The organism is Achromobacter sp. JUb104 (genome assembly GCF_024806975.1).
Classification (GTDB): Bacteria; Pseudomonadota; Gammaproteobacteria; order Burkholderiales; family Burkholderiaceae_B; genus Achromobacter; species Achromobacter spanius.
Map to the genome: position 1 here is coordinate 2,098,568 of NZ_JANUEY010000001.1, position 230,686 is coordinate 2,329,253.

A 230,686-nucleotide genomic window follows, 5' to 3' on the forward strand; every position below is an offset into this window, starting at 1 on the left:
AGCCATTCCCAGTTGGCGCAGGCGGCGGCCAAGGCCAGCAAGGCGACAAACCACCAGGGGTTGGCGCTGATCATCGCGGCGGCCAGAATGGCCAACAGAATGACGGCGGTAACGATACGCTGGCCCAACATATGACGGTCTCCTCGTGTGCTGCTCTGGAAAGACGCGCTTGTCGCCGTCTGCTTACTGCGCGCCGCTTTCGTTGACTTGCGCGCTGGTGCGGCCGAAGCGGCGTTCGCGGGTGCGATACCAGTCAAAAGCCGCTTGCAGCTCGGCGGCGCCAAAATCCGGCCAATAGCGGTCCGTGAAGTAGAACTCCGCGTAAGCCATCTGCCAGATCAGGAAATTGGAAATGCGCTGCTCACCGCCGGTGCGGATGAACAGATCGGGCTCGGGCGCCCACGACATCGACAGATGCCGAGCCAGGCGCTCTTCATTGACTTGCTCGGGGTGGGACGCAAGCTCGGGTTCGGCTGCCAGCATCGCGCGGGTGGCCTGAAGAATGTCCCAGCGTCCGCCGTAGTTGGCGGCAACCGTCAGATGCAGGCGGTCGTTGTGCGCGGTACGTGCCTGCGCGGCCATGATCAGCTCTTGCAGGCGGGGTTCGAACGCGCTCAGGTCGCCAATGACATGCAAGCGCACGCCCTGCTCGTCCAGCTTGCCGATCTCGCGCTCCAGCGCCTGCACGAACAGGCGCATCAACAGCGAGACCTCTTCGGCGGGCCGGCGCCAGTTTTCGGAACTGAAGGCGAACAACGTCAGGTAGCGCACCCCGGCGCGCCCACAGGCCTCGACCACGCGGCGCACGGCCTGCACGCCCTTAGCATGGCCGGCAGTGCGAGGCAGCAGCCGCCGCGTAGCCCATCGCCCGTTGCCATCCATGATGATGGCGACGTGTTCGGGTATGTCGCGAGTATCGGGAACCGCCTGGGTCGAACTGGTTGCCATGGGTGTGGGGCTGCGCGGAAGGCCGGCGAAAATCAGAAATACGGGAGAAAAACCTGCGCCGTCGTTCCATTGCTGCATAGCGGTGCTGCGAAGCAATGGTAAGGACGGCGCATAGGCAAGAAAATCCTGACGCCGGGGAAAACGGGCTATCCGTCTACCCCGAAACAATCACGGATTATACGGTCATGATTTCTGCTTCTTTCTGGACGACCATCTTGTCGATGTCCGTCACGGCACGATCGGTCAGCTTTTGGACATCGTCCTGGGCGCGACGCTCGTCGTCCTCGGAGATCTCCTTGTCCTTGACCAGCTTCTTCAACGCTTCGTTCGCTTCACGGCGCAGGTTGCGCACGGCGATCTTGGCATCTTCGCCTTCGCTGCGCACGACCTTGGTCAGGTCACGGCGGCGCTCTTCGGTCAGGGCGGGCATCGGCACGCGGATGGTGTCGCCCATCGAGATCGGGTTCAGACCCAGATCCGATTCACGGATAGCCTTTTCAATCGGGCCGGCCATTTGCTTTTCGTAGGGCTGCACGCTGATGGTGCGGGCGTCCACGAGGTTGACGTTGGCGACCTGACCGACCGGCACGGGCGAACCGTAGTAGTCGACCTGTACGTGGTCCAGGATGCCGGTGTGGGCGCGGCCCGTCCGGATCTTGCCCAGGTTGATCTTGAGCGTATCAAGCGACTTGGCCATCCTGGCTTCGGCGGATTTGCGGATTTCTGCTGCGCTCATGGAATTTCCTTTTCTTTAAACGTGTACCAACGTGCCTTCGTCTTCGCCGCTGACCACTCGCTTGAGCGCGCCGGACTTATTGATCGAAAACACTTTGATCGGCAGTTTCTGGTCACGGCACAACGCGAAGGCCGTGGCGTCCATGACTTCCAGACGGCGCACGATCGCTTCATCGAAGCTGATGCGCGAATAGCGCGTCGCGGTGGGATCCTTGTTGGGATCCGCACTGTAGATGCCGTCCACTTTGGTGGCTTTCAACACGATCTCCGCGCCGATTTCGGCGCCACGCAAGGCGGCGGCGGTGTCGGTCGTGAAGAAGGGGTTGCCCGTGCCCGCCGCGAAGATGACGACCTTGCCCTCTTCGAGGTAGCGCAAAGCCTTCGGGCGGATGTAGGGTTCGACGACCTGATCGATGTTCAGGGCGGATTGTACGCGGGTGTCGATACCCTTGTGCTTGAGTGCGTCTTGCAACGCAAGCGCGTTCATGATGGTGGCCATCATGCCCATGTAGTCGGCGGTGGCGCGGTCCATGCCCTGCGCACCCGGGGCGACGCCACGGAAAATGTTACCTCCGCCAATGACGATGGCCAGTTCGACGCCGGTGGCGGCGACTTCGGCGATCTCATCGGTCATGCGGACGATGGTGGAACGGTTGATGCCAAAAGCATCCTCGCCCATCAGCGCCTCGCCGGAAAGTTTGAGAAGAACCCGTTTGTATGCTCTGCTGCTCATAGGTGATATCCCGAAGAACAATCCGACGAAAGTGTAAGACAAGAATGAGGGAACCCCCTCAATGCCGCGGATTCGCCCTCTGCCCAGGAGGTTTTCCCCCATGGACCGGCCCCGCGGCGTAAAAAGGCCGGACTAGAATTTAATCTAGTGCCGGCCTTTAAGCACTACCCCTGACGGTTAGGCTGCGCCGGCGGCGGCAGCGGCAACCTCAGCGGCAAAGTCGCTGGTCTTCTTCTCGATACCTTCGCCGACAACAAACAGCACGAACTTGCTGATCGAAGCGCCATTGGCCTTCAGATGCTGTTCGACCGTGTGCTTGTCGTTCTTGACGAAAGGTTGCGACAGCAGGGTCACTTCCTTCAAGAACTTGGCGACCGAACCTTCAACCATCTTGGCGACGATGTCAGCCGGCTTGCCGGATTCGGCGGCCTTCTGCTCGGCAACCGAACGCTCGGCGGCGATGTCGGCCGGGTTCACGCCGTCGGCGTTCAGGGCCTTGGGCTTGGTGGCGGCGATGTGCATCGCCAGGTCCTTGCCCACTTCCTCGGCGCCGGAGTATTCCACCAGCACGCCGATCTTGCCGCCGTGCACGTAGCTGGCCAGCGCGTTCGGCGTCTCGATGCGCTCGAAACGGCGGATCGAGATGTTTTCGCCGATCTTGCCGATCAGGGCGGTACGGGTCGTTTCAACGGTGCCTTCACCGAACGGCAGGGCCGACAGAGCGGCGACGTCGGCCGGGTTCTGCGTGGCGACCAGTTCAGCCAGCTTGTTCACGAAGCCGACGAAGTCGTCGTTCTTGGCGACGAAGTCGGTTTCGCAGTTGATTTCAACGACGGCGCCTTGCTTGGCATCGGCGGAGATGAACAGACCGATCAGGCCTTCGGCGGTGACGCGGGCAGCGGCCTTGCTGGCCTTGTTGCCCAGCTTGACGCGCAGGATTTCCTCGGCGCGAACCAGGTCGCCTTCGGCTTCCGTCAAGGCCTTCTTGCACTCCATCATGGGCGCGTCGGTCTTCTCGCGCAGTTCCTTGACCAGGGCAGCGGTAATTTCAGCCATGTTTGCTCCAAATTTTGCTAAGACACGCCCCGGCTCGCCGGGGCAGTGATTTGATTCGATGGGACGCCCGCCAGTGGCGGGCCAGGAAGATGGGAGCCCACCTTCGCAGTGCCGGCGAGGCGGGAGCGGTTCTGTTTCAAAAGCCGCTCCCGGACACTAACCGCCGGACATGACAGCAGGCTTAGGCCTGGTTGTCCTGCACTTCGACGAACTCTTCCTGACCTTCACCCAGCTCTTCGACCAGACCGTTCATGTTCTGTTCGCGGCCTTCCAGCACGGCGTCGGCGATGCCCTTGGCGTACAGCGCGATGGCCTTGGCGGAGTCATCGTTACCCGGGATGACGTAGTCGATGCCGTCGGGCGAGTGGTTGGTGTCAACCACGGCGACCACGGGGATACCCAGCGTCTTGGCTTCGGCGATGGCAATCTTGTGGTAGCCGACGTCGATGACGAACATGGCGTCAGGCAGACCGTTCATGTCCTTGATGCCGCCGATCGACTTGTTCAGCTTGTCCAGTTCGCGTTGGAACAGCAGGCCTTCCTTCTTGATCATGCGCTCGGCGCCGCCTTCGGCAACGACGACTTCCATGTCCTTCAGGCGCTTGACCGAGGTCTTGACCGTCTTGAAGTTGGTCAGCATGCCGCCGAGCCAGCGGGCGTCGACGAAGGGCATGCCGCAACGAGCGGCTTCGGAGGCGACCAGCTCGCGAGCAGCGCGCTTGGTGCCGACAAACAGGATGTTGCCGCCGCGAGCAGCCAACTGCTTCACGAACTTGGTGGCTTCCTGGTACTTATCAACCGTCTTTTCCAGGTTGATGATGTGAATCTTGTTGCGGTGACCGAAGATGTACGGAGCCATCTTGGGGTTCCAGTAACGGGTTTGGTGACCAAAGTGGACACCCGCTTCCAGCATTTCGCGCATCAAAGACATGTAATTCTCCAAGGGTTGATTTCTTGCGCCGCACCTGCATCAGCCTCTGGCTGACACCCTGGGTGGTGAGACGCGCGATTTCCCGCAACACGCGGGATGGACAAAATTTTAACCGGGCCGACCGATCACTGCCGCAATAAAACTACTGCTTCCGCGATAAACCCAGACGACCGACACAACAGGAACCCTGCACCGCACACTTGCTCATGCTTGTTCTAGACAAGCAGGCGCTGAGCCAGACACTCCAGGAGATTCCTGGAAGTTTCCGGGGTTCAGCGCACCCGGACTTGTTTTGTTGGCAGCGAAATCCAGCTCTTCACATTCAGGCTTGACGCCCTCTTGCGCATCAGGCCACCAGGGCATTTCTTCAAAAAACCCGAAGGTTTTCAAGAACTTAATCTGGCGCCCATACCGAACCTGCATCGCCGCTCAAAAACATGACCGGGCTTACAAGCACGCCGTGCCCCGGGTTTGCTGATTTCAAATACTCACATAAATCCTGCGTGGCCCCTTCCGCACCTTGCGCTCTTTCAGTACCTGGCAACCTGCCCGATTTCGCTCCACAACCTTCGCTTGCGGTGAAACTTCAGGGCATGCTGCCGATCTCATGAAAGATCGTTCGGGGCAAAGAGACTGGCAAAACTCATGCGGCGCATTTTCGACCACCGCTGCCAGGATCGGCTCTTGCCGTAACCCGATTGCTCCCCAAAATTTTAGGGAAGCCTATAATTCTACTATTCTTTCAAGCAGACATTCAAGCGAGAGATCGTCAAGTTACTCCATGGGCACAATTACCAATCCGGCCGACCTGGCCAAGATGCGCGCCGCCTGCCAGGACGCCGCCAAAGTTCTCGATTTCATCACTCCCTACGTGAAGCCGGGCGTCACCACCGGAGAGCTGGACCGCCTCTGCCTGGAATACCTGACTGACGAATTGAAGGTCAAGTCCGCCACGGTGGGCTACGCCCCGCCCGGCTACCCGCCCTTCACCGGCGCCATCTGTACGTCGGTGAACCACCAGGTCTGCCACGGCATTCCGGGCGACAAGGTGCTGAAAAACGGGGACTCACTCAATATCGACGTCACCATCATCAAGGATGGCTGGTTCGGCGACACCAGCCGCATGTACGCCGTGGGCGAACAGTCCATCTTGTCGCGCCGCCTGACCGAGATCACCTTCGAATGCATGTGGAAGGGAATCCAGCAGGTGAAGAACGGCGCCACCCTGGGCGACGTGGGCAACGCCATCCAGAAGCATGCGGAATCCAACGGCTTTTCGGTGGTGCGCGAATTCTGCGGCCACGGCATCGGCCAGCGTTTTCATGAAGATCCGCAGGTGCTGCATTATGGCAAGCCCGGGACGGGCGTGAAATTGGTGACGGGTATGTTGTTCACCATCGAACCCATGATCAACGCCGGCCGCCGCGAAATTCGCCAGCTTGCCGATGGCTGGACGGTCGTCACCCGCGACCACAGCCTGTCGGCGCAGTGGGAACATGCCGTCTGCGTCACCGATACCGGCTATGAAGTGCTGACCCTGTCGCCCGGCATGCCGCAACCGCCGGCTTTCATCAAAGAGCCCATCGTCATTCCCGCCGTGTAAGGCTCCGCCGCCCGCCCCATGACCGCCGAATTCCTCAGCTCCCTGCGTGAACGCATTCAGCAAGCCCGACGCGCCGCGGTAACCCAGTTCCGCGAACACGAGCGTCCGGACACGTTGCTGTCCGAATTGCGGCGCATCGTGGACGCCGCGCTGCGCGACTTGGTCAAGCATTGCCCGCTGCCCTTGGGCGCCACGCTGGCGGCGGTGGGCGGTTATGGCCGGGGCGAGCTGTATCCGCATTCCGACGTCGATCTGCTGATTCTGCTGCCGCACGCCCCCACGTCCGAAGAGGAATCGGCCATTGAACGGCTGGTGGCCTCGTTGTGGGACCTGGGCCTGGAGCCGGGCCACAGCGTACGCACTATTGAAGACTGCGAACGCGAGGCCGATGCCGACATCACCGTGGAAACGGCGCTGCTGGAATCGCGCTGGCTAGCGGGCAGCCGCATCCTGATGCGCAAGTTCGACGCCGCCACGAAGTCGCGGCTGGATCCGCGCGCCTTCTTCCGCGCCAAGCGGGTCGAGATGCAGCAGCGCCATGCGCGCTATCACGACACGCCCTACGCGCTGGAACCGAATTGCAAGGAATCGCCCGGCGGCTTGCGCGACCTGCAAGTCATTCTATGGATGGCGCGTGCCGCGGGCTTCGGCAATAGCTGGCGCTCGGTGGCGCAAGCGGGCTTGCTGACGTCTTCCGAAGCGCGCGACCTGCGCAAGGCGGAACAGGCCTTCAAGCGCTTGCGCATTGAACTGCACCTGCTGTCGAAGCGCCGAGAAGACCGCGTGCTGTTCGATCTGCAACCGGCGCTGGCCGAGGTCTACGGCATCCACGCCACCGCCACGCGGCGCGGCAGCGAACTGCTGATGCAGCGCTATTACTGGGCCGCGCGCCTGGTGACGCAGCTGAACGGCATCCTGGTGCAGAACATCGAAGAGCGGCTGTTCCCGCGCCCCGATAGCGATGCGCGCGACATCGACGACGACTTCCGCAACCTGCGCGACCGCCTGGACATCATTCGCGACGACGGCTTCGAACGTAACCCCACCCTGCTGCTGCGCGCCTTCCTGGTGATGCAGCAACACCCCGAACTCACCGGCATGTCGGCGCGCACGCTGCGCGCCATCTGGCATTCGCGCCATCGCATCGATGCGCAGTTCCGCCGCAACCCGGTCAACCGCAAGCTGTTCTTGCAGATCCTGCAGCAGCCGCGCGGCATCGTGCACGAGCTGCGCCGCATGACCATGCTGAACATCCTGCCGCGCTACCTGCCGGTGTTCCGCCGCATCGTGGGCCAGATGCAGCACGACCTGTTCCACGCCTACACGGTGGACCAGCACACGCTGGCCGTGGTGCGCAACCTGCGCCGCTTCACCATGCCCGAGCACGCCCAGGAATACCCGCTGGCCAGCCAATTGATTGCAGGGCTGGACCGACACTGGCTGCTGTACGTGGCGGCGCTGTTTCACGACATCGCCAAGGGCCGTGGCGGCGACCACTCCGAACTGGGCGCCCGCGAAGTGCGCAAGTTCGCGCAAGACCACGGCATGGATCCCGAAGACGCCAAGCTGGTGGAATTCCTGGTGCGCCAGCATTTGCTGATGTCGGCCGTGGCGCAAAAGCGCGACTTGTCCGACCCGGCGGTGGTGCAGGAATTTGCCGCCACCGTCAAAGACGAACGCCATCTGACGGCGCTCTATCTGCTGACGGTGGCCGACATCCGCGGCACCAGCCCCAAGGTCTGGAACGCCTGGAAGGGCAAGCTGCTGGAAGACCTGTACAAGCTGACCCTGGCCGCGCTGGGCGGCGCCCATGCGGACGCCCACACGGTGCTGACCGAGCGCAAGGAAGAAGCGGCCCGCCTGACGCGCCGGGCCGGCCTGCGCGACGACGCCCGCGAAGCCTTCTGGAACCAGTTGGACGTGGCCTACTTCCTGCGCCACGACGCCTCGGACATCGCCTGGCACACGCGCCACCTGTATCACCAGGTGGCGCCTACGCAGGCGGTGGTCAGGGCGCGCCCCACCGAGCAAGGCGAAGGCCTGCAGATCATGGTCTACACGCGCGACGCGCCGGACCTGTTCGTGGCGATCTGCGGGTACTTCGACGCCAAGAACCTGTCCATTCAGGACGCTCGCATCCACACCACGCGCCACGGCTGGGCGCTGGACAGCTTTATCGTGCTGCTGCCCGAAGGCGCCAGCGATCTGCGCGCCCAGGCCACGCTGGTGGAACACGAACTGGCCGAGCGCCTGAAAGACCCGCACGCGGCCGCCCAGGCGCAGCCCAGCCGTGGCGGTTACTACGGCCGCAACCGGCAGTCGCGCGTGTCGCGCGTGTTCCCGGTCATGCCGCAAGCCGAGCTGCAGCCGGACGAGCGCAGCACGTCGTGGCGCCTGTCCGTTACCGCCACTGACCGCCCCGGCCTGCTGCACGCACTGGCGCGCGTATTCGCCCAGCACGAGATCAACCTGCTGATGGCCAAGATCATGACGCTGGGCGACCGCGTGGAAGACGTGTTCATCGTGGATGGCTCGGCGCTGGCGCGCCCCCGCATCCAGATGCAGTTTGAACGCGACATCCTTGACGCGCTGGCCGGCGACGAGGCGCAACAACGGGTGGCCTGATCGCGTGGCTTGATTGGGTGGCTTGATTGGGTGGCTTGATTGGGTGGCTTGATTGGGGGCCCCTGATCGGGCCGCCTGATCAGGTCACCACCCCTCGCCCGAAGCGCATACAATCCGGGTTTTCGGCCAGGCGATACCCGCTCCCATGCAGCTCAACGACTATCTGCGCGTCTTCGGTGGCAGCTTCTTTTTTGCGCTGGCCACGCTGCTGCCCTTTTTGAACCCCCCCGCCATTGCGCCCATCTTCCTGTCGCTGACCGAGGGCGCCTCGTCGGCCACGCGCGTGGTGCTGGCCAAACGGGTGGCGGTCAACGTCTGCCTGATGCTGATCGTGGCCATGGTGGCCGGCAACGTGCTGCTCAGCTTCTTCGGCATTTCCTTGTCGATCGTGCGCGTGGGCGGCGGCATGCTGGTGATTGCCAGCGCCTGGCGGCTGGTGAATTCGCCCGACGCCGACACCGAGCGCGTGGCGCGCATGGCCGAATCATTCACCCCCGAAATGGCGAAGGCGCGCGCGTTCTACCCGCTGACGTTTCCCATCAGTTGCGGCCCCGGCTCCATTGCCGCGGCCATCACCGTGGGCGTGTCCTTGCGCGACCAGAACCACGTGCTGAGCCTGGTGCGGCTGGGCGGTTCCATCCCGGGCATCATCGCGGTGTCCCTGACCCTTTATGTTTGCCTGCGCTTCGCCGCGCAGATGCTGCACCGCCTGGGCGACAACGGCACGGCCGTGTTCATGCGCTTGTCGGCGTTCATCATGCTGTGCCTGGGCGTGCAGATATTCTGGGAAGGCGCGCGCGACCTGATGCTGGGTTTGTTGACGCAGGTGATGCAACCAATTCCGGTTCCCAAGGCCTAAGCGTTGGCCGGGCCGCGCGCCCGCATCGATCAATCTCAAAACAAGTTAAAAATGACTACCCGCTCTGAACGCCTGCTTCGCCTGATTGCCCTGCTTTGCTTCGGCGCCGTTGGCGTTGCCCTGATTTCCCAACACGTCTTCGACATGCCGCCCTGCGCGTGGTGCGTGCTGCAACGCTTGATCTATCTCGTGATTGGCGTGGTGGCGCTGGTTGGTGGCTTTGGCGGCGGCCGGGTGCTGACTCGCATCGCCGGCGCGCTGGCGGCACTGCTGTCGCTGTCCGGCGTGGTGGCGGCCTGGTACCAATACAGCGTGGCGGCCAACATGCTGTCGTGCGACCAGACGTTTGCCGACCGCTTCATGACCGGCATCGGCCTGGAAGGCAACGTGCCGTGGCTGTTCGGCATTTTCGCCACCTGCATGGACGCCAAGGTGCCGGTGCTGGGCATCGAATATGCCTTGTGGAGCCTGGCGCTCTTCGTGGTCTTGTTCTTCATGGCGCTGCCCGTCGTCTTCGGCCGCGCCCGAGCCTGAATCCAAACGCGGACGCGCGCCTGGCGGCCCGCGCCTGACAACACCGCGCCGATTGCCTCCCAAGGCGGCGCGGAGGTCTACTCCAGCTGTGACTACCCTGAAATACCTGACCGGCTATCCGGAACCCCTGCTCGTCCAGGCCCAAACGCTACTTGAGCGCGGCAAGCTGGGCGCCGCCCTGCTGTCGCGTTACCCGGACGGCCCACATGATGTCCGCACGGACCGCGCGCTGTACCAGTACGTGACGGACCTGAAGAACACCTATCTGCGCAACGGCGACCTGATCAATAAAGTTGCCTACGACAGCAAGATCCATGTGATTCAGCATGCCCTGGGCCAGCACACCTACATCTCGCGCGTGCAGGGCGGCAAGCTGCGCGCCAAGCACGAGATCCGGGTGGCGACGCTGTTCAAGACCGTGCCGGCCGAATTCCTGAAGATGATCACCGTGCACGAGTTGGCGCATCTGAAAGAGAAGGACCACAACAAGGCCTTCTACAACCTGTGCCTGCGCATGGAACCGCACTATCACCAATACGAATTCGATCTGCGGCTATATCTGACGCACCTGGAGGCCACGCGCGAATCGTTGTGGGCTCCCAAGGGCTGACTGGCCGCCGCCCCTGCGTGAATCTTCGGTATGATGGCCCCGCGCGCGATGCCTCGCACGCCATCGAACTTACGCCGAATCCGGCCACGTCCCCACTACCATGACGCTTTCGTCCAACATGACCGAGGGCGCCGCCCTGCTGGCGCAACTGCGCGCCGTGGTCGGCCCCGCCCATGTACTGACCAGCGATTCGGCCACGCGCCGCTTTTGCAGGGGCCATCGCACCGGCGAAGGCAAAGTCCTTGCCGTGGTGCGGCCGGGCACGTTGTTGGAACAGTGGCGCGTGTTGCAGGCCGTGGTGCAATCCGGCCGCATCGTCATCATGCAGGCGGCCAACACGGGGCTGACCGGGGGCTCTACGCCAGACGGCGATCACTACGACCGCGACATCGTCCTGATCAACACGCTGCGCATTCCGGGCATTCAGCTTATCCGCGATGGCAAGCAGGTGGTTTGCCTGCCCGGCGCCACGCTGGATCGCCTGGAACAGGCGCTGGCGCCGCTGGGGCGTGAGCCGCATTCGGTGATCGGGTCGTCTTGCATCGGCGCGTCCGTGTTGGGCGGGGTGTGCAATAACTCGGGCGGCGCCTTGATGCGGCGCGGCCCTGCCTACACCGAACTGGCCCTGTACGCGCGCGTGGACGACGACGGCTCGTTAAGCCTGGTGAACCACTTGGGCATTGAACTGGGCGCAACGCCCGAAGACATCCTGACCCGCTTGCAGGCCGGGCAATATGGCCCGGACGACATCCGCGATGACGCGGGCGCCGCGTCGGATCCGCGCTATGCGCAGCACGTGCGCCAAATCGACGAACCCACGCCGGCCCGCTTCAATGCGGACCCGTCGCGCCTGTTCGAGGCCTCGGGTTCCGCTGGCCGCGTCTGCCTGTTCGCCGTGCGCCTGGATACGTTTGAACGCGAACCCAGCACCGTCTTTTATATCGGCAGCAACCAACCCGACGATCTGACGGCCGTGCGCCGGCAATTGTTGGCCGAGCTGCCGCGCCTGCCCATCGCGGGTGAATACATCCATCGCGACGCCTTCGATATCGGCGCGCGCTACGGCAAGGACGTGTTCTTGCTGATCGAAAAACTGGGCACGGCGCGCGTGCCGCAAGCGTTTGCGATCAAGAGCCGAGTCGATGGCATTTTCGAGCGCCTGGGGCTGCACGGCCTGACCGACCGCTTGATCCAGGCCGCCATGGCGTTGTGGCCTCAGCACTTGCCTCACCGCATGCGCGACTATCGTGATCGCTACGAACACCATTTGCTGCTGCGCGTGTCGAACGACACCGCCGACGCCACGCGCGCGTTCCTGCAACGGCATTTTGACGAGCGCAGCGATGCGGCGTTCTTTGAATGCAGCGCCGACGAAGGTCGCAAAGCCTTTCTGCATCGCTTCGCCATCGCGGGCGCGGCGATTCGCTATCGCGACACCCATCGCTCATCGGTCGAGGACATTGTGCCGCTGGACATCGCGCTGCGCCGCAACGACCGCGACTGGGTTGAAACGCTGCCCGCCGACATGGAACGCGACATCGTCCACAAGCTCTATTACGGCCATTTCTTCTGCCACGTCTTCCACCAGGACTACATCGTGCGCAAAGGCGTGGACCCGATCGCGATGGAACATCGCATGTGGGCATTGCTGGACGCGCGCCAGGCGGAATATCCGGCCGAGCACAATGTGGGCCACTTGTATGTCGCCAAGCCGGCGCTGGCCGCGTTTTACCAGGACCTGGATCCCACCAACACGTTCAATCCCGGCATCGGGCATACATCGAAGCTGCTGAACTGGGGCGCGTGCTGCGGGCAACAAGGCATGCCGGCCGCATATGGTGTCCAGGCCGACAGCCTTCAGACTGACGGCAACGAGGGCGCCGACGCCAGGTAGCGGGGGCAAGCAAACCCAGGCGTGCATAAAAAAATGCCGTTCACGCAAGTGAACGGCATTTTTACTGAGGCCCTACCCGACTGGATCAGGCGTCGTTGGCGGCGTAGCCCATGTTGAATTGCAGGCCGCTTGCGCCTTCGTCCTGACCGGGCTCGGCGCGCGACTGGCCCAGGCGCGCCAGGTATTCGGCGGTGATGTCGCCCGTGATGTATTCGCCATCAAAGCACGAGGCTTCGAAGCGCGACATCTTGGGGTTCAGGTCACGCACCGATTGCTGCATGTCGGACAGATCTTGATAGATCAGCGAGTCAGCGCCGATCGCGCGGGCGATTTCCTCGTCGCTACGGCCGGTGGCGATCAGTTCCGATTGCGTGGGCATGTCGATGCCGTACACGTTCGGGAAGCGGACCGGAGGCGCGGCGGACGCGAAGTACACCTTGTTGGCGCCGGCAGCGCGCGCCATGTCGACGATTTCGCGGCTGGTGGTGCCGCGCACGATGGAGTCGTCGACCAGCAGCACGTTCTTGCCCTTGAACTCCATGCCGATGGCATTGAGCTTCTGGCGCACGGACTTACGGCGCACGGCTTGGCCCGGCATGATGAAGGTGCGGCCCACGTAGCGGTTCTTGATGAGCCCTTCGCGGTAATCCAGGTTCAGGCGGGCAGCCAACTGCATGGCGGCGGGACGCGAGGAATCCGGAATCGGCATGACGACGTCGATGTCGCCCAGGCGCATGTTGCGCGCAACCTTGTCGGCCAGGTATTCACCCATGCGCAGGCGGGCGTCGTAAACCGACACGCCGTCGATCAGCGAATCCGGACGCGCGAAGTACACGTATTCGAAAATGCAGGGCACGAGTTGCGGGTTGTCGGCGCACTGGCGGCTGACGAAGCGGCCGTCCAGGTCGACGAACACGGCTTCGCCGGGCTCGACGTCGCGCACGAAGACAAAGCCGCTGCCTTCCAGCGCCACGGATTCCGAGGCCACCATCCATTCCACGCCTTCGTCGGTTTCCATGCGGCCGATACACAACGGGCGAATGCCGTTGGGGTCGCGGAACGCCAGCAGGCCGTAACCGGAAATCTGCGCCACCACGGCATAGGCGCCACGCACACGCTTATGCACGGCCGACACCGCGCGGAAGATGGCGTCGTCGTCTAGCGACACACCATTGGCCGACGATTGCAGTTCGTGCGCCAGCACGTTCAGCAGCACTTCGGAATCGGAATTCGTGTTGATGTGGCGGCGGTCGACGCGGTACAGCGATTCACGCAGTTCACGCCAGTTGGTCAGGTTGCCGTTGTGGGCGAACATGATGCCGAACGGGGCGTTGACGTAGAACGGCTGGGCCTCTTCCTCGCTGGCGCTGGAGCCCGCGGTGGGATAGCGGACCTGGCCGACGCCGGACGTACCGGGCAACGAACGCATGTTGCGCGTACGGAAGACGTCGCGCACCAGGCCGTGAGCCTTGTACATATTGAATTGGTTGCCTTGCGACGTCGCGATGCCCGCGGCGTCCTGCCCGCGATGCTGCAACAGCAGCAAGCTGTCATAGAGCAGCTGGTTGACCGGCCCGCGCCCGATGACCCCTACGATTCCACACATGGTGAGATTTCCTGGTTGATTTGAAGCTAATCAATACGGCAGCCAAGTCGCCAAAGACGGCGGCAGCCACGTTTTGATATGTTTGATGGCCTCGATGGCCGAATGCGAAAACATGGCGTCCTTCCACCACGGCTCTTGGGGCAGCGGCGTATAGCCGGCAGCAGCCACCAACGCCAGCACAATCACCAGACCACGGGCCAGCCCGAACATACCGCCCAGGCCGTGATCGGCGGGGCTGAGTCCGGTACTGCGGATCAAGGCGGCTAGCGTCATGTTGACCAAACCCACACCGAGCAGCACTAGGATGAACACCACGGCGTATGAGACTCCCATGCGCAGCAGCGTCGTTTCAATATAGGGCTCAAGCCACGTATACACCGTGGGGCCCCACCATATCGCGGCTACGAAAGCCAGCAGATAGGCGACCAGCGACAGCACCTCTTTGAGCAGGCCGCGCACCAGGCCCAGCACACCCGAGACCGCCAGGATGGCCAGCACGACGAAGTCGAAGCCGGTCACTATTGGGCGGCAATAAAACCATTGTCATAGCCCAAGGTGCGCAACCGCGCCTGGGCCGCCTGCGCCGCCTCGCGCGAGGGGAACGGCCCCACACGCAGACGGTACTGCTGTTTGCCTCCGATGGAGGCTTGTTCCACAAAGGCGTTGGTGACGCCGGCCTGATGCAGTTTGCCGCGACGCGATTGAGCGTCTTCCGACGTGGTGTAGGCCGCAATCTGCAATACGAAATTGCCCTTGGCGGCAGGCTTGGGCGCCGGCGCGGCGGCGGCCGGAGCGGCACGCCCTTCCAGCAGCGCCAAGGCTCGCGCACCGTCGTCGGAGCGCGTATCGGGCTTGGGGGCCGGCTTGGCTTCGGGCTTGGCTTCGGGCTTGGGCTTGGGTTCAGGCTTGGGCGCCACGAGCGGCGGCGTCACCTGCACGGTGGTTGTGTGCGGGGCTGCCGATTCGGGCGGCGCGGAAGCCGTGGGCGGGGTCGACGGCGTGGACGTCACGGGCGGCGGCGTGGGCACCGTGGAATCCGCCGGGGTGGTGCCATTGCCCGCAACCGCCGGAGCCGTCGCGGTGCCGCCCGCCTGGGGCGCGGCTTGCGGGTCGCTTACCTGGGGTTGGAACGGGGTGTTGCGTTCTGGCACGCGGATGGGAATGTTGTCGGCAACCGGTTCGGGCTGCGAATCAAGCACCATGGGCAGAATGATGACTGCCGCCAGCACCAAGGCGACGGCGCCTGCCAACCTGCGCCGCGCGCGGCCGCGCAGCTCCGCAGCCTGAACCTCGCTAGGCACTGCCGCCCGTTTAGAGGGCGGCGCCTGGTCGGCAGGATCCTTGCGATTGAAAAAACCCATGGAAGAGAATTCCTTGCGGCAATGTGGCGGCGGGCCGCCATGACCCGTTTTTGCCTATGCCTTGCGACCCAGTGCCTGCAAAACCGAGGCCACGGTGAGAAACGACCCAAACACGACGATTCTATCATTCTCGACCGCCTGTTCGCGCGCCGCGGCATAGGCCTGGGCGGGATTTTCGAAGGCGGTGATGCTGGGGCTTTCAGCCCCGGCGGGCGATGGCGGCAAGGCGGCGGCGACCTTGTCGGCCAGCGCCTGGCCCGACATGCCACGCGGCCCGGGCAGGCCCGCGCAATACCAGTGGTCGATGCGGGTGCCCAGCTTGGCCACGACACCAGCCAGATCCTTGTCGCTCAGCATGCCGAACACCGCGTGGGTGTACGGATGGAACCCCATGTTGTCCAGGTTCTGCGCCAGCACGGCCGCGGCATGCGGGTTGTGGGCCACGTCCAGGATCACCGTGGGCTGGCCCGGCAGGATCTGGAAGCGACCCGGCAGCGAGGCTTGCAGCAGCCCCAGGCGCACGGCCTGTTGCTGCACCGGCAAACGATCGCGCACCGATTCCAGCGCGGCCAACGCGGCCGACGCATTCAACAACTGGTTGGCGCCGCGCAGGGCCGGATAGGCCAGCGCGCTGCGGCGCTGTTCGCGCCCGCCGTACGCCCACTGCTGGCGGTCGCCGGAATAGTTGTAGTCGCGGCTGAACAGCCAGAGATCCGCGCCGATTTTTTCCACGTGATCCAGCAGCGATTGCGGCGGAACCGGGTCGCTGCAGATGGCGGGGCGGCCGGCGCGGTAGATATGGGCTTTTTCGAAGCCGATTTTCTCGCGGGTATCGCCCAGCCAGTCGGTGTGGTCGAGGTCAACGCTGGTGACGATGGCGCAATCGGCGTCGACGATATTGACCGCGTCCAGGCGGCCGCCCAAACCGACTTCCAGCACGACCGCATCCAGGCGCGATTGCGAAAACAGGCGCAAGATGGCCAGCGTGGTGAATTCAAAGTACGTCAGCGAAACTTCGCCGCGCGCCGCTTCGACGGCCTGGAATTGGGCGATCAGGTCGGCGTCCGAGGCGATCTGGCCGTTGACGCGGGCACGTTCGTTGAAGTCAATCAGGTGCGGCGACGTATACAGCCCCACCTTGTATCCGGCCGCCAGCAAAATGGCTTCCAACATGGCACAGGTGGAGCCCTTGCCGTTGGTGCCGCCCACGACGAACTTCACGCCCGACAGTTCAAGCCCCATGCGCGCGGCCACTTCGCGCACGCGGTCCAGGCCCATGTCGATCGCCGTGGCGTGGATGGATTCCAGGTATTGCAACCAATCAGACAGGGTGGCGGAGGCGTCAGGCGGACAAACGGAAGACATGGCGGGCCGTGAAAGAAGATCAGCGCCGGATTTTAGCAGTCCGCGCACGGTGTTTTCCCTAATCCCCTAGAGCGCGACACGGTATCCCGCCCGAAAAAGCGCTTGCTGATGTTTTTCGCATACGTGAAAATGAATTTACGTATGAAAATTTAGATGGATGAACATGACGCAAGCAAATTCCCCCAGCTGGCTGGTCCGCGAAGCCGAGGTGCCCGGCTATCACCCCGCCAATCACACCGGCACCTTGAACCGCCGCCTGATCGGGCCCGATACCGTGGGCTCGCGCGGCGTGGAAGTGCTGCTGGGCGTCATCGAGAAAGGCCAAGGCGCGCTGCCGCATGCGCATCCGGGCATCGAGCAGGTCTGCTACCTGCTGTCGGGTACCGCCCGCGCCCAGGTGGCCGACGAGTCGGCCGACATGGTCGCAGGCGACTGCTGTTATTTCCCGCCCGACGTGCCCCACGTTTTTACCGTGACCAGCGACGAGCCGGCCAGGCTGCTGGTGATCTACACCCCTCCGTATGAAGAATCCCCCGATCGCGTGATCCGGGACTTTCCGGCGCCACCGCCTGCCGCCTGACACCAGGCGGCAACAGGCAGCGGACGCAGAGCCGCGCCTGAATTCCCTATAAAACTGGAGACAACCCCATGCACCCTTTCCGTTTGCTAAGCGCCGCCGTGGTCAGCGGCGCGGCCTTGATGGCCGCCCCCGTCGCGCACGCGGCGTCCGACTATCCCAACAAGCCCATCACTCTGATCGTGCCCTTCCCGGCCGGCTCGGGCACCGACGCGGTCGGCCGGATATTCGGGTCTGAACTGTCGGCCATCCTGGGCCAGCAGATCGTTGTTGAAAACAAGCCGGGCGCCAACGCCACCATCGCGGCCAGCTATGTGGCCCGTGCCAAGCCGGACGGCTACACGCTGTTTGTCACCACCAACACCTCGCACTCGGCCGCGCCCTGGCTGATGAAGAACGTGTCCTATGACCCGGTCAAGGATTTCACCCCGATCGCGCGCGGCGGCAACCTGCCCTTCATCCTGGTGGTGAACCCCAAGCGCCCGTGGAAGAACGTCAGCGAACTGGTGGCCGACGCCAAGAAAAACCCGGGCCGCATCACCTATGCCAGCGGCAACAGCACCGGCATCGTCGCCGGGGCCACGCTGGCCAACCGCGCCGGCATCGACATCCTGCACGTACCTTACAAAGGCACCCCGCAAGGCTTGACCGATGTGGTGGGCGGCCAGGTGGACTTCATGTTTACCGACCTGGCTTCCGGCCTGCCCTTCGTGCAGTCGGGCCAACTGCGTGCCCTGGCCGTGTCCACCGCCGAACGCAGCGCCATCGTGCCCGACCTGCCCTCGATGGCCGAGGCCGGCGTGAAGGACTTTGACCTGAATTCCTGGAACGGCTATTTCGGCCCGGCCGGCCTGCCGCCGGAAGTGGTGGCGAAGCTGAACGCCGCCATCAACCAGGTCGTGGCCAAGCCCGAGGTCAAGAAGCGCCTGGCGGGCTTGGGTTTTGACGCCTTTTCCAGCACCCCCGAAGCGTTCGCGCAGTTCGTCAGCGACCAGCGCACGCTGTGGGGCAAGCTGATCAAAGATGCAGGAATCGAACAGCAATGACCACGCCCTCCACCCCTGAGGCCACGCCGGCCGGCCCGCTGACCGGCGTGCGCATCCTGGACCTGAGTTCGGTCGTGATGGGCCCCTACGCCACGCAGACCCTGGCGGATCTGGGCGCCGACGTGATCAAGGTGGAATCGCCCGCGGGCGACAACATGCGGGCCGTGGGGCCGATGCGCAATCCCGGCATGGGCCACCTGTATCTGCACCTGAACCGCAACAAGCGGTCCATCGTGCTGGACCTGAAGACGCCCGAGGGGCTGGAGGCTTGCCTGAAGCTGGCCGAAAGCTGCGACGCCCTGCTCTACAACATCCGGCCCCAGGCAATGGCCCGGCTGGGCCTGTCCTACGAAACCGTGGCGGCGCGCAACCCGCGCATCGTCTATTTGGGCGCCTACGGGTTTGGCGAGGCCGGGCCGTACGCCGGCCGGCCCGCCTATGACGACCTGATCCAGGGGCAGACCGGCATCGCCGCGCTGTCGGCCCAGCAAAGCGGCGACGTGCCCCGCTACGCGCCGCTGACGCTGGCCGACCGGGCGGTGGGCCTGCACGTGGCCATTGCCCTGGTGTCGGCGGTGCTGCACGCCAAGACGTCGGGGCGCGGCCAGCAGGTGGAAATCCCCATGTTTGAAGGCATGGCCCACCTGGTGCTGGGCGATCACCTGGGTGGCGCGACGTTCGAGCCACCCATGGGCCCGACCGGCTATGCCCGCCTGCTGGCGCCGCATCGCCGACCGTACGCGACGGCTGATGGCTACCTTTGCCTGCTGATCTACAACGACAAGCACTGGCGCAACTTCTTTACCCTGATCGATAAGCCCGAATTGGCCGAAGATCCGCGCTTTTGCACGCACGGCGCGCGCGCCGCGCATATTGGTGAGGTCTACGCCTACGTGGCCGACGTGATCCGCACGCGCCCCACGCAGGAGTGGCTGGATGCCCTGGCCCGCGCGGACATCCCCGCGTCGCAGCTCTACACGGTGGACGACCTGCTGGTGGACGAGCACCTGACCGCCACCGACTTCATCCGCCACGTGGATCACCCCAGCGAAGGCCCCCTGCGCACCCCCGCGCCGCTGGGCCAGTACCAAGGCACGCCCACGTCCCTGCGACGGCCCGCCCCCAGGCTGGGCGAGCACAGCCGCGAGGTGCTGGCCCAAGCCGGCTACGACGACGCCCGGATCGACGCGCTGGTCGCCCGCGGCATTACCCAGGATGGAAACCACTGATGGACTTTGCCTTCACCCCTGAGCAGTTGGCGCTGCGAGACGCCGTTTCGCGCATCTGCGACCGCTACCCCGACGAATACTGGCTGGAACGCGACCGCGAAGGCGGCTTTCCCGAGCCGCTGCACGCCGATCTGGCGCGCGACGGCTGGTTGGGCATTGCGATGCCGCCGGAATACGGCGGCGCGGGCCTGGGCATGACCGAAGCCGCGCTGATGATGCAGACGATCGCCGCGTCCGGCGCGGGCTTTACCGGCGCATCCGCCGTGCACATGAACATCTTCGGCCTGAACCCCGTGGTGGTGTTCGGCACCGATGAGCAGCGCGGCCGTTGGCTGGAACCGCTGATCGCCGGCCGCGAAAAGGCCTGCTTCGCCGTGACCGAGCCCGATGCCGGCCTGGACACCACCAAGCTGTCGACGCGCGCGGTGCGCCAGGGTGACGAATACGTGGTGCACGGCCGCAAGATCTGGATATCGACGGCGCAGGTCGCCACCAAGATGCTGCTGCTGGCGCGCACCACCCCGCTGTCCGAGGTGGCCAAGCCTACCCAGGGCCTGTCCCTGTTCTATACCGATCTGGACCGCGAGAAGATCGAAGTGCGCGAAATCGAGAAAATGGGCCGCAAGGCCGTGGACTCGAACATGCTGTTCATTGATGGTTTGCGCATTCCGGCGGCCGACCGCATCGGCGAAGAAGGACGCGGGTTTGAATACATCCTGCACGGGCTGAACCCCGAACGCATCCTGATCGCGGCGGAAGCCGTGGGCATCGGCCGCGCCGCACTGGACCGGGCGGTGAAATATGCCGGGGAACGCACCGTGTTCGGCCGCCCCATCGGCCAGAATCAGGGCATCCAGCACCCGCTTGCGCAAGCCTGGATGCAGTTGGAAGCCGCCGACCTCATGGTGTTCAAGGCCGCCAGCCTGTACGACGCCGGCCTGCCCTGCGGCCCCTATGCCAATACGGCCAAGTACCTGGCGGCCGAAGCCGGCTACAACGCCTGCCAAACCGCCGTGATGACGCTGGGCGGCATGGGCTACGCCAAGGAATACCACGTTGAACGGTTGCTGCGCGAAAGCTTCATTCCGCGTATCGCTCCCGTCAGCCCGCAGTTGATCATGTGCTTCATCGCGGAGAAGGTGCTGGGCCTGCCGAAGTCGTACTGACGGGGCCTAGTGACAGGCCCTACTGCCGGGGGCCTACCGACGGGGGCCTACCGACGGGGGCCTACCGACAGGGCCTGTTGACGGCGCGCCGGGCGCAACGCCCGGCCCCGAACCCATTTTCAGGCCTGCTGTTCCAGGGCGGTGCACGCCGCCCGCAAGATGCGCGCATAGGCCTCTTGCTGCGGTTCGATCCGGTAGATCGGGCCGCCCACCGAAATCGCATAGTGCTCGCCCGACAGGGTGACGGGCCAGGCGATGGCGCCCACGTCGGCGATCGATTCCCCACTGTTCATGAACCAACCGCGCTGGCGCGACCGTTGCAGGTCATCTTCCAGCGCTTGCGGCGTGACCAGCGTGCGCTCGTTGTAGCGCGTCATCGGCATGCCGGACAGCAGGCTCTGGCGCGCGGGGGCATCCATCAGCGACACCAGCGCCTTACCCAGCGAATTGGCGTGTACGTCCTTGAACTCGCCGGCAACGGGCGCGTATCGGATGGTATGTGGGGAATCCAGCACATCCAGATAGACCACGCGCCCATCCTGGGTGAGCTTGGCGAACACGACCGTTTCGCGGGTAGCGTCACGCAATTCCGACAGGCTGGGGTAGACGCGGTCCAAAACGGGGTCGGCGCGGGCAATGCGCTGCGCCATCGCAAGCAAGCGACCCGTGGGGTAATAGCCCTGGCGCCGGCCGGTTTCATACAGGTAGCCCAGGCCCGTCAGCGTGCGGATCAGCGCCAGGCAGCTGGACACCGGCACATCCAGCAACCGCGCGAGCTCCGACAAGGGCAGCGCGCGCTTCTCGCGGGCAAAGGTTTCGATGATTTCGATAACTCGCAGCGCCGTCTTGACACTCATTGCCCGATCCAAACTGATTAGCACGTGAAATATCCGTCTATGCAGGGGGCTAAAGTTCCCTGCAAAGGTGCCGTAATCGTAGCTGAGAATTCCCTGAAAACAGCGCGTTCCTCCGAGACGCCCACATCGCCGCTGGAGTGATCATGGCCGTAACCCCCCTAGCCCCCGCTACGTTCGCACCCGCTGCGCCCGTGCAGGCGCCCATCGCAGCCGAGCCGGCTGTGAGCGTGACGCCCGCCGCCGCCGCCACGAACAGCGGCGCCTCCGACAGCGCCACGTCGGATCAATCAGATTCGAAGAAGCTGCCGCTGGACAAGGCGCTGGACGAAATCAACGACCAGATGAAGGCGTGGTCGACGCAATTGCAGTTCGAAATCGATCCGAATGTGCATCAGGTGGTCGTGTCGGTCGTGGATGCGGAGTCGGGCGATGTCATCCGCACGATCCCCAGCGAAACGGTACTCAAAATCGCCAAAATGATCGTGAACATGCAAGGCAACGGCATTAAAACCACTGCATGACCTGACCCTTAAAACAGTGTTCTTCAACTGTTTTGGCGCCTATGCGTGAGGGAAACCCCGAATTAGGCCCGCCTTATGCCCTTACCCGGCCAATCGCCGGCACCCTATTTTTGTCAGAATCGCTTCGCTAGGAAGGAAATCACATGGCTTCTATCACCAACCTTGGGTCCGTGTCCGGCTTGCCGCTGGAAAAGATCCTGTCGGACCTGCAAGACGCCGAGACGAAAAAGCTTTCGGTCTACACGACCCGTGCGGAAAGCTATCAAACCCGTATCGACGCCTACTCGCAGCTTCAAAGCGCGTTGGAAGCCCTGCAGTCTTCGGCCGCCGTGCTGGGCAAGACTGAAACGATGGCTGCCATCAAGGGCAGCGTCACCGGCGGTTCCGCCCTGACGGCCACGGTGGCCGCTGAAGGCGCGGTTGCCGGCCAGTACACCATCGAAGTGAAGAACCTGGCGCGGGCGCAAAGCCTGCAATCGTCGGCGGTGGCCGACCGTACCGCCAAGAACGGCGCCACGGGCACCTTCGAAATTGAATTGGCCGACGGCACCAAGCGCACGGTTGACCTGAAGGACGACACGTCCTTGAACGGCATCGTCAAGGCCATCAACGCCGACGACAAGACCGGCCTGCGCGCCACCGTCATCAACGATGGCAACGGCAACAACTACCTGATGCTGACCTCGCGCGAAACGGGCGAAAAAGCAGCGGTGAAGTCCATTACCGTCAACGGCGACCAGTCGCTGAAAGACATCCTGACGTTCAGCACGGATGCCAATGGCGTGACCTCGGGCATGACCGCCACCGCCGGGCAGGACGCCGAAGTCATCATCAACGGCATCACGGTCAAGAGCGGTTCGAACAACATTTCGACCGCCATCGACGGCATTACGCTGAACCTGGCCGAAAAGACCGAAGCCGACAAGCCCATCACCCTGAAACTGGAAGCCGACACCTCGGTGGCCAGCAAGGCGGTGCAGGACTTCGTCACCAAGTACAAGACGCTGCAAACCACGATCAAGAACCTGACCGCGTTCGACGCGTCGGCAGCCACCAACCAGCCCCTGACGGGCGACGGCACCACGCGCTCGATCCAGTCGGCCCTGTCCGGCGCCTTGCAAAGCGTGCTGGGCGACGGCACGCTGCGTTCGCTGGCCGATCTGGGCATCACCACCGATGCCACCGCCCGTGAGCTGAAGCTGGACACGACCAAGCTCACCAAGGCCCTGACCGAGAACCCCGCCGACGTCACCAAGCTGTTGACGGGCGAAAACGGCCTGGCGAAGAACATCGACGCCGCGCTCAAGGATGTGCTGGGTTCGACCGGCTCCTTGAAGACGCGCCAAGACGGCTTGGCCAAGTCGATCACCGCGTTGACCGCGCAGCAGGCGCGCGCCAAGGCATCGAGCGATGCTGAAATTGAGCGGATGCGCACGCAGTTCGTTGCGCTGGACACCTTCTACATGCAGATGCAAAGTACGGGTAGCTATCTGACCCAGCAGTTTGAGGCCATGAACAAGTCGAAGTAACCAACTTAATAGAAGATGCATTAAATGACGTATGCCGCCCGACGGCCCTCAGGGTCTTATTCTGTTCGTTCCTACGCCGATATCGGCCTGGAAACGCAAGTCCTGGGCGCAAGCCCGGAGCGGCTGATCACTCTGCTTTATCTGGGAGCGCGGGCGGCCATCGGGCAGGCGCGCATCCATTTGAACGAAGGCCGCATCGCTGAACGCGGCGCGGCCATCTCGAAAGCGATCAAAATTGTCGATGAAGGCCTGAAAACGGGGCTGAACATGGAGGCCGGCGGCGACATCGCCGCCAACCTCGCCCTGCTTTACGACTACATCATCCGTACGCTGCTGACAGCGAACCTGAAGGCGGATGTCGAGCAGCTTGATATTGCCGACCGGCTGCTGGCCGATCTGGCCGAAGCTTGGCAGACTTCCATCGACCGGCCGGCTGGCGGCATGGAGCCGTAATGGCCCGAACCATGCCCCTAGCCAGCCTGAGAACGCCCGAGATTTCCATGACGTCCCTGACCCAGTCCCTTCCCGCCATCCTGGAGCACTACCAGGAGATCGCTCTCATCACGGGGGAAATGCTGACCGCCGCCAAGGCAGGCGACTGGGACTTGGCCATGGTCCATGGCCAGCAATACTGCGAGCGTGTCGAGCTCCTGCGCCAAACGGAACAGAAGGAGCCGCTGGACGAAGCCGGCCGCGCCATGAAGTACGACCTGCTCGTGCGGATTCTGGAAAACGATGCGCTGACGCGCGACCTGGCTATCCCGCAACTGGCCCGCCTGGGTGAGCTGCTGGGACGCATGAAGCGCCAGCAGACGCTGCTGTCGGCCTACGGATATCAGGCGCCTGAAGAATGAGCGTCGGTCCCGCCGCACTCGGTAATGTCCTGGTGCAGCGGTTGGACGCCGTGCTTGGCACGACGATGTCCGCCGCGAATGCCAACCAGGTGTCGGGCGCACGGCCAGACGCCGTCAGCCAGCCCGGAGGCCCGGAAAAGCCCGGGTCGTCGGACGGTTCCACCCGCGATCCCCGGCAAGGCATACAAACTGGCGGCGCCCGAGGCGACCGCCAGAATGCCGTTGTCGACGCCAAGACGGCCGCCGCGCTGGCGCTGGCCGCGCGCGGGCTGGTCACCAGCAGCGACACCACCGCCTCCGCCCCGACCACGCTGGGCACCACCGCCCGGACAATTCTTGCCTTGCTGGCCCAGTTCCCCGAAGCCGCGCCTGCCGTCCAGGGGCGCGCGCCGCTCTGGAACGCCAATGGCGGCGCGGCCGGACAAGCCCCCGCGCAAGCCGCCCCGCAGCCCGCGCCCGGTGCGGGCCAACCCCCGCCGTCCGGCCAAGCCGCCGCCGCTGGGCAGCCCCCGGCCCCCGCGCCCACGTTGCCCGCCGCACCGACTGCCGCCGCTGCAACCGCAACCGCCGCGACCAGCGCGGATGCCGCCGCTGGCGCCAAGTTGACGCGGCCCGCCGGCCAAGCTGATACGCATGCGGCACGCGGCGCCGATGCCGCCGCGCATGCCTCGCTGGCGGCAGGCGGCCCGACCGCCCGCTTGCTGGGCCAGGCGCTGCGCCAAGCCCTGCAAACCAGTGGCTTGTTCTATGAATCGCATTTGACCGACATGGTGTTTGGCCGCACCAACCCGGCCGCGCTCCAGGAAGAGCCGCAGGCCAGAATGAGCCGCGACACCGCCCAGCAAAACGCCACGGCGGCGCGCAGCCGTTCGGACGCATCAAGTACCGCGCGCACCGGTGGCGGCGCCGAGGCAACGTCGGGCAGCAGCTCGCCCGCGCCCGGCACGCCCGTGACCGGCATCCACCAGGACCTGACCGTGCTGGTGCGCCAGCAGTTGGACGTGCTGGCCAACCAGTCCCTGGCCTGGCAAGGCGAAGCCTGGCCCGGCACGCCGATGGAATGGGAAGTTGAACGCGACCCCTACGGTGGCGACCCCGACTCGGCCACGCCCACCTGGGCCACCCGGCTCAAGCTCGACCTGCCCCGCCTGGGGCTGGTGGATGCGCGGCTGAACCTGGCGGGCGACCAGATCGTATTGCAATTGGTCGCGCCGCTGGCCGCCGCCGAAATCAATGATGCGTCCGACCAACTGCGCTCGCGCCTTCTGGCCGCGGGCTTGACCTTGAGCAATCTGGCGGTCAGCGTGACGGAGCAGCGCCCTGTCATGCCGACCGATTTCTGATGAGCAATACCCCAAATCCCGAGGGCATCGGCCAGAACGATGGCCAACCCGCCGGCCCCAACGCCAACCGCAACGCCGCCGTCGCCATTTCCTATGACGATAAGGACGGCGCACCGCGCGTGGTGGCCAAGGGCTACGGCCAACTGGCCGACACCATCGTGCGCGCCGCCGAAGAGAACGGCCTGTATGTGCACGAATCGCGTGAATTGGTCGGCCTGCTCATGCAGGTGGACCTGGATGCACATATTCCTCCCCAACTGTACGTAGCAGTGGCAGAATTGCTGGCCTGGCTGTATCGCCTGGAATCGCGCGAGCTTCCCCAAGCGGCGCCGCCCGCCTGACCTCACTCTCTAAGGACCACCATCGTGTTGGATGCCAGCGACCCGGAATTCCTGCTGACCCGGCCGGAAGACATGCGTTCCGCCCTGTTCGAGCTGACGCACCCCGACAGCCACATCCTGGTGCGCGACGCCGCCGACCGTGAAATGGCGGTGCTGGTGCTGGGCGCCGACAAGCAAACCCGCCAGTTCTTCTGGCGGCCGCGCGACTACGCCGGCGCCGACTTCGAGCAGTCCGACAACATGGGCCTGTTAAGCGGCACGACTTTCCATTTCCACGCCACCGCCTATGGCGGCGTGCAGATCCGCTTTCGCGTGCAGCGCCCCGAAGTCATTCACTTCGACGACGGCAGCGCAGCGCTGATGTCGCCCTTTCCGGATCGCCTGGCCCGCATCCAGCGGCGCAAGATGTTTCGCGCCTCGCTGGTCACCGGCGCCAGCCAATGCCAGGCAAGTTGGCAGCCCGACGCCAAGACCAAGCCCTTTCAATTCACGGTGCGCGATATTTCGGTTGACGGCGTGGGGCTGCGGGCCGCGCTTGCCGTGCCCGCCTTGCCGGAACGCGGCACGGTGATGGAAGACGTGCAGTTGGATTTTGGTGAACTGGGCAAGCTCAGTGCCAACCTGGAAGTGCGCAACATCTACCCCATTTCCGGCCAGCCGATGATTCAGCCCGACAGCCCGGACGACGCCGCGCCCCGGCACGTGTCGCTAACAGGCGAACCGCCGATGAGCCACGTGGGCGCCGTGTTCTTGAATCTGGATGCGCGCCAGGAAAACTGGTTGCAGAAAGTGGTGTGGCGCCTGGAGAAAGGCGCGCAGCGCAACTAAGGCAAAACCACCCGCAACGCAAAGCGAAGCCCCAATGCAAAAAGGCCTTTCCAATGGAAAGGCCTTTTTCAGATCGACGCCCTTACACGGCCATCGACGATATTTCCTTGTAGGCGGCAACCAGCTTGTTGCGCACCTGCACCGCCGTCTGAAAGCCTAGGCTGGCTTTCTGCATGTCGATGATCACATCGTTCAGCGAAATATCGGGCGCGCCCATTTCAAAGGCCTTCGCCTGCGCCGACGACGCGTTCTGAGCCGCGGTCACGCGGCGGATCGAGCGCTGCAACTCGGCGGCGAAGCCGTCGGGCTGGCCCACCGATTCCCCCGCGGCGAGATTGCCGGTTTCCGCCTTGCTCACGACGGTGCGCATCTGCTGGAGCATGCCTTCGATGCCGTTCAAGCCTGATACAGCCATTACCTGATTCCTTGCTGGTTGGGCTTATCGCCAATGTTGCCGCAGAGCGTAACGCTGATCGCGCGCGCCCATAGCCGTTAAAAACCGCCAAAAAACCCGACATTTCCTCGAATGCCGTCAACCGGGGCCACATCGGCTGTCCTTCCATCGACATAGAGGATAAGTAACGCCAAAAACCCGCTGTTTTCATCGATTGGGATTGTCGACCCAACGGCAATAATCCAGGCTCTCCCCAGACCAGAAGCACGTTGCATGTGTAATCTGCCCTACCAAGACATGAAGACTTTTTCCTTGCGCCGCGTAGCCAGCGGGAGCCATCGATGAATCAGCAGGCCACTCTGAGCTCGTCGCTGCTGGCGAAGTTCCCTGTGCTGGAAAAGGTCCGCGCACTGCCCAAGCCTATCTTGCTTGGCGCAGCCGCCGCCGTCATCGCGCTGATCGTCGCCACGGTGATGTGGAGCAGCGAACCCCAGTACAAGGTGCTGTTCTCGAACCTGGATGACCGCGACGGCGGCGCCATCGTGACGGCCCTGGGTTCCATGAACGTGCCCCACCGCTACAACGAAAACGGCACCGCGCTGCTGGTGCCGGCCGACCGCGTCTACGACGCGCGTTTGCAGTTGGCCTCGCAAGGCCTGCCGCGTGGCGGCTCCGTCGGCTTCGAGCTGATGGACAACGCCCGCTTCGGCGCCAGCCAATTCTCTGAACAGATCAACTACCAGCGCGGCCTTGAAGGCGAGCTGGCCCGTTCGATCGAAGCCATGAACACGGTGCAGCACGCCCGCGTCCACCTGGCCATGCCGCGCCAGTCGTTGTTCGTGCGCGAACGCCAGGCGCCCACGGCTTCGGTGCTGCTGAATGTGTATCCCGGCCGCAGCCTGAGCGACGCGCAAGTGTCCGCGATTTCCTGGCTGGTGGCCTCCAGCGTGCCTGAGCTCACCGCCGAAAGCGTGTCCATCGTTGACCAGAACGGCCGGCTGCTGTCGGCCCCGCTGGGCGAAGGCCGCGGCATGGACGCCGACCAGATGCGCTTTGTGCGCGAAGTGGAACAGCGCACCGTTGAACGCATCCTGACGATCTTGAATCCGTTGGTCGGCCCGGGCAACGTCCACGCCCAAGCCAGCGCCGATGTCGACTTCGCCCGCCGCGAAGAAACCTCCGAGGTCTACCGCCCGAACCAGGAACCTGGCCAGGCCGCCGTGCGCAGCCAGCAAACCAGCGATTCCACGCAGCGCGGCGTTAACCCCGCGCAAGGCGTGCCCGGCGCGCTGTCCAACCAGGCCCCGCCCAACGCACAGGCCCCGCTGGCGAACCCGCCCGCGCAGCCGCCGCAACCGCCGGCCAATGCTCAGCAACAACAGCAACAGCAGCAGCAACAACAGCAACAGCAGCAGACCGGCACCCAGGCGGCCACCGCCAACCTGAACGAACGCCGCGACGCCACCACCAACTATGAAGTGGACCGCACCATCAGCCACATCAAGCAACCGGTGGGCAACGTCAAGCGCCTGTCGGTCGCCGTGGTGGTGAATTACGTGCGCGACAAGGACGGCGAGCCGCAAGCCCTGCCGCCCGAAGAATTGAACAAGCTGACCAACCTGGTTCGCGAAGCCATGGGCTATTCCGAAACGCGTGGCGACTCGCTGAACCTGGTCAACAGCCAGTTCAATGATGGCCCGCCGCCGCTGCCGATGTGGCGCGACCCGGAAATGATCGCCCTGTTCAAGACCATTCTTGCGTGGCTGGTGGGTCTGGTGCTTGCCCTGTGGCTGTACCGCAAGGTGCGTCGCTCGGTCACCGAATACCTGTACCCGCCGGTGGATCCGGAAATGGCTGAAGCCGAGCGCCAGGAAGCGGCTCGCGAAGCCCAGGACGTGGCCCGCGCCAAGGAAGTCAACCGTTACGAAGACAACCTGGAACGCGCCCGCACAATGGCCAACAAGGATCCGCGCGCCGTCGCGATGGTTCTGCGCACCTGGATGAGCAAAGATGACAAATGATTCCACTCCGATGGACGGCATGACGCGCAGCGCCGTCCTGATGATGTCGCTGGGCGAAGACGCCGCGGCTGAAGTCTTCAAATACCTGAGCGCCCGTGAAGTGCAGCAGGTGGGCGGCGCGATGGCCAGCTTGAAGCAGGTCACGCGCAACGACGTGGCCGTGGTGCTGGAAGAGTTCCGCCAGGAAGCCGACCAGTTCATGGCCGTCACGCTGGGTTCGGACGACTACATCCGCAGCGTGCTGACCAAGGCGCTGGGCAGCGACCGCGCGGCCGGCCTGATCGAAGACATCCTGGAAGCCGGCGACGGCGGCAGCGGCATCGACGCGCTGAACTGGCTGGACCCCAACACCGTGGCCGAGCTGATCGGCGACGAACACCCCCAGATCATCGCGACGATCCTGGTGCACCTGGAGCGCGATCGCGCCGCCGGTGTGCTGGCGCTGTTGACCGACCGCCTGCGCAACGACGTCATGCTGCGCATCGCCACGTTTGGCGGCGTGCAGCCGGCTGCCCTGTCCGAACTGACCGAAGTGCTGAATTCCGTGCTGGCCGGCCAAGGCGCCAAGCGCAGCAAGATGGGCGGCGTGCGCACCGCGGCCGAGATCCTGAACATGATGAATTCCTCGGACGAGGAAACCGTTGTGGCCAGCCTGCGCGAGCGCGACAACGACCTGGCGCAGAAGATCATCGACGAGATGTTCGTGTTCGACAACCTGCTCGACGTCGAAGACCGCGCCATCCAGCTCATCCTCAAGGAAATCGACAACGACACGCTCATGGTCGCGCTCAAGGGCGCCCAGGAAGAGCTGCGCGCCAAGTTCCTGCGCAACATGTCCAGCCGCGCCGCCGAAATGCTGCGCGAGGACCTGGAAGCCCAGGGCCCGATCCGCATGTCGAAGGTCGAAGCCGAACAGAAGAAGATTCTGCAGATCGCCCGCCGCCTGGCCGAAAGCGGTCAGATCGTGCTGGGCAATTCCGGGGACGACGCGTATGTCTGAAGCGGACAACGGCGCGACGACGCTCATCTCGCGCAGTGCCGCCTGGCGGCGCTGGCAGATGCTGTCGTTCAACGAGCCGGAGACCGTCGACGTGGAGCCCGAACCGGAACCCGATCCGGGCCCCGACCCCGCCGTGGTGATGGCGCAGTTGCGCGCCCAGGCCATGGCCGAAGGACGCGAGGACGGTTACGCGCAAGGCCATGCGGCCGGCGTGGAAGCCGGCCAGCAGGCAGGCCACGAAGCAGGCTACGCCGCGGGCCGTGAAGCCGGCTATGCCGAAGGCCTGGCCCAGGCGCGCGAGCAAGGCGCCGAAGAGGCGCAGCGCCTGCACGCACTGGTGCAGGCTTGCGCCGCGTCGGTGGGTGCGCTGGAAGAAAAAATGGGCCAGAGCCTGCTGACGCTGGCACTGGACATTGCGCAGCAGGTCGTGCGCACCACCCTGTCCGAACAACCCGAGGCCGTGGCCGCCGCCGTGCGCGACGTGTTGCACATCAACCCGTCGACCAATGGTCAGATGCGCTTGTGGGCAAACCCCGACGACATCGAACTGATCCGCCTGCACCTGGCCGACGAGCTGAAGGAAGGCCATTGGCGCGTGCTGGCCGATGAATCCATCGCGCGTGGCGGTTGCCGCGCGGAAACGCCTTTTGGCGATATCGACGCCACGCTGCAAACGCGCTGGCGTCGTGTCGCGGCCTCGCTGGGTCGCAACGTGTCCTGGGAGGATCCGGCGTGAGCGGCAATCCGGCTCCGGCGCAACCCGGCCTGACGGCCGCGCCCGCCTCCTCCCCGGCCACCGTGCCGGTGCTGGACCGTTGGAAGACGCAGCTCGAAATCGGTTCGATCCGCGCCGCCTCCACCGACCCCTGGCTGGTCAGCGGCAAGATCACGCGCGCCACCGGCCTGGTGCTGCACGCCACCGGCCTGCGCCTGCCCGTGGGCGCCGCCGCCCGCATCGAAATCGCGCGCGGGCACGACCACTGGGCCGACGCCGAAGTGGTGGGCTTTGACGGCCACACGCTGTACCTGATGCCGCAGGCGGATATTTCCGGCTTGCCGCCCGGCGCGCGCGTCGTGCCCGGCGAACCGCCCGTGCAACGCGCGATCCCGCTGCCGCGCAAGGCCGAATTGAATGGCAACGCCAAGCCGCAACTGGGCCGCCACCTGCCCGTGGGCAACGCGCTGCTGGGCCGGGTGCTGGACGGCGCCGGCCGCCCGCTCGATGGCCTGGGCCCGCTGACGGGCGCCGAACTTGCACCCTTGTCCGCTCAGCCCATCAACCCCTTGTCACGCGCCCCGATCGACACCGTGCTGGACACGGGCGTGCGCGCCATCAACGGCCTCTTGACCGTGGGCCGAGGCCAGCGCATGGGCCTGTTCGCGGGCTCCGGCGTGGGTAAATCCGTGCTGCTGGGCATGATGGCCCGCTACACCAAGGCAGATGTGATTGTCGTGGGCCTGATCGGTGAACGCGGCCGCGAAGTCAAGGAATTCATCGAACACAACCTGGGCCCCGAAGGCCTGGCCCGCTCGGTTGTCGTGGCGGCGCCCGCCGACGTGTCCGCGTTGCTGCGCCTGCAGGGCGCGGCCTACGCCACCCGCCTGGCCGAGCATTTCCGTGATCAGGGCCAAGACGTGCTGCTGATCATGGATTCGCTGACCCGCTACGCCATGGCGCAACGTGAAATCGCGCTGGCCATCGGCGAGCCGCCGGCCACCAAGGGCTACCCGCCCTCGGTGTTCGCCAAGCTGCCGATGCTGGTCGAACGCGCCGGCATGGGCGCGCCCGGCCCGTCCGGCAAGGCCGGTTCCATCACCGCGTTCTATACGGTGCTGGCCGAAGGCGACGATCAGCAAGACCCGATCGCCGACTCGGCGCGCGCCATCCTGGACGGCCACGTGGTGCTGTCGCGCCATCTGGCCGAAGCCGGGCACTACCCCGCCATTGATATCGAAGCGTCGATTTCGCGCGCAATGACCTCGCTGATCACGCCGCAGCAGTTCTCCGTCGTGCGCCGCTTCAAGCAGAACCTGTCGCGCTACCAGCGCAACCGCGACCTGATCGCCGTGGGCGCCTATGCGGCCGGCAACGATCCGCAGTTGGACGAAGCCATCGCGCGCTATCCGCGCCTGGAAGCCTTCTTGCAGCAAGACGTCGGCGAAAACATCGGCTACGACGATGCCGTCAACCAGTTGCGCGCCAGTTTCGAGTTAAGGGACACCTATGCCTAGCCAATTGCCCTTGGACATGTTGATCAACCTGGCCAAGGAAAGCACGGATGAAGCCGCGCGCCTGCTGGGTCGGCTCAGCGCCGAACGCACCAACGCCGAGCGCCAGCTTGGCATGTTGAGCGATTACCGCCAGGACTACCTGGAACGGCTCCAGCAAGCCATGACGACCGGCATGTCCGCCAGCGATTGCCACAACTACCAGCGCTTCATCGGCACCCTGGACGACGCCATCAGCCAGCAGCAGACCGTACTGCGCCAGGCGGATGACAACCTTGCCAAGGGCCGCCTGTACTGGCAGCAGGAAAAGCGCAAGCTCAGTTCCTACGACGCCCTGGCGCAGCGCGAAATGCGCGCGCAGGCCGTCGTGGAATCGCGCCGCGAACAGCGCGCCAACGATGAATATTCCGCCCGTCTGGTCCAGCGCCAGGCCGGGATGCATTAAGCAGCACCTATAAAGCTGCACCTAACAGGAAGCCCAAGATGACCGCTCCCCTGCCCTTGCCGACTATCGCGCCCGTTGCGAAAACGTCCCTCGCCGACGCGCTGGGCGCCAACAAGCCCGCACCCGCGAACAAGAAAGGCCCGAGCTTCTCCGACGTGCTGGCTCAGCAACGTCCGAAGCCGTCCGCCGATTCGCGTCCGGCCAACGATGGCGCCAAGGCGCCCGGCAAGATGCCCGGCAAGACCGCCGACGCCGGCGCCGACCCCAACGCCAAGGCGGAAGATGCCGCCGCCGGCGCCATCAATGACGCCGTCAATACCGCGACGTCCGCCGAAGCCGGCGCGCTGGCCGTGGCCGCCGCGCAGCCGCCCGTGCCCGCCCTGCCGCAGCAAACGCTTGAGCTCGCCGCGCAGGCCGCCGAACAAGTGCAGCTTGCGCGCGGCAGCGCCGAAGCCGCCGCCGCCGCACTCGGCAGCAGCGCGGCCGTGCTGACCGCCGCGCTGAACGCCGCCGATGTCGCCGCGCCCGCCACCGCCCGCACGCCGGTCGCCGTGACCGCCGTGCAAGCCGAAGCCGCCGCCGCGATTGCCGCGCGCGATGCCCAGGTCGCGCAGCCGGTCCTGACCGCCGCCGTCAAGCCGGGCAGCGCCACGGCCACGGCCGTCGCCGCCGCCCCGACCACGCAGCCGGCCGTCAAGGCCGAAGCACCGCGCGCCGCTGTCGACCTGCCGTTGCCGCGCGTTGCGCGCGAAACCAAGGCCGACGCCGAGCCCGCCACCACCACGACCTTGCCCGCGCGCACCGAAGAAGAAGTGTTGGCCGCCCTGACGGGCACCACCCAGCAATTCCAGGCGCCGCAACATGGCGCCACGGCGCAGGACCATCTGGCGCAGGCACTTGCCGCCGCCACGCAACGCCAGGCCGCGCCCGTCGTGAACCAATCGGCCTTCGCCCCGCCGGCCGTGCCGCTTGTGATGCAGGTCGCCACCCCGGTCGGCGGCACGCATTGGGGCACCGAGCTGGGCCAGCAAGTGGTGATGATGAGCACCAACGCGCGCCAGGGCATGCAGACCGCCGAGTTGCGGCTGGATCCGCCCGACCTGGGCCCCCTGCGCGTCAGCCTGAACATCGCCGACGGCGTGGCCAGCGCGTCGTTCGTCTCGGCGCATGCCTCGGTGCGCCAGGCCATCGAAACCGCGATGCCGCAATTGCAGCAAGCCTTGGCGCAAGCCGGCATTTCGCTGGGCCAGACCAGCGTGGGCGAACAGTCCGCGCAGCAGGAATTCGCGCAACAACAAGGCAACGGCGGCTCGCAGCGTCAGTCGGGCAATGGATCGGCGCTTGCCGATGCATCGGCCGACAACGCCACCCCCACCGTGACGGTGTCGCGCAACGCCAACGCATTGGTCGACACCTTTGCGTGACAAATACGCGGCCCGCGCTTGGCAACGAACGCGGGCAGTGCAGCAATAGCTTGAGATACGCGGCTTTCGCCCTGTTTTTCGCCTCCAAGCCGAGGCGTAGTTTGGGGCAGAATGCTTTCATCCACTAAGAATCCGTTTTCACCAGCGGCTCAATACGCATCGAAACCGAGATGGCGACTACCAAACCCATAACCGCGCCGTCGGGCGCAAAGAAATCCGGCGGCGGCATTCTTCGTCTGCTGCTGGGCCTGTTGGTCTTGCTCCTTGTTGCCGCCGGCAGTGCGGGCGCAACCTGGTTCATCACCCAACGCCTGCAGCAACCGCAAGCCGGCGCGCCTGTGCAATTGGGCGTGGGCCAGGTGCCCGGCGGCCAGCCCGGCCAACCGGGTCAGCCCGGTCAGCCCGGCCAGGGCCCCCAAGCCACGCCGACCACGTTTGTGGCGCCGCCCGCCGGCCCCATCGCGGTGCCCGCCCCGATCTTCGTCCCGATCGAAGCGTTCACCGTCACGCTGCAAAACGCGGAAACCGAACGCATCATGCACGTGGGCCTGACCCTGCGCGTCAGCGACGAGCAGACCCGCACCCGACTTGAAAAGTACATGCCTGAAGTGCGCAGCCGCATCCTGATGGTGCTGTCGTCGCAATCGCCCACCGGCGTGCAGACGCAGCAAGGCAAGACCGAAATGGCCAACGCAATCAAGACCGTGGTCAACCAGCCGTTCTCGCCCCTGCCTGACGGCCAGTATGTCACCGACGTGCTGTTCACGGCGTTCGTGGTGCAATAAGCATGGCCTACGAGGCATTCCTTTCGCAGGACGAAGTCGATGCGCTGCTAGCCGGCGTCACCGGCGAGAGCGATAGCAAATCAGCGGCCGCGAACCCCAACGATGGCGCGCGCGCCTACGACCTGAGCTCGCCCGAGCGGGTCGTGCGCCGCCGCATGCAGACGCTGGAGCTCATCAACGAGCGTTTTGCGCGTCACATGCGCAACGTGCTGTTGAACTTCATGCGCCGCAGCGCCGACATCACCGTCGGCTCGATCAAGATCCAGAAGTACGCGGACTTTGAACGCAACCTGCCCGTGCCCAGCAATCTGAACATGATTCAGATGAAGCCCCTGCGCGGCACGGCGCTGTTCACCTATGACCCGAACCTGGTGTTCCTGGTCATCGACAGCCTGTTCGGCGGCGATGGCCGCTACCACACGCGCGTCGAAGGCCGGGACTTCACCACGACCGAACAACGCATCATCCGGCGTCTGCTGAACCTGACGCTGGAAAGCTACGGCAAGTCCTGGGACCCCGTCTATCCCATCGAATTCGAGTACGTGCGCTCGGAGATGCACACCAAGTTCGCCAGCATCACCGGCAACAATGAAGTGGTGGTCGTCACCTCGTTCCACATCGAATTCGGCGCGACCGGCGGCGACCTGAACATCTGCCTGCCCTATTCCATGATCGAGCCGGTGCGCGATCTGCTGACGCGGCCGCTGCAAGAAACCACGATGGAAGAGGTTGACCAGCGCTGGTCGCAGCAGTTGTCGCGCCAGGTTCGCAGCGCCGACATCGACGTGGTCGCGGAATTCGCGCGCATCCCGTCGTCGATCCGCGAACTGATGAATTTGAAGGTGGGCGACGTCCTTCCCGTGGACGTGCCCCAAACCATCACAGCCCACGTGGATGGCGTACCGCTGATGGAATGCGGCTACGGCGTTTTCAACGGCCAGTACGCGCTTCGCGTACAGAACATGTTTACCTACGATACCGATTCAAACGAGGCCCCCGACCATGACTGACAAGAACGAGCCTGGCACCGGCTCGTCCCCGGCCGACGACTGGGCCGACGCGCTCGCCGAACAATCCCGCGCCAACCCGCCCACCCAAGCCGACGGCCTCAAGCCGCAGGACGACTGGGCGGCCGCGATGGCTGAACAAACCGCCTCCACGCCGCCCGCGGCCGCGACGCCAGCTCCGTCCGCGCCGGCGGCCGCTGCCGCGGCACCGGCCGCCCCGGCCGCCGCTGCCCCCACCGCGCAATCGGCGTCGCAGTCGGTGTTCAAGCCGCTGGCTGGCGCCACGACCGGCTCCGGCAACGACATCGACCTGATCATGGACGTGCCCGTCCAACTGACGGTTGAACTGGGACGCACCCGCCTGACCATCAAAAACCTGCTCCAACTGGGCCAGGGTTCCGTGGTTGAGCTGGACGGCCTGGCCGGCGAGCCGATGGACATCTTCGTCAATGGCTACCTCATCGCCCAAGGCGAAGTCGTGGTTGTCGAAGACAAGTACGGCATCCGCCTGACCGACATCATCACCCCGTCCGAGCGGATCAACCGCTTGAACAACCGCCGCTAGCAGCCCGGCGCCATGACAGAATCCGCCTTGCTGCGCGTCGTCATCGGCCTGGTGCTGGTGGTGGCCGCCATCCTGGCTTCGGCCTGGCTGGCGCGGCGGGCCGGCCTGACCCAGCGCGGCGGCGGCAACCTGCTCAAGCAGGTTGCCAGCTTGCCCGTCGGCGCGCGCCAAAGCATCGTCGTCGTAGAAATCGACAATACCTGGCTGGTGGTGGGCGTCGGCCCGAACCAGCTCACTACCCTGCACACCCTGCCCGCCGGCCAGATGCCGGAGGGTTCGCCCTTGCCCGCCGCGGCCTTCGCGGCCAAGCTGGGCCAGGCGCTCAAGCGCCGCTAGCGCGACACGCGCATCTTTGCGACACCCATGAGCTTTCTCTCTCGCACGACACTCCTGCCCGCCCGTCCGCGCGCCCTGCCCATGCTGGCGGCCGCCGCGGTGCTGGGCCTGGCCTTCTTTCCGGCCGGAGTCGTCGCCCAGGCCACCCTGCCCGCCCTGACCGCCACCCCGGGCCCCAACGGCTCGGAGACGTATTCGCTCAGCATGCAGACGATGCTGCTGATGACGTCGCTGTCGTTCCTGCCGGCCGCGCTGCTGATGATGACGGGTTTCACGCGCATCATCATCGTGCTGGGCTTGTTGCGCAGCGCCATGGGCACCGCGATGTCGCCGCCCAACCACGTGCTGATCGGGCTGTCGCTGTTCCTGACCTTCTATACGATGTCGCCGGTGTTCGACAAGATCTACGCCGACGCCTACAAGCCCTTGTCCGAAGGGTCCATCCAGTTCGAGACCGCGGTGGAACGCGCGGCCGGCCCGCTGCGCACGTTCATGCTGCACCAGACGCGCGAGAACGATCTGTCGCTGTTCGCCAACCTGGCCAAGCAGCCCGCGCTGGAAGACCCGTCGCAAGTGCCCTTGCGCATCCTGGTGCCTGCCTTCATCACCAGCGAATTGAAAACGGCGTTCCAGATCGGCTTCACCATCTTCATTCCATTCCTCATCATCGACCTGGTCGTGGCCAGCGTGCTGATGGCGCTGGGCATGATGATGGTGCCGCCCGTCACCGTGGCGCTGCCGTTCAAGCTGATGCTGTTCGTGCTGGCCGACGGCTGGAACCTGCTGATGGGCTCCCTGGCCCAGAGCTTCTACCAATAACGCCGGAGCAATCGCCATGACCGCTGAAACCGTCATGACCATGGCCTACCAGGCGATGAAGATCGTCCTGGCAATGGCCGGCCCGCTGCTGCTGGTGGTGCTGGTGGTGGGCCTGGTCATCAGCATCTTCCAGGCCGCCACGCAGATCAACGAAATGACGCTGTCGTTCATTCCGAAGCTGCTGGCCATGTGCGGCGTGCTGGTGCTGCTGGGCCCCTGGCTCATCGGCGTCATGGTCGACTACATCCGGCAACTGATCGGCCAGATCCCCATGCTGGTGTCCTGAGCGGCCCGCGCCGCCCGGCCCCGGACGTTTCCCCATGATCGCCTTCACGCTCGAACAGCTAAACGGCTGGATCGGCCAGTTTCTCTGGCCTTTCGTGCGTATCCTGGCGCTGATCGGCACCGCCCCGCTGTTCTCGGAATCCGCCGTGCCCGTGAAGGTCAAGGTGGGCCTGTCGTTCATGCTGGCCGTGGCGGTCAGCCCCGCGCTGGACCCCATGCCGCCCGTGTCGCCGGGCTCTTACGCGGGCCTGTGGATGGTGATGCAGCAGGTGCTGATCGGCATCGCCATGGGCTTCACGATGCGCATTGTTTTCGCCGCCGTGCAGACGGCCGGCGAATTCGTCGGCCTGCAAATGGGCTTGTCGTTCGCCTCGTTCTTCGACCCCAGCGCCGGCGCCAATACCGCCGTGCTGTCGCGCCTGTTCAACATGGTGGCGATGCTGACGTTCCTGGCGCTGGACGGCCACCTGCTGGTGCTGGCCGCGCTGGTGCGATCCTTCGACACCTTGCCCGTGGCCACGATCCAACTGCATCAGAACGGCTGGGGCGTGGTGGTGGAATGGGGCAAGACCGTGTTCGTCTCGGGCCTGCTGCTGGCGCTGCCGCTGATCTGCGCGCTGCTGACCATCAACCTGGCCATGGGCATCCTGAACCGCGCCGCGCAGCAACTGTCCGTGTTCTCGGTAGGCTTTCCCGTCACGCTGATCATCGGCGTGATCGTGCTGACCGTGGTGCTGCCCCACTCAGGGCCGTTCCTGGAAAACTTGTTTGAGTCTGGCCTGGAAGCGATGAGCCGGGTGGTGGATGCGCTGGCGGGGCGGTAGCGGGAAAGTGCCGGGTCCAATGGACAATGGCCAATGGAAAAAGCCCCTCCCCGAAATATCGAATGGGAGGGGCCCGTTTGACCAGCCTGGGGTTTCGCGTCTACCGGACGCTTACGAAATTACTCAGGGCTGACCGGTCAGCCGGAAGACGCGGATCGTCTCACGCAGCGCGCCCGACTGGGTGCCCAACTGCATCACCGCGCCGCCCAGCTCCTGCACCAGCGCCGTATTCTGCACGGTCATCACGTCCATCTGCGACACCGCCGTATCCACTTGCTCGATTCCGCTGGACTGCTCTTGGGACGCTTGTGAAATTTCACCGATGATGTCGGTGACCCGATGCACGGCCGCCACGATTTCTTCCATCGTTGCGCCCGCTTGCTCGGCCTGCGCCGAGCCTTCCGACACGCGGTCCACGGAATCCTCGATCAAGCCCTTGATCTCTTTGGCTGCCTGCGCGCTTTTCTGCGCCAGGCTGCGCACTTCGCCCGCCACCACGGCGAAGCCCTTGCCGGTTTCGCCGGCGCGGGCCGCTTCCACCGCGGCGTTAAGGGCCAGGATGTTGGTCTGGAACGCGATGCCTTCGATGATGCTGACAATGTCCGCGATCTTGCGTGAGCTGGCCGAGATGCCGTGCATGGTGTCGACCACCTGGCCCACGGCCACACCACCGCGCCGCGCCACGTCCATGCTGCTGGCGGCCAACTGGTTGGCCTGGCGTGCGTTGTCGGCGTTCTGGCGCACGGTGGACGTCAGTTGCTCCATGCTGGCGGCGGTTTGTTGCAAGGACGATGCCTGCCCTTCCGTGCGGCCGGCCAGTTCCTGATTGCCGCGCGCGATGTGCACGGCCGCATGGGTCGTGCCCTCGATACCGCGATAGACGTCCTGCGCGATGCCGATGAGGCTCTTGCGCATGACTTCCAGCGAGAACTTCAGGCTGCCCACTTCGTCATCCGAATCCGCGATGATTTGCGTGGTGAGGTTGCCGGCGGCAACCTGGCGCGCCATGTTGGCGGCGTCCGACATCGGGTCCAGCAGGGAACGCGACAAGCTCCAACCCATGCCGAAGATGGCTATCACGCCCAGCGCGATGGCGCCGCATCCCAGGCTGGCGCCCCAGGTGCCGAGGCTGTCCCAATTGGCGTGCAGGCCATAGGCGCCCGCGCCCGCGACGATACCGGCGGACACCAGGGCGTGGCGGAACATCCGGCTGCGCACGCTGCGCTTGAACGGAAACGCCACCACGTCCAGGCCACGTCGCCACCCGGCTCGCACCGGTCGACCGCGCTTGATGCGGATGCCGCGCGCAGAGCCTTCGCGCATGCGTGCATAGAGCTCTTCGGCCATCTCGATCTGTTCTTCGGATGGCCGCACCCGCACCGAGGAATACGCGACGACTTCGTCGTTTTCGACGATGGGCGTGGCGTTGGCCAGCACCCAGTAATAGCCACCGTCCTTGCGGCGGTTCTTGACCAGGCCCAGCCACGATTCGCCGGCTTCCAAGGTTTCCCACAGATCTTCGTAGGCCTCGGGCGGCATGTCGGGATGGCGCACGATGTTGTGCGGCTTGCCGATGAGTTCTTCGCGGGTAAAGCCGCTGACGTCAACGAACGCCGGGTTCGCGTAAACGATGCGGCCCTTGGTGTCGGTTCGCGAGATCAGGTATTGATCTTCGCGCAGCTTGGTTTCCACATCAGTGATGGGTAGGTTCACGCGCACAGCTAGTCTCCAGTGACATCAATAGAGCAGCGAATGAATAGCAGCGAGCAAACCAGGGCGTAGCGCCCCGCATCGACCTGACCCCGCCCGGTTTGTCTGGCCGGCGCGCCCTCACGCGCAACCCAACCATCAAACACTGTTCACCGCCCTCTTCCAGGCGTTATTGTTATTAACGGTATTTTTAATGAAAACTTAACGTGCGTATTAGTCGGTGCTTGACGCGATTCGCACGATGTCGTGGTCGGTGGCCGGTGGTGGCCCGTGTGGCCGGTGTGGCCGGTGTGGCCGGTGTGGCCGGTGTGGCCGGTGTGGCCGGTGGTGGTCGGTGGCGGTCGGTGGCGGCCGGTGGTGGTCGGTGGCGGCCGTAGGATGGGTGAAGCGCGCACCGTCCGCCCCGCGAAAACAAGCGCCGATCGCGCGCAACCCATCAGACGAACGTTGCGTTGTGGCGGATCCGGATAAGAATTGGGGCGCCGTCCGATGGGTTACGCGCGTTCGGCAGCCTTGTTCTAGTCGACGCCCGGACGCGCTCCACCCATCCTACGAGCCGTCATCACATCCGATACGGCACGGGCATGGAATATGTGCCGGCGTCACATCCAATACGGCACAGGCATGGAATACGTGCCGTCATCACATCCAATACCGCACGGGCAAGGAATACGCGCCGTCATCACATCCAATACCGCACGGGCATGGAATATGTGCCGGCGTCACATCAACGACAACGGCATTGCACCGTCGCGTTCCGCCGGGGTTTCCCCCGGCGGTCTACTCACGTATCAACCTTGCGTCAGCGTCGGGGACGCGTAGCCGCTCAGTTGGTGGGCAGGCACTTCGATCACTTCGCCGGCGTTGATCTTGAACACCGCCACGGCTTCGGCCAGGCGATGTGCTTGATCCTGCAACGAACCGGCCGCGGCGGCGGCTTCTTCCACCAAGGCGGCGTTCTGCTGCGTCACTTCGTCCATCTGCGACACGGCACGGTTGACCTGGTCGATACCGCTGGACTGCTCTTCGGACGCCGCCGAAATCTCGCCCATGATATCCGTCACGCGCTTCACCGATGCCACGATTTCCTGCATCGTCGCGCCCGCGCGTTCCACCTGCTGCGAACCCGCGCCCACCTTCGTGACCGAGTCTTCGATCAGGCCCTTGATTTCCTTGGCGGCTTGCGCGCTACGCTGCGCCAGCGAGCGCACTTCGCCCGCCACCACCGCAAAGCCCTTGCCCTGCTCACCCGCGCGCGCCGCTTCCACAGCGGCGTTCAGCGCCAAGATGTTGGTCTGGAACGCAATGCCGTCAATAACCGAAACAATCTCGGAGATCTTGCGCGAGCTGGCCGAAATGCCCTGCATCGTGCTGACCACTTCCGACACCGCCGAACCACCGCGCTCGGCCACGTCCGACGCGCTGGCCGCCAACTGGTTGGCCTGACGCGCGTTGTCGGCGTTCTGCTTCACGGTAGAGGCCAGCTCTTCCATGGACGCCGCGGTTTCCTCAAGGGAAGCCGCCTGCTCTTCGGTACGGCTGGACAGGTCCGTGTTGCCGGCCGCGATTTCACGCGAACCCACGGTGATCTCGTCCACGCCACGGCGCACCGTCGTCACCGTACGCGACAGGCTTTCCTGCATGCGCTTCACGGCAGCCATCAACTGGCCGATTTCGTTGTGCGACTTCACTTCCACGCGGCTCGTCAGGTCGCCGGCGGCGATCTTGTCGAAGTGCTGGCCGGCTTCCACCAGCGGGCGCACGACCAGGCGGCCGAACAAGATGCGGCAGAAAATCATCAGCAGCAATGCCACGCCCACCGCAACGGCCACGGCCACCATGGCGCGGTTGAAGTTCGCTTCAGCCTGATCGATAGTCGCTTGCTGCTGGTCGCCGATGTACTTGCTGAAGTCGCTGATCGCCTCGATGAAGGCGGCGCTACGCGGCGTGCCGTATTCGTTGTTCACCATGTAGAACGTCGAATAGTCTTCGCTGCGCAGGGCTTCCACCATCGTGTCCACACCGTCGTCGATGTAGGAGCGATAGCGGCGCACCAGGTTCATGGACAGTTGGCGGCCGGTGTCGTCCTGAAGCATGTTCTTCTGAAAGTCCGAGAAGCGGCTGCGCACGCCCGTCAGCAGATCGGTGGCGGCCTTCAAGGCGGCCGCCGCGTCGCGGGCCGAATTCTCGCCGCTGCCCCAACCGGATTCCTGCAAGTGGCGCGCGGCCACCATCAGGCTCACGCGGGCGCGCAGCATGTCGCTATTGATCATTTCGACTTGCTTGGCGCGCTCGGTCAGCGCGTTCACTTCGCGGATGGACTCGTAATTGTGCTGCAAGAAAAATGCGGCCAGGCCGCCCACCGCCGCGATCAGAATCGCGAAGAACGCCATCACCCACAGCAGCATCGTACCGACGCGGGCGTCACGCAGCCGCAGCTTGCGTTTTACCTTGGGCGCGCGCGCGGCCTTTTTCCTGCCTTTGCCGGCCTTTGCGCCGGATTCGAGACTCGCTTCCATATTTTTCCCCATCCCTCAGGAACTGCTCTGACCAAATGAAAAACCACCTTGCGGACACGCCCTGTTACACGGCGGGTACATTCAAGGCGACGTACATTGCGGCGCGCGCCGCAATGTTCTCTGCTGGACTACCAAGGCCTACTGCTTACCCTGCGGAGCCAACCCGGCCGGCTCTCCCGGACCGGGTATGTAGATAGTTTGCACCTCGGGTTCCGCCACGGGTGGCGGCCAATCCTGACGCGCGTCAGGCATGGGCGCGGGACCCAGCAATTTCTGGCGTTCCCAAGGTTCCAGCAGAATATTGGTGCTATCAACCAGCCGCATCAGGCGGCCGTCCGGGCCGAACTGCAGCAGCGCTTCCTTGCGGCTGTAGAGCCCGTCGGTGATAAACGTGATCTTGTGCGACCAGAGGGCCAACTGCGTGCCGTCGGACTGTCGGTAAATCTTGTCGGGCGGCGCGGTCAGCGCCCGCGAGGCTTCTTCCAGCGTCGTCTGGCCAGGGGTCAGCGTGCTCAGTTTGCCCGGGTCGAAGTTATGGCCCGTGGCCGCGCAGCCGCCAAGCAGCAACGCGATGGCGGCAGCCGCCAGAAGATGTCTATAGCCTCGCATACCCTACCTGTGCGCCAGCAGTGCCGGCATCAAAAAGATTCCCAATCGTCGTCGGACGGTGCTTGTCGGCGGCTTGCCGCCGGCGCCGGTTTGGCCTCGCCCGCAGGCGCTGCCGGACGCGGAGCCGGACGGCGCAACGGACGCGCGGCGGTCGCGCCCTCGGCGGCGGCAGCCGGCTTGGCACGCGCGGCGTGGGTCAGACGCACAGCGGGCGCCGAGCGCGCAGGCGCTTCGGCGGGTGCATCAACCGGGGCCTTGGCCGGAGCCGGCGCGGCAACTCGAGGCGCGCGCGGCGGCGGGGCTTGCTGCGCCAACTGGCGTGCCGGCACTTCAATCACTTCGCCCGCGTTGATCTTGAACACCGCCACGGCTTGCACCAGGCGTTCCGCCTGCTCTTGCAGCGAACCGGCCGCGGCCGCCGCTTCTTCCACCAGCGCCGCGTTCTGCTGCGTCACTTCGTCCATCTGCGACACGGCGCGGTTGACTTGATCGATACCGCTGGACTGCTCATCGGACGCCGCCGAGATCTCGCCCATGATGTCCGTCACGCGCTTCACCGACGCCACGATTTCCTGCATCGTTGCGCCCGCGCGTTCCACTTGCTGCGAACCGGCGCCGACCTTGCTGACCGAGTCTTCGATCAGGCCCTTGATTTCCTTGGCGGCTTGCGCGCTGCGCTGCGCCAGCGAGCGCACTTCGCCCGCCACCACCGCAAAGCCCTTGCCCTGCTCACCCGCGCGCGCCGCTTCCACGGCGGCGTTCAACGCCAGGATGTTGGTCTGGAAGGCGATGCCGTCGATGACGGAAACGATTTCCGAAATCTTGCGCGAGCTGGCCGAAATGTCGTGCATGGTGTTGACCACTTCCGACACCGCCGAACCACCGCGCTCGGCCACGTCCGACGCACTGGCCGCCAACTGGTTGGCCTGGCGTGCGTTGTCGGCGTTCTGCTTCACCGTGGACGCCAGCTCTTCCATCGACGCGGCGGTTTCCTCAAGGGAAGCCGCCTGTTGTTCCGTGCGGCTGGACAGGTCCGTGTTGCCGGCGGAGATTTCGCGCGAACCCACGTTGATCTCGTCCACGCCACGGCGCACCGCCGCCACCGTGCGCGTCAGGCTTTCCTGCATGCGCTTCACGGCAGCCATCAAGTGGCCGATTTCGTTATTGGCCGTGGCTTCCACGCGCACGGTCAGATCACCGCCCGCGATCTTGTCGAAGCTGTCGCTGACGGCGCGCAAGGGGCGCAGCACGACGCGGTTCATGAACAGGAAGGCGCCCAGGGACACGGCCAGGATCAACGCGGCCAAGCCCAGGTACACGTAGGTCATCATCGTCGACTCGGCGCGCGACGCTTGCACCTGATGCTCGCTATACGCGCTGATGTTGTCGGCGAAGGCCGTCAGTTCCTTGAAGAACGCACCGCTGGCGGCGCCCGCCTTGGTGTTCTTCAAGCTCAGGTAGGTGGCGGCATCGCCCTTGTCCAGCGCGCCCATCATCGACTGCAGCGCATCGGAGAAGCCGTTGAACGACGAAATCAGTTGGGCTTCGGAGGCCTTGCCCATCTCCGTCAACTTCGGAACGGCCTTGAAGGCGTCCATCTTCTTCTTGGCGTCGCCGATCAGTTGCTGCACCGTGCGCGAGTTGTCGGCCGCGCCAGTGGCGTCACCGGCCGCGCGCTGCGCGGCGGCGATGTCGGCCCGCACCGTGGCGCGCAGCATCTGCGTGTAAGCATCCTTGATCAGGTTGCTTTGCTGCACGCTCAGCGAGTCGAGCGCGTTGATCGTCACGGCGCTGGCACGCATGCTGTTCCAGCCCAAACCAATTGCAACCAGTGCGGCCAGGGCAACTGCCAACTGAGCGAGCATCAAGCCCGTACGCACCTTCAGATTGCTGAACATGTTCCGATAGTTCCGGTAGTCGTCCCGGCGGCGCGCGATGGCCGCCGGTCCGTAAAGGGGAATGACCTGTTTGTAATCGACTGCCTATTCAATGCACTGACGCGGGATTCGTCAGAAGGACTCCCAATCATCGTCCGCGGGCGCGGACCTGCGGTTGGATGCTGAAGCGGCCGGCTTGGGCTCGGTCCGGGTAGCCGCGTTGTCCGCGCGCGTGGCCGGACGGCGCAGCGGGCGCACCACCGTGGCCGCCGTGGCGGCCGGCTTGGGACGCGCCACCTGCGTCTTGCGCGGCGCGGGCTTCGGTGCTGCGGGCGCTTCGTCAGCGTCCTGCGTCGATGCCTCGGCCTGCGATGCGGCCGTGGCGGACGTTGCTGCCGCGCCTGCCGGCTGCGCCGAATGCGGCAAATGCTGGGCCGGCGACGGCGCGCGCGGCGCGGCTTGCGGCGGCGACACGCGTGGCGCGGCTTGCTGGCTGGCCAAATGCTGCGCCGGCACTTCAATCACTTCGCCCGCGTTGATCTTGAACACTGCCACGGCCTGCGCCAGACGCTGGGCCTGTTCTTGCAAGGAGCCCGCCGCGGCGGCCGCTTCTTCCACCAGCGCCGCGTTCTGCTGCGTCACTTCGTCCATCTGCGACACCGCGCGGTTGACCTGGTCAATACCGCTGGACTGCTCTTCGGACGCCGCCGAAATCTCGCCCATGATGTCCGTCACGCGCTTCACCGATGCCACGATTTCCTGCATCGTGGCGCCCGCGCGTTCCACCTGTTGCGAACCCGCGCCAACCTTCGTGACCGAGTCTTCGATCAAGCCCTTGATTTCCTTGGCGGCTTGCGCGCTGCGTTGCGCCAGCGAGCGCACTTCGCCCGCCACCACCGCAAAGCCCTTGCCCTGCTCGCCTGCACGCGCGGCTTCCACCGCCGCGTTCAGCGCCAGGATGTTGGTCTGGAAAGCGATGCCGTCGATGACGGAAACAATCTCGGAGATCTTGCGCGAGCTGGCCGAAATGCCCTGCATCGTGCTGACCACTTCCGACACCGCCGAACCACCGCGCTCGGCCACGTCCGACGCGCTGGCCGCCAACTGGTTGGCCTGGCGTGCGTTGTCGGCATTCTGCTTCACGGTAGAGGCCAGCTCTTCCATCGACGCCGCGGTTTCCTCAAGGGAAGCCGCCTGTTGTTCCGTGCGGCTGGACAAGTCGGTGTTGCCCGCGGAAATCTCGCGCGCGCCTACATTGATCTCGTCCACGCCACGACGCACGGTTGCGACCGTGCGGGTCAGGCTTTCCTGCATGCGCTTGATGGCCGCGAACAACTGGCCGATCTCATTGGTGCTGCGCACGTCGATACGGCCGGTGAAGTCACCACCCGAGATCTTGTCGAAGTGGTCGCCCGCCTGGTGCAGCGGACGCAGCACGGTACGGTTGATGAAAATCCAGCAACCCAGCGCCAGCAACAACGTAATCGCCAGCATGGCAATCGTCACGGTGCGCGAAATGCGATGATCGGTCTCGGCCTGCACCACCAGCTCGTTGGTGCGCGTATCCACGAATTGCAACACGCCATACACCGATTCACGGAATGCGGTGTTGGCGGCGCTGCCAGCGTCGTTCAGGTCCAGATACTCTTGAATGGCCAGGTTGGACAAAGCCGCTGCCTGGCGCCTGTAGACGTCGTCAAACTGCCTGAACGCGGCTTCCAGTTTTTCGATCACGGCTTCGGAACCCGCCATGCGCGGCGCCTTGCGGAACGCCTCAAGCTGCTGCTTGCCTTCCTGCATCAGGGTGTCGGCACGCTTGGCCTGGGAGGTGGCCTGCTCGGTCTTGCCCTGCTGCATATCCATCAGCGAGTTCGCCAACAACAGCCGGCCGCGCAGAAACGCGATATACGCTCGATTCAACTGGGTCGCCTGATTGGAATAGGCGTCATTGACCTGTTCCAGCTTTCCGTTGCTGGAGTTCAGGCCCAACCACGCCACACCGTTCGAAATGAACATGGCGCCCGTGAAGAGCAAGAGCACCAGAACGATACAGGTGCGGACTTTCAAATTGACAAGCATGAAATACCCGAGCGTTAAGCAGTGAAACGACACAACCTACCCTGAACGCAACCACGGACGCCCCGGTCCTTGACCGGCAGCGTCCGAGTATGGCGAACCACCGCGCCGAGACGCGGCCTGGGAACCCGCCGCTTATTGGCGGCTGAACAGGCTGGATCCCTGAATCGTCATGAACGCGGCGGAAGCCGCTTGCAGCGCGACCTGGCGCAGTGCAAGCTGGCTGGCGCCGGCGTAATAGTCCAAATCTTCCAAATCCGACAGCGTCTTGGCATAGTTCAAGCCCTTCGTCGTGCCGGTCGCGTCCAGCGCTTCCAGCTCGTTCATGCGGGCGCCGACCGAGGCGGAGACCGTCAGGACGTTGTCGTAGTTGCTTGCCAGCTTCTTGTTCGCGGTCGCCAGTTCATTGTTCAGCTTGGCCAGGGCGACTTCGTCGCCGGCAATCGGCGAATCCAGCACCTTGATCAGGCTGTCCAACGTGTTGAACATGTCCATGTCCGCCGCCTGCACGGTCTCGACGTTGATCACGTCGCCGTTGGCGGGCGTGCCCTTGATCACCACCGACACACCACCGAAATCGATGGCCGAATCCGCCGTGTAGGGGGTCGGCGCGGCGGGCGGCGCCGGCGCGATCACGGGCGGCACCGGCGGGTTGGCGTTCGGGTCCGTCGTCGTAACGCGGTAGCCCATGTTGCCCGTGGCCGGATCCGCTTCAAACTGGACCTGGAAATTCTTGCCGATGTTGGCGCTGCCCGGCGTCACCGACACGGTGCCGTACTGGGCAGTACCGGTATTGGCGTCGGCGGCGGTGCTCACATACGCCTGCGAACCGGGGTTGGCGCGGTTGAAAATGTCGTTGCCCAGATCGCTCGTGGACAACTGGCGCGACTGGTCCACCTGCATCGTGCGTTCGCCGGTGGCGCCGCTGTACACGATCTTGCCGTTGGCATCCTGCGAATAAGGAACCACGCCGCCCTGGTAACCCGAGAACAGATACTGGCCGTTGCCGTCCGTGCTGTTCGCCAGGCCCAGCAGCGCATCGCGGGCGCTTTTCAGCGCGGTCGACAGGGCTTGGCGATCGCTGTCGGCGAACGTGCCGTTACCGGCCTGGATGACGCGGGTGCGCACGTCCTGCAGCGCGACCGTGATCGAATCCAGCACATTGCTTTCCTGGCCCAGGCTGGTCATGGCCGCGTCGCGGTTCATGCCATAGGTGCTGTTCATGCTTTTCGTCTGCGCCACGCCGATGGACAGCGAGGCAGACAACGGATCATCCGCGGGCGTCAGGAACTTGCGGCCGCTGCCCACCTGCTCAACCAAGCGGTTCATGTCCGACTCTTGATTCAGAATGCCGCTCAGGCCATTCGAATACATCATCGTGGTGCTCAGACGCATGGTGCAGCTCCGAATTTCTTTTTGATCATCACAATAGGCTCGTCTTAACCACGCAGGCCCAACAGCGTGTCGAACACGGTGCTGGCCACATCAATAATGCGCGCGCTGGCCTGGTACTGCTCTTGGTACAGCGAAAGGCTGACGTATTCTTCGTTCAGGTTGACACCCGACACCGACTGCTGCGCGGCGGTGTTCTGCTTGATCAGGTTGGCCTGCGCGGTGGCGGCCGACTTCACCTGCGCGGTCTGCACGCCCACCGTGTTCACCACCTGCGCGAACATATCGGTGGTGCTCATCGTGCCGTGACCCAGCACCTTGGCGCTTTGCAGTTGCGCCAGTTTCAGCGCGTTCTTGCCGTTGGCGTCGCCGCCCTCGGCGTCGGCCGCGGCCACTTTTTCCGGATCGGTAATCAGCACGTTGATGTCGCGCGCGGCATTGCGCGTGGGCGACAGCGACCACTTGTCGCCGGCCTGGGGCGGCGCATCGATCGTCAGCGTCACGCCCATTTCGGCGTCCAGGTTCAGCGTGGCGTTGGGCGGCGTGCCGGTGGCGGGTCCGTTATAGACACGCGCGCCTTCCGGCATGCGCAGCACCTGGTAGTTGGTGCCGTCAAACGAAATCTCGTAGTCCTTGGCGTTGATATTGCCCAGGGTGGTGAACTCGCCCGTGATCTGCGCGTTGCTCTTGTTGCCGGTATTGGGCACGGCCTCGGGCGAACTGACGCTGAAGAAATCGGTGCCCGGGTTGCCATTCTGGTCCAGGCCTTGGGTGTGCTGTTCGTTGAACGACAAGGCCAGGCCAACGGCCAACTGGCCCAGTTGGTTCTGCATCAGGTCCAGCGACGACGAACGGAACTGCAACAGGCCACCCAGCGTGCCGCCGGTGATTTCGCTGTCTTCCATTTCCACCGCCACCGTCTTGCCGGCACCGGCCGGCAAGGTATAGGCGATGACCGTGCGGCTGGCGTCCTTGGTCGACGGCACGGCCTGCAAGGGGTACAGCGTGGTGCCCGACAGCAGCGACTGGCCACCCTTGGTCAACGAGATATTGATCTTGTCGCCCTGCGGGTAGGTCGTGATGCCGATAAGCTGGTTCAGTTCCAGCACGGCCTGGTCGCGTTGGTCGAGCAGGTCGTTGGGGGGGCTGCCACCGGCTTTGCCGGAAGCAAGCGAAATCTGCGTGTTCAGGTCGTCGATACGGGTCAGGTAGCTGTTGACCTGTTCAACCGTGGTGGTGATCTGCGTGTTCAGGCCTTCGCGCTGATTCTGCATTTCGGTATAGGCCGAACGGATCTGCGTCGTCAGGCTATTGGCTTTGCCCAACAGGTCGGCGCGCGCCGCCGGGTCGGCCGGCTTGCTGGCGACCGTGTTCATGCTGGTGAAGAAGTCGGTCAGACCCGGGGCGATACCCACGGTGCGGTCGGCAAACAGGTTGTTGATCTGCGATACCTGCGCAAACTGCGTCTGCAACTGCGCGCCGCTGCCGGTCGAGCCCACCAACTGCTTGTACAGGAAGCTGTCGTAGCTGCGTTCAACGGTGTCAACCTGCACGCCACGGCCGATGTAGCCGTTGCTGGTGGCTTGGGCGCCGGCGGTCGACGTCAGCACGCGCTGACGGTTGTAGCCCACCGTGGTGGCATTGTTGATGTTGTGGGTGGTGGTTGCCAAGCCTGCCTGCGCGGCATTCAGCCCGCCCAGCGCTGTTTTGTACAAGTTCATGCTAACAATGCCCCGTGTGTAACCGCAGGTGATATCTCTGGATACTCCAATAACGGCAGGAGATCGTCCAAATTTAGAGTCCTTCCAACATCTGACGAGAAATTTCCACGTCGGATGCTGCCCCGCGCAACTGGCCCATGATGCCGATCAGTTTTTGCGCATAGCGCGGGTCGGTCGCATAGCCCGCGTCCTGGATCTTGCGGGCCGCGTCGATTTCGTTGCGGGCCTGCGTCACGGCTTCGTAGCGTGGGCTATTGCCGATCAGGCGGGCGTAGTCCGAGAACGATTCCTCGTAAGACGCATAGGCCCGGAAAGGTTGCGTCACTTTTTTCGCGACGCCGTCTTCGTATTCCGTGGTCAGCACATTGACGACCTGGCCCTTCCAACTGCCGCCCGCCTTGATGCCGAACAGGTTGTAGCTGGTGCTGCCGTCCGGATGCTTGATTTCGCGCTTGCCCCAACCCGATTCCAGGGCGGCCTGCCCCATGATCAGGCGAGCCGGCACGCCACTTTCCTGGGACGCCAGGTTGGCCGCGCGCGACATCTTCGACACGAAGTCGACCACGTGATCGGGCGCACCCTCGGCTGCCGCCAAGGCGCGGTCGCTGGCGCGGTTGTTGCGCATCACGTTCAGCAGCGCCGACACCTCGCGCGAGCCGCCCGTGCGGAAATCCAGGTCGCCGCCCTGCGCGATGGCGCGCACGGCGTCGTCGGACATATCGGCCGGCTTGCCCTGCTGCATCTGCGCCAGGATGGACTGGGTGAGCCCGATCCCGGGCGACGCCAGGTGCAGCGCCAATTGCTCGTCGGCCATGGACTGCAGCATCTGCGTCTGTTGCGAATCGAACAGCCCTTCCTTGGGCGTGGCCTCGCGCATGCGCTTGACCATCATCTGCAAGAACAGCGCTTCGAATTGCTTGGCCACCTGCTTTTGCTGGTCGGTGCCGGCGGGGTCTTTCTTGACGTCGCGCTTCAGGTCCGACAAGCGGCCCATGTCGAACACCGAATCCTGGCGGGCGGCGCCGCGCGCCGCGTCTTGGGTGATTGCCATGGCCGTCAGATGATTTCCAGTTCGGCGCGCAAGGCGCCCGCGGTTTTCATGGCCTGCAGAATGGCCAGCAGGTCTTGCGGCGTGGCGCCCAGGGCGTTCAGGCCCTTGACCACGTCAGCCAGATTGGCGCTGGTGCTCACGCGCTGCAACGAACCATTGTCCTGCCGCACTTCGATTTGCGTATTGGGCACCACCACCGTCTGCCCTTCGGTGAACGGCGTGTCCGGTTGCGACACCTGGTTCTGGCGGTTGATGATGACCGACAGGTTGCCGTGCGCCACGGCGGCCTCTTCGATCATGACCGTGCGGTTCATGACGACCGAGCCGGTACGGGCGTTGATGATGACCTTGGCGACCGTAGGCGCGCGCGTCACCTGCAAGTCTTCCACCTGCGACAGGAAGCGCGCCTGCGAGGACTGCTCCATGGGCGTGCGCACCTGCACCACGCGGCCGTCCAGCGCGGTGGCCGTGCCTTGGCCGAACTTGCGGTTCAAGGCCACCGCCACGTTCTGCGCCGTGCCGAAATCCGTGTTGTTCAGTTCGAGGTGGATATAGCCGTCGCGCGAGAACGTGGTGGGCACGCCGCGTTCGACGATGGCGCCCGCGCTGATGCGGCCGCCGTTCAATTGGTTGATCTGCACGCTGGAACCGCCGGCCGACGCACCCGCGCCGCCCACCAGGATGTTGCCCTGGGCAATGGCGTAGACCTGGCTGTCGGCGCCCTTCAAGGGCGTCATCAGCAAGGTGCCGCCGCGCAAGCTCTTGGCGTTACCCATGGACGACACCACCACGTCCAGCGTCTGGCCGGGCCGGGCAAACGCCGGCAAGGTGGTGGTGACCATGACGGCCGCCACGTTCTTCAATTGCATGTTGCTGCCGGCGGGCACCGTAATGCCCAGTTGCGACAGCATGTTGGTCAGGCTTTGCTGGGTGAATGGCGTCTGGCGCACCTGGTCGCCGCTGCCGTCCAGGCCCACGACCAGGCCATAGCCGATCAGCTGGTTGCCCCGCACGCCCTGGATCGTGGCCAGATCCTTGAGCCGATCGGCTTGCGCCGCGCCGGCGCCGGCAAGCAGCCCCACCGCCACGCACACGCGAGCGAACAAGGACAGCACGGCGGATATCGGAGTGGGTTTTGTCATGGTCAGAACGGCGAAGCAAGCAGGAAGAAGCGTTGCAGCCAGCCCATGGTCTGAACTTCATCCATGACGCCCTTGCTGCGGTATTCGATGCGGGCGTCGGCCACTTGCGTGGACGACACGGTGTTCGTGCCGGTGATGGAACGCGGGTCCACCACGCCGGCAAAGCGTACGTACTCGCTACCCCGGTTGATGGCGATCTGCTTCTCGCCAGCCACCTGCAAGTTGCCGTTGGACATCACGCCCACCACCGTGGTGGTGATGGTGCCGGTGAAGGCGTTGTTGGCGGTGCTGTCGCCCTTGCCCTGCGAGACGTTACCGCCGTTGGCTTCGGTATTCAGGTTGGCGTTGGCCCAGCTGTTCATGAACGACGGCGCCGCCGCAATGCCCAGCGTGGTCGAGCCGGTGCGGTTGGTGTTGGTGGCGACGTTCTTGGACGCATTGGTGCGCTCGTTCAGCACAATGGTGACGATGTCGCCCACGTTGCGCGGCCGACGGTCTTCGAACAACGGATAGTTGCCGTAGGTGGTGGGCTGATAGATCGAGCCCGTGGGCTGCGCCATCGGCATGGGCGGCGGCGGCGGCGCGGCGGTCGTCGGCCCGGTCACGATGGGCTCGGGCGGAATCATGGCGCAACCGGCCGCCAGCATAGCCAGCGCCGCACTGAAAACCAGACGCAGGACAGACATGGGCATCACAGTTGGGACAGGCGGGCCAGCATCTCGTCAGAGGTCTTGACGGCCTTGCTGTTCATTTCATAAGCGCGCTGGGTCGTGATCATGTTGACCAGTTCTTCAGCGACGTTCACGTTCGAGGTTTCAACGTAGTTCTGCATGATCGAACCCGCGCCGTCCACACCCGGCTGCAGCAGGTTGGCGGGGCCGGAGGCATCCGTTTCCAGATACAGGTTTTCGCCGATGCTTTGCAGGCCGGTCGGGTTGATGAAGGTGGCGATCTGCAACTGGCCGATCTGCACGTTCACGCCGGCGGCGCCAGGTTGCGTCACCGACACGATGCCGTCCTTGCCGATGGAGATGGACAAGGCGTTGTCCGGCACGTTCATCGGCGGCTGGATCACATAGCCGGACACCGTGGTCAACTGGCCGTTCTGGTCGCGTTGCAGCGCGCCGTCACGGGTGTAGCCCTGGGTGCCGTCGGGCAGTTCCACTTGCAGGAAACCACGGCCGTTGATGGCGATATCCATTTCGCCGCCGGTGTTGTTCAGGTTGCCATCCGTGTGGATGCGCTCGGTGGCGGCCACGCGCGCGCCCGTGCCCAATTGCAGGCCGGACGGCAGTTGCGTGGCGTCGCCCACCTGGGCGCCGGGCTGGCGCAGCGTCTGGTACATCAGGTCCTGGAACACGGCGCGGCCGCGCTTGAACCCGTTGGTGGAGACGTTGGCCAAGTTATTGGAGATCACGTCCATGGACATCTGTTGACCTTCCAGGCCCGTCTTGGCAATCCACAGCGAACGCATCATGATGAAGTACTCCTAGTGGCGCGGCCCGGCCGCGCGCGAAATTGGTTTGAATCAGCGGCCGAATCAGCTGACGGACAGGATGCCGTTGGCGCGTTCGGCGTTGCGGTCCGACTGCTGGATCACCTGCATCTGCTGCTCGAAGCGACGGGCGTTTTCAATCATGCCCACCATCGCCTTCATCGGATTGGTGTTGCTGCCTTCCAGCACGCCGGACAACAGGCGCAGGCCCGGGTCGGCGGGCACGGGCGGCGCAGGCTGGCCATTGACCGGCGCCATGCGGAACACGCCGTCGTCGCCGTGCACCAGCTGCGCGTTGTTCGGGTTGGCCAGCTTCAGGCGGCCCAGGTTCAGGATGTTGTTCGGACCGTCGCCCGCGCCGATGGCGGTGATGGTGCCGTCCGACGTGATGCTCAGCGCGGCCTGGTCGGGCACGTCGATGGGGCCGCCCTGGTCCGACAGCACAGGCTGACCCAAGGACGTCTGCAACAGGCCGTTGATGCCCACTTGCAGGCTGCCGTTGCGCGTGTAGGCCTCGCCTTGCGGGGTCTGCACGGCGATCCAGCCGTTTTCGCTGGCCAGCGCCACGTCCAGGTCGCGGCCCGTGGTCTGCATCGTGCCCATCTGGAAGCTGTTGCCGGGGGTGGACGCCACCGTCGAAACCCGCGTCGGCAGACTCACCCCGTCCGCCATCGGAACCGAGCGGTACAACGCGATCTGCTCGCGAAAGCCCGTCGTGTTCACGTTGGCCATGTTGTTGGAGAGCGCGGCCTGATGCTCAGTGATACGCGCTGCGCCATTCATGGCGGTGTAGATGATTCTGTCCATTGCCTATTCCGTCGGTGTCGTCGCGAGCCAGCTTTACTTCAGGTTCATCAGGACTTGCATGATTTCGTCCTGGGTCTTGATGGTCTGCGAGTTGGCCTGGTACGTGCGCTGGGCAATGATCATGTTGACCAGTTCCTTGCTCATGTCGACGTTGGACGCTTCCGTGGCCTGGCCGACCACGCGAGACATGCCGTTGGTTCCGGGCTGGCCCAGGATCGGCTGACCGGAGGCAGACGTTTCGGTCCAGGCGTTGTTGCCCACGGGCTGCAAGCCTTGCAGGTTGGAGAAGTCAGCCAGCACGATGTTGCCGACGATTTGCGTTTCGCCGTTCGTGTAGCTGGCCACCAGGCTGCCGTCGGCGCCGAAGTTGATGCCGCTGAATTCGCCGGACGTGTAACCGTCGGGCTTGGCCACCAGCTTGTAGTCGCTGCCGTACTGCGTGGTGCCGGTGTAGTTCATGGCGATGCTGAGCGGGTCAGCCGGCGTCACGTCGCCGCCCGGGGTGGCGTAGGTCAGCGTCACAACCGGGGCGCTGGTCATCGCGCCGGCCTTGTTGAACGTGAACTGCTGGGGGTTGCCCCACACGCCGCCTGCCGCCGTGGTCGGCGCCATGGCCTGGCCGTCCATCGTGTAGTACACGTCGTAGACGCTGTTGCCGGCGGCATCGGCCGGACGCTTGACGAAGTACTGCATCACCTGGTGCGAGTTGCCCAGGGAGTCAAACACCGTCATGGGCGACGCGTTGGTGTAGCTGCTGGAAATGGTCGGATCGAAGGGACGACCGATTTCCGTGACGGCGGCGGTGTAGTTGACGTAGCCCGGAACCTGGGTGATGTCGCCCGAGGTGATGGCGCCCGTGCCGTCAACGACGATTTCGTTCGGCGCGGTGCCGTACGTGGCCGCAGGCGGCGCACCGGCTGCCCAGACCAGATCGCCCGTTGCGTTGCGCGTGAACGCGTAGTCCGTGCCGCCCAGGTTGACCGTGCCGTTGACGGCCGGCGTGGTCACCGTATCCGTCAGGTAGATCACTTTGGCGTTGGCGTTCAGGTTGGCCACGGTGGTGCCGGTGGCGGTGGCCTGCGGCGCCACGTTGGCGGTCGGCACTTGCAGTTCGACCGGGTTGGCGCCGATCGCGCCCGCCGGGTAACCCGTCAGGCGGTAGCCTTGGGCGTTGACGATGTAGCTGTTCTTGTCGACCAGGAATTCGCCGTTGCGCGAATACATGACCGCGCCGCTTTGGTCGGTCAGGCGGAACATGCCCTTGGCGCCGTCAATGGCAATGTCGTATTCGCCGCCGCCGCCCTGCACGGTACCCACCGTGAAGCGTTGGTTGATGGCGGCCACTTTGACGCCCAGGCCCACACGCGAGCTGGCGTAGACGTCGGCGAACGACGCGGTGGCCGATTTGAAGCCGACGGTGCCGGAGTTGGCAATGTTGTTGCCGATAACGTCCAGGTTTTGCGATGCGGCGTTCAAGCCGCTTAGTCCTTGTCCGAAGCCCATGTTTTCTCTCGCTGATCTTTATCTAGGAAAGCCGCCGCTTGTGCGTCGGCACCGATTCATGTCCGCCCGATTCAGGCGCCGCCGATTACCTTGCGCACATCCAGCATGCTGGCCTGGCCGTCCAGGCCCATATCCAGACGCAAACCGTCGGTGGAGTACGCCACGCTCTTGACCTGGCCGTAGCTCAGCACTTCCGAATTGATCTTCTTGCCGTCGCCATCGGTGGCCAGGACGGACACGGTGTACGCGCCCGGCTCCAGCACCACGCCGCTGTCGTTCTTGCCGTCCCAGTCCAGCGTGTACACGCCGGTCTTTTGCTCGCCCATTTCAATGGTGCGCACGATGGCGCCGTTGGCGTCGGCGATGCGCACTTGCACCTTCTGCGCGTCGGCTTGCAAGTCCAGGCCGTAAGGGGTGACCACGCGCTCGGCGGCGTTATCGCCGTCGACGCCGACCTTGATCTTGTTGCCGGGAACGAGCACGCCCTTGCCGATCATCGCCACGGCGTTCATCGACTGCGACACGTCGATCTGGCCGCTGATGGCCAGCATGGTGTTCTTGAGGTTGTTGACGCCTTCCACCGTCGCGATTTGCGCCATCTGCGAGGTGAGCTCGGCGTTTTCCATCGGATTCAGCGGATCCTGGTTCTGCAACTGCGTCGTGAGCAGCTTCAGGAACTGGTCCTGCAGGCCCTGCGCCGTGATGGAGCTGGTGGAACCCGTTTGGGCCAGGGCCATGCCGGTAGCGCTGGTGTTTTGATTGACGGTGGTCATGGATTCACTCTGTCAGGGATTAGGACTGACCGATGGTCAGGGTCTTCTGCATCAACGACTTGGCGGTGTTCAACACCTCGACGTTGGCCTGATACGACCGCGACGCCGCGATCATGTTGACCGTTTCGGCCACCGGATCGACGTTGGGCATGCTGATGTAACCCTGGGCGTCCGCCAGCGGATGCTTGGGGTCGTAAACCTGTTTCAAGGGCGACGGGTCCTGGATGACGCCGGCCACGCGCACGCCGCCGATCTCCTGCCCCATGGCCTGACCCGGAGCCGGGTTGACCTGGAACACGACCTGGCGGGCGCGGTACGGCTGGCCGTCCGGGCCGACGACGCTGTCGGCGTTGGCCATATTGCTGGCCGACACGTTCATGCGTTGCGACTGCGCGCTGAGCGCGGAACCGGCGATATCGAAAATGCTCAACAAGGACATTGCCTGTTGCTCCCTTTATGGATCAATCCTGAATAGCGGTTTGCAGCGTCCGGATGCGGCCGGAGATCATCTGCATCGTGCTCTGGTAGTGCAAGGTGTTGTCGGCGAACTGCACGCGCTCGATATCCATGTCCACCGTGTTGCCGTCCATGCTGGGCTGGTACGGCAGGCGGTACAGCAGGTCGGTCGGACCTTGCGAGACGGCCTTGGCGGGAATGTGGCGCGCCGAGGTCAACGTCAGCGAGGTGTCTTCCAGGCGCTTGGAGCCTTCCATGGCGTTCTGCATCGCGGCCTTGAAGTCAAAGTCGCGCGCCTTGTAGTTCGGCGTGTCGGCGTTGGCGATGTTGGACGACAGCACTTCCTGGCGCTGCGCGCGCAGTCCCAGAGCCTGCTGGTAGAACCGGAAATCTTCATTAAGCCTGTCGAGCATCGTGGCGCCTTCTTGCGTTGCAATACGGATAGAGCACGGGACGCCGAACACACCGGTATCCCATTGGATGACGGAATCATAGGGGCCGACGGCGTAACACAATCAGCCAAATAACCTGCCATTTCTCATCCAATTCACGTATTGCCAAGCGCGGCGGACTCCTACAATTCAGTCATCATGAAAATCTCCGCACGACTCCTCCTCGCGCGCGCAAGCGGCCTGATCGTTCTGGCGCTGGCCGGTTCCGGCGCCGCGCTGGCCCAAGCCGCGGCCAGCCAGCCGCCCGGGGCGATCGCTTCTGTTGCGCAAGACTATCTGCTGGATCAGTTGGCCGGCCTGCCCGGCCAGCCCGCCATTACCGTGGACGCGCCGCGCGTGGAACACCTGACGCCCTGCGACGCCATGGCCCCGTTCATGCCGTCGGGCATGCGGCTGCGTTCGCGGATGACGGTGGGCGTGCGGTGCAACGCGCCCAAGCCCTGGACGACCTATGTGCAGGCCACGGTCAGCGTGCCCGGGTACTATTACGTCGCTTCGCGCTTGATCGCGGCGGGCCAGGCGCTGACGCCGGACGACCTTTCGCCCCGGGATGGCGACCTGGTGTCGCTGCCGCCGGGTGCCATCACCGACCCCCAGATGGTTGAGGGCATGACGGCCGCCTACCGGATCAACGCCGGCCAGCCGGTGCGAAGTTCTTCTTTACGCAATGCCCAAACGGTGCTGCGCGGCTCCAACGTGCGGATCAATGCGCGCGGCAAGGGGTTTGTGGTCAGCAGCGAGGGCGAGGCGCTGGACAATGCGGCGCCAGGCGCCCGAGTGCAGGTCCGCACCGCGAACGGCCAGGTGGTCAGCGGTGTGGTGCGCAACGCGGGTTTGGTGGAAATACAACTGTAGGGTCTGTTACAAATCGCGTTGCGGCGGCGGGCAAGCTGCCCTAAAGTTCCCCCCTGCCCTGTCGTTACACAGACATATGTAGGCGGATCCGTCGCAAACCGACCCAGGACGCCCTGCGGAGAAAACCTTGAAAATCAATTCGACCTCCAACCGGCCTCTTTCGGCCGACGCCGTGAGCCAGCGCCCGGATTCCGCCGTTTCGCAGGCGTACGGCGCCAGCAACGCCTCGGGCTCCAGCAGCTCGCAAGTGGCGTTGAGCTCGGCATCGCGCAAGATGCTGGCCTTGCAAGACGGCTCGAACGACATCAACGTCGAGCGCGTGGCCGCCATCCGCGCCGCGATCGCCTCCGGCCAATTGAAGATCGACACCGGCCGTATCGCCGACAGCCTGATCGCCAGCGCGCGCGATCTGCTGAAGTAATCCTTGTTCAACGCCTGATCATCCACAAAGTATGACCATGAACCCCGTCGACGCCCTCCAGTCCTGCATGCGTCAGGAAGACGCCCTGATCACCGAGTTCTCGGCGATTCTGGAAGAAGAGACCGAGGTGCTGGTCGGGCCGGGCAACGTGGGCGCGCTGCAGACCATTACGGAACGCAAGGGCCGCGTGGCACAGCAATTGGTGGATCTGAGCGACACGCGCGACGGCCTGTTGGCCGAAATCGGCCTGCCCGCCGGTCACACCGGCACGGAGCAGGCCGCCGTGCTGCACCCGCAGTTGTCGGGTGTCTGGCAAGCGCTGTTGAGCAAGTCGGCATCAGCCAATGAAATCAATATGCGCAATGGCGCGCTGATCGACGTCCACCTGCGCTACACCCAGCAATCGCTGGACGCGCTGCGCGACATCAACGGCGCCAAGGGCAACGTCACATACGACGCCTACGGCCGCGGCGCCCGAGGCGCCCCCAGCCGCAAACCCATCGTCGCCGGATAAGTCCCGCGCTACACGTAGGATGGGTGAAGCGCGGCACGCCCGCCAGAGAAACACCAGCGCGTAACGCGCGAAACCCATCAGCCACGGGCAGATATAACCGGGACCACCGCACGATGGGTTACGCGCGATGCAGCCCCTGCGATCTTGCCAAGGTTCCCGCGCGCTTCACCCATCCTACGAGCACCACTGCGAATTCTGGATCAACCCGCCGCCATCTCCAACATCGCGAACATCTTCAATATCGCCACCGGCAGCAACTTCCCTGACAGCTTTCGTTCCGACCCCATAATCCCCGACAACGGCCCGCGCGCCACCCCGGCAGACGCCGAATGCGCCATCTGCCAGCACGCGGCGCCCAACTGGCCCGCCATCAGCGACTGCCTGGCCAAGGTATGCGCGCCATCAACGGCCGGCAGTGCCTGCCAGGCACTTGCCATATAGCGGAAGCCCGCCTTGGCCTCATCCTGCAACACCAGCCACCGCGCCACTGTCGCCGCGTCGGCTTGTGACGCAGGCAGGTTCGTCACGCCGAACAACTGGCCCGCTACCTCACCGCTTGCCGTGTCGATCAACCGCGCGCACACCAAACGGAACGCCGCGTGCTCGCCACGGCCCGGCAAGGCGATCTCCGTACCGGACGCCCACAGCGCCAACGGCACCTGCTTACCACCCTGCTCGCTGACCAACCCCGGCATGTCACCCGGCTGACCCACGGGCAAATACCCCACGCTCTTGCCAACCGCATTCAAATTGGTCGGGCATTCGTCCTGCACCACGCGCATGCCGCCTGGGCAGCGTGCCACCCATGACGCGCCCTGCCCGCTTAGCGACTGCCACAACGCCGACGTACCCGCCTCCAGCAGATGCACCAGCGGCAGGCGCGGTAACTGCTCGCCCAGCCAGCGCACGCGCGCCTCCAACGCCGGGCCGGCATCCGCCAGACCGGGCGCCGCGGGCGCAAACGACGTCAGCATGCCGTGGGCCAGCGCCAACTGCTGCGCCGGCGCCGCCAGGGCCACGCCGCGATCGCTCATCAGCAGGGACCCCATCAACACGCCACCCGGCAAGCCCTCGCCTTTCATGCTGGTCTTGCCGTGCATGGCCAGCAGATGCCGGTTGCAGACCGACGAGAATTCCCGCCGCACCATCGCCAGCGGCTCGTCGGCCAAACCCGCCAGGCTTGCGCCCGCGCCGTCGCCGACATACTCACGCCAGGATGCGCGCGCTTGCACGCAAGCCGGGTCGTTGTCCAACAACCCGATCGTGTCGTCCAGGTTCTGCGCCGCCGCAACCGATGCCGAGCCGCCTTGCGGACGCAGGATCGCGGATGCCAGCAGTTGCCGGCGGCGCGCGGGGTCCACCGCGTCCGCTTCGCGGGCCGACGGCACCAGCGACGCCAGATCCGCTTCGCTGGGCGTGTACAAGGCGCGCGCGCGTTCGACCATCTGAAAAGCGCGGTCGATCAGCACGTCGGCGCGCGCCAGTTCCATGTGTTCCGGGACCTTCTGCCCCACCGACATGTAGTGAATCGGCAGGCGATGGCGAATCGCCGTGTCCAGCGCCGCGCCCAGGCGCGTGGCTTCGTCCAACTTGGTGATGATGCAACCGGCCACATCCTCGCCCACCCCATTGCGGTAGGCGTGCGCCACTTCGTCCAAGGTATCGCCCTGGCTGGCGGCGTTCAGCACCAGCAGGCGGCGCACCGGCTTGCCCGCGTTGCACAGCAAGGTGGCCTGCTCCGCCACGAGGCGGTCGCGCTGGCTGATGCCGGTGGTGTCGATCAGCACGATCTTGCGGTTGCCGAGTTCGGCAAGAATGCGGCGCAGCTCGCCGGCGTCGCGCACTGAATGCGCGGGCACGCCCATCAGGCGGCCGTAGATTTGCAACTGTTCAAGCGCGCCTATCCGGAACAGGTCGGTCGTCAGCATCGCGACCTGGTCGCGGCCTTCGCGTGCCACGCAACGGGCGGCCAGCTTGGCCAGCGTGGTGGTCTTGCCCACGCCGGTGGGGCCGACCAGGGCGTAGACGCCACCGGCCAGGAATTCGTCTTCCGAGCGGACCACGGGCAGGTGCGTGACCAGCTCGTTGCGCGCCCAAGCCTGGGCGGCGTCCGTCGACAGTCCTTGCGGCAGTCGGTCGACCAGCGTGCGAACCAGCTTCGTGCTGAAGCCGGCATCAAGCAAACTACGGAACAGCGCGGCGGCGGCGGGCTCGCGGCCCGAGCCGGGGCGACCGCCCCACAGCAGGCCGTCCATGCGAGTTTCCAACGCACCGCGCAAGGCGCTGATGGCGTCCTGCAAACCGGCGTTGGAGTTCGCCGGCAGCGACGGCGGCGCCATGGGCGGCGCCTGACGCAGCGGCGCGTCCGGCATGCGAGCCATGGACGGTGCGGATGCGGCAGCCGAAGCAGCCGGTGTATAGGCGGGCGCCGAAGCAAGCGCGGACGCCGGCGGCACATAGGCGGGGGCCGACGCAGGCGCGGACGCAGGCGGTGTATAGGCGGGTGCCGACGCAGGCGCGGACGCAGGCGGCGCATAGGCGGGTGCCGACGCAGGCACGGACGCAGTCGGTGCGTAGGCAGGCGCCGACGCAGGCACGGATGCAGCCGGTGCATAGGCGGGCGCCGACGCAGGCGCGGACACAGCCGGCGCATACGCAGGTGCCGAAGCCGGCGCAGACGCGGCTGGCGCATACGCAGGTGCCGAAGCCGGCGTCGCCGGCCGGGCGGGAGGCAAGGCTGGCAGTTCCACACGGGTCGCCGCGCCGGTCAGCGGCGCAGCGGGCTGCGCGGCGACGGACGGGGCGGCCACTTGCGCGGGAGCTGAATGCAGCATGGGAGCCTGCTGCGCGGACGTCGGGTGTAGCGACGCGGGGGCAGGCGTTGTGGAATGGGGTGTTGCGGATTGGGGCTCAACGGCGCCGTTCGACACCGGCATCGCATCCATCTCCGGCACTGCCGACGAAGCAAAGGCGGACTGGTATGCCGCGATGGAGCGCGACGGCGTTGAGTAGTTGGCCTGCGGCATCGGCGCCTGCGCGGGCGACGGCGTCAAGTAACCGCTCTGCGGCATCGGCGCCTGCACAGCCGCCCCACCGAACGGCGAACTGGTCGGCGCAGGTTGTCGCGCATCAACCGCAGGCGCGGCATACCCCGCCGTTTCCCGCTGCGGCGTTTCCGACGCCGCGTCCTCAAACGCGCCATCCACCGTGGCCAGCACTTCCACACCGCCATCGACGCTGCGGTTCGACACGATCAAGGCATCCGGCCCCAGCACCTGGCGCACCTGGCGCATCACTTCACGGCTGTTGACCCCAAAAAAGCGGCTTATCTTCATTACCCGTTGCTCCCGCCGATCATCGCGGTCACGCGGACCATGCGTTCATCGGGTATTTCCGTATTCGACAACACGCCCAACTGCGGCAGATGGTGCCGCAAGAAGCGCGACAGCGGCGCGCGCAACACCGGCGACACCAGCAGCACCGGCGCATTGCCTTGCGATTCCTGGCGTTCGACCGCAGCCTGCGTCTCGCGCAGCAAGGTGTCGGCCAGGCCCGGCTCCAGGCCACCGCTGGTGGTCATGGCCTGCGACAGCACGCGCTCCAGCTTCACGTCCAGCCCGATCACCCGCAGCTCGCCCTCGCCCGGGAACCACTGCTGCGTGATCGCGCGGCCCAGCGAACGGCGGACCAGCATGATCAGCTCGTTGATATCGGGCTGCCCGCCCGTGCCCGCCGCCTGCGCCGCCAGGCGCGGGCCGTGCTCGGACAGCGTATCGATAATGGTGCGCATGTCGCGGATCGGCACTTCTTCCGACAGCAGGCCTTGCAGCACCTTCTGCAAGGCAGTCAGCGACAGCGTCTTGGGGACCAGGTCTTCCACCAACTTGGGCGCGTCGCGGCCGATGCGGTCCAGCAACTGCTGCACTTCCTGGCGACCCAACAGATTCGACCCGTGGCGATGCATCAAATGGTTCAAGTGCGTAGCCACCACCGTGCCGGCGTCCACCACCGTATAGCCCGCCACCTGCGCCTGGTCGCGCAAGCCCCCGTCGATCCACAGCGCGGGCAAACCGAATGCCGGGTCGGTGGTGGGCGTGCCCTTGATCTGTACCGTGACACCGCCCGGGTCGATGGCCAGCCATTGGCCTGGCATCGCCACGCCCTGGCCCACCTCGACCCCCGACAACAGGATGCGGTAGTCGTTCGGCTTCAGTTCCAGGTTGTCGCGGATGTGCACCACCGGCGGCAGAAAGCCCACGTCCTGCGCGAACTTCTTGCGCAGGCTGCGGATGCGATGCAGCAGTTCGCCGTTCTGGGCGTGGTCCACCAGCGGGATCAGCCGGTAGCCCACTTCCAGCCCCAACTGATCCACCATGGACACGTCGTCCCAACTGGCCTCGGCGGCCGCGGCCTGCGCCTGCGTGATCGCTTGCGGCGGCACCTCTTCTGCGGCTTGCGCGGCGGCCACTCGGCGCTTGTGCAGCGTCCAGCCGCCCCAGCCCAGCGCGGCGGCCAGCGTCAGGAAAGCCACGTGCGGCATGTTGGGAATCAGGCCCATGATGCCGATGATGCCCGCCGTCAGGAACAGCACGGCCGGGTTCGAGAACAACTGGCTCATGATCTGCTGGCCAATGTCCTGATCGGTCGACACGCGCGACACCACCACGCCGGCGGCGGTCGAGATCACCAGCGCCGGGATTTGCGCGACCAGGCCGTCGCCGATGGTCAGCAGCGTGTAGACGCGGCCCGACTCGGCCATCGACATGTCGTGCTGGGCCACGCCCACGATCAGGCCGCCGATCACGTTGATCACCATGATCAGCAGGCCGGCGATGGCGTCGCCGCGCACGAACTTGCTGGCGCCGTCCATCGAGCCGAAGAAGTCCGATTCCTGCGAGACCTCGGCGCGGCGCTTGCGCGCTTCGTCTTCACCGATCAGGCCGGCGTTCAGGTCGGCGTCGATCGCCATCTGCTTGCCGGGCATCGCGTCCAGGGTGAAACGCGCGCCCACTTCGGCGATACGCCCCGCACCCTTGGTGATCACGATGAAGTTGATGATGGTCAGGATCACGAACACGATGATCCCGACCGCGAAGTTGCCGCCCACCAGGAAGTGGCCGAACGCCTCGATCACCTTGCCGGCCGCGTCGGGGCCGGTGTGGCCGTGCAGCAGCACAACCCGCGTGGACGCCACGTTCAGCGACAGGCGCAACAAGGTCGCGAACAGCAGCACGGCCGGAAAGGCGGCGAAGTCCAGCGGCTTGCGCGTGAACATGGCCACCAGCAGGATCATCACGGACAGCGCAATGTTGAAGGTGAACAGCAAGTCCAACAGGAACGTGGGCAGGGGCAATACCATCATGCCCAGCACCATCACGATCAGGATCGGCCCTGCCAGAAGCCGCGCATGGCCGGCCCCGCTACTCTTCAACATGGTGAGCAAAGCGCTCATTCCTTAGACTCCTTGTGCTGCGGTTGATGCCTGCGGGTCCAGCGCTGCGGGCACGGCCAGTTTGGTCGGGGTCGATGGCTCGTCCCCCCATCCTGAACGCCACGAACGCAGCTGGAAGACCCACGCCAGCACTTCCGCCACCGCGGTATATAGCTCGGCCGGGATTTCTTGCCCCAGCTCTACGTGTTGATGCAATGCGCGCGCCAGGGGCGGCGCTTCCAATGTGGGAATGCGGTTCTCGGCGGCCAGTTCGCGGATCTTCGCCGCGATCAGGCCCGTGCCCTTGGCGATCACGCGCGGGGCGCCGCTCTTGTCTTCGTCATACTTCAGCGCCACGGCATAGTGCGTCGGGTTGGTCACCACCACGTCCGCCTTCGGCACTTCCGACATCATGCGGCGACGCGCGGCCTGGCGCTGCTGCTGGCGAATACGCGCCTTCACGTGTGGATCGCCTTCGCTTTCCTTGTGTTCCTGGCGCACGTCTTCCTTGGACATGCGCAACTTCTTCAAATGGCTCCAGATCTGCCAGGGCACATCCAACAGCACAATCACCAGCAGGGACGCCACGATGAAGACGCAGCACAGCGCTACCAGCGACAGCGCCTTGATCAAGGCGGCCGATGGGGCCACGTGCATCAAACCCATCATCTCGTCGTGATAGCGCCAGATGACCCAGACGGCCACGCCGCCCACCAGCAGCGCCTTGGCCAGCGCCTTGATCAGTTCCACCACCGTCTGCGACGAGAACATCCGCTTCAGGCCGGCGAAAAGGCTCAGCTTCGAAAAATTGGCTTGCAAGGGCTTGCCCGAGATCACGATGCCGCCCAGCAACACGCTGGACAGCACGGCCACCACCATCAGCACGCCGAAAATGGGCAGCAGCGTCATCAGGGCGTGGCCGAAGCCGATTACCGCCTGTTCAACCATGACGCCGGGATCCGTCACAATGCGCTGATCGAACGCCAGGCCGTTGTGCAGCACGCCGCTCAAGCCCTGATACAGCGAACCGCCGCCGGCCCAGATCATGCCCACGCCGGCAGCCAGCATCATGAACGTTCCCAGTTCCCGGGAACGCGCAATCTGCCCCTCCTCGCGCGCCTTTTCCAGGCGCCTGGGAGAGGCTGCTTCGGATTTCTCGAGGTCGCTTTCTTCAGCCATGCTCTGCGGTTCTGTTGCGGCTCGCGGATTTTCGGATTACGAGCCGCCCGCCGAGATTCTAGGATTGCCCGGGGTTGGGCGATAAGCCAAGAAGCGGGAAGAAAGCGGTGCTATTCGGCGCTGCGCAGTACGGCCACCGGCGCCGCGCCGTCCAGCGCCGCCTGGAAGCTGACATAGTCCAGCCCGATGCGGACCGCGCCCCAGTGTTCCGACCCCAAATACAGCGGGATCGAAATATCGTTGATGATCTCGCCGGTATCGCGCGAATAGGTCTGAAAGAGCATCGCGCCGGTATTGGCGGCCAGCCGGGCGCCCACGGGGTCGTCGAAGATGCGCTTGTGCCGCGAGCGCGCGATGTCCACCTTGGGGTCGCCCGTGGGCGGGTGTGAAAAGCGGCCGTTGTGCGCGGGCGCGTAGCCCCGGGCGTCGACCACCAGCGTGTAGATGCCGCCCGGCACGGCATCCAGCACCTCGTCCAGCAGTTGCGTCAAGGCCTCGTCAATCGCCCGGTCATAGCGCGTGTGAAAGCGCGGCGGTTCACTGCCCGCGATGCGCTGGTAATGGCGGTCGAACACATCCACGCCACGGCGGCGGGCGTCGTCCAGCAGGCGCTCGGCGGCGGCTTGAAAGCTTTCCACCGTGTCGCACAGCCGGTCGAACGCGGTCTTGCCGGTGCGCACGTCGGCCAGCACTTCCTGCACGCTTTCCGTCTGCCGGCGAATACGGTCGATTTCGTTCGACATGCTGCCCACGCGATCCAGCACGTCGGCGCTCAGCGCGGCAATGCGCCCCACTTCCTGGCTCATGCCGTGGTTGGTGGCGTCGACTTCGCCAATCGCCTGCACCACCTCGTTGACCTGCCGGTTCATGCTGTCGAAATCGCGCACGAAGCGTTCGAAATCCGTGCAAGTGCGGTCCAGCACCGCGCCGGAGGCGTCCACGTCTTCCCGCAGCGTGCCGGTCTGGCGTTGGGTGGTGTCCACCAAGTCCAGCATTTCAACGGTATGGCGCCCGATATCGCTGGTGGCGGCATTGACCCGTTCGGCCAGGCGGCCCACTTCACTGGCCACTACCGCGAAGCCGCGCCCCGCGTCCCCTGCCCTGGCGGCTTCCACGCCCGCGTTCAAGGCAAGCAGCTGCGTTTGCAGCGCAATGTCCTTGATCAGCTTGCTGATCTCGGCCACCGAGCGCGCGCGCAAGGTCAACTGGCCCACCACGTCAGTGAACGCGGCCATCTCGCGTGTCATCCGATCCACACGCGCCTTCACGTCGGACAGCTCGGACAAGGCCTGCTCGGCCGCAAGCAGGTTATGGCCGGACACATCGGCAATCTGGCGCGCATGGGTAGAGGTGGACGTGGACAAGGCGGCAATCTGCGCGCCGCTGTCGGCCAAGGCGCCCGCCGCGCGCGCCTGCTCTTGCGCCAAGGCCGAGCAACGCCCCGCCTGGTATTGCGTGCGCGCCGCGTTCAAAGCGATTTCGATGCTGGATTGCCGCACAGTGACGATGCGCCCGCGCATTCGCGCCAGGAAGCGATGCAGGGAAAAAACCGCGGGGCTAAGGGAAAAGGTACGTTCGGACAGCGTGCCGTCGCCTCGGTTCAAGCGACGTAGCAATGCCCACATACCGCCCAGGCGGAATTCGGATCTGGCCATGATGGACCTCCTTGTGCTGGCCCGGATCGCCTTCTGTGGGCGTCCGTTGCCTGGCGCGCGGCGCGCGCCTTGTCTCGTACTGCAAGGCCCCCCTGCTTATTCTTCTATGCACGCGCCGCCGGCGGCCAGGCCGGCCGGCGCGATGGGTCGATCAGAACCCCAGGCTGGCCAGCAGGTCGTCTACCTGATCCTGGCTGGTGACGACGTCCGTCTTGCCTTGCGGACTGATCTGCGGCCCGTTCAACAGGCTGTTGGCTTCGTCGCGGCGTTCCTGCGGCACGTTGTCCAGCAGCACCTGCAGCAACTCGCGTTCAATCGCGCCCACCACGTCCATCATGCGCATGATGACCTGGCCCGTAAGGTCCTGGAAATCCTGCGCCATGATGATTTCCATCAGCTTGGACTGGGTCTGCTGCGTCTGCTTGGGCACGTCCGCCAGGAAGGCGCGGGTGTCTTTCACCAGTTCGCGCGCTTCGGGCATTTCCAGCGGCTGGTCGTACCACTGCTGCCAGCGGCTATCCAGCGCCTGGGCCGAGCGCGACATGCCGTCCTGGATGGGGCCGGCCTGCTCGGTCGCGTTCAGCACGCGGTTGGCGGCCTGCTCGGTCATCTGGGCCACGTAGCGCAGGCGATCGCGCGCATCGGGGATGGCATTGGCCGCGTCCTTGATGGCCTGATCCAGGCCCAGTTCGCGCATGCTGTCACGCAGCATGCGCGTCAGCGAGGCAATTCGGTGGATCAGATCCGGATTCTCGGCGGCGGCTTCAACTTGTTCCGTGGGGCTCATTGCACACCTCAGCCGGCTATTTTCTCGAAGATCTTGGTGAGCTTTTCTTCCAGCGTTGCCGCCGTGAAAGGCTTGACCACGTAACCGTTGGCGCCGGCCTGAGCCGCCGCCACGATGTTTTCCTTCTTGGCTTCGGCCGTCACCATCAGCACCGGCAGCGAGGCCAGCGATGCGTCGGCGCGAATCTGCTTGAGCATTTCCAGGCCGTCCAGGTTGGGCATGTTCCAGTCGGACACGACGAATTGGAAACCGCCGTTGCGCAGCTTCTCCAGCCCGATCGCGCCGTCCTCGGCCTCGTCCACGTTCTCGAAACCCAGCTCTTTGAGCAGGTTGCGGATGATTCGTCGCATGGTGGGGAAGTCATCCACCACCAGAATCTTGATGCCCTTGTCTACCATCTTTCACTCCAGAAGAAATTTGCTTGAGACCGATCGTGGGTGCAGTCGCGTCAAACGCGGTGCCCACGGTCGCCCAGGCGAGTCAGAATGCGTTCGCTAATCGCCGACAGCGCAACCACTTCATCCGCGGCGCCAATGGCGATGGCTTCGCGGGGCATGCCGAACACCACACAACTGGCTTCGTCTTGCGCAATGGTGTGCGCGCCCGCGCGGTGCATGGCCAGCATGCCGGCCGCGCCGTCCTTGCCCATGCCGGTCAGGATGACGCCGATGGCGTTCTTGCCGGCGGCCACGGCGGCCGAATTGAACAACACATCCACCGACGGGCGGTGGCGGTTGACGGGTTCGCTGGCTTCAAGCTCGATCACGTAGTTGGCGCCGCTGCGGCCCAGGCGCATGTGCATGTCGCCGCCCGGCGCCAGGTAAACGTGGCCCGGCAGCACGCGGTCACCATGGACCGCTTCGCGCACCGTCACCGCGCACAGCGCATCCAGCCGCTGCGCGAACGAACGCGTAAAGCCGGCAGGCATGTGCTGCGTGATCAGGATGGCCGGGCTGTCCGGCGGCAAGGGTTGCAGCACTTCGCGGATGGCTTCGGTACCGCCCGTGGACGCGCCCACGATCACCAGCTTTTCCGAGCTGGACAGCGGGCGGCGCAACATGGGTGCGGGCGCGGCCTGCGCCGCGTGCGGCGTGGGCGCGCGCAGCTTGGCGCGCGAGGCCGCGCGGATCTTGTCCGCGATGATCTCGGTGTATTCCAGCAGGCCGTCGCGAATGCCCAGCTTGGGCTTGGTCACGAAGTCGATCGCGCCCAGTTCCAGCGCGCGCAGCGTAATTTCACCGCCGCGTTCAGTCAGCGACGACACCATCACCACCGGCATCGGCCGCAGGCGCATCAGCTTTTCAAGAAAATCCAGCCCGTCCATGCGGGGCATTTCCACGTCCAGCGTCAGCACGTCCGGGTTGTGGCGCTTGATGAGGTCACGCGCCACCAAGGGATCGGGCGCGGTCGCGACCACTTCCATGTCGGGCTGGCTGTTGATGATTTCGGTCATCAGCCCGCGCACCAACGCGGAGTCGTCTACACACAAAACGCTTATTTTTTTCATTGTTTGCTGCCTTGGCCCATTCAGGCCTTACTCGCACATTCGTAGACGGTCTGCCCGCGCAGACGAAAATCCCGGCTGATGTAGGTGAAGTTCTCGGAGTGCCCGGCAAACAGCAGGCCGCCCGGCTTGAGCAGCGGCGCAAAGCGCTCCAGAATCTTCGCCTGCGTCGGCTTGTCAAAATAAATCATCACGTTGCGGCAGAAGATCACGTCGAACTTTTCGTTGATCGGCCATGACGGCGCCAACAGGTTCAAGGTTTCGTACCGCACCATGTCGGCGATCTCGGGGCGCACCCGCACCTGGCCGGCATTGGCGCCGCGTCCTTTCAGGAAGAAGCGGCGCAGGCGCTCGTCTTCCATCTTGGCCACACGCTCGGCGGGGTACACGGCGGCGCGCGCGCGATTCAGCACATTGGTATCGATGTCGGTGGCCAGCACCGTGGACGATGCCGCGCGCGGCCCCAGGGCTTCGACCAGCGTCATCGCAATCGAGTACGGCTCTTCGCCTGTGGACGCGGCACAGCACCATACCGACACCGGGCCACCGCGCTTTTGCGCGAACTCGGCCAGGATGGGAAAGTGGTGCGATTCGCGGAAGAAGGCGGTCAGGTTGGTCGTCAACGCGTTGACGAATTCTTCCCACTCGTGCGCGTCGGGTTCGTGCTCCAACTGGTCCAGATAGCTGCCGAAGTCCTGGCGGCCCAGGGCGCGCAAACGCCTGGCCAGGCGGCTGTAGACCATTTCACGCTTGTGCGTGCCCAGCGAGATGCCCGCGCGCGCGTGGATCATCTTGCGGACGCGGGAAAAGTCCGCGTCGCGAAAATCGAATTGGCGGTCCACCGAAATGGACGGCGCCTGGGTTGCCGCAGTTGCCACGCGATTCCTCAGTGCCCAAGCGCAAGCGCATCAGGCGCTTGCAAGCGTGAGTCTTCATCGGACGAACGCACCGAAGACAGGCGTTGCGCCGGCACTTCAATGACTTCGCCCGCATTGATCTTGAACACCGCCACGGCTTGCGCCAGGCGTTCCGCCTGCTCTTGCAGCGAGCCGGCCGCGGCCGCTGCTTCTTCCACCAGCGCCGCGTTCTGCTGCGTCACTTCATCCATCTGCGACACGGCGCGGTTGACTTGATCGATACCGCTGGACTGCTCTTCGGACGCCGCCGAGATCTCGCCCATGATGTCGGTTACGCGCTTCACCGACGCCACGATCTCCTGCATCGTCGCGCCCGCGCGTTCCACCTGTTGTGAACCGGCGCCGACCTTCGTGACCGAGTCTTCGATCAGGCCCTTGATTTCCTTGGCCGCCTGCGCGCTGCGCTGCGCCAGCGAGCGCACTTCGCCCGCCACCACCGCAAAACCCTTGCCCTGCTCGCCTGCACGCGCCGCTTCCACGGCGGCGTTCAGCGCCAGGATGTTGGTCTGGAAGGCGATGCCGTCAATGACGGAAACAATCTCGGAGATCTTGCGCGAGCTGGCCGAAATGTCGTGCATGGTGGTCACCACTTCCGACACCGCCGAACCGCCCTTTTCAGCCACGTCCGACGCGCTGGCCGCCAACTGGTTGGCCTGGCGCGCGTTGTCGGCGTTCTGCTTCACCGTGGACGCCAGCTCTTCCATCGACGCCGCGGTTTCCTCAAGGGAAGCCGCCTGCTGTTCCGTGCGGCTGGACAGGTCCGTGTTGCCGGCCGCGATTTCATGCGAGCCCACGTTGATCTCGTCCACGCCACGGCGCACCGTTGCCACCGTGCGCGTCAGGCTTTCCTGCATGCGCTTCAGGGCGGCGAACAACTGGCCGATTTCATTGGTGTTGCGTACGTCCACCCGGGCGGTCAGGTCACCGCCCGCGATGCGGTCGAAGTGCTGGCCGGCTTCCTTCAAGGGCAGCAGCACCCGGCGGCGCAGGAAGACATAGGTGGCGAAGACCAGCAGCGCGGCGATCACGCCACCCGCGCCCACGGCCACCAACACGAATTGGTAACGCACCTGCGCCACGTCGTGCGCGTCCATCATCTTGCTGGCGCGCCAGAAATCAAAGGCTTCGATGGCGCGAGAAAAGCGCCCTTCCAGCGCGTCCTGCACCGTCTGAACCTGCTTCTGGTAGGCCGGCATGTCGGCCTTTTCCAGGGCGGCCACCAGCGGGTTCAAGCCTTGCTGCACCAGCATGGCGTAGGCCGCTTCAATTTCCTTCAGCGACTCGACCGCGTCCGGGGGCTGGGGCAGCGTCTTGTAGTACTCGAATTCCGCCTGGCCCTTGTTCATGGACCCCTTGGCGCGTTCCAGCAGCCCGGTGGCTTCCGCCGACAGGCCCTGCGTCAGCAAGGTGGCTTGGCCCACGCTGCTGACGATGTCCGCGTAGTTGGCGGTCGCCGCGCGGCCCAGGCCGTTCATCGTGTCCTTGTAGCTGGACACGACCCGGCTCACCGCGTCGTCAAGTTCCTGCGATTGCTTGATCTCGGCCAGGGTTCCATTGCTGATGCGCAGGGACAACACGCCTAGCGCCGCCCCAATCACCAACATGAATGAGAAGAACGCCAGCACCCACAACAGGCTGCTGCGTATCGTCATGTTCGCGAAAAACTTGCGCATCTCAAGAACCACCCTTTGACTGCAATCGTTAAAGGAAAGCGCCACATCGGATTGAATATGGCGCCTCTACCCCGCGTTCCGGTCAAACTCCGATCAGGAGGCGACCTTCTCCACCAGCGCCATTTCGTCGCTGGTCATCATCTTTTCGATATCGACCAGGATGAGCATGCGCTCGTCCACCGTGCCCAGACCGGTCAGGTATTCGGTGGACAAGGTGGCGCCGAACTCCGGCGCCGGACGAATCTGGCCGGCGTTCAACATCAGCACGTCGGACACGCCGTCAACCACGATGCCGACCACGCGGCGATCCAGGTTGAGGATGATGACGACGGTCTGCTCGTTGTAGTCAACGCGGCCCAGGTTGAACTTGATACGCAGGTCGACGATGGGAACGATGATGCCGCGCAGGTTCGTCACGCCCTTGATGAAGGTCGGAACGTTGGCGATGCGAGTCACCGTGTCGGCGTCGTAGCCCCGGATTTCCTGCACTTTCAGGATGTCGATGCCGTACTCTTCGTCGCCCAGCGTGAAGACCAGGAATTCGCTGCCGACATCTTCGTTGCGCGCGGATTGCGCTTGCGGTTTGGCTGCCATGATTTTTAATGCTCCATCAATTCAAAATGGCTTCGGGCTGCGACCAACGTTCACGGTTGGCGCGCGCAAGCGCAAATACGTCAACAATCAGGGCCACGCTGCCATCACCCAGGATGGTGGCTGCCGAGATGCCGGGAACCTTGCGGTAGTTGGACTCAAGATTCTTCACCACCACCTGGTGCTGGCCGATCAGGTGATCCACCAGCAGCGCAAAACGGCGGTCTTCGGCCTGCATGATGACGGCGATGGCCTGCGTGGGATCGGTCTGCGCCTGGCTGACCGAGAACACGCGGTGCATTTCCACCAGCGGCAGGTATTCGCCGCGCACATGCATCACGCGCTCGTTGCCCGCCACCGAGTAGATCTGGTCGTTGGTGGGTTGCAGCGATTCCGTCACATGGTTCAGCGGCAGGATGAAGGTTTCTTCCCCCACGCGCACCGACATGCCGTCCAGAATGGCCAGCGTCAGCGGCAGCACGATGCGCGTCGTGGTGCCGTTGCCCGGCTCGCACGACAACTGCACGTGGCCACCCATGTCCTGGATGTTCCGGCGCACCACGTCCATGCCCACGCCACGGCCCGAGATGTCCGTGACCTTTTCGGCGGTGGAGAAACCCGGCGCGAAAATCAGTTGCCAGATTTCGTCGTCAGGCGAATTCTCGTTGACGGCCATGCCCTGGGCCATGGCCTTCTTCAGGATCTTTTCCCGGCTCAGGCCGCCGCCGTCATCGCTGACTTCAATCACGATGTTGCCGCCGTTGTGTTGCGCGGACAGCACCAGTTGGCCGACCGGATCCTTGCCCGCGGCGATACGCTTTTCGGGCGTTTCGATACCGTGGTCCAGGCTGTTGCGCACCAAGTGCGTGAGCGGGTCGATGATGCGTTCGATCAGGCTCTTGTCCAGCTCGGTCGCGCGGCCGTAGGTTTGCAGTTCGATCTGCTTGCCCATCTTGCCGGCAATATCGCGCACCAGGCGCGGAAAGCGGCTGAACACGTAGTCCATCGGCATCATGCGGATCGACATCACCGCTTCCTGCAGGTCACGGGCGTTGCGTTCCAACTGCTCCATGCCATTCAGCAGGCGGTCGTGCAGGACGGGGTCCAGCGTGGAGGCCGTTTGCGCCAGCATGGCCTGCGTGATGACCAGTTCGCCCACCAGGTTGATCACCTGGTCGACTTTTTCCACGCCCACACGAATGGAGGTGGATTCCTTGTCAGCATGCGCGGGCGCCGCCGGACGCGATGCGCGGGCAGCGGCTTGCGTGATGGCCTCGGCCGCGGCGGCGGTATCCGCCACCGTCGGCACGGGCTCGGCCGGAGCAACTACCGGCGCAACCGCGGGAGCCGCCACAGGCGCGGCGGCGACGGCCACCGGCTCGGCGGCCGCCACGGCCACCTGGCTTGCCGGCGCCGCTTCGCGGGTGATGCTGAGCTGATCGCCGTCCACAATGAAGCAACACACCGCTTCAATGTCGTCCGGCGTGCAGGTGCTGTCCATCCACACGGTCAGGGCGCCGTCGGCACGTTCGCTTGCGCGCACGTTGCCCAGGTTGCCCATTTCTTCAAGCAGGGACGCCGCGTCCTTGTCGGACACCTTGGTGATCCTGACCTTGAGCGGCAAGTCGCCGGCGGCAGCCGCCGGCGCTACGGGTTCGGGCGCGGGGGCCGGAGGAGCCACGACGGGCGCGGGAGCCGGAGCGGCCGCCACGGGAGCAGGCGCCGGCGCGGCCACGGCCGCGGCGGGATCCTTATGCTCCAGCGCCAACTGCCTCAAGACGGCGCAGATACGCTCAAACACGGCTTCATCGGGCTCTTCGGAGGCCCGATAGGCATCCAGTTGGCTTTTGAGCACGTCTTTCGTTTCCAAGAAAATATCAATCATGTCCGTACGCAGCGCCATTTCGCCACGGCGGATTGCGTCCAGAAGGTTTTCAAGCAGGTGGGTGGTACCCGCCAACTGCGTAAAACAGCCGAATGTCGCCGCGCCGCCCTTGATGGAGTGGGCCGCGCGGAAGATGGCATTGAGCTGTTCGATGTCGGGAGAACCCACGTCGAGTTCAAGCAGCAGCTGCTCCATCTGCGCGAGCAGCTCGTCCGCCTCATCGAAAAAGGTCTCGTAAAACTGACTGAGGTCCAAACCAGAACTCATGACCCGTACGCCTTCATAAATGAACCTGCTTTACGCGCCGGCCTGCTCATCGAGCAGCTCGGTCGCCAATTCCACCAGCACATCGGGGTCGACCGGCTTGGACAGCCAGCCACAAACGCCCAGATCCCGAGCGGCCATTTTGCTATCCACATCGTCTTCGGTGGTCAGCACCAGCACCGGCACATCCAGGTACTGGTCCAGTTCACGCAGGCCCTGGATCAGCTCCAGCCCGCCCTTGACGGGCATGTTCCAGTCGCTGACCACCAGGTCCACCGGGTGGCTCTTGGCCACATCCAGCGCTTCCTGACCGTTGCCGGCCGTCAGCACTTTCCATCCCGCGCCCGTCAGCGTCGCCTGGACGATCATTCGCATCGTCGCCGAATCGTCCGCCACCAGAATCGTTGCCGCCATTGCTATCGAACCCCCTGAACCGGCGGCGCATTCGCCGCTTCGCCTTGATTGGTTGCCGTCGCGGCCTGGACGGCGGCTTGCGCCGCCTCCACGGCCGTCCCCACCTCGCGGGCATCCTTGGCGCTGATGTCCGCCGCGGCGGCGTTCTCGCTTTCGATGCGCTTCTGGGTGTTCATATTGAGCACCACGAGGCTGATACGTCTATTAACGGCTGCATACGGATCATCTTTAACCAGACTCATGCTGGAAGACAGACCCTGGATGCGCATGACCTTGCTTTCGTTCATGCCGCCGGCCACCAATTCCTGGCGCGAGGCATTGGCGCGGTCCGCCGACAATTCCCAGTTGCTATAGGCACGTTCGCCCCGCGCATACTGCGAGGCGTCGGTGTGGCCCGAGATGCTGACCTTGTTGGGCAGCTCATTCAGCACCGGCCCCAGCTCGCGCAGAATGTCACGCATGTACGGCTGCACTTCGGCGCGGCCGGTAGCAAACATGGGGCGGTTCTGGTTATCGATGATCTGAATGCGCAGGCCTTCCGTCGTCAGGTCGATCAGCAGTTGCGGCCTGAAGCTTTTCAGGACGGGGCTGGTCTCGATGACGTTCTCAAGGCGCTTTTTCAGGTTTTCCAGGCGGTGCTGCTCGCGCCGTTCGGCGTCGCCCATGGGCTGGGATTCAACCCGGTTGCCCTGGCCTTTGCGAACATCGCCCTCGCTGCGCAAGGGGTCGCGCCCGCCGCCCGGCACCGCGCTGGTCTCGGCCGAGCTGCTGGGCCCGCCCGTGATCGCCACGCGCAAGGGCATGCGGAAGTATTCCGCGATGCCCTTGAGTTCTTCGCGTGGCACGATGCTGATCAGCCACAGCACCAGAAAGAACGCCATCATCGCGGTGATGAAGTCGGCGTAGGCGATTTTCCAGCTTCCGCCGTGGTGTCCGCCGCCCTTGACCTTCTTGCGGCGGATCACCACACGGTGGTTGTTTACCGTGCTCATGGCCCGCTCCGTCAGGCCTTGCCGGTCGACTTGGTTTGCCGGACATGCTCTTCCAGCTCACCAAAAGTCGGACGCACTGACGAGAACAGCACCTTGCGGCCAAATTCCACCGCCAGTTGGGGCGGGTAGCCGTTCATGCTGGCCAGCAAGGTGGTCTTGATGCATTCCAGCACTTTCATGGCTTCATCGTTGCGGCGCTCAACCCGCGAGGCCAGCGGCCCCACGAAGCCATACGCCAGCAAAATCCCCAGGAACGTACCGACCATGGCCTTGGAGATCAGGTCGCCCAGAATGGCGGGCGGCTGGTCCACGGCGGCCAGCGCCTTGATCACGCCCAGCACCGCGGCCACGATACCGAAGGCCGGCAGGCCGTCGGCCATCTGCTGCAGCGCATGCGCGGGCACTTCCCGTTCATGGCGATAGGTCTCGATTTCCTCGTCCATGAGCGTTTCGATTTCAAACGAGCTCATGTTGCCGCTGATCATGATGCGCAGGTAGTCCGTAATGAACTCCATGAGCTTCGCGTCTTTGGCGATGCGGGGATATTCGCTGAAGATCGGGCTGGACGCCGGGTCTTCAATATGCGATTCGATGGCCATCAGGCCTTCACGCCGCGCCTTGTTCAGCAACACATACAAGAGAGCCATCAGCTCCATGTACACGTCTTTGCTGTAGCGCGAACTTTTCAGCGCGTCGGGCAGCGCCTTCTTCACCAGCATCAGCGACTTTTTGCTGTTGCCGGCCAGAAAAGCCCCAAAGGCCGCACCAAAGATCAGCGTCAGCTCGAAGGGCTGGTAAAGCGCGCCCAAGTGGCCGCCCAGCGCTATGAAGCTGCCGACGACCGACACGATCACCACGAGAAAACCGATAACAATCAACACATCAGGCCCCTGCCAACGAAGTCTAAAACTAGCGTCAATGATCCCCTGTTCCCCCCGACCCAAAAAGGCGGGTTACGGGGAGTTTTCCAGGGCTTTTGATGTATTTGGACGCAAACTGCGCCGGTCCGGTCAGGGACGGGCGTCGCCGAAGAGAGGCGCGGGACGAGTGCCGGCGCGCGCTTTGGCCGCTGCGCGCGTCTTGCCGGCGCGAGGAGGCGGACGGCAGATGGCGCACACAAAATCCGATTGCGGATCGTGGGCGTGGGCAATGAAATGGCCGCCGCATTGGCGGCAGGCGGACAGTTGCAACATGCCGCTATCAAAGAAACGCACGAGCATCCAGGCGCGGGTGAAGCTCAGCACCGGCTCGGTGCTTTCGGCCGTATCCAGGCCGGCGTTTTCCAGGTACAGGCGATAGGCGTCGATGGTGGCGCGTATGCCCTTGCTGCTGGTGCGCGCGTTCAGGAACGAATACACGTTATAGAACAGCGACGAGTGGATGTTCGGCAGCCAGGTCATGAACCAGTCAACCGAGAAAGGCAGCATGCCTTTGGGTGGCGAGCAACCGCGAATTTCACGATACAAGCGTGCGAGGCGGTCGTGGCTGAGGCTGGTTTCCGCCTCAAGGACCTGTAACCGGGCTCCCAAAGTAATCATGGAGCTGGCAAGCAGGATGTCGTCCGCTTCCTGAGATACGCTTTTGGAGGCCATTACACGGGTCCGAGTGGGTGGTGAAGCGGCGGTCAGGCCAGTTCTTCTACAGGTTGCTTGGCCAACAGAATCGTAGCGTGGGCTTGTTGCAGCGCACCACCCAGCACATCATGGGTCAGCGCGGACAGCAGGCTGTAATCATCAAAGCGGAAGCGGCACAGCAGCGAGCTGGAGCTGGCCAGCTTCACCAATTGCGCCGGCGACAAGCGCATCAGGATGTCGGCAACTTCGTTGCTGAATCCCAAACGGAACATTGATGCTGCGTAGTCATCACGCAACATACGTTGCGCAAGTAACAGATATGACAGATTCACTTCGCGAATGTCTGCCAGCAATGAATTTTCGACTTGTTGCACGCCCTACTCCCTATCCCAAATCCCACCCACGGGGGCTCTATGACCAAAAGCACCGGCGCCTTAAGAGCGCCTGAATGCTGCTGCATCCTGTTTTAATGCGAAATGTATCATTTGTTCGCAATTTAAGTAAAATTTACCACAGGTGATGTCATTTTCTATGACTTATATGACAAATCTTTGTTGATATTGCGCAACCTGTGAGTTTAGATACACATTGACATAGAAACTCGTGACGAATTTACGTCAATTTGGCAAATAAGCATTCAAAACATTGCGTACTTCCGCGAATGAAATGTTGTGTAGTGCCGACAATGACACCTTGCCGATCACTCAATCCTGGTCGCTTTAGCGCAGCCGCGCGTTTGTCGACAATGTCGCAAATTGACAACGTCCGACGATGCGTCACGATGGACACAGCCTGACATTCCCGCAATGCCCCACGCAGATGACAGCTTGGTCGAATATGCCCCGCTAGTGCGGAAGCTGGCCCTGCAATTGCTCGCCCGGCTACCCGCCAGTGTTGAGCTCGACGACCTGATACAGGCCGGCATGATCGGCCTGCTTGACGCCGTAAGGCGCTATCAGGAAACCGCAGACGCCCAATTCGAGACCTACGCCACGACCCGTATCCGTGGCGCGATGCTGGACGAGCTACGCGGCCAGGACTGGCTGCCGCGCAGCGTCCGCACCAAGGCGCGCAAGATCGAACAAGCCATCCAGCAGCTTGAACAACGCCTGATGCGCGCGCCCTCGGAAGCCGAGATCGCCGCGCAACTTGAAATGCCGATCGGCGAATACCAATCCCTGCTGCACGACGCGCAAGGCGTGCAGATCGTGCATTACGAAGACTTCACCACCGAACCCGACTCCGCCTCCGGCCAATCCGACTGGACCGCCACGCTGAACCACGGCTCGGCCGGTGGGAATCCGCTGGATGCGTTACTGGCTGGTGATTTCCGCCAGGCGCTGGTGCAGGCGATTGATGCCTTGCCTGACCGGGAGAAGTTGTTGCTGTCGCTGTGTTACGAGCAGGGGCTGAACTTGAAAGAAATCGGCGCCATCATGAATGTGACCGAGGCACGGGTGTGCCAGTTGAGGTCGCAGGCGACCGCGCGGATCCGGGCGAAGTTGAAAGAGATGGCCTGGCAGGAACTGCCGCTGGAAGGGCAGATCGCGCAGATTATTTGATGGGGCGATTTCGCGACAGGAAATTCCCCCGCAAATCCATCGCTGTTCCGCCCATATACCCGAACGCCACGCTGATAGCCTTTCGCACAGCATCCCAATCCGCAAGCAGTCGCGTTCAAACCACGCGCCGCCCCTTCCCTGGAATTCCGCAATGACCGCAGCCGATCATTTGACTCAGGCCATCTCCGACGCCTACGACGAAACCCCCTATATCTCGAACGCGTTCGCGTACACGTCGCCGGGCAACCTGCGTGCAGTGGCAAGCCTTTATGGCTTGGCCGCGCCCGCGCTTGATACCGCACGGGTACTGGAGCTAGGCTGTGCAGCGGGTGGGAACCTGCTTCCCTTCGCGCTGGCCCACCCCAACGCTCGCGTCGTCGGCATAGACTTGGCGCCGCAACAAATCGAAGCCGGCCAGCAGGTTGCCGAAAAAACCGGCGCCCACAATCTGGACCTGCGCGCCATGAGCGTGACCGACGTCACCGCTGAATTGGGCGTGTTCGACTACATCATCTGCCACGGCGTGTTCAGCTGGGTGCCGCCCGAAGTCCGCGACGCCATCCTGCGCATCTGCCGCGAGAACCTGGCGCCCGAAGGTGTTGCCTACGTCAGTTACAACACCTACCCCGGATGGAAAGCCGCGGACGTGGTCCGCGATGCCATGATCCTGAACAGCTTTGGCGCGCAAACCGCACAAGAGAAGCTGGCCAGCGCCAAAGAGATGCTGGACCTGTTGGAAAACGGCTTGTGGCACAACAATCCGCTGCAGTCGGCCCTGCAAGGCGCGGCGCACAAGCTGCGCGGACAGTCCGACCACTACCTGCTGCACGAATACCTGGAAGCAATCAACACGCCTTGCTACTTCCTGGAATTCGCCGCTGCCGCCCAGCAGGCCGGGCTGGCGTATATGACGGACGCCGAACCGCATCTGACCTTCGCTTCCACTTATGGCAGCAAGGTCGCGCTGGGACTGAACGGCTTGTCGGCCAAGGGCAACCGCGAAATGCGCGAACAGTATCTGGACTTCGCCGTGGGCCGCTCTTTCCGCAAAAGCCTGCTGGTGCATGGCGAGCGCGCTGAAAAAATGCTTGAGCAGCCCGAGGGTACGGCGTTCAAGGCCATGCACTTCGCCACGCGGCTTGACGCCGCAGCCCCCTCGCCTGGCGCCTCGGCGGAACATCGCCACTACCTGACCCCCAACGGCGCGACCCTCAGCAGCAAAGACCCGGCCATGCTCGGCATGATCGACGCGATGAACAAGGCATGGCCGCGCTCGCTGCCGTTTGACGCCCTGTTGGACATAGCGCAACCCCACCATTCCGGGTTGCAAGGCGACGACCTGGCCAACGCGGTCTATATGAACCTGATCACGCTGGTGCAATCCAGCGCAGTGCATTTCCGCACGGAACCATCGCCGTACCTGGTGCCCGACACCAAGCCCGCCTTGATCCCGGGTGCCCGCGAACTACTAGATGAAGTAACAAGCACGGCATGCCAAGTGGGTATGTACAACCTGTGGCACCAACCAGTGACGCCGCCTGCTGACGCGTTGGGCCGATTCGTCGCCCTGCATATGGACGGCTCGCGCAGCGTGGCGGAGCTTCGCACCCTGACGCGCGATACCCTGACATCCGGACGCACCCCGCACCCCAACGGCCAGTCTTATAAGGGTGCGCGGAATCTGGAACCCGTGGCGCAGGAATTCCTGAATGCCTTGCTGGCCGAATTGCGTCGCACAGGCCTGCTGGTGAATTGACACTTACAACTTCCGCGGCCAGCGCCTCACGGGCAACCGCCGGGCAAGCGCCGCGGAACCGCCAAATAAAGCCAACATATTTACGATTGCCGAAAAAAAAGCCTAAAGATTGATTTGGGACTGCCGTAATCCTGACAACGGAGAAATTCGAAGACGCAAGAAAGCGAATTCTCCCGTTAACACGATGGGCGGCCCCGCTGCCCGGTTTGAAGAAGCCTTTCTCTCTTGGGAGCCTAAACATGGCTGCAGTCATTAACACCAACTACTTGTCGCTCGTTGCTCAGAACAACCTGAACAAGTCGCAATCGTCCCTGGGTACCGCCATCGAACGCCTGTCGTCGGGCCTGCGCATCAACAGCGCCAAGGACGACGCCGCCGGTATGGCCATTGCCAACCGCTTCACCGCGAACGTCAAGGGCCTGACCCAAGCCGCTCGTAACGCCAACGACGGTATCTCGCTGGCTCAGACGACGGAAGGCGCCGCCTCCGAAGTCAACACCCACCTGCAACGTGTTCGCGAACTGTCGGTGCAAGCCGCCAACGGCAGCTACTCGCAAGAACAGCTGAACTCGATGCAAGACGAAATCAACCAACGTCTGTCGGACATCGACCGTATCTCGGAACAAACCGACTTCAACGGCGTGAAGGTTCTGTCGGATTCGGCCAAGCCCCTGACGCTGCAAGTTGGCGCCAACGACGGCGAAACGATCACCCTGAACCTGTCGGAAATCAGCGTCAAGACGCTGGGTCTGGACGGCTTCAACGTCAACGGCTCGGGCGTGACCCAAAACCGTTCGGCCACCGTGTCCGACCTGCAAGCTGCCAGCGGCGTTGCCGCCGGTAACGACTGGACCGTCACCACCACGCACGCTGCTGCCACGGCTGACCAAACCTTCGCCAAGCTGGAAAACGGCAACACCGTCAGCGTTGGCGCTGGCGCCACCGGCGTGACCTACACGTACGACGCCGCCAACAAGAACTTCACGTTCACCGACAAGTCGGCTTCGAACGCTGCCGCTGTGACGGCTCTGGCGACCTCGCTGCGCCCGGCTACCGGCACCACGAACGGCACCTACACGCACGCCAACGGTTCGTCGTCGACGTCGTTCCAAGTTGACGCTACGGGCAAGGTTACGGTCGGCGGCCAAGACGCCTACCTGGATGCCGCCGGCAACCTGACCACCAACAGCAACAGCGCCACCGCTGCTACGCTGGAAACCGTGATGACCGCCGCCTCGAACGGCACCGGCGCCGCCGGCAACTCGTCGGTGTCGATCGGTGGCAAGACGTACTCCAACACGGGTACGGCTGCTCAACTGTCCTTCACCAACACCATCGCTTCCGACGCACTGCTGGCATCGGTGAATTCCAACGCCACCGCCGGCGCTGTGATCATCAAGCTGGGTCAAGGCATCACCAGCGCCAACGTCACCTTCACCAGCGGCGAGTCGACCGACACGTACGTTGACGACAAGGGCACGTTCACCACGACCAAGACGTACGACACGACCTACACCGTTGACCCCAACACGGGCAAGGCTACGGTCAAGAGCGGCACGGGCACGGGCGACTACGAAGCCAAGGTTGGTGCTGAAGCCAAGGTCAACAGCTCGGGCAAGCTGACCACGGAAGACACCAGCAAGGGCACGAAGACCACCGACCCGCTGAAGACGCTGGACGCTGCCTTCACCAAGCTGGACAAGCTGACCGGCGAACTGGGTGCTGTGCAGAACCGTCTGGAATCGACGATCTCGAACCTGAACAACGTGGTCAACAACCTGTCCAACGCTCGTTCGCGTATTCAAGACGCCGACTACGCCACGGAAGTGTCGAACATGTCCAAGGCTCAGATCCTGCAACAAGCTGGTACCTCGGTTCTGGCGCAAGCCAACCAAGTGCCGCAAACGGTTCTGTCGCTGCTGCGTTAATTCTCGGCAAAGACACGAACCCGCGGGGGAAACTTCGGTTTCCCCGGCTGGCGGCCAGTACCGGTCCTTCGCGCCGGGCCTGGCCATCTCAAGAAACCCGCTTTCAGCGGGTTTTTTTTCGTCTGTCGCGCCAAGCGGCCTCTTTCGCGAAAGTGGCGCGGAATTCCGACGCTGATTCACGGAATGAAGGACAGGGGCAGTTCGTAGAATCGTCGAGACTCCACCTACAGGCCATGCGCCTTCCCGTTACAAGCACTCATGTCGAATCCGGCCTATTTTCACCGCCAGGCGATCGCCGAACCGGGACTTCTTGCCCCCAGCCACTCTCCTGTGCACTTGCGGGCGACCGCCTATCTATATGGAGTGACCGCGCCAGCGCTGGAACGAGCGCGGGTGCTCAGCCTGGGCTGCGGCACCGGTGAAGGCCTGTTCCCCTTTGCCCTGGCCTACCCAGAGGCCCAGCTCATCGGCATTGACGCCTCGCAAGCCGCTATTGGGCAAGGCCAACAGATGGCGGCCTCGCTGGGTTTGACCAATGTCACGCTGCTGGCGCAGAGCTACGACAGCCTGGAGCCGGAACAGGGCCGGTTCGACTACATCATCGCGACGGGCCTCTACAGTTACCTGCCGCCCGAACACGCCCAAGCCTTGCTTGAGCGCTGCGGCGGGCTGCTGACGCCCAATGGCGTGCTGTATGTGGATTACCACGTGTACCCAGGGGCCAAGGCGCAAGAAGTCGTTCGAGACGCCATCCTCTTGCACGGGCATGCCGCGCAGTCGCAAGAGCAACTTCGAAGCAGCGCAACGGCTGCACTGACGCTGTTCACGGAAGGCGTCTCCGGCGCCAATCCGATGGCGAATCAATTGGCCGTCGTTGCCGCCCAGGTCCAGCGCGCCTTGGACGGGCAGGCCCAAGCCAGCGTTGACCCGTTCGCCTGCAACCCCTGCTACTTCATCGAATTTGCCGGACGCGCCGCGCAGGCGGGCCTGGGCTATGTGGGTGATGCCCAGGCGCTGGCGGAGATTCCGCTGCACATGGGGCAGAACGTTTCGTTGACGAATAGCCTGCTTACGATGGGGCAACCTTCGACCGTCAAACAGCAATACCTGGACTTCGCGACGGGACGCGGCTTCCGTCAAAGCCTGTTCACCACGCAGGCAAGCGCCGAACAAGCCAAGCCTCGTCCCGACCTGGCCCGCATGAAAGACCTGCGCTGGGCCAGTGGCGCGCAACGTCTTGCCGCCAACGGCCAGGAGCAGGGAGCCACGTATGTGAACCACCTGGCCCGCGGCCTGGTGACCACCGAGCCGCACATGGTCAGGCTGTTGGATACGCTATGGCACGCCTGGCCCGGCTCCTTGCCCTACACGACGCTGGTCGCCGTGTTCATGCATGCGGAAGGAATGGACGACTCGGCAGCCCGCAAGCTGCTGGACAAATCACTGCTGACGTTGATGGAGCACGACCTCGTCCACTACTGCCTGGATGCCGGACCGTACGATCGCGACGACGACGCGCCCACCCGTCCGCTGCCTTGCGTTGCGGTCTCGGCGCCCGAGCCGGATTCGGTTCCGACGCCAACCTGCTTCAACCTGTGGCACGAGCCTGTAAAGCTGGTGTTGTCGGAAAACCAGCGCGAAATGGCCCGCCGCCTTGGCGAGGGACTGCCGTTGCTGCAGGTGAATACCGCCCCCGCTTCGACCGAAGAGGGAATCACCCAGGATACGTCGAGCCTGCTTGAATTCCTGGGCTTGCTCAAACGCTATGGGCTGTGTCAGGGTTCGGCGGCGTCATGGGCGTCCATGCTTGGTGAAGCCCTGTCCGCAAGCGGCGGCCAGGCGCAGTTCTTCGGACTGTATAGCGGCGCCTTGGCACGCCAATGCCTGAACCAACGAATACTGGCCGCCAATGCCATGCGGGGTGGGCTACCCTCCTCCGCCGAATCCATGGCGATGCGCATTCAGGACCTGCTGAACGAGCGCCAATTCGACAAGGCCGAGGCCTTGGCCCGGCAACTGGCCAGGACGGTGCCGGGCGCGTCCGCCGCGTGGGAGCCGCTGGCTGTCACGCTGTGCAATACCGGACGCTTCCAGGAGGCCCTCGCAGCCGCGTTGCAGATGCTGGACCTGGCGCCCGCCAGGGCCCAGTGCTACATCATCCTGGCGTCTTGCCTTACCGCTTTGATGCGGACGTCTGAAGCGATTGGCACCGCGCGCCGCGCGGTGGAGCTTGCCCCAAAGGATGCGAATGCCCACGGCGTGCTGGGCGACGCGCTATGCGCCGAGCTGCGCTACAAAGAGGCGCAGGCAAGCTGCCTGACCGCCTTGGCCTTGGACCCCCTGCAGGAAAAGGCCAGGACCAACCTCAGCAAAATCCTCATGGACCGGGGCGACGCCGAAGGCGCGGTCGCCGCCGCAAGGGCCGCGGTATCCATTGCCCCCAAGGCGCTTATTCCCCACAACAACCTGCTGTTTGCCCTGAACTACTCGCCGAGCGCCAGCGCCGAAGATGTCTTCGAGGCATACCGTCAATACAATCGCACGCACTGCGAAGCGCTGCGCGCGACGTGGCAGGCGCACACGAATAAGCGCGATACGCGCCGCCGCATCCGCGTGGCCTACGTCTCGCCGGATTTTCGCCAGCATTCGGGCAATTACTTTATCGAGCCCCTGCTGGCCAACCATGATCGCGAGGCCTTCGAACTCTGCGCCTATGCCGAATTCGTGGCGAAAGACGCGGTCACCGCGCGCTTTGAACGCTACTTCGATCAGTGGACCCCAACCGCCGGCATGAGCGACAGCGCGCTGGCGGAGCGCATTCGCGCCGACGGCATCGACATACTTATCGATGTTGCCGGCCACACCGGCGGCAACCGTCTGGGCGTGTTCGCCCGCAAGCCGGCTCCAGTTTCGCTGACCTGGCTTGGCTTCGGCTATACAACCGGCCTGAATGCCATCGACTACATCATGAGCGATGAAGTCATGGCGCCCACCGGCTCCGAAGCCTTGTTCTCGGAAAAGCCCTGGCGCTTGGCCGACACCAATTTCGTCTATCGCGCGGGTACAACGATGGGCGACTGCGGCGAGCTTCCCGCGCTGAAGAACGGCTACATCACGCTGGGCAGCCTGACGCGCGCGATCCGCATGAACGACAAGGTGGTACGCGTGTGGTCGGATATTCTTCGCCGCCTGCCCAATGCCCGCCTGGTGGTCAACAGCAACAGCTATCGCGACGGCCCCATGCGTGAAGAGCTGGCTGGCCGCTTCATGGCGCAAGGCATCGAGCGTGAACGGCTGCTGATCGGCTGGGAATCGCCCCCCTGGAATGTCCTGCGCAACATGGACATCGGCCTGGACTGCTTCCCGCACAACTCGGGCGTCACGCTGGTGGAAACGCTCTATATGGGTGTGCCCTACGTCACGCTGGCCAGCCGCCCCAGCGTTGGCCGCATCGGCAGTTCCGTCCTGAACGGCATCGGCCGCCCGGAATGGATCGCCCAGACCGAAGAGGAATACATCCAGAAGGTCGTAGCCCTGGCCAGCGACTTGCCGACGCTGGCCCGCACCCGTGCCAACCTGCGCGCTGAAATGCACGCAAGCCCCTTGATGGACGAACCCGCGTTCGCCCGCAAGTTCGAAACCGCCCTGCGCGGCATGTTCAACACCTGGTGCGAATCCCAAGCATGAAAGCCATCATTCTTGCCGGGGGCCTGGGCACCCGGATCTCTGAAGAAACCCACACGCGCCCCAAGCCGATGATCGAGATCGGCGGGCGGCCCATTCTGTGGCACATCATGAAGACCTATTCCGCCCACGGCGTGAACGACTTCGTGATCTGCTGCGGCTACAAGGGCTACATGATCAAGGAGTACTTCGCCAACTACTTCCTGCACATGTCGGATGTGACCTTCGACATGGCCGACAACCGCATGGAAGTGCATCAGCGCAAGGCCGAACCCTGGCGCGTGACGTTGGTGGACACCGGTGAAAGCACCATGACGGGCGGCCGCCTGAAGCGTGTGGCCGACTACGTGAAGGAAGACGAGGCGTTCTGCTTCACCTATGGCGACGGTGTGGCCGACATCGACATCAGCGCGCTGATTGCATTCCATCGCAAGCACGGCAAGGCCGCCACGGTTACCGCCGTGCAGCCGCCCGGACGCTATGGTGCGTTGCGCCGCGACGGCGACCGCGTGACCGGCTTTACCGAAAAGCCGCGCGGCGATGGCGGGCTGATCAACGGCGGCTTCTTTGTGTTGTCGCCTAGCGTGCTGTCCTTGATCGATGACGACGACACGACCTGGGAAGCCGGCCCGCTGGAATCGCTGAGCCGGGACGGCCAGTTGCATGCCTTCGAACACCTGGGCTTTTGGCAGCCGATGGACACGCTGCGTGAAAAGAACCTGCTGGAATCGCTGTGGAGCACGGGCAAGGCGCCATGGAAAGTCTGGTGAACCCCAGCGCCGCGTTCTGGCGCGGCAAGCGCGTCGTGCTGACCGGGCATACCGGCTTCAAGGGAAGCTGGTTGGCCCTGTGGCTGCATCGCCTTGGCGCGCAGGTTACGGGCATCGCCCTGCCCCCCGCCAGCGAACCCAGCCTGTATCAAGCCGCCCGCGTTGGCGACCTGATCAAGAGCTGCTATTGCGATATCCGCGACGCCGCCGCGCTGCGTGAACACGTCGTGGCCGCCCAGCCCGAGATCGTGCTGCACCTGGCCGCGCAGGCCTTGGTGCGGCCCAGCTACGCGCAGCCGGTGGACACGTTCGCCACCAACATCATGGGTACGGCGCATCTGCTCGATGCGCTGCGCGCCACGCCGTCCGCGCGCGTGGCGGTCATGGTCACGACCGACAAGGTCTACCTCAACAACGAATGGCCGTACCCCTACCGCGAAAGCGACACGCTGGGCGGGCACGATCCCTATAGCGCCAGCAAGGCGGCCAGCGAACTGGTCATCGCGTCGTACCGCGATGCGTTCCTGCAAGCGCAAGGCGTCGCGATTGCCACAGCGCGCGCCGGTAACGTCATTGGCGGCGGGGACTGGTCAGTGGACCGATTGCTGCCGGACGCTGTGCGCGCCTGGCAACGCGACGGCGAGCTACATGTGCGGCGGCCGGATTCCGTGCGGCCATGGCAGCATGTGCTGGAACCCTTGGCGGGATACCTGACGCTTGCCCAAGCCTTGTGGGCCGACTCGGCCTTGGCGGATGCCTACAATTTTGGCCCCGACGCTGCCGAGGCTGCGGCGGTTCGTACCGTGGTGGACCTGGCGCAAGACGCCTATGGCCGCGGGCGCACGCGCTATGCCGAGCACATCGACGGCCCGCACGAAGCCGGCCTGCTGACGCTGGACACCGCCAAGGCGCGCGCCGCCTTGCAAGTCACGCCGCGTTGGCCGCTGGCACAGGCGGTGACGCGCAGCATGCAATGGTATCGCCGCTTTGACGCGGGCGAAGATGCCCGCGCGCTGTGCGACGCCGATATCGATTTGTATGAGGCGCGGCCATGAGCCTGGACATTATCGACACGCCGCTGGCCGGCCTGAAGATCGTGCAACGCCATCCCCGTGGCGACGCGCGCGGTTTTCTGGCCCGCCTGTTTGATGGCGCCGACCTGCGCGCCTGCGGCTGGGCCGGGGCCATGGAACAGGTCAACCACACCCACACCGCCCAGGCCGGCACCGTTCGCGGCATGCACTACCAGTTGCCGCCCCATGCCGAGATCAAGCTTGTCAGTTGCATCCGTGGCGCAGTCTGGGATGTTGCCGTGGATGTACGCCAGGGGTCTCCCACCTTTCTTCAATGGCATGCCGAGCGCCTGTCCGCCGACAACGGCCGAGCGCTGTTGATACCGGAAGGCTTCGCTCACGGTTTTCAAACCCTGACCGACGACGTCGACATGCTCTATTGCCATTCCGCGCCGTATGCGCCCCAGTCCGAAGCCGGCCTGCATTTCCAGGACGCCCGGCTGGGCATCGCCTGGCCCCTTCCCCTTACCCAAGTGTCCGAGCGTGATCAGCAACACCCCCGCCTGGACACTGCATTTCCGGGAGTCGCACTGTGAAGTGCCGTCATTGCCAGGCTGAATTGCGCCTGCCCTTTCTGGACCTGGGCCACGCGCCCCCGTCCAACGCCTACCTGAGCGCCACCGCCCTGCGCGGTCCCGAGACTTGGTTTCCGCTGCGCATCCTGGTGTGCGAAACGTGCTGGCTGGTCCAGACCGAAGACCACGCCGGCCGCGAAGCGCTGTTCACCGACGACTACGCCTACTTCAGCTCGTTCTCGTCTTCCTGGCTGGCGCACTCGCGCCGCTACGTGGACGAGATGCTCGGCCGGTTTGGCCTGAACGCCGGCAGCATGGTTACCGAGATCGCCGCCAATGATGGCTACCTGCTGCAATACGTGCAGGCGGCCGGCATCCCCTGCTATGGGGTCGAACCCACCGCCAGCACCGCGCAAGCTGCCCGCGAGCGCGGCATCGACATCGTGCAACGATTCTTTGGCGTGGAACTTGGCGACGAATTGGCCGAACAGGGCCGAGCGGCGGACTTGATCGCCGCCAACAATGTGCTGGCGCACGTGCCGGACGTCAATGATTTCGTCTCTGGCTTTGCGGCGCTGCTCAAGCCCCAGGGAGTTGCCACGTTCGAATTCCCGCACTTGCTGCGCATGGTGCAGGAAAGCCAGTTCGATACCGCTTACCACGAGCATTACTCGTACCTGTCGCTGACCTCCGTGTCGCGGATCTTTGCCGCCAACGGGCTGGCGGTGTTCGACGTAGAGCCTCTTTCCACCCACGGCGGCAGCCTGCGCGTCTTTGCGCAACGCCTGGATACCGGCAAGCATGACGTGACCGCCGAGGTGGCGCGCACGCTGGCCGAAGAGCAGCAGGCCGGCATGACCAGCCCCGCGTTCTATTCGCGCTTCCAGGAACAGGCCGAGCGGGTCAAGAACGACCTGCTGGCCTTCCTGGTGGAACTGCGCCGCAGCGGCAAGCGCATCGCCGCTTATGGCGCGGCCGCCAAAGGCAACACGCTGCTGAATTTCGCCGGCGTGCGCCCTGACCTGCTTGCCTACGTCGTGGACCTGAACCCCGCCAAACAGGACAAGTACCTGCCCGGCAGCCACATCCCCATCGTCGCGGAAGCCACGCTTCGGGAAGACAAGCCCGAGTACATCCTGATCCTGCCCTGGAACTTGAAGACCGAGGTGTCCGCGCAACTGGACTACGCGCGCCGTGAATGGCACGCCAAGCTGGTTACGGCCATCCCGTCCCTGTCCATCGAGAGCGCGGCGCAGTAATGAACAAGCAGCCGGTCACGGTGTTGGGCGCCACGGGCTTCATCGGCCGGCACCTGGTCGCGCGCCTGCGCGCCGACGGTACGCCTTGCCAGGCGCCGCCTCGCCATGACCCTGGCTTGCTGACGCGCCCCTTGGGTCACGTCATCTACGCCATCGGCCTGACCTCGGATTTCCGCAGCCGGCCTTTGGACACCGTGGAGGCGCACGTATGCCTGCTGCGCAGCCTGCTTGCGGCCGGCAACTTCGACAGCTTGACCTACCTATCCAGCACGCGGGTCTACGCGGGCTCTGCCGATACGCGCGAAAGCGCAACGCTTGCCGTCAACCCGAATGACCCGAGCGACCTCTACAACCTGTCCAAGCTGATGGGTGAATCGCTGTGCCTGCATGGTGGCCGCAGCGGCGCCAAAGTGGCGCGCCTGTCCAATATCGTGGGCCTGCGCGATACGCCCGACAGCTTTATCGACCAATTGCTGGAAGAAGGCGCGCGCGGCGACGGCATTACGCTGCGCACCTCGCTTTCTTCGCGCAAGGACTATCTCTACATTGACGACGCGGTGTCGCAAATATTGGCTATTGCGCAATCAGAAGACGCCAGCGGCATCTTCAACGTGGCGCATGGCGCAAGCGTCGACAACCGCGAAGTTGCCCACTGGCTGCAACAGACGCTGGGCTACCGCTGCAACGTGGCGCCCGGTTCGCCTGAATGGGCCTTTGCCGATGTGGACGTAAGCCGCATCCAGGCGCTTTGCGGCGTTGCGCCGCGCGCCTTCTCCGACTATTTCCCGAATTTTCTGGCGCAGTACCGCCTGCACAAAGGAATCTGAATGTCCTACCTTGAAACCACGCCCGACGCGCACCCCGAATACCGCCAGGAAAAGCAGGCCCGCATTGCCGGCTTCGCCACCGACCAGGAATTCCGCGAGCTATCCATTGCGTGGCGCCAAATGGCGCTGGAACGCAAGTACATGAACAACTTCTCGTGGGCCGGGCGTCCGCTGATTCAACTGCCCATGGACGCCATGGCCATGCAAGAGCTGATCTGGGCCGTAAAGCCGGACCTGATCATCGAAACCGGCATTGCGCACGGCGGCTCGTTGATGCTGTCGGCGTCGATGCTGCAATTGCTGGGCGCGGGCGAAGTGGTGGGCGTGGACATCGAGATCCGCGAGCACAACCGCAAGGCGATTGAAGCGCACCCGCTGGCGCAGCGTATCCACCTGATCGAAGGGTCCAGCATTGATCCCGCGACCATCGCGCAAGTGCGCGCGCATGCCGAGGGCAAGAAGAACATCATGGTCTGCCTGGATTCCAACCACACGCATGACCACGTGCTGGCGGAACTGAATGCCTACGCCGACCTGGTCAGCGTCGGCAGCTATTGCGTGGTCTTCGACACCTTCGTGGAAGACATGCCGGCCGACTACGAATGGCCGGGCCGTCACTGGGGCAAGGGCAACAACCCCAAGACCGCCGTGTGGGAATGGATCAAGCAGCACCCCGAGTTCGAGATCGACCGCTCGGTGGAAGACCGCCTGCTGGTCACGTCCGCGCCGGACGGCTTCCTGCGCCGCAAGGCCTGACGAGCCAGGCGGCATTGTGATTCTGATCGATCCCACCGCGCGCGTGTCGCCGCTTGCCGACATCGAGGATTCCACGCGCGGCACGCGCATCGTGGTCGGCCCCAGGGCCGTGGTGGATTCCTTCGTCAAGATCAAGCCAGCCGGCGGATCGGGCGATGTGGAGATCGGGCCGGAATGCGTCATCAATTCCGGCTGCGTGCTCTACACCGGCAACGGCATCCGCATGGGCGCGCGGGTGGCTGTTGCGGCGAACTGCACGTTCGCTCCCGCCAACCACGAGTTCCGTCGCCGTGACTTGCCGATCCGTGAACAGGGGTTTCGCCCCAGCAAGGGCGGCATCGTGATTGAAGACGACGTCTGGATCGGCGCCAACTGCGTCTTGCTGGACGGGGCGATTCTGCGCGAGGGCTGCGTGATTGCGGCGGGCACGATTGTGCGCGGCGAGGTCGCGGCATTCTCGATACAGGGCGGTAACCCGATGACGGTGCTGGGCTGGCGCGAAGATAGCGGCGCTTGAAGAGGCGTGGCGGCGTAGTGCGGCCAATCTCCTCTTCGCTCCTGGCGACCCAGGAGGCCACATGCACCGTCCCCTCGGTCCACGCGGTCCCCTAGGTTCGCTCCGCTCTTGGGGCCACGCCGCGCTCCGACGGGCCCGGCCGCCCTCATCCAACCCGCCGCCACGCCCAATCCTCACCAAACCGCACTTTTTCCACGCTATTCCCCTTTTGAGGTCCTTGCCGCTTCCTTCATAATTGCCGTCGCACCGCTTTGTATCTATATTTTTCAGCCCCATGACCGCCACGCCACCCGATCCTTTCGCTACGCAGCATGACAGCACGACGGATCCTGATGCCACGGCACCGGTCGATGATGCGCAGACCCGGCGTCTGCGTGAAGAGAACCGCGCGTTGCGCGAATTGCTGGCCGCCCAGGTGCAGGCCATTGCACCGCCGCCGCCCCCGCAGCCAGAGCCGAGCTGTATACGTCGCATTGGCTGGGCGCTTATTTCCGCGCCGGGCGCCGCGCTGGTTGGCTGGCGCGCCTTGTTGGGCCGTGACGATGACGCGCCGATTACCGGGCGCCGGGTCGGTTCCGCGACCTTGACCGTGCTGTACACCTTGGCCATTTATGCCGCGCTGGTGCTGCTTGTGGTGTCGTGGAACGCGCCGAACAATGGCATCACCGGTCCTGGCACGACCTCTGCCAACTCGGGGCGCGTCCCGCTGACACGTTTGCCGCTCCAGGCTACCGACGACGCCCCCAGCGATTGGGAGACGACGGGATCAACGCCTGTACCGGCCCCAAACGCGCAGCCCACGCCGTCCCCGGACGCGATGCCTGCCGAGGTGACGCCTGTGCCGCATGAGGAACCGTCGTCGAACGAAGCGCTGAACGGAGCGACAATCGGCGCATCAAGCAGCACGTCAAATAACGCATCAAACAGCACATCAAACAGCGCACCGCACGACGCTTCAAACAGCTCATCAAACAGCGCACCGATCGACGCATCAAACGAAGCGTCAATAGCGGCGTCAGCCGCGTCGTCCCACACGAAGCCAAGCGCCGCATCATCCACGCCGAAGTCCACGTTGCGCATCACCGAGATTCCGGCGGTTAACCCCTTGGCCTGGGTTGACACCTTGCAGGGCGAATTGGCGCGTTGCGCTGAGCTGGGCTTTTTTGAACGGCCGGATTGCGCCTGGGAAGCACGCAGGCAGTTTTGCGAGCCGAACCAGGGCTGGGGCGTCGTCAAGGAATGCCCTACTCAGCCCTGACTTTGATCAGCCTGGGTTTGTTATCCCTACCTTGATCAAGGATGCAATCACGCCCCCAAGCTGTCACATCCCGGCCACGCAAAACACCGACAATTCTTTTCACCAAAACCGCAAACCTGCGTAATAATGCGACATGTTTCTTTTGGCCAGGCCGCGTCGGCTTAGCCGTCTTGCCTGCCACACGCTTTCCTCTACAAGGACACAACCATGGATTCCATCAACAACACCGTCAACACCGCGCTGGCTTTGAAGGACGCGAATGTGGTCCAGGAAGTGCAGGCCACCGTGCTTAAGAAGGCGCTGAACGCGCAAGCCGATACGGTCGCAACATTGATGCAATCCGTGGCGCCGATGGCGATTGACAGCACGCTGGGTTCGCGCATCAATACCCAGGCCTGACGCGCACGCGTTCAGTCCCACGGCGCCGCCCACCTGCGCGGCCAGCCGATAAAAAAAGCGCCGGACCCTGAACAGGGCCGGCGCTTTTTGTTTGCCGTTGCGTGGCTTGCGTGAGGCGGCCAAGCCGCCCCTCCGGCAATTACTTCTTCTTCATCGGCGGCAAATCGGTGCAGACGCCTTCGGCGACTTCGGCCGCCATGCCCACCGATTCACCCAGCGTCGGGTGCGGGTGGATGGTCTTGGCGATGTCGACCACGTCAGCGCCCATTTCCACGGCCAGGGCCAGTTCGCTGATCAGGTCGCCAGCGTGGGTGCCCACGATGCTGCCGCCCAGGATGCGATGCGTTTCCGCGTCGAAGATCAGCTTGGTGAAGCCTTCGTCGCGACCGTTGGCGATGGCGCGGCCGGAAGCCGCCCACGGGAATACGCCCTTCTCGATCTTGATGCCTTGCTTCTTGGCTTCGTCTTCGGTCAGGCCCACCCATGCCACTTCCGGATCGGTGTAGGCCACCGACGGAATCACGCGCGCGTCGAAGAACGACTTCTGGCCGGCGGCGGCTTCCGCTGCCACGTGGCCTTCGTGCACGGCCTTGTGCGCCAGCATCGGCTGGCCGACGATGTCGCCAATGGCGTAGATGTGCGGCACGTTGGTGCGCATCTGGCGATCGACCTCGATGAAACCGCGGTCGGTCACGGCGATGCCGGCCTTGTCGGCGCCGATCTTCTTGCCGTTGGGGCTGCGGCCCACGGCTTGCAGAACGAGGTCGTAGCGTTGCGGTTCCTTGGGCGCGCCCTCGCCTTCGAAGGTGACGTAGATGCCGTCTTTCTTGGCTTCGGCGCCCACGGTCTTGGTCTTCAACATGATGTTGTCGAAGCGGTAGGCGTTTTTCTTCTGCCAGACCTTGACCAGATCGCGATCGGCGCCTTGCATCAGGCCGTCCAGCATTTCCACGACGTCCAGGCGTGCGCCCAGCGTGGAGTACACCGTGCCCATTTCCAGGCCGATGATGCCGCCGCCCACGATCAACATCTTCTTGGGCACTTCACGCAGCAGCAGCGCGCCGGTGGAGTCGACGACGCGGTCGTCCTTGGGCATGAAGGGCAGCTTCACCGACTGGCTGCCGGCGGCGATGATGGCTTGCTTGAAGCGCAGCGTCTGGCTCTTGCCGTCGGCGGACGTCACGGTCAGGTGGTAGGGGTCGGCGAATTCGCCCACGCCCGTCACCACGGTGACCTTGCGCGCCTTGGCCATGCCGGCCAGGCCGCCGGTCAACTTGGCGACCACGCTGTCCTTGTAGCCGCGCAGCTTGTCCAGATCGATCTTGGGCTCGCCAAAGCTGATGCCGTGGGCAGCCAGCTCGCGTGCTTCGTCAATGACGGCGGCGTTGTGCAGCAGCGCCTTGGACGGAATGCAGCCCACGTTCAGGCAGACGCCGCCCAGCGTTGCGTAGCGTTCGACCAGGACCACGGACAGGCCCAGGTCGGCGGCACGGAAGGCAGCGGAATAGCCGCCAGGGCCCGCGCCCAGCACCAGCATGTCGTATTCGCCGTCGGCCGAACCCTTGAAGCTGGACGCAGCGGGTGCGGCAGCCTTGGCGGCCGGAGCCGCAGCGGCTTCGGCCTTCTTGGGGGCTTCAGCAGCCTTGGGGGCATCCTTCGCCGGGGCTTCCTTGGCGGCCGGCGCAGCGGCGGCGTCCGCCGCCTCCACTTCCAGCACGACCGCGCCTTCGGCGACCTTGTCGCCGACCTTGACCGCGATGGACTTCACCACGCCGCCTTGCGACGCGGGAATTTCCATCGACGCCTTGTCCGACTCAACGGTGATCAGGCTTTGTTCGGCCTTGATCGTGTCGCCCACGGCGACCAGCACTTCGATGACTTCCACTTCCTTGAAGTCGCCGATGTCCGGCACTTTGATTTGAACGGTATTGCTCATAGGGCTCCCCGTTTACAGCGCGATGCGGCGGAAGTCGGCCAGCAAGGCGCCCAGATAGGCGTTGAAGCGGGCAGCGGACGCGCCGTCGATGACGCGGTGGTCGTACGACAGCGACAGCGGCACCATCAGGCGCGGCACGAACTGCTTGCCGTCCCAGACGGGCTTGTGCGCGGAACGCGACACGCCCAGGATGGCCACTTCGGGCGCGTTGATGATCGGCGTGAACGACGTGCCGCCGATACCGCCCAAGGACGAAATCGAGAAGCAGCCGCCCTGCATTTCAGCGGGCGAGATCTTGCCGTCGCGCGCCTTCTTGGACAGGTCCGTCATTTCTTGCGCGATCTGCAAGATGCCCTTCTTGTCGGCGTCGCGAATCACCGGCACCACCAGCCCGTTGGGCGTGTCGGCGGCAAAACCGATGTGGTAGTACTGCTTCAACACGAGGTTGTCGCCATCCAGCGACGCGTTGAACTCGGGGAATTTCTTCAAGGCGGCAACCACGGCCTTGATCAGGAAGGCCAGCATCGTGACCTTGATGCCCGACTTCTCGTTTTCCTTGTTCAGCGTGACGCGCAGCGCTTCCAGGTCGGTGATGTCCGCTTCGTCGTTGTTGGTGACGTGCGGGATCATGACCCAGTTGCGGTGCAGGTTCGCGCCGGAAATCTTCTTGATGCGCGACAGCGGCTTGGCTTCGATCGGGCCGAACTTGGTGAAGTCGACCTTGGGCCACGGCAACAGGCCCAGCGCAGCGCCATCGGCCGAACCGCCGGCTGCGGCAGCCGGTGCAGCGGCCAGCGCCTGCTTGACGAAACCGCGCACGTCGTCGGCGGTGATGCGTTCCTTGGGACCCGAACCCTTGACCTTGCTGAGGTTCACGCCCAGTTCGCGGGCGAACTTGCGCACCGACGGGGAAGCGTGCGGCAGTTGGCCGGGCTTCAGGTTGGGGTCTTCCAGCACGGCGGCGGGTGCCGGGCGCGAAGCGGGTGCGGCGGCCGGTGCGTCAGCCTTGGACTCTGCTTTCGCTTCGGTCTTGGCTTCGGCCTGGGCTTCCGGCTTGGCTTCAGCCTTGGCAGCAGGCGCAGCGCCGGCGTCGCCTTCAACGACGACGACAACCGAACCCTTGGCGACCTTGTCGCCAACCTTGACCTTCACTTCCTTGACCACGCCGCCTTGCGACGCCGGGATCTCCATCGAGGCCTTGTCGGACTCCACGGTGATCAGGCTTTGCTCGGCCTTGATGGTGTCGCCCACGGCGACCATCACTTCGATGACTTCCACTTCCTTGAAGTCGCCGATGTCCGGCACTTCGATATTGACCGGGCCGCTGCTGGCGGCCGGCGCGGCGGCTTCCGCCTTGGCGGCGGGAGCTGCGGCAGCCGCCTGCTTCGGCGCTTCCTTGGCAGCGGCCTTGGGGGCCTCTTCCTTGGCGGCCGGGGCGGCGCCCGAGCCTTCGGCTTCGGCTTCCACTTCCAGCACGACCGCGCCTTCGGCAACCTTGTCGCCCACCTTCACAGAGATGGACTTCACCACGCCGCCTTGCGACGCGGGAATTTCCATCGACGCCTTGTCGGACTCGACGGTGATCAGGCTTTGTTCGGCCTTGATCGTGTCGCCCACTGCCACCAACACCTCAATGACTTCCACTTCCTTGAAGTCGCCGATATCGGGAACCTTGATTTGCACGATGTTGCTCATGTCTCTTTACCCTCAGGCGTATTGCGGGTTGGCTTTGTTCGGATTGATGCCGTATTTCTTGATGGCTTCCGCCACCTTGGCCATCGGAACCTTGCCTTCGTCTGCCAGTGCGCGCAGCGCGGCGACCACGACAAAGTGGCGATCCACTTCGAAGTGCTCACGCAGCTTGGCGCGGAAGTCCGAGCGGCCGAAACCGTCGGTGCCCAGCACCTTGTATTCGCGGCCCTTGGGCACGAACGGACGGATCTGGTCGGCAAACAGCTTCATGTAGTCGGTCGACGCGATGATCGGGCCTTCCGTCTTGGCCAACTGTTCCGTGACGTAAGCCACTTGCGGCTTTTTCTCGTCGGGGTGCAGCATGTTGTGGCGCTCGGCGTCCAGGCCGTTGCGGCGCAGTTCGGTGAAGCTGGTGACGCTCCAGATGTCCGACGCCACGCCCCAATCGGCGTCCAGCAGGTCTTGCGCCGCCATGACTTCGCGCAGGATCGTGCCCGAGCCCATCAGTTGCACGCGGTTCTTGCCCTTGCCGTGCGACTTCAGTTTGTACATGCCCTTGATGATGCCTTCCTCGTCGCCCTGGGTCAGACCGGGCTGCGGGTAGTTTTCGTTCATCACCGTCAGGTAGTAATAGACGTTTTCCTGGTCTTCCACCATGCGCTTCAAGCCATGCTGGATGATCACGGCCAGCTCATGGCCGAACGTCGGGTCGTAGGACACGCAGTTCGGAATGGTGGACGCCAGGATGTGGCTGTGGCCGTCTTCGTGCTGCAAGCCTTCGCCGTTCAGCGTCGTGCGGCCGGCGGTGCCGCCCAACAGGAAGCCACGCGCCTGCATGTCGCCCGCTGCCCAGGCCAGGTCGCCAATGCGCTGGAACCCGAACATCGAGTAGTAGATGAAGAACGGGATCATGATGCGGTTGTTCGAGGAGTACGACGTGGCCGCCGCAATCCACGAGCTCATTGCGCCCGCTTCGTTGATGCCTTCCTGCAGCAGTTGGCCGTCGGCCGATTCCTTGTAGTACATGACCTGGTCTTTATCGACCGGGATGTACTTCTGGCCTTCCGGCGCATAGATACCGATTTGGCGGAACAGGCCTTCCATACCGAAGGTACGCGATTCGTCAGCCAAAATTGGCACCACGCGCGGGCCGAGTTCCTTGTCGCGCAGCACCTGGTTCAGGATGCGGACGAAGGCTTGGGTGGTGGAGATTTCACGGCCTTCGGCGGTGGGTTCCAGCACGGCCTTGAAGGCTTCCAGCGCGGGGGCCTTGAGTTGCTCGTCGGCCTTGGCGCGGCGGCGCGGCAGATAGCCGCCCAGCGCGGCGCGGCGCTCGTGCAGGTACTTCATTTCGGGCGAATCTTCGGCCGGCTTGAAGTACGGCAGGTCTTCCAGTTGGTCGTCCGGAATCGGGATGCCGAAGCGGTCGCGGAATTCGCGGATGGATTCCAGTTCCAGCTTCTTTTGCTGGTGGGTCGGGTTCTTGGCCTGGCCCACGTGGCCCATGCCGTAACCCTTGATGGTCTTGGCCAGGATGACGGTGGGTTGACCGGTGTGGCTGGTGGCGGCGTCGAACGCGGCGTACACCTTGTGGGGGTCGTGACCGCCACGGTTCAGGCGCCAGATGTCTTCGTCGCTCATGCGCGAGACGGCTTCCAGCAGCTTGGGGTGCTTGCCAAAGAAGTGTTCACGGACGAACTTGCCGTCGTTGGCCTTGTACGCCTGGTACTCGCCGTCAACGGTGTCTTCCATGATCTGGCGCAGGATGCCTTCCTTGTCGTGCGCGAGCAGCGGATCCCAGTAGCCGCCCCAGATCAGCTTGATCACGTTCCAGCCCGAACCACGGAAGTCGCCTTCCAGTTCCTGGATGATCTTGCCGTTGCCGCGCACCGGACCGTCCAGGCGCTGCAGGTTGCAGTTCACCACGAAGATCAGGTTGTCGAGCTTTTCACGAGCGGCCAGCGCGATGGCGCCCAGCGATTCGGGTTCGTCCATTTCGCCGTCGCCGCAGAATACCCAGACCTTGCGGTTGCTGGTGTCGGCAATGCCGCGGGCGTGCAGGTACTTCAGGAAGCGGGCCTGATAGATGGCCATCAGCGGGCCCAGGCCCATCGACACCGTCGGGAACTGCCAGAAGTCCGGCATCAGCTTCGGGTGCGGGTACGACGACAAGCCCTTGCCGTCCACTTCCTGGCGGAAGTGGTTCAGTTGTTCTTCGGTCAGGCGGCCTTCAAGATAGGCGCGGCCGTACATGCCGGGAGACGTGTGGCCCTGGAAGTAGACCAGGTCGCCGCCGTGGCCTTCGTCTTCGGCGTGCCAGAAGTGGTTCTGGCCGCAGCCGATCATGGTGGCCAGCGAGGCGAACGACGCGATGTGGCCGCCCAGATCGCCGCCGTCCGGCGGGTTGTGCTTGTTGGCCTTGACGACCATGGCCATGGCGTTCCAGCGCACGTACGAACGGATGCGCGTTTCCAGTTCCAGGTTGCCCGGATGCGCGGGCTCCAGGCCCGGCGGAATCGTGTTGACGTAAGCGGTATTCGGCGAGAACGGGATGTGGGCGCCGGAACGACGGGCTTCGTCGATCAGGCGTTCCAGCAGGTAGTGCGCGCGCTGCGGCCCTTCGCGATCAAGGACTGCCGCCAGGGCTTCGAGCCACTCCTGGGTTTCTAGGGTGTCTTCGTCGTTGGCAGCCTGCGGGGCGCCAGCCTGGGCGAAAGAGGACATCGTGTGTCTCCTGTTGGGGTTCGTTCGTGACCACACCCGCTTATTCGTTCAACTCGCGGACTCTGCATGGTAGCCGGGATCATCCGGGCTGCCATGTCAGGCATGGGTCGGGGGGTGTTTTTCTAGAGACCTGCTTTGGGTCGGTTCCCTATCAGCCGGCATTCTAAGAAAGAAGATTAACCGGTCGCAAGGAAAATTTCATGTTGCGGTACGGCATTTCGTAATGTGAAATGTTGAACGCAAGCTGAATGGCCGATGACGGCACTTTTTAAGCTGTACGCCAAAAGCAGGGGTTGATTCCCGGTAATTCCCGGCCAACACGCACTAAAATGCGCGGTCTATACGGCCCGAATTCCATGTCCAGCGCGCCCAAGTCAAATATTCCTACGCCGTTCCACGATCACGCCCGCACCCGCCGCCGCGGTGTGTATTGGGTCACGCCCGCCATGGTGCTGATCCTATACCTCTGTGTGATGGGGGTGTTCTTCTGGCTGCAACGCATTCATGACGATAGCGTCATGTTTGTGACGATCGACCAGGAAATGCGCCAGCAACGCCTGATATGGGTGGTGCTGGCTTTGTCCTGCGTCATCGTCATCAGCCTGTTGATGCTGTGGCGCTATACCCGCTTTCGCTCGACTGCCGAAGCCGCGCTGATCGCCGAAACCGGTTTTCGCCGCGCCATGGAAAATTCCATGTCCACCGGCATGCGCGTACTGGATATGGAAGGCCGCATCGCCTACGTGAACCCGGCGTTCTGCCGCATGATCGGCTGGAACGAAGCCGACCTGATCGGCCGCAGCCCGCCCTTCCCTTACTGGGTGCCCGGCCGCCACGAACAGCACCAGCACACGCTGGACGTGCTGATGTCAGGCAAGACGCCCAGCAGCGGCCTGGAAGTGGAAGCGCAACGGCGCGACGGCTCGCGCTTCACCGCGCGCATGTATGTGTCGCCGCTGCTGGACCCCAACGGCAACCAGATCGGCTGGATGACGTCGATGACCGACATCACCGAACCCAAGCGCATCCGCGAAGCCCTGACCGCCGCCCACGAACGTTTCATGACGGTGCTGGAAGGCCTGGACGACGCCATCTCGGTTACCGCCGACACGCACGACGGCCTGGAACTGCTGTTTGCCAACCGCACCTACCGCCGCGTCTTCGGCGCGCAGACGGGCGGCCACGACGAACTGCTGGCCGGGCGCCGGGGCCGCTTCACCGACGAATCGGTGGAAGTATTCGCGCCGTCGGTGCAGCGCTGGTTTGAAGTGCACCACCGCATGCTGGCCTGGACCGACGGCCGCCGCGTGCGCATGCAGGTGGCGCGCGACATCACCGAACGCCGTGGCCATGAAGAAGCGTCGCGCGTGCAGCAGGAAAAGATCCAGCTGACCAGCCGCCTGACGACCATGGGCGAAATGGCTTCGTCCCTGGCGCACGAACTGAACCAGCCGCTGACCGCCATCGCCAACTACAGCATGGGCGCGGTGGCGCTGGTCAAGGCCGGCCACACCAGCCCCAACATGCTGCTGCCGGCGCTGGAAAAGGCCGCGTCACAGGCCGAACGCGCCGGCAAGATCATCAGCCGCATCCGCGAATTCGTGAAGCGCAGCGAGCCGCGCCGCCAGCGCGTGGCCATCGGCCGCATTGTCGACAACGCCATCGGCTTTGCCGAAATCGACGCGCGCAAGCGCCGCATCCGCATCGACAGCTTCGTGCCGTCCAACGCGCCTGATGTCCTGGCCGACCCCATCCTGATCGAACAGGTGCTGTTGAACCTGCTGAAGAACGGGCTGGAAGCCATGGAAAACAGCGAGGTCGACGAGCTCAAGGTGGCGGTGATCCTGCACGAGCAGCACATCGAAGTAGCCGTGGTGGACCGCGGCCATGGCCTGGCCGAGCCCGAACGCCTGTTCGAACCCTTCTTCAGCACCAAGTCCCAGGGCCTGGGCATGGGGCTGAATATCTGCCGTACCATTATTGAATCGCACCACGGTCGTCTGTGGGCGGACCCCAACCCCGCCGGCGGCACCATTTTCCGCTTTACCCTGCCCTGCGCTGCATCCCAGCCGCAGGCCCAGAATGATCAGTCAGAGGAGTTGCACGCATGAACACGCCCCACCTGTCGAGCACGGTATTCATAGTTGACGACGACGAAGCGGTCCGCGATTCGTTGCGCTGGCTGTTGGAAGCCAACGGCTATCGCGTTCGCGCCTATGCCAGCGGTGAGTCCTTCCTGGAAGACTACGACGCCAGCCAGGTCGGTGTGTTGATCGCCGACGTGCGCATGCCCGGCATGAGCGGCCTGGAACTCCAGGAACAACTGATCGCCCGCAACGCCCCCCTGCCCATCGTGTTCATCACGGGCCACGGCGACGTGCCCATGGCGGTGTCCACGATGAAGAAAGGCGCTGTCGACTTTCTGGAAAAGCCCTTCAACGAATCCGACCTGCGCGAGATCGTCGCCCGCATGCTGGAGCAGGCCACGCAGCGGGTCAGCAAGCACCAGGCTCAGAAGGACCACGAAGCCATGCTGGCGCGCCTGACCGCGCGCGAGCAGCAGGTGCTGGAGCGCATTGTCGCCGGCCGCTTGAACAAGCAGATTGCCGACGACCTGGGCATCAGCATCAAGACCGTCGAGGCGCATCGCGCCAACATTATGGAAAAACTGGAAGTGACTACCGTTGCTGATTTGATGAAAGTGGCCTTGGCCAAACCCGAGGCACATGCATGACCGCTAGGATTATTGACGGCGCCGCCCTGTCGCTGCGCATTCGCGAAGAAGTGGCCCAACGTGTTGCGGCCTTGGCGGCCAAGGGCACGCGCCCGGGCCTGGCCGTGGTGCTGGTGGGCGCGGACCCCGCGTCCCAGGTTTATGTGCGCAACAAGGTTGCCGCCTGCGAGAAAGCCGGCCTGCATTCCGTCAAGGAACAGTACCCGGCCGAGATGACCGAGGCCGAACTGCTGGCCCGCATCGCCGTGTTGAACCAGGACCCGACCATACACGGCATCCTGGTGCAGTTGCCGCTGCCCAAGCACATGGATTCCCACAAGGTCATCGAAGCCATCGCGGCCGAGAAAGACGTGGACGGGTTCCACATCAGCAACGCCGGCCTGCTCATGACCGGCCAGCCGCTGTTCCGCCCCTGCACGCCGTACGGCGTGATGAAGATGCTGGAATCGGAAGGCGTGACGCTGCGCGGCGCTGAAGCCGTGATCGTCGGCGCCAGCAACATCGTCGGCAAGCCGATGGCCATGTTGCTGCTGCAAGCTGGCGCCACCATCACGATCTGCAATTCCAAGACGCGCGACCTGGCGGCTCAAACCCGCCGCGCGGATGTCCTGGTGGTCGCCACCGGCAAGCCCGGCATGATCGACGGTTCGATGATCAAGCCCGGCGCCGTGGTGATCGACGTGGGCATCAACCGTGGCGAAGACGGCAAGCTGTGCGGCGACGTCGATTTTGCGTCCGCCAAGGAAGTGGCCGGCGCCATCACCCCCGTCCCCGGCGGCGTAGGCCCCATGACCATCGCCATGCTGCTGGTCAACACGGTAGAAGCCGCCGAACGCGCGGCGGGTTGATCCGGTAGGTGCGCTGGTGCGGCCGGGTGCGCTGATGCGGCCGGTGCCGATATGGCCGGTGCTGATATGGCCGGTGCTGATATGGCCGGTGCCGATATGGCCGGGTGCGCTGATATGACCGGTAGGATGGGTGCAGCGCGATTGACAGTGGAAAAGAACGCCACCGCCAATCGCGCGAAACCCATCAGGCAGCCCCGGGACCGTGGCGGGGCTTGGTAAAAAACACCCGCATGCAAATCACGAAAGCCAGGGTGCCTGCACCTGCCACGGTGCCACGGTGCCACCTTCGAAAGCCGGTGTGGCTGGGCTTGCCACGGTGCCGACGCTGCTTGATGGGTTTCGCGCGTTCGTTGGCGGGGTTCTTCTGTATAGTCGTTCGCGCTGCACCCATCCTACGATGCACGTAGGCTGACGCGCGCCGAACCGCGCGCGACGCACACTGGCCCACGCATTCGTGCCCTTGCTTTTGAGCGGATCGCCCCTATCTGCTCCCTATGTCTCTCGCCTTTTCCGGTAACACCATGACCCAGAATCCCCTGCTTGCCCCTGTCTCCGACCTGGTCGATTATGCGGCCGTCAAGCCGGGGCATATCGTCCCCGCCGTGGAAGAACTGCTGGGCATCGCCCGCAAGGCGGTCGACCATGCCGCTGATTCCGCGCTGGCGCCCACTTGGGAAGCCGTGGTGGAACCGCTGGATACCGCCTCCGAGCGCCTGTGGCGCGCCTGGTCGGTGGCTGGCCACCTGAACGCCGTGGTCAACACGCCGGAACTGCGCGAAGCCTACAACGCCGCGCTGCCCCTCATTACCGAATTTTCCACCTGGGTTGGGCTGCACGAAGGCCTGTACCGGCAATACCAGCGCCTGGCCGCTGCCCCTGATTTTGCGTCGTGGTCGCCCGTGCGCCGCCGCATCGTCGAGATGGCGCTGCGCGACTTCCGCTTGAGCGGCGTGGAACTGCAAGGCGCCGATCGCGAACGCTATGCGCAGATCTCTGACCGCGAGGCTCAGGCATCGCAGAAGTTCTCCGAAAACGTGCTGGACGCCATCGACGCCTGGTCCTTGCTGGTGGACGATGAGTCCCGCCTGACGGGCATCCCCGCCGACGTCCTGTCAGCCGCCCGCGCCGCCGCCGAAGAAGACGGCAAGCCGGGTTGGAAGCTGACCCTGAAAATGCCGTGCTACCTGCCCGTCATGCAATACGCGCAAGACCGCGCCCTGCGCGAAGCGCTGTACCGTGGCTATGGCACCGTGGCCTCCGAACAAGGCGAAGCCAAGTTCGACAATTCTCCGCTGATCGAAGAACTGCTGTCCCTGCGCGCCGAGGAATCCGGCTTGCTGGGCCTGGGCACCTACGCATCGCTGCGCCTGCAGACCCGCATGGCGCGCGACGCCCGCGAAGTCACCGAATTCCTGCGCGACCTGGCCGCGCGCGCTAAACCGTTCGCGCAGCGTGACCTGGCCGAACTCAAGGCCTACGCCACCGGCGAACTGGGCTTGGACGAGCTGCAACCCTGGGACGTGGCCTTCGCCTCGGAACGCCTGCGCGAATCGCGCTATGCCTATTCCGAAGATGAAGTGAAGCAGTATTTCACCGAACCCCGCGTGCTGGCCGGCCTGTTCGACGTCATTGAAAAACTGTTCGACGTGCGCTTGACCGAAACGCCCGTTTCCACCTGGCACAGCGATGCGCGCGGCGTGCGCGTGGAACGCCCCGACGGCGGCTTGATCGGCTATCTGTACCTGGACCTGTATGCCCGTTCGGGCAAGCAAAGCGGGGCTTGGGTCGACAGCGAGCGCGCTCGCCGCGTGGTGGCCGGCCACGTGCAAACGCCCGTGGTCTACCTGACTTGCAACTTCTCGCGCCCCAACGGCGACCGCGCCGCCGTGCTGACGCACGACGACGTCATCACCCTGTTCCACGAAACCGGCCATGCGCTGCACGCGCTGTTGTCGGAAGTGGACGAGCCCGGAGCGGCGGCATTTGCCAGCGTGGAGTGGGACGCCATCGAATTGCCCTCGCAGTTCATGGAGAACTTCTGCTGGGAATGGGCAGTGGTGCAGAAGCTGTCGGCGCATGTGGACACGGGCGAACCGCTGCCGCGCGCGCTGTACGACCGACTGGTCGCGGCGCGCAATTACCAAAGCGGCATGCAGGCCGTGCGCCAGATTGAATTCGCGTTGTTCGACATGCTGATGCACGACCGCGCCAAGGGTGCGTCCATTTCGGAAGTGCTGGCGCTGCTGCAGGAAGTGCGCCAGGAAGTGGCGGTGCTGTTCCCGCCGTCGTGGCACCGCCTGCCGCACGCGTTCTCGCATCTGTTCGCGGGCGGCTACGGCGCGGGTTACTACAGCTACAAGTGGGCCGAAGTGCTGTCGGCGGATGCCTACGAGGCCTTCGAAGAAGCCGCGGCCAAGCAGCCCGGCAACGCCCTGGGCACGCTGGACCCGGAAACCGGCGCCCGCTTCCGCCGCGAAGTCCTGGCCGTTGGCGGTTCCCGCCCCGCCGCCGATTCCTTCGCCGCCTTCCGCGGCCGCCCCCCCCGCATCGACGCCCTGCTGCGCCACAGCGGCATGAGCGGCACGTAAAACGCCGACGTAGGATGGGTGAAGCGCGGCAAGATCGAAGCAAGAAGCACAGCATCTGCCGCGCGTAACCCATCAGCAGCCGGCACCATCACGCCAGCGCCACCAGATGGGTTACGCGCGATTCAAGCCATTGATTTTCTGCCCCGCATCGCGCGCTTCACCCATCCTACGAAAAACGAACGCCGCAAAACAAACGCCGAAAGACGAACGACGAACGACGAACGCCGAACGCCGAACAACGGACGCCGAAAGACGAACGCCGAACGCCGAACGCCGAACAACGAACGTAGGATGGGTGAAGCGCGGCAAAATCGACGCAAGAAATACGGCATCTGCCGCGCGTAACCCATCAAGCAGCCCGCACCGCCGACACCACCAACCACCTTCCATGCACCGACTGCCGGGACCCCGCCTGCTTCCAGAACCCGCGGATGTCCTCGTTCTCGGCCCGCTTCACACGCCGTCGGTAATACAAGCGTGACGGCACGGCCAGCACGTGTTCCAGCATCCGCTTTGGTTTCGGTTCATCAACCTCGTGCAGCGTGATATCCACGAAACCGTAATGTGACAACAACAAATGCAGTTGCGGAAAGCTCCACGGGAAATACGTGATGTAGTCCTCACCCCGCTTGCGGCCCACCATGGGCCGGAAACCGGAATGGAAGCCTCGCATCAGAAACTGCAGCCGTGACCGCATGTTCCAGGTATTCGGCGTGGTGATGATCGCCGTGCCCCCGGGGCGCAGTGCATCGTGCAGACTTTGCAGCAGCACGCCCGGATTCGTCATCAGATGAATCGCTTCGCAGCAAACCACCGCGTCATAGGCCTTGGCCACGCTCAAGGGCGTATCCAGATCGTGTTCGGACACCGACCGATATCCCGCGCTTGCCGGCGGGAATTCCCATAGGCCCACGCCGTCAACGGCTACTTGTCCGCCGCCTTCGGCTACCGGCCCGCCTTCACTAGCCACTTGCCTGCCGACTTCGGCCTTTTGCCCGCCGTTTCCAGCGGACAGCGCTTCACCCAACCAGCCCACGCCGCAAGGCGCGTCCAGCACCTGTTTGGCACGCCGGGCGCGCAGGATGTCGATGACCACCGGGTAATACGGGTAACGAACGGCCGTGCTTGCTGCCATATCCACGTTCACACTCTCCTGACATCAATACTGACGACGCACCGAATGTACCGCCGCATCGCGGTCTGTTGAAAGGGGCAAGCCGCACGCCGTAAGTTTGCGCCAGGACAAACATCCCCCTTGCATCAGGCCCGCAACGCCACACCCCCGCCGCCCCACCCTGGCCATGAAGGTAGAATCAACCCGCTTGCCGCGGGCTTGCCCTTCGTTCAACCTTTTGGCACCTCCTGGACTCATGCGACACCTCATTACCGGCCGCGCCTGGCGCGGCCTGCTGTTGGCTCTGTGTGTGTTTCTTGCCGCCTGCGGCGATCGGAACGTGGACTGGACGCTCTACAACGTCAAGGGCCACCTGCCCGACCTGAAGTTCTCGCTGCCCGGCGCGGGCGGCAAAACCATCAACAGCGACGACCTCAAGGGCAAGACGGTCATGCTGTTCTTCGGCTACGCCAGTTGCCCCGACATCTGCCCCACCACCATGGCGCAACTGACCGCCGTGCTGCAGAACCTGGGCGACAAGGCCGAAAACGTGCGCATCGTGTTCGTCAGCGTCGACCCGCACCGCGACACGCCCGACATCCTGCAGGCCTATGTCAACGCCTTCAACAACAGCGCCATCGGGGTAACCGGTAACGAAAAGCAGGTCGCGGACCTGGCGCGCCGCTACCGCGTGGCCTACCAGATTGAAAAGCCGCGCCCCGGCGACGACGCCGACATGTACGAAGTGACCCACAGCCGTGGCGTGTACATTTTCGACAAGGACGGCCACGCGCGCCTGCTGGCGTCCGACACCGATAGCGTCGAAGCCCTGACCAAGGACGTCCGCCAATTGATCGACATTACGTCCTGATCTGGCCACGGCAAGCGTCGTGCAGCGCAGCATGTTGCATGGCAACCCCACATACCAGTTGTTACAGCCGCCTAATAAAGAGCGTGGGTATCATCATTGCGCATCGCCCCCTTTTTTCCAAAGCAAGGAGTACGCGCATGAGCATTATCATCATGATCATCGTCGGGTTCATCGTGGGCTTGATCGCCCGCGCCATCATGCCCGGAGACCAGAACATGGGGATCATCATGACCACCATCCTGGGTATCGTCGGCGCCGTGGTGGCAGGTTTCCTGGGACAGACGATGGGTTGGTATGCGGAAGGCGAACCCGCGGGCTGGATCGCGTCGGTGATCGGCGCCATCATCGTGCTGTTCGTGGTTGGCATGATCGCCCGCAAGCGCACTTGACGCCCTGCTAAGGCAACATCAATAAAAATCGGGCCGATCTTTCGATCGGCCCGATTCTTTTGCGCTGAGTGTCTTCTGCGCCAGATTTCTTTTGCGCTGAGTTTATTGCGCCAAAAAAATTCAGCGCACCCCGCTTACGATCCCGTGGCCGGCACCGCCGGCGCCGTCTGCGCCGCCACCGTGCGCTCGGTCCAACCGCCGCCCAGCACCTTGTACAAGGTAACCAGATTCGACAGCCGCGCCAGGCGCGTATCCACCAAAGCCTGCTGCGCCGTATACAGCGAACGCTGCGAATCCAGCACGCTCAGGTAGTCATCGATACCCTGGCGGAAACGCTGGTCCGACACGTCGTAGGCGCGCTGGTTGGCGTTCACCAGCAAACGCTGCGCTTCAATCTGGTCGTCCAGCGTGCCGCGCCCGGCCAAGGCGTCCGCCACTTCGCGGAACCCCGTCTGGATGGACTTTTCGTACTGCGCCACCTGGATGTTCTTCTGCACCTTGGCCAAGTCCAGCCCGGCCTGCAACGAACCGCCCGCGAAGATCGGCACGGTGATCTGGGGCACGAAGCTCCAGGCGCCCGAACCCCCTTCGAACAAACCGCCCAGGCTGGCGCTGGCGGTACCCGCCTGGCCGGTCAGGCTGATGGTGGGAAAGAACGCCGCGCGCGCCGCGCCGATGTTGGCGTTGGCGCCTTTGAGCTGATGCTCGGCCGCACGGATGTCCGGGCGGCGCGCCAGCAGGTCCGACGGCAGGCCGGCGGGCAAGGTGGTCGGCAGCATGCTGTCGTCCAGCTTCACTGCCTGATCCAGCGCCGCCACGATCTCGGGCGACATGGGTTGGCCCACCAGCAGCGTCAGCGCGTTGCGGTCTTGCGCGGCCTGGCGCGTGTATTGCGACAGGTTGCGTTGGGCCGTGCGCAGCGACACTTCCGCCTGGCTCAAGTCCAGCGCGGTGGACAAGCCCTGGTCATAGCTTTGCTGCGTGAGCTTGAACGAATCTTCCTGGCTCTTGAGCGTGTCGCGCGTCAGGCTCAGCAGTTCCTGGTCGGCGCGCAGCGTCAGGTAGGCGTTGGCCACTTCGGCTATCAGCGTCAACTGCGTGGCCGTACGCGTTTCGTCCAGCGCCAGATACGACTCCAGCGCCTGGTCGCTCAGGCTGCGGATGCGGCCGAACAGGTCCAGTTCCCAGGCCGACATGGCGGCGCCCACCTGGTAGCTGCGGCTGGTCGTGGCGCGGCCGCTGGGGGACAAGTCCGCCGGGGTGCGCTGGGCGGATTCCTGGCCGGCCACGCCCACGCTGGGCAGCAGGTCGGCGCGCTGGATGCGGTACTGCGCACGCGCCGCCTCTACATTCAAGGCCGCCACGCGCAGGTCGCGGTTGTTCGCCAATGACAGTTCAATCAACTGTTGCAGCAGCGGGTCGCTGAAGAAATCGCGCCAGCCGATATCGGCCGTGGACATGCCCAGCGCCGCATTGGAACCGTCCGCCTTGTAGGCCGGGCCGGTGGGATAGGCAGCGCTGACCGGCGCGTCCGGCCGTTCATAGGTGGGGGCCAGCGAGCAGCCCGCCAGGGCCGCCGCCAGGGAAACAGACAACAAGGTTCTCATCTGAAGTTTCATCACGGTTGTCCCTCGGCGGACACGTCCTTCGAGCCGTTGGCGCTGGTGTCGTGCTTGTCCAGGTTTTCGCTCATGCGCTTGACCTTGAACACGCGCAGCATGATCACGAAGAAGGCCGGAACAAAGAAGATGGCCAGGAACGTGCCGGTCAGCATGCCGCCGATCACGCCCGTGCCGATGGCGTTCTGGCTGCCGGAGCCGGCACCCGACGAGATCGCCAGCGGCGTCACGCCCAGGATGAACGCCAGCGACGTCATCAGGATGGGACGCAGGCGTTGGCGGGCCGCGTGGATGGCCGATTCCGTCAGGCTTGCGCCGGATTCAAAGTGCTCTTTGGCGAACTCCACGATCAGGATGGCGTTTTTGGCCGCCAGCCCCACTGTGGTCAACAGCCCCACCTGGAAGTACACGTCGTTGGACAGCCCGCGCGCCAGCGTCGCCAACAGCACGCCGATAATGCCCAGCGGCACCACCAGCATCACCGCCGTCGGGATGGACCAGCTTTCATACAAGGCGGCCAGGCACAGGAACACCACGATCAAGGAAATCGCGTACAGCGCCGGCGCTTGCGCACCCGACAGGCGTTCTTCAAACGACAGCCCCGTCCATTCAAAGCCCACGCCCACCGGCAGCTTGGCCGCCAGCTTTTCCATTTCTTCCATGGCCGCGCCCGAGCTGTAGCCTGGCGCCGCCTGGCCCTGGATGTTGTAGGACGGCACGCCGTTATAGCGGTTCAGCTTTTGCGGACCAAAGCTCCACGTGGCCTTCGAGAATGCCGAGAACGGCACCATGTCGCCCGCGTTGTTGCGCACATACCATTTGTTCAGGTCTTCCGGCAGCATGCGCGATGACGCCTCGCCCTGCGCGAACACCTTCTTCACGCGGCCACGGTCGATGAAGTCGTTGACGTACGACGAGCCCCACGCGGTGGCCAGCGTGCTGTTGATGTCCGACACGGCCACGCCCAGCGCACGCGCTTTCTCGCGGTCGATGTCCAACTGGTACTGCGGCGCGTCTTCAATGCCGTTGGGGCGCACGCCCACCAGCACCGGGCTCTTGGCCGCTTCGCCCAGCAACTGGTTGCGCGCGGCCAGCAGCTTTTCATGGCCCACGCCGGCGCGGTCCATCAACTGGAAGTCAAAGCCGGTGACGTTGCCCAGTTCCATCACGGACGGCGGCGGCACCACGAACATTTGCGCGCGGCGTTCGGTCTTGGCGAAGTGCGCGTTGGCGCGCGCCGCCACGGCGCCCGCCTTCAGGCTGGCGTCGCCACGTTCTTCCCAGTCACGCAGCTTGATGAACAGGATGGACGCGTTCTGGCCACGACCGCCAAAGTTGAAACCGTTGACCGCGAACACCGAGGTCACGGCGTCCTTTTCTTCGGTCAGCAGGTACTTGGTGGCGTCGTCGATGACGGCCTTGGTGGCTTCGGCGGTGGCGCCGGCGGGCGTCTGGATCTGGGCGAACAAAATGCCCTGGTCCTCGGCCGGCAGGAACGCCGTGGGAATGCGCGTGAACAGCCAGCCCATGGCAATGACCAGGGCCAGGTACACGATCATCAGGCGCTTCGTGCGGTTCAGCCCGCGCGCCACCGTGTTGGCGTACCCATTGCTGCTGCGTTCGAACGTGCGGTTGAACCAGCCGAAAAAGCCCCGCTTCGAGCCGTGATGGCCCTTCGGAATAGGCTTGAGCAAGGTGGCGCACAAGGCCGGCGTGAAGACGATGGCGACCAGCACCGACAGCACCATCGACGACACGATCGTGATCGAGAACTGACGATAGATCACGCCCGTGGAACCGCCGAAGAACGCCATCGGGATGAACACGGCGGCCAGCACCATGGCAATGCCGATCAGCGCGCCGGTGATCTGGCTCATGGACTTGCGGGTGGCCTGCTTGGGCGTCAGGCCCTCTTCGGCCATCACCCGCTCCACGTTTTCCACCACCACGATCGCGTCATCCACCAGCAGGCCAATGGCCAGCACCATGCCGAACATCGTCAAGGTGTTGATGGAATAACCGAACGCGGCCAGCACGCCGAACGTGCCCAGCAGCACCACCGGCACGGCCAGCGTGGGAATGATGGTGGCGCGGAAGTTCTGCAAGAACAGGTACATCACCAGGAAAACCAGGATGATGGCTTCCACCAGCGTCTTGAACACTTCATGAATCGACAGGCTGACGAACGGCGTCGTGTCGTACGGATAGACGACGTCCATGCCCGGCGGGAAGTACGGCTTCAGGTTGTTGATGGTGTCGCGCACCGCCTGCGCGGTATCCAGCGCGTTGGCGCCCGGCGCCAGCTTGATCGCCAGGCCCGAGGCGGGCTTGCCGTTATAGAAGCTGTCGATGGCGTAGGTCTGCCCGCCCAGTTCAATGCGCGAGACATCGCCCAGGCGCACCTGCGAACCATCGGTATTGACCTTGAGCAGGATCTTGCCGAAGTCTTCCGGCTTCTCCAGGCGCGACGGCCCGATGATGGTGGCGTTCAACTGCTGGCCGCGCACGGACGGCAGGCCGCCCAACTGGCCGGACGACACCTGCACGTTCTGTTCCTTGATCGCCGTCACCACGTCAACCGTGGTCAGCCCGTAGTTCACGAGCTTGGCGGGATCCAGCCAGATGCGCATTGCGTACTGCGAGCCGAACAACTGGAAGTCGCCCACGCCTTGCGTGCGGCTGATGGGATCCTGCACGTACGAGGCCACGTAGTCGGCCAAGTCGTCCTTGGTCATCGTGCCGTCGGTGGACACGAAGCCCGCCACGATCAGGAAGTTTTTCGTGGCCTTGGTGACGCGTATGCCCTGCTGCTGCACTTCCTGCGGCAACAGCGGCTGCGCCAGCGCAAGCTTGTTCTGCACCTGCACCTGCGCCGTGTCCGGGTTGGTGCCCTGCTTGAAGGTCAGCGTGATGGACATGCTGCCGTCGGAATTGCTTTCCGACGAGATGTACTGCAAGCCGTCCAGGCCGTTCATCTGCTGTTCGATGACCTGCACCACGGTGTCCTGCACCGTCTGCGCGGACGCGCCCGGGTAGGTCACCGCGATGCCGATGGCGGGCGGCGCGATGTTGGGATACTGCGAGACCGGCAATTGCAGGATGGACAGCGCGCCGGCCATCATCAGCACAATCGCGATCACCCAGGCGAAAACCGGCCTATCGATAAAAAACTTTGCCATGCAAGGCTCCCTGATTACTGCTTGGCCGGGGCGGCATTGGCCGCCTGCGGCTGCTGCGCGTTGGCGCTTGCCTCGGTGGCGACGACTTCGACGCCCGGACGCACCATTTGCAGACCTTCCACGATCACCTTGTCGCCGGCGGCCAGGCCGTCGGTAACCAGCCACTTGTCGCCAATGGCGCGGTCGGTCTTCAGTTCACGCAGTTCCACCTGGTTCTTGGCGTTGACGACCAGCGCCGTCGGCAAGCCGCGCTGGTTGCGCGTCACGCCGCGTTGCGGCACCAGCAAGCCGTCGGCGGCCACGCCATCAGCCAGACGCGCGCGCACAAACATGCCGGGCAAGAGGCGGCGGTCGGGGTTCGGGAACACCGCGCGCAGCGTGATGGAACCGGTGCCCTGGTCTACCGTGACTTCCGAGAACTGAAGCTTGCCGGTCTGCTTGTACTGCGAGCCGTCCTCCAGGGTCAGCGTGACCAGCGCGGCCTGTTCGCCGTCGGCCCGCTTCAACTGGCCGCTGGCCAGCGCGTCCTGCAAGCGCAGCAACTGCACGCTGGACTGGGTCACGTCGACGTAGATCGGGTCAATCTGCTGCACCGAGGCCAAGGCGCCGGTCTGGTTGGCCGTGACCAGCGCGCCTTCGGTCACCGAAGACCGGCCGATGATGCCGTCAATCGGCGACAGCACCTTGGTGTAGACGAGGTTGATGCGCGCGGTATCCAGCGCGGCCTTGGCCGACAGCACATCGGCGGCGGCCTGGTCACGCGACGCCACGGCGTTGTCGTAGGTCTGTTGGCTGACGGCGCGGGTGGCAACCAGCGGCTTGTAGCGTTCGGCCAGCAAGGCAGCCGTCTTCTGCTGCGCCTGGGCGCGGGCCAACGCCGCCTTCTGGCTATCGACGCTGGCTTGGTACAGGGCCGGGTCGATCTGATAGAGCTGTTGGCCGGCCTTGACCTCGCCGCCTTCGGTGAACAGGCGCTTTTGCACGATGCCGTTCACCTGGGGCCGCACTTCGGCCACGCGGAACGCGGACGTGCGGCCCGGCAATTCGGTGGTCAGGGAAACGGGTTGCGTGGTCAGTGTCACCACGGTGACTTGCGGTTTGCCCGCCTGCGGTGCGTCTTGTTTCTTGCCGCAAGCGGCCAAGGTGAGAGCCGATGCCGTCAGCGTGAGCACTGCCGCGCTGCGCCACATAGCGCTTTTCTTATTCATAGATATTCCCGATTTCCGACAAAAAAGGAGCCCGCCTCCCGCCTGCGATGAGGGGGGAGGTCTTGTGCATCAAAGGGTGGATGGGCATTGAAAACGCAAGGTGGGCTTTAGTGCATTGCTGCATTGCAGAACCCGCATTCTGAGTTATCCCGCCCCAGAAACAAAGGGGCGTAGAAAGAAAACATCATTCCATTTATGGGACAATTTCGCGCTCCTAGTCTGTGCAAGAATCTCGCCATGAAACGCTTACAAGGCATGGAACTCTTCGTCGAAGTGGCCAAGACACGTAGTTTTAGCCGCGCTGCAGCAACGCTGGGCGTGCCTAAATCCACCTTGTCTCGCCAGGTGGCCGAATTGGAAAAATCCGTGGGTTTGCGATTGTTGAGCCGCACTACCCGCAAGGTGGAACTGACCGACGCCGGGCGGCTGTACTTTGAACGCTGCCAACGCATCGTGGCCGAAGCGCAGATTGCCCATGAAGAACTGCAAAAGCTGGTCGACACGCCAGCCGGGCCGTTGCGGGTGAACATGCCCGCGGATTTCGGCACGGACTTCCTGGCTGAATCGTTCATGGAGTTCTCCCGCCGCTATCCCGACGTTACGTTTTTCCTGGACCTGGCAAACCCGGACCACGCCTCGCGCGTGTTCCAGACCTGCGACATCTCGATCGAAATCGGCGAACTGCCCGATTCGACGCAAATCGCCCGGCTGCTGGGCATGCTGCCCGCGCACCTGTATGCCTCGCGCGACTACCTGGAAAAGCACGGAGAACCCAAGCACCCCAGTGACTTGACCCGTCACGAGTGCATCGAATTTCGCGCGGAAGGCGCGGGCCGCGTCACGCGATGGCCGCTTAACTGCGGCGACCAGCACATTGAGTTCACGCCGGGCAACCGGTTTTCGGTAAACGGTGTCGCCATGGCGCGGCGCTTGGCCATGCTGGGCGCGGGCATCGCGGTGCTGGTGGGCGGCCAGACGGCCGAACAGCAATCAGGGCAGTTGCGGCGCGTGTTGCCGGACTGGCAATTGGGCCCCTTCCCTGTCTATGCGGTCACCGAAACTCGGTTGCTGCCGGCCAAGACCCGGATCTTCATCGAATTCCTGATGGAGCGTCTAGGCAGCAACGGGCAGGCGAAGGATACCCCCGCTTTCATGAAATAACGGGGCGTCGGAAACAGACTGAAAAATCTGCTGGCCGCCGACATCAGTTGTCGGCTGAGCCGAACAGGGAAGCTGAATGTTCCCTGAATGACGAATTAAAAAAGAAGGGTCAAAACCCTTCGTCGTCGCGCAGATAGCGCCACTGGCCCAGCGGCAGGTCACCCAATTGCACGCGGCCGATGCGCACACGCTTCAAGCCCACCACTTTCAGGCCGACCAGTTCGCACATGCGGCGAATCTGACGCTTCTTGCCTTCCCGCAGCACAAAGCGCAGTTGGTCGTGGTTCTGCCAACGCACGTGGGCGGGCTTCAAGGCCTTGCCATCCAGCGATAGGCCGTGATTCAACAGTTCCAGCCCTCGGTCGGGCAAATCGCCCTGCACCCGCACCAGGTATTCCTTGTCGACACTGGAGTCTTCACCGATCAGGTGCTTGGCGATGCGGCCGTCTTGCGTCAGCACCAGCAGGCCTTGCGAATCAATATCCAATCGGCCGGCCACGGCCAGCCCTTCCAGATGCGCGCGTTCGAAGCGTTGCGGATGTCGGCAGCCCGCGAAGCGCGAGCGCGAGTCGATCAGTGCAACCGCTGGCGTATAGCCCTTTTCCGCCTGGCCCGACACATAACCCACGGGCTTGTTGATCAGGATGGTCACGCGCGAGGTCTGGCGCGCCTGCGCGGCGCGTTCCAGCGTGATGACCTGGTCGGGATACGCCTTGGCGCCCAGTTCGGACACCACGACGCCGTCCACGCGGACCCAGCCGCGTTCGATATAGCTGTCGGCCTCGCGGCGCGAGCAGAGTCCGCGCTCGGACATGAGCTTGGAGATACGTACTTTTTCCATGGGCGGTATTGTATGCGTTGGCGAGCCGCGCTCCGGGCTTGGCATAATACGCAGCCATGATGAAACCCGCAGCCCATCACCCCCCGCTTGCCCCCGGCTGGCTGGCCGTCGCGCCGCCCGTCCTGCCCCCCGCCATGCGCCACTGGCTGTTCCGCCCGGGCGCGCTTACCGCCGGCTTGCGCCAGGTGGGCCAGGTGCGCCTGCGCGTGCTGGCCGAATACGCCGACGGCGCGCCGCCGGACGAAGCGCAGGCCATGGGCATCGCGCCCGGCTCACCCGTATGGATCCGTGAAGTGCTGATGTCGGTGAACGGCGTGGACAGCGTGCCCGCCCGCAGCCTGACGCCACTACGCGCCTCGCACGGCGCCTGGCAAGGCATGCGCCGGCTCTTGACCCGGCCGCTGGCCGACATGCTGTATCACGACAGCACCGTCATCCGCTCGCCGTTTGCCTGCCGCCGTCTGGCGTCGCCGGTGCCGTTTTACGCCACGGCGCGTGGGGCCTTGCCGGCTGAACGCCGGGAACAGGACGCCGCCCGGGTCTGGGCGCGCCGATCCGTCTTCTGGCGTCAGGGTCAGCCGCTATTGGTGGCCGAGTGCTTCCTGCCCGGCTTCTGGGATGAGATCGCCGACCAGCCCGTGCCGCCGCTGGTGCCGCATCAGCGCACGGCGCGTTGATCGGTTATGCGTTGAGCGTTGAGCGCGATTCTTACGGCATTTCGCCGGAATCATCATGGACGCCACGCGGCGGCTGCGCTCACAATCAAAATCAGCCGCCTGCATCGGTAGCAGCAGGCGATGGCCCCGGTTGAGACGCCATGCAATGCCACCTGCCCTATTAGATGACGTTCCGCGGATCTTCCAGCCAATGCGCCGTGCCAAAGAGGCCCGCCGATGGAAAACGAACCGCCGGAAAAATCTGTTCGCCGGCAACACGTTGCGCTGCCTGACTGGCTATGCCAGTACCACAAGCCGTGGATAAAGGATGACGTCACTGCCGGGCTGACGACCGCCGCCGTGGTCATCCCGAAAGCGCTGGCCTACGCCGCCGTAGCAGGACTGCCGGTTCAGGTGGGGCTATACACCGCCTTCGTGCCGATGCTTGTTTACGCCTTCCTCGGCACATCCCGGCCGCTGAGCGTCAGCACAACGACTACGCTCGCCATCCTTACCGCCACCGCCTTGGACCGCGCCGCGCCTGGCGGCGATGCCGCGCAATTGCTGATTGCCACAACAACGCTGGCGCTGCTGGTTGGCATCGTGCTGATCGCAGCGTCCCTGTTGCGGCTTGGCTACCTGGCCAGCTTTATTTCGGAGCCGGTATTGGTCGGCTTCAAGGCGGGCATCGCCATCGTGATCGTGGTCGACCAAATACCGAAGCTGCTTGGCCTTCACTTCCCGAAGGGTCCGTTTCTTTCGAACGTGCTGTCAATTTTCGATGGATTGCCACAGGTCTCGATAGCCACTACCGCCGTCGGCGCGATCACCTTGGGCCTGCTGCTTATCCTGCAACGATTCATGCCGCGCGCGCCGGCGCCGCTGGTGACCGTCGCCATCGCCATCGCGGCAACCAGCCTGTTCGGCCTGGGCGATCTTGGCGTACAAACGGTGGGCCATGTGCCCACGGGCTTACCGTCGTTGACCCTGCCCGATCCGTCGTTGATAGAGCAGCTTTGGCCCATGGCGCTGGGAATCGCGTTGATGAGTTTCACCGAAACGATCGCGGCCGGACGAGCCTTTGCGAATGCGGGTGAAGCCCTGCCGAACGCCAATCGCGAATTGTTGGCCACGGGATTTTCGAACGTGGGCGGCGCGCTTTTCGGCGCCATGCCGGCGGGCGGCGGAACGTCCCAAACCGCGGTGAACCAGCGCGCCGGCGCACGCTCCCAGGTAGCCGAATGCGTCACCGCCGCGGTCACGCTGGCCGTCATGCTGCTGCTGGCGCCGTTGATTGGCGCAATGCCGCACGCCACCCTGGCGGCGGTGGTCATCATTTACTCGGTTGGCCTGTTCGATCCGGCTGAGTTCCGTGCGATTGCCAGAGTGCGGCGCACAGAGCTTGTCTGGGCCTTGGTGGCGCTTGCCGGTGTCGTGCTGCTGGGCACGCTGCAAGGAATACTCGTGGCCATCATCGTGTCGCTTGCCGCCCTGGCCCACCAGGTTTCCAACCCGCCCTTGCATCGGCTATTGCGCAAGCGGAACACGAACCTGTTCCGCCCGGCGTCCCCGGACCATCCCGACGATGAGGCGCTTGAAGGCATCTTGCTGCTTCGCCCCGAGGGACGCATCTTCTTTGTGAATGCAGACAACATCGGCCGGAAGATCACCCAATTGATCAACGCAACCCACCCGAAGGTGGTCGTACTCGATATGGGAAGTGTTTTCGATATCGAATACACCGCGCTGAAATTGATGAGCGATGCGGAACGTCGCCTAAGGCGGGACGGCATCGTGCTTTGGCTGGCGAATCTAACGCCGGGCGTACTGGCCACGGTAAGACGATCCCCCCTAGGCGCGGCCTTGGGCGCGGACGGCTTGTTCCAGACAGTTGAAGAGGCCGTCCGCAAATACCAGGACGCCAGGCTGCATGCGCCCTGATAGGCATATGTTGACTATGGTCAAGTCCCACCGTCTCGGCGGATCTACGCTGACTCTGCAAATCCTCTTGATTTGACTAGCAGCCCAAGGTGCCAACCACGTGGAGATTGACCATGAAGATCCGCAATCTGGCCGCACTGGCTTTCGTCGCCGTGCTGGCTCCCACCATGACGACCGCTGTCGCGCAGACCACGCCGCCCGCTCCCGCCCAGTCGGCCGAACAGTCCGCCGGCAACACGCAGCAGTTTGACAAGAAAGCCGCTGAGGTCAGGGACAACATGGAGAAAATGCAGCAAACCATGAATCAGATACAGAAGACAACCGACCCGAACGAACGCCGGAAGCTGCTTCAGGAGCATCAGGCATTGATGCAGACCACGATGGGAATGATGGGCCAGTTTTGGGGAAGCGGCGCGATGGGCTGTTGCGGGGCCATGGGCGCCGGCGGCCCACATCATGGCGGACGCGGGCAGATGGGTTGGAATGCGATGCGGGGAAACTACTCGAACCTGAGCCCCGAGCAGATCCGGGAACGCCAATACATGAGGGATCAATACATGGGCATGCAGCAAATGATGATGGAGCAAATGATGCAACAGCAGCTCAACCGGAGCGTACCGCCACGTTGACCCAAGGCGGCCTCGGCACGGGGTGAGCCGGGCATCGGTTATAGACGCGCTTGCCCGCATCTATTTCCGCGCCTACCCCTCGTAGCGCCGCCCTTGCTCCAGCAATTCCGGCGTGCCGATCACCGTATTCAAGCCGTCGAAATCCAGCATCTGCCCCTGCCACGGCGCGGTTGTGCCATGTTGGCGCAGGCTGCCGTAATAGCCCTGCAAGGTGTGCGCAACGGCGCGCGCGGTGCCGCCAGGAAAGATGACGATGCGAAAGCCCAGCGCGGTCAAGGCGTCGGCACTTTGCACGGGGGTCTTGCCGCCTTCCACCATATTGGCCAGCAGTGGCACCCGGGCGGCAAAGCGCGCGCAGGCCGCCTGCATCTGCTCGGGCGTGCGCAACGCTTCGATGAAGAGCGCGTCGGCGCCCGCTTCCAGATAGGATTCGGCGCGGTCCAACGCGGCTTCCAGCCCATCGACAGCCACCGCATCGGTACGCGCCAGGATCAGCGTGGACGCATCAACGCGCGCATCCACTGCCGCGCGCAGCTTGCCGCACATTTCGGCGGGGGGTATCACCGTCTTGCCGTCCAAATGGCCACAACGCTTGGGAAAGGTCTGGTCTTCCAACTGGATCATCGCGGCGCCCGCGCGTTCAAAGCCGCGCACCGTGCGCTGCGTGTTCAGCGCATTGCCAAAGCCCGTGTCGGCGTCCACGATGACCGGCGTGGCTACGCGCTCGGTGATCCGCGCCAGCGTGTCCTCGACTTCCGAATAGGTGGTCAGGCCGATGTCCGAGCGCCCCAGCCGCGTGTAGGCGATGGACGCACCCGACAGGTACAGCGCGTCAAAACCTGCTTGTTCGGCGATGAGCGCCGACAGGGCATCGTAGATGCCGGGCGCCAGCACGGCACCTGCGGCCAATTGGGTTTTCAGTGTTTGCTTCATGATGATTCCTGACCAAGTTCGTGACCCAGCAGCGAGGCGGCGGTGGCGGCGGCGATATAGCCGCCCGCCACCGCGCTAAGCAATCCATTGCCGGACAGATAGCCCGACACGTCGTTGCCCGACACGCCGCGCGCGGCGCCGCCGGCGGCCAACAGATTCGGCAATGCCTGCCCTTCGCGATTCAACACGCGGCATTGCGCATCGATGTCCAGGCCACCTTGCGTATGGAACAGCGCGCCGGTGACCTTGACGGCGTGGTACGGCGCTTGCAGGGTGCGTTCAAAGCGGCGGCCGTGCGGGTCAGCCGCATCCGGGCTGACGCCTTGCAAGGTCTGTTGCAACACGTCGGCGTCGCAGCCGATCAGCGCGGCCAACGCGGGCACGTCGGCGCAGGTCTTCACCGCATGACCGGCTTCCGCCGCGACAAAATCCGGGAAGCCGCGCGCCAATGCCAGCGTGCGGTCGTCGAACACGTTCCAGGCCACCCCGCCCGGCTGCGCCAGGACGTGGACAGCGGCTTCGGAATAGCCCTGCGTTTCGTCATGAAAGCGCTGCCCGTCGCGATTGATCTGCACGCCGCCGTCCATCATGACGGCCCAGGAGATCAGCGCGCCTTGTGGCGTGGCCCAGGACCCGTGTCCTTGGTAAGCGCCCAAGTCGGCCAGGCGCGCGCCCAAGGCCTTGCCCCATTCGATGGCGCTGCCGTCGTTGCCCACGTGGCCGCCGTAGACGGCCTCGCGCATGGCGGGTAAGTGTTCGGCCACCATGGCCGCGTTGCCACCAAAGCCGTTGCAGGCCAGGATCAGCACCTGGCAGCCGATCACGTCCACGGATCCGTCGGGCCGTTCGCAGCCCACGGCGGTGATGCGGCCGCAGTTGTTCCCACTGCTGTTGTTCCCGCCGCTGTTGTTCCCGCCGCTGTTGTTCCCGCCGCCGATCCCGTCCGCATCTTCCACCCAGATTTCCCGAGCCAACGCGCGCGTCAACAGATGCGCGCCCGCGCCCGTTGCCGCGCGTTCCAGCGCGGTCACCAAGGCCACGCCCGTGCGTTCCGGCAAGGCGTGCATGCGGCGCGCGCTGTGGCCGGGGTAGAGAAAGCCGTCCAGCACATCGAAGGTCAGGCCATGACGCGCCAACATGTCCATGGCTGGGGCCGCCGCGTCCGTGTAGGCCGCGACCAAATGCGGCGCGGCCGTGCCGTGGGCCTTGGCCTGGATGTCGGCGGCGAAACGCGCCGCGTCGTCTTCGATGCCGGCTGCGCGCTGCACGGCGGACCCTGCTGCCGGAATAAACCCCGACGACAGCGCCGACGAGCCGCTGGGCGCGGCGTCGCGCTCGATCAATACGGTTTCAATGCCGGCATGCGCCAGCCGCAGCGCGGCGGTCAGCCCGCAAGCGCCCGCGCCGATGATCAGCACCGGCACCTGCATCATGTCGGCGTCCGAATTGCTGACGGGGGTGCTGCCCGGGGTGCCGCCGGGGGTGGCGCCAGAGTTGCCACGGGGGTTGCCCCGCTTCACGACCGGCGCGCTCACGACGCCAGCCAGCCCGCGAATTCCGCGCACGTGATCACGTCCGCCACCGTGCGCAGGTCCGCCAGCGCGGCGTCGTGCATGGCGGGCGTGGGCGCGGCGCAGCCGTCGGCCAGCACCGTCACGTGATAGTCGCGCATGTGGGCGTCACGCGCCGTGCTGGCCACGCCGCCGTTGGTGACGATGCCGGCAATGACCACGCTGGATACGCCCGCGCGGCGCAGCACCCAATCCAGTTGCGTATTGAAGAAGGCCGAATACGCCACCTTCCAGACGGACACGTCCACCAGCCCGTCCAGCTCGGCCACATTCGCCTGGCCAGGCGAGCCGGCCGCGAAATCGCCTTTCGCCAGGAACGGACGCAGTTGCTTCAGGTGCGGCGAAATCATGGGTTCGCCATGCGCATCGGGCCACAAGGTAAACAGGCTGGCGGCGACCAAGCCGCCTTGCCCCTTCAGCGCGCGGGCAAGCGGCGCCACGCGGGCGGGTAAGGCGCGCGCCTCGCGGCTGACCGCGCCGCCCCGGTCATAGGCGCCGCCCGGCGCCAGGAAATCATTTTGCAGATCAATGATGAGCAAGGCGGTGGTACGAGGGTCCAAGGCATGCATGGCGGTCTCCTAGGCGGTCTGGCGCGTGATCAGCAGATTGCCCAGCGCGTCGACGCGGCCGGCAAAGCCGGGTTCGATCCAGATGGTGGTGTCGGGCTGCTCAAGAATGGCGGGGCCCGCCACTTCCGCCCCCACGGGCAGGTCCAGGCGCGCGTAGCGCACGGCGTCGTGCCACTGGTTCGCGTGGAACACCGCTTGCGTGCCCAGCGCGGCGGGCATGTCCTGGCAGGTGGGCGCCAGCAGCGCCAGATCAAATTTGGGACGCTGGCCGATGCGCGCATAACGCAGGTTCAGGATGCGCACGGCAATGCCATCCAGACTGCGGCCGAAGGACGCGCGGTAAGCGCGGTCAAAGGCGGCGGCAATGCCCGCGCGGTCCAGCTCGGCGCGCGTGAGTTCCACGCACACGGTATGGCTTTGGCCCACGTACAACATGTCCAGCTCGATGCTTTCGCGGATGCCTTCGAAGGCCACGCCCGCCGAGTCCAGGCGTTCCTGGCAGGCCAGCGCCAGGCTGTCGATGCGCGCCAGCAGGTCGGCGGCATCCAGCGCATCCAGCGCGGTGTTCAGCGTCTGCACGCCGTCGTGCCGCATGTCGGCCATGACGCAGCCCAGTGCGGACGTCACGCCCGGGTAGCGCGGCACGATGCCGTGGGCCGCGTCCACTTCGTTCATCATGGCGCACACGTGCAGCGCCCCGCCGCCGCCGAACGGCATGTAGGCGAACTTGCGCGGGTCGTGCCCGCGTTCAATCGACACCACCCGGATCGCGCCCGCCATCTTGGCGTTGGCCACGGTCAGGATGGCTTCGGCCGCCGCATGCACGCTTAGCCCCAGCGGCCGCGCCACGTGTTCGTCGATGGCAGCGCGCGCCAGGTCCACATTCATGGTGGCCAACAGCCCGCCGCCCAGCGGGCGCTCGGCCGAAATCCGGCCCAGCAGCACGTTGGCGTCGGTGACGGTGGGCCGGGTGTTGCCACGGCCATAGCAGGCCGGGCCGGGAATGCTGCCGGCGGATTCGGGGCCCACCTGCAACAGGCCGCCCGCATCCACGCTGGCAATCGAGCCGCCGCCCGCGCCGATGGTTTCAATCTGGATCATCGGCGCGCGCACCACCATGCCGAAATCAATGGAGGTCTGCGCTGACAGCGATGCTTCACCGCCCGCCACCAGCGACACATCGAACGAGGTACCGCCCATGTCGCCCGTCACCACGTTGGGAAAGCCGGAGGCGCGCGCAATAGCGGCGCAGGCGATCACGCCCGCCGCCGGACCCGACAGCGCGGTGCGCACCGGCACGTCGCACGCGGTCTGGCGCGACATCACCCCGCCGTTGCTCTGCACCACCAGCAGCTCGCCGTCAAAGCCGTTCTGCTTCAGGTCAGATTCCAGGCGCGTCAGGTAGCTGCCCACCACGGGCTGCAAGGCGGCGTTCAGCACCGCTGTTGAGCAGCGTTCGAATTCACGGATTTCGGGCAGCACTTCGGTGGCCGCCGTGACGTTGCCATTGGGCCAGATGGCCCGCACGCGGGCCACGGCCTGGGCTTCGTTCACCGGATTCGCGTAGGCGTTGACGAAGAACACGCACACGGCCTCGCAGCCCTGCGCCAACAGCGCGCGCGCCGCCGCTTCCACCTGATCCAGATCCACGGGCGTATGCACCGTGCCGTCGGCCAGCACGCGTTCGGCCACTTCCAGGCGCAGGTCGCGCGGCACGATGGGTTCGTAGTTGCCGCGCAGGCCCCAGGTCTGGGGACGATCGCGCCGGCGCATTTCCAGCACATCCCGAAAGCCCGCCGTCGTGATGATGCCGGTGCGGGCCACCTTGCGTTCCAGCAGCGCGTTGGTGCCCACGGTGGTGCCGTGGACGATGGTGGCAATGGCGCTTGCGCCATCGGCCACGCGCGCGATGCCGTTCATGAAGCCACGCGCCTCTTCGCCGCGCGTTGACGGCACCTTCACCACGCGCGCCGTGCCGGCTGCCTCGTCCAGCACGAACAGGTCCGTGAACGTGCCGCCCACGTCCACGCCAACGACGAGGCCCTGTGCCGTGTTCTTATCTGCCGCGCTCATGCCAACTGCTCCTTCTTGTTGTTGGCGATATCGCCCACATAGCCCATCTTGCGGTCGTGCTCACGCGCTTCCGGCGCTCGGCCGGCCGGGTCGCCATAACCGCCCCCACCTGGCGTCTCCAGGCGCACGCGGTCGCCGCGCTGCAATTGGATGCCCAGCATCTTGGAGCTCATGGGCGGGGTGCGCCACTGCCCGTCCTGCTGATAGCGGAACACGTTCAAGGCGGCCTCGCCGCCGCCCGCGATGCCCTTGGGCGCGCTGCGGCCGCGTTCGCCGAAAATGAAGGCTTCGGCGCTGTCTTCCAACAATTCAATTTCGTAGATGGCGCCCAGGCCGCCGCGATGCGTGCCTGCGCCCGCCGAATCCGGGCGTAGCGCCCACTGCGTGAAGCGCACGGGATAGGCGGCTTCCAGGATTTCCAGCGGCGGAATGGTGGCGGTGGAGATCGGCGCGTTGCCGTGGCTGAGCCCGTCGCCGTCGGAATGCCCGCCGTGGCCGCCGCCAAAGAAGCTGAACATCACCCAGCGCTGGCCCTTGCGCGCGGCGTCGCTGCGATAGCCCGCGATGGACAAGGCGTTGATCGTGCCGTAGGCCTGCGCCATGGCGCGCTGGGGATCGGCCTTCGCCATCGCGCAGAAAATCACGTCGATCATGCGCAGGATGGTTTCGGTGTAGCCGCCCACGGGGCGCGGGCGGTCGGCCGAAATCACCAGGCCGTCCGGCAGCACCACGTCCACCGCGTCCAGCACGCCCGCGTTGGCCGGCACGTCGGGAAACAGGTGCTTCAAGGCCACGTAGCAGGCCGCAATGGCGGTGGCGCGGGAAATATTGACCGGCCCCGCGCAGGCCGGCGAGGTGCCGTTGAAATCCAGCGTCAAGCGGTCGCCGGCGATCGTCAGCTTCAGCGCGATGCGCAGCGCCACGTCGCGCACGCCGTCGTTGTCCAGCATGTCTTCAAACGCGTACTCGCCGTCGGGCAGGCGCGCGATGTGGTCGCGCATCAAGCGGCGTGCCCGCTCGCGCAAGGTGTCCAGCGATTCCAGCACCGTCTCATCGCCGTATTCGTCCAGCAGCCCGTCCAGCCGGCGCGCCCCCAGTTCCAGCGCGGCCAGTTGACCGTTCAAGTCGCCCCACAGGCTGTCGGGCAAGCGGGTGTTGGCTTTCAGGATGGCCAGCACGTCCTGGTCCAGCACGCCTGCGCGCAGGATGCGCACGGGTGGAATCTGCACCGCTTCCTGCCAGCATTCGGTGGCGGCCGGGTTGTAGTTGCCCGGCACCGCACCGCCCACGTCGTGCCAATGCGCGGCCGATGCCAGAAAGCAGAACAGCTTGGCGCCCCGGAACACCGGGCGCACCAGCTTGAAGTCATTCGCGTGCGTGCCGCCTTCGTAGGGGTCGTTGAAGAGCCAGACGTCGCCGTCCACCATGCCGCCGCGCTCGGCGGCCACCTTGGCCGCCGCCTTCACGGCAAAGGCCATCGCGCCCACGAACACGGGCAGGCCGGACTTGCCCTGGATCAGGGTGGCGCCGGTGGCCGCGTCGTACATGCCGTGGCAGGCGTCGTGGGCCTCGGCAATGATGGGGTTGAACGCGCTGCGGTACAGCGTCGCGTCCATCTCATCGGCAATCTGTTCCAGACGGCCCTTCAGGACCGCCAGGGTGACGGGATCAAGCATCGTGTTCTTCCTAAGAGGTTTGACGCTGTTTCAGCAGATTCAGCAGTCCGCCGGCCCGCACCATGTCCATCAGGAAGGCGGGTACGGTTTCGCAATGCAGTTCAGACGGGTCGGCGCCGGCCGCGCGGCCGATGCGACCAGACTCGGGGTCCAGGGTGATGCGCTCGCCTTCCGCCAGCACGTCCGCCTGCGCGCAGGTCAGGAGCAGCAGGCCGACGTTGAAGGCGTTGCGAAAGTACAGGCCGTTGAAGGACGGCGCGATCACGGCGGCCACGCCCAGACGCACCAGGGCCGACGCCGCCTGCTCGCGCGACGAGCCGATGCCGAAATTCGGCCCGGCCACCAGGACGTCGCCCGGCTGCACCTGCCCCGCGAATTCCGGGCGGACCCGTTGCAGGCAATGGCGCGCAATCTCGTCGATGCCGAACTTCATGTAGGCGCCTGGCGCCAGCGCGTCGGTGTCGATATCGGCCCCCACGCGCCAGACGCGATGGGTTGATGTGCCGTGCGTGGCGGTGGCTTCGGTTGCGCTGGGGGGTGTTGCGATCCGGCGCGTCATGCCATCACCTCGCGCGGGTCTGCGATGCAGCCGGCCACGGCGGAGGCCGCCACGGTGTAGGGCGACGCCAGATAGACCTGCGCCGTCTCGGACCCCATGCGGCCCTTGAAGTTGCGCGCCGTGGTGGAGATGACGCTGGCGCCGTCGGGGATGGACCCGCCATAACCGGCACAGGCCCCGCAAGACGTGGCCAGCACCTGGGCGCCGGCGTCTTGCAGCACCTGCATCACCCCTTCCTGTTCTGCCTGCTGCTGGTCCAGGCGGCTGGCCGGCGCCACCATCAGGCGCATGCCCTGTGCCAACCGACGCCCGCGTAATACGCTGGCCGCCGCGCGCAGGTCCTCCAGCTTGGCGCCCGTGCAGGCGCCGATGTAGGCCACTTGCACCGGCACATCACGGTACTGGTCCACGTCGCGCGCATTCGCCGGGCTGTGGGGCGCGGCCACCTGCGGCGCCAACGAGGCAGCGTCGAAGTCGTGCCATTCGGCCTGCGCGCCCGCATCGCTTTGCCAGCGGGCCAGGTCCAGTGCTTCGGTCACGCCCGCCGCGCGCAGGTAGGCGGCGGTGGTTTCGTCAGGCGCAATCAGGCCCACCTGCGAGCCCAGCTCGGCGCTCATGTTCGACAAGGTCATGCGTTCCTGCATGGGCAGCGCGCGCACGGCCTCGCCGCAGAATTCCACGGCCTGGTAGCGTCCGCCATTCATGCCGTAGCGGCCGATCATGTGCAGCATCATGTCCTTGGCGGTCACGCCGGCAGCCAACCGGCCGTTCCAGCGCATCATCAGCGTCTGCGGCACCTTGACCCAGATCTTGCCGGTGACGGCCACGCCCAGCATTTCGGTGCTGCCGATGCCGAACATATAGGCGCCGAACGCCCCACCCGTGGGCGAATGCGAATCTCCGCCCACGCAGAACATGCCGGGGCGAATATGGCCATGCTGCGGCACGACCACGTGGCAGATGCCGACCGAGTCGTACACGTTGGGCAGTTGCTGCCCCGCCGCCCAGTCGCGCGCGATGCGCACGATGCGGCGCGATTCATCATCGGATTCGGGCACGTAGTGGTCGATGACCAGCACGATCTTTTTCGGATCCCACAGCGATGCGCCCAATTCTTCCAGCATGGGCTGCAAGCGCCGGGGGCCGCTGGAATCATGGAACATCGCCAGGTCGACGGCACAGGTCACGATTTCGCCCTGCTCGACCGAGGCACGCCCACAGGCGGCGGCGATCAGCTTCTGGGCCAGGGTTTGTGGCGGACTGGGGGGTGGGCTATGGGGCGGACTTTGCAGCCGCGGGGCTTGATCAACAGGCATCGCTACATCCCCAGATAAGCGCGGCGCACGTCGTCGCTGGCCATCAGTTGCGCGCACGGCCCGCTATAGCGGATCGCGCCGTTTTCCATCACGTAAGCGCGCTGCCCCGTTTCCAGCGACTGGCCCACGTTCTGCTCAACCAGCAGAATCGCCAGCCCATCGGCGTGCAGGCGCTGGATCAGGCCGAACAGTTCTTCCACCATCAAGGGCGACAGCCCCAACGACGGTTCGTCCAGGATCAGCAGGCGAGGCTCGGCCATCAGGCCGCGCCCGATCGCCAGCATCTGCTGTTCACCGCCCGACATGGTGCCGGCCAGTTGCGCCAGCCGCTCGCGCAGGCGCGGGAAGATATCCAGCACGCGGTCCAGATTGGCCGCGCGATGCTCACGCGCCCGGGTGAACGAGCCCAGCTCCAGGTTTTCGCGCACGCTAAGGTTCGGGAAGATGCGGCGGCCTTCGGGCACCTGGATCAGGCCGGCCTTGACCACGTCGCGGTAGTGCCGCCCGGTCAGGTCCTGCCCTTCAAAGCGCACCGATCCGCCCCAGGGTTTGCAAAGCCCGCAGACGGTGTTGTTCAAGGTGGACTTGCCGGCGCCGTTGCTGCCCAGCAGGACGACGATCTCGCCTTCGCCCACCGTCAGGTCCACGCCGCGCAGCACTTCCATGCGCCCGTAGCCCGCCTTCAAGCCCGAGACTTCCAGCAGCGCGCTCATGCCGGCGCCCCTTGCGCGGCCAGCCGTGCCGCCGCGCCGTGCCCCAGATAGGCTTCCACCACCGTCGGGTCGCGCGTCACTTCGCCGGGCGTGCCCGACGCAATCAAGCGCCCCTGCGCCAGCACCCATACGTGTTCGGCAAGGCTCATCACCGCGCGCATGACGTGTTCGATCATCAGCACGGTGACGCCATCGTCCACCAGCTTTTTCACCACCGGAATCATCTCGTCGATCTCACTCGGATTCAGGCCTGCCAACACCTCGTCCAGCAGCAACAGGCGCGGGCGCGTGGCCAGCGCGCGGGCCAGTTCCAGCCGCTTGCGCCCCGCTACCGTCAGGTCGGCGGCGGGCTTGTCCAGCACGCCGTGCAGGTTGACACGCACGGCCACCGCTTCGGCCTCGGCCAGGGCGGCGCGCCGGTCGCGCAGGCGCAAGTGCGCGCCCACCGCGATGTTCTGGCGCACCGTCTGCGCGCCAAAGGGCTGCACGATCTGGAAGGTGCGGGTCAGGCCCAGTTGCGCGGACTCGTGCGGGGCGCGGCCCGTGATGTCCTGCCCGGCAAAATGCACCGAGCCGGCGCCGGGTTTCAGAAAGCCGGACAGCAGCGCGAACAGCGTAGTCTTGCCGGCGCCGTTGGGGCCGACCAGCGCGGTCAGTGAGCCTTGCGGCACGGCCAGGTTCACGTCCTGAACCGCCTTCAGGCCACCAAAGGAAATAGACAGGTTGCGGGCTTGCAGCAGGATCTCAGACACGGGCGCGCTCCTTGCCAAACAGCCCACGCAGCGATTGGCCGCTGCCGCTGATACCGCGCGGCAGGAACATCACGATCAGGATCAGCACCACGCCGTAGATCACCATGCTGATGCCGGGCAGTTCCCCAAACAGGTTGCGCGTCAGGTCGGCCAGGCCATGCAGCGCCACCGCGCCCAGCACCGGCCCCCACAGCGTGCCCATGCCGCCCACGATGGCGCCCACCAGGGCTTCCACCGACACGGCCGACCCAAAGGCGATGCCCGGGTCGATGTACTGGAACACCTGCACGTAAAACGCGCCCGCCGCGCTCATGAACGCCGCCGACAACGCAATGCCGCCCAGCTTCACGCGCAGCGGATTCACGCCGATGGCGCGCGCCGCGTCCTCGTTGTCGCGCACCGCTTGCAGGTAGGCGCCAAAGCGCGAATGGCGCAGCCAGGCCGTGACGGCCAGCGCCAGCACCACGAACGCCAGCAGCAGATAGATATAGCCCCGGCGCGACACGAACTGCATGTTGGCCGCGCCCTCTTGCAGCGGCACCATCAGCCCCACCCCGCCACCCGTGAAGGGCGCCGACAGGGCCAGGATGCGGAACACCTCGGCAAAGGCCAGCGTCACCAGCGCAAAGTACGAACCCTTGAGCCCGTAGCGGAACGTCAGCCCGCCCACCGCCAGCCCCGTCAGCGCGCCCAGCGCAATGGCCATCGGCAGCGCCAGCCAGGGGTTGATGCCCAGGCTAAGCTGGCCCAGCGCCTGCGCATAGGCCCCAACGCCAAAGAACAGCGCGTGGCCGAACGACAACTGGCCGCCGTAGCCACCCAGAATGTTCCAGGCCTGCGACAGCAGCGCCGCGTACAACGACATCATCACAAACGTCAGCAACACGCCCGACTGCGCGAAGGTCGCCAACACGGCCAGCGCCACCCCGAACAACGCAATGGAAATAAGATCCCGGTTCATGCTCAGCCCCTCGCCCCGAACAGCCCCTGCGGGCGAAACAGCAGCACCGCGATGAAGATCGCAAAAATGCCCATCTGGCCCAGCGAGTCGCCCAGGAACAGGCCCCCGATGGACTCCACCACGCCAATCAGCAAGCCGCCCACCAGCGCCCCCACGAAGCTGCCCATGCCGCCCAGCACCACGATGGTGAAGGCCACCAGCACAAAGCCGCTGCCCACCTGCGGGTTGACGTAGTAGGCAGGTAGCAGGAAGCAGGCCGCCGCGCCCAGGCAGGCCATCCCGATGCCGAACGACAGCGCATAAACCTTCTCAACATCAATACCCATCAGCTTGGCGCCCTGCTTCTCGCGCGCCACCGCGCGTATGGCGCGGCCCAGGTCGGTGCTGCGGATAATCCAGAACAGCACCGCCGCCACGGCCAGCGCGCCGAAAAAGGCGATGACCTTGGGCAGCGCGATCATGGCGGGGCCGATCTCAACCGTGCTTAGCGTGTAGGCCGTGTCGATGCTGCGCGTGTCCGACTTGAACCACACCAGCGCCAGGTTTTCCAGCACGATGGCCAGGCCCAGCGTCACCAGCAGAATGTTCTCGTCCTTGCCATGGCTGGCGCGGTTGATCACGAAGCGCTGCAACGCATAGCCCAGCACGAACATGCCCGCCACCACCAGGGGCAGCGCCGCGTAGGGGTCGATGCCCAGCCGGTCTTTCAGCAGGTAGACGGCGTACAGCGCCACCATCAGCGCGGCGCCGTGGGCAAAGTTGATGATGTGCAGCACCCCGTAGATCAGGGTCAGCCCCAGGGCGATCAGCGCGTACACCGCGCCGGTCGTCAGGCCGTTCAGCACCGATGAAAAGAGGATGGCGGGATCCAGCATGCTGCGCGCTCAGGCCTTCAACGGAAAAATGGCGTCAGCCTGGCGGTATTCGGCCGGGATGATCACCTTGATGTCGCCACCGATGACTTGCGTCAGAAGCGGCTGCGCGCCCGTGTTCTGACCGTTGACGAACTTGGTCGGGCCATACGGCATGAGGTTGTCGTGGAAGGTGCTGGACGCCAGCGCGTCGGTGATGGCGGCACGGTCGGCCGACTTGGCGCGTTCGATGGCGTCGGCCAGCAACTGCACGGCCACGTAGGTCATGAAGACCTCGTAGCTGAAATACGCGCCCTTCTCTTCCACGCGCGCCTTCAGCGGCGCCACGCGCGCATCCTTGGGATTGAACCAGTGGTTGCAGTCGATGATGCCGTTGGCGATGTCCGGAAATTCCTTCAGGAACTTGTAGCTGGACGCCGCGCCTCCCAGCACCGAAAAAATTGCCTTGGGCTGCACCTTCTGCTGCTTCATGGCGCGCAGCAGCAGCGCGTATTCGTTGTAGTAGTTGGCCGGGATGACGATGTCCGGGTTCACGGACCGCATGCGCAGCACGATGTTGTTGAAGTCGCGCGTGGGGTTCGGGTGCTTCACCACTTCCTTCACCTCGAAGCCATGCTGCGGCAGCGACTTCGACAGCAACGCCGCCGTGCCGGTGCCGAACAAGGAGTCTTCGTGCACGATCATCACGGTCTTGGCCGGCTTGCCGGCGGCATCGTTCAAGGCCACCAGGTCGGCAATGGCGCGTTCGCTACAGGCGCGGTAGCCCGGGCCGAAGCGGAAGGTGTTCTTCAGGCCACGCTCCACAATCTGGTCGGCCACGCCCACGTCAACCACGTGCGGCAGGTTGTACTTGGCCGCGGTCTGCGTGGTGGCCAGGCAGATGGCCGACGCATACGCGCCGACAATGGCCGACACGCCCGCCTCGTTCATCTTTTCCACTTCGGCCGAACCCGCCTCGGGCCGCGACTGCGCGTCGCCCAACACGGCCGACAACGGCGCGCCGCCCAAAGACTTGATGCCGCCCGCCTTGTTGATGTCTTCAATGGCCAGCAGCGCGCCCAGCCGGCATTGCTGGCCCGAATACGCCAAGGCGCCCGTCACCGGGTGCAGCACGCCCACCTTCACGGGCGTGGCGCCTTGCGCGCGCGCCACCCAGGGCGCGGATAGCAGCGCCGTGGCGGCGGCGGATCGATAGAGAAAAGTGCGGCGCGAATTCATGGGAGATCTCCGAAGGGTTCAATGAAATTGGGCCGACAGCTCTTCGCTGACCCAGACTTTGGCGTCGATGCTGCCGACGCGCGACAACTGCAATTGGTATTGGTAGCGGTCGGGCCGGTACAGGCCCTGCAAGAGCTGCACGGGGCGGTCGTTCACGTCGCGCACGACGCGGGTCACGGCCAGCAGCGCCGACCCCACCGACACATCCAGATGGCGCGCCACTTGCGCATCGGCCAGGCGCGCCGAAATGGTTTGCGTGGCGCCGCCAAACTCCACGCCGGCCGCTTCCAGCAGCATCAGCAAGGGTTCGCGTTCCAGGTCTTCGCGCGTGAAATCAGCCACCGCCTGCGGCACGTAGGTGGTGATGTGCGACAGCGGCCCGGCCTCGGTGCTGCGCACGCGCAGGCTCTTGTGGACCGGCGTGCCCACCGGAATGCCCAGCGACTCGGCCACCGTGGGCGGCGCGGACACCAGCGCGCTGTCCAGCACCTGCACAGAGGTGCGCAGGCCCATGTTGACGATGTTCTCAAGCAGCCCGGTCAGGTGCGCCTTCTGCGACGCGTTGGCCGCGGGCGGAGCCTGCGTGCGGGACGCCCCGCGCAATGGCCAAGTCCCCAGCCCCGGACGCCGCGACACCAGCCCATCAGCCACCAGCATTTCCATGGCCTTGCGGATGGTGATGCGCGCCACGTCGAACTGATCGGCCAGGGCGTGCTCGCCGGGCAAGCCGTCCTGGTCAAAACGGCCCTCTTGCAACTGCTCGCGCAGCACAAGATAGATCTGGTGGTATTTCGGCAGAGGCAGTGTGGTTCCCATGCCGGAAACTCTAGGGGTGTCCTAATGTACCGTCAATGGAACAAATGGCTGGTGGGGTTGTTCTATCGGGAAAACACTGACGGTGTGACATCTGTTAGGGTACGTGCCATGCCCATCACCTACCGATCCGCCATTGCCGACGACGCCGCCGCGTGTATCACGCTGCGGACCCAGACCCGCGAAAACGCGGTCACCGAAGCGGAACTCGCCGCCGCCGGCATCACGCGCGAAACCTGGGCGGCGGGGATCGACGCCGGCCTATACCCCGGCGTGGTCGCGATGGACGGCGATGTGCTGGCGGGCTATTGCTTCGCGCACCGGGATACCGGCGAGATCGTCGTGCTGGCCTTGCTGCCCGACTATGAAGGCCTGGGGGTGGGCAAGACGCTCTTGGGCATGGTGCTTGAGGCGCTACGCACGCGCGGATTTGCACGTGTGTTCCTTGGCTGCGCCACGGATCCGGCGGTGCGATCTTATGGGTTTTATCGGCACCTGGGATGGCGCTCGACCGGCACGTTCAACGACGCGGGCGATGAGGTGCTGGAGTACTTGTTTTAAGGTGTTTTGTTTTTAAGGTGTCAGACTGCAATTCCTTATTTACAAGGTGATATTGCAGTCTGACACCTTATTTCCTCAATACCGCCAGCGCACGTTCAATGACCCCGCGTGTTCGCGATTTCCGCCGCCGTACTGTCCGCTGTAATTCAAGCCCACGGACGCATTCTTAGACACCGCCACTTCCGCGCCCAGCTCGGCAACGGCAGCGTTACGCGCGATCGGCGCACCCGACACCGTGAACGCCTGGCCGCCGTCAAATGCCATCGTGGATTGCGGCAGCACATCGCCAAAGGCATGGCGCCAGCCCAGCGTGGCTTGCAAGCGGCCTTCGGCGCCACTCAGCGTGAAGTCCGTTTGTGCGCGCATGCCGAGCGTGCTGCTGGTTTGTTTGTCGCTGCTGCTTTGGCCGTTCAAGGCCGCCGAGCCGCCAGATTCCGAGAAGCTGCGGCTGCGCAGGTCGCTCCAGGCCAGGCCCACGAAGGGTTCTAGCGTGGTGCGGTCGGACAAGGGCATGGCGTAGCCCAGCTCGGTGAAGAGCTGGGTGGTGCTGGCGCCGTAGTCTGCCGTGAGCTTTTGCGATGCGCCGGCCACGGTGGCATAGCGCTCGGTGCTGACGTCGTGCCAGGTGTACGACGTGCCGACCAGCAGGTTCAGCTTGCCCGCGCCGGCGTCAAACGATTTGCCGCCATAAATGGCCGCGCTGTAGCCGGACACATCGGCGTTGGACGAACGATCATCCACGCGGATCTTGCTGTCGGTGTAGCCGACGGCCCCGCCCACGCGCCAACCGTTGCCCACCGCATGGTCGGCGCCGACGAAGACACCGCCCGTGTGTTGACGCACTTGCGCGGTGTTGTCCGTGGCGTTCTGCGTTTGCCAGTTGCCGACAAGCTCAGCCCAGGCGGGCTGCGCGTTCGACGACGGCAAGGCGGACGCGGACATCATGCCGCCCGCCTGTGCGGTGGGCGCGCCCGGACGCATGCCCGCGTTCAGGTTCGCGCGCAGGTGCGACAACGGCAGCGTGCGCGTAGTGCTGCTGGAGCCCATCAGGCTGGACGCGACGCTGGCGTGCGCTTCGCCGGACAGGCTGTTGAAGGCTGCCGGCGGCGCGCCTTCGGGCAAGGTCAGGATGTATTGGTGCAGCGCATTGTCGGAGGGCAGGCTGTCCAGTGCATTGGCGACGGCGCGTTGGTTGCCGGTGCGCGCTGCGTCGGCGAAAGCGATTGGACGGGAGGGAGTGCCAGGCTCTGCCGGCACCACCTTGCGCCCGAGTTGCAGCGTGACATCCTGCGCGCCATAGCGCAGGGCTGGGGCCAGGAAGGCATAGTTCGACGACACGTTGTCGAACTGGCCGTTGATGGCGTTGGCGCTCAGGATGGTGTACTGGCGCGTGGTTTCAAAGCCGCCTTCCGGCCCGACGTGCACTACCGAACCGGCCAGATTGGCGACGCCGCTGACGGCCACGCGGGCGCTGTCGGATGAGGCCGGATCGGCGGCCACTTGGTAGACCGCCCCCGGCATGAACGTCAAATTCCCCGCCACGTTCAAGGTGCCGTTGACCTTGCCCGGCGCCAGCATGGCGCCGCTTTGCAGCGTGGTCGTGCCGACTTGGCCTGAGCCTTGCAGCAGCGTGCCGCTGGCCAGCGTCAGCGTACCACCCAGCTTGCCGCTCGATGCCATGTTCAACGCGCCCGCCTGCACCAGCATGCTGCCGGTGTAGCCGCTGCCGTCTCCCGACACGGTAAGCACGCCCGCCCCTGCCTTGGTCAAGTCTCCGCTGCCACTGATCGCGCCGGACAAGCCGAGCGTGGTGCCGGATGACACATCGATGCCGCTCGCCTGCGTCAGCGTGATGGCGCGGTTCGTGTTGAAGCTGGCCGTCGTGGCCAGCACGCCGCCGCTCAACGTCAAGCCGCCCGTTGCCGCGCCCAGGTTGGCGTCCTTGGACACCGACAACGTGCCCACTCGCACATCCGTGCCGCCCGTGTAGGTGTTGTCGCCCGTCAGCACCAGGCGGCCGAAGTCGCTCTTGGCCAGTTTGCTGGTGCCCGTCAGGCTGGCGGCGATGGTACCCGTCATGCCGGCGTCGGCCGACGACCCCGAGCCCACGCGGATGATGCTTTCACCGCCCAGGCCTTGCAGAGCGATGGCGTCGCCTTCAATGCGGTAGCCATCGGTGGCGATCTGCATACCCGTGACGCCGATCGCGCCTGCCGATGCATCCACCGTGACCGTGCCCGCTTGCGCCTGGAAGACGGCGTAGGTGGGGTTGGGTTGGAACGCACCGTTCAGCGTGCCGTTCACGTTGGCCCAGTTGCGGCCATCGGCGCGCCAGGTGCCCGCGCCACCGTCGATGGCGCCGTTGTCGTGGCGGGTGGCGTTGCCGCCGTCCCAGTAACCCAGCAAGGCGCCGGAGGTCGACGCCAGGTTCACTTGTCCGCCCACGGCCGTTTGCAGCGTCAAGGCACTGGCATCGACGCCAAAGGGCGTCGCGCCCACGGTCAAGCCGTTGTTGACCAAGCTGCCGCCATAGTCAAACAGGCGATAAACCCCTGCACCAAAGCCGCCTTGATCCGTCACGTTCAGCGTGCCGGCCAGGGTCAGGTTGCCGCCGACATCAAACAGTGCGCTGTTCGGCGCCAGACCCAATGCCACGTTGACCTGGCTGGTGTTGGACAGCGACAAATCGCCACCAACGGCCAGCGTCTGCCCTTGCACGCCTTCCAGCACGCCGCCCGCCAGCGTGGCGTTGCCGTTGACGCGGCCCGAGCCGGACAGAATGCCCGCGCCGCTGACCGTCACGTTGCCACCCAGGACGCCGTTATTAGCCAGGCGGCCGCCCGTGACGGAGACGGAACCGCCCAGTGCGTTCGTCACTTGCAAGGTACCAGCCTGAACCTGCGTTTGGCCGCTGAAGCTGCTGCTGTCAGCCAGCAGTTGCAGTGTGCCCGCGCCGGTCTTCGTGACCTGTCCCGCGCCCGCCAGCATGCCGCTAAACGACGCGCTGCCGGTTTGGTCGAAGCGCGCCTGGGCGCCCGATGCGATGTTGGTATTGCTGCTGTAGCGTCCGGCGCTGACAGCCAGCGTGCCGGCATCAACGCGCCAGTCTTGTGCGTTAAGGCCGGTCAGCGTCAGCGTACCCACGCCTTGCTTGGCCATCGTGCCCGTGCCGGAGACATCGCCCGCGTAGGTCGCGTCGGTGGCTTGGTTGAACACGACAGCGCCGTTGTTCAGCAGATTGCCCCGAATTGACGCCTCGTTGCCCACCAAGGTGCCCGTGCGAACTTCCGTGCCGCCCGTATAGGTGTTGGCGCCCGTCAGCACCAGCGTGCCGTAGTCGGCCTTCACCAGCTTGCTTGCCCCGGTCAGGTTCGACGCGATGGTGCCCGTGATGGCCGCGCCCGACACATCGCCCGAGCCCACGCGCACAACGGTTTCCGCGCCGCCAGCCAGCGCAATCGAATCGCCTTCAATGCGGTAACCGGTCGACGCGATCTGCATGCCTGTCACGCCGACCGCGCCCGCCGTGTCGTCCACCGACACGGTGCCTGCCTGGCCCTGGAACACGGCAAAGGTGGGGTTGGGCTGGAAGCGGCCGTTCAGAATGCCGTCCTCGTCGGTCCAGTTCAGCCCATCGGTGCGCCACGCGCCCGCGCCGCCGTCGATGACGCCGTTATCACGCTGGGCGGCGTTGCTGCCGTCCCAGAAGCTCAGCGTCGCGCCGGCGGTGGACATCAGGTTGACCTGGCCGCTGACAGCCGTCTGGATGCGCAGGTCATCAGCCGTAACGCCCGTGGGCGCGGCGCCGATGGCCAGCGTGTTCGAGGTCAGCGTGCCGCCATAGTCAAACAGGCGATAGACGCCGGGGCCAAACCCGCCATCGTCGGTGACGTTCAGCGTGCCGGCCAACGCCAGGTTGCCCTGCACATCGAACAGCGCGTTGGACGGCGCATTGCCCAGCGCCACATTGACCTGGCTGGCGTTGTTCAGCGTGAGATCGCCGCCGATCTTCAGCGTGCCGCCTTGCGCGCCTTGCAGGGTGCCGCCCGTCAGCGTGACGTTCTGGCCGATGGTGCCGGTGCCCGACAGGATGGCGGTGTTGCCGATGGCGGCATTGCCGCTTAGCGCGCCCGTCACGTGCAGGCGGCCGCCCACCACGTTCGCATTGCCGCCCAGTTGGTTGGCCACGGTCAGCATGCCGCTTTGCACGCGCGTGGTGCCGGTGTAGGCGCTGCTGTCCGCACTCAGGGTCAGCGTGCCCGCGCCGGTCTTTTCAAACACGCCGCTGCCGGAAAGCTTGCCGGCATAGCTGCCATTGGCCGCTTGCGCAAAGCGCAGCGTGCCCGCGGCGCCGATCATGGCGTTGGCGCTATAGCGCGATGCCTCGCTGGCAAGCGTGCCTTGTTCGATGTTCCAGCTCAGCGTGTTCGTGCCGGCCAGCGTCAGGACACCCGCCCCGCGCTTGGTGATGGAGCCGGTGCCCGACATTGAACCAGCGGTGCTGCCGTCCACGCCCTGGTCAAAGATGACCGATCCGTTGTTGAGCAAGTTGCCCGCGATCGACGCGCTGTTGCCGATCAGCGTGCCAGCCAGTACTTGCGTGCTGGCGTAGCTGTTGGTGCCCGATAGCGTCACCGCGCCCAAGCCGCTCTTGACGAAAGCGCCCGTGCCCGAGATCGCGCCGGTCAAACCCAGTTGCGTGCCGTCCGCCACATTGAATGTGCTGTCTTGCGCCAAGGAAACATTGCGACTCGTGTCGAAGCTGGCGGTCGTGGCCAGCGTGCCGCCGGACATCTCCAGGTCCCCGACGGCCGCGCCCAGGCTGACGTCGGCGGATACCGACAGCGTGCCGCCCTGGATGGAGGTGCCGCCCGTATACGTGTTGGCGCCAGACAGCGTCAGCGTGCCCGCGCCGGTTTTATTCAACCGGCCAGAGCCGTCCAGCACCGTCGAGGTGCCCACGTCGAAGCCGTTGGAATCCAGGTATATGCCGCCCGCGCCCAGCGTGATGTCGCCCGGGGCGAAGCCCCGGAAGAGGTTGGCTTCCGAGGCTGTCGCCCGCAGCACGCCACCATTGAAGTCGACGGTGCTTATGGGGGTGCCGGCATGTCTTTCAACGTACGCTGTCTGCAAAACCCCTCGGCCGGTCGCGTCCGAACCGTTGATTTCCGCAGATCCGCCAATACCGGCAATCTCTATCTGCTGAGCGCTCAATGTGGCGCCCCCGTCCACGACCACCGAGCCCATCCCGCCTGATCCGCTGCCGAGGATCACTCCGAATTGGCTGTCCCATCGCGAATTTGCGCCAGAGACCAGGGCGGTCCCGACGTCAACATAACCGAGGAAGCTCTTCACTGCGGATACCTGAGCGCCGTTCATGACTTGCAACGAGCCGTTTGCGCCCTGGGCCCCACCGATCACAAGGAAGTTGGCCGACCACGTCGAATCGGGTCCCTTCACGGTTGCGTTACCGGTATAAGAAGAGGAACCGACTTGCACATCATGGGACGTCAATTGGGCGCCGTTGCTAACGGTCAATTGCGTAGCGGCGCCCGCCCCGATGTACACATCGGAAGTCGCACTGCCCAAGCGCGCCGCGTCGCCCGTCAACTCCATGCCACCGTTGGAAACAATGATCTCTCCTGTCGCGGTGCTGACACCCGACAGCCGCAGCAGGCCGGTGCCGGCGTTGATCAACGAGCCGGTGCCGCTGATGTTGCCGGCGTAGTCGACGGTGTCGCTTCTGTTGAAAACGACCGACGCGCTGAGGAGGTCACGATCTGCCATGACGATATCGCCCACGATTGAGCCCGTGGTGCCGCCCTGACCTATTTGCAGCGTGCTCCCGGATACCGTCGTTCCACCCGTGTACGTGTTGTTGCCGACAAGCGCCGTCGTACCGCTGCTTTTGACTGCAACGGAACCAGAACCTGTGATGCCCGAGTTCAGCGCGTAGGATCCGGCCTGGTTGAAATTGATCGTTCCGTTGTTGACCAGGGTGGTCAGGTTGGCGATCGTGCCGCCCGTCGTTGTGCCGGGCGTATCGTTTCCGATATTGAGGGTGCCATTGGCGTTAATGGTGAACGCACCGCCGCCCGCGAAGTTGGCAATGCCCTGGCCCAGGTTCAGCACCCCGGTTCCGCCGCCCGTGCCGCCGCCGAACACCAGCCGCGCCCCGTTGCCGAACAACAGGGTGGAATTGTCGCCCACCGTCACGGTGCCGTTGCCGCCCAGGCCGCCCGCCTGAGATGCGCTTGCACCTCCACCAGATCCGCCGATCAGAAACGTGTCAGCCACGGTAAGCGCAACGCCCATCAGCGTCAGTACGCCGTCTCCGCCGCGGCCGCCGCTGCTCGTCGCGCTGCTGCCGCCGCCCGCCCCGCCCACCAGCAGCGAACGGTTTACCGTCCAAGTCGCATTGCTGATCGAGAGGCTACCCACTTGGCCGTCGCCGCCCGCCGCGCCGCCGAAGCCGCCACCGCCGCCGCCGCCGCCAATGCCAACGTAGTCGTAGCTTGCCGAAATGTTGGTGGATACCAAGCCAGCCGCTTGAGCGCCCTGGCCTGCCGTACCCGCGAAAGGCGTTCCCAGCAGGTCGACAATGCTGCCACCGTCTCCGCCTGCTCCCCCATTGCCTATGCCACCGCCGGCGCCCAGCGCGCCACCACCGCTACCGCCGCCGCCCGCAGAACCGGTTGGGCCACCAGCGCCGCCGCCGCCCCCGACGCCAGCCTGCCCTCCCGCGGTACCGGATGAGCCACCGGCGCCGCCGCTGCTTCCGCCGGGCGAGTTAATTCCTAAGATCCCGTCGCCCCCACGCGCCAGGCCACCGCCGGCCCCACCACTGAATCCCGCCTTGCCGCCACCGCCGCCCCCGCCGATACCCCCGCCTCCGCCGCTGCCGCCACCAGACGACGACACGCCACCATTACCACCATTGCCCACCAGCAGGTCGGCTGCGAATGACGGGGTTACAGCAAGAGGCATGCAGGTTGCAGCGGCAAGCGCCAGATAGCCAGGGCTAAGTTTCAGCTTGCGGGCGGCAGAAGGGGTACGCATGGGCAATGTCTCGGGTGAGAGGGTTGTTGACGTAAGCAAGCCCGGCGTACAAAGGTTTATTGCTGGCCAGGACAGTGAATCGGACGTTCCACGACAGGCGAAGCAAACATGGGGAATGTTGGAAATTAATTCCGTGCTCTGGAACTTGCCTGACTGATTACAAAACCGCGCGCCGACTACCCCTGTTATCGGCAGACCCAGGGGGAAATTTAGGGGGTGCCGCAGTTTTTTAACTGTGTCCCCATTCAGCCGACTGCCCAGCTATTTACCCGAAATCACCCCACCTCTTCAACCCAATCCCGACAGGGAATAACCCCAATAGGGAATAACGTCAGGAGGCGATTCATGCCAAAGTTCATCACCATCGGATATGGAGACCAAGCGGGCTATGACCGCACCCCGCTCAGCGTCAGAAACGCGGCACACGCGCATGACCAGAAACTTCGGGATAAGGGAGTATTGATGGGCATTGCGGGCGCCCCGGTCCAGGTACGCAATACCGAGGCGGTTCGGGTTGAAACGACGAACGAAGCCTATATGCGCTCACCCTTGCCGGTGGCCGGCTTCGCCATCATCGAAGCCGCTGATTTGGCCGAGGCGATCGATCTGGTGTCCAGAACACCCTGCGCCGTTGCCCACGGCGTGGTTGAAGTGTGGCCACTGGAACAGCCATAGCAAGAAGCCGTGCCTACGGCACCGGCGAAAGCCCACATGTCGACTGGCGCGAGGCCGACCATGTCGTCGCGTCCTGGCCCACCTGATCGGCCAGCGCGGCAATCAAGCGCTGCTGCGCTTGGACGAGCGCGGGATACCCAGCGGCCGCGGGTTGCTCGAAACGGCCTTGGCAAACCAGCCTGGCGCCAGCAGGGTCACGCGCATCCCCCAGGGTCCAGGCTGCTTCAAGCTGCGCGCGCTTTCCCGGCCAGGCGTCAAGCCGGCGAATCTGCAATTTCACCCTGATCACCTGCACGTCGCCTGGCCATGACAAGCCGGCGACGTCCTGGATGCCCAAATGATCGAGCAACCGTGCCGACAACGCATTTCGTATTTCGTCGTCCAAGGGCCCCAACCACCGTTCGTCATCCAGGACGGCGAGCATGCCGCTGTCGTCTTGTCTCACGACGAGTTGGGGCTGATTCAGATACTCCGGCACCGCCACGGGCAGCACTTCAACCACCAAGTTTGCCTGTGCCCGCTGAGGCCGGACATCCTCCTGGGCGGGTAGCAAGGTGTAATGGCGAACCGGTGCGGAAGTGGTGCAAGCAGCCAGGCCCAATGTCAGAACGAACAGGCTGAATCGAATGGATCGGATCATCACCGGGGAGTCTCCTTGGTGCTGGCGGGGGGTGCTCCGGGCGCCTCGAACGTGGCGTTCTTGGGGCGGCCTTGCACCATTGCCTCAGGGTATCGGCTCAAAAGGTCGGTCAATGTGCGTACTGAACGAGCGGCGCGCTGAATCTCCTGAAGGGTCTGTCCCAGGCTTTGTCGCAACGTCGCGTCTTCGGCGAGCATGCCGTGGGCGGCGCCTATGGCTTGTTGCGTCTGGCGCAGGGTCTGCGTGGCCTGCGGCAAGACGTGGCTGTTCACCTGCAGCAGCGCTTTGTTCAGGTTGGCAAAAGACGCATCCAGATTGCGCGCCATGCTGTCCAGTGGCATCTTGTCAATCTTGCCCACAATGCTGGCAACCCGCTCTTGCAGTTGATCGAAGCTGTCGCTAACGGTGGGTAGCGTCAGCGGACGGCGTTGCGCATCAAAGGCCACCTTGGGCGTATTCGGTATGAAGTCGAGGGCGATGTAAAGCTGGCCTGTCAGCAAGTTTCCCGTTCTTGCCTGCGCCCTCAGGCCGTGGTCCACCATTTCTTGCAGCATATGCACCAGCCGGTCTTCCTCGGTACCGCCGGAAGTCGGCATTTTTTCCATGATCTCATCCAGCCGCCGCGGATAAACCACGATGCCGACTTGGGATTGAAAGCGACGCCTGACGGGATCGTAATCCGGCTTGATGGAGACGACCTTGCCCAGGTCCATGCCATCGAACTGCACGGGCGCGCCGATGGCCAGCCCCCGCAAGGATTGCTCGAAGACCAGATAGGCGGTCTGAGAGGGGCCGTCAGGCGGAGCCAGGGCTGCCTGCTGATCCTTGGCCAATTCAAACGTTGCATCCGCCGCCGCGGGTTCGCCGGTCAGGCCCAGGGCCGCGCCGAAGGAAACGCCCCCAGCCAGAATGGTGGCGATCGACTGCGTTTGCAGCTTGAACCCGTCCGCGCCAAGCGAAACATCAACGCCACTGGCGTTCCAGAAGCGCGTCACCGTGGTGACAAAGCGGTCGTAAGGCGCATTGATGAAGAGCCGCAAGGCGACCGCCTTGCCATCCTCGCCCAACTGATACGACGCAACACGGCCAACCTGAATGCGTCGGTAATAGACGGGGGATCCGACGTCCAACGAGCCGAGATCTTCGGTATGCAGAATGAACGAACGGCCAGGCGTGTCGCCTATGACGGTGGGAGGGCTTTCCAGGCCGGTGAATTCCTTTTCGGGTTCCGTCGATTGCCCGCGATCCACGCCGATGTATGCGCCCGACAGCAGCGTATCCACGCCGGAAACCCCATCGATGCCGATGCGCGGTCGCACCACCCAAAACCGCGAGTCCTGACGCGCCAGGCTCGCCGCATCCTTATCCAGCGACACCGTGGCCACCACCCCGGAACCATCTTCGCTAAGGCCGATTGCCGTCACCGTGCCTACGTTCACGTCCTTGTACTTCACAAGGGTCTTGCCCTCTTCGAGACCCGCTGCGGTACGGAACGTGATGTTGATGACTGGGCCTTCTGTCATCCAGGTTTGCACCAGCATGGAAAGGCCGACCAACGCTGCGATCATGGGTACCAGCCAGACCAGCGAGAGCCGCCATTTTCTACGAGGAATCACCGTGGGAACACCAAGCCCTTGAGGGTCCCGGGAGGAATCAATCATTCATCACCACCATTGATTTCACCATCCCAAATATGTCTGGGGTCAAACGACATGGCTGCAAGCATGGTGAAAATGACGACCATGCCGAAGAAAAAGATGCCGACGCGCGGCGATATATCGGTGAGACCTTGGAATTGCACCAACGCAGCCACGACCGCCACCACCACCACATCAAGCATCGACCAATACCCAACAAACTCAACCAGGCGGTACAACTTGGCGCGCTCTCGCATCGCCCACCGACTACGCCGCTGGGCAGTCGCGAGCAACAGACCAAGAATCAGGAATTTCGCGCAGGGTACTGCCACGCTTGCCGTGAAAATCACGAGCGCGATGCCATAGGAACCAGACGTCCAGAACTCCACGGCGCCTTCCATGATGGTGCTGCTGCTGCCCCTGCCCAGCAAACTGGTGTGCATGACCGGCATCAGGTTGGCGGGGATGTAGCAGATGACGGCCGCCAGAAGCAGCGCCCAGGCGCGAGCAATGGCGTTCGGGCGTCGTTGATGAAGCGCCGAGCCACAGCGCGGACACAGGACAGTGTGTCCGGGCGTGGATCTGTGCTCGCAGACCAAGCCACAGGTGTGGCAACCCACCATCGACAACTCGCTTGCGAATGGCGGCCTGCTCATGCCGCGCTTCCCCTTGGCAATGCCGACGCATCTTGGGTCAGACTCCAAAGCGAAGACAGGTCCCGGTGGGCAATCAGGGTGATCAGCACCATAAGGGTCGCGGTCGCCCAGACACCCGCGCCGAGCGAGACTTCAACCAGACTGATCAACTTGATGATCGCCACCAGGATCCCCAGGATGCCAACCTCGACCATGCTCCATGGCCGCAAGCGAGCCAGCATCCGCAGGGCGCGGGCAAAGCCTGGGGCACGGCGGCCGACACGCGCGGGTATCAACACCCAGGAAAGCAGCGAGATCTGTGCAAGCGGCACCAAGATGATCACCAGCGCGGCAACCGCCGCAAGCGGCGCCACGCTTCCTTCTGCCAATGCCCAGGCGAATTCCCACAGGGTTGCCTCTCGATGCATGCCATTCAGGCTGATGCGTACTATCGGGCAGACGTTCGCAATCAGAAAGACGACCGCTGTCGTCATGGTCAAGGCCAACCACCCGTCCACATCCCGCGGATTGGCGCGTTCGAGTACGGCTTCGCATCGACTGCATCGCGCCACCTCGCCCGCCGCCAACGTGCTGCGACGGTACACACTGTCGCACTGCTCGCAAGCCACCAAGTGTGGGTAGGTTTTCATATCCTCGGCCGCATTAACCCGGGGGAAATCGGTACCGCGCAGACAGTCCCCCCAAACACTCTCAGGGCCTGATATTGGTAATCTTGGAACCTTCAAGACCCATGCCCGCCATCAATCCCTGGGCACCGAAAGGCACGGCAAAAACGTCCTGCGACAAGGTCGTGGTAGACACCGTTGAAGCCACGGATTTATCCCACGCCACCAAGCTCGGGCCGCTTCCCAACGCCCAACCATCGCTCTTCTCAAGATAATTCAGCGACTTCTGGTTCATGAAGAAAAGCGCATAGCCGAAGGTCTGGGCGCCGGCTTGAAGCCCCAAGGACACCGCGGAGATTTCGTAGTAACCGATAGCGTTCTTACCCTTTAACAAGGCGCCTTGCCCATGCTCGCCACCGACAAGAAAGCCCGCTTTGTATATCTTGGGAAAAACCAGAACGGCCACCGCTTTCTCGCCCAGCTCTTTCGTGCTGGGTTCGACAGCGTAAAGCTGTTGCAGCGCGGTGGCGGAGTCATTGCGGATCGCCTGTGCGGAATCGGCGTAAGCGCTCGTTGGACCGAACGCGCAGACAAACACCAGCGCCGCCGACCGCAGGCAGTGAGCCAGTCGGTGGCCGACAGATTTCATATCTTTGTGACTTGCCATGAACTTGGAAACCCTTGGTTTGGTGATACGTGCCGATGCACGAACGCGCCCGCCTCGACGCGCCGTACTGTAGCCGGGCGTATCACGGCAAGCTTGCCATTTGGCGCCATAAAAAGAAGGGGTCGCGATCTTTACCGCACAGGTGAGTGGAAAAGAATGCCGAGTTCGGCCTTTTGGGCCGATGTCGAATGTCGTTCAATGTTCTGCTAGTCAACCGGAAGAATAGGTACAGCCATGAACAGAGTTGAACTGTCGACCATGGGCCTTGGCGCCTCGTTAACAAAACAGGGCCGATCCAGCGCGTCCAATGCCTCGTTCGCTGACACGCTGGAAGAAACCCAGCGCAATATGGACCGATTCAAGTCGGGCAAGCCCCCTGCCCCCCTGTCTGACGCTGAACAAGAGCTGCACGATTTTGTGAGCATGTCCGCCGAAGAGCGCTTTTTTGAAATGACGCTGCGGTCGCTAGGCATCTCAAAAGAAGAATATGAGGCGATGACGCCGGCGGAGAAGGAAGAGATTGCCCGACTCGTGCAAGAGCGCATCACTGAACGCGTTAAAGAGAATGCAAGCAGTGGGCGTGCATCGACTTTCGAGCTTGCCTAGCCCGTAATGCCTTGGGGTACGGCGGGTCTACTTACGTCCCGCAAGATCGCCGCGAATGTCTCATGATTCGCGGCGATCTGTCTCAACAGAAGAACTTTTGCGTGGGTTCGCGAAAGCCGCGATGTAAATTCGGCCAGGAATTCACGTCAAGCGGGTAGTTCTAGTTCTGTGTCTGAAGCCAATTCGCATCCCACGCCATCCATCAAGCTTCGCAGTTTTTTGCAGATGGCGCCCTACCTGGCGAGTCGGGGCGTGTATCCCCTGGAGTTCTTCCAACGCCTGGGCATCTCGCCGAACATATTCCAAAACCCCGATATCTGGCTTCCCCGCACCTCGTGCTTTCGCATTTCAAATGAAATGGCGAACGTGGCGCAGGACCCCTACGCTGGCGCCCATGTGGGCCAGTTGACGGAGCTGCGCTCCCTTGGCGTATGGGGAGACCTGGTCATGGATTCGGTCAACATCGCCCAGGCGTGCGCCCGCGCCGCGACGCACGCAGAGCTGCTGCACCAGGGCGGCAAAGTCGACATCGTCACGGAAGGCCGCAGCACCAGGCTGGTGCATCGCTTTACCGGGCGGCTTGACGAGGACCCCCGGCAGTTCGTTCTGGGCAGCCTGGCCGTGCTGCGAAAGATTCCGCTGATGGCCGGCGGCGCATCGGCCATCCGGGTGCACCTGACGGCGACCCGCGCCCGGGGCGACGACGCGCTGGAAGCCTGCCTGGGGCCGAACATCGTGACGGGCGCGGAATACAACATGATCGAGTTTGACCGTGATCTGCTCGACCGCCCCCTGCGCGCACTTAAGGACGACGCCAGCAAGATCACCACGGCGTTGCAGTCCACGATAGACACGGCGGGCCTGCTCATCGAACGCCTATCCGATCAAGACAAAGCCAAGCTGGCTTCGATTTCCAGAGAGATCGGAATGTCGGCACGCACCCTGCAACGGCGCCTTAAACGCAGCGGCGTGGATTTTGATGCCCTGCACGACGAGACGCGCCGATGCGAGGCGCTTCGGCTGATAGCGCTGCGCAAATACTCCGCCACGGAAATCGCGTACATGGTGGGCTACAGCGACCCCGCGCATTTCACGCGTGCGTTCAAGCGCTGGACGGGGCTGGCTCCCTCACGTTTTCGCGCCGCGCTACGCAATGACGCTTGACCCCGCAGGGGTTGCCACAGCAGTGGTCGCAGTAGTGGTCAACACCGTCGTTGCAGGGGCGTGATCCCGCCCCGCGTCATTGGCATCAAATGGCAAGCCCGCCGCCCTACGTTCTTGTACAGTCCGGCTCGGCAGCCCCCCCGGCTGTGGCATCAAATCGAAATTATTGAAGGACGTCCATGTCATATCCATCGGCCTTAAGGATCGTCGCGCTGACGATCGCAATGCTTGGCACGGCAAACGCGCAGCCTTCCCCGGAGTCGGCAACCATCGTGGGCGTCGATAACTTTGTCCGGGCCGAGACCGATCTCTATATGGTTAAGATCGTGGCCGACGGCAGCTTTGGGCGCTTTGTCCATAGCCGCGAGCCCGCGGCCGTGGATGCGCAGAACGTCATCCGCATGAATCGGGACACGCTGTATTCAGGCGCGGTATTCGATCTGGATGCCGGCGCCGTCACCATCACCTTGCCCGACGCCGGCAAGCGGTTCATGTCGATGCAAGTGGTCAGCCAAGACCACTACGTGCCGGCCGTCTTCTACGGCGCTGGACGTCATACGCTAAGCAAGGAATCGGTCGGCACGCGCTATGTTTTTGTGGCAATACGCACGCTGGTCGACCCCGTCAACCCGAAGGATATCCAGCAGGTACACGCGCTTCAGGATGCCATTTCGGTAAGCCAGGCCCGGGTTGGGGAATTCGTTGTACCCAAGTGGGATCAGGCAAGCCAGAAGAAGGTACGCGATGCCCTGCTGGTGCTGGGCTCGACCATCCCGAACTACAACCAGGCATTCGGCACAAAGGACAAGGTTGACCCCATCCAGCACCTGATCGGCACGGCAACGGGCTGGGGCGGCAACCCGGCCAAGGACGCAACGTATCTCGGCTGGACTGCACCGAACAATGACGGCACGGGCGTGTATCGGCTTGAAGTCGGCCACGTGCCGGTCAAGAGCTTCTGGTCCGTTAGCGTGTACAACGCCGACGGCTACTTCCAGAAGAACCCGTATGACGCTTACTCGCTGAATAGCCTGACCGCCGTTAAAAGCGCCGACGGCTCGATAGTCATCCAGTACGGCGGCTGCGACGGCAAGATTGCAAACTGCCTGCCCATCATGCCCGGCTGGAACACCACGATCAGGCTTTATCAGCCTGATGAACAGATTCTTAACGGCAGTTGGCGATTTCCCGAACCCCGGCGCGTTGCGCAATAGCGCTGGGCAAGCACTCAGGGTAAAACGTCGGCATGACCCTCGCAGAAACGTTCATCTCCACTGACGCCATCGAGCCCTCGCTACGCAACGAGTACTGGCGCGAGGTCACTCGACCTTTCTGCGACACCACACCGCTATCCACCGCCAAGCAAGCCCTACTAGAGGGCACCATGCGGATCCGCCATCTAGGCGGCTTGACGCTGGGCGCAACGACCTTCAACGCGCAGCACTACAAGCGCGACCCCGCCACCATTGCTCGCAGCGGGCTGGATCATTATCTGGTCCATGTGGTGGTTGCGGGTTCCATACACGGTGATTTTGACAAGCGTGACGTCGTGGCGGGGGCTGGGGGAATCTGCTTCATTGATCTGGCCCGCCCCTATCAATGCCAGGTGGATGCCGGCGAACGCCTGGCCATGACGATTCCGCGCGCCAGCATCGACAAGGTGCTGGGCGCTCGCGATATTCACGGTCTGGTCCTGGATGCGCACAAGCCGATGACGAGTCTGCTTCGAGACTACCTCTGCGGCTTCCATGCAGTGTCGGGGCAACTATCGGCAAGCGAAGACGTCGCCGCGCTGGAGGCCCTGACCGCCCTGCTTTCCGCAGGACTGGTGAACGCAGCGCCCCTTCAGAGTGGACCGGAATCCGTGTTGGGCCAGGCGTTGCGCGCGCGCGTCCTTGCCTATATCGAACGTCACCTGGCGCAGCCCGAGCTAGGCCCCGCTCTGCTCATGCAACGGTTCAGGGTGTCGCGCGCCCATCTATACCGCGTCTTTTCCGAGCTGGGCGGTATCGCCCACGTCATCAAGACCAAACGCCTGGACGCGGCCTATGCCCGCATCGTTGACCCCCGCCTTGCCAGGCATTCGGTGAGCCAGGTGGCCGCGTATTTTGGTTTCCAAGACATGACCCGCTTCCGCAAGGCGTTCATCGCGCGTTTTGGCGTGGCGCCTGACGAAGCCCGGGAACGATGCCGCCATGCCGCTTCTCCCATCGACAGCAACAACGTCTTGTCGAGCCACTTCTCCGCGCACAGCCCTGCGCCGCGCGCGAAATAAGCCGCGCGCATTCAGAACTGGTAGGACAGCCCCAGGATGGGCCCCTGCTGAACAACGTTGTAGACGAAGCCGTTCCGATTGAAGTTGACGCCAAGCGCCCGATAGCCCAGTACCGCCGAGAAATTCGACTTGAACTGATAAGCAAGCGCCGCCGTCGCGTCCCAATCAAGCTTGGCCTGCCCCGCCCCGATGACGCCCCAGCCGGTCAGATACCAGTGTTCAGTAAGCGCATACTGGCCACGCAACCCCGCCACCGCATCGATCCACGTCGCGCTGTCGCGCTCGCCTCGGCCATCCAGCGCGCCGCCCTTCAACGAGAGCTTGGTGCTGGTGTGCCAGAGCCGTCCGCCGCCAATCACGTCCAGATGGCCCTTGTCGCTTTCCAGCACCTCGTACCCCGCGCCAAAGAACCCGGAGAACGATGTGGTCGTGATGTCGACGCGCCTGGTGAGCCGGCCAAAGGGCGTATTTCCCCGCGCCGATAACTCCGTGACCGTCACATCGCCAACCAGGCTGAAGCGCTGGTAGCGCGCCTCGATAGCGCCCATGAAAGCCAAGTCCAAGTCGCTGACGATGTCGCTGAAACTGGAATCAATCCTGGCCGCCGGCTGGCCGAATTGGCCGACTTTGCCCGAGATTCCGGACGCCCATAGGTAGGGGCTTGCCGTGACACGCCACTGGGCGGGCGACGAGTCCGGCTGCTTGCTCATCAAGGGGCTGACTGGCAGGCTGCTATCGGCAAGCGCAACGCGGCACATCCCAAACGCCATGCTCAGGGCAATCAGAGAATGAGCAACCCGTTTCATGGCTCCCCCGAGCAATCCATGGCCGAGCCGGACTGCCCGGCCTTCGCCGCCTGCACTTCCTTGCGCGCGGCATTCAGGTCGGCGATGAATTCGGGGTTGTTTTGCAGCACGGCAACGGTTGCCGCGCCCATCGTGCGCCCCGCGTCCACATCGCTTTGCCAATGCGCGTTGCAGATGACGCGGCTTTGCCCGAATTCCAGTCCGCGCCGGAACAGAAGGTCGGCACGCTCGGGGTTGATCTGGGCCAGCACCAGCGCCCAGGCCCAACCCGCCGCCGTGTGGCCCGAAGGGTAAGAGCCATCCGTGCGCAGCAAGGATTCCTGCTCGGGAAAACACGTGCCTTCGTTGTGGACGACAAACGGGCGAACGCGGTTGTAGGTGTTCTTGACACCGTAAGTGGACAGCCCCGCGTCGGTCAGCACCTTCTGCATCAACGTATACAGATGCGGCGTATGCGCTTCGCTGATATCGACGCCCATGGCGCATGAGAAATTCTTGGCGGGTTGCGGAAATTGCAGGTCCGCATCCAGGCGCGCCAGCTTCGCACGCGCGGACCCTCGCAACGGAACCGCCGCCGCCCTCGCCTCTTCGTCGCGCGCCAAGGCGGCGCTGTTCGCGGCAGGCGGCGGACCAAGCAATTCCAGGCTGTTGGGTAAGCTTTCTTTGGGCAGATAGCCGGGAGCCAGCTGAAAATGCGGATCCGTGACCGCCTGGTCCGGCGCATTGTCCGCCGCAATCGCCAACGCGTTGCTCATGCCGATAGAAACGAAAAGAACGCTGATTGCCTTGCGACGTAGCTTGGAATGCATGGGTGATGGATACCGTCAGTCGAATTGCCGAACGCTTAACGCCAAACGCGGGTCTTGATGGACCAAGCGAGGCAGTGAAAGCGTTGGGAAATTTACACCGATGGAACCAGCGGATAGCGGGAAATCAGGCGCCTGAGACGGGACGCGGTGATTAATGGGACGTGGTGATCACACGGGAGAATCATCCCGTCCCATAAGGCTATCGCTGCACCAACAATCCACGCAGCAACAGGTCCAGCACGGCCCCCCCTTGCGCCAAGCGCGCATTGCCGTCCTCACCGTCCGCGATCCAGAACGCCGCTTCGGCCAAGCTGCCGTAGATCAACGATGCCAATGCCTGCGGATCGGCCTCGGCCACCACATCGCGGGCATTCTGGGCAACTTCGCGGCTGGCATCTACGCCGCGCCACGCGCCATCGAGGTCGCCACTGTGCTCTATGTGGGCGCTTTCAATATCGGGATTGCGTTGGGATCGTGGAGCGGCGGCCAAGTCGTGGATGGATTCGGTCTCACCGCCAATCTTTGGCTGGCAGGTGGGTTCTCGGCCACGGCGTGATTGCTGACCTTGGGCGTTGGCCTGCGTGATCGGCGCAGGCATGACGCACTGCGATCGGTGCCGACCGACCTATAGGTGATCCAGCTTCAATCGTGTCGCCAGATAATCAACAAAAGCGCGCACCTTGGCGGGCGGCAGCCTGTTCTCTTGCCAGAGTGCATGGATAGGCACCGGTTTGGGCTCGAAGTCCTCAAGGATGGTTTCCACCTGCCCCGTGTCCAAAAGATGCCTGATCTGCCACATCGGCGAATAGCCGATGCCTAGCCCGGCGCTTGCCGCGGAATAGATCGCCGCCATCGTATTCGTGCGAAATGGCCCGCGCACCCCGACATTGCGCGGCTTCCCGTCGATTTGAAAAGCCCACTGCCCGGGACGCTGATCGACGGTCCTGACAAGACAGGCGTGCTGTCGCAAGTCCGTAGGATGCACCGGGCGGCCGTGCTGTTCGAAATAAGACCGCGCGCCAAACACCACCCTGCGTAACGCCCCCAGCCGTTTCCCTTGCAAGCCGGAATCGGGCAGGTCGCCGATCCGAACAACCAGATCCAGGCCCGCGCCAGACAAATCCACAAAAGCATCCGTCAATTGCAGATCCACCTCGACCTGCGGATACGCGCGCATGTATTCCGCGATGATCGGAACCAGGAAGTCGGGGCCGAACAGGATGGGGGCCCCCACGCGCAATGTGCCTGACGGCGCCGTGCGGCGATCGGCCACTTCCAGCCGAGCCTCGCCTATTTCCTCCAGTGCCGGCTTCACCCGCCGAAAAAATGTCTCGCCGGCTTCGCTTAGCGCGACATGCCGCGTGGTGCGGTGAACAAGTTGAACGCCCACATCCTCTTCCAGCGCGGCAAGGGAACGGCTGACGGCTTGCAACGTGCGATTGAGGCGGCGCGCCGCCTTCGTCAGGCTTCCCGCTTCGGCGATATGGATGAAGGCTTCAAGGTCTTCGAGGCGGCTCATATTTCTCTCGGATATCGTGATTCAGCTTCAGTTTTTTTATGCATTGTTCCAGCACACGTGAGAAATTACACTGCTTTCACTCATTCACCTATCCGCAGGAGAAGCCGGTGGAATGCACGCAACCCGTCGTGTTGGTCGTAGGGGCCACAGGCAAATTCGCACGCATGATCGTCCCGGAATTAAGGCGGCGCAACGTCGTGGTCCGCGCGCTGGTCCGCGACGAAGCACGCGCAGCGGTCGCCCGCTCGCTGGGCGTGACAGAGATCGCCCTGGGAGACCTTCGCGATACCGAGAGCCTTACCAGGGCCATGCCGGGCGTGGACGGCATCTTCCATATTGGCCCCGCCTTTACGTCCGACGAAGCGGCAATGGGTGTCGCCTTGGTCGAAGCGGCGCAGCAGAGCTCGGTACGGAAGTTCGTGTTTTCGTCGGTCATCCAGCCGACCAACGCGCGCTTGGCGAATCACGCCAGCAAGATACCGGTAGAAAACGCGCTCTACTCGTCCCGGCTGGAATATACGATCCTGCACCCCGCCAACTTCATGCAGAACATAGGCTTGGCCTGGCCGTCGATCCGCGACCATGCCTGCTTCGGCGAACCCTTTCCCAAGAACACAAGAATCGCTCGCGTGGACTATCGCGATGTCGCGGAGATTGCCGCCGTCGCCTTGACCGACGACAGGCTGGCCTACGCGACCTTGGAGCTATGCGCCGGCATGTTCAGCCGCATGGACATCGTGGCCACCCTGTCGGAAGCGTTGGGATATCCGGTCGCGGCCCTACAGCCTGGTTTCAGTGAGTGGGCAGCGCATGCGCGGCTTCCTTATGGCGAAGACCAACTGCTTCTGCTGGCTAAAGTGTTCGACCACTATCAGGCCGTTGGACTGGGGGGAAACAGTCTTGCGCTGCGGGCTGCGCTGGGGCGAGAACCGCGTTCATTGCGCGAATACATCAAAGACCTGATCGCCCAGAAAGAACCGGCGATCGGCAATCGGACATAAGGAATACGGATATGCCTAAAAATTCGCCAAGAGCGATCTTCAGAAAACTTCCGCAGAGCTATGCCCGCTTCTTGATGCCATTGATTCTTTCCGTGTTCATGTCGGCCATCGTCTCAGCGGTAGCGACCGCCACAAGCGTGGGCTTGGGCCGGGGGTTCATCACCACGTGGCCCAACGCCTGGGCGGCCTCGTGGGTCGTGGCGTTTCCCAGTCTTTTGCTTTTATTGCCCGTCGTGCGCCGGATGGTGGCGTGGATGGTTGTGCAGCCTTAACTGGGTTTGGGGCGGCATGGCGCTGCAGCGTGCGTGCCGCAAGTGATTACCACCGAACATCCCGCAGCTTCAGGCTCTGATGCCCGTTCAGGCGGCCAGGAAGCGAAGGACCTCGGCCCAATCGTTCGTCGACAGGACGACGTCCTCATCTTCCTCGTCGTAGCGCGAAACACAGAAGCGTTGGCTCCGGCCGGATTCGCGGTCGGCATAGTTGGCGTAGTCGACATACACCTTCAAACCGCGCTCCGCGTTCTCGAATGAAGGCGCGGCATCGATGTAGCTCGATGCGTCGACATACCCTTCGGGTAGGGTCGGCAGGGTTGTTATGTCGTAGTCGGGAAATTCGCGACGTAGTCGTTCAAGGTTCATAAGGGAAGCATGTAGAGGCTGGAAGCCTGGCATTTTACGTTGCTTAGCGTCGTCCGTCGCCACAGTGTCCCCCAAATAGAGTTTGGGTTAGTTCTGCGCGGATTTGCGCCATGCCATGCAAAGAGACTCGCAAGCCAAGCTCAATGAAATTGCTGGAGCCCTGAACGAGCGTCCGGGGAAGACCCTTAGCTACAAGGCAGTGTTCATCACAGAGTGTTCTCTTGGAAGCATGCATCCACGATGCAAAAGGATTCTCGATTTTTCATGTGTCCTGGCGTTTCCAACTTAGTGCGGCGGCCAGCGCCAGGGACGCGGCTATCGCCAATGAAGCCACCGCGAATCCAAGCTGCACGTCCTGAGCGCTTGCCCCATCAGGCGCGATCGCGATGAATAGACCGCCGAACAAGGCGACGCTTACGGCGGCGCTGATCTGCAAGGTGGCGTTTACCAAGCCCGAGGCCAGCCCGGCCCAGCGTGTTTCCACATGGTCCACGTTCAAGCGCACCAGCGCAGGAAGAGCGATGCCTTGCCCGGCGCCAATCAGAAACAAAGGCAACGCCAGCCACGACGACGCACCGGCCAGCGCCAGCGCTGCGACCATGACCAGACCGAGCACCTCCAGAGCCATGCCAAACCCGGCGGTGCGTGAACCCATTCGCCGAGCGATGTGCGGGCTGCACAGTGGGCCCAGGAAAAATCCGATGCCCAGCGGCAGGATGGCCAGGCCGGCCGTCAATGCATCGTGGCCCAGGCCGGTGTGTTCGTACACCGCGAACACCAGGAAGAATGCGGCAAGCGCATAGAAGAAGAACGTTGATGCCAAACTGCGTCGCAACCCACGCACGGCCAGAAGCGATGGCAGAACCAGCGGAGTTCTGCCGGCGCTCTCCTCTGCCTTTTCGTACTGCCAGAAAAGCCATAGCAACGGCATGCTCAACGCCAGCGGCACGATGCACCACCACGGCCAGTGATGTTGCTGCCCTTCGATAAGCGGAACCACGAGCGCCAGCAAGCCAATCGCCAGCAGCACCGCCCCCGGCACGTCCAAGCGTGGCGAACGTTCGGCGCGACTTTCACGCAGCAACATCATTGCAGCCGGAATGGCAAGGATGATGATGGGAAGGTTGATCAAAAAAACGCTGCGCCAACCCAGCCCCCACGGGCTGGTCGAAACCAGCACACCGCCGAGCAATTGACCGCCCACCGAGGCCAAGCCGAAGGTTGCGCCATATCGACTCAGCGCGCGATTCTTCTCGCTTGCCGGAAAGATGGCGTGTATCGATGCCAATGATTGCGGCGCCATGATCGCTGCGGATATCCCTTGCAGCAGCCGGCCGGCGACAAGCAAGCCCGGCGACGGCGCCAGTCCGCACAACGCCGACGCGATGCCAAAGCCGAGCATGCCGGCGATAAACACCCGCTTGCGGCCATAAAGATCACCCAGACGACCGCCCAAGATCAGCGTGACGGCATAGGCGGCGGCGTACACCGAGATCACCAACTGCGAGACGTCGGACGACGCTTGCAGGTCCGTCCGTATGGCAGGTAGCGCCACGTTGACGATGAAGAAGTCCAAAGGTGGCAGGAGCGTGCCAGTCAACAGGACGGCCAAGGCGAGCCAGCGACGGGGGTCGGGGGCTGCCGTCCCAGCGTTCCTCGCAGCGGCGCGTTCGGATGACGCAAACGCGGCTTCGAGCGCTCCTGCGGGCGGGGTTTCAGTATTCATATCTTGAGGCTCCAAATCAGACGTGCCTGGGCGTGGGCGCACAGCCGGTTCGCAAGGACATTCGTCACGGAGCGCATGATGATCCAAACAATGTTGTTCGACCACTGACATCAATGCATATTTCACGTACATTTTTGTACGTACGAGATAGACATGGAATAGAACGACGTACGCATCTTCCTGGTGGTCGCTCGCAGCGGATTCTTCGGCGAAGCCGCCCAGGCGCTGGCGGAGTCCATGGAGGATTCCGCGCGCGGTATATAAACCCCTTTTCAACTTCATTTGACTTCTCTATGCCTAAACCACAGCGCGTTGCTCTCATCACAGGGTCGACTTCAGGTATTGGAAATGCGATAGCGCGCCGGCTATCCAAGGATGGCTATGCTGTCGTTCTGCATTCGCGTAGCTCTGTGGATGCAGGCATTTCCATGGCGCGTGAGCTAGGTGTGGCGGCTTATGTGCAGGCAGATCTCGCTGTCGATGCAGACCGGATACGGCTGGTGCAAGAAGCTGTCGCGCAATGGGGTCGTTTGGACGTGGTCGTGAACAATGCAGGCATCAGCCGCGTGGTTCCCCATGCCGATATGGAAGCTGCCACTCCTGACATTTGGCGCGAGCTGCACGAGGTCAATGTCATTGCGCCGTTTCGTATCGTTGCGGAAGCGCAGGCCGCCCTGCGGGCGTCTGCCGCTGACGGCGTGCCAGCTTGCGTGATTAACGTGAGCTCGCATGCGGGCGTTCGTCCCAAAGGGGCTTCCATCCCTTATGCCGCGACAAAGGCGGCGCTGAATCATGTCACGCGCTTGCTCGCGGTCTCACTTGCTCCTGATATTCGTGTGAATGCCGTCGCCCCAGGGCTGGTGGATACGCCTTTAACCGCTGACTGGACGCAGGCTCAGCAGTTGTGGCGAGAGCGCGCGCCGATGCGGCGGGCGGCGAGCCCGGCCGATATTGCACAAGCGGTATCCATGCTGATTGAATCCAACTATTTGACGGGCGAGATCTTGCTTTCCGATGGCGGATTGAATCTCACATAGTGCGGAACGAACCGCAATGCGGGCCTCCACGCGTTCGTTTTTTGAGGCCACGTGGAGAGGGACATGCCTTATCTGATACGTGGTTTTTTTGTCCAAACTGAGCTGGTCAGAAAAGACGTACAAATCGACCAGTTCAACAGTTTGTATGGCGCTTGGCGGTAAACTTTGACCGTCTAGTTGTAGCATCAGCGCTTCGAGGAAATGATGAATTTTTGGGTCCCTGTAGTCTTCGGTACGTTCAAGCTGCTCGTGTTGGGCACGGGCATGTATCTCGCCATCAAGTCCCATTACGATGGAGAAAAAAAGGAGAAGAAGGAGAAGGAGAAGGAGATGAAAGCCCCGTAGGGAGCTTCACAAATACATGTTTCCACCCCTGTGTACCCGCTAGCCCCAGATCCACGGAAAGGACGTTGACGTGGAAAATGATCTGACCAAACGAGTCGTTGTCATCGGTGCCGGCATCGTAGGCGCGTCACTGGCGTATCACTTGGCAGCTAAAGGCGCGAAGGTCACCGTGGTTGAGGCGGAAGGCATCGCCTCAGGCGTGACGGGAACCTCGTTCGCATGGATCAACGCCTCGCACCACGAATCCGACCCAATCGCACCATTGCGTGGCGCCGCAATCGAAGCGTACCGCCGCCTTGAAGCGCAGCTTCCTGGCCTGAAGGTCCGATGGACAGGTGCTCTGTCCTACAGCGCGAACTCAAGCGAATTGCTGCCAGGATCAAAGAACCTGGCTTCCAAAAATGTGGTGTCGCGATCGCAAATCATCGACCTTGAGCCGAAACTCAAGCGCCCTCCACAATCTGCTTCATATGCCGCGGATGAAGGGGCGTTGGACGCGGTGCAAGCAACGCATGCGTTGATCGCAGGAGCCCGGGCGAACGGGGCGAGGATTTTCACTCAGACACGCGTTCTCGGCTTCGAGAACCAGGGTGCAGCCGTGACGGGAGTTAAAACCACCACCGGCATCATTGAGGCCGATATTGTCGTACTGGCCGCCGGAACAGGCACCGCGAAGCTGACAGAGATGCTTGAAGCGCCTGTTCCGATAGAAGCTTCGCCTGCGATTTTCATTCGCTATCAGTCACCCCTCAATCTCGTCCAAACCCTGATCTCCAGCCCGGAAATGGAAGTCAGGCAAAGTGCGGACGGCACGTTGCTGGCGGCAGAAGATTACTTGGACGACGCCTTGGAAAACCAGCCAGCAGCGATAGCGCTACGAACGGCTAAGGCGATTCAGAACGAACTCCATGGTGTTGCTCACCTAGCTACGGAAGTGGCCTGCGTCGGATTCAGGCCCATACCTGCCGATGGCATCCCTATCATTGGTTACTTACCCAAAATCGCCGGCGTATACGTTTGCGCAATGCACCCCGGCGTTACGTTGGCGGCCATAGTCGGCCATCTAGCCAGCGAGGAAATCATGGACGGCGAACAGTCAACCGCGCTTGACCCATGCCGGCCCAAGCGATTCTTCCAAGCGTAGGAATTTCGAAGGTGGCAGCCATCATCAAAGTCGCCGTCGCCCGCCTAGAATGGAAGCATTTCAGTTGAGGATATGCTCATGACGCCGCCGCGTCCTTTGCGGCTATCTGGAGCGACTCAGGTAAGGCTTTGAGGCTTTCCCTGAAAAAGCGTCGTTGCCCCGAACCCAAACCTTGCACTACGTGTGCAAGCCGCTCCACCGCAGCGAAAGCTTGGTGACTCAGCCCCTCGCTATGGGTGCGATACCAAACGAATTCAAGCAGCAGGTTAGCCACTTGATGAGCCCCGTAGAAAACTCGACCTGCATCATTCTCCTCAAGCGTGAAGGCCGCGACATTCGACCAGTCTTCGTAGCCCTTGGCACGCGAAAAGGCGGCTTGGAACGGCTTGACTGCCTCCAACATTTTGCCCAAAGGAAGGGGCGACTGCGCTTGAAAGCGCTTCAAGTCCCCGCTTGTGTCATCACAGCTACCACGAGCGATGCGAAGTACAAACACTGTATTCCAGGCAGAACTGCCGCCGACGCCAAAGCGGTCGCATATCCATTCCGATAGCCCCAGCCAGCGTAGCGACAATCCTTGCACCGTATGAACGTCCTGGTCGTTGAGTACAGCAAGCAGTCGCTGTTGCCAAAATAGCCACAACGTCCATCCGATGTTTGCCGCCACATCCTGAGCGGCCTCGACAGAGTCCGCCTCGTAAGCGGCCTGCAGTGCTTCTGACAAGGCGCAAATCGCCTTCTCCGCCTCATTCATTCTCAAGACTCGATCAGCACTCTTGTCCTCAAGAGCGCTGCCTTTGTGCAGCAAGGCACGCAAATTCAGATATTCGAAGCGCACGCGGGGGTTGTAGCGAATTACAGGCGCCAGAAACTGGTCCGCCACCAGACGGTCCAGTCCGGCATGAGATTGCCTGATATCCCCGCGCGCATAGCTATTCCAGGCCGAGGCCACCGACGCCATTGCCGACAAGGTCGGCATGGAAGGACAGACGGATTCTGACTGGAGAATACGCCCCAGCCTGTTTAACGCGGCCTCGCTGCGCCTTACGTTACCGTGACGACGCCATGCCAGACTCTCTTTGAGTATGGCCAACGCTCGCTGAAAGTCGTCCAGTGCCGTTCGGTCAGCGGCCCGATAACTCGCAGCCCAACTCATACCCGTCGCCGCCATGCCATCCCGCGCGAGGCGCATGGCCTGGGTCAGGTGATTCCAGTACTCCCCATCCTGGGTCACGTATTGCAGAAGGTCCGCGCGCGGGGGTACATGCCCCTTCAGGCCGAGAAAGTTCGCGACAAGGTCCAGGCTTGCAAGCTCCGCGCCGTGGCGCCACAGCACCTTATCTGCCTGCGCTTGCGTCATCCAGAATGGCCCCTGGCTGCGGCGTGATGCATCGAGTAGCGCAGGGGGCAGGTCAATGGAATTCCCCCACCCCACCTCCACCCCCCACGTTGCGAAATCACGAAAAGCGCGAGAAACCAGCATGCGAAGGTTGGAGTTCCCCGGGTATCGGGCTTGCAGTGACGACCCGGGCACCGACACCTCACCTGTTTGCTGCGCGTACCAGATTCTTAGCAGCAGCCAAACCGACTGATACCGCGCAGGCACGCCGTCCACAAGCAGTGGACGGCCTAAATCGATTTGGATTTTCCGAGTCATTCCGCCATGTTACAGGGGTTACGGCAACCTGATTGGCACTCATGAGACACACGCATATTCTGCCGCCCACATGCATCCCGCATGACAATCACGGAGATAACATGAAGTCTAAATTTCGTCGGTTTGCCAAAGCGGCCTTGCCGCTGTTAATGACGTTGCTCGGATCGGCAGGTGCTCATGCCGAACTACCAGTGGTCGATATCGGTGCAAGATTTCAAGAGCAGCAAGTCGAGGGCACGCTCGTCCTTCTTGACGGACAGACCGGAGAGTTTCGGCGCTATGACGATGTCAGAGCCGCTAAACGGTATCTGCCAGCGTCCACCTACAAAATTCCCCATTCGCTTATTGCATTGGAAACTGGGGAAGCGAAAAGCAAGGACTTCGAAATCGAGTGGGACAGTAAACGCGTTCCTCGCCAGCCATGGTGGCCGGCGGCATGGGCGAAAAACCATACGCTTGAATCGGCGCTAAAAAACTCCGCCGTCTGGTACTACCAGGAAATCGCCAGGCGCATTGGCGCGGAACGTATGCAGGCTTATGTCGACCGCTTCAACTACGGTAATCGGAACATTTCTGGAGGCATCGATCAATTTTGGCTAACCGGTGCGCTCAGGATTTCCGCGAACGAGCAGGTGGAATTCTTGCGTCGGTTCTATGTCAATCAATTCGGCCTGTCCGAGCGGACGGTGCAGATGACCAAAGACATGCTCATCCTGGAACAGACGCCTGACTACCGTCTGAGTGGCAAGACGGGATGGGCCGGACTTGGCGAACCAGGCGCGCCGCAAACGGGCTGGCTCGTAGGCTACCTGGAACGGCAGGGAGAGGTTTTCTACTTCGCGCTCAACATTGACGTGAAGAAAAGCCAGGATGCCGCTGCCCGCATGAAAATCGTGCGCACTGTATTCGGCGACCTGGGCTTGCTACCCACCGCCCCTTCCGCATTAACGCCGCAGGGCGCGCAACCTGCGATTTCTGCCGTTTCCAGATAGCGCCCGCATCGAATTCAGCTCGCCATTTCCACACGAGGCGTTGGCCTAGAAGCGGACGTCCTCGAGCGTCCGCTCCCTGCTAAAAGCGAGCATTCGCGTCACCGCACCGACATCCGAGCGTGGCCGCTTAGGGTCCCGCAGCGGCCATAACCCTCCCCTCCCGTATCAGTTCTAAATATCGGCTACATCGCGCAGCCGTACGCCGGAGAAGTTGGCCGCACTCAATGCATCAAACATCGCGCGGTCGCAGATAAGAGGTGCTCCCATGCGATCCTGGCGGAAGATATGGGCATCTCCCACAACGTCCTGTTTGAACACCAAGCTGGCTCCGCCAATGAGGCTATAAAGCTTCTCGTCCTCGCCGGTCTGATAATTGTGGCTGAGCTTGATCCTCACGCGAGAAGCGGCTTCATCCAGGGCATCGAGTGTGCGCAGCACATTGCCTAGGTAGTATTGAGGGGCGGGGCTGCCGTCAGCAAGGCTGAAGTCGCATGCCACAAATGCAAACGCCTCGGCGTCCAATTGCTCAAACAGTTGCTTCAACGGCTCCGACACAATCCATATACCAGCGAGCTCTTCCAGATCGCGTGGCATTCCGCCCTTCTCCGGTACATGAACCAGGTGCGGACGCTCCGGATACTGTTCTGGCATTCCGTTAGGACGCGAGACGACATTCATCCCCGGATCGATCAGCTTCAGTTCGTTGGCGATTTCTATGCCGGGAACCCTGCCGTTTCCCAAGAAGCTGGCGTCGATCAGGAAAAATTTGCCCTTATGAGACGCGGCTTCGGCTGAAACTTCAATGGCGGTCGGTTCGGTCACGGTGGCTTCCATCTTGGGTGCAGGGGCAGAACGGGAATGCAGTTGAGCCGATGCTAACGGGGCTTGAGCGCAGCCACAAGTTCCGTCGAAATGGTGCCTGTGGTACTTGATTCACTTGGCCGCTTCCGGCCAAGAGCGGACGGCTGCGGCGATGGCCGATGCGACCAAAAGTTCTCCGACGATCCGCGCAAGGGCCGGCGCGGGATGACGGCAAAAAAATAGCCGCCTTCAGCGTTCTAGCACCGACAAGATACTCCTGGCCGCACCCACGGCCATCCCACGCAAACCACCATTAGTCGTGCCACCTATGTGGGGCGTGAGAATGGCGTTTGGGGTGCCAGTCCATGGAGATTCCATGTTAATAGGCTCTTCGACAAAGCAATCTAGACCAAGGTAGAGCTCGTCGGCATGCAATTTCTTGCGCATGGCTACCTCGTCCAAGATCCCAGCTCGTGCGGTGTTTACCACGATGGCTCCTTTGCGCAACAAGTCCAACCTGCGCGCGTCCAGCATATTGCGGGTGCATTCGTCCAGCGGACAATGCAATGAGACGACATCGCTGGACGTAAGCAGTTCTTCTAGCTCTACCTTGTCGACGCCTCTCGGCAACTGATGCACCTGCAGGTAAGGATCGCAAACCATCACGCGCATACCGATCGCCTGTGCGAACCGCATCACCCTCGCACCAATGGATCCACAGCCCACCAAACCCAGCATCGCACCAGATAACTCGAAGCCCTGGTAGCTTTGTTTGTCCCAATGGCCTTCGTGCATGCGCCGATCGAGCCAGCTTATGTGTCGTGCGCAAGCGAGAATGAGACCCAGCGCCAGCTCTGCAACCGCTTGGCTGTTTGACCCAACAGCGGCAATTGCCTCGATGCCAAGCCGCTTGGCAGCTTCGCGGTCGATGGCGTCCATCCCTACACCATGCCGACCAATGGCTCTCAATTTCTGGGAAGCCAACAGTACCTGCTCGGTTATTCTCCCGTAGCGAAACAGGATGCCAACCGGTTGTTCGCGCTTCACTAGCGCAGTTAAGTCTTCCTGTGTAAATCGCGCACCGGTGTAGCAGAGGCGGTAGTCCTTCAAGAGCGCGACAGCGTCTGGGTGGACTTTCTCTTCGGTGATAACAATGGTTTCTTGGCTCATTTCTTCTCTACGTCTAGTGGATTTTCGTTCGCTACAGGATGGTGGTGAGGTCTTTGGTCGATAGCGCGACAATGCATCGCATCTGGCCCGAGATGGCCGCGGGCGGCCATTGAGCATCTGATTTACTCGATGAGCTCGACCTCTTTCACTAGCTGCTTTGGCTTCGCCTACCTGTGGGCTTACGGACTGATCTGAGGAATGTTTGCTTCTTTCATTACGTTGCGCCACATCGCCAAGTCATTTGAGATACGTTTGGTGAACGTCTGACCAATGCCGATAGCAACGACGTCTCCCGTCTGGCTCAAGCGCGTCTGAAACTCGGGGGCGTTAACCGTCTTTTCCAAGGCATCACGCAGAATTTTTACTCTTGTCCGTGGCACTTTCGACTGACTCACCAACCCAGTCCACACATCTACCTTAAAGCCCGGAACCGATTCGCTCACTGCGGGCACATTCGGCAGCAAGGACAGTCGCTCCGTCGACGTAACGGCTAAGGCATCCAGTTTCTTTTCCATGACTAGCGGCATCGTGACAGACGGTCCGATCATGGCGACGTCGACCCTTCCGCCCATCAGACCACTAATCGCGTCATTGTCTCCCTTATACGGGACTTTGAGGATGGCGGACTCCGTAAGCATACCGAGCCAATCTACTGACAGCGATTTGACATGCCCTGTGTAGGCCATGGAAATGCTCTCTGGCTTTGCTGCCGCCTTTTTCAACATCGCCGGAAGATCGGGGAACGCTCCGGCCTTGCTCACCAAAACGTAGGGATAGCGCCGTCGGAACGAGATGAGCGAACAGCATTAGAACGCTCACAAGAATGTGGCGCATATTGTCTCCAGCCTTGCTTATCGTGCCTCTATAAGTTGAGGCACTTGATCATTGGTTCTCAAGTCCTGCGGAGTGGACGCGCGAGGGTGTCGCGCGCCGTTCCCCTTAAAGACGCTCACCCTCTGCAAGTGCGCCGGCAGTGCGCAGCGCACCTTCAAGCCAGGAAGCTGAAGTGTCACCATGCTGAATCTGGTCCATACGCTTAGCTTCGTCAGCTACCTTCTTCGCGGCCAAGGGTAGAAGCGTAGCGACGTGCTCACGTTCGAGTGCGACGACACCGTCAATGTTGCCTATGACGAGATCTCCGGGGTTCACGGTTACCCCTCCGCAGCTCACTGACGCGCCGATGCGGCCTGCCACGTTCTTCGTGGGACCGTTAGGGTTGGTTCCAACGGCAAAGACGGGAAAGCCCAATTCTCGGAGTTCGTCGCAGTCGCGCACAGCGCCATCGACAACGACGCCTGCGAGTTTACGAACTTTGCAGGCGTTTATCATTAGCGCACCCATCAACGCCGCACTCATGTCGCCCTTGCCGTCAATGACCAGCACATCTCCAGGCTGTGCGAGCGCGATTGCGGCGTGAATCATCAGGTTGTCCCCGGGACGCACGTCGACGGTGAATGCGGGTCCAGCGAGCTTCATGCTCGGCTGAACGGCGGCTATGCGCCCATGCATAGCCCCCCGGCGACCATTAACGTCGGCAAATATCGCCGCTTGGTATTGCGCTGCCTGCTGGACATGCTCGGCGGAAACGCGGTCGAAGTCTCGATTTATGTTTGAGGTGGTCATGTGAGAAGTCACGATTGAAGGCTCGCGCAAAAGCGCTGGATCCGTTTGAGGGCCTCGGAGAGGTGTTCCTCGCTAGATGCGTAGGAAATGCGAAAGTGGCCGGCGGTTCCGAACGCGCTGCCCTGGACGACCGCCACGCCTTCGGCGCTGAGCAGTTCGAATGCAAAGATCTCGTCGTCGTCGATTCGCACGCCAGATGGCGTCTTTCTCCCGAAAGTGCCTTCGCACGACGGAAATACGTAAAAGGCGCCTTGCGGTGGCAAGCAACGAATACCGACGCAGTCGTTCAGTCCATCGACCACCATGTCGCGTCGGCGTCGGAACGCTTCGCGGCGGGAGGTCAGGTAATCTTGCGGGCCGTCCAGGGCCTCGACGGCTGCCCACTGGGCGACCGAACTTGAACCCGAGGTGATTTGACTCTGGAGTACTTCCATTGCCTTGATCAGCTTGCGCGGGCCAGCACCGTAGCCTATGCGCCAACCGGTCATCGCATGGCCTTTGGATACTCCGTTGATGGTCAGCGTACGGTCTTTCAGCCCAGGCTCGACCTGCGCAATGGTGCGATATGCGAAATTGTCATAGACCAGGTGCTCATAGATGTCATCGCTCATCACCAACACATGTTCGTGGCGCAGGAGCACCTGAGCCAGCGCGCGCAGCTCGTGCTCACTGTAAGCCGCGCCCGAGGGATTGGATGGCGAATTCAGGATCACCCACTTGGTTTTGGCCGTAATGGAAGCGGCTAGCGCGTCGGGAGTGAGCTTCAGCCCGTGATCCTGGCTGGTGTTCACGATGACCGGTGTGCCGTTGCACAGCGCCACGATCTCGGGATAGGACACCCAATAAGGAGCAGGGATGATGACCTCGTCGCCCTCGTTCAGAGTGGCCAGCAGCGCGTTGGCAATGACCTGTTTGCCGCCACTGCATACGATGGTTTCTTCCCGCTCGTATTGAAGGCCATTGTCTCGCTCGAACTTCCTTGTGATGGCGTCACGCAGCTCAGGAATGCCGCTGACGGGTGTATACCGAGTTCTTCCCTGGGTGATGGCACGAACGGCGGCGATGCAGATATTGTCGGGGGTATCGAAGTCGGGCTCGCCTGTGCTCAACGCGATGACGTCGCGGCCTTGTGCGGCCAAGTCGCGCGCACGCTGACTAGCGGCGATCGTGCTTGATGGTTTGATACGGGATAGTGAAGAAGAAAGATAGGTCATGGATCTCTAGCGCCGTTTAAGCATGCCGAATGTCCGACACGAACTTTTGGGCGCGTGGGTGTGTAGGATTATTAAAAAAATCTTCCGGCGTCGCCCGCTCCAGAATGGCACCCGCGTCCATGAACACGATGCGATCGGCCACTTCACGGGCAAAGCCCATTTCGTGGGTGACACAGACCATCGTCATGCCATCGGTTGCGAGCTGCTTCATCACATTGAGAACTTCGCCCACCATCTCCGGGTCCAGCGCGCTGGTGGGTTCATCGAAGAGCATGACCGGTGGCTCCATGGCAAGGGCTCGCGCGATCGCCACACGCTGTTGCTGCCCGCCGGATAGCTGCGGGGGGAAGGCGTCCGCCTTGGTGGCCAGGCCGACTTTTTCAAGCAGCGCCAGAGACCGATCACGCGCTTGCTGCACGCCCACACGCGAAACTGTTTTCGGACCGATAGATACGTTCTCCATCACGCTCAGGTGAGGAAACAGGTTGAAGCTCTGGAAAACGAAGCCGATGCGGCTGCGTAGATCGTTGACGTTGACCTTTGGCGCGTGGACGTCCTGGCCGTCCACCGTGATCGTGCCCCCAGAGATCGGCTCAAGTCGGTTGATCGTTCGGATCAGGGTGGACTTGCCCGAACCGGATGGGCCGCAAATGACAACGACCTCGCCCTTGGCAATGGTTTCGGAAATACCATCCAGCGCCTTGTAATCGCCGTAGTATTTCTGGACATCACGGAAGGTGATCATGTTAGGCATTCCTTAGCACCACGTTGCGGCGCATATTGATGGTTTTCTCCAGCTTTCCGACGGCCAAGCTGAGCGACCAGCAGATGAGAAAGTAAGTGGCTGCGAGGATTAGGTAGACCTCAAACGGCTTAGTGAGCAGTTGCGCATTGACCTGATAAGCGGCGTAGGTCAGTTCATTAACGCTGATGATGTAGCCCAGCGACGTATTCTTGATGAGGTTGATGAACTGGTTCAGGATGCTGGGCGTCATGTTCACAAGGGCCTGAGGCAGCACAATCTTTCGCATTGTCTGCATATAGGTCATGCCTACCGCGCGCGCAGCCTCGACCTGCCCCTTCGGGATGGCTTCGATCCCGGCACGAACAACTTCGCCCATAAAGGCAAGTTCATACAGAACTAACGCGCAGATAACTGTTGTCGTCCCTGAGATCGAGCGCCCAATCACCAGGGGCACGATGAAATAGGCCCAGAAGATCAGCAACAGGACGGGCAGCCCACGCACGGCGTTGACAATCACACCAGCAAAAAGACGCGATGCACGAAATGGGCTCGTGCGCGCCATGCCAATCAGTACCGCCAACGGAAACGAGATCACGAGCCCGGCGACAGCGATGAACAGGGTGAGCGCGAGGCCCCCCACAGGACCGTATGGATATTGGCCGATCAATAGCAGAAGGCCGTATTTGTCCAGGATATCGATCATGCGCGTTTCCCCGCGATTTTCAGCCGTTCACTCCAGTAGTGACCAGCGGCGGTCAGCACAAAGGAACATATCCAATAGAAGGCGGAAGCAAGTGCGAAGGCCTCAAAGGTGCGGTAGGTCTCGTTTTCAATCTGTCGCGATGCATAAGTAACTTCTGCCAGGCCAACAGTCATCGCCAGGCTGGTTGACTTGAATAGACTGAGCGATTGATTAACAAGAGGGGGGAATGCAGCACGCAATGCCTGCGGGATCAACACGATGCGCATCGACTGCAAATAGCTCATGCCGATCGCGCGCGCGGCTTCCAATTGGGTATGCGGCAATGACCGCAGGCCACTGCGCAGATCCTCCGACATGTATGCGGCGCTGTTCAGGGACAGGGCGATCCAGACAAGAACGAACTCGCTGTTATGAGCATTGATCCATGCCTGCCAGGAATCTGGCAATAGTTGCGGCACGCCGAAGTACCAAAGAAACACCTGCACCAGTTGCGGCACATTGCGGTGGTAGGCAACAAAGGCTTGCGTCAGCGCCTCAAACAACCTGACGCCGGACTCTCGCAGGGCAAGCAACATGAGTGCGATGACAAATCCCGCAACCCAGGACGCAGCGAAGAGCCCAAGCGCCATCGCTGCGCCGGCCGCTAGCCAAGTCACGTATTTGGCCTGGAGCACGACTCCGAAATTAAGCAATTCCATAATGTCCGCAGTGAATGTCGACAGTGAAGCGTTGCGCGGATCGATCAGAAAGCAGACAGAGGAGTCAGCTTCTTCTCGCGGGGAATCTGGAACTTCGTGTCAGGGCCATACCACTTGTCCCACATCGCATCGAGCTCGCCGCTGCTTTCCATCTCGGACAGTGCCTTGTTCACGGCGTCACGCAGCTCAGGTTCGTCTTTCTTCATCCCCAGTCCAGTCGGCTCAAAAAACAATGCCTCGTCCAGAAACCTAAAGCGGCCGCCACCTTCTTGAATAAAGCGCACGCCTGCCGCTTGTCCGATGGCTTGACCTTGAACCCTGCCCTGGACCAGCGCCAGGAAGGCGGTGGGGCTGTCCTGATAAGTCACGACTTCCGCAGTTGGAATACGGGCGCGTGTGAATGCCTCGGGTGTGCTGCCCTTGTTGGCGCTGATCTTCTTGCCAGCCAGGTCCGCAAACGTTTTGATGCCCGATGCTTTCGACACAATGATCTTGATCGGCAACTGATAGTGAATGTCGGAGAAAGCGATTTGCTCGGCTCGTTCTTTCGTGTAGCCCATGGCAGCAGCTACAACGTCAACGCGCCCCAACGTCAGCTCAGGGATGCGGGCCTCGACGGCAACGGGCTTATGTTCGAGGGTGACGCCAAATCGTTTAGCCAACGCATTACAAAGGTCAATGTCGAAGCCCATGTATTGACGGGTGCGGGGATCCTGGAAGGCCAGGGGCTCGGTACCGGACAGCGTTGCGCAGATCATGCGACCTCGGCTCTTGATTTCCTCCAGGCGGTTGGCATTTGCCGTGGTCGCAACCGCACAGAGCGCAATCAACAGGCAGCGGCCAAGTGTATGGGTGGTAAAGCGTTTGAATGTCTTGAACATATTGACTCCTGTGTTATGAATTGGACGATCGTCACGGGTGGCTCCTATAGCTGGAGCCTTGTGCATGCTGGGCTTAGCCGGTTGTCCGTGAACAGTCTCGGCTGACATTCATTCGAACTTCTATCCGCCCTGCTGATCGGCTTGCGGTCGTTCGTTAACCATCGACTGAACGGCATTTTTCGCACGTTCATCTACGAAGAGCTGGAACACATCCGGGCGCGCGTAATGACCAACGACATCAAGGTCATATTTGCCGCGAATAATGTTGTCGAGATCGATCTCAGCAACCATCACGGCCGCGCCCTCAAAATTGGGACCGACCAGGAAGTTCCCGAACGGATCGACGATGCAACTGCCACCAGCCGTGAGCGGTTCTGAGGGGCCGGGGTCTGCAGCGCTGACGTAGTCTTGGGGGTAGTCTGCTGCCGTGGCGTATTGGTTGGCGCTGAACACAAAGCAGCGCCCTTCTATGGCGATGTGCTGCATCGAGGATGGCCATGTGGTGGAGCTGGCAAGCGTTGGCGCGCAGTACAGCTCGACGCCCTTGGAATACATGGTCGTGCGCAGTAGGGGCATGTAGTTTTCCCAACAGATCACGGCGCCGAGCTTGCCGATATCTGTTGCATAGACAGGAAGCGTCGAGCCATCACCAAAGCCCCAGACGGTGCGTTCGCTTCCAGTGGGCATGAGCTTTCGATGTTTACCCAGGAAGCTTCCCTTGTCGTCGAAGAAAACGACCGTGCAATAAAGCGTGCCGCCGGCACGCTCAATCACGCCAGTGACGAGATAGATGCCCAAGTCTTTCGCTAGGACGGCGAGTTCGTCGATGTGGGGGCCAGGGACGTCGATAGCGTTGCGGTGATAGCGCAGAAACTCGTCGCGCCCCTGCATACTTCTGCCGCCGACATAGGCCCCAAAAGTGCTGCCCTTGGGGTAAGTACCCAGCATCGCTTCGGGAAAAACGACTAACGAGGCGCCTTGGTCACGTGCTTGGGTGGCCGCCTCTTTCATGCGAAGCAGAGTTCGCTCGTTGTCAAAGGCGACGGCCGCCGACTGCACAACTGCAGCCTTGAATTTTCTATTCATGGTATTTGTACGGAAATTAGGTGAATGAGGCCATCGACTAAGCCTCAGTCAGTGCGCGTCGCAGCGCATCGCGGGTCATTCGAGTTTGATATTGCCCTTCCGGACAGTCTCTGCCCACTTGGAAGCTTCCTTCTGCAGAAAGGCCGAAAACTCGGCTGGCGTGTTGCCCACGGGCTGCGCACCCATCTCGGCAAATCGCTTCTTCATTTGTGCTTCTTGAAGCGATTCAACCACCGCCTTATGCAGTCGACTGACGACCGGCTCCGGTGTGCCCGCCGGCAGGAGCAGCCCAGCCCATTCGTACGCTTCAAAGCCCGGCAGCGACGTCTGTGAAATCGATGGCGCATCGGGCAACAACGGCGAGCGTTCCGGCGCCGATATGGCCAGCGCACGCAACTTGCCTGAGGCGATCAGCGGATAACACGCCGCCACATTGCTGAACATAAAGTCGACCTGCCCACCCATCGTGTCCGCGATCGCCGGGCTGCCGCTCTTATAGGGCACATGCAACATGTCCAGGTTCAAGCCTTGGCGATATAGTTCGGCGGCCATGCGCTGCACGGTACCGCTACCGCCAGACGCAAACGTCAACTTGCCTGGTTGAGCGTGGGCGCGTTTGATCAGATCCGCCTGATCTTTAATCGGAGAGTTGCTGCTGACGATAATGACGTTGGGCATCAGCGTTACCAGCGATAGCGGCTGAAAATCCTTGTCTGAGAAAGGGAGGTTCTTTATCAGCGCTGGATTGATCGAAGAAGGCGTTGCGTCGTACAGCAGGGTGTAGCCGTCGGCTTGCGCCCTGGCCACAGCTGATTTGCCGATGACGCCACTTGCGCCAGGTCGATTTTCGACAATTACAGTGGTACCTAGATTGCTTCCCATACGCACCGCCAACTGACGGGCCACCACATCGGCAGCCCCGCCAGGGGCGTATGGCACCACCATTGTGATAGGACGTTCGGGAAAGGCGGCGTGCGCGGGACCCGCCAACAAAGAGCAGGTGAGCACAGCGATCTTCAAGATGGTTTTCATGGCGTGTTCGACAGAGAGGTGTTGATCGATCAGTGCGCCATTTCTGGCAGGCCGTGCTCAAGTGGCGGACGGGGCGGAAGGCCAAACGCTTCGGGCGCAGGAACACCCATGCGCGCCGTGCCAGGGCCGAAGCGCTCGGCAAACTCAAGGGCAAGCGGACGCTTATCCGTACGCAACCACAACCGCAACAAGTGGCGCTTCTTGTCCTCGTCTTCGTAGTCTTCAAAGGCTGTGCGCGAATGCACCGTGACATGGTTGTTCAATAACTGCATGTCGCCCGGCTCCATCTCCATCTCGAAGCACAATTCATTGCTGCCTGCGAGTTCGTCAAACAGATTCATCGCTTCAATCTGCTCGGGCGTCGCGGGGACACCACTTTTCTCGAATGCCGGCTCAATCGCATTTCGCAGGTAGCGGCAACTAAGCTTGCCGTTGCACAAACTAAACACTGGGATGCGATGATCGGATAGCGGCGTACGACCGGGAAGATGCTCACCCTTCAGGTCATAAAAGAATCCGGCATACAGCGGCTCGAGCAATTCTGGCTTGCGTTTGAGTATTTCGTTATGAATCGCGGTGGTGCTCGTAATGCGGCTTAAGCCGCCCGAACGCGCGACACGCAGACACAACAGACCGACTACATCGCAGTTGTCTGAATGGAAGTTGAGCTTAGCGCTGGTGTTGTAGCCCCGTGTCTTGTGCCCATACTTCACGCCCTCGTCCTTCACGTGGCCAAGCAAATGAGCACGCGAATTCTGCGTAACTGGCTTCCCTAAATGCCGCCCAATGCCCCAATAAATCCGCGACGCGTCGTCTTTGGAATAGTTGAGAACAGGTAGGCCACGCAGCACGGCCATGCCGATGCCATCTTCGACTTGCGCAGCTACCTTGTTGAGCATCGCCAACGTTTTGTCGAGTGGAAAGTCGTCCTTGGTGATGTCGGTGATCGGCATGTGGCTCACTTTCTCCAGCGCCGCATTGAGTTCGGCAATCTGGTCTGCAGTGAAGCGGTAGATCCAACTATGGTCGCTATTGACTTGGACTGCAGTCCAAGCGCTGGCATCTTCGATAGGTTTGCGTTCGGTCACTTGAAATCTCCCTGAAGCCGTGAAAAGTCGCATAAGAGCTGCTACTAAAACGGATGGTAAGATCGCCGAAACATAAGAAAAAGCGATATTTATCGATTAAAAAACATCGCATATTGGAATATACGGGTTTACCTAATCAGGACTTACCATGACCTTCAAGCAACTCGAAGCGTTCTTCTGGGTCGTTCAGCTGGGTGGCTTCGCGCACGCTGCGGACAAGTTGGCCACGACGCAATCTGCGGTGTCCAAGCGGGTGCAGGAGCTCGAGGACGTTGTCGCAACGCAGTTATTTGACCGCTCGCAAAGAAGCGCCCGCCTGACCGAGAAAGGGGAAGAGATGTTCCTGATCGCCAAGCGGTTCCTGCGCCAGCGAGACGAGGCGCTTGAACAGTTCGAACGCCCGGAAGTCGTTGAGCGCCGACTGCGGATCGGCATGACCGAATTGCCCGCCATGACTTGGCTACCGAGGTTGGTTAATGCGGTGCAGAGTCGCTACCCCAAAGCGCATTTCGAGCCCGATGTCGACGACAGTTTCCGGCTACGTGAGAAGCTGCTGAGCGAACGGCTGGACCTTATCGTCGTGCCCGACCTTTTCGAGGACACGCGCCTGCTGAAGACCCGCATCGGTACGGTGCAAAACGCCTGGATGTGCAAGCCGGGGCTTCTAGACGGAAATGCAAAGCTGCGAGTTCACGACATTGCTGAGCAGCGCCTACTTACTCAGGCGAATTTATCCGCCACAGGCATTCTTTACGACGAGTGGTTCAAAGCGGCTGGGTTGGCGCCTGTTGAACGCATCACTAGCAATAACTTGGTTGCCATCATCGGCATGACGGTGTCAGGTCTTGGCGTAAGCCATCTACCAAAGCGCTGCCTGCGGCCCATGATTCGAGCTGGTCTGCTTCAGGTGTTGCATGTGACTCCGAACGTACCCGACGTGTCCTATGTTGCCGTTCAGCGTGCAGATCGGACCAGTACTTTAGTGACCGACGTCGTCCGGATGGCCAGAGAGTGCTGCGCATTCGATCGGCCATTCCAGGCAGCTTCCGAACGGCTATGAGGTAATTTCGGCGCAACTGATCTCGCCTCGAACTCCTTCCCCCGTTCTAAATGAGACAAGTTCGGCGCGATGTCACGATATGGAAAAGGACGGTTATGAAGAGATCGACGTACACCAAGGAACGGCTATTCACTACGACGGCTCCCGGCCATGAAGGGACTTTCGCTCGATTCATTGCCGGGACATTCATAGGGCAGTTCCACTTCGTAAGCGGTCATGCAAGCGCGAGGAGCCGGCATCGCGTCTTATCAAGTTTGTTCGAAGCCTGTCCATGTCCGCGGAGTGGGGGCGCTTGACGGCGTGTCTAGGCAGGCGTTGAATCTACCGAAACGGATCATCAGATGCAGTACCTCAAAAGACCGTTTTTGCGACGTAAGCGTGGTCTCGACGGCGTGTAAGAAGGCTGCCACAGTTAGTAAGTATGGTTGGCGCCGTTGGACGATCGGTTAGGCGATCACAGTTCGGCTGAGTCAACCATCAACACCCCCGTCCATGCGCGCGTATCCACGTTCTGCCAGGTTTCTAAGCGAGACGTCCTCGAACTGCCCTGCGGTGAACTCGCAAGATAGTTGTAGATCAAAGACGTCGCGAACTTTGGCGATGTAGGAGACGTCCGTATCGGGGTTCAAGCTTGACACATTGATGCCGATGACAGCGCCTTGAGCGTCGAATACGGGGCCTCCGCTGGCCCCACCATGAATGTGTATCGACGTTTCAAAGCACGGAAACGGCAGCATGACGCGATCACGCCCGTCTGGGTGATGCTGAGTAATGTGTCCGTCATAAAAGTGTGGATTTAGGTCAAGCCGAGGGCGCTCCCCTTCTTGCTCGAAAGACGTGTCCGGGTAGGCGTAGGTGAACACGTGCTCATCGATCGCAGGGTCGCGCGCGCTCAGGCGCACTAGCGGGTTGGAAAGGTTAGCGCCAGTCAGCCGATGCGTCATATTGGCCAGTACGCACAGCGCGATGTCCGTGGTAGGGTGCATCACGACATTAACGACGGGGCGACGATAATATTGGCCGCCTTCTATGATCTGGATACCCCATAGGCCGGGGAAGCCCTGTGGATCGGGAGCGAGGGCGCTCTCGGCGACATGACGGGCAGTGACAACGGTGCTCTGGGTCACGAAAAAACCGGTTCCGATAACTTCCATCGCGCGGCCGGCGTTGATGTGCCGGTACAGCGGCACGACAACGGTCGACGGGTCAGCCAGGCGTCCGTCTTCGAAACGGGGTACAAAGAATTCGCCCGCCGCGACGCCCGTCAGCGCGGCGGACCGATGCCGGGCGGAATCGGTCTGTTCGCGTAATCTGGCCAGTTCGATGCGCTGCGCCAGCGTCCCGCGCCGTCTTGCGTCCCCCATCTACACAGCTCCCCTAATAATCCTGACGTCCGTAAAGCGACGCCCGAGGCGATGATCGCGCTTGGTCGACCCGGCACCTGTCGGCCGCGTCTGCCGAAGACGTATTCAACCGGCGCGGATTTTATCAAAAGCCCTCCGGCGCGAACGCCTCGGCAACCCCATGACAGAACTCCGCGACCTTTGCTGACAGCATCACGACCTCTCCGTGATCCACAGCAACAGGCTTACCTTCGTGATCAACCCCACTGCGATGCACGATATCGTGGCGCTTTTTAAGCGCATCCTGGAACGCCCTGGTGCTCGGGAGCTTAACGCCTAACCCTTTATCATAGAGCGGAGCAACATCGCTCCAGCGATGCCATACGAGGTGATACAGATATTCTTTTACCTTGGCCTTTAGGCCGTCGTATTGCGTGAAGATATCGCGGAGCGGTATCTTCTGGTCCTTAAAAGCCGGCAGACTCGTGATGCAGTTCTTCACGCGGTTGTCGTCCTTCTCGACCCAATAGAGCGCAGTCTCATACAAAAATGCTTCGAGTGCGCCGATCGTTTGGACGTAGACCAGCTGGATCGCGAGGTTTTGAGCGTGAGGGTGTCCGCGCAACGTCATAACATCTGCGCCCTGTTGTAGGCGCTGCTTCAGTCTGAAAATCGGCGTGCCGGCGTGGGGAATGTCAGGCAGATCCCACGTCCAGTCATCGGCATCCGGTTCGCGGAGAACCGGCGCCCATTCGTCGCCGCCTTCAGTTTCGATGTCTGCCGCAGCCTCGTTGATTACATCGTCCGACACGATCCTACCAAATCGACTATGTAGCTCCTCGTCCGGTGAATGCGGGCCGCCGTGAATGAACTGATACCCCCCTTCCCGGCTGTTGTAAGGCGTGTTATGGGCAGGATCGCAAAACCGCGCGTAGAACCATTCGCGCATGGCGGTGAGTTGCTCATCCCGCGGCGCAGTTTCGAGCCAGTCATTGCTGACTTCGAATGGACCATCGACATCGAAATCATTGGCGTGAGCTTCAGGCGGGAGGTTTACAAGCTCGTTGTCGTCCAAGTGATCGTTCCAACCCATCTTGCCCTCTTCACTAGTTACCGTAAGCTGCGGCAGTCCTGGACGGCCTGAACTGGCATTGAAGTTCTACAGTGTGCAACCCTCTCCACGAGGCTCGCTTCGGCAGGCCTCTTTTAAAGCTTAGCCAAAAGGTCGTTTGTCATTTCCCGCAGAAGGGTGTATTGAGCGTCAGACACTGCCGACGTGATGGAGTGAACAGCCTCATTACGCAGCTGTAGCAATGCTCGCGCATTCTCATATTCATCAATAGAGAGAACACCTTCGCTGTATGCCCTGTTGATAAGACTCAAATCCGTAACCTCGCTGAGGCATACATTTTCTTTTTGACAAACAATCTTCAGAGCGGAGATGTACGCGACCCAGAGCGCCGGCAATACCAAACTTGGGTTCCTACTCACGTTGTGGAAACGGTCTATCTCTTCCAGCCTCTCCCGAATCGCCTCTACTTCTGGGAGATCTGCCGGGGCCTCCGTGGGACGGCTTAGCTGCTCTGGGGTGACGGTCACGAGCATAAATTTCCAGCCGTGCCGTGCGGCCTCCTCGCCGATGCTCACATACCGGCTCGTGTCAAAGCGAGTTCCAGCCCGTTTGACCTCCACCAGAAGACGCTCGCTGCCTTTGGTCGCGAGTATGTCGGGCCTATAGCCTTGGAGTGGAAAGGGGATGTCGGATTGCGACGGCTCGAAGGTCACGGTGTAACCTTGATCTTCGTACCGCTTCGCTACAAACTTCTCAGCACGTAGCGAGTCGATGACGCTCATTTGAACACCTCGGCCAGTTCGATTGAATCGTGGATTGCCACATAGACGCAAACATCGCCATTGACCAGCGCATCCACAAGTTTTAGCGGCAAGCCCACAACGCCGTTCGGTTCGCCCAGGTAGCGCATGTGAGCCGAGACGTCTTTAACCATAGAGTCATCGCCGTACACGCAGCCGCACAACGCGTCCTGTACGGGTTTCACAAAGTTATTTACATCGCCGGGGTTCTGGTCGTCGCTTAGGTAAACCATGGTGAACTTCAACGGCACGCCTACGAGTGGCATAACGGGCCACGCTTGCCGCGCACGTCCATAGACGTAGTCAATCCAAGCCCTCTTATGGTCGGCGTTCCGCGCCTGGTGCGAAACAGGTCGTCGGGGCAACACGAAATCAACGATATGGGGCATAGGCGAAGCGTGGTCCGTTTGAAGCCTACCGGGGACGACTCTTTTTCACGCGCGGGAAGCCTAGATGGTACCTCGATACCGCAAAAATCGCAGTGACTTCGAACTCGCATGGCACACACCAGTCCGCGCCAACTTCGTTGTCGTCGAGACCCGGTTGGAAAGACCGGTCCACTCCGATAGCAGCCATTGAGAACCCGACCGGCTGACCGGCCGAGTTGGGTCGTTCTCGGCCTTTCGGCGAGGACGGCTCGCCGCCACTTTGAGTCATTCACCATGTGTCCGCTTCGGGTGAGAGCCCCCGGCTTGTTGAATGACATCGAGGGTCGACTAGAACTTATCAAACACGACTACCATCCGATGCCCTAGGACTTTTCCCAGTTCTAGCGCCAATGCGTCGTCTACGCCAGGTCCATCGAACCCAAACGCGAGGTTTCCCAACCCCCATGCCAGCGGTAAAAATCGCCATTGATTGATACTGTCCGATTGTTGACAGCTTGGACATTCGAGCGCGCCACGTTCTCCTGAATACCAGGCGGAAATCATTTCTTTCCACGGGAGAGAAGCGGCATCATGCTCTGCGGAGCAGCACGGGCAGCGCAGCGCCTCGACCTTCTGCGCTCCAGCGTTGTAGACACGCCGCCCCACGATTGCGCCTATCCCGTTTGTGCTCTGCTCGTTTACCCATTTGGCCCACCGGGCGATACCCGGGGCAGGCGCGTGGCTAACCGGGGAAAAGGCGACCTCGGCCCCAGGGGAACGAACAGCGATGCACATTGCTTCCATCCAGCTCATGCCGCTGTTGGCGAATGCGGGTGCGTCTTCCAGGGTGACGTCGAGATCGACGATGTAAATGGGTGAGTCGCTCATTGGATAATGAAATTCGATACGTGGTTCCGTGGACATAACGTACCAGGATATTCATCGATTGGCAGGGTACGAATCACCTTCGGCGTCGGCCACTGTGTGCATGAGTTCCGCTCCGTCAATCTCGTATTGTCCGCAGCGCGTCGAAAGTGACCCTTCCTCCCCTCACCTCCGCGATGCAATAATTCCGCCCACGGCGCAGCGATTACCAACGAATCCTTCGCCCCTCGTTGAATACCCCCCGACCAGCCAGCATAGGAAACATCGCCCTTGTCGCCCGCCCTTCGATATCTTTCGGCGCCTGCCTTGCGTCATGCACTGCCGACGTTGGCGCTTCTGGCCGCTGCCATCTGCGGGCCAACCCACGCCGAGACCCCGACCAAACTTGACGCCACCTCCAACGCGCCCAAGCCCGCGTTGCGCAAGCTGAATCCCGCTCCCACACAGGCCTACGAAATTCGCCTGACGCTTGCCAATGCCACCGATCTCTCAAGCGCAGCCGACGGCAAATCGCCGTTTACGGTAGTAGAGGGCACTGTGCAGTTCGACGCCAGCAACGGCGCCCGCTGTGGAAAATCCAACGCCTTGTCCGGCCACGTGCCGACATTGTCCAGCCACGAACCGTTCCGCCTTTCCCGTATATCCGCCACCGAGTACGTGGGCACCGTGTATGCCGACATGCTGCTCGATGAGGACTATTACGGGCGCGGGGTATGCCATTGGGCATTGACAGAAGCGCGCGTCGCGATGCGCGCGCGGGCGGACCGCACTAATACGCGCTTCGTAGCCGCCCTGCCCGCGCAACAAGTGTTCGCGGCCGGCACACTGGCGCGCTATTTCTGGAAAGGGTATTACCCCAGCTTCGAGCAGAGGCAACATACCGACTATGGGAGCACACAGCTCGACACCGTTCCGGCCGACAAGCGTAGCGAGTTCTTCACCGTGACCTTGACGGCCAGGAAGATCGGTGGCGACGCTCAAGGCAAGTGAATAGAAGGCCCGGCTTGGTGGAATGATGGAATCGAAGCCGCCCCAGGGCGGCTCAATCAACCACGACCTCCCGCTCACAAAGCGATAAGTACCTTGCCCATGACCGATGCCGATTCCAGCGCGTTGTGGGCGTCGGCAATCTTTTCCAATTTCACCCTCATCCCGATGTGCGGCGCATAGTTGCCGCTGGCCAGGCATGCGGTGATGTCCCCGATCGCGTCGATTTTCGCTGCAACAGGCACCGAATAGATGTACACGAATCGCAGCACGCAGCCATGCACCATCGCGCTTAACAGCGGCAGCGTGAGCGTGTCGGTGGCATGCGTCATCGCGTAGGAACTGATGACACCGCCAGGCGCAAGACACGCCATGTCGATATCCAGGTTTGCCTTCACGTTGACATCAACGATGCGGTCCACGCCCGCGTTGCCGGTGCGTGCGTTGATGGCCGCGGCAACATCGTCGTTCAGGCGGTCCAGCACCAGGTCCGCCCCCGCCGCGCGGGCGACGGCGGCCTGCGCTTCGTTCATGACGGTGGCCACGACCCACGCGCCCGCCCACTTTGCCAGCAGGATGGCGGCGGTGCCGACCACGCCCGCCCCGCCCTGCACCAGTACATTCTTGCCCTGGATATCACCATCGGCGAAGAGACAGCGATGAGCCGTCAACGCCGGAATGCCTAGTGATGCCCCGACGTCGAACGACACGTTGTCGGGCAGAGGCACGGCTTGCGCCGAAGGCACCACCACATATTCAGCCGCGGTTCCTGTTGGCCTGCCGTACTGTGCCTCATAGATCCATACCCGCTGGCCCAGTCGACTGGCATCTTTCGAATCGCCCACGGCATCAATGACGCCCGCGCCGTCCTGATGCGGAATGATCCGCGAGTACGGCATCGCGGACGAGAACCCGGTGCGGGCCTTGAGGTCAGTAGGGTTCAGCCCCGACACGTGTACGCGTACCCGGACTTCACCGGGGCCGGGTTGGGGAATGGGTAGTTCAGCAACGCAAAGCACCTCATCGGCGGGGCCCTGGCGTTCGTAAAAAGCGGCTCTCATGGATTTGTTCTCCGTCTTGGAAGGCACTCCTTCCGTCAGCCGGCATTATCAAAATCCAGTGTCTTTTTTACAAGTAGGCACACGCTTTATACATAAGGATAAAAACTATACTATTGCGACTTTACGGTTACTAACGGAGCATCTATGGCCCAAGGCAAGCTCGATCAATACCGATGCGCGGTGGAGATCACCGTCCACATCGCGGGCGGCAAATGGAAGCCCTTGATCATTCACTACCTGCTGAGCGGAACCAAGCGTTTTGGTGAACTGAAAAAGCTGATCGGCGGGGTCACGCAACGCTCGTTGACGTTGCAACTGCGCGAGCTTGAGGCAAGCGGCATTGTCAGCCGTGAAGTGTTTGCCGAAGTGCCGCCACGGGTGGAATACACGTTGACGGCGCTCGGGACCACGCTGGCTCCGACGCTGGAAGCGATGAAGTCCTGGGGCGAGCACTACGTGGCGAGCAAGACGCGCAAAAGGAAGGGCTGAGCGCAGCGAGCTACCCTTCCCTGCTTGGAGAAAGGATGCCCCTGCGTCCGGCACGGCCGCCTACGCCGCCGTGCCGAACGCATGGATCAATACTTGTAGTTCACACCAAGCATGGCGCTGAACGGTGCGCCGTAGTAATTGCTGTAGACGTTGGTGCTGGCGTAGTACTTCTTGTCGAAGATGTTGTTCAGGTTCAAGGTCGCCGACCATTGGCGGTTGAACTGGTAGCGGGCCATCAGGTCCACCAGTGCATAGCCGCTTTGCGACGATTCAAACTGTTGCCCGCCCGGGCCACGCATGGAATAGTCGCTGCCGCTTTCCCAACGCACGCCGCCGCCCACCGTCAGCCCGCTCAGGTCGCCCGGCAGGCGATAGGTGGTGTACAGCTTGGCGATGTGGCGCGGCAGGCCCACCTGCGTGATGAAGCCTTGCGGCAGGCGGCGGTCTACATAGGCATACGACAACTGCATCTGCCACCCTGGGGTCAGCTCGCCGCTGAGTTCGGCTTCTACGCCGCGCATCACCGCGCCATCGGCAGCCACGTAGGCGCTGTCGCCATTGGGCGCCAGATTGTCGCCGTCGATCATGGCGTAGTTGTCCTGGCGGGTGCGGAACAAGGCCAGCGACCCGTTCAGTTGGCCATCCAGCCACGTCGACTTCAGGCCGATCTCGTAGGTATTGCCCTTGATGGGTTCCAGCACGCCGCCCGATACGTTCTGCGCCTGCTGCGGTTGGAAGATGCTGGTGTAGCTGGCGTACGCCGACAAGGTGGGCGTCAGGTCGTAGACCAGGCCCGCGTAAGGCGTGTAGACGCCCTGCTCGCGCATATTGTCCGGGTATGAAGAACCATCGTTGTAGTTGTAGGACGCCTGCTGGTCCCACCACGTCACGCGCGATCCCAGCACCACCGACAAGGCATCCGTCGGGCGCAGGCGCAGCGCGCCATAGATCGACGATTGCTTCTCGGTGTAGTAACGCTTGCCCGTGGTCTGCCAGTCGGGTTCCGGCATGTTGCCGGACCAATCACGTATGTCCGGGATCTTGGCGTCATAGCCTGGCGCCGTCCATAGCGGGTACATATCGTAGTCGCCCCGGGTGCGCGACAGGCTGGCCCCGACCACCAGGTCGTGCTGGCGACCGAACGCGTTGAAGGCGCCGCTCAGGCTGGCGTCCACGGCGTTCTGCGTTTTCGGGATCGGCCATTTGGCGACCCACAACGATGCGCCCCGGCCCGTGTTCGGATCCGCCCAGCCGTTGCTGCTGAACCAGCCATAGGTGCGGTCGTTGTCGTCGCCCGTGTGCGACACGGTCACCGAGCCTTTCCACAGCGGTGCAAACTCGTGGTCCAGCGTGGCGAACACGTTGTAGCGCGTGCGGGTCTGGCGGCTCCAGTCAGTGGCCGAGTTGAAGCTCTGGCGGAAATCCGTTTTCGTGCCATCCGCGTACGCGGCCGGAAAGCCGAAGTACGAGCACGCCGTGCAGTGCTTGCGCTGGTATTCGCCGCCCAAGGTCAGCATTGTGCGTTCGCCCAGGTCGGCCTCGATCACGCCATAGAGCAGTTGCGAATCCTGTTTGACGCGGTCGATGAACGAGCCGCCCTCTTGCCACGCGCCCACCACGCGGCCGCGCAGTTTGCCGGCTTCGTCCAGCGGGCTGCCCAAATCAAATTCCGTGCGCTTGTAGTCCCACGACCCAACCGCCGCGCCCACGCCGGCCTGAAATTCCGGCGTCGGCCGCTTGCGCACCAGGTTGATGGACGCCGCCGGATTGCCCGCGCCGTTCAACAAGCCCGTTGACCCGCGCACCACTTCAATCCGGTCGTACAACGCAGTGTCCAGCCCCAGGGCATTGAAGTCCTTGTGCGTGGGCACGCCGTCCACCTGCATGTTGGTGACTTCCATGCCGCGCGCGTACAAGCCCTTTTCGTTGTCGTCGGCCGATCCCTTCTTCTTGAAGGTCAGCCCCGGCGTGTTGGCGATGGCGTCTTCCAGCGTATTGAGCCCCTGGTCCGACAAGCGCTGGCGCGTCATCACCGACACCGACTGCGGCGTCTCGCGCAAGCTCATCGGCAGCTTGGTGGCCGTGGTGGACACGCCCACCGTGTACGAGTCCGTGCCTTCGCTAGGGCCGGGTTCACGCGAGCCCAGGACCTCCACGGGCGCCAGCGTCTGCGCCGACGCGCGGCGCACACCGTAGTTGTTGCCGCCCTGGCTGACGGCTTCCAGCCCCGTGCCCGCCAACATCGCCGCGAGCCCCGAGGCAATGCCGTATTCGCCTTGCAGGCCCGCGCTTTGCTTGCCCTGCGTCAGCGACGCATCGAAGGACAGCACGACGCCGGCCTGTGCGGCAAAACGGCTCAAGGCCAGACCCAGCGGCCCGGCCGGCACGTCATAGCGACGCGCGCTGGAAGCCGAGTCGGCGGCTTGCGCCCAGGCCGGCGGGGTGGACGCCAGTGCCATCAAGGCGGTAAAGAGCGCGCACGCAACGGGCGCCAAGGTGCCGGGGTGGCGATGTTTGGACGGTAAGGAAGGCATGGGATGAAGGTTTCCGTGAATCAAATCCGACGTAATCCCTGCTAAGTCGGATGAGCGCGGAAAAAGGACAATGCCCGGTGAAAATAAATTCAGCCCCGGGTGGTGATCCGGGTGTAGTAGCGGGTGAAGCGGGATACCCGCACGGGCAAGGCACGTTCCACGGCGGCCAGCGCGCGGTCGGTGTCGTCGATGGGAAACGCGCCCGACACGCGCAACTGCGCAACCGCCTCGTCGCAACGCAGATGGCCGGGACGGTAACGATCCAACTGCGCCACAAAATCGGCCAGGCGCATGCCATCCACGACCAACAGGCCGCGCGTCCAGGCGTCGGGCTCGCCCGTGATCGCGCCTTCATTGCGGGCGGCGGCCGTTTGCAGCACGCCTTGTTCGCCCGCCTTCAGCACCAGCGCCGCACCGCCGTCGGCCGGCAGCAGTTCAACCGCATGGCGCAGCACCGCCACGCGCGTCAGGTCGTCCAGCCGGTTGACGGTGAAGCGCGTGCCCAAGGGGCGCACGGTGCCGTGGCGCGTGCTCACCCGTAGCGGTGGCAGGCCCGGCGTGGTGCGTTCGGTATCGATCAGGACCTCGCCGGCGTGCACGGTGATGTGGCGCCCGCGTGCGTCCACCGCCACATCCACCGCGCTGGCGCTGTCCAACCACAGCAGCGTGCCGTCCGTCAGCAAGAGTTCGCGGCGTTCGCCCGTGCCCATGCGGTAGTCGGCCAGATATCCGGCCACCATCTGCTCAACCGGCAAGACGCGCCAGGCCAGGACACCGCCCCCGCCCACCAGCGCCACCGCGCCCAGGCTGCTGCGCAAGACGGCGCGTCGCCGAGCAAAGTGATGATCGGCGCGGTTTAGCGTATCGGCGGCAAGCCGGGCCGGCGCCGCGCCCAAGGTGCCACGCAGCCGCTCCACCTGGCGCCAGATGCGCGCGTGTTCAGGGTCGGCCGCCAGCCAGCGGCCATGCGCCGCCACATCGGCCGCGCTGACGTCGTCGGCGCACAAGCGCGCATACCATTGCGCCGCCGCGGTGATGGTCTTGTCGGCCATCTGCGCTACTGCCTTTCCAAGGCATACACCAGGCAATGCTCGGTGGCGCGCGCCATGTACTTCTTGACCGAACTGACCGTGACGCCCAACTGCCCGGCGATGTCCGTATAGCTGGCGCCTTCAAGCTGAGACATCAGGAAGGCGCGTCGCACCTTGTGCCCCAGGCCGTGCAGCATGGCGTCGATCTCGCGGATGGTTTCCAGCAGGATGGCCTGCGTCTCGGGGGAAATGGCGTGCGCCTCGGGTTGCTGCGCCAGCGTTTCCAGCCAGGCGCGTTCCAAGACTTGGCGGCGGATGTGATCCACCAACGTGCGCTGCGCCACCGTTGCCAGAAAACTGCGCGGTTGCCGCACGCCCTGCAACTGCGCCATCGACGCCGGCGATGCCAGCAGGCGCATGAAGGTGTCCTGCGTCAGGTCAGCAGCTTCGGCGGGCACGCTCAAGCGCCGTTGCAGCCAACTCCGCAGCCACCCGTGGTGGTCGCGGTAGAGCAAGCCCAGCTCGCGGTGCTCCAGAGATTCCAAGGACGACATGGCGGCAGCGCGATCGCTTCCCAAATTTACGAATGGGAATTGTAATCATTATTGATCGTGCCGAAAAATTTTCATGGTCCAGTTGTTGTTGCCAGGACAGCCCCCGCCTTCTGCGACAATGCGTCCCTCATATCGACCAACATCGACCCAACAAGACCAAATGAACCTAAGGGCAATAGGCATCGCTACGCTGGGAGCCGTGGCGCTGACGCAATCTCCCCTCTCCTACGCGCAGAACATCAACGGAAAAAATCTCTTTACGCAGCGATGTGCCATGTGCCATGGCGCGGATATCAAAGGGACCGGGCCATTGGCCAAGAAGAGCAATCCGCCCACGCCTGACCTGACCACCGCCGCTTTCAAGAAGCGGCTTAGTGACTACCCCGGCGTCATTGTGTCGTCGGTAATACTCCGCCCCAATGGAGACCTGATCCCGCGAACCTTGCGAGAGAACGGTGTGAAGCTGGCGCCGCACACCTGGACGGTTCAGGACTTTCGCGATTTGAATAAATACATGACGGGTGTGATCTCGAAGAGCCGATGATCTTTGTTTGACCTGGGCCGGCCGTCAGCGTCGCTTGGCCGGCGCATTGACCGCGGCCAAGGTCTCGCGCACGCATTCGGCCATACGCCGCGCTAACGTGCTGACCGGGAAGTGGTCGGAGGTAACGGCATAGCTATGAAATTCCACCTTTTCCGAAAACGGGATTTCACGCAGCGCGGAAATGCCCAGGGCGCGCGGCACCACGGGGTTGACGATAGAGACGCCCAACCCCTTGGCGACCATGCTGCAGATGGTGGTGGCGTAGGGGGTTTCGATCGAGAGGATGCGCGCATCGTCGGGAAAGAGGCGATCGATGGCGGCGCGGTTGAAACTGCCGGTGGGTAGCGAGATGAAGTTCTCGTCGCGGAAGTCCGTCGGCATCAACCGCCGTTTCGCTGCGAGCCGATGGGTGCGCGGCACGATGCCGACGCCATGGGCCGTGTTGATGCGCTCGTAGCGCACGCCGGGCAGATCGGTATGCAGCGAACAAAAGCCGATGTCGCAGACGCCGGTGGCCAGCCACTTGGCGACCACGTCCGAACCGCCGGTGTTGACCACCACCGGGATGTCCGAGAACTTGTGCCGGAACAGCGCGATCGCGTCGGGCAACACGCACTGGGTGATGGAGCCGACCGCGCCGACGCGCAACAGGCCGGTGCCACGACGGCGTATGGAACTGGCGCTGTCGTTCAGCGATTCAAGGCCGATGAAGGCGCGTTCGACGTCGGCGTAGAACGCTTCGGCTTCGGGCGTGGGGATGATGCGGGTGCCGACCCGCTGGAAAAGCACGAAGCCCAGGGCCATTTCAAGCAGCGCGATCCAGCGGCTGACGTTCGGTTGCGACGTGTGCAGCAGGCCCGCCGCGGTGGTCATGGAGCGGGTCATCATGACGGCCCGAAAAGCCTCGACTTGTTTGAAATTCATGCGCGGGACCAGATCCGAAAACGGGCGTTCAAATCATATCATTTTTGTATTTGAAGCCGTAAAACTCTGATTTGACGCATGAATTGGCGCGGCGGGAGACTACGGTTTTAAGCCTCACAGCCACCGGACCGATATGGAATCCAAAGTCAGTGCCCGCCTTAAGCAACCCCTCGCCAAAGAAGTGCTGCAGCACATTTTCCTTCCGCGCCTGAACCGGGAGTTCTTCACCAATTTCGAGATGCTCACCCAGATCAACCTGGCGCATCTGCTGATGCTGCGCGAGCAAGGCATTCTTGAGCACGACGCCACGCTGCGTCTGGCGCGCGCGCTGCTCACGATGCAGGCCGACGGCCCCCATGCGGTTGAACTGGACCCGGCGCGCGAGGAAGCCTATTTCAACTACGAGGCGCACCTGATCAAAGCGGTGGGCCAGGAGCTGGGCGGCAGGCTGCACACCGCAAGAAGCCGCAATGACATCGGCGCCACCATCGACCGCATGCGAGCCCGCGATTTCGCCGCCCGCATCGGCACCGCGCTGATCGAGGTGGCGCGCGTCGCCTTGGCTCAGGCCGAGCGCTATGCCGATTGGGTGATGCCGGGCTACACCCACATGCAGGCGGCGCAACCCATTACCTATGGCTATTACCTGTCGGCGTTGGTGGATGCCTGGTCGCGCGATATCCGTCGGCTGGCGCACGCGCTGGACACGGCCGACGCCTCGCCGCTGGGGGCCTGCGCCTTGGCAGGCACGTCGTTTCCGATCGATCGCGCCGACACCAGCGCCATGCTGGGCTTCAGCGCGCCGTTGGCCAATGCGCTGGATGCCGTGGCGTCCCGCGATTTCGCGCTGGAACTCAGCGCAACGCTGTCGATCATGATGGTGACCTGCAGCCGCATGGTGCAGGATTTCTATATCTGGTCCACGCCCGAATTCGGCTACCTGTCGTTCCCGGACAGTATCGCCAGCACGTCCAGCATCATGCCGCAGAAGAAGAACCCAGCGGTGCTGGAATACCTGCGCGGCAAGACGGGCCACCTGATCGGCCTGACCAGCGCGGCGCTGTCCACGGTCAAGTCCACCCATTTCACCCACTCCGGCGACAGCAGCCGGGAAAGCACCCGCACCTGCTGGGAGGCCTGCGAAGAGGCACTGAAGGCGCTGGAGCTGATGCGCCTGCTGGTGGAGCAGGTCGAACCCAACCGCGCGCGCATGGCGGCACGCGCAGCGGATGACTTCTCGACCGTGACCGATCTTGCGGACCTGTTGGTGCGCAAGGCCGACGCCTCGTTTCGCGATGCGCACCACATCATCGGCGCGGTGGTTCGGCAGGCGCTGGAGCAGAACTTGCCGGCGCACGCCATCACCCCGGCAATGATTTCGACCGCTGCGCAAGAACAGTTGGGCCGGCCGGTGGCACTGGCGGCCGACGACATCGCCGCCTGCCTGGATCCGGTGCGCAACGTGGCCGCGCGTGTGTCGCTCGGTGGCCCGGCACCGCAATCGGTGCGGCTGCATCTGCGGGAACAACAGACGATTCTCGACGCACATCAGGCGGTGATTGACGCTGCACGGCAACGCGCCGCCGACGCCAGCGAAATGCTGCGCCGGCGCGTCAATGCGCTGGTCAAGCAGGAATCTGGCGTAGCCGCCGCCTGAGGCATCGCCGTATAAATCAACCAAGGCAAGGGGAATTCAATCATGTTCAAAGTCAAAGTACTTTCTTTTGCCGCGGCGCTGACCGCGGCCATCAGCCTCAACCCGTTGGCCCACGCAGCTGCTGACTATCCCAGCAAGCCGATCACGCTGGTTGTTCCATTCGCCCCGGGTGGCACGGTGAACCTGATGGGACGCTTGCTGGCTCATCACATGTCCGAGACGCTGGGGCAGACAGTCATTGTTGAAAACAAGCCCGGCGGGGGTGGCAGCATCGGCGCCAACTTCGTGGCCAAAGCGGCGCCGGACGGCTATACCCTGCTGCTGGCGACGATGGGGCAACAGTCGATTCAGCCGCTGATATCGAAAAACCTGCCCTACAACGCTGACAAGGATTTCGCGCCGGTAGCGCTGTTCTCGACGGTACCCAATGTGCTGGCGGTGTCCAAGGACACACCGGCCACGACCGTGGCCGAGCTGGTGGCCTATGGCAAGGCAAATCCCGGCAAGCTGAACATGGCATCGGCCGGCATCGGTTCGGTCAATCACATGACGGGCGAGCTGTTCATGTTCCGTTCTGGCGCCCGCTTCGAGCACGTGCCATATCGCGGCGCGGGGCCGGCGACGTCGGACCTGCTGTCGGGCCAGGTACAGGTGCTGTTCGCCAACCTGCCGAATGTGCTGCCCTACGTGAAGTCAGGGCAGGTGCGGGTGCTGGCGGTGGCCAGCGACAAGCGCAGCGATTCCATCGCCGATATTCCCACGCTGGCCGAGGCCGGTGTGAAAAACGCGGTCGTCGAGTCCTGGTACGGCGTGATGGCGCCAGCCGGCACCGATCCGCAGGTGCTGCGCAAGCTACAGGACACGGTCGTCGCCCTGGCCCGCGACAAGGCGATGGTGGAGCAACTGGCTGAGCAAGGTGCGGTGCCGTTCCCGGGCAGCAGCGAAGACCTGGCGAAGCTGTCCGCCGAGGAAACACGACGCTGGAAGCAGATCATCGACAGCGCGAAGATCCAGGTGAATTAAGGCCTTCACCACGCAACCGTCGACGCAGGCACCGCCCCGTGCGATGGAAAATGCGGCAACACGTCGGCGGCCAGCTCCTCCAACACCTCGGATGCCGGGCGCTGCGAAAACTGTATCCCCAGGGCGGCGTGGTTCACCCCCGCCGCCTGCCACGCTTCCAGCAACGCCATCAGGCCCTTGCGCCCCGTGCGCAGCACATAGCCGCCATGCAACGGCGTACGCGGATAGTCGGGGTCATCCACCAGGTCTATCCATTCGTTGGTCATGTGCGGGCGGAATGCGCCCCCGGGAACAAGGTCGCGCCAGGCACGGATTTTTTCCGCCAGATGCTGGGGGCCTGTGGCGGTATGGGTCGCATTGGGATACGTCAGCCAACCGTCCGCGTGCTCGGCAATCCACGCGAGCGACTGGCCGGACGAGCCCGTCACCATCATCGGAATCGCGCCCGCGACGGGCTTGGGCAGGAACTCGGCGCCCTTGAAATGACCCAGCGGCGAATCGATGGCCAACGGCCCGGCCTGCATAAGCTGGCGCATGTAGCTGAGCGCTTGGGCGAAGCGCTCTGCCCGATCCCCGTGTTCCAGCCCATAAGCCGGGAACTCAATCGGTCTGTCGCCCGACGCCACGCCCATCACCAGGCGGCCGCCAGACAACTGATCAATCGTTGTGGCGGCTTTGGCCAGGTCGATGGGGTGACGCAAAGAGACGACGGCGCTGCCGCTTGCCAGCGCCACGTGCTTCGTACGCGCGGCCAGATAGGCCAGATAGGTGAAAGGGTCGAACACCTGCCCGGCATCCCCAAAGGACGGATCGAACAAGGGCACGTCACGGACCCACACGGCAGCAAAGCCCTGCCTGTCGATCTGGCTGACAAGATCTGCCTGGCCGGCGAGCACGGCCATGTCCCCGGCGTAGTGGCGCAGTGGCAGGAAGATGCCAACGGTCAATTTATCCGGCGCGAACATGCGACGGTATCCGGGGTGTGCGTAAAAAGCGGCGTAGCACGCGCCGCTCGTGGGTGCGGGGAAGTGGGTTGCGTTCATTGAGTTGTGTGATTGGGTCGTGATCGGGTTGTGATCGGGCAGTGCCTTGTCTTCACGGGCCGGTTGCCGGCGCCGGCAACGTGATGCCCTTGCGTACGGCGGGTCGATCCGCCACGCGCTCGTGCCATGCGCTCAAGTGACGATGCCGGCTGAAGTCGAAATGGATGATTCGCGCGATGTGCGTCCAGCCGAAATGGGCAATGTCCGCAATGGAATAGTCGTCACCGGCCAGATAAGCGCGATTTGCCAGCACGCGATCCAGCACCGCGAACGCGTCTTCGGTAAGACGCCGATATCGGTCGATGGCGCTGGGAATGGGTTCCGGCGCAAAGAGCTCGAAGTGCACGCGCTGGCCCAGCATCGGCCCCACGCTGGAGGCATGAAACTGCAACCACTTGATGGCTTCCCAGCGGGCAAGCGGGCCCGAGGGCAGCAGCTTGCCCGTCTTGTCGGCCAGGTACAGCAGAATGGCCGCGGACTCAAAAAGCACCACGCCCGTCTCGCTGTCCGTCAGCACGGGAATGCGGCCATGGGGGTTCAGCGCAAGAAAGTCCGGCTGGCGATGTTCGCCTTCATCGATGCGTACGTGGTGCAGGCGATAAGGCAAGGAAAGCTCTTCAAGTGCAATGCTTGCCTTGAAGCCATTGGGCGAGCTGTCGGAATAAAGATGCAACATAGCGGCTATAGATAAACTAAATTACTGGGTTCGCAGGGAGAGCATGAATTCTCATCCTTTCAATGCGTGGATAGAAGCGATGCTTTCTACTGATTAAATTTAGTAAATCTAAACTTCCTATGACCTATCCCTTGCAAGCGCTGCGCACCTTTGTGGAAGTGGGACAGCGCGGCAGCATCAAGGCTGCGGCACAGGCGCTGCATGTCACGCCTGGCGCGGTGAGCCAACAAATTCGATTGCTGGAAGACCGCCTGGGCGTCGTATTGCTGGAGCGCGAGCGCCTTGGCATGCGCCTGACCGCTGCGGGCGCAAGCTTTCATCCCAAGGTACAGAATGCGTTCCTTCAAATTGACCAGGCCGTGCATGCCTTGGAAGCAGCCAAGGGCGGCAAGAGTCTGACGGTCAGTACAGTGGCCGCGTTTGCGGCGTCTTGGCTGGTGCCCCGGCTGGGGCGCTTCAAGCAATTGCATCCTGATATCGAAGTCCGCGTGGAAGCCACGTCTGACCTGGTTGACCTGCGCCGTGATCGCGTGGACGTGGCCTTGCGCCATGGGCTGGGCGACTATCCCGGGTTGGAGGTCAGGCCGCTGATGGCGCCCGTCTTGATGCCGGTGGCTTCGCCCACCTTTATGCAGAACCAGCAGGCCGTGATCCGTGAAGCCCGCGATTGCCTGAACTATCCCCTGCTACACGATTCCGACCGCGCGGACTGGCCGCTTTGGCTGAAGGCGCACGGGGTCGATGACGACGCGCGCGCCGAACGCGGCAACGCATTTGAGGATGACTTCTTGCTGATCCGCGCAGCAGAGGCGGGCCAGGGCCTGGCGCTGGTTCCAGAAGCCTATGCCCAAGATGAAATCGCGGCGGGTCGGCTCGTGCAGGTGCTGGACAAGCCGTGGCCCGCGCGATTCGCTTACTACACCGTGACCCGGCCAGATGCTGCGGACCGCCCGGAAGTGCGCGCCTTCCTGGATTGGATAGGGGTAGAGGCCGCGTCCTAGCGCCAGCAGCCTGCTACCCGCTTCGGGCCAAGGCTGCTCGCCGCCCCGTTGTTAAAACCCGACATCGACCCCGCACACCATTTGTTGCAAATGCGAATCGATCGCACTAATAGTAAGATCGCGCCTCTTTCAAAAATTCTCGGATCCTGGAATGCGGCGCGTCATCCTCTCGGCATGTTTACTGAACACGGCAGTTCCCGTGGTGCTGGCCAATGACATCGGCGAGGCCAAGCCCATCGAACTGGATGCGGTCAGCGTGTATGGCGATGCCGAGCGCGCCGATGGTCCGGTGATCGGCTATCGCGCCACCCGTTCGCTAAGCGCCACGCGCACCGACACCGCGCTGCACGACGTGCCGCAATCCATCAGCGTGGTGCCGCGTGACGTGGTCGAGGACACCAGTGCAACGCGCTTAGAACAAGTGCTGGACTACGCCGGCGGCGTCGGCCGCGCCAACAACTTTGGCGGACAGGGGCTGACCACCGTCACCGTGCGCGGCTTCACCACCGGCGAGTACTACCGCAACGGCTTTCCCATGAATCGCGGCTATCCCAACGCGCCCGATTCCTACACGCTGGAACGCCTTGAAGTGATCCGTGGCCCCAACACCAGCCTGTATGGCCGGGGTGACCCCGGCGGCACGTTCAACGTGGTCACCAAGCAGCCCGAAGCAGAATCGCGCGTGACCGTGGGCACGCAGTTCAACACGCAAGGCATGCGCCGCGCCACCCTTGACACCACCGGCGCGCTGAACGAGGACGGCAGCCTGACCTACCGCGTCAACGCGCTGGCCGAAGGCGGCGACAGCTTTCGTGACGACGTCAGCACCGAACGCTATGGCATTGCGCCCGTGATCAGTTGGCAGCCCAGCGCCGCCACCCGCATCACGCTGGAAGCCGAGCTGATGCGCAACAACCACCCGCTGGATCGTGGCCTGACCCGCTATCCCAACCAGGCCGGACGCGCCTCGCGCGACACCAACGTTTGGGAAACCGGTACCGACAACAAGCTGCACAACGACAACAACCTGGTGCAACTGCGCTTTGAACACGCGCTGAACGACAACTGGAAGCTGGGCGGCGGGGCGCAGTGGCTGGATGGCACCTTGAAGGGCAACGCGGTTGAAGCCAACGCGCTGCAAGCCGACGGCCGCACGCTGGGCCGCAACTTCAACTACCGCAAGCTGGATTGGACCGACCGCGACGTCCAACTGAACCTGACCGGCAACTTCAACACCGGCGGGCTGCGCCACACCTTGCTGACCGGGGTGGAAGTGGAAGACTACGACTACCAGTCGATCATCCAGCGTTCGGCGGCGGGCGCCAATGCCTACCCGATCGACCTCTTCGATCCGGTATTGGGGCAACCGCGCCCTGCCCTGACCCGCACCACCACGCACGACAAGGAAAACCTCAAGACCTGGGCCGCCTTCGTGCAGGATCAGGTGGCGTTGACCGAGCGCTTCAAGGTGCTGGCCGGCTTGCGCTTCGAGCACTTTGAACACACGTACCGCGACCGGCTTCCCACAGGCGCAAGCTGGCGCGCCACGGATTCGGCCATCACGCCCCGCCTGGGCGTGATCTACGACCTGACCGACACGCTGGCCGTCTACGCCAACACGGCTCGCTCGTACAAGCCGAACACGGGCGCGGACCGCCAGGGCAATGGTTTCGACCCTGAAAAGGGCAAGTCTTTTGAAGTGGGCGCCAAATGGGAACTGCTGGACCAACAGCTAAGCGTGGACGTGGCGGCCTACCAGATCGACAAGACCAACGTGCTGACCGTCGACCCCGCCGACTCCACCTACCGGGTGGCGGCCGGCGAAGTGCGCAGTCGGGGCTTTGATCTGAACGTGGCGGGCAACATCACGCGCGAATGGCGCGTGATCGGCGGCTATTCATTCGTGGACGCCAAGGTGACGAAGGACAATACGCTGCCCACGGGTACGCGCCTGGCCAACATCCCGCGCAACACGTTCAGCCTGCTCAACATGTACGAGTTCCACGAAGGCCCGGCACGCGGCCTGGGCCTGGGTGTGGGCGTGCGCTATGTGGACGACCGTGCCGGCCAGACCGTTGCCACGTCGTACAACATGGGCGCCTACGTGGCCGTCGACCTCTTCAGTTTCTATCAGGTCAACAAGAACCTGCGCGTGAACCTGGACGTGACGAATCTGTTCAATCGCAATTACGACGAGGGCGCGTTCAACACCTACGTGTATCCGGGCGCGCCGCGTACCGCGCAACTGGGGATCAGCTACACGTACTGACGCCGGGACGGGAGTCGTTCGGGCGGGATGGGCAGACGGTGAACGCGGCAGTATCATCGCTCTCCTATGCGCACACACCCTTCCTCCCCCATTCATGCATTTGGCGCTTGGCCTTGGCGCATCGGCATGCTTGCCCTGGCCGCATTGATGGCGCTGCATGTCGGCGCGCTACGTGCGGCCGACCTGCATGTGGCCGAAGTGCATGTGGCAGAAGTGCATGTGGCAGAAGTGCGTCCGGCTGAGCTACCTGCCGCCGAAGTACCTGCCCAGCCGTTTGACCGCCAACTGGAGAACCAGCGCTACCAGCAATGGCTGGACGCCTTCCGGCAAGACCTCCAGACACTGCGCCAGTCGCCCGACCCGGCCAATGCCGACATCGACGCGCTGTTCGCCAAGACGCTGGTGCCCGGCTCGCGCGCCACGCAAGTGGTCAAGTCGCTGGTGCAGGCGCCGGGTGCAAGCACGCACGGGGAAATCCGTTTCGTAGGCATCCTGCGCGTGTTCCTGGGCGCCTTGTCCCAATCGGTAGTGGCCGGTGATGGCGGCGTGTATCCCGACACGCAGGCCGCATACAAGTCGCAGACTTTGCGCGTGCGTTACATGCATGTGGATGGTGGCGGGCGGCTGGAACGCTACTTCGATAATCCAGAGATTTTCAACCCCTACCGGTTGCCGGACCCGGGCGTGTTCGAGCGCAACGCCTACCCCTTCTTGCTCTTTGAAGACAGCCACGGCACGTTGCGTCTGGGTGGCGTGTCCAAGGAATTCTGGGACTTGGTGAAGTTCATGGACGCGCTGCAATATGCGTAAGCTGCCGCGCGTCTTGATGCTGTTGTTGGCCGCCACGCCGGTGCTGTTCGCCTCAACGGGCCACGCCGCCTGCGGCCCGGTCGATACCGATTTCTCGGTGACGCCCACCCTGCCCGCCGTGCCCGTCCTCATTGCCCTGGACGACGACCGCGTGCTGCTTGGCAAGCGCGGCGAGCGCGTGCCGACCCATCGCAAGCTTGCCTGGATCGACGACGCCGGCGACCTGATGCCGCTCACCTGGGCGGACAAGGTCGACTGGTCCGCCTATCGCGCCAGCGGCAAGACCGCGGGCGCCGCGCCAACCAAGCTGTACTTCGACCCGGACGGCCGCCTGTGCCGCGTGGAACGCTATCGCGCCTTACGCGGCCAGGCCGTGCTTGATGGCGGCTTCGCGCTGTCATACGACACAGCGGGCGAATTGGCCGCGTACATCGAGTACCAACGCGAATACCAACGCGAATACCAACAGGCCGGCGCATCCAGCGCGCAGCCCTACACCGCCACCCGCCGCGCCTGCCTGCAACGCGACGCCAAGGGCCAACTGACCACGTTCATCGACGATGGCTGCGGCGAGGCCCAAGGCGCCGGCCCCAGCCGTCACTACGTGCGGGACGGCTCCGGCCGCTTGCTGCGTGTGATCGACATGCTGTCCTCGAACCAGCCGGTGGCGGTCCAGACCATGGATGCGCAAGGCAAGCCCGGGGCACGATACGTGCGCCAAAGCCCCAACTACCATGCGCCTGGCGTCAGCCTGGCGCTGACCGCGTATCCCACGCCACCGGGCCAAACATCCGATCGCCTCTTTCCCTTGCATCGGGAAGCATTGGCCGCGCTACCGGTCGAGGTGCCCGAAAACCCGTGGCGCGTAGTCAGGATCAAGGACGATGTGCCGCTGGACGACGACATGATGTCTTGGGACCCTGACACGCAGATGGTGCTGGCCGAAGCCGCGCAGGGCACGCCCAACGGCGCGGTCTTGACGCCGGCACAGCAAAAGCAGGTGTGGCAAGCCATGGGCGAATACCCAGGGCGCGTCTTTTTCTACCCGGACCCGATGACACGGGTGATGCTGCTGCCCGCTATGGCGCCGGAAAAGTGGAAGGCGTGTAGCGACCCGGCGAACACAGCCACGGACGCTTGCGCGGGCTGAGCGGCTGAGTTCAAGAACCGGATCGTGTGAAATCCACGTGCTGGCTTTCAACAACACCGCCCGAGCGACCCGGCGCCTTTTGATTTGCCCAGTACATATTCGTATGGCTGATCACGGCGGCAGGCGGTGGTGCACCGTTGTGCGTCATGTCTACTGTTGTGTGAGCGTCGCTAACCAGCGTCGCGTCATAGCCACGCGCCAAGGCACCGTGCAACGTAGACCGAACGCACATGTCCGTCTGGGCGCCCGTCACAACCAGCTTGCCCACGCGATGCGTTGCTAGCACCTGCTCAAGCCGGGTGTCTTCAAAGGCGTCGCGATAGTGCTTTTCAACAATATCCTCGCCTGGCGCCGGGCTAAGTTCGGGAACGATTTTCCAGGCTTCGCTATTCACTTCCAGGTCTTTGCCGGCATGCTGGATCCAGATAACCGGCACGCGCGCCGCTCGTGCCCGCTCGATAAGAACGTTGACCGCGCCAAGCACCTCTAGCCGTCGGTGCGCGGTCGCGACGACACCGTTTTGAAGGTCAATAACGACTAATGCCGTGTTGGGGCGATCCGCTAAGGTGGTCATTTTGCTGGTGCGTATTCTGGGAAGATTGAAAGTGTCGACGGTAAGGTGCCTTGGCATCAAGGGGATCTTTCCCGACCCCGCCCCGACCCCAACGCTTACCCGACGGCTTGAAACTTCAGAAAGCGTTGACCTTCGTAGGCCAGTTCACCCACAAACTCAAAGCCTAGCCTGGCCAAACCTCTCAGTCGTGACCGGCTGGGCGGCAGCAGGATGCTTACCGGTCCGATACCAAGCGCATGGCGGCGGCTCATGACGTGGCGAAAGATCATCGCGCCCTGCCCCCAAAACTTCGGCAGCAGCACCAATGCAAGGTCGGCCTCGTCGCCTTCCTTCTGAAAGCCGCCCCAGCCCGCAAACCTGCCATCAATCCGAATGGCCCAAGGTCCATAGCCGTTGGTCAGCCACTGCGCGTCTTTTCCCTTGGCCCAATCGGCGACGGCATCCTCGGTCCAGTTGCCGCCGTCTAGCGGCATATGACGAACCACGTCGGGGTGGGCCAGCAAGCCTAGCCAGTCCTCTGTCGGGATATCAGCGAAAGCGTGCAGCGAGAGCGCCATGTGTTTTCCGTGTGAAAGTTCGGGCTCGACGTTCGAGGCCGGCGAGCGGAAGGGCAAGTTTACGGCGGCTTTGGCCTGTGCATTCAAGCGTTAGACGGAAGGCCTTTGTGCAGCAAGAAACGCATGTGTGAAAATGCAGCCTGCACAGAAATGCGGGCATCGCAATGATGAGACTAAACGCTCTGGGTCCACGAATCTGTCTTCTGGGTCCGTCAAATAGCGGGAAATCGACGTTAGCGGAAGCTATCTCCCGCAAGCAGGGCCTGCCGGCCGTTCATCTCGATCAGCTTTATCACACGCCACACACCGATTGGCAGCCTCGGCCCGAGGCAGAATTCCTACGCTTGCATCAACAGGCCATTCAACAAGAGAAATGGATTATCGAGGGCAACTACACACGCAGCTTGGACCGACGCCTGGAGCGTGCCACAGGCTTCATCCTGCTGGACACATCGACGCTTACCAGCCTGTTTCGTTACCTTCGTCGAACCTGGTGGGAGCACGATCGGCGTGGCGGCTTGGAGGGCGGCAAGGATTCAGTGAAGTGGCGGATGATTCACCATATCGTCGGTGTGACGCGAACCAACCGCCGACGCTATGCAGAAATGTTCGAGAGCATTGATATACCGAAGGTAAAGCTGGCAACAAGCGCTGAGCTGAAGCGGTTCTATAAGACGGAACAGCTTCAGGGCTAGCCGTCGTGAGATGGTGCCGGAACCTGCGCTCCGCACTCCTCGACATCAAGAAGGCGCTCTGAATCTCAGCGTGGAAACACCACCGCGTACATCCAGAAGTCACGCGCCTCTCCCCGAACCTTGCGGTAACCGCTCAACAAACCTTCGCGTTGCATGCCCAGACGTTCCAGCACAGCAATTGACGACTCATTGGTATCAAGAACGGTGGCTTGGATACGCTGAAGGCCCAGCATGTCGTGCGCCCAGTGCATGACAGCATGCGCTGCCTGCGTCGCCAAGCCTCGACCGCGATGTTCTGGGGCGAGATCATAGGCAAGTTCAGCTCGACCGTGGGAGCGAGCGATTTCATTCAGTCCCACCGTGCCCAACAAAGTTTCGCCTGCATCCACGATCGCCCAGCGCAGCGCATCTTGTTGCTTGGCATATTCTTGGATGAGAGCCGCGAGAGCCGTTGCACTGACGTCACCCCAGCTCGTATGTTCAATAACGCCAGGCTTACTCAAATATGCTGACCAGGCTTCGGCATCAATGGGTTGAAGAGACCGTAAAGAAACATGAAGTGCGCCGGGTACAGGTATGGAAGCGATCTCCATCGAACAGTTCCTTTCCTATTTTGTAGATTGGGGTGCACAGAGTCACTCGCTTATGAGACTGCCGAATTTTAAGCCCCTATCGCACCGTATCCAGCAACGCCTGGGCCTCCTGTCTGCGCCCGGCATCCGCCACTTCCCTGCCCGGCCGGGGCGGCGCCTTCAGTGCTTTCTCAAGGTACGGAATGGCCTCCGTCTTTCGGTTCCGATAAACCAGGTAGTCGGCATAGAAGTAGTTGGCGTCGATTCCATCGGGATTCAGCGCCAGCGCCTGTTGCAGCAAGGCTTCGGCTTTCTTGTTGTCGCCGAACCCGACCGGCCAGCCGGGCACCTTGTAGTACAGGACGCCCAGGCTGTTCAAGGCGGATCCGCCCAGCGCCTTGCTATCGATCTGGATCGCCGTTTCATATTCCGCCTTGGCCTGCTTGGCCAAGCCCAGCGCACCCAGCCCGCCTTTGGCGCCCGCCCAAGAGCTCAGGATGATGCCCTCCCAGATATGCGGTTCTGCGCGGGTGGCATAGCGCGCCGTCAGCGCGTGCGCCGATTGCGACAGCGCCTCGAAGCGGGCCTCGCGTTGCTTGGCGGGGGTCTGGTATTGGATCACCGCCCAGTCATCTTGCAGGGCTCGGATGCCCTGATCAAGTTCTGCGGGAGCGGGCGCGGCAAAGGCCGAGAAGGACAGTGCGGCGCCCGCCAGCAGGCCGGCAGCCGCGTGCAGCAAAGAAAATCTTTTAATCATGAAGAGGCTCCTGAGGGAAATTTCAAGGACGTGAGCGCGCGGCGGTGCTTTGCGAATGCACCGTCCAGCCACTCGGGACACAATCCGTTCAAACGCGCCGCAATTGCTTCGAAGCCGCCGGCGAAACCTTGGCGCGATTCGCTGTGCAGCATGCGTGACACGCAAGCCGCGACCGTCTCCGGCGTATCGCTGGCGGAGCCGGTGGCGTTGTTGAAAGCCTGGACCTCACGCGAATTGAAGGGCGTTTCAATCGCCCGGGGCGCGTAGTACTGCACCCGTACCGTCGAGTCCGCGAGTTCGCGCCGCAGCGACTCGGTATAGATGCGAAGCGCGGCCTTGCTGGCGCCATAGACCGAGAAGCCGGGCACCCCGAGGCTGCCCAGCGTCGATCCGATATTCAGCACCTGGGCGCGTGGACGGCTACGCAATAGCGGCAGCATTCCAGCCGTCAGCATCATGGGCGCCACGACATTGGTCTCCATCACGCGACGGGCGTCTTCGGTCTGCACGGCCTGCGCGGGCCCGAACGCCGCGACCGCCGCGTTGTTGATCAGCACGTTCGCGCATCTGGCCGCGGCCGCGTCGATGATCGCGGCACGACCGTGATCCGTCGTCACGTCCACCACCAGGGCGTCGACGCGCGAGCGGTCCTGCGCGCCGGCATTCAGCGATTGCGCCAGCGCCAGCAGCGGACCCGCCGTGCGCCCGATCAAAAGCAGACGCGCGCCTTCCGCGAACAGTTGCCGAGCGATGGCGCTGCCCAGGCCGCCCGCGGCGCCGGTCAACACGATGGAGGCATCGCGCGGGCTCATGCGGCCTCCGCTTGGGTCTGCGCGCGTGGCAATGCACGGAAAATCGCGCCATACAGCGCGTAGAACATGTTGGCGGCGTGTATCACCGCAGCCTGGTCGTCGGCATCATCCAGCCGGTTCATCAGTTCGGCGAAGTGCGCGGTGTGTTCCTGGTCCAGCGTGCCATGCGAGCGCAAATAGCTGAAGGCGGATGCCGGAAGCGCCAGATTTTGCTGGATCTGATCGGCTGCGTTCAGCGCAAGCGCGACGCTGGTGCCTTCCAGCACGTGAACCATCCCGAAAAATCCCACCGGGTTCTTGCGGGCGATCGTGTCATAGGCATAGGCCACCATCACCTCGGTCTGGGGGCCAGGCCCGGCCAGGCGGATCTCGTCAGCGTCTTGCCCCAGCGCCCGCAGATCATTCAGGATCCAGGCGTCGTGCCCGGTTTCCTCTTCGATGTATTCGTCGATGGGCGCCAGCATCCAGGCCAGCCGGGCCGGCATGCGGGCACGGCACGCATGCATCAGTGGCACGGTATGGCTGACGTGGTGGTAGGCCTCGCGCAGGAATGCGATGTAGGCGGGCAAGGCGACCTTGCCGCGCAAGCAATCCTGGATGATCGGAATCGCCACCAGCGATTCTCGGCTTTCACGGGTCTGAGCAATCAGTTTTTCAAAAAAGGTCATGACGATTTACACCAGAGGTTGTGCGGTTGTCCGCGAAAACAGGTCGGCATGCAGGTCCGCCACGGCGGCACGGCGCGGGCGGCCGTTGGCGGTGGCCATGCCGCTGGCCGCGCTGAACTCGGCCCGCGCGCGCATCCACGGGCCGATCCGCGCGTAGTCGGGAAGTGCGGCGTTGGCGCGATCGATACTGGCGCGTATGGCCTCGTCACCCACCTCGCCTAGCGGCCAGATCACAGCGCCCAGCTCGGACTGGCCTTCGCCCAGCACCACGGCCTGGGCGATAGCGGCCTGGTTCGCCAGTCGCAGCTCTATCCACTCGGGCGACACGTTGCGCCCGAAGCCCGTGATCAACAGATTCTTCTTGCGTCCATCAATGTGCAGAAACCCCGCTTCATCCAGCCGCCCCAGGTCACCGGTGGGCAGCCACTGCCGTGGCGCGGTCTGCTGGCCCAGATAACCCAACGCATGCGTGCCGGCCACCTCGATTTCACCGTCGGCCGTTACGCGCAAGCTCGCATGCGGCAAGGGGCGGCCCGCCGATCCCGGACAGTCGGCGCCGGGCAAATTCAGGGTCTGCACCGAGCAGGCTTCGGACAGGCCGTAGCCTTCGTAGGCGGGCAGCCCGTGCGCGCGGGCGGCGGCCAGCAATTCCGCGCCTACCGCCGCGCCGCCCACCGCCATCAAGCGAAGCTCAGGTGGGGCGCCGCTGCCCGTCGCCCGCAGCCAGCCGGTATACGCGCGCAGCATCTGCGGCAAGACGATGACGCTTTGCGCCTGCGCATCGACAAGCGCCGCATGAAAAATGGCGGGATCAAAGCGGGATGAGCCCTGCAAGCCGGTCTGAATCAAGGGGCGCGTAGTGATCGCCGCCCCCTCGATCAATGGCGAATAGACGCCGGCGATGTTCTCCAACAGCACAGGAAGCGGCAAGGCGGTCAGGTGGCGTCGTATGCCCAGCGGCCGGGTCGCCGCCGCCAGGCTGGCGGCCACGGCCAGCATTTCGGTAGCGCCCAGGCACACCCCCTTGGGGCTGCCCGTCGACCCGGAGGTGAACGTGATCTTCGCAGTTCCGCGCGGCAATGGCGCGGCGCTTGCCGTGCGCCGGAACAGCGCCGACGCATGCGGCAAGGCCTCGGCCACGTCAAAGCCGAATGCATGCAGCATGGCTTGCATCGACGACGGACCTACGACGGTATTCACGCCGGCCGCGTCCAGCGTTTGACGCCACTGGTCCGGCGTGAAGAACAGGGGCAAGGGCACGTGCACCACGCCCGCCAGCAAGCACGCCAGGTCGTGGACGATCCAGTCGGCGCCGTTATCCATCAGTGACGCGGTGACTTGCGCGCGATGGGTCCCGAGCAGATCTGCCCGTGTTTGCACCCGCCCCAGCAAGCCTGCGTAATCCAGTGATTCCTTGCCAGTCTGTAGCGCAATGCGGCTGCCGCGGCCCGGGTCGCGCAATAGGGAAAAAAACTCGGCGACGTTCATGCGTCCTGCTCCGGAAAGTGTTCAAGGATGGCGTGCAGGCGTCCCGCGAAGACATGGGGCGCATGGGCGTAGTAGTCGCCCCAATCGCCGCGTTCCTGCTCGTTCAGGTGATCCGAGGTGGCCGCTGAAATCGGCTGGTGCGCCAAGCCCATGCGGGCGAACAGGTGGTGCAACTCGCTGGTCAGGGTGCTGACCGCCCAGTCGAAACCTTGCTGGTGCAGGTGGCGCGCAAGCAGCGGCACCAACAGCCGCCCGCCACCGGGCCGGGCCGAGGCAAACTGGCCCGCTTCCACGATCAGGCGGCGCGCTACCGGCGCGTTGTGGTCACGCAGATATTGTTCTATCGGCGCCGCCAGGTAGCGTTCAAGAAACAAGGAATCGTCCGCGCCCCGGTAGCCGGCTGCCGCGAGGATTTCTCCGTCTTCCTGCACGCTTACGAGCGTGGGCAGCCAATCTTTCAGCGTTGCGCCAAACCGTTGCTGATAGCGTTGATGAATGTAGGCTTCCACGCGGCCACGCATGGGGTCGCCGACGGGGTGGATATGCAGCGTACGAGACACAGCCCTTGGCTGCGAGGCGATCGAACTCTGCGTGGGCAGCGATAAAAACTTGGTTTGCGGCATACTGGCATCCGGTCGATGTGGCGTCGGTTTATCGACATCTGGTGCGCAGCTTAGGCAGCCAACCTTAATGAGAAATTAACGGGTGCGTGGTGGTAATCTCAGCCGAATATCGCGCGAAGGCAATGCGAAGGCAATAAATGAGAATCCTCATCATTGAAGACGACCCGCTGATCGGCGATGGCTTGAAATCCGGCCTGCGCTTGCTGGGCTATGCCATCGACTGGTTCTCCAGCAGCCGCGAAGGCGACCAGGCCATGGACGTGGTGCACTACGATGCCGTGGTGCTGGATCTTGGCTTGCCGGGCGAAGACGGCGTGGCGCTGCTCAAGCGCTGGCGCCGCAATGGCCGCAGCTTGCCGGTCGTTATCCTGACCGCGCGCGAAGCCGTCGAAAGCCGCATCGCGGGGCTGGATGCCGGCGCGGACGACTACCTGATCAAACCCATCACGCTGGACGAATTGGCGGCACGCTTGCGGGCGGTGACGCGGCGCGTGGCGGGCAAGCCCGAACCCGTGTGGCGCCATGGCCATCTGGACTACCACCCTGCCCTGCACGAAGTGCACTGGAAGGGCCAAAAGGTGGATCTGACCACGCGCGAAGCGCTGCTGCTGGAACTCTTCCTCACCCATCCCAACCGTGTCCTTACCCGCGACTTCATTCGCGACAAGCTCTACGACTGGGACTCGGAACTCGAAAGCAATGCGCTTGAGGTATTCGTACACCACCTGCGCAAGAAAATTCATCCCAAGATTGTGCGCACCGTGCGTGGATCAGGCTACGCGCTGGGCCAAGTGGACGCCGACTCATGACCTTGCAACGCAGGCTTATTGTTGCCGTGCTTCTGGCCGCGCCGCTCGCTTGGCTGATCACCATCGCCGGAACCTACTGGCGCGCCTCGCACGAGATCAACGAACTCTACGACACCGACATGCTGCGGCTCGCGCAGCAGACGCTGGCCATCTCCGCATTGATTCCCCCGTCCGCTACCCTGCTGCCCACGCCCGCCAAGACGCCGTCTTCGGCGAATACGGGCGACGCGGGGCTGGGGGATCTCTCTGTCGCGATTTGGCGGGGCGCCGGCGCGCCGCTGGTGCTGGATCCCGAAGCGATGCAGTTTCCGCGTGAGGGCGATAGAGAGGGATTCTTCGAAAGCGTCGTCAGTGGCGAGCCCTGGCGGCTGGTCTACTTGAGCGATGCGTCCAACCAAACCCGCATTGCCGTTGGACAGCGCATCGGCGAACGCAACGACCTGGTGGTTGCCTACATCGCCGGCCAGATTGTTCCCTGGCTGGTGGGGCTACCCGTGCTGATCGCTTTGCTGATCTTCGCCGTACGCCAGGCGATGCGCCCGGTACGAGATCTATCAAAGCAGTTGGAGCGACGCCGCCCTGATGACGCCACGCCCTTGGCAAGCTCGCAAGTACCGGGCGAACTGAAGGTGCTTACCGACGCGATGAACGGCTTGCTGGCGCGCGTTGGAACGCTGATCGAACAAGAACGGCGCCTGACGGCAGACGCTGCCCACGAGTTGCGCACGCCCTTGGCGGCCGTAAGGGCCCAATGGGACGTGGTGCAACGTACCCAGGATGCCGCTGAACGACGCCAGGCCCAGGAGAGCGTGACTCGCGGCATGGAAAGACTGGACCGGCTGGTGTCGCAATTGCTGACCATGGCTCGTCTGGACAGTGCCAACCATGCGGACTTTGGTGGCTCCGTCGATTGGCGTGTGGTGGCTGAACAAGCGGTGGGAGACTGCCTTTGGATCGCCGACCGGCGCGATGTCGACATCGCCGTGGAATGGCCCGAAAGCGGCGTGCTGCCGCTGCCGATGGCCGGTGATGAAAACGCGCTGACGATCATGCTGAAGAACATTCTGGACAACGCGATTCGCTACGGCCCCCGGCATTCCCGCGTCCGCCTGACCTTCTCGGCCACGGACATCACGGTCGATGACGAAGGCCCGGGCATCGCCCCCGACGTACTCCCCCGGTTGGGCGATCGATTCTTGCGCGCGGCGGGGCATGAAGAAGCCGGTAGCGGGCTGGGCGTGTCGATTGCTCGCCGCATTGCTCACAACCACGGCATGAACATCCGGTTTGCGATGCGCGAGGCGGCAATCGACTTTGAGCCCGGACTACGTGTCACGATCCGGCGCGGAGAGTAGCGCGGCTTGCTTCCTGCGGTATTGCGCACTTCGTGCCCCCACCCGTTCACCCCTTGCCCGGCCGCGTATCCACCGCCAGGCACAGCAAGGCCGTCAACAACGCCAGCCCCACATGTCCCATATACAAGGGCGAGAAATCCGCGTGGCTGACCGCGCCCTGCCCCAGCAGCAACACCGTGATCGCCACGCCCATTACCCCGCCGATCTGCCGTGTGGCCTGATTCACCGCGCTGCCCACCGCGTAGTGTTGCGCCGGCAAACGGCTGACGGCGGCGCCCGACAAGGACGGCAGCACCATCCCCACGCCGATGCCGCTTAACAGCAGGCCCGGCAACCACTGCGTCAGATAAGCGGGTTGTTCGCCCGGCACCAGCAAGAACCACAGACCGCTGGCCGCGTAGATCAAGGACCCCATCACCAGGAACGGCCGGTGGCCCAGGCGCGCCGCCAGCCTGCCCGTGATGATTGCCGTCGGCATGACCAGCAAGGGGCCGGGCGTGACCGCCAGGCCCGCGCGCGGCAGGCTGTAGTGCCACACGCCCGTCATATAGAAGAAGAAGGCGAAGAACATCATGGCGAATGCAATGCCGAAGCTGAGCGTGGCCAGGTTCACATAGCGGTAGGTGCGGTGCTTGAACAAGGCCAGATCCACCAGCGGATGCGGCGTGGAACGCGCCCAGGCCACGAACGCGCCCATCGACACCACTCCCACCACAGCCACCACCAGCAGTTCCACACGGGTCCAGGAGGGGGATTCCGACTGCACCGTCGCCAGCGCCAGCGCGCCCACCGCCACCATCAACAAGACCATGCCCACGCCATCCACACGGCGGCGCGCTTCGGGTTTGACCGATTCCTTCAACAGCCCGGCGCCAAACCAGAGCGACACCGCGCCCAGCGGCAGATTGATGTAGAACGCCCAGGGCCAGCCCGCCATGTCCACCACGAACGCGCCCAGGCTGGGGCCGATGGCCGCGGCCAAACCGCCCACCGCGCCCCACAAGCTAACCGCCACCGCGCGCTTTTGCGGGGGAAACGCCGCCAGCACAATCGACAGGGACGCGGGCGTCAATAGCGCCGCGCCCACCGCCTGCAACACACGCGCCGCAATCAACCACCCCACGCTGCCGGCCAGGCCACAGGCGGCGGAGGCGGCCAGGAACAACATCACCCCCATCATGAACATGCGCTTGCGGCCATGCGTGTCGGCCAGGCCACCCGACGGAATCAGCATGGCGGCGTACACCACGGTGTAGGCGTTGAGCACCCAGGACATGTCAGCGGCCGACGCCTCGGGAAAGCCCGCGCGCAAGGCGCCAAAGGCCGCGTACAGCATGGTGGCGTCCAGCGACACCAGGAACACGGCAATGCTGGCCACCCAGAAGACGGGCCAGGGCGAAGCCGTGACAGGCGCGGCGGTCCCGGCGGTGGGCGCTGTGGTCGCCGCTGCGGTCGGCGGCGTTTGAGAATGCGCGTTGGCATGCATGGTGATTTTGCCCCGGGCCTACAGGTAGACGGACGGATTGGCCGACAAACCTTGCTTCACCTGACGGGTCCGCTCATCGGCCAACACTTCTTCCGCACCCGCTTCCAGGCCGTCGAACGCCTGGTTGACGATGGCGTCCGGCGTGGACTTCGGGCCATCTATGCCCTTGGTCAGATCGGTATCGACAAAGCCCATGTGCAAGCCCAGCACCTGCGTGCCCTGCGCGCGCAGGTCGTGACGCAGCCCGTTCGTCATGGCCCAAGCGGCCGACTTGCTCATGGCGTACAGGCCCAGCGGCTGCCCGTTGATCCAACTGGCAATCGATAGCACGTTCAGCAACGCACCACCGCCATTGGCGGCCAGCACCGGTGCAAACGCCTGGGCCACCCGCAGCGAACCAAACAGATTGACGTCCAGGTGGCGTTGCGCCGATTCGATGGCGTCGGCGTCCAGGAAGCCGCCCATGGCCGCGACACCCGCATTGTTGATGACCAGCGTCACGTCCGTGGCGCGCGCCGCGGCGGCCGCCACGTCAGCCGGGTTGGACACATCCAGCTTGATGGCCTCGACCCCAGGCAAGGTGATCGTGGACGGGTCACGCGCGGCGGCGTAGACCTTGCTGGCGCCACGGGCCAGCGCGATGCGCGCAAAAGCCAAACCCAGACCGCGGTTGGCGCCGGTAATCAACACGACTGCATTCTTGAGATTCATGATGGGGTCCTTGTCGGGAAGTAGAGACTGCTGACTGGTTTAAATATGATGATCATCATATTCATGTTGGATAAAAAGGCCGCGCACAGCGGCCTGGAAATCGGTAGGCGGTCAAGCTCATGAAGCCGCCACCGTGTCGTATTGGTCAAGAATGCTCTGACGGGCCGACGCCAGCACGGCGCGCCCCTCCGGGTTATCGCCCAGCGCGCGCGCCAGTTGCAGCGCACCCACCAACGTACTGGTCACCGCTGCGGCGGCGTGTTCCCCCGCGTCCGGGGGCAAAACGCCACGCACCGCCTGCATCAAGCGTTGCACGCGCGCGGCCGCCACCTCGCGCACATCGGGCGACTGGCGCGGCATCTCGGAAGCCAACGCCGCCACCGGGCAACCCGACTCGCAGCCTTTCAGATGCGCATCGCCCAGATAGGCGTCCACCCAAGCCCGCAGCGCGCTGGCGCCCTCGGCCTGACGCTTGGCCACGCTTTGCATCATGCGCGACGCGCCATCGCGCCCGGCACGTTCCATCGCGGCGGCCAAGAGCGCATCGCGCGACGGGAAATGCGCGTAAAACCCGCCATGCGTCAGCCCGGCTTCCTTCATGATGTCGGCCACGCCCACCCCGGCATACCCTTCCCGCCGGATGGCGCGCGCGGCGGCGTCAACAATCCGTTCGTGAGAAAGCGCTTTGCGGTTGGAGGGGCCAGACATGGTCAGGATCCTGAAATATGATGATCATCATATTAATCCCGCAAAAATCCGGCGTGCAAGAAAAATCTGGGGGATTTTGTAACTGCGGGGGTGTGACTACGAGGGTGTAACGACACAGCCCCCGCAGGCGCGGCGCTTAGCGCCAGACCTCGGGTTCGACGCTGACCTCGCCCTTGTCGGCCGAGAAATACACGATGCCGTCCGAGATGTTGGCGTTCAGCTGCATGGTGCGCTCGGCCAGCTTGGCCAGCGCCCGGCTCTGGTCGGACGGCAGGTTCACCACCTTCAGGTTGCGGGTGCGTTCGAGCTTGTTGCGCACGCCATCCCACCAGATCTTGCTGGCCGACCCGCCATAGCAATAGACGATGACCTCGTCCGCCCGCCCACAAGCGCGCAGAATGCGGCGCTCTTCGGGCTGGCCCACTTCAATCCACAGCTTGACCGCGCCGGTCAGGTCCTTGACCCACAAGTCGGGCTCGTCGGTATCGCTCAACCCCTTGGTGAACGCCAGTTCTTCCTGCGCATGCAGGGCAAACGCCACCAGGCGCACCATCATGCGTTCGTCCGTTTCAGAGGGGTGGCGGGCGACCGTCAGCGCATGGCTGCCGTAGTAATGACGGTCCGTGTCGGCGACGTTGAGTTCGGCCTTGTAGATGGTGGCGCGCAGGGCCATGGCGAAAAATCCGTAGTGAATGGTGCGAATTGCGTGAAGCCCGCCATGATACCGCCTGAGCAAATCAAGGGGGAATTGCACTGCGGCCGGCGCCTTTTCGTATCGATCGCCCGAAGATTATGACCGTTACCGCCGCCCTCTTCGTCTTCACCCTTGCCGCCGTCATTTTGACCATCACGCCAGGGCGGGAGTCATGCGGGGATTGGACCGGATGACGGGGCGGCGTTTATTGTGTTTGGGTTGAGATTGGCGTTGGAGAGGCGGTAGGTTTTTGCGGGGGGTGATTGATGGGTTACGCGCGATGGAGGTTGGCGTTTTTGTTCAAGGCATGCCGCGCTTCACCCATCCTACAGGTGAAGCTGGCGCCGTTGGTTGCGTTGGCGATGTCGGCAGCACCAGCGGAGCACCTAGCCGCCCAAATGCCAAAAAAGGCCGCCCGCGCGGCCGGTTTTGGCGGCCCTGCAAGACCTTCCGCCAAACCACCCCCCGTGGCAAGAATGCCAAGCACACCGTTCGCCCCAGCGTCCGTCACCGGCTATGGCTGGAGCGTTTGGCGTTGGGGCGAGGGTGAGCGAGGCGAGTCGATGCGCCCGAGGGAATCCGAAGGCAGCCGCCGCAGGCGGCAACGAGGATGACGAGGGGGAAGTCCGGAGCGAAGGCTCCGGACCGCAATCGTTGAGCCAAGCTCATCCTCGCCCCGACGCCGAACGCGCCTTAAGAACCAACATCCCAGGAGTGACATTGCATCCCCAGATCAACATCGCAGCCCAGGAGTGACCTCGCATCCTCGACCTCACATCGCAGCCCAGGACCCACGGCAGTCTAGGATCCGCATCGCCCTCCCAGGATCAACATCGAATCCTTAGATCCACATCGAATCCCAGGACCAACATCGCCCTCAATAAACCCCAATCGAATGCCGCGCCACGAAATGCCCTTCTCCGACGGCAACCAGCGGCTCCACCAGCGGATCGTCTCCCAGCTTTCTCATCGGGCTGGGAATCTCGTCCACCAGCAGCGACCGTTCACGATGCCGTCGTTGCGGGTCCGCGATCGGCACTGCCGCCATCAGCTTCTTCGTATACGGATGCTGCGGGTTTTCGAAGATGGCTCGGCGGGGGCCGATTTCGACGATCTGGCCCAGGTACATCACCGCCACCCGGTGGCTCACTCGTTCCACCACCGCCATATCGTGCGAAATGAACAGGAACGACACCCCCAGTTCCCGTTGCAGATCCAGCAGCAGATTCACGATCTGCGCCTGGATCGACACGTCCAGCGCCGACACCGACTCATCCGCAATCACCACCTTCGGATTCAACGCCAACGCCCGCGCAATGCAGATACGCTGGCGCTGCCCGCCCGAAAACTCATGCGGATAGCGGTCGATCATTTCCGGCAGCAGCCCGCACTTTTCCATCAGCCAGCGCACCCGTTCCTCGGCCGCCTTGCCCTTTGCCACCCCGTGGATCAGCAGCGGCTCCATGATCGAATAACCCACCGTCATGCGCGGGTCCAGCGATGCGAACGGATCCTGGAAAATGAACTGGATATGTTGGCGCAACGTCTGCATCGCGCTACCGCGCAACGCGCCGATGTTCTTGCCGTCGAACTCGATCGTGCCGCCCTTGCTCTTCACCAGTTGCAACAGCGACCGACCCGTCGTCGTCTTGCCGCAGCCCGACTCACCCACCAGCGATAAAGTCTCGCCCGGGTACAGATCGAAACTGACCTTCTCCACCGCATGCACACGCTTCTGCACCCGGCCCAGAATGCCGCCCGTAATATCGAAACTCGTCGTCAGGTCCCGCACCTTCAGCACCGGCCCGTTCTCGCGCCGCACCGTTGACGGCGCCGCCACCGGCGCATCCACCAACGCCGCCGGGTCCGCCACCTGCGCCGCCTCTTCCAGCTTCAACAGCGGAAACGGCGCCGGCTCATCCGTGCCGTGCATCGCCCCCAAGCGAGGCACCGCCGACAACAACGCGCGAGTGTAAGCATGCTGCGGACGCGCGAAAATCTCGTCCGAGCCGCCCTCTTCCACCTTGTCGCCGCGATACATCACCAGCACCCGGTCCGCCACTTCCGCCACCACGCCCATATCGTGCGTGATGAAGATCACCCCCATGTCCATTTCTTCCTGCAACTGACGGATCAGTTGCAGGATCTGGGCCTGGATCGTCACGTCCAACGCCGTCGTCGGCTCATCGGCAATCAGCAACTGCGGCTTGCACGACAGCGCCATCGCGATCATCACCCGCTGCCGCATCCCGCCAGACAGCTGATGCGGATAACGATCAAGAATGGCCCGCGCCTCGGGAATGCGCACCCGCTCCAGCATGCGCAGCGTTTCCGCACGCGCCGCCGCCGCATCCAAACCCTGGTGCAATTGCAAGGCCTCGGCAATCTGGTTGCCCGCCGTGAAGCTGGGGTTCAGCGACGTCATCGGCTCCTGGAAAATCATCGCCACGTCCGCACCGCGCACGCGCTGCAACGTCGTGTCCGGCGCGTTCGCCAAGTCCAGCACCTCGCCATTGCGGCGGCGCAGGAACATGTCGCCATTGATGATCTTGCCGCCGCCATATTCCACCAGCCGCATCAGCGCCAGCGACGTCACCGACTTGCCCGAACCCGACTCACCCACGATGGCCAGGGTTTCGCCGCGATCCACATGGAACGACACATTGCGCACGGCGTCCACCGTGCGATCCGGGGTCTTGAAGCGCACCGACAGGCCATTGACCTCGACGACGCGTTTGGAATCCATTGTTGCCATAGTGATTACTTTTCCTGACGCGGATCGAGCGCGTCGCGCAGCCCGTCACCCAGCAGATTGAAGCCCAGCACCACCAGGAAAATGGCCGATCCGGGAAAGATCGACATCCAGGGCGCCTGGGTCATGAAGTTCTTGGCCGTGTTCAGCATCGAGCCCCACGACGGCGTCGGAGGTTGCAGGCCCAGCCCCAGGAACGACAGGCTGGCCTCGGCGATGATGGCCGTGGCGATGGTGATGGTGGCCTGCACGATCAGCGGCGGCATCACGTTGGGAAACACGTGCCGACCGATGATCCGCAAGTCGGATGCGCCCAGCGCGCGCGCGCTCTGCACATAGTCTTCGTTCTTCACCGCCAGCACCTGCCCGCGCGTCAGCCGCACGAACTTGGGCGCGGCCGATACGCCAATGGCGATCATCGCATTGGTCAGGCTGGGTCCAAGAAACGCGGCCAGCGCAATTGCCAGGATCAGGAACGGAATGGCCAGCAGCGCTTCCGTGGCGCGCGAAATGATGCTGTCCGTCCAGCCGCCGAAGTAGCCGGCCGCAAGCCCGAACGGCACCCCGACCACCAAGGCGATCAGCACCGACACCAGGCCCGCCATCAACGACGCGCGAGCGCCATAGACCATGCGGCTGAAAATGTCGCGGCCCAGTTCATCCGTGCCCAGCCAGTACGACGCCGACGGCGCCTTGCGGATGGTGGTGAAGCTGGTCTGCAAGGGATCGTGGTTGGCGATAAACGGCGCCAGCACGGCCAGCAGCACGAAGAACGCCACGATGCCCAAGCCCAGCATCGCGATGTGGTTGCGTTTGAATTTTCCCCAGGCGCGATTGCGGCTGCGGGGCGGCGTGACGGCAGCGGCCGTTGCAGTATTTGCGCTCATGAGTGCCTCAGGCGGGGGTTGACCAGGATGTACAGAATGTCGGCCAGCAGGTTCATCAGAATGAAACCCACCGCCACGCAGAGCACCACGCCCTGCACCACCGCGTAATCGCGCGTGAACACCGCGTCCACCACCAGCTTGCCAAAGCCCGGAATCGTGAAGACCTGTTCGGTCAACACCGCGCCGGCCAGCAATTCACCAAACAGCAAAGTCACCAACGTCACGATCGGCATCAACGCATTGCGCAAGGCATGGCGCAGCACCACCTTGCGCGGCGACACACCCTTGGCGCGCGCGGTGCGCACGTAATCGGCCGACAGCGCCTCCAGCATCGACGAGCGCGTGTGCCGCATCAGATACGCGGCAATGGCGGTAGACAGCACCAGCGACGGCATCAGCATCGTCTTGATCGACAGCCAGAAATCTTCGGCCGGCGACACATAGCCCGATGCCGGCAGCAGCTTCCATTGCACCGACACCACCATGATCAGGATGATGCCCAGCCAGAAATTGGGAATCGACATGCCGGACAGCGCCGCGATGTTGGCGCCCATTTCAATGGGCTTGCCCTTGCGCACCGCAGCGATGATCCCCATGGGAATACCGATCAAGAGCGCAAAGAACATGGCCATGGCGGCCAGTTGCAAGGTCACGGGCAGCTTTTGCGCGATCAGCGTCGTGACGGGCACGTCGGTACGCAGGGACTTGCCCAGATCGCCTTGCAGCACCTGCCCGGCCCAGGCCGCGTATTGCACGGGCAGCGGGTCGTTCAGGCGGTATTTGTCGCGCAGATAATCCAGCACGGCCGGGTCGCGCTCTTCGCCGGCCAAGGTCAGCACCGGGTCGCCGGGCAAGATTTTCTGCAGCATGAAGACGATCATCGACACCAGTATCAGTGTCGGTATCGCGACGATCACGCGGCGCAAGATAAGTTTAAGCATGTGGGGAAAACCGTAGAACAGGAACGGCGGACGGGCTCAGGCGAACTTCACCTGGCGCGCGTCCGCCGCAAAAAGCCGTGGGACGCATCGCTGCGCCCCACGCGCGCGGCAGCCGCCAAACAGGCGGGCCGCCGCGCCTCGTCGTCACTTCTGCGCGAACGTCACACCCTTCAGACGGATCATGCCATCCGGATACGGCGTGAAGCCCTTGACCTTCTTGGCCATCACGAACGGCCACGGCTGGTAGTAGTTGTACACGCCGGGCAGCTCGTCCTGCATGATCGTCAGCGCCTTTTCGTAGATGACCTTGCGCTGGGCTTCATCCGGAATGGTGCGGGCTTCATTCAGCAGCTTGTCCACTTCCGGATTGCAGTAATGGCCGTCGTTCAACGCACCCTTGCACGTCACGAAGGCGTAGATGTTGCCGTCCGGATCAACCCGGCCGGACCAGCCCAGCATCACGATCTGGAAGTTGCCGGCCGACGCTTCTTTCTGCAGGGCCGCGTATTCCGTGGGACGCAAGGACAGGTCAAAGCCCGCCTCGGCCGCCATGGCCTGCACGATTTCCGCGATGGACGAGGTGGTCGTGTTGTTGCCGAACACCAGCTCGGCCTTCACGCGTTCCATGCCGGCCTGCTTCAACAGCGCCTTGGACTTGGCCACGTCACGCTGGGTAACGGGGAACTTCTCGCTGTGATACGGGCTTGCGGGCGGGAACGGCTGCTGCGCGGGTTCGAAGATGCCGCCGCCCGCCACGTCATTGATGACGTTGCGGTCGATGGCGTACTGGAACGCCTGGCGCACCAGCTTGTTCTTGAACGGGTTGTCTTCGGCGCGCTTGCCGTTGCCCACGTTGAACATGAACTGCTGGAAGCCCAGGCCCGCCACCGGCGCGAACGTCAGGTTGGTGTCGGTCTTGACCTGCGGCGCGTCCGACGGGTTCAGGCGTTCCAGCATGTCCAGGTCGCCTGCGCGCAGGTTCGACAAGCGCACCGTGGTGTCGGGGATGGGCAGGAAGGTGATGCGCTGGAAGGCGTAGTCCTTGGCGTCGTAGTACTTGTCGAACTTCTCCAGCACGATGCGGTCGTTCTGGATGCGTTCCACAAACTTGTACGGGCCCGAGCACACGGGCTTGCGGCCCACGGCGGCCACGTCGGCGTCGTTGAAGGTCGCGGGCGACAGCATCATGCCGGCGCGGTCGGACAACTGCGCCAGCAAGGTGGCGTCCGGCTTTTTCAGGGTAAGCACCAGCGTCGTGGCGTCCGGCGCGTCTACCTTGTCGACCGAGGCCAGTTCGCCCTTGCGCAGGCTGTCCGGCAGGGACTTGGCGCGTTCGATGTTGGCCTTGGCCGCGGCGGCGTCGAACTTCGAGCCGTCGTGGAACAGCGCGTCGTCACGCAGCTTGAAGGTCAGCACCTTGTTGTCGGGGCTGAACGACCACGACGTGGCCAGTTGCGGCACGAAGTGCAGCTTGGGATCAATGTCCACCAGCTTGTCGCACAGCGACGTGAACACGATGCGGCCCACATAGGTGCGGGCGCGGTGCGGGTCCAGCACGTCCGGATCTTCCTGCAGGCCGATGCGGATGTTCTGGGCGCACGCGGCGCCGGCGGCCAGCGCCAGCAAGCTGGCGCCGAAGGTCAAGGTCAAGCGTTTCATTGTGGTATTTCCCCTTGGTGCTTGCGATGCTTGAATGTGAAGGGCTGTCTTAGAAGCCGACTGCCTGGCCGTCGCGGCGGCTGTCGCTGGCGGCGACGTAACCCAGTTCGTTGTCGTTTTCGGACATGCGCCAGATGAACTGGCCGGCGCCGAAGTCCATGTACGGATCGTCAACGGACTTCAAAGCATGCCCCAGGTCTTTCAGGCCTGCAATGGTGGAGGCCTTCATGTTGGTCTCGATGTCCAGCGTGAAGTCGCGGTTGACCTTCCAGCGCGGCGCGCAGCACGCGGCCTGCGGGTTCTGGTGGTAGTCGATCATGCGCACGACCGTCTGCATGTGGCCTTGGGGCTGCATGTCGCCGCCCATCACGCCAAAGCTCATCACCGGCTTGCCGCCGCGCGTCAGGAAGCCCGGGATGATGGTGTGGAACGGGCGCTTGCCGCCTTCGACCACGTTGGCCGACTTGGGATCCATCGAGAAACCCACGCCACGGTTCTGCATGCTGATGCCGGTGCCCGGCACGACCACGCCCGATCCGAAGCCCATGTAGTTGGACTGGATGAACGAGATCATCATGCCGTTTTCGTCGGCAGCGGTCAGGTAGATGGTGCCGCCGGCATGCGGGCGGCCGGCTTCGAAATGCGTGGCCTGGTCCAGGCGGATCAGCTTGGCGCGGCTGTCCAGGTAGGCGTCCGACAGCATCTGCTCGGGCGTCACCTGCATGGCGCGCGGGTCGGCCACGTACTTGTACAGATCAGCAAACGCCAGCTTCATGGCTTCGATCTGGATGTGCTGCGACTGCACCGAATCCACCGGCATGTCGGACATATCAAAGCGTTCGACGATGCCCAGCGCGATCAGCGCGGCGATGCCCTGCCCGTTCGGCGGGATTTCGTGCAGCTCGTAGCCACGGTACGACTTCGAAATGGGCTTGACCCAGTCCGGACGGTAGTTGCGCAGGTCTTCCAGCGTCATCGCGCCGCCGCATTCCTTGCTGAAGGCGGCGATGCGTTCGGCCAGCTCGCCTTCATAGAAGTCGCGGCCCTTGGATTCGGCGATGCGGCGCAGCGTGTTGGCGGCGTCAGGAAAGCGGAAGTGTTCGCCGACCTTGGGCGCGCGGCCCTCGGGCATGAAGGCGGCGGCGTAGCCGGGCTGCGACTTCAGCTCGTCGGCGGCGGCGGCCCACTTGTGCGCCACGACCGGCGGCACGGCGTAGCCGCGCTCGGCGATTTCGATGGCGGGTTCGAACAGTTGTTCGAACGGCAGCTTGCCCAGCTTTTCGTGCAGCGCGGCCCAGCCGGCCACCACACCCGGCACCGTCACGGCGTCCCAGCCGCGCTTGGGCTGGATGGCCAGGCCGTCGGGGCCCGTGCCGTACTTGGCCTTGAAGTATTCGGTATTCCACGCGGCGGGTGCCACGCCCGACGAGTTCAAGCCATGCAGTTCCTTGCCGTCCCAGACGATGGCGAAGCAGTCGCCGCCCAGGCCGCAAGACACTGGTTCCACCAGCACGATCGTGGCGGCGGCCGCAATGGCGGCGTCCACGGCGTTGCCGCCCTTGAGCAGCATGCGCAGACCCGCCTGGGCCGCCAGCGGGTGCGACGTGGACACCACGTTGCGCGCGAACAGCGGGATGCGGACGGAGGGATACGGGTTGGCCCAGTCGAAGGTTTTCATGTGCTTGTCTCTAAACGGTCTGAACGGTTAAGCAGGCGAAGGTACTCTCGTGATCTAATTAAATCAATTTGATTTTTTGTTCCGTCATAAAAGAAATTTTTATGGGTCACCGCTATGAGCACCATCCGGTTTTTACGCACTTTCCTGGCGGTCGCCCACCATGGCTCTTTTTCGGAAGCGGCCGAGCAAGTAGCGCTGACCCAGGCCGCCGTCAGCTTCCAGATGCGGTCATTGGAAGCCGAGCTGGGCCGGGAACTGTTCGACCGCAGCGGCCGACTTGCCATTCTTAACGCAGCCGGCCGCGAATTGCTACCTGAAATCAAGCATTTACTGGATTTATACGACCGAATGCGCCTACCGAGAACCGTGCCGGGCGAATTGGCGGGCGCGGTATCGGTGGGCAGCATCGTGTCGTGCATGGGCACGCTGTCCAAGGTGGTATCGGGGCTGAAGAAGGCCCACCCCAAGCTGGACGTGCGCATTCTGTCGGGCAAGGCCAGCGAACTGGCCGGCAAGGTCGAAGACGGCGAACTGGACGCGGCCTTTCTGGTGGAAGCCGGGCGCAAGATGGCCAGCACGCGCTGGACGCCGCTATATGAAGAGCAACTGGTGGTGATTGCACCCGCGTCGGCGCCCGGCAAGGATGCCCGCCAGGTGCTGGCCGGCAACCCCTTCCTGCGCTTTGATCGCACGCAGCGCACGGGCTTGCAGATCGACCGCCTGCTGCGGCGCCTGGCGGTGCCGCTGAATGAATTCCTGGAACTCAACGCCATCGAGACGCTGGTGGAACTGGTGCGTCAGGAAGTCGGCGTGACCCTGCTGCCGCTGATCAATGGGTCCAACTGGCAGCACAGCCCCGAGCTACGCATTCTGACGCTGCCCCAAGACTTAGGCCCGCTGTCGCGGGCCATCGGCATGCTGGAACGGCGCGAACATGCGCGCCAGGGCATTACGGCGGCAATCTGCGATGCGTGCGCCACGGCTTTCCGGGCGCGCGAACCGCAAACTGCCGCCTGAGCCTTACGACCCCATTGCCGGGTCGGTCACCGACGGCTTGCCGGTTTCAACGTGGCCGGCAAAGCGGCGCAGGTAGGCCGGGTCTTCCGCCAGGCGGGCGGTGAAGTCGTACCAGTGGCCGCTGCCTTCCAGCGCCCAGTGCTGTTCCACCTTGGCGCCAGCCGGCACGGTCAAAGTCCAACGCTCGTTATTGCTGTAGTAGGCGTTGGGCGTGACTTCGAAGGTGCAATCGACCTTGCCGCTGTTGATGAAGCTGACGTAGAGGTCGCCGTTGGCGATGTCGTAGCAGACGCGGATTTCCGGGTCCAACTGCGACGTGCGCGCCAGGGCCAGGTCGCCCGCGAAGTGGCGGAGATAGCCATTGGGACCCAGCACCCACAGGTCGTACTTGCCGCCATCGGCCGCCGTATCCCAGCTTCCTTCCAACTGCTTGTCGGGCTCTACCGTGTAGCGGCGCGGCAGGCGGTCCAGATGCAGGCGGTCATACACATGGAAGACCGCCGCCTGCTTGCCGGTGTTGGAGAACAGCAGCCACATGGCGCCCATGGTGGGCTCGCTGCGACCGCTGGTATGCAGCTCATACGGCAAGGGGCGCGCATAGCGATAGCCCTTTTCCTGCTCGGGCTTGGCCTGCACCGTCGTGTCCGGCAGCGGCACGGCGGTCAAGGCTTGCTGGTCGGCGCGCACCTGGTCGGCGCCCGCGCGCGTCAGGCTGTTCAAGTCGGGCAGCGCTTCGTCGTTGGGCGTGGCGAAGTTGAAGGCCGAGGTCAGGTCGCCCAGCACGGCGCGGCGCCACGGGCTGATGTTGTCTTCGGGCACACCGAAGCGCGCTTCCAGGAAACGCAGCACCGAAGTATGGTCGAAGGCCTGGGAATTGACCCAGCCGCCACGGCTCCACGGCGACACCACGTACATCGGAACACGCGGGCCGGGGCCGTAGACGCGGTTGTCGGCAGCGTCCTGCGCCGAGGCATGCGTGTGGCGTTCCAGGTCGGTATTGACGGTGGACGCGCCCGCCATCGAGCCATCGGCGTTCAGCGACGGCGCGGCAGGCGGCGGCACGTGGTCGAAGTAGCCGTCGTTTTCGTCGAAGTTGATCAAGAGCACCGTCTTGCTCCAGACGTCCGGGTTGGTCGTCAGCGCGTCCAGCGTTTCCTGGATGTACCACGCGCCCTGGATGGGGCTGGACGGGCCGGGGTGTTCGGAATACGTGGCGGGCGCCACGATCCAGGACACTTGCGGCAAGGTGCCGTTGTTGACGTCGTCGCGCAGCGATTGCAGGAAACCGCCGTCCGGCATGGTGTTGGCCGTGCCCTTGTACAAGGGGTTGGCGGCGTCCATGCTGGGCGTCCAGGCCGGATACGGCGAGCCATTGGCGGCGTTGCCTGCCTGTTCGTTGGCGCGGCGGTATTGCTGAAAGCCCGCCAGCGAGTTGTCGCCGAAGTTCTCGGGCAGGTTCTGATAGACCTTCCACGTCACGCCGTTCTCTTGCAGGCGTTCCGGATACGTCTTCCACGTCCAGCCGGTGGTGGACGCACCCAGGCTGTCCCACTGGTTGCGGGTCGACGGGCCATTGCCTTGGGCCAGCGGGTCGTTGGTGCCGGTCCACAGAAACAGGCGGTTGGTGTTGGTGCCGCCGTGGGTGGAACAGTGGTAGGCGTCGCACAGCGTGAAGGCTTCAGCCAGCAGGAACTGAAAGTCCACTTCTTTCTGGCGGTAGTAGCCCATGGACTGGTTCTGCTTGTAGCGCGGCCACTGGTCCATGCGGCCGCCGTCCCACGCCATCTGCGCGTCCATGTAGTCATGCGGCGTGCCGGCCACGCGCTGGGCGTTGCCCTGCGTGCTGTCCAGGTGATACGGCATGACCACGCGGGTGCCGTTGGTCTGTTCCCACACCGAACGGTTCTGCGGCAGCGGAATGGTGATGCGATCGCCAAAACCGCGCACGCCCTTGTACGTGCCGAAGTACATGTCGAACGAACGGTTTTCCTGCATCAGGATCACCACGTGTTCAACGTCGTTGATCGTGCCGGTGCGGTTGTTGGCGGGGATGGCCAGCGCGCGGCGGATGGCGGGCGGGAACATCGACAGCGCGGTCAGGCCGGCGGTGGACGCGGCGGCGTTGCGCAGGAAGCGGCGCTTGCCGGCGTGGATCGGGTCTTTTTCGGACTTCACGGATGGGTTTCCTATGACTCGGTAGGGAGCGCGCTTCAAGGGGCGCAACGCAGTTCGGGCTTGGTGGGCGTGGGCGGCACGGGCGTGGGCGTTTCCGTCCCGCCGCCGTTATCGGGCGGCGTCGTGCTGTCGTCGCCGTCATCACCGCCGCAGGCGGCCAGGGTGGCGGTCAGCATCAGCACCGCGCCGGCACGCAGCAGGCCGCGCAAGATCAGGGAATGGCTCATGGTTTTTCTATCCTAGGAACATCAGGGAAACAGGTCGGAAACGGACTTGCCGGACAGCGCCAGGGACTTCACTTCGTCCTCGGTCAATGCGCGCGACCAGAAGGCCAGATCGTCAAAATTCATGGTGTAGGCGCCCTTGGTGCCCGCGCAGCAGATGCCGTAAGTGCCTCGGCCGTCTTCGTTCAGGCCGATGTGCGGACCGAACACGCCGGCCACCAGCCCCAGGTCAACCGAGCCCGTGGTCGTGTTGCGGCGCAGGAAACCGATTTCGCTGTCATAGACGAAGGCCGTCATGGTCTTGGCGGGCTTGTTGATGGTCATGGCGATGTAGACCGGCTTGTTCGCCGTGAACTTCAGCCCGTTGATGTCGGCGCGATACCCGCCGCCCGCCACGTTGAAGCGCAGCTCGGGGCCCGCCCACTGGGCGATGGTGATGCCGGGATTGCCGCCGGAGTTGTAGTCCTTGTTGCCCAGGATCGAGCGGTCGTTCGCCGTGCCGTCCGACTGGTACCAGAAGCCGATCGTGAAGACGGGCAGGCTGTCCAGCATGCCGGCCGGGTAGTCCAGCTTGAAGGCGCCCAGGGCAGCCGTGCCGCGCTCGTTCTTGAACATCTTGCCGAACACGCCGGCATCGGCGTAAGCCGGCGCCTGCACGCCGTCATACGGGGTGATGACCCCGCCGCCCGCCGCCACGTCGGTCACATTGCCTTCGAAGGGGAACAGCATCGTCAGGCCCGTGCGCAGCGACGCCAGCAGCTCGACCGGCTTGGCATACACCACCGTGGCGCGGGTGGCGCTGGTGGCGCGGCCCGTGGCCACGCTGTAGTTCAGCGTATGCACACCTTCGGTATCGAAGGTGAAGCCGGTATCGGCATAGCCCGTGTCCGTGCCGGGCAGGCGCGCCACCTCGACGCCGTCGCGGCTGACGATGATGTCGCCCACGGGTTCGCCCACGCGTACCCAGGACAGCGTCACGGTCTTGTTGTCCATGGACGTGCGGGCCGACAGGCGGCGCAGCGCCAGGGGTTCGGACAAGGGCGTGCCCGCCATGTCGTATTGCCCCTCGGCGGGCAGCGCGTCCAGGTGCGCCAGCAGGGTGGGCGCGATGTCGGCGGCGCTGGGCAGCGCGTACCAGTTGTTGTCCCAGACGCCGTCAAACGACGCGTCGTCCGCGCTGCCGCCCAGCAGCGTCGGCTGGTTCGCGGCCAGGAAGATGGTCTTGTTCGCCGCTTGCGGCAGGCCGTCGGCCACGCCCGTCTTGCCCAGGCCGTGGCTGGACGCCACCACCATCATCCAGTTCTCGTTGGGGTGTTCCGCGCGGCGGTCGGCAATCTGCTTGGCCAGCACGCCGATGGCGGCGTCGGTCTGGCGGATGACGGCGTTGTAGTTGGCGCCGAAACCGCTATCGGACGCGGCGCGCTCGGGTGCGCCGAATTGCGCAACAACCACGTCATAGCCTTCCGTGATGCGGTCACGCGCTTGCGAGGCGACGCAGTCGTCAACGCCCGCGCAATCGGTCAGGGTTTGCAGGTAGCCGGCGTCGCGGTCGCTGCCGACCAAGCCGGCCAGCAAGGGCGAATTGAAGGCGCCCGCCGTGCGCGCCTCGGGGTGCGCCGTCTTGATGCGCTGGAACAGGCTGGCCACCTTCATCGCCTGGCCCGCCGCGTTGGAGCGCACGCCGTGCACGTCCGCCCACTGGCCGGTCAACAGGGTGGCCCAGCTTGGCGCGGCCAGCGTGGGTTGCTGGGTGACGTCGCCCGTAACGCCGCCCGTCCAGGCGCGCGTGGCCGTCAACTGGCCGATGTTGGCCAGCGTCTTGTCCGCCACGCCTTGACGCATGGCGTCATACGTCAGGCCGTCAACGCCGATGAACAAGACCTTGTCGACCGTCGCCGGGGCCGGCTCGGTCACGGGCGGTTGCGTGGGCGGCGGCGCTTCGGCGCCGTCATCATCGTCATCACCGCCCCCACAGCCCGCCAATGCGCTGGTGGCCAGCACCATGGCGCACCATCTTCTCCAATCCATTGCTTTCATGCTTCTCTTCTCGTTTCATGAACAGGGTTTACGCTGCGCACATACTGGCGGGCGAACGTGAAAGGTCCATGAAGGGAAGGCCAGAAAGTTTGATCGACGGATCAGGATTCTTTGGGGAGGGGATGGCGCCCGCCCCACCCCGTGCGGGTCGTCAGGGGTTCAGCGTCACCCCCGTCAGGTAGCCCACCGACGCACCCGCGCCGTCCTTGTAGTTGGCCTTGACCAAGGGTTCCAGCACGGGCCGCACCACGTCGTGTACCTCGTTCCAGTCCGCCGTGTGCTGGAAGTTGCTGGTGATGTAGGTCCAGCCATTGATGTCATCCACCGCGTGCAGGCCCGTGGATTCGGCGGCAACAGGACAAGACAACAGCCGCGACAAGACGCGCGTATCCACGTTGAACGCCCACAGGAAGCTGTTCACGCGGCCCATGCTGTCTTCGCCGATGAACAAGGTGCGCAGCTTTTCCGAGAACTTCAGGTTGTCGGGGTTCGAAATGCAGTCGCTTCGATGGCGGTTACCCAGCGCGTCCGGCGCGGCCAGCAACGCGCCCACCAGTTCGGGCACGGCGGCCATGTCCACCGGCACCCAGTCGCTGTCGATGGCAACACCGTCGGTGTCCGACTGCGCCCCTTGCAGGTGCAATTGATAGACCGCGCCCGCGTCCGGCCCTTCCACGCGCAGGTGCGGCGACGTGCCATCGACCATGGACGTTTCAATGTGCGCCATGGCGGTGTACGCGATCTTGTCGCGCGCGTTCACCGTGGTGCCTTCCATCTTGGTGAAGGCCAGCGTGCCGCCCGCAAGCGCGGCGTAGCGGTGCGTTTCCAGAAAGGCCGCGGCCTGGCGGCGGCCCGGCTTCAGCCTGACCCAGTTGTCTTTGCCGTCAAAGCGGATATGGGTGTAGGTCGTATCCACGGGGTCGGCCGTGCGCACATCCATGATGTCGGCGGCGCTAAGCTCGTCCGCCATCTCCTTGACCTCGGCGCTGGTGGCGTGGCCCAGCCGTATCCAGCGCAGCACCGCCGCGCCCGGCCCGACGCCCGACGTCTGCATCCAGCGGGCCACGTAGAGCGTGCCGGCCGACAGGTCCGCCTTGCGGTCGGCCACGAACATGAACAGGCCGCCGTTGGTGGCGTCGTCCCCCATCAACGCGGTGCGCTGGTCGGGCATGATCTGCACCAGTTCATGCGAGATGCGGCCCATGCAGTAGTGCTTCTTGATGCTGCCCGTGCCGTCCGGGTTGACCGTCACTTCGGGCAGATGGCCGTAGTGATACGGGTTGGCGCGGCGCGCGTCGCCATACAGGTGGCGGCTGAACGCCCGGAACCACGGCGAGTCGCGCGCGGTGGTGGCGTCGGGCTCGTATTCCTCGCTGGACAAATGCGTGTTCCACGGCGACAGGCTGGCCCCGCAGGTGACCCACAGGCCATGCACCGGCGCGGTGTCCACATTGCAGTAACGCACCAGGCGCAGCGCGCCGGTTTGCAAGTCTTGCGCCAGGGTCAGCACGGCAATCGGCGATGGCAGGTGCCTCCACATGTCGTCGCCCGCCTGGTTGCGCGACAGGTATTCAAACTGCACCACCGCGTACACGGTGGCCTCCGGTGGGCCGGTTGCGCCGTCGGCCTCGCCCACGGGTCGGGCCAGCGTCAACAGCGACATGCCATCCGGGCAGTCTGAAAAAAATGGCCGTGCGCGCTTCGGCACAGAGGTATCCAGGATGGGCTTGCCGTTGATGTCGACGTAGCCGCCCGCCAGCACGGTGCCGCCCTTGCCATCGGACACCTGATCGCCCGTCATGAAGAACGCTTCGTAGCCCAGCTGCACGCGCCGCCGCGTGCCGTTGGCAAAGACAAGCTCCATCGCCGATTCCACCGTGGTGCGCGCCATGCCCGCCGGATCCGACAAGCCCGGCGCGGGCATGGAGATGAATTCGGCGGACTGGAACTCGGCGGATAGGGATTCAGCGGATCGCGTGATGGTGGCCGCCGACGCATGACGCCCGGCCAGCAAGCCGGCCAGCGCCCCGCCGCCCAGGGGCAACATCGGCGCGCTGCCCAGCATCTTGAGCAGCCGGCGACGATCAGTGTGGTCAGGATTTTTCATGTGAACGCTCCCAGGTTCAAACACCCAACAACGAACCGGCCATGCGCGCACTGGCCTCGCGCGACCGCGCGCCAGGGCGCATGCCGGAAGACACATCAAACACATCAGGCAAGCCTGACGCCGCCGAGTGTAGGAGCCTGCCGGCCATGGGATGGCCGGCGTTACACCTGAGAAATGATTCCCGTAAGTACTGATGCCCGCTGGTACTGATGCCAGACGTACATAGGGGACCGGCGAACCGGTCCCCTGCCCTGCAACGTCAGCCATCAAGCCGACGCAACATGCGCTTGCTTACGCGCCGATCTTCACACCCGTCAGGTAACCCACCGCCGCGCCAAAGCCGTCTTTGTAGTTGGCCTTGATCAGCGGTTCCAGCGTGGGCCGCACCACGGCATGCACGCTGCCCCAGTCACCCGGGTGCTGGAAGTTGCTCATGATGTAGGTCCAGCCATTGATTTCATCCACCGCCTGCAAGCCGGTGGATTCCGCCGCCACCGGGCACGACAACAGGCGCGACAAGGCCTTGGTGTCGACGTTGTAGGCCCACATGAAGTTATTGACGTGGCCGCCGCTGTCTTCACCCACGAACAGGGTGCGCAGCTTTTCCGAGAACTTCAGGTTATCGGGGTTGGACACAAAATCAGCGTTATGCGTATTGCCCAGCGTGTCCGGCGTGGCCAACGGCTTGCCGATCAGCTCGGGCACGGCAGCCATGTCCACCGGCACCCATTCGCTGTCGATGACACCGCCGTCGGTATCCACCTGGCCCGCTTGCAGGTGCAGTTGATAGACCGCGCCGGCGGAATTGGCTTCGACCTTGAAGCCCGCGACCTGGCCGTCCGTCATGGACGATTCAATCCGCGACATCGCGCTGTACGCGATCTTGTCCTTGATGTTGACGGTGGTGCCTTCCATCTTGGTAAAGGCCAGCGAACCGCCCACCAGCGCCGCGTAGCGGTGCGTTTCCAGAAAGGCCGCGGCCTGGCGGCGGCCCGGTTGCAGCTTGACCCAGTTGTTCTTGCCGCTGTAGCGGATCTTCGTGAAGGACGCATCGCCGGGGTCCGCCGTGCGCACGTCCATGATGTCGGCGGCGGTAAGCTGGTCGGCCAATTCCTTGACCTCGGCGCTGGTGGCGTGGCCAAGCTTGATCCAGCTCAGTGTGCCGGCGCCCGGGCCCGTGCCCGAAGTCTGCGTCCATTTCGCCACGTACAGCGTGCCGGCCGACAGGTCGGCCTTGCGGTCGGCCACGAACATGAACAGGCCGCCATTGGTGGCGTCGTCGCCCATCAGCGCGGTGCGCTCGTCGGGCATCACTTGCACCAGCTCGTGCGAGATGCGGCCCATGCAGTAGTGCTTCTTGATGGTGCCGGTGCCGTCGGGGTGCACCGTCACTTCCGGCATGTGGCCGTAGTGGTACGGGTTGGCCTTGTTGGGGTCGCCATAGACGTTGTTGCTATAGGCCTGGAACGAGGCCGAGCCGACAGCCGTCGTCGCGTCCGGCTCGTACTCTTCGCTGGACAGGTGCGTGCCCCACGGCGACAGGCTGGCGCCGCAGGTGATCCACAGCCCATGCACCGACGAGGTGTCCACGTTGCTGTACTTGACCAGGCTGAGCTTGCCCGTATTGGGGTCTTGCGACAGCGTCAACACGGCGATGGGCGACGGCAGCAAGCCATACATGTCGTTGCCCGCCTGGTCGACCGACTGGTATTCGAACTGCACCACTGCATAGACGGCATTGCCCGCCACGCCCGGCACCGTGGTGGGGGCCGACAGCGCCAGCAACGACGTGCCGTCCGGACAGTTCGAGAAAAACTGGCGCGCCTTGGCGGGCACCGAGTTGTCCATGATGGGCGCGCCGGCCAGGTTGAAGTAACCGCCGGCGATGGCGACGCCACCCTTGCCGTCGGGCACGTTGTCGCCCGTGATGAAGAACGGCTCGTAGCCCAGCTCGACCGTGCGCTTGGAGCCATCGCTGAACGCCAGGTTCATCGCCGAACTCACCGTGGTGCGGGCCATCAGTTCCGGGTTGGCCAGCGTGGGCGCGGGCATGGACGTGAACGACGCCGACGTGAAGGTCACCGGCGTGGCGGGCGGCTGCGTGCCCGTGTCGGGCGGCGTGACGACCGCGTCGTCATCGTCATCGCTTGAATTACAGCCGGCCAGCAACGCCGCCATGCTGACGCCGCCGATCGGCAGCATCGGCGCGCCTCCCAGCATCTTCAGCAGTCGGCGGCGATTGGCTTGATTCATGTCTTGCATGCGGTTTCCCTGTTGGTTCGATTGGATGCCCAAGCGTTGAACCTGAGCGTGTCCGCATGCTAGAGACGCGCCATGTAGGCGGAATGACAAAAAACTGTAGGGAAGCTGAATCGGGCGGAATAGGCGGGGGTTGCTGCGTTGTGCGGCGGCATTGATGGCGACATTGCGTCGGCATGGCGCTGTCGTTGCGGCGTTATCGCGTAATTGTCACGTGACCCCGCTATAGTCGGGCGCGTTCCCTGCCCCTCGTTTCCCGACACCGTAGCCGCTGCTGTACACCCATGCCCATTTCCTTGCGCCCTTCCCTGCCTTCCGCGCCCGCCGCGCTGCGTGTTCTTGCCGTACTGGCGCTGGCCGCGGGCGTGGGCGTGTGGGGGTCGATATTGCTGGCCCCGCGTCCAGGCGCGTTGCCACCCGCCGTATCGGCGGCCCCGCCGCGCGCGGCCGACAATACGCCAGTGGCGCTATGGTTTGGGAAGGATGAAGTGATGCGCACGCAGATCAGCGTGCTGGGCCTGATCGCGGCCGGCCCGGATGGCGCGGCGGTGCTGAGCGTGGACGGTGGCCCGCCCTTGGCGTGGAGAACCGGCGCGGAAGTGGCGCCAGGCATCGTGCTACGAGATATCGCGGTAGATGCCGTGACGGTAGAGCAAGGGGGAAGAATGAACCGATTGGCAACGCCCGCCGCGCTGGAAGCGCCGGCGGGCATTGCCAAGGTGAAGTGAATCAGCGTTTACGACCTGCCGGACGCCCCATTTGCTTGCGTCCCGCCATGTTCGACAAGGAAGATCCCGTCGGCTTTTGCGTGGCGGCAGCCAGCTTCTTCTGCTGAAGCGCCTTTTCAACCAACGCCGCCAAACCAGTCGAAGACTTCTCTTTTGTAGCCATTACCGCTCCTTGTAGATGGGCCATGGTAGCAGGATGGGGGAAACCGCTCCGTTCCACGAGAAAACAAGGTCTGCAAGGTCAATCTGGTTTCCCTAGCGGTGGCAAGGGCAGCAGGTTGGGCAAGACCCCGGCCATGACGTTTTCCAACTGCGCCACCAATGCCTGCGCGGCGGGCGACAGCGAGCGGTCGCGCCGATGCAGCAATCCTATGTAACGGCGTGCCGAAGCATCGCCCAGGGGCGCGCAGCACAGGCCGGACAGGTTCAGTTCGGGCAGCGCCAGGCGGGGCAGTACGCTCACGCCCAGCCCTTGTCGCACCATGCCGGCAGCCGTGCCCATGTTCGTCACGTCGTAACGCAGCGCGGTGGCGGGCGCGTCCACTTCGTCGCGCACGGCGCGGTCGAATTGCTGGCGCGCATTGGACCCCTGCGATAGCAAGATCAGGTCGTAACGCAGTACATCGCGCCAATGCAAGGTTCCTTTGACATCGCCCAGCGGATGCCCTGCCGGATAAACCGCGCAAAAGCAATCCTCGCCCAGCGATGTGAAGGTCAGGTCGGAAGCCGGGTCGGCCTGGGCGGCCACCGCGAATTCAATCTGGTTGGTGCGCAGCATGGCCAGCAGTTCGTCGTTGTGCGCCTCTACCACCCGCACTTTCAAAGCCGGATGCGCCAGGCGCAGCGCACCGACTGCCGCCGGCAGCAGGGTCAGCGCGGTGGACGGCAGCGCCCCCAAGGCAACATTGCCGCGCCGCACCGCGGCCAAATCGGCAAGGCTGCGGTAGGCCTCTTCCAAGTCGGCGATGGGGCGCTGCACGCGCGAATGAAAATCCTGCCCGGCGCTGGTCAGGCTGATGTTGCGCGTGGTGCGCTCGAACAAGCGCAGCCCCAGCACTTCTTCCAGGTCCTGGATCAGCGCGGTGAACGAGGGCTGCGTCACGCCCAGCTGGTTAGCGGCATGCGTAAACGAACCGCTGTCGACCGCCAGCAGAAACGCCTTGAGGGGACGGTATTTGATATTGA

210 protein-coding genes and 1 pseudogene (2 of these 211 cut by a window edge) are annotated in these 230,686 nt (G+C 63.5%); 83 read left to right on the forward strand and 128 right to left on the reverse strand.

The annotated features are described in order from the left end of the window. The 6 genes from M2361_RS09475 to rpsB form a co-directional block, all read right to left on the reverse strand. A protein-coding gene (locus M2361_RS09475; RefSeq protein ID WP_259248395.1) for a phosphatidate cytidylyltransferase crosses the window boundary here: on the reverse strand, positions 1–131 show its 5' portion. The gene continues 727 nt to the left of window position 1, outside the view; the window shows 131 of its 858 coding nt (coding positions 1–131); the start codon lies at positions 129–131; the stop codon falls past the left edge of the window. 52 nt (positions 132–183) lie between these two features. After that, a complete protein-coding gene (gene uppS / locus M2361_RS09480; RefSeq protein ID WP_259248403.1) occupies positions 184–948 on the reverse strand; it encodes a polyprenyl diphosphate synthase in 765 nt (254 codons plus the stop codon). Between the two features lie 175 nt (positions 949–1,123). Continuing rightward, positions 1,124–1,684: a ribosome recycling factor gene (gene frr, locus M2361_RS09485; RefSeq protein ID WP_100855474.1), complete on the reverse strand. Its 561-nt coding sequence runs from the start codon at positions 1,682–1,684 to the stop codon at positions 1,124–1,126. A gap of 15 nt (positions 1,685–1,699) precedes the next feature. Then, positions 1,700–2,416, reverse strand: coding sequence for a UMP kinase (gene pyrH / locus M2361_RS09490; RefSeq protein ID WP_046807187.1), 717 nt, complete (start codon positions 2,414–2,416; stop codon positions 1,700–1,702). A 177-nt stretch (positions 2,417–2,593) separates the two neighbouring features. After that, the gene (gene tsf, locus M2361_RS09495; RefSeq protein WP_050446559.1) at positions 2,594–3,472 is read right to left on the reverse strand and encodes a translation elongation factor Ts; all 879 of its coding nucleotides are present in this window, start codon (positions 3,470–3,472) and stop codon (positions 2,594–2,596) included. Positions 3,473–3,653: 181 nt separating this feature from the next. Continuing rightward, positions 3,654–4,403 carry a 30S ribosomal protein S2 gene (gene rpsB / locus M2361_RS09500; protein ID WP_259248421.1) on the reverse strand — a complete coding sequence of 250 codons (750 nt, stop codon included), beginning with the start codon at positions 4,401–4,403 and terminating at the stop codon, positions 3,654–3,656. Positions 4,404–5,184: 781 nt separating this feature from the next. Here rpsB and map point away from each other — a divergent pair. The 6 genes from map (at position 5,185) to dld (ending at position 12,528) form a co-directional block, all read left to right on the forward strand. Continuing rightward, positions 5,185–6,006, forward strand: a complete 822-nt coding sequence (gene map, locus M2361_RS09505; RefSeq protein WP_259248423.1) for a type I methionyl aminopeptidase — start codon at positions 5,185–5,187, stop codon at positions 6,004–6,006. An 18-nt stretch (positions 6,007–6,024) separates the two neighbouring features. Further along, positions 6,025–8,631 (forward strand): [protein-PII] uridylyltransferase, encoded by a 2,607-nt coding sequence (locus M2361_RS09510; RefSeq protein ID WP_259248425.1) that lies wholly within the window; start codon positions 6,025–6,027, stop codon positions 8,629–8,631. 145 nt (positions 8,632–8,776) lie between these two features. Next, positions 8,777–9,490, forward strand: coding sequence for a MarC family protein (locus M2361_RS09515; RefSeq protein WP_050446563.1), 714 nt, complete (start codon positions 8,777–8,779; stop codon positions 9,488–9,490). A gap of 51 nt (positions 9,491–9,541) precedes the next feature. Beyond that, positions 9,542–10,024 carry a disulfide bond formation protein B gene (locus tag M2361_RS09520; protein WP_259248433.1) on the forward strand — a complete coding sequence of 161 codons (483 nt, stop codon included), beginning with the start codon at positions 9,542–9,544 and terminating at the stop codon, positions 10,022–10,024. A gap of 88 nt (positions 10,025–10,112) precedes the next feature. Continuing rightward, positions 10,113–10,634 carry a M48 family metallopeptidase gene (locus tag M2361_RS09525; protein ID WP_100855470.1) on the forward strand — a complete coding sequence of 174 codons (522 nt, stop codon included), beginning with the start codon at positions 10,113–10,115 and terminating at the stop codon, positions 10,632–10,634. A gap of 100 nt (positions 10,635–10,734) precedes the next feature. Next, positions 10,735–12,528, forward strand: coding sequence for a D-lactate dehydrogenase (gene dld / locus M2361_RS09530; RefSeq protein WP_259248434.1), 1,794 nt, complete (start codon positions 10,735–10,737; stop codon positions 12,526–12,528). Positions 12,529–12,613: 85 nt separating this feature from the next. Here the strand turns inward: dld and purF are convergent, their stop codons facing one another. Genes purF through folC form a run of 4 tightly spaced genes read right to left on the reverse strand, consistent with a single transcriptional unit; the run spans position 12,614 to position 16,860 of the window. Next, on the reverse strand, positions 12,614–14,134 hold the full coding sequence (gene purF / locus M2361_RS09535) for an amidophosphoribosyltransferase (RefSeq protein WP_100855469.1): 1,521 nt from the start codon (positions 14,132–14,134) through the stop codon (positions 12,614–12,616). A gap of 30 nt (positions 14,135–14,164) precedes the next feature. Further along, entirely contained in the window at positions 14,165–14,653 is a 489-nt protein-coding gene (locus tag M2361_RS09540; protein ID WP_088588337.1) for a CvpA family protein, read from the reverse strand. Next, complete coding sequence (locus M2361_RS09545; RefSeq protein WP_259248435.1) at positions 14,653–15,495, reverse strand: SPOR domain-containing protein; 843 nt, start codon at positions 15,493–15,495, stop codon at positions 14,653–14,655. The genes M2361_RS09540 and M2361_RS09545 overlap by 1 nt, the downstream gene beginning before the upstream one ends. 54 nt (positions 15,496–15,549) lie before the next feature. After that, the gene (folC, locus tag M2361_RS09550; protein WP_259248436.1) at positions 15,550–16,860 is read right to left on the reverse strand and encodes a bifunctional tetrahydrofolate synthase/dihydrofolate synthase; all 1,311 of its coding nucleotides are present in this window, start codon (positions 16,858–16,860) and stop codon (positions 15,550–15,552) included. 163 nt (positions 16,861–17,023) lie between these two features. Between folC and M2361_RS09555 the strand changes: the two genes are divergently transcribed. The 4 genes from M2361_RS09555 (at position 17,024) to M2361_RS09570 (ending at position 20,878) form a co-directional block, all read left to right on the forward strand. Then, positions 17,024–17,440 (forward strand): cupin domain-containing protein, encoded by a 417-nt coding sequence (locus M2361_RS09555; RefSeq protein WP_259248437.1) that lies wholly within the window; start codon positions 17,024–17,026, stop codon positions 17,438–17,440. Between the two features lie 68 nt (positions 17,441–17,508). Further along, positions 17,509–18,483, forward strand: a complete 975-nt coding sequence (locus tag M2361_RS09560; protein WP_259248438.1) for a tripartite tricarboxylate transporter substrate binding protein — start codon at positions 17,509–17,511, stop codon at positions 18,481–18,483. Next, positions 18,480–19,712 (forward strand): CaiB/BaiF CoA-transferase family protein, encoded by a 1,233-nt coding sequence (locus M2361_RS09565; RefSeq protein WP_259248439.1) that lies wholly within the window; start codon positions 18,480–18,482, stop codon positions 19,710–19,712. Before M2361_RS09560 ends, M2361_RS09565 begins: the two co-directional genes overlap by 4 nt. Continuing rightward, the gene (locus M2361_RS09570; RefSeq protein WP_259248441.1) at positions 19,712–20,878 is read left to right on the forward strand and encodes an acyl-CoA dehydrogenase family protein; all 1,167 of its coding nucleotides are present in this window, start codon (positions 19,712–19,714) and stop codon (positions 20,876–20,878) included. Before M2361_RS09565 ends, M2361_RS09570 begins: the two co-directional genes overlap by 1 nt. Before the next feature lie 119 nt (positions 20,879–20,997). Here M2361_RS09570 and M2361_RS09575 read toward each other — a convergent pair whose 3' ends face one another. Further along, positions 20,998–21,735, reverse strand: coding sequence for an IclR family transcriptional regulator (locus tag M2361_RS09575; protein ID WP_259248443.1), 738 nt, complete (start codon positions 21,733–21,735; stop codon positions 20,998–21,000). Positions 21,736–21,878: 143 nt separating this feature from the next. Between M2361_RS09575 and M2361_RS09580 the strand changes: the two genes are divergently transcribed. From M2361_RS09580 to M2361_RS09610, 7 genes are all read left to right on the forward strand, one after another. Beyond that, entirely contained in the window at positions 21,879–22,256 is a 378-nt protein-coding gene (locus tag M2361_RS09580) for a flagellar protein FlaG (RefSeq protein ID WP_259248445.1), read from the forward strand. A gap of 143 nt (positions 22,257–22,399) precedes the next feature. After that, entirely contained in the window at positions 22,400–23,785 is a 1,386-nt protein-coding gene (gene fliD, locus M2361_RS09585; RefSeq protein WP_259248447.1) for a flagellar filament capping protein FliD, read from the forward strand. 24 nt (positions 23,786–23,809) lie between these two features. Next, the gene (gene fliS, locus M2361_RS09590) at positions 23,810–24,238 is read left to right on the forward strand and encodes a flagellar export chaperone FliS (RefSeq protein ID WP_050446577.1); all 429 of its coding nucleotides are present in this window, start codon (positions 23,810–23,812) and stop codon (positions 24,236–24,238) included. 47 nt (positions 24,239–24,285) lie between these two features. After that, entirely contained in the window at positions 24,286–24,639 is a 354-nt protein-coding gene (locus M2361_RS09595; RefSeq protein ID WP_259248450.1) for a flagellar protein FliT, read from the forward strand. Beyond that, on the forward strand, positions 24,636–25,982 hold the full coding sequence (locus M2361_RS09600; RefSeq protein ID WP_259248451.1) for a flagellar hook-length control protein FliK: 1,347 nt from the start codon (positions 24,636–24,638) through the stop codon (positions 25,980–25,982). Before M2361_RS09595 ends, M2361_RS09600 begins: the two co-directional genes overlap by 4 nt. Continuing rightward, positions 25,982–26,323, forward strand: coding sequence for an EscU/YscU/HrcU family type III secretion system export apparatus switch protein (locus M2361_RS09605; RefSeq protein ID WP_259248453.1), 342 nt, complete (start codon positions 25,982–25,984; stop codon positions 26,321–26,323). Before M2361_RS09600 ends, M2361_RS09605 begins: the two co-directional genes overlap by 1 nt. A 24-nt stretch (positions 26,324–26,347) precedes the next feature. Continuing rightward, complete coding sequence (locus M2361_RS09610; RefSeq protein ID WP_259248454.1) at positions 26,348–27,151, forward strand: flagellar brake protein; 804 nt, start codon at positions 26,348–26,350, stop codon at positions 27,149–27,151. 82 nt (positions 27,152–27,233) lie between these two features. On the opposite strand, the gene fliE is transcribed toward M2361_RS09610, so the two are convergent. Next, positions 27,234–27,566, reverse strand: a complete 333-nt coding sequence (gene fliE / locus M2361_RS09615) for a flagellar hook-basal body complex protein FliE (RefSeq protein ID WP_100855459.1) — start codon at positions 27,564–27,566, stop codon at positions 27,234–27,236. 320 nt (positions 27,567–27,886) lie between these two features. On the opposite strand from fliE, the gene fliF reads away from it, so the two are divergent. From fliF to fliR, 13 genes are all read left to right on the forward strand, one after another. Next, a complete protein-coding gene (fliF, locus tag M2361_RS09620) occupies positions 27,887–29,566 on the forward strand; it encodes a flagellar basal-body MS-ring/collar protein FliF (protein ID WP_259248457.1) in 1,680 nt (559 codons plus the stop codon). Continuing rightward, positions 29,556–30,566, forward strand: a complete 1,011-nt coding sequence (gene fliG / locus M2361_RS09625; RefSeq protein WP_259248459.1) for a flagellar motor switch protein FliG — start codon at positions 29,556–29,558, stop codon at positions 30,564–30,566. The genes fliF and fliG overlap by 11 nt, the downstream gene beginning before the upstream one ends. Beyond that, on the forward strand, positions 30,559–31,302 hold the full coding sequence (gene fliH, locus M2361_RS09630) for a flagellar assembly protein FliH (protein WP_259248461.1): 744 nt from the start codon (positions 30,559–30,561) through the stop codon (positions 31,300–31,302). Before fliG ends, fliH begins: the two co-directional genes overlap by 8 nt. Then, positions 31,299–32,798: a flagellar protein export ATPase FliI gene (gene fliI, locus M2361_RS09635; protein ID WP_404976323.1), complete on the forward strand. Its 1,500-nt coding sequence runs from the start codon at positions 31,299–31,301 to the stop codon at positions 32,796–32,798. Before fliH ends, fliI begins: the two co-directional genes overlap by 4 nt. Further along, complete coding sequence (fliJ, locus tag M2361_RS09640) at positions 32,791–33,240, forward strand: flagellar export protein FliJ (RefSeq protein ID WP_100855455.1); 450 nt, start codon at positions 32,791–32,793, stop codon at positions 33,238–33,240. The genes fliI and fliJ overlap by 8 nt, the downstream gene beginning before the upstream one ends. A gap of 38 nt (positions 33,241–33,278) precedes the next feature. Continuing rightward, positions 33,279–34,664 (forward strand): flagellar hook-length control protein FliK, encoded by a 1,386-nt coding sequence (locus M2361_RS09645; RefSeq protein ID WP_259248465.1) that lies wholly within the window; start codon positions 33,279–33,281, stop codon positions 34,662–34,664. A 170-nt stretch (positions 34,665–34,834) separates the two neighbouring features. Beyond that, a complete protein-coding gene (gene fliL, locus M2361_RS09650) occupies positions 34,835–35,449 on the forward strand; it encodes a flagellar basal body-associated protein FliL (RefSeq protein ID WP_259248468.1) in 615 nt (204 codons plus the stop codon). A 2-nt stretch (positions 35,450–35,451) separates the two neighbouring features. Next, positions 35,452–36,459, forward strand: coding sequence for a flagellar motor switch protein FliM (fliM, locus tag M2361_RS09655; protein WP_259248470.1), 1,008 nt, complete (start codon positions 35,452–35,454; stop codon positions 36,457–36,459). Then, on the forward strand, positions 36,452–37,021 hold the full coding sequence (fliN, locus tag M2361_RS09660) for a flagellar motor switch protein FliN (protein ID WP_259248472.1): 570 nt from the start codon (positions 36,452–36,454) through the stop codon (positions 37,019–37,021). The genes fliM and fliN overlap by 8 nt, the downstream gene beginning before the upstream one ends. A 12-nt stretch (positions 37,022–37,033) precedes the next feature. Beyond that, on the forward strand, positions 37,034–37,357 hold the full coding sequence (gene fliO, locus M2361_RS09665) for a flagellar biosynthetic protein FliO (protein WP_100855450.1): 324 nt from the start codon (positions 37,034–37,036) through the stop codon (positions 37,355–37,357). Positions 37,358–37,384: 27 nt separating this feature from the next. Then, the gene (gene fliP, locus M2361_RS09670; protein WP_259248476.1) at positions 37,385–38,176 is read left to right on the forward strand and encodes a flagellar type III secretion system pore protein FliP; all 792 of its coding nucleotides are present in this window, start codon (positions 37,385–37,387) and stop codon (positions 38,174–38,176) included. A gap of 16 nt (positions 38,177–38,192) precedes the next feature. Next, positions 38,193–38,462, forward strand: coding sequence for a flagellar biosynthesis protein FliQ (fliQ, locus tag M2361_RS09675; RefSeq protein WP_006219058.1), 270 nt, complete (start codon positions 38,193–38,195; stop codon positions 38,460–38,462). A 34-nt stretch (positions 38,463–38,496) separates the two neighbouring features. Further along, positions 38,497–39,285 (forward strand): flagellar biosynthetic protein FliR, encoded by a 789-nt coding sequence (fliR, locus tag M2361_RS09680; RefSeq protein ID WP_259248480.1) that lies wholly within the window; start codon positions 38,497–38,499, stop codon positions 39,283–39,285. A 123-nt stretch (positions 39,286–39,408) separates the two neighbouring features. Here the strand turns inward: fliR and M2361_RS09685 are convergent, their stop codons facing one another. The 16 genes from M2361_RS09685 to flgB form a co-directional block, all read right to left on the reverse strand. Continuing rightward, complete coding sequence (locus M2361_RS09685) at positions 39,409–41,004, reverse strand: PAS domain-containing methyl-accepting chemotaxis protein (RefSeq protein ID WP_259248481.1); 1,596 nt, start codon at positions 41,002–41,004, stop codon at positions 39,409–39,411. 782 nt (positions 41,005–41,786) lie between these two features. Further along, the gene (locus M2361_RS09690) at positions 41,787–43,514 is read right to left on the reverse strand and encodes a methyl-accepting chemotaxis protein (protein ID WP_259248483.1); all 1,728 of its coding nucleotides are present in this window, start codon (positions 43,512–43,514) and stop codon (positions 41,787–41,789) included. Positions 43,515–43,652: 138 nt separating this feature from the next. Then, on the reverse strand, positions 43,653–44,123 hold the full coding sequence (locus tag M2361_RS09695; RefSeq protein ID WP_259248484.1) for a hypothetical protein: 471 nt from the start codon (positions 44,121–44,123) through the stop codon (positions 43,653–43,655). A 29-nt stretch (positions 44,124–44,152) separates the two neighbouring features. Continuing rightward, a complete protein-coding gene (locus M2361_RS09700) occupies positions 44,153–46,021 on the reverse strand; it encodes a methyl-accepting chemotaxis protein (RefSeq protein ID WP_259248486.1) in 1,869 nt (622 codons plus the stop codon). Between the two features lie 111 nt (positions 46,022–46,132). Beyond that, positions 46,133–48,079: a methyl-accepting chemotaxis protein gene (locus M2361_RS09705; RefSeq protein WP_259248488.1), complete on the reverse strand. Its 1,947-nt coding sequence runs from the start codon at positions 48,077–48,079 to the stop codon at positions 46,133–46,135. A gap of 132 nt (positions 48,080–48,211) precedes the next feature. After that, on the reverse strand, positions 48,212–49,471 hold the full coding sequence (flgL, locus tag M2361_RS09710) for a flagellar hook-associated protein FlgL (RefSeq protein ID WP_259248489.1): 1,260 nt from the start codon (positions 49,469–49,471) through the stop codon (positions 48,212–48,214). A 44-nt stretch (positions 49,472–49,515) separates the two neighbouring features. Continuing rightward, positions 49,516–51,189, reverse strand: a complete 1,674-nt coding sequence (flgK, locus tag M2361_RS09715) for a flagellar hook-associated protein FlgK (RefSeq protein WP_259248492.1) — start codon at positions 51,187–51,189, stop codon at positions 49,516–49,518. 73 nt (positions 51,190–51,262) lie between these two features. Then, positions 51,263–52,240, reverse strand: a complete 978-nt coding sequence (gene flgJ / locus M2361_RS09720) for a flagellar assembly peptidoglycan hydrolase FlgJ (RefSeq protein WP_259248494.1) — start codon at positions 52,238–52,240, stop codon at positions 51,263–51,265. A gap of 5 nt (positions 52,241–52,245) precedes the next feature. Further along, positions 52,246–53,382, reverse strand: coding sequence for a flagellar basal body P-ring protein FlgI (locus tag M2361_RS09725; protein ID WP_259248496.1), 1,137 nt, complete (start codon positions 53,380–53,382; stop codon positions 52,246–52,248). Positions 53,383–53,384: 2 nt separating this feature from the next. After that, entirely contained in the window at positions 53,385–54,074 is a 690-nt protein-coding gene (locus M2361_RS09730) for a flagellar basal body L-ring protein FlgH (RefSeq protein ID WP_259248498.1), read from the reverse strand. Then, on the reverse strand, positions 54,074–54,859 hold the full coding sequence (gene flgG, locus M2361_RS09735) for a flagellar basal-body rod protein FlgG (protein WP_050450233.1): 786 nt from the start codon (positions 54,857–54,859) through the stop codon (positions 54,074–54,076). The genes M2361_RS09730 and flgG overlap by 1 nt, the downstream gene beginning before the upstream one ends. 63 nt (positions 54,860–54,922) lie before the next feature. Further along, positions 54,923–55,684, reverse strand: coding sequence for a flagellar basal body rod protein FlgF (locus M2361_RS09740; protein WP_259248501.1), 762 nt, complete (start codon positions 55,682–55,684; stop codon positions 54,923–54,925). A gap of 33 nt (positions 55,685–55,717) precedes the next feature. Continuing rightward, positions 55,718–57,187 carry a flagellar hook-basal body complex protein gene (locus M2361_RS09745; RefSeq protein ID WP_259248503.1) on the reverse strand — a complete coding sequence of 490 codons (1,470 nt, stop codon included), beginning with the start codon at positions 57,185–57,187 and terminating at the stop codon, positions 55,718–55,720. 71 nt (positions 57,188–57,258) lie between these two features. Continuing rightward, the gene (locus M2361_RS09750; RefSeq protein WP_259248505.1) at positions 57,259–57,960 is read right to left on the reverse strand and encodes a flagellar hook capping FlgD N-terminal domain-containing protein; all 702 of its coding nucleotides are present in this window, start codon (positions 57,958–57,960) and stop codon (positions 57,259–57,261) included. 19 nt (positions 57,961–57,979) lie between these two features. Continuing rightward, positions 57,980–58,399, reverse strand: a complete 420-nt coding sequence (gene flgC, locus M2361_RS09755) for a flagellar basal body rod protein FlgC (protein ID WP_100855436.1) — start codon at positions 58,397–58,399, stop codon at positions 57,980–57,982. Between the two features lie 22 nt (positions 58,400–58,421). After that, positions 58,422–58,829 (reverse strand): flagellar basal body rod protein FlgB, encoded by a 408-nt coding sequence (flgB, locus tag M2361_RS09760; protein ID WP_100857704.1) that lies wholly within the window; start codon positions 58,827–58,829, stop codon positions 58,422–58,424. Between the two features lie 177 nt (positions 58,830–59,006). Here flgB and flgA point away from each other — a divergent pair, with 177 nt between their 5' ends. The 3 genes from flgA to M2361_RS09775 all read left to right on the forward strand — a co-directional run bounded on the left by flgA (position 59,007) and on the right by M2361_RS09775 (position 60,658). Further along, complete coding sequence (gene flgA / locus M2361_RS09765; RefSeq protein WP_259248512.1) at positions 59,007–59,723, forward strand: flagellar basal body P-ring formation chaperone FlgA; 717 nt, start codon at positions 59,007–59,009, stop codon at positions 59,721–59,723. A gap of 127 nt (positions 59,724–59,850) precedes the next feature. Then, entirely contained in the window at positions 59,851–60,144 is a 294-nt protein-coding gene (gene flgM, locus M2361_RS09770) for a flagellar biosynthesis anti-sigma factor FlgM (protein ID WP_100855434.1), read from the forward strand. Positions 60,145–60,181: 37 nt separating this feature from the next. After that, positions 60,182–60,658 carry a flagella synthesis protein FlgN gene (locus M2361_RS09775; RefSeq protein WP_050450239.1) on the forward strand — a complete coding sequence of 159 codons (477 nt, stop codon included), beginning with the start codon at positions 60,182–60,184 and terminating at the stop codon, positions 60,656–60,658. 200 nt (positions 60,659–60,858) lie between these two features. Here the strand turns inward: M2361_RS09775 and flhF are convergent, their stop codons facing one another. The 16 genes from flhF to flhD form a co-directional block, all read right to left on the reverse strand. Next, the gene (gene flhF / locus M2361_RS09780) at positions 60,859–63,993 is read right to left on the reverse strand and encodes a flagellar biosynthesis protein FlhF (RefSeq protein WP_310508898.1); all 3,135 of its coding nucleotides are present in this window, start codon (positions 63,991–63,993) and stop codon (positions 60,859–60,861) included. Then, positions 63,993–66,110: a flagellar biosynthesis protein FlhA gene (gene flhA / locus M2361_RS09785; protein ID WP_259248518.1), complete on the reverse strand. Its 2,118-nt coding sequence runs from the start codon at positions 66,108–66,110 to the stop codon at positions 63,993–63,995. The genes flhF and flhA overlap by 1 nt, the downstream gene beginning before the upstream one ends. Positions 66,111–66,113: 3 nt before the next feature. Then, complete coding sequence (gene flhB / locus M2361_RS09790) at positions 66,114–67,268, reverse strand: flagellar biosynthesis protein FlhB (protein WP_259248520.1); 1,155 nt, start codon at positions 67,266–67,268, stop codon at positions 66,114–66,116. Positions 67,269–67,378: 110 nt separating this feature from the next. Continuing rightward, positions 67,379–68,893 carry a methyl-accepting chemotaxis protein gene (locus tag M2361_RS09795; RefSeq protein ID WP_259249270.1) on the reverse strand — a complete coding sequence of 505 codons (1,515 nt, stop codon included), beginning with the start codon at positions 68,891–68,893 and terminating at the stop codon, positions 67,379–67,381. A 181-nt stretch (positions 68,894–69,074) separates the two neighbouring features. Then, positions 69,075–69,710, reverse strand: coding sequence for a protein phosphatase CheZ (gene cheZ / locus M2361_RS09800; RefSeq protein WP_100855430.1), 636 nt, complete (start codon positions 69,708–69,710; stop codon positions 69,075–69,077). Between the two features lie 8 nt (positions 69,711–69,718). Beyond that, the gene (gene cheY / locus M2361_RS09805; protein WP_006219033.1) at positions 69,719–70,108 is read right to left on the reverse strand and encodes a chemotaxis response regulator CheY; all 390 of its coding nucleotides are present in this window, start codon (positions 70,106–70,108) and stop codon (positions 69,719–69,721) included. Positions 70,109–70,158: 50 nt separating this feature from the next. After that, positions 70,159–71,217 (reverse strand): chemotaxis response regulator protein-glutamate methylesterase, encoded by a 1,059-nt coding sequence (locus tag M2361_RS09810; RefSeq protein WP_259248527.1) that lies wholly within the window; start codon positions 71,215–71,217, stop codon positions 70,159–70,161. A gap of 20 nt (positions 71,218–71,237) precedes the next feature. Then, positions 71,238–72,092: a CheR family methyltransferase gene (locus M2361_RS09815; RefSeq protein ID WP_259248529.1), complete on the reverse strand. Its 855-nt coding sequence runs from the start codon at positions 72,090–72,092 to the stop codon at positions 71,238–71,240. An 8-nt stretch (positions 72,093–72,100) separates the two neighbouring features. Beyond that, positions 72,101–73,804, reverse strand: a complete 1,704-nt coding sequence (locus M2361_RS09820; RefSeq protein ID WP_259248530.1) for a methyl-accepting chemotaxis protein — start codon at positions 73,802–73,804, stop codon at positions 72,101–72,103. Positions 73,805–73,897: 93 nt separating this feature from the next. Then, a complete protein-coding gene (gene cheW / locus M2361_RS09825; RefSeq protein WP_006219029.1) occupies positions 73,898–74,398 on the reverse strand; it encodes a chemotaxis protein CheW in 501 nt (166 codons plus the stop codon). Between the two features lie 16 nt (positions 74,399–74,414). Beyond that, positions 74,415–76,547, reverse strand: a complete 2,133-nt coding sequence (cheA, locus tag M2361_RS09830) for a chemotaxis protein CheA (RefSeq protein WP_259248533.1) — start codon at positions 76,545–76,547, stop codon at positions 74,415–74,417. Between the two features lie 30 nt (positions 76,548–76,577). Continuing rightward, complete coding sequence (locus tag M2361_RS09835; protein WP_100855425.1) at positions 76,578–76,958, reverse strand: response regulator; 381 nt, start codon at positions 76,956–76,958, stop codon at positions 76,578–76,580. 2 nt (positions 76,959–76,960) lie between these two features. After that, entirely contained in the window at positions 76,961–77,950 is a 990-nt protein-coding gene (gene motB, locus M2361_RS09840) for a flagellar motor protein MotB (protein WP_259248536.1), read from the reverse strand. A gap of 11 nt (positions 77,951–77,961) precedes the next feature. Further along, positions 77,962–78,831: a flagellar motor stator protein MotA gene (gene motA, locus M2361_RS09845; protein WP_046806435.1), complete on the reverse strand. Its 870-nt coding sequence runs from the start codon at positions 78,829–78,831 to the stop codon at positions 77,962–77,964. Between the two features lie 129 nt (positions 78,832–78,960). After that, positions 78,961–79,542 (reverse strand): flagellar transcriptional regulator FlhC, encoded by a 582-nt coding sequence (gene flhC / locus M2361_RS09850; protein ID WP_111886197.1) that lies wholly within the window; start codon positions 79,540–79,542, stop codon positions 78,961–78,963. 32 nt (positions 79,543–79,574) lie between these two features. After that, positions 79,575–79,898: a flagellar transcriptional regulator FlhD gene (gene flhD, locus M2361_RS09855; protein ID WP_006219025.1), complete on the reverse strand. Its 324-nt coding sequence runs from the start codon at positions 79,896–79,898 to the stop codon at positions 79,575–79,577. A gap of 432 nt (positions 79,899–80,330) precedes the next feature. Here flhD and M2361_RS09860 point away from each other — a divergent pair, with 432 nt between their 5' ends. The 11 genes from M2361_RS09860 (at position 80,331) to M2361_RS09910 (ending at position 94,171) form a co-directional block, all read left to right on the forward strand. Further along, positions 80,331–81,086, forward strand: coding sequence for an RNA polymerase sigma factor FliA (locus tag M2361_RS09860; protein WP_050448970.1), 756 nt, complete (start codon positions 80,331–80,333; stop codon positions 81,084–81,086). Positions 81,087–81,237: 151 nt separating this feature from the next. After that, a complete protein-coding gene (locus M2361_RS09865) occupies positions 81,238–82,842 on the forward strand; it encodes a methyltransferase regulatory domain-containing protein (protein WP_259248561.1) in 1,605 nt (534 codons plus the stop codon). A gap of 239 nt (positions 82,843–83,081) precedes the next feature. Then, entirely contained in the window at positions 83,082–84,770 is a 1,689-nt protein-coding gene (locus M2361_RS09870; RefSeq protein WP_259248563.1) for a flagellin, read from the forward strand. A 258-nt stretch (positions 84,771–85,028) separates the two neighbouring features. Beyond that, positions 85,029–88,457, forward strand: coding sequence for a methyltransferase domain-containing protein (locus M2361_RS09875; protein WP_259248565.1), 3,429 nt, complete (start codon positions 85,029–85,031; stop codon positions 88,455–88,457). Next, entirely contained in the window at positions 88,454–89,224 is a 771-nt protein-coding gene (rfbF, locus tag M2361_RS09880) for a glucose-1-phosphate cytidylyltransferase (protein WP_259248567.1), read from the forward strand. Before M2361_RS09875 ends, rfbF begins: the two co-directional genes overlap by 4 nt. Beyond that, positions 89,209–90,279 (forward strand): CDP-glucose 4,6-dehydratase, encoded by a 1,071-nt coding sequence (rfbG, locus tag M2361_RS09885; RefSeq protein WP_259248569.1) that lies wholly within the window; start codon positions 89,209–89,211, stop codon positions 90,277–90,279. The genes rfbF and rfbG overlap by 16 nt, the downstream gene beginning before the upstream one ends. Beyond that, positions 90,276–90,833 (forward strand): dTDP-4-dehydrorhamnose 3,5-epimerase family protein, encoded by a 558-nt coding sequence (locus M2361_RS09890; protein WP_259248571.1) that lies wholly within the window; start codon positions 90,276–90,278, stop codon positions 90,831–90,833. The genes rfbG and M2361_RS09890 overlap by 4 nt, the downstream gene beginning before the upstream one ends. After that, positions 90,830–92,071 (forward strand): class I SAM-dependent methyltransferase, encoded by a 1,242-nt coding sequence (locus M2361_RS09895; RefSeq protein WP_259248572.1) that lies wholly within the window; start codon positions 90,830–90,832, stop codon positions 92,069–92,071. The genes M2361_RS09890 and M2361_RS09895 overlap by 4 nt, the downstream gene beginning before the upstream one ends. After that, positions 92,071–92,898 carry an NAD(P)-dependent oxidoreductase gene (locus tag M2361_RS09900; RefSeq protein WP_259248574.1) on the forward strand — a complete coding sequence of 276 codons (828 nt, stop codon included), beginning with the start codon at positions 92,071–92,073 and terminating at the stop codon, positions 92,896–92,898. The genes M2361_RS09895 and M2361_RS09900 overlap by 1 nt, the downstream gene beginning before the upstream one ends. Continuing rightward, entirely contained in the window at positions 92,899–93,654 is a 756-nt protein-coding gene (locus M2361_RS09905; RefSeq protein ID WP_259248575.1) for a cephalosporin hydroxylase family protein, read from the forward strand. A 16-nt stretch (positions 93,655–93,670) separates the two neighbouring features. Beyond that, positions 93,671–94,171 (forward strand): DapH/DapD/GlmU-related protein, encoded by a 501-nt coding sequence (locus tag M2361_RS09910; RefSeq protein WP_259248578.1) that lies wholly within the window; start codon positions 93,671–93,673, stop codon positions 94,169–94,171. 609 nt (positions 94,172–94,780) lie between these two features. Here M2361_RS09910 and M2361_RS09915 read toward each other — a convergent pair. Then, on the reverse strand, positions 94,781–95,407 hold the full coding sequence (locus tag M2361_RS09915) for a hypothetical protein (RefSeq protein ID WP_259248580.1): 627 nt from the start codon (positions 95,405–95,407) through the stop codon (positions 94,781–94,783). Between the two features lie 229 nt (positions 95,408–95,636). On the opposite strand from M2361_RS09915, the gene M2361_RS09920 reads away from it, so the two are divergent. Continuing rightward, entirely contained in the window at positions 95,637–95,828 is a 192-nt protein-coding gene (locus tag M2361_RS09920) for a putative motility protein (protein WP_046806427.1), read from the forward strand. A gap of 139 nt (positions 95,829–95,967) precedes the next feature. On the opposite strand, the gene lpdA is transcribed toward M2361_RS09920, so the two are convergent. Genes lpdA through aceE form a run of 3 tightly spaced genes read right to left on the reverse strand, consistent with a single transcriptional unit; the run spans position 95,968 to position 102,180 of the window. Next, positions 95,968–97,764: a dihydrolipoyl dehydrogenase gene (lpdA, locus tag M2361_RS09925; RefSeq protein ID WP_259248584.1), complete on the reverse strand. Its 1,797-nt coding sequence runs from the start codon at positions 97,762–97,764 to the stop codon at positions 95,968–95,970. A gap of 12 nt (positions 97,765–97,776) precedes the next feature. Continuing rightward, complete coding sequence (gene aceF, locus M2361_RS09930) at positions 97,777–99,459, reverse strand: dihydrolipoyllysine-residue acetyltransferase (RefSeq protein ID WP_259248585.1); 1,683 nt, start codon at positions 99,457–99,459, stop codon at positions 97,777–97,779. 12 nt (positions 99,460–99,471) lie between these two features. After that, positions 99,472–102,180: a pyruvate dehydrogenase (acetyl-transferring), homodimeric type gene (aceE, locus tag M2361_RS09935; RefSeq protein WP_259248587.1), complete on the reverse strand. Its 2,709-nt coding sequence runs from the start codon at positions 102,178–102,180 to the stop codon at positions 99,472–99,474. A gap of 356 nt (positions 102,181–102,536) precedes the next feature. Here aceE and M2361_RS09940 point away from each other — a divergent pair, with 356 nt between their 5' ends. From M2361_RS09940 to M2361_RS09960, 6 genes and pseudogenes are all read left to right on the forward strand, one after another. Continuing rightward, entirely contained in the window at positions 102,537–104,291 is a 1,755-nt protein-coding gene (locus M2361_RS09940; protein WP_050448986.1) for a PAS domain S-box protein, read from the forward strand. Next, positions 104,288–104,914 (forward strand): response regulator transcription factor, encoded by a 627-nt coding sequence (locus tag M2361_RS09945; protein WP_043545730.1) that lies wholly within the window; start codon positions 104,288–104,290, stop codon positions 104,912–104,914. The genes M2361_RS09940 and M2361_RS09945 overlap by 4 nt, the downstream gene beginning before the upstream one ends. Then, positions 104,911–105,762 carry a bifunctional methylenetetrahydrofolate dehydrogenase/methenyltetrahydrofolate cyclohydrolase FolD gene (folD, locus tag M2361_RS09950; protein ID WP_050448987.1) on the forward strand — a complete coding sequence of 284 codons (852 nt, stop codon included), beginning with the start codon at positions 104,911–104,913 and terminating at the stop codon, positions 105,760–105,762. Before M2361_RS09945 ends, folD begins: the two co-directional genes overlap by 4 nt. Positions 105,763–105,804: 42 nt before the next feature. Beyond that, a pseudogene (locus M2361_RS29065) lies at positions 105,805–105,981 on the forward strand (pentapeptide repeat-containing protein); the annotation flags it as partial. Positions 105,982–106,283: 302 nt separating this feature from the next. Further along, complete coding sequence (locus M2361_RS09955) at positions 106,284–108,350, forward strand: M3 family metallopeptidase (RefSeq protein WP_259248599.1); 2,067 nt, start codon at positions 106,284–106,286, stop codon at positions 108,348–108,350. Between the two features lie 18 nt (positions 108,351–108,368). Continuing rightward, on the forward strand, positions 108,369–108,695 hold the full coding sequence (locus M2361_RS09960; protein WP_259248601.1) for a hypothetical protein: 327 nt from the start codon (positions 108,369–108,371) through the stop codon (positions 108,693–108,695). A gap of 4 nt (positions 108,696–108,699) precedes the next feature. On the opposite strand, the gene M2361_RS09965 is transcribed toward M2361_RS09960, so the two are convergent. Beyond that, complete coding sequence (locus tag M2361_RS09965; protein WP_259248603.1) at positions 108,700–109,485, reverse strand: bifunctional 2-polyprenyl-6-hydroxyphenol methylase/3-demethylubiquinol 3-O-methyltransferase UbiG; 786 nt, start codon at positions 109,483–109,485, stop codon at positions 108,700–108,702. Positions 109,486–109,720: 235 nt separating this feature from the next. Between M2361_RS09965 and M2361_RS09970 the strand changes: the two genes are divergently transcribed. Both M2361_RS09970 and M2361_RS09975 read left to right on the forward strand, forming a co-directional pair. Next, complete coding sequence (locus M2361_RS09970) at positions 109,721–110,335, forward strand: SCO family protein (protein WP_100855403.1); 615 nt, start codon at positions 109,721–109,723, stop codon at positions 110,333–110,335. 137 nt (positions 110,336–110,472) lie between these two features. Further along, entirely contained in the window at positions 110,473–110,724 is a 252-nt protein-coding gene (locus M2361_RS09975; RefSeq protein ID WP_259248605.1) for a GlsB/YeaQ/YmgE family stress response membrane protein, read from the forward strand. A gap of 134 nt (positions 110,725–110,858) precedes the next feature. Here the strand turns inward: M2361_RS09975 and adeC are convergent, their stop codons facing one another. Genes adeC through M2361_RS09990 form a run of 3 tightly spaced genes read right to left on the reverse strand, consistent with a single transcriptional unit; the run spans position 110,859 to position 116,712 of the window. Further along, positions 110,859–112,343, reverse strand: coding sequence for an AdeC/AdeK/OprM family multidrug efflux complex outer membrane factor (adeC, locus tag M2361_RS09980; RefSeq protein WP_259248608.1), 1,485 nt, complete (start codon positions 112,341–112,343; stop codon positions 110,859–110,861). Continuing rightward, a complete protein-coding gene (locus M2361_RS09985) occupies positions 112,343–115,522 on the reverse strand; it encodes an efflux RND transporter permease subunit (RefSeq protein ID WP_259248610.1) in 3,180 nt (1,059 codons plus the stop codon). The genes adeC and M2361_RS09985 overlap by 1 nt, the downstream gene beginning before the upstream one ends. Before the next feature lie 14 nt (positions 115,523–115,536). Continuing rightward, complete coding sequence (locus tag M2361_RS09990; RefSeq protein ID WP_279997184.1) at positions 115,537–116,712, reverse strand: efflux RND transporter periplasmic adaptor subunit; 1,176 nt, start codon at positions 116,710–116,712, stop codon at positions 115,537–115,539. 273 nt (positions 116,713–116,985) lie between these two features. Here M2361_RS09990 and M2361_RS09995 point away from each other — a divergent pair, with 273 nt between their 5' ends. Continuing rightward, positions 116,986–117,891, forward strand: coding sequence for a LysR family transcriptional regulator (locus M2361_RS09995; RefSeq protein ID WP_100855398.1), 906 nt, complete (start codon positions 116,986–116,988; stop codon positions 117,889–117,891). Positions 117,892–118,000: 109 nt separating this feature from the next. Here M2361_RS09995 and M2361_RS10000 read toward each other — a convergent pair whose 3' ends face one another. Beyond that, positions 118,001–118,732 carry a pseudouridine synthase gene (locus tag M2361_RS10000; RefSeq protein WP_259248615.1) on the reverse strand — a complete coding sequence of 244 codons (732 nt, stop codon included), beginning with the start codon at positions 118,730–118,732 and terminating at the stop codon, positions 118,001–118,003. A 56-nt stretch (positions 118,733–118,788) separates the two neighbouring features. On the opposite strand from M2361_RS10000, the gene M2361_RS10005 reads away from it, so the two are divergent. The 3 genes from M2361_RS10005 to M2361_RS10015 all read left to right on the forward strand — a co-directional run bounded on the left by M2361_RS10005 (position 118,789) and on the right by M2361_RS10015 (position 121,958). Beyond that, on the forward strand, positions 118,789–119,409 hold the full coding sequence (locus tag M2361_RS10005; RefSeq protein WP_259248617.1) for a chorismate lyase: 621 nt from the start codon (positions 118,789–118,791) through the stop codon (positions 119,407–119,409). Between the two features lie 216 nt (positions 119,410–119,625). Continuing rightward, positions 119,626–121,329 carry a SulP family inorganic anion transporter gene (locus tag M2361_RS10010; protein ID WP_259248618.1) on the forward strand — a complete coding sequence of 568 codons (1,704 nt, stop codon included), beginning with the start codon at positions 119,626–119,628 and terminating at the stop codon, positions 121,327–121,329. A 113-nt stretch (positions 121,330–121,442) separates the two neighbouring features. Next, complete coding sequence (locus tag M2361_RS10015) at positions 121,443–121,958, forward strand: hypothetical protein (RefSeq protein WP_259248621.1); 516 nt, start codon at positions 121,443–121,445, stop codon at positions 121,956–121,958. A 72-nt stretch (positions 121,959–122,030) separates the two neighbouring features. Here M2361_RS10015 and M2361_RS10020 read toward each other — a convergent pair whose 3' ends face one another. From M2361_RS10020 to M2361_RS10080, 13 genes are read right to left on the reverse strand one after another with little or no spacing between them, the layout of a single operon-like run. After that, on the reverse strand, positions 122,031–122,891 hold the full coding sequence (locus tag M2361_RS10020; RefSeq protein WP_259248624.1) for an oxaloacetate decarboxylase: 861 nt from the start codon (positions 122,889–122,891) through the stop codon (positions 122,031–122,033). Continuing rightward, entirely contained in the window at positions 122,888–124,426 is a 1,539-nt protein-coding gene (locus M2361_RS10025; RefSeq protein WP_404976326.1) for an FAD-dependent oxidoreductase, read from the reverse strand. The genes M2361_RS10020 and M2361_RS10025 overlap by 4 nt, the downstream gene beginning before the upstream one ends. Next, positions 124,423–125,031 (reverse strand): cysteine hydrolase family protein, encoded by a 609-nt coding sequence (locus tag M2361_RS10030; protein ID WP_259248627.1) that lies wholly within the window; start codon positions 125,029–125,031, stop codon positions 124,423–124,425. Before M2361_RS10030 ends, M2361_RS10025 begins: the two co-directional genes overlap by 4 nt. Before the next feature lie 9 nt (positions 125,032–125,040). After that, positions 125,041–127,104 carry a hydantoinase/oxoprolinase family protein gene (locus tag M2361_RS10035; RefSeq protein WP_259248628.1) on the reverse strand — a complete coding sequence of 688 codons (2,064 nt, stop codon included), beginning with the start codon at positions 127,102–127,104 and terminating at the stop codon, positions 125,041–125,043. Continuing rightward, positions 127,101–128,780, reverse strand: coding sequence for a hydantoinase B/oxoprolinase family protein (locus M2361_RS10040; RefSeq protein ID WP_259248630.1), 1,680 nt, complete (start codon positions 128,778–128,780; stop codon positions 127,101–127,103). The genes M2361_RS10035 and M2361_RS10040 overlap by 4 nt, the downstream gene beginning before the upstream one ends. A 10-nt stretch (positions 128,781–128,790) precedes the next feature. Next, positions 128,791–129,339: a 3-isopropylmalate dehydratase gene (locus tag M2361_RS10045; protein WP_259248632.1), complete on the reverse strand. Its 549-nt coding sequence runs from the start codon at positions 129,337–129,339 to the stop codon at positions 128,791–128,793. Then, positions 129,336–130,655, reverse strand: coding sequence for a 3-isopropylmalate dehydratase large subunit (locus tag M2361_RS10050; protein WP_259248633.1), 1,320 nt, complete (start codon positions 130,653–130,655; stop codon positions 129,336–129,338). The genes M2361_RS10045 and M2361_RS10050 overlap by 4 nt, the downstream gene beginning before the upstream one ends. A 2-nt stretch (positions 130,656–130,657) precedes the next feature. Then, the gene (locus M2361_RS10055) at positions 130,658–131,368 is read right to left on the reverse strand and encodes an ABC transporter ATP-binding protein (RefSeq protein ID WP_259248635.1); all 711 of its coding nucleotides are present in this window, start codon (positions 131,366–131,368) and stop codon (positions 130,658–130,660) included. After that, a complete protein-coding gene (locus tag M2361_RS10060) occupies positions 131,365–132,120 on the reverse strand; it encodes an ABC transporter ATP-binding protein (protein WP_259248637.1) in 756 nt (251 codons plus the stop codon). The genes M2361_RS10055 and M2361_RS10060 overlap by 4 nt, the downstream gene beginning before the upstream one ends. Then, the gene (locus M2361_RS10065) at positions 132,113–133,081 is read right to left on the reverse strand and encodes a branched-chain amino acid ABC transporter permease (RefSeq protein ID WP_230695475.1); all 969 of its coding nucleotides are present in this window, start codon (positions 133,079–133,081) and stop codon (positions 132,113–132,115) included. The genes M2361_RS10060 and M2361_RS10065 overlap by 8 nt, the downstream gene beginning before the upstream one ends. 2 nt (positions 133,082–133,083) lie before the next feature. Continuing rightward, positions 133,084–133,956 (reverse strand): branched-chain amino acid ABC transporter permease, encoded by an 873-nt coding sequence (locus tag M2361_RS10070; RefSeq protein ID WP_259248639.1) that lies wholly within the window; start codon positions 133,954–133,956, stop codon positions 133,084–133,086. A gap of 9 nt (positions 133,957–133,965) precedes the next feature. Further along, positions 133,966–135,171, reverse strand: coding sequence for an ABC transporter substrate-binding protein (locus M2361_RS10075; protein ID WP_259248642.1), 1,206 nt, complete (start codon positions 135,169–135,171; stop codon positions 133,966–133,968). Between the two features lie 18 nt (positions 135,172–135,189). After that, positions 135,190–135,987, reverse strand: a complete 798-nt coding sequence (locus tag M2361_RS10080) for a GntR family transcriptional regulator (protein WP_259248644.1) — start codon at positions 135,985–135,987, stop codon at positions 135,190–135,192. Positions 135,988–136,095: 108 nt separating this feature from the next. Here M2361_RS10080 and M2361_RS10085 point away from each other — a divergent pair, with 108 nt between their 5' ends. After that, positions 136,096–136,545 (forward strand): GNAT family N-acetyltransferase, encoded by a 450-nt coding sequence (locus M2361_RS10085; RefSeq protein ID WP_259248646.1) that lies wholly within the window; start codon positions 136,096–136,098, stop codon positions 136,543–136,545. Positions 136,546–136,620: 75 nt separating this feature from the next. On the opposite strand, the gene M2361_RS10090 is transcribed toward M2361_RS10085, so the two are convergent. Continuing rightward, complete coding sequence (locus M2361_RS10090) at positions 136,621–143,604, reverse strand: autotransporter domain-containing protein (RefSeq protein WP_310508899.1); 6,984 nt, start codon at positions 143,602–143,604, stop codon at positions 136,621–136,623. Positions 143,605–143,949: 345 nt separating this feature from the next. On the opposite strand from M2361_RS10090, the gene M2361_RS10100 reads away from it, so the two are divergent. Continuing rightward, on the forward strand, positions 143,950–144,279 hold the full coding sequence (locus M2361_RS10100; RefSeq protein WP_259248648.1) for a YciI family protein: 330 nt from the start codon (positions 143,950–143,952) through the stop codon (positions 144,277–144,279). A 13-nt stretch (positions 144,280–144,292) separates the two neighbouring features. On the opposite strand, the gene M2361_RS10105 is transcribed toward M2361_RS10100, so the two are convergent. From M2361_RS10105 to M2361_RS10125, 5 genes are all read right to left on the reverse strand, one after another. Further along, positions 144,293–144,919 (reverse strand): membrane integrity-associated transporter subunit PqiC, encoded by a 627-nt coding sequence (locus M2361_RS10105; protein WP_259248649.1) that lies wholly within the window; start codon positions 144,917–144,919, stop codon positions 144,293–144,295. After that, the gene (locus tag M2361_RS10110) at positions 144,919–146,487 is read right to left on the reverse strand and encodes an intermembrane transport protein PqiB (protein ID WP_259248652.1); all 1,569 of its coding nucleotides are present in this window, start codon (positions 146,485–146,487) and stop codon (positions 144,919–144,921) included. Before M2361_RS10110 ends, M2361_RS10105 begins: the two co-directional genes overlap by 1 nt. Before the next feature lie 89 nt (positions 146,488–146,576). After that, positions 146,577–147,212 carry a paraquat-inducible protein A gene (locus M2361_RS10115; RefSeq protein WP_259248653.1) on the reverse strand — a complete coding sequence of 212 codons (636 nt, stop codon included), beginning with the start codon at positions 147,210–147,212 and terminating at the stop codon, positions 146,577–146,579. Further along, positions 147,209–147,763, reverse strand: coding sequence for a paraquat-inducible protein A (locus M2361_RS10120; RefSeq protein WP_259249273.1), 555 nt, complete (start codon positions 147,761–147,763; stop codon positions 147,209–147,211). The genes M2361_RS10115 and M2361_RS10120 overlap by 4 nt, the downstream gene beginning before the upstream one ends. Positions 147,764–147,902: 139 nt before the next feature. Then, a complete protein-coding gene (locus M2361_RS10125; protein ID WP_259248655.1) occupies positions 147,903–148,484 on the reverse strand; it encodes a lipid-binding SYLF domain-containing protein in 582 nt (193 codons plus the stop codon). A gap of 234 nt (positions 148,485–148,718) precedes the next feature. Between M2361_RS10125 and M2361_RS10130 the strand changes: the two genes are divergently transcribed. The 4 genes from M2361_RS10130 (at position 148,719) to M2361_RS10145 (ending at position 152,529) form a co-directional block, all read left to right on the forward strand. Beyond that, complete coding sequence (locus M2361_RS10130) at positions 148,719–149,090, forward strand: hypothetical protein (protein WP_259248657.1); 372 nt, start codon at positions 148,719–148,721, stop codon at positions 149,088–149,090. A gap of 168 nt (positions 149,091–149,258) precedes the next feature. Next, positions 149,259–150,254, forward strand: a complete 996-nt coding sequence (locus M2361_RS10135) for an AraC family transcriptional regulator (RefSeq protein ID WP_259248659.1) — start codon at positions 149,259–149,261, stop codon at positions 150,252–150,254. A gap of 224 nt (positions 150,255–150,478) precedes the next feature. Then, positions 150,479–151,468: a DUF1254 domain-containing protein gene (locus tag M2361_RS10140; protein ID WP_259248661.1), complete on the forward strand. Its 990-nt coding sequence runs from the start codon at positions 150,479–150,481 to the stop codon at positions 151,466–151,468. A gap of 32 nt (positions 151,469–151,500) precedes the next feature. Further along, positions 151,501–152,529 carry a helix-turn-helix domain-containing protein gene (locus M2361_RS10145; RefSeq protein ID WP_259248663.1) on the forward strand — a complete coding sequence of 343 codons (1,029 nt, stop codon included), beginning with the start codon at positions 151,501–151,503 and terminating at the stop codon, positions 152,527–152,529. Positions 152,530–152,540: 11 nt separating this feature from the next. Here the strand turns inward: M2361_RS10145 and M2361_RS10150 are convergent, their stop codons facing one another. The 4 genes from M2361_RS10150 to M2361_RS10165 all read right to left on the reverse strand — a co-directional run bounded on the left by M2361_RS10150 (position 152,541) and on the right by M2361_RS10165 (position 155,663). Then, complete coding sequence (locus tag M2361_RS10150; RefSeq protein WP_259248665.1) at positions 152,541–153,335, reverse strand: hypothetical protein; 795 nt, start codon at positions 153,333–153,335, stop codon at positions 152,541–152,543. After that, entirely contained in the window at positions 153,332–154,090 is a 759-nt protein-coding gene (locus M2361_RS10155; protein ID WP_259248667.1) for a phosphatase PAP2 family protein, read from the reverse strand. Before M2361_RS10155 ends, M2361_RS10150 begins: the two co-directional genes overlap by 4 nt. Positions 154,091–154,343: 253 nt before the next feature. Continuing rightward, positions 154,344–154,742, reverse strand: a complete 399-nt coding sequence (locus M2361_RS29070; protein WP_404976328.1) for a hypothetical protein — start codon at positions 154,740–154,742, stop codon at positions 154,344–154,346. A gap of 27 nt (positions 154,743–154,769) precedes the next feature. Then, positions 154,770–155,663 (reverse strand): LysR family transcriptional regulator, encoded by an 894-nt coding sequence (locus M2361_RS10165; protein ID WP_259248669.1) that lies wholly within the window; start codon positions 155,661–155,663, stop codon positions 154,770–154,772. A gap of 107 nt (positions 155,664–155,770) precedes the next feature. Between M2361_RS10165 and M2361_RS10170 the strand changes: the two genes are divergently transcribed. Both M2361_RS10170 and M2361_RS10175 read left to right on the forward strand, forming a co-directional pair. Then, on the forward strand, positions 155,771–156,664 hold the full coding sequence (locus M2361_RS10170) for an NmrA/HSCARG family protein (RefSeq protein ID WP_310508900.1): 894 nt from the start codon (positions 155,771–155,773) through the stop codon (positions 156,662–156,664). An 11-nt stretch (positions 156,665–156,675) separates the two neighbouring features. Continuing rightward, positions 156,676–156,936: a DUF2798 domain-containing protein gene (locus M2361_RS10175; RefSeq protein ID WP_259248671.1), complete on the forward strand. Its 261-nt coding sequence runs from the start codon at positions 156,676–156,678 to the stop codon at positions 156,934–156,936. A gap of 87 nt (positions 156,937–157,023) precedes the next feature. Here M2361_RS10175 and M2361_RS10180 read toward each other — a convergent pair whose 3' ends face one another. Together M2361_RS10180 and M2361_RS10185 are read right to left on the reverse strand one after the other, a co-directional pair. Then, on the reverse strand, positions 157,024–157,305 hold the full coding sequence (locus M2361_RS10180; protein WP_259248673.1) for a hypothetical protein: 282 nt from the start codon (positions 157,303–157,305) through the stop codon (positions 157,024–157,026). A 262-nt stretch (positions 157,306–157,567) separates the two neighbouring features. Then, complete coding sequence (locus tag M2361_RS10185) at positions 157,568–159,313, reverse strand: MFS transporter (protein WP_259248675.1); 1,746 nt, start codon at positions 159,311–159,313, stop codon at positions 157,568–157,570. A gap of 11 nt (positions 159,314–159,324) precedes the next feature. Between M2361_RS10185 and M2361_RS10190 the strand changes: the two genes are divergently transcribed. Continuing rightward, positions 159,325–160,068 (forward strand): SDR family NAD(P)-dependent oxidoreductase, encoded by a 744-nt coding sequence (locus M2361_RS10190; RefSeq protein WP_259248677.1) that lies wholly within the window; start codon positions 159,325–159,327, stop codon positions 160,066–160,068. Positions 160,069–160,483: 415 nt separating this feature from the next. Continuing rightward, positions 160,484–161,557, forward strand: coding sequence for an FAD-binding oxidoreductase (locus M2361_RS10195; RefSeq protein WP_259248679.1), 1,074 nt, complete (start codon positions 160,484–160,486; stop codon positions 161,555–161,557). Positions 161,558–161,633: 76 nt separating this feature from the next. Here the strand turns inward: M2361_RS10195 and M2361_RS10200 are convergent, their stop codons facing one another. Then, positions 161,634–162,917, reverse strand: a complete 1,284-nt coding sequence (locus M2361_RS10200; protein WP_259248680.1) for a hypothetical protein — start codon at positions 162,915–162,917, stop codon at positions 161,634–161,636. Positions 162,918–163,315: 398 nt separating this feature from the next. Here M2361_RS10200 and blaOXA point away from each other — a divergent pair, with 398 nt between their 5' ends. Further along, positions 163,316–164,206, forward strand: a complete 891-nt coding sequence (gene blaOXA / locus M2361_RS10205; RefSeq protein WP_259248682.1) for a class D beta-lactamase — start codon at positions 163,316–163,318, stop codon at positions 164,204–164,206. 171 nt (positions 164,207–164,377) lie between these two features. Here blaOXA and M2361_RS10210 read toward each other — a convergent pair whose 3' ends face one another. The 12 genes from M2361_RS10210 to M2361_RS10265 form a co-directional block, all read right to left on the reverse strand. Then, positions 164,378–165,040 carry an imm11 family protein gene (locus M2361_RS10210; protein ID WP_404976329.1) on the reverse strand — a complete coding sequence of 221 codons (663 nt, stop codon included), beginning with the start codon at positions 165,038–165,040 and terminating at the stop codon, positions 164,378–164,380. A gap of 216 nt (positions 165,041–165,256) precedes the next feature. Further along, positions 165,257–166,177 (reverse strand): NAD(P)-dependent oxidoreductase, encoded by a 921-nt coding sequence (locus tag M2361_RS10215; RefSeq protein WP_259248685.1) that lies wholly within the window; start codon positions 166,175–166,177, stop codon positions 165,257–165,259. 179 nt (positions 166,178–166,356) lie between these two features. Continuing rightward, the gene (locus M2361_RS10220) at positions 166,357–166,971 is read right to left on the reverse strand and encodes a tripartite tricarboxylate transporter substrate-binding protein (protein ID WP_259249275.1); all 615 of its coding nucleotides are present in this window, start codon (positions 166,969–166,971) and stop codon (positions 166,357–166,359) included. Between the two features lie 145 nt (positions 166,972–167,116). Continuing rightward, the gene (locus M2361_RS10225) at positions 167,117–167,800 is read right to left on the reverse strand and encodes an RraA family protein (RefSeq protein ID WP_259248687.1); all 684 of its coding nucleotides are present in this window, start codon (positions 167,798–167,800) and stop codon (positions 167,117–167,119) included. An 8-nt stretch (positions 167,801–167,808) separates the two neighbouring features. Next, a complete protein-coding gene (locus M2361_RS10230) occupies positions 167,809–169,014 on the reverse strand; it encodes a pyridoxal phosphate-dependent aminotransferase (protein WP_259248689.1) in 1,206 nt (401 codons plus the stop codon). 16 nt (positions 169,015–169,030) lie between these two features. Beyond that, on the reverse strand, positions 169,031–169,759 hold the full coding sequence (locus M2361_RS10235; RefSeq protein WP_259248691.1) for an amino acid ABC transporter ATP-binding protein: 729 nt from the start codon (positions 169,757–169,759) through the stop codon (positions 169,031–169,033). A 1-nt stretch (position 169,760) separates the two neighbouring features. Then, on the reverse strand, positions 169,761–170,462 hold the full coding sequence (locus M2361_RS10240; RefSeq protein WP_259248693.1) for an amino acid ABC transporter permease: 702 nt from the start codon (positions 170,460–170,462) through the stop codon (positions 169,761–169,763). Continuing rightward, positions 170,459–171,160 (reverse strand): amino acid ABC transporter permease, encoded by a 702-nt coding sequence (locus tag M2361_RS10245; RefSeq protein WP_259248695.1) that lies wholly within the window; start codon positions 171,158–171,160, stop codon positions 170,459–170,461. The genes M2361_RS10240 and M2361_RS10245 overlap by 4 nt, the downstream gene beginning before the upstream one ends. Before the next feature lie 44 nt (positions 171,161–171,204). Continuing rightward, entirely contained in the window at positions 171,205–172,041 is an 837-nt protein-coding gene (locus M2361_RS10250) for an ABC transporter substrate-binding protein (protein WP_259248697.1), read from the reverse strand. A 120-nt stretch (positions 172,042–172,161) separates the two neighbouring features. Then, positions 172,162–173,127, reverse strand: coding sequence for a nitrilase-related carbon-nitrogen hydrolase (locus M2361_RS10255; protein WP_259248700.1), 966 nt, complete (start codon positions 173,125–173,127; stop codon positions 172,162–172,164). Between the two features lie 75 nt (positions 173,128–173,202). Next, positions 173,203–174,159 carry a tripartite tricarboxylate transporter substrate binding protein gene (locus tag M2361_RS10260; protein ID WP_259248701.1) on the reverse strand — a complete coding sequence of 319 codons (957 nt, stop codon included), beginning with the start codon at positions 174,157–174,159 and terminating at the stop codon, positions 173,203–173,205. 29 nt (positions 174,160–174,188) lie between these two features. Then, positions 174,189–175,247, reverse strand: a complete 1,059-nt coding sequence (locus M2361_RS10265; RefSeq protein ID WP_259248703.1) for a TauD/TfdA family dioxygenase — start codon at positions 175,245–175,247, stop codon at positions 174,189–174,191. A 148-nt stretch (positions 175,248–175,395) separates the two neighbouring features. Here M2361_RS10265 and M2361_RS10270 point away from each other — a divergent pair, with 148 nt between their 5' ends. Next, positions 175,396–176,307 carry a LysR family transcriptional regulator gene (locus tag M2361_RS10270; protein WP_259248705.1) on the forward strand — a complete coding sequence of 304 codons (912 nt, stop codon included), beginning with the start codon at positions 175,396–175,398 and terminating at the stop codon, positions 176,305–176,307. Between the two features lie 470 nt (positions 176,308–176,777). Here M2361_RS10270 and M2361_RS10275 read toward each other — a convergent pair whose 3' ends face one another. The 5 genes from M2361_RS10275 to M2361_RS10295 form a co-directional block, all read right to left on the reverse strand. After that, positions 176,778–177,671, reverse strand: a complete 894-nt coding sequence (locus tag M2361_RS10275) for a serine protease (RefSeq protein ID WP_259248707.1) — start codon at positions 177,669–177,671, stop codon at positions 176,778–176,780. A 124-nt stretch (positions 177,672–177,795) separates the two neighbouring features. Then, complete coding sequence (locus M2361_RS10280; protein WP_259248709.1) at positions 177,796–178,725, reverse strand: hypothetical protein; 930 nt, start codon at positions 178,723–178,725, stop codon at positions 177,796–177,798. A gap of 131 nt (positions 178,726–178,856) precedes the next feature. Further along, positions 178,857–179,504 carry a hypothetical protein gene (locus M2361_RS10285; protein WP_259248712.1) on the reverse strand — a complete coding sequence of 216 codons (648 nt, stop codon included), beginning with the start codon at positions 179,502–179,504 and terminating at the stop codon, positions 178,857–178,859. Next, complete coding sequence (locus M2361_RS10290; protein WP_259248714.1) at positions 179,501–179,755, reverse strand: RusA family crossover junction endodeoxyribonuclease; 255 nt, start codon at positions 179,753–179,755, stop codon at positions 179,501–179,503. Before M2361_RS10290 ends, M2361_RS10285 begins: the two co-directional genes overlap by 4 nt. A gap of 483 nt (positions 179,756–180,238) precedes the next feature. Beyond that, on the reverse strand, positions 180,239–180,778 hold the full coding sequence (locus tag M2361_RS10295) for a hypothetical protein (RefSeq protein ID WP_259248715.1): 540 nt from the start codon (positions 180,776–180,778) through the stop codon (positions 180,239–180,241). 267 nt (positions 180,779–181,045) lie between these two features. Between M2361_RS10295 and M2361_RS10300 the strand changes: the two genes are divergently transcribed. Then, complete coding sequence (locus tag M2361_RS10300; RefSeq protein ID WP_259248717.1) at positions 181,046–181,765, forward strand: hypothetical protein; 720 nt, start codon at positions 181,046–181,048, stop codon at positions 181,763–181,765. 74 nt (positions 181,766–181,839) lie between these two features. On the opposite strand, the gene M2361_RS10305 is transcribed toward M2361_RS10300, so the two are convergent. Then, on the reverse strand, positions 181,840–182,823 hold the full coding sequence (locus M2361_RS10305) for an NADPH:quinone reductase (protein ID WP_259248719.1): 984 nt from the start codon (positions 182,821–182,823) through the stop codon (positions 181,840–181,842). A gap of 144 nt (positions 182,824–182,967) precedes the next feature. Between M2361_RS10305 and M2361_RS10310 the strand changes: the two genes are divergently transcribed. Continuing rightward, positions 182,968–183,312 (forward strand): helix-turn-helix domain-containing protein, encoded by a 345-nt coding sequence (locus tag M2361_RS10310; protein ID WP_259248722.1) that lies wholly within the window; start codon positions 182,968–182,970, stop codon positions 183,310–183,312. An 86-nt stretch (positions 183,313–183,398) separates the two neighbouring features. Here the strand turns inward: M2361_RS10310 and M2361_RS10315 are convergent, their stop codons facing one another. From M2361_RS10315 to M2361_RS10325, 3 genes are all read right to left on the reverse strand, one after another. Beyond that, on the reverse strand, positions 183,399–185,846 hold the full coding sequence (locus M2361_RS10315; protein WP_259248724.1) for a TonB-dependent receptor: 2,448 nt from the start codon (positions 185,844–185,846) through the stop codon (positions 183,399–183,401). A gap of 89 nt (positions 185,847–185,935) precedes the next feature. Further along, positions 185,936–186,898 carry a FecR domain-containing protein gene (locus tag M2361_RS10320; RefSeq protein ID WP_259248726.1) on the reverse strand — a complete coding sequence of 321 codons (963 nt, stop codon included), beginning with the start codon at positions 186,896–186,898 and terminating at the stop codon, positions 185,936–185,938. A 5-nt stretch (positions 186,899–186,903) separates the two neighbouring features. Next, the gene (locus M2361_RS10325) at positions 186,904–187,431 is read right to left on the reverse strand and encodes a sigma-70 family RNA polymerase sigma factor (RefSeq protein ID WP_259248728.1); all 528 of its coding nucleotides are present in this window, start codon (positions 187,429–187,431) and stop codon (positions 186,904–186,906) included. Between the two features lie 160 nt (positions 187,432–187,591). Here M2361_RS10325 and M2361_RS10330 point away from each other — a divergent pair, with 160 nt between their 5' ends. Further along, entirely contained in the window at positions 187,592–187,975 is a 384-nt protein-coding gene (locus tag M2361_RS10330) for a cytochrome c (RefSeq protein ID WP_259248731.1), read from the forward strand. Between the two features lie 24 nt (positions 187,976–187,999). Here M2361_RS10330 and M2361_RS10335 read toward each other — a convergent pair whose 3' ends face one another. Both M2361_RS10335 and M2361_RS10340 read right to left on the reverse strand, forming a co-directional pair. After that, a complete protein-coding gene (locus M2361_RS10335) occupies positions 188,000–188,899 on the reverse strand; it encodes a LysR substrate-binding domain-containing protein (RefSeq protein ID WP_259248732.1) in 900 nt (299 codons plus the stop codon). A gap of 28 nt (positions 188,900–188,927) precedes the next feature. Continuing rightward, positions 188,928–189,164: a hypothetical protein gene (locus tag M2361_RS10340; RefSeq protein WP_259248733.1), complete on the reverse strand. Its 237-nt coding sequence runs from the start codon at positions 189,162–189,164 to the stop codon at positions 188,928–188,930. On the opposite strand from M2361_RS10340, the gene argH reads away from it, so the two are divergent. Continuing rightward, positions 189,138–190,556 carry an argininosuccinate lyase gene (gene argH, locus M2361_RS10345; RefSeq protein ID WP_259248735.1) on the forward strand — a complete coding sequence of 473 codons (1,419 nt, stop codon included), beginning with the start codon at positions 189,138–189,140 and terminating at the stop codon, positions 190,554–190,556. The genes M2361_RS10340 and argH overlap by 27 nt on opposite strands. 42 nt (positions 190,557–190,598) lie before the next feature. Further along, entirely contained in the window at positions 190,599–191,579 is a 981-nt protein-coding gene (locus tag M2361_RS10350; RefSeq protein ID WP_259248736.1) for a tripartite tricarboxylate transporter substrate binding protein, read from the forward strand. Positions 191,580–191,584: 5 nt separating this feature from the next. On the opposite strand, the gene M2361_RS10355 is transcribed toward M2361_RS10350, so the two are convergent. Both M2361_RS10355 and M2361_RS10360 read right to left on the reverse strand, forming a co-directional pair. Then, positions 191,585–192,544 carry an LLM class oxidoreductase gene (locus tag M2361_RS10355; protein WP_259248738.1) on the reverse strand — a complete coding sequence of 320 codons (960 nt, stop codon included), beginning with the start codon at positions 192,542–192,544 and terminating at the stop codon, positions 191,585–191,587. 130 nt (positions 192,545–192,674) lie between these two features. Then, positions 192,675–193,298: a glutathione S-transferase family protein gene (locus M2361_RS10360; protein WP_259248739.1), complete on the reverse strand. Its 624-nt coding sequence runs from the start codon at positions 193,296–193,298 to the stop codon at positions 192,675–192,677. A gap of 119 nt (positions 193,299–193,417) precedes the next feature. On the opposite strand from M2361_RS10360, the gene M2361_RS10365 reads away from it, so the two are divergent. From M2361_RS10365 to M2361_RS10380, 4 genes are all read left to right on the forward strand, one after another. Then, positions 193,418–194,299 carry a LysR substrate-binding domain-containing protein gene (locus M2361_RS10365; protein WP_259248741.1) on the forward strand — a complete coding sequence of 294 codons (882 nt, stop codon included), beginning with the start codon at positions 193,418–193,420 and terminating at the stop codon, positions 194,297–194,299. Positions 194,300–194,450: 151 nt separating this feature from the next. Further along, positions 194,451–196,568: a TonB-dependent siderophore receptor gene (locus M2361_RS10370; RefSeq protein WP_259248744.1), complete on the forward strand. Its 2,118-nt coding sequence runs from the start codon at positions 194,451–194,453 to the stop codon at positions 196,566–196,568. A gap of 126 nt (positions 196,569–196,694) precedes the next feature. Beyond that, the gene (locus M2361_RS10375; protein ID WP_259248746.1) at positions 196,695–197,378 is read left to right on the forward strand and encodes a cytochrome P450; all 684 of its coding nucleotides are present in this window, start codon (positions 196,695–196,697) and stop codon (positions 197,376–197,378) included. Then, a complete protein-coding gene (locus M2361_RS10380) occupies positions 197,371–198,528 on the forward strand; it encodes a hypothetical protein (protein ID WP_259248747.1) in 1,158 nt (385 codons plus the stop codon). The genes M2361_RS10375 and M2361_RS10380 overlap by 8 nt, the downstream gene beginning before the upstream one ends. 10 nt (positions 198,529–198,538) lie before the next feature. Here M2361_RS10380 and M2361_RS10385 read toward each other — a convergent pair whose 3' ends face one another. Beyond that, positions 198,539–199,102: a cysteine hydrolase family protein gene (locus tag M2361_RS10385; protein WP_259248749.1), complete on the reverse strand. Its 564-nt coding sequence runs from the start codon at positions 199,100–199,102 to the stop codon at positions 198,539–198,541. Positions 199,103–199,197: 95 nt separating this feature from the next. Next, positions 199,198–199,659: a GNAT family N-acetyltransferase gene (locus M2361_RS10390; protein ID WP_259248751.1), complete on the reverse strand. Its 462-nt coding sequence runs from the start codon at positions 199,657–199,659 to the stop codon at positions 199,198–199,200. Between the two features lie 164 nt (positions 199,660–199,823). Here M2361_RS10390 and M2361_RS10395 point away from each other — a divergent pair, with 164 nt between their 5' ends. Then, positions 199,824–200,354, forward strand: a complete 531-nt coding sequence (locus tag M2361_RS10395) for an AAA family ATPase (RefSeq protein ID WP_259248753.1) — start codon at positions 199,824–199,826, stop codon at positions 200,352–200,354. Positions 200,355–200,419: 65 nt separating this feature from the next. Here M2361_RS10395 and M2361_RS10400 read toward each other — a convergent pair whose 3' ends face one another. The 6 genes from M2361_RS10400 to M2361_RS10425 form a co-directional block, all read right to left on the reverse strand. Continuing rightward, positions 200,420–200,947, reverse strand: a complete 528-nt coding sequence (locus tag M2361_RS10400; protein WP_259248755.1) for a GNAT family N-acetyltransferase — start codon at positions 200,945–200,947, stop codon at positions 200,420–200,422. Positions 200,948–201,023: 76 nt separating this feature from the next. Beyond that, positions 201,024–201,683 (reverse strand): hypothetical protein, encoded by a 660-nt coding sequence (locus M2361_RS10405; protein ID WP_259248757.1) that lies wholly within the window; start codon positions 201,681–201,683, stop codon positions 201,024–201,026. Beyond that, a complete protein-coding gene (locus tag M2361_RS10410) occupies positions 201,680–202,495 on the reverse strand; it encodes an SDR family oxidoreductase (RefSeq protein WP_259248759.1) in 816 nt (271 codons plus the stop codon). The genes M2361_RS10405 and M2361_RS10410 overlap by 4 nt, the downstream gene beginning before the upstream one ends. Further along, positions 202,492–203,163 carry a TenA family transcriptional regulator gene (locus M2361_RS10415; protein ID WP_259248761.1) on the reverse strand — a complete coding sequence of 224 codons (672 nt, stop codon included), beginning with the start codon at positions 203,161–203,163 and terminating at the stop codon, positions 202,492–202,494. The genes M2361_RS10410 and M2361_RS10415 overlap by 4 nt, the downstream gene beginning before the upstream one ends. A 6-nt stretch (positions 203,164–203,169) precedes the next feature. After that, complete coding sequence (locus M2361_RS10420; RefSeq protein ID WP_259248762.1) at positions 203,170–204,651, reverse strand: AMP-binding protein; 1,482 nt, start codon at positions 204,649–204,651, stop codon at positions 203,170–203,172. Beyond that, entirely contained in the window at positions 204,648–205,211 is a 564-nt protein-coding gene (locus tag M2361_RS10425; protein WP_242001256.1) for a thermostable hemolysin, read from the reverse strand. The genes M2361_RS10420 and M2361_RS10425 overlap by 4 nt, the downstream gene beginning before the upstream one ends. A gap of 200 nt (positions 205,212–205,411) precedes the next feature. On the opposite strand from M2361_RS10425, the gene M2361_RS10430 reads away from it, so the two are divergent. Further along, positions 205,412–206,083: a response regulator gene (locus tag M2361_RS10430; RefSeq protein WP_259248765.1), complete on the forward strand. Its 672-nt coding sequence runs from the start codon at positions 205,412–205,414 to the stop codon at positions 206,081–206,083. Beyond that, positions 206,080–207,438, forward strand: coding sequence for an ATP-binding protein (locus tag M2361_RS10435; protein WP_259248766.1), 1,359 nt, complete (start codon positions 206,080–206,082; stop codon positions 207,436–207,438). Before M2361_RS10430 ends, M2361_RS10435 begins: the two co-directional genes overlap by 4 nt. Before the next feature lie 46 nt (positions 207,439–207,484). Here M2361_RS10435 and M2361_RS10440 read toward each other — a convergent pair whose 3' ends face one another. From M2361_RS10440 to ggt, 9 genes are all read right to left on the reverse strand, one after another. Next, positions 207,485–208,924 (reverse strand): MFS transporter, encoded by a 1,440-nt coding sequence (locus M2361_RS10440; RefSeq protein ID WP_259248767.1) that lies wholly within the window; start codon positions 208,922–208,924, stop codon positions 207,485–207,487. An 18-nt stretch (positions 208,925–208,942) separates the two neighbouring features. Then, a complete protein-coding gene (locus M2361_RS10445) occupies positions 208,943–209,635 on the reverse strand; it encodes an SDR family oxidoreductase (protein WP_259248769.1) in 693 nt (230 codons plus the stop codon). A gap of 117 nt (positions 209,636–209,752) precedes the next feature. Then, positions 209,753–210,343, reverse strand: coding sequence for a TetR/AcrR family transcriptional regulator (locus M2361_RS10450; RefSeq protein ID WP_259248771.1), 591 nt, complete (start codon positions 210,341–210,343; stop codon positions 209,753–209,755). A 136-nt stretch (positions 210,344–210,479) separates the two neighbouring features. Further along, positions 210,480–211,016 (reverse strand): YaeQ family protein, encoded by a 537-nt coding sequence (locus tag M2361_RS10455; RefSeq protein WP_100855334.1) that lies wholly within the window; start codon positions 211,014–211,016, stop codon positions 210,480–210,482. 898 nt (positions 211,017–211,914) lie between these two features. Then, positions 211,915–213,783: a dipeptide ABC transporter ATP-binding protein gene (locus M2361_RS10460; protein WP_259248773.1), complete on the reverse strand. Its 1,869-nt coding sequence runs from the start codon at positions 213,781–213,783 to the stop codon at positions 211,915–211,917. 14 nt (positions 213,784–213,797) lie between these two features. Beyond that, positions 213,798–214,676, reverse strand: a complete 879-nt coding sequence (nikC, locus tag M2361_RS10465) for a nickel transporter permease (protein WP_050449336.1) — start codon at positions 214,674–214,676, stop codon at positions 213,798–213,800. Beyond that, a complete protein-coding gene (locus M2361_RS10470; RefSeq protein ID WP_100855332.1) occupies positions 214,673–215,617 on the reverse strand; it encodes an ABC transporter permease in 945 nt (314 codons plus the stop codon). Before M2361_RS10470 ends, nikC begins: the two co-directional genes overlap by 4 nt. A 144-nt stretch (positions 215,618–215,761) precedes the next feature. Next, positions 215,762–217,276 (reverse strand): ABC transporter substrate-binding protein, encoded by a 1,515-nt coding sequence (locus tag M2361_RS10475; protein ID WP_259248779.1) that lies wholly within the window; start codon positions 217,274–217,276, stop codon positions 215,762–215,764. Between the two features lie 49 nt (positions 217,277–217,325). After that, positions 217,326–218,954 (reverse strand): gamma-glutamyltransferase, encoded by a 1,629-nt coding sequence (gene ggt / locus M2361_RS10480; RefSeq protein WP_100855330.1) that lies wholly within the window; start codon positions 218,952–218,954, stop codon positions 217,326–217,328. Positions 218,955–219,068: 114 nt separating this feature from the next. Here ggt and M2361_RS10485 point away from each other — a divergent pair, with 114 nt between their 5' ends. Continuing rightward, positions 219,069–219,971 carry a LysR family transcriptional regulator gene (locus M2361_RS10485; RefSeq protein WP_259248781.1) on the forward strand — a complete coding sequence of 301 codons (903 nt, stop codon included), beginning with the start codon at positions 219,069–219,071 and terminating at the stop codon, positions 219,969–219,971. A gap of 3 nt (positions 219,972–219,974) precedes the next feature. Here M2361_RS10485 and M2361_RS10490 read toward each other — a convergent pair whose 3' ends face one another. From M2361_RS10490 to M2361_RS10510, 5 genes are all read right to left on the reverse strand, one after another. After that, a complete protein-coding gene (locus M2361_RS10490) occupies positions 219,975–222,146 on the reverse strand; it encodes a phosphocholine-specific phospholipase C (RefSeq protein WP_259248784.1) in 2,172 nt (723 codons plus the stop codon). 35 nt (positions 222,147–222,181) lie between these two features. After that, positions 222,182–222,373 (reverse strand): hypothetical protein, encoded by a 192-nt coding sequence (locus tag M2361_RS10495; RefSeq protein WP_259248786.1) that lies wholly within the window; start codon positions 222,371–222,373, stop codon positions 222,182–222,184. A gap of 21 nt (positions 222,374–222,394) precedes the next feature. After that, on the reverse strand, positions 222,395–224,407 hold the full coding sequence (locus M2361_RS10500; RefSeq protein WP_259248788.1) for an alkaline phosphatase family protein: 2,013 nt from the start codon (positions 224,405–224,407) through the stop codon (positions 222,395–222,397). Positions 224,408–224,558: 151 nt separating this feature from the next. Beyond that, positions 224,559–226,514, reverse strand: a complete 1,956-nt coding sequence (locus tag M2361_RS10505; RefSeq protein ID WP_259248790.1) for a PhoX family phosphatase — start codon at positions 226,512–226,514, stop codon at positions 224,559–224,561. Between the two features lie 291 nt (positions 226,515–226,805). Then, positions 226,806–228,776 (reverse strand): PhoX family phosphatase, encoded by a 1,971-nt coding sequence (locus M2361_RS10510; protein WP_259248792.1) that lies wholly within the window; start codon positions 228,774–228,776, stop codon positions 226,806–226,808. Positions 228,777–229,057: 281 nt separating this feature from the next. Between M2361_RS10510 and M2361_RS10515 the strand changes: the two genes are divergently transcribed. Further along, a complete protein-coding gene (locus M2361_RS10515) occupies positions 229,058–229,501 on the forward strand; it encodes a general secretion pathway protein GspC (protein ID WP_259248794.1) in 444 nt (147 codons plus the stop codon). Position 229,502: 1 nt separating this feature from the next. On the opposite strand, the gene M2361_RS10520 is transcribed toward M2361_RS10515, so the two are convergent. Next, positions 229,503–229,664, reverse strand: a complete 162-nt coding sequence (locus M2361_RS10520; protein WP_006218955.1) for a hypothetical protein — start codon at positions 229,662–229,664, stop codon at positions 229,503–229,505. A 78-nt stretch (positions 229,665–229,742) separates the two neighbouring features. Then, positions 229,743–230,686, reverse strand: partial view of a LysR family transcriptional regulator gene (locus M2361_RS10525; protein WP_259248799.1) — the 3' portion only. The gene runs 7 nt beyond the window's last position; only the last 944 of its 951 coding nucleotides appear in the window; the start codon falls outside the window, past its right edge; the stop codon is at positions 229,743–229,745.

Coding starts and splice junctions, on each gene's coding strand:
- frr (WP_100855474.1), bottom strand. CDS start 1,684: ATGAGCGCAGCAGAAATCCGCAAATCCGCCGAAGCCAGGATGGCCAAG.
- argH (WP_259248735.1), top strand. CDS start 189,138: ATGCTCACCCAGATCAACCTGGCGCATCTGCTGATGCTGCGCGAGCAA.
- M2361_RS09560 (WP_259248438.1), top strand. CDS start 17,509: ATGCACCCTTTCCGTTTGCTAAGCGCCGCCGTGGTCAGCGGCGCGGCC.
- M2361_RS10040 (WP_259248630.1), bottom strand. CDS start 128,780: ATGCTTGATCCCGTCACCCTGGCGGTCCTGAAGGGCCGTCTGGAACAG.
- fliS (WP_050446577.1), top strand. CDS start 23,810: ATGACGTATGCCGCCCGACGGCCCTCAGGGTCTTATTCTGTTCGTTCC.
- M2361_RS09605 (WP_259248453.1), top strand. CDS start 25,982: ATGAGCAATACCCCAAATCCCGAGGGCATCGGCCAGAACGATGGCCAA.
- flgJ (WP_259248494.1), bottom strand. CDS start 52,240: ATGGCAATCACCCAAGACGCGGCGCGCGGCGCCGCCCGCCAGGATTCG.
- M2361_RS10020 (WP_259248624.1), bottom strand. CDS start 122,891: ATGAAGCAAACACTGAAAACCCAATTGGCCGCAGGTGCCGTGCTGGCG.
- M2361_RS09865 (WP_259248561.1), top strand. CDS start 81,238: ATGACCGCAGCCGATCATTTGACTCAGGCCATCTCCGACGCCTACGAC.
- M2361_RS10035 (WP_259248628.1), bottom strand. CDS start 127,104: ATGAGCGCGGCAGATAAGAACACGGCACAGGGCCTCGTCGTTGGCGTG.
- M2361_RS10475 (WP_259248779.1), bottom strand. CDS start 217,276: ATGAAACGCTTGACCTTGACCTTCGGCGCCAGCTTGCTGGCGCTGGCC.
- M2361_RS10405 (WP_259248757.1), bottom strand. CDS start 201,683: ATGATTAAAAGATTTTCTTTGCTGCACGCGGCTGCCGGCCTGCTGGCG.
- tsf (WP_050446559.1), bottom strand. CDS start 3,472: ATGGCTGAAATTACCGCTGCCCTGGTCAAGGAACTGCGCGAGAAGACC.
- fliG (WP_259248459.1), top strand. CDS start 29,556: ATGACAAATGATTCCACTCCGATGGACGGCATGACGCGCAGCGCCGTC.
- M2361_RS10140 (WP_259248661.1), top strand. CDS start 150,479: ATGCTTGGCACGGCAAACGCGCAGCCTTCCCCGGAGTCGGCAACCATC.
- M2361_RS10440 (WP_259248767.1), bottom strand. CDS start 208,924: ATGCATGCCAACGCGCATTCTCAAACGCCGCCGACCGCAGCGGCGACC.
- M2361_RS09515 (WP_050446563.1), top strand. CDS start 8,777: ATGCAGCTCAACGACTATCTGCGCGTCTTCGGTGGCAGCTTCTTTTTT.
- M2361_RS10460 (WP_259248773.1), bottom strand. CDS start 213,783: ATGGATTCCAAACGCGTCGTCGAGGTCAATGGCCTGTCGGTGCGCTTC.
- M2361_RS10495 (WP_259248786.1), bottom strand. CDS start 222,373: ATGAGCCATTCCCTGATCTTGCGCGGCCTGCTGCGTGCCGGCGCGGTG.
- flhC (WP_111886197.1), bottom strand. CDS start 79,542: ATGGCCTCCAAAAGCGTATCTCAGGAAGCGGACGACATCCTGCTTGCC.
- fliM (WP_259248470.1), top strand. CDS start 35,452: ATGGCCTACGAGGCATTCCTTTCGCAGGACGAAGTCGATGCGCTGCTA.
- flgB (WP_100857704.1), bottom strand. CDS start 58,829: ATGCTCGACAGGCTTAATGAAGATTTCCGGTTCTACCAGCAGGCTCTG.
- M2361_RS10520 (WP_006218955.1), bottom strand. CDS start 229,664: ATGGCTACAAAAGAGAAGTCTTCGACTGGTTTGGCGGCGTTGGTTGAA.
- M2361_RS10105 (WP_259248649.1), bottom strand. CDS start 144,919: ATGATCCGATCCATTCGATTCAGCCTGTTCGTTCTGACATTGGGCCTG.
- flgG (WP_050450233.1), bottom strand. CDS start 54,859: ATGATGCGTTCGCTGTGGATTGCCAAGACGGGCCTGGAAGGTCAACAG.
- M2361_RS09945 (WP_043545730.1), top strand. CDS start 104,288: ATGAACACGCCCCACCTGTCGAGCACGGTATTCATAGTTGACGACGAC.
- M2361_RS09695 (WP_259248484.1), bottom strand. CDS start 44,123: ATGCGAGGCTATAGACATCTTCTGGCGGCTGCCGCCATCGCGTTGCTG.
- M2361_RS10165 (WP_259248669.1), bottom strand. CDS start 155,663: ATGAGCCGCCTCGAAGACCTTGAAGCCTTCATCCATATCGCCGAAGCG.
- M2361_RS10365 (WP_259248741.1), top strand. CDS start 193,418: ATGACCTATCCCTTGCAAGCGCTGCGCACCTTTGTGGAAGTGGGACAG.
- M2361_RS09975 (WP_259248605.1), top strand. CDS start 110,473: ATGAGCATTATCATCATGATCATCGTCGGGTTCATCGTGGGCTTGATC.
- M2361_RS10125 (WP_259248655.1), bottom strand. CDS start 148,484: ATGGCAAGTCACAAAGATATGAAATCTGTCGGCCACCGACTGGCTCAC.
- M2361_RS09990 (WP_279997184.1), bottom strand. CDS start 116,712: ATGTGGCGCAGCGCGGCAGTGCTCACGCTGACGGCATCGGCTCTCACC.
- M2361_RS10050 (WP_259248633.1), bottom strand. CDS start 130,655: ATGCCTGTTGATCAAGCCCCGCGGCTGCAAAGTCCGCCCCATAGCCCA.
- flhA (WP_259248518.1), bottom strand. CDS start 66,110: ATGAGCGCTTTGCTCACCATGTTGAAGAGTAGCGGGGCCGGCCATGCG.
- fliJ (WP_100855455.1), top strand. CDS start 32,791: ATGCCTAGCCAATTGCCCTTGGACATGTTGATCAACCTGGCCAAGGAA.
- M2361_RS10375 (WP_259248746.1), top strand. CDS start 196,695: ATGCTTGCCCTGGCCGCATTGATGGCGCTGCATGTCGGCGCGCTACGT.
- M2361_RS09920 (WP_046806427.1), top strand. CDS start 95,637: ATGGATTCCATCAACAACACCGTCAACACCGCGCTGGCTTTGAAGGAC.
- M2361_RS10305 (WP_259248719.1), bottom strand. CDS start 182,823: ATGAGAGCCGCTTTTTACGAACGCCAGGGCCCCGCCGATGAGGTGCTT.
- M2361_RS09985 (WP_259248610.1), bottom strand. CDS start 115,522: ATGGCAAAGTTTTTTATCGATAGGCCGGTTTTCGCCTGGGTGATCGCG.
- flgC (WP_100855436.1), bottom strand. CDS start 58,399: ATGTCCTTGTTGAGCATTTTCGATATCGCCGGTTCCGCGCTCAGCGCG.
- M2361_RS10485 (WP_259248781.1), top strand. CDS start 219,069: ATGAGCACCATCCGGTTTTTACGCACTTTCCTGGCGGTCGCCCACCAT.
- M2361_RS10200 (WP_259248680.1), bottom strand. CDS start 162,917: ATGACGCAAGCGCAGGCAGATAAGGTGCTGTGGCGCCACGGCGCGGAG.
- M2361_RS10325 (WP_259248728.1), bottom strand. CDS start 187,431: ATGTCGTCCTTGGAATCTCTGGAGCACCGCGAGCTGGGCTTGCTCTAC.
- M2361_RS09645 (WP_259248465.1), top strand. CDS start 33,279: ATGACCGCTCCCCTGCCCTTGCCGACTATCGCGCCCGTTGCGAAAACG.
- M2361_RS10145 (WP_259248663.1), top strand. CDS start 151,501: ATGACCCTCGCAGAAACGTTCATCTCCACTGACGCCATCGAGCCCTCG.
- fliH (WP_259248461.1), top strand. CDS start 30,559: ATGTCTGAAGCGGACAACGGCGCGACGACGCTCATCTCGCGCAGTGCC.
- lpdA (WP_259248584.1), bottom strand. CDS start 97,764: ATGAGCAATACCGTTCAAATCAAAGTGCCGGACATCGGCGACTTCAAG.
- flhF (WP_310508898.1), bottom strand. CDS start 63,993: ATGAAGATAAGCCGCTTTTTTGGGGTCAACAGCCGTGAAGTGATGCGC.
- M2361_RS10210 (WP_404976329.1), bottom strand. CDS start 165,040: ATGGAAGCCACCGTGACCGAACCGACCGCCATTGAAGTTTCAGCCGAA.
- folD (WP_050448987.1), top strand. CDS start 104,911: ATGACCGCTAGGATTATTGACGGCGCCGCCCTGTCGCTGCGCATTCGC.
- M2361_RS09700 (WP_259248486.1), bottom strand. CDS start 46,021: ATGTTCAGCAATCTGAAGGTGCGTACGGGCTTGATGCTCGCTCAGTTG.
- M2361_RS09725 (WP_259248496.1), bottom strand. CDS start 53,382: ATGACAAAACCCACTCCGATATCCGCCGTGCTGTCCTTGTTCGCTCGC.
- M2361_RS10260 (WP_259248701.1), bottom strand. CDS start 174,159: ATGAAAACCATCTTGAAGATCGCTGTGCTCACCTGCTCTTTGTTGGCG.
- flgL (WP_259248489.1), bottom strand. CDS start 49,471: ATGCGTCTGAGCACCACGATGATGTATTCGAATGGCCTGAGCGGCATT.
- M2361_RS10075 (WP_259248642.1), bottom strand. CDS start 135,171: ATGAATTCGCGCCGCACTTTTCTCTATCGATCCGCCGCCGCCACGGCG.
- flgA (WP_259248512.1), top strand. CDS start 59,007: ATGAAAATCTCCGCACGACTCCTCCTCGCGCGCGCAAGCGGCCTGATC.
- M2361_RS10070 (WP_259248639.1), bottom strand. CDS start 133,956: ATGCTGGATCCCGCCATCCTCTTTTCATCGGTGCTGAACGGCCTGACG.
- M2361_RS10215 (WP_259248685.1), bottom strand. CDS start 166,177: ATGAGCCAAGAAACCATTGTTATCACCGAAGAGAAAGTCCACCCAGAC.
- M2361_RS10395 (WP_259248753.1), top strand. CDS start 199,824: ATGATGAGACTAAACGCTCTGGGTCCACGAATCTGTCTTCTGGGTCCG.
- M2361_RS10240 (WP_259248693.1), bottom strand. CDS start 170,462: ATGATCGATATCCTGGACAAATACGGCCTTCTGCTATTGATCGGCCAA.
- M2361_RS09860 (WP_050448970.1), top strand. CDS start 80,331: ATGCCCCACGCAGATGACAGCTTGGTCGAATATGCCCCGCTAGTGCGG.
- M2361_RS10100 (WP_259248648.1), top strand. CDS start 143,950: ATGCCAAAGTTCATCACCATCGGATATGGAGACCAAGCGGGCTATGAC.
- M2361_RS10245 (WP_259248695.1), bottom strand. CDS start 171,160: ATGGAATTGCTTAATTTCGGAGTCGTGCTCCAGGCCAAATACGTGACT.
- M2361_RS10355 (WP_259248738.1), bottom strand. CDS start 192,544: ATGTTCGCGCCGGATAAATTGACCGTTGGCATCTTCCTGCCACTGCGC.
- M2361_RS10000 (WP_259248615.1), bottom strand. CDS start 118,732: ATGGAAAAAGTACGTATCTCCAAGCTCATGTCCGAGCGCGGACTCTGC.
- M2361_RS10500 (WP_259248788.1), bottom strand. CDS start 224,407: ATGAAAGCAATGGATTGGAGAAGATGGTGCGCCATGGTGCTGGCCACC.
- M2361_RS10130 (WP_259248657.1), top strand. CDS start 148,719: ATGAACAGAGTTGAACTGTCGACCATGGGCCTTGGCGCCTCGTTAACA.
- M2361_RS10155 (WP_259248667.1), bottom strand. CDS start 154,090: ATGAGCAACGCGTTGGCGATTGCGGCGGACAATGCGCCGGACCAGGCG.
- M2361_RS09970 (WP_100855403.1), top strand. CDS start 109,721: ATGCGACACCTCATTACCGGCCGCGCCTGGCGCGGCCTGCTGTTGGCT.
- aceE (WP_259248587.1), bottom strand. CDS start 102,180: ATGTCCTCTTTCGCCCAGGCTGGCGCCCCGCAGGCTGCCAACGACGAA.
- M2361_RS10085 (WP_259248646.1), top strand. CDS start 136,096: ATGCCCATCACCTACCGATCCGCCATTGCCGACGACGCCGCCGCGTGT.
- M2361_RS10285 (WP_259248712.1), bottom strand. CDS start 179,504: ATGAGCGTCATCGACTCGCTACGTGCTGAGAAGTTTGTAGCGAAGCGG.
- M2361_RS10090 (WP_310508899.1), bottom strand. CDS start 143,604: ATGCGTACCCCTTCTGCCGCCCGCAAGCTGAAACTTAGCCCTGGCTAT.
- M2361_RS10430 (WP_259248765.1), top strand. CDS start 205,412: ATGAGAATCCTCATCATTGAAGACGACCCGCTGATCGGCGATGGCTTG.
- ggt (WP_100855330.1), bottom strand. CDS start 218,954: ATGAAAACCTTCGACTGGGCCAACCCGTATCCCTCCGTCCGCATCCCG.
- fliE (WP_100855459.1), bottom strand. CDS start 27,566: ATGGCTGTATCAGGCTTGAACGGCATCGAAGGCATGCTCCAGCAGATG.
- M2361_RS10420 (WP_259248762.1), bottom strand. CDS start 204,651: ATGAACGTCGCCGAGTTTTTTTCCCTATTGCGCGACCCGGGCCGCGGC.
- rfbG (WP_259248569.1), top strand. CDS start 89,209: ATGGAAAGTCTGGTGAACCCCAGCGCCGCGTTCTGGCGCGGCAAGCGC.
- M2361_RS09775 (WP_050450239.1), top strand. CDS start 60,182: ATGAACCCCGTCGACGCCCTCCAGTCCTGCATGCGTCAGGAAGACGCC.
- M2361_RS10015 (WP_259248621.1), top strand. CDS start 121,443: ATGAAGATCCGCAATCTGGCCGCACTGGCTTTCGTCGCCGTGCTGGCT.
- M2361_RS10390 (WP_259248751.1), bottom strand. CDS start 199,659: ATGGCGCTCTCGCTGCACGCTTTCGCTGATATCCCGACAGAGGACTGG.
- adeC (WP_259248608.1), bottom strand. CDS start 112,343: ATGAAACTTCAGATGAGAACCTTGTTGTCTGTTTCCCTGGCGGCGGCC.
- M2361_RS10065 (WP_230695475.1), bottom strand. CDS start 133,081: ATGAACCGGGATCTTATTTCCATTGCGTTGTTCGGGGTGGCGCTGGCC.
- M2361_RS09510 (WP_259248425.1), top strand. CDS start 6,025: ATGACCGCCGAATTCCTCAGCTCCCTGCGTGAACGCATTCAGCAAGCC.
- M2361_RS09810 (WP_259248527.1), bottom strand. CDS start 71,217: ATGAAAAAAATAAGCGTTTTGTGTGTAGACGACTCCGCGTTGGTGCGC.
- cheW (WP_006219029.1), bottom strand. CDS start 74,398: ATGGCAGCCAAACCGCAAGCGCAATCCGCGCGCAACGAAGATGTCGGC.
- M2361_RS10150 (WP_259248665.1), bottom strand. CDS start 153,335: ATGAAACGGGTTGCTCATTCTCTGATTGCCCTGAGCATGGCGTTTGGG.
- M2361_RS10010 (WP_259248618.1), top strand. CDS start 119,626: ATGGAAAACGAACCGCCGGAAAAATCTGTTCGCCGGCAACACGTTGCG.
- fliO (WP_100855450.1), top strand. CDS start 37,034: ATGACAGAATCCGCCTTGCTGCGCGTCGTCATCGGCCTGGTGCTGGTG.
- M2361_RS10110 (WP_259248652.1), bottom strand. CDS start 146,487: ATGATCGCAGCGTTGGTCGGCCTTTCCATGCTGGTGCAAACCTGGATG.
- M2361_RS09995 (WP_100855398.1), top strand. CDS start 116,986: ATGGAACTCTTCGTCGAAGTGGCCAAGACACGTAGTTTTAGCCGCGCT.
- folC (WP_259248436.1), bottom strand. CDS start 16,860: ATGTCTTCCGTTTGTCCGCCTGACGCCTCCGCCACCCTGTCTGATTGG.
- M2361_RS09580 (WP_259248445.1), top strand. CDS start 21,879: ATGGCCGTAACCCCCCTAGCCCCCGCTACGTTCGCACCCGCTGCGCCC.
- pyrH (WP_046807187.1), bottom strand. CDS start 2,416: ATGAGCAGCAGAGCATACAAACGGGTTCTTCTCAAACTTTCCGGCGAG.
- aceF (WP_259248585.1), bottom strand. CDS start 99,459: ATGAGCAACATCGTGCAAATCAAGGTTCCCGATATCGGCGACTTCAAG.
- M2361_RS10385 (WP_259248749.1), bottom strand. CDS start 199,102: ATGACCACCTTAGCGGATCGCCCCAACACGGCATTAGTCGTTATTGAC.
- M2361_RS10275 (WP_259248707.1), bottom strand. CDS start 177,671: ATGGGGGACGCAAGACGGCGCGGGACGCTGGCGCAGCGCATCGAACTG.
- M2361_RS10185 (WP_259248675.1), bottom strand. CDS start 159,313: ATGAAGTTGAAAAGGGGTTTATATACCGCGCGCGGAATCCTCCATGGA.
- M2361_RS10080 (WP_259248644.1), bottom strand. CDS start 135,987: ATGGGAACCACACTGCCTCTGCCGAAATACCACCAGATCTATCTTGTG.
- fliN (WP_259248472.1), top strand. CDS start 36,452: ATGACTGACAAGAACGAGCCTGGCACCGGCTCGTCCCCGGCCGACGAC.
- M2361_RS10190 (WP_259248677.1), top strand. CDS start 159,325: ATGCCTAAACCACAGCGCGTTGCTCTCATCACAGGGTCGACTTCAGGT.
- M2361_RS10505 (WP_259248790.1), bottom strand. CDS start 226,514: ATGAAAAATCCTGACCACACTGATCGTCGCCGGCTGCTCAAGATGCTG.
- purF (WP_100855469.1), bottom strand. CDS start 14,134: ATGTGTGGAATCGTAGGGGTCATCGGGCGCGGGCCGGTCAACCAGCTG.
- M2361_RS10230 (WP_259248689.1), bottom strand. CDS start 169,014: ATGACCTATCTTTCTTCTTCACTATCCCGTATCAAACCATCAAGCACG.
- M2361_RS10400 (WP_259248755.1), bottom strand. CDS start 200,947: ATGGAGATCGCTTCCATACCTGTACCCGGCGCACTTCATGTTTCTTTA.
- M2361_RS10180 (WP_259248673.1), bottom strand. CDS start 157,305: ATGAACCTTGAACGACTACGTCGCGAATTTCCCGACTACGACATAACA.
- fliF (WP_259248457.1), top strand. CDS start 27,887: ATGAATCAGCAGGCCACTCTGAGCTCGTCGCTGCTGGCGAAGTTCCCT.
- nikC (WP_050449336.1), bottom strand. CDS start 214,676: ATGAGCGCAAATACTGCAACGGCCGCTGCCGTCACGCCGCCCCGCAGC.
- M2361_RS10315 (WP_259248724.1), bottom strand. CDS start 185,846: ATGCCTTCCTTACCGTCCAAACATCGCCACCCCGGCACCTTGGCGCCC.
- M2361_RS10045 (WP_259248632.1), bottom strand. CDS start 129,339: ATGACGCGCCGGATCGCAACACCCCCCAGCGCAACCGAAGCCACCGCC.
- M2361_RS09900 (WP_259248574.1), top strand. CDS start 92,071: ATGAACAAGCAGCCGGTCACGGTGTTGGGCGCCACGGGCTTCATCGGC.
- M2361_RS09890 (WP_259248571.1), top strand. CDS start 90,276: ATGAGCCTGGACATTATCGACACGCCGCTGGCCGGCCTGAAGATCGTG.
- fliP (WP_259248476.1), top strand. CDS start 37,385: ATGAGCTTTCTCTCTCGCACGACACTCCTGCCCGCCCGTCCGCGCGCC.
- M2361_RS10115 (WP_259248653.1), bottom strand. CDS start 147,212: ATGAGCAGGCCGCCATTCGCAAGCGAGTTGTCGATGGTGGGTTGCCAC.
- fliR (WP_259248480.1), top strand. CDS start 38,497: ATGATCGCCTTCACGCTCGAACAGCTAAACGGCTGGATCGGCCAGTTT.
- M2361_RS29070 (WP_404976328.1), bottom strand. CDS start 154,742: ATGCCTGCGCCGATCACGCAGGCCAACGCCCAAGGTCAGCAATCACGC.
- M2361_RS09965 (WP_259248603.1), bottom strand. CDS start 109,485: ATGGCAGCAAGCACGGCCGTTCGTTACCCGTATTACCCGGTGGTCATC.
- blaOXA (WP_259248682.1), top strand. CDS start 163,316: ATGAAGTCTAAATTTCGTCGGTTTGCCAAAGCGGCCTTGCCGCTGTTA.
- M2361_RS10470 (WP_100855332.1), bottom strand. CDS start 215,617: ATGCTTAAACTTATCTTGCGCCGCGTGATCGTCGCGATACCGACACTG.
- M2361_RS10455 (WP_100855334.1), bottom strand. CDS start 211,016: ATGGCCCTGCGCGCCACCATCTACAAGGCCGAACTCAACGTCGCCGAC.
- M2361_RS10330 (WP_259248731.1), top strand. CDS start 187,592: ATGAACCTAAGGGCAATAGGCATCGCTACGCTGGGAGCCGTGGCGCTG.
- M2361_RS09870 (WP_259248563.1), top strand. CDS start 83,082: ATGGCTGCAGTCATTAACACCAACTACTTGTCGCTCGTTGCTCAGAAC.
- M2361_RS09835 (WP_100855425.1), bottom strand. CDS start 76,958: ATGGCGGCAACGATTCTGGTGGCGGACGATTCGGCGACGATGCGAATG.
- flhB (WP_259248520.1), bottom strand. CDS start 67,268: ATGGCTGAAGAAAGCGACCTCGAGAAATCCGAAGCAGCCTCTCCCAGG.
- M2361_RS10295 (WP_259248715.1), bottom strand. CDS start 180,778: ATGAGCGACTCACCCATTTACATCGTCGATCTCGACGTCACCCTGGAA.
- flgK (WP_259248492.1), bottom strand. CDS start 51,189: ATGAACTTGTACAAAACAGCGCTGGGCGGGCTGAATGCCGCGCAGGCA.
- M2361_RS09690 (WP_259248483.1), bottom strand. CDS start 43,514: ATGGAAGCGAGTCTCGAATCCGGCGCAAAGGCCGGCAAAGGCAGGAAA.
- M2361_RS10515 (WP_259248794.1), top strand. CDS start 229,058: ATGCCCATTTCCTTGCGCCCTTCCCTGCCTTCCGCGCCCGCCGCGCTG.
- M2361_RS09955 (WP_259248599.1), top strand. CDS start 106,284: ATGACCCAGAATCCCCTGCTTGCCCCTGTCTCCGACCTGGTCGATTAT.
- M2361_RS10410 (WP_259248759.1), bottom strand. CDS start 202,495: ATGAGCCCGCGCGATGCCTCCATCGTGTTGACCGGCGCCGCGGGCGGC.
- M2361_RS10435 (WP_259248766.1), top strand. CDS start 206,080: ATGACCTTGCAACGCAGGCTTATTGTTGCCGTGCTTCTGGCCGCGCCG.
- M2361_RS10445 (WP_259248769.1), bottom strand. CDS start 209,635: ATGAATCTCAAGAATGCAGTCGTGTTGATTACCGGCGCCAACCGCGGT.
- M2361_RS10175 (WP_259248671.1), top strand. CDS start 156,676: ATGCCTAAAAATTCGCCAAGAGCGATCTTCAGAAAACTTCCGCAGAGC.
- fliQ (WP_006219058.1), top strand. CDS start 38,193: ATGACCGCTGAAACCGTCATGACCATGGCCTACCAGGCGATGAAGATC.
- M2361_RS10510 (WP_259248792.1), bottom strand. CDS start 228,776: ATGCAAGACATGAATCAAGCCAATCGCCGCCGACTGCTGAAGATGCTG.
- rfbF (WP_259248567.1), top strand. CDS start 88,454: ATGAAAGCCATCATTCTTGCCGGGGGCCTGGGCACCCGGATCTCTGAA.
- M2361_RS10415 (WP_259248761.1), bottom strand. CDS start 203,163: ATGACCTTTTTTGAAAAACTGATTGCTCAGACCCGTGAAAGCCGAGAA.
- M2361_RS10380 (WP_259248747.1), top strand. CDS start 197,371: ATGCGTAAGCTGCCGCGCGTCTTGATGCTGTTGTTGGCCGCCACGCCG.
- fliD (WP_259248447.1), top strand. CDS start 22,400: ATGGCTTCTATCACCAACCTTGGGTCCGTGTCCGGCTTGCCGCTGGAA.
- M2361_RS10290 (WP_259248714.1), bottom strand. CDS start 179,755: ATGGTTTACCTAAGCGACGACCAGAACCCCGGCGATGTAAATAACTTT.
- M2361_RS10270 (WP_259248705.1), top strand. CDS start 175,396: ATGACCTTCAAGCAACTCGAAGCGTTCTTCTGGGTCGTTCAGCTGGGT.
- M2361_RS09795 (WP_259249270.1), bottom strand. CDS start 68,893: ATGTGGGCATTGCTACGTCGCTTGAACCGAGGCGACGGCACGCTGTCC.
- cheY (WP_006219033.1), bottom strand. CDS start 70,108: ATGGTAGACAAGGGCATCAAGATTCTGGTGGTGGATGACTTCCCCACC.
- M2361_RS10250 (WP_259248697.1), bottom strand. CDS start 172,041: ATGTTCAAGACATTCAAACGCTTTACCACCCATACACTTGGCCGCTGC.
- M2361_RS09730 (WP_259248498.1), bottom strand. CDS start 54,074: ATGCCCATGTCTGTCCTGCGTCTGGTTTTCAGTGCGGCGCTGGCTATG.
- M2361_RS09565 (WP_259248439.1), top strand. CDS start 18,480: ATGACCACGCCCTCCACCCCTGAGGCCACGCCGGCCGGCCCGCTGACC.
- M2361_RS09545 (WP_259248435.1), bottom strand. CDS start 15,495: ATGGGTTTTTTCAATCGCAAGGATCCTGCCGACCAGGCGCCGCCCTCT.
- M2361_RS09570 (WP_259248441.1), top strand. CDS start 19,712: ATGGACTTTGCCTTCACCCCTGAGCAGTTGGCGCTGCGAGACGCCGTT.
- M2361_RS10055 (WP_259248635.1), bottom strand. CDS start 131,368: ATGAGCGCGCTGCTGGAAGTCTCGGGCTTGAAGGCGGGCTACGGGCGC.
- M2361_RS09740 (WP_259248501.1), bottom strand. CDS start 55,684: ATGGACAGAATCATCTACACCGCCATGAATGGCGCAGCGCGTATCACT.
- motB (WP_259248536.1), bottom strand. CDS start 77,950: ATGAGCACGGTAAACAACCACCGTGTGGTGATCCGCCGCAAGAAGGTC.
- M2361_RS09595 (WP_259248450.1), top strand. CDS start 24,286: ATGACGTCCCTGACCCAGTCCCTTCCCGCCATCCTGGAGCACTACCAG.
- M2361_RS09555 (WP_259248437.1), top strand. CDS start 17,024: ATGACGCAAGCAAATTCCCCCAGCTGGCTGGTCCGCGAAGCCGAGGTG.
- dld (WP_259248434.1), top strand. CDS start 10,735: ATGACGCTTTCGTCCAACATGACCGAGGGCGCCGCCCTGCTGGCGCAA.
- M2361_RS10005 (WP_259248617.1), top strand. CDS start 118,789: ATGATGAAACCCGCAGCCCATCACCCCCCGCTTGCCCCCGGCTGGCTG.
- M2361_RS09745 (WP_259248503.1), bottom strand. CDS start 57,187: ATGGGCTTCGGACAAGGACTAAGCGGCTTGAACGCCGCATCGCAAAAC.
- M2361_RS09575 (WP_259248443.1), bottom strand. CDS start 21,735: ATGAGTGTCAAGACGGCGCTGCGAGTTATCGAAATCATCGAAACCTTT.
- rpsB (WP_259248421.1), bottom strand. CDS start 4,403: ATGTCTTTGATGCGCGAAATGCTGGAAGCGGGTGTCCACTTTGGTCAC.
- M2361_RS10335 (WP_259248732.1), bottom strand. CDS start 188,899: ATGAATTTCAAACAAGTCGAGGCTTTTCGGGCCGTCATGATGACCCGC.
- M2361_RS10360 (WP_259248739.1), bottom strand. CDS start 193,298: ATGTTGCATCTTTATTCCGACAGCTCGCCCAATGGCTTCAAGGCAAGC.
- M2361_RS10225 (WP_259248687.1), bottom strand. CDS start 167,800: ATGACCACCTCAAACATAAATCGAGACTTCGACCGCGTTTCCGCCGAG.
- M2361_RS10030 (WP_259248627.1), bottom strand. CDS start 125,031: ATGCATGCCTTGGACCCTCGTACCACCGCCTTGCTCATCATTGATCTG.
- M2361_RS09750 (WP_259248505.1), bottom strand. CDS start 57,960: ATGACCACCGTCAATCAAAACACCAGCGCTACCGGCATGGCCCTGGCC.
- M2361_RS10350 (WP_259248736.1), top strand. CDS start 190,599: ATGTTCAAAGTCAAAGTACTTTCTTTTGCCGCGGCGCTGACCGCGGCC.
- M2361_RS09600 (WP_259248451.1), top strand. CDS start 24,636: ATGAGCGTCGGTCCCGCCGCACTCGGTAATGTCCTGGTGCAGCGGTTG.
- uppS (WP_259248403.1), bottom strand. CDS start 948: ATGGCAACCAGTTCGACCCAGGCGGTTCCCGATACTCGCGACATACCC.
- M2361_RS10340 (WP_259248733.1), bottom strand. CDS start 189,164: ATGCGCCAGGTTGATCTGGGTGAGCATCTCGAAATTGGTGAAGAACTC.
- M2361_RS10310 (WP_259248722.1), top strand. CDS start 182,968: ATGGCCCAAGGCAAGCTCGATCAATACCGATGCGCGGTGGAGATCACC.
- M2361_RS10255 (WP_259248700.1), bottom strand. CDS start 173,127: ATGAATAGAAAATTCAAGGCTGCAGTTGTGCAGTCGGCGGCCGTCGCC.
- M2361_RS09820 (WP_259248530.1), bottom strand. CDS start 73,804: ATGCGCAAGTTTTTCGCGAACATGACGATACGCAGCAGCCTGTTGTGG.
- map (WP_259248423.1), top strand. CDS start 5,185: ATGGGCACAATTACCAATCCGGCCGACCTGGCCAAGATGCGCGCCGCC.
- M2361_RS10370 (WP_259248744.1), top strand. CDS start 194,451: ATGCGGCGCGTCATCCTCTCGGCATGTTTACTGAACACGGCAGTTCCC.
- M2361_RS09905 (WP_259248575.1), top strand. CDS start 92,899: ATGTCCTACCTTGAAACCACGCCCGACGCGCACCCCGAATACCGCCAG.
- M2361_RS10320 (WP_259248726.1), bottom strand. CDS start 186,898: ATGGCCGACAAGACCATCACCGCGGCGGCGCAATGGTATGCGCGCTTG.
- cheA (WP_259248533.1), bottom strand. CDS start 76,547: ATGAGTTCTGGTTTGGACCTCAGTCAGTTTTACGAGACCTTTTTCGAT.
- fliL (WP_259248468.1), top strand. CDS start 34,835: ATGGCGACTACCAAACCCATAACCGCGCCGTCGGGCGCAAAGAAATCC.
- M2361_RS09875 (WP_259248565.1), top strand. CDS start 85,029: ATGTCGAATCCGGCCTATTTTCACCGCCAGGCGATCGCCGAACCGGGA.
- M2361_RS09705 (WP_259248488.1), bottom strand. CDS start 48,079: ATGCTTGTCAATTTGAAAGTCCGCACCTGTATCGTTCTGGTGCTCTTG.
- M2361_RS09520 (WP_259248433.1), top strand. CDS start 9,542: ATGACTACCCGCTCTGAACGCCTGCTTCGCCTGATTGCCCTGCTTTGC.
- M2361_RS09940 (WP_050448986.1), top strand. CDS start 102,537: ATGTCCAGCGCGCCCAAGTCAAATATTCCTACGCCGTTCCACGATCAC.
- M2361_RS10235 (WP_259248691.1), bottom strand. CDS start 169,759: ATGATCACCTTCCGTGATGTCCAGAAATACTACGGCGATTACAAGGCG.
- M2361_RS10450 (WP_259248771.1), bottom strand. CDS start 210,343: ATGTCTGGCCCCTCCAACCGCAAAGCGCTTTCTCACGAACGGATTGTT.
- cheZ (WP_100855430.1), bottom strand. CDS start 69,710: ATGAGCCCCACGGAACAAGTTGAAGCCGCCGCCGAGAATCCGGATCTG.